Consider the following 228,799-nt stretch of genomic DNA (forward strand, 5'->3'; position numbering starts at 1 on the left):
CACGTCGTGCCCGTCCACCGGGCCGACGTACTTGATGCCGAGGTCCTCGAACATCGCCTGCGGGGCGACCGCGTCCTTGATGCCCTTCTTGACCGCGTGCAGCACCTCGTACATCGGCTTGCCGACCAGGGGGGTCGAGCCGAGCGCGTCCTTGACGGTGTCCAGCACCTTCTCGTAGCCGGGGTTGAGGCGCAGCGAGGAGAGGTGGTCGGCCAGCCCGCCGATGGTCGGCGAGTAGGACCGGCCGTTGTCGTTGACCACGATCACCAGCGGGTTGCCGCTGGTGGCGATGTTGTTCAGCGCCTCCCAGCACATGCCGCCGGTCAGCGCGCCGTCGCCGACCACCGCCACCACGCTGCGCGACTCGCCGCGCAGCGCGTACGCCTTGGCCAGGCCGTCGGCGTAGGAGAGGGCGGTGGAGGCGTGCGAGTTCTCGATCAGGTCGTGCTCGCTCTCCGCCTGGCTCGGGTAGCCGGAGAGCCCGCCGCGCTGGCGCAGCCGGTCGAAGCCGGCCTGCCGCCCGGTCAGGATCTTGTGCACGTACGCCTGGTGGCCGGTGTCGAACAGGAGCCGGTCCCGGGGGGAGTCGAAGACCCGGTGCATGGCCAGGGTCAGCTCCACCACACCGAGGTTGGGCCCGACGTGCCCGCCGGTGCGGGAGACCTTCGCGATCAGGAAGTCGCGGATCTCGGCGGCGAGGACGTCCAGTTCCTCGGCGGACATCCGCTTGACGTCCTGCGGACCGCGTACGGTGGCCAGCAGCCGGCCCGGGGCGGCCGTGTCCTGTTCAACACTCATGACCGGAGAGTCTATCGGCCGTCCGGTACTCCGCAGCCCGGGCCGAGCCCGCCCGGCCCCCACCGCCGGGCTGAGCGCCAGCTCAGGACCGGATCCGCAGCCGGCGCGGCGGGGTGGGCGGGACGGCGTCGCGGGCCGGCCCGGCCGGGGTCCAGGAGCCGAGCACGGCGGCCCGGGTGGCCCCGGTCACCGACGGCAGCGCACCGGGCAGCCGGTGCCAGGAGAGCCAGCCCAGCAGGGCGAACGCGTACGCCTCGCAGCAGCGCGCAGATCTCGGCCCGCAGCTCGTCGTCGTAGTTCAGCTCGCGGTGGCCGAGCGGGCGCAGCCACAGCGTGTCGCCCTCGACCTCGAACTCGGCGGCGGCCACGTCCACCCCGTCGTAGGAGGTGCCCGACATCAGCCCGACGATCTTCACCGGGCCAGGCTAGCGGCACGCGTCGGCGTGGTCACCCGGGGAACCGGAGGCCGGCTCAGTCGGGCGGCAGCAGCAGCCCGACCAGCTCGACGTGCTGGGTCATCGGGAACAGGTCGAAGCCGCGCAGCGTGGCCAGCCGCCAGCCGAGCCCGGCGAAGGTGCGCACGTCCCGGGCGAAGGCCGCCGGGTCGCACGCCACGTACGCCACCGCGCGCGGACCGGCGGCGGCCAGCTCGCGCACCACCCGGGCACCGGCGCCGGAGCGAGGCGGGTCGAGCACCACCACGTCGACCGGACCGGTGATCCGGCGGCGGGCCAGCGCGGTCTCCACCCGGGCCGCCACCAGCTCGACCTGGCGCAGGTCGCGCAGGTTCTGCCGGGCCGCGGCCACGCCCTGCGCGGCCGACTCGACCAGGGTGACCCGCCCACCGGGGCCGACCCGGTCGGCCACCGCCGCGGCGAACAGCCCGGCCCCGCCGTAGAGGTCCCAGGCCGACTCGCCCGGCCCTGGCTCCAGCGCCGCCAGCACCGCGCCGACCAGCGTGTCCGCCGCTGCCGGATGCACCTGCCAGAAGGCGGACGCGGGCAGCGTCCACTCCCGGCCGGCGGCCACCTCGCGCACCTCGGCCGGCCCGCCGACCGGCGTGGCGACCCCGTCGGCGACGGTGGAGACGGTGACGTCGCCACCGGTGGAGGCGACGGTGTCGACCGCGTCCGCCTCCGGCCAGCGCGCCCCGCTCGGGGTGAGCACCGGCAGCTCCTGGATCGCCGGGTGGGCGATCAGGCAGCGGTCGATCGGCACCACCTCGTGCGAGCGGTGCTTGAGCAGGCCGGCCCGGCCGGCCGCGTCGACCGCGTAGCGCACCCGGGAGCGCCAGCCCAGCGGGCCGCCGGGCAACGCCTCGACCCGCACGCCCAGCCGGTCCAGCTCGTCCGAGGTCAGCCCGCCGAGGCGGGTGAGCTGCTCGCGCACCACCGCGGCCTTCCACTCCAACTGCCCGGCGGGGGCGACATGCTGCAGGTCACAGCCGCCGCAGCGGCCCGGCTTCGCGTACGGGCAGGGTGGCTCGACCCGCTCCGGCGCGGCGGTCAGCACGCTCACCGCGTCGGCCCGGGCGAAGCCCTTGTGCACCTCGGTGACCTCGGCGACCACCCGCTCGCCGGGCAGCGCGTGCCGGACGAAGACCACCTGGCCGTCCACCCGGGCCACGCAGTGCCCGCCGGGGGCGACCGCCCCCACGGTCAGCTCGATTCGCTCGGCCTCCTCCAGGCCCCGCCCCGACTCAGTCACGGTTGGCCCCGGCGGTCCGGCCGCCCTCGCCGGGCTCGTCCACGCCGAGCGGCGGCACGGCCGGCGGCAGGGTGCTGCGCGGCACCACCCGCGGGCCCCGGGCCGGGCCGCGGGTGAGCGTGGCGTCGAACCGGTCCAGGTTCTTGCTGGCGGTCGACTCGAGCTGCCACGGCACGCTGGTCACCATCACCCCCGGCTCGAAGAGCAGCCGGCCCTTGAGCCGCAGCGCGCTCTGGTTGTGCAGCAGGTTCTCCCACCAGCGGCCGACCACGTACTCCGGGATGAAGACGGTGACCACGTCGCGCGGGGACTCCCGACGGACGCCGGCCACGTAGTTGAGGATCGGCCGGGTGATCTCCCGGTACGGCGAGTCGATCACGGTCAGCGGCACCGGCAGCTCCCGCCGCTCCCACTCCTCCTGCAGGTCCCGGGTGTCCTTGTCGTCGACGTTGACGGTCACCGCGGTCAGCGTGTCCGGCCGGGTGGCCCGGGCGTACGCGACGGCCCGCAGCGTCGGCTGGTGCAGCTTGCTGACCAGCACCACGGCGTGGTTGCGGGCGGGCAGCACGGCCCGGCCGCCGTCCGGCGGGGTCAGCTCGGCCGCCACCCGGTCGTAGTGCCGGCGGATGGCCAGCATCAGCAGGTAGATCACCGCCATCGCGGCGATCGCGATCCACGCGCCGAGCAGGAACTTGGTGACCAGCACGACGACCAGCACGGCGCCGGTCATCGCCATCCCGAAGGTGTTGATGGCCCGGGAGCGGAGCATCCGCCGCCGGGCCTCCGGGTCCCGCTCCGTCTTGAGGTGCCGGTTCCAGTGCCGGATCATGCCGGCCTGGGAGAGGGTGAACGAGACGAACACCCCGACGATGTAGAGCTGGATGAGCTTGGTCACCTCGGCCTGGAAGCCGACGATCAGCACGATCGCGAAGGCGGCCAGGAAGACGATGCCGTTGGAGAAGGCCAGCCGGTCGCCCCGGGTGTGCAGCTGGCGGGGCAGGTAGCGGTCCTGGGCGAGGATCGAGCCGAGCACCGGGAAGCCGTTGAACGCGGTGTTCGCGGCCAGGAAGAGGATCAGCGCGGTGGCCCCGGCGACCACGTAGAGCAGCACCGAGCCGGAGCCGAAGACCGTCTCGCCGAGCTGGGTGGTGACGGTCTTCTGCACGTACCCCTCGGGGCCGGCGACGATCTGCAGGGCCGGGTCCTCGACGAACTGCAGCCCGGTGAGCCGGGACAGCCAGATGATGCCGACCAGCAGACTCACCGAGATGGCGCCGAGCAGCAGCAGCGTGGTGGCCGCGTTGCGGCTCTTCGGCGCCTTGAACGCCGGCACCCCGTTGGAGATCGCCTCCACGCCGGTGAGCGCCGCCGCGCCCGAGGAGAAGCTACGCAGCAGCAGGAAGACCAGGGCGAAGCCGGTGACGCTGTGCTCGGCCTGGATCACCAGGTCGGCGCTGGGGGCGCGTAGGTCGTCGCCGAGCACGAAGATCCGGATCAGGCCGGTGAGCAGCATCCCGCCGACCACGATGACGAAGCCGTAGGTGGGGATCGCGAAGGCCGTGCCGGACTCGCGCAGGCCGCGCAGGTTCATCGCGGTCAGCAGCACCACCGCGAGGACCGCGATGAGCACCTTGTGGGTGGCCACGAACGGCACCACGGAGCCGAGGTTGGCCACCCCGGAGGCGACCGACACCGCGACCGTCAGCACGTAGTCGACCAGCAGCGCGCTGGCCACCGCCACCCCGGCGCGCGGCCCGAGGTTCACCGTGGCCACCTCGTAGTCGCCGCCACCGGAGGGGTAGGCGTGCACGTTCTGCCGGTAGCTCGCCACCACGGTGAGCATCACCACCACCACGGCGAGGGCGATCCACGGCGAGAAGAGGTACGCCGACGCGCCGGCGATGGAGAGGGTCAGCAGGATCTCGTCCGGCGCGTACGCGACGCTGGAGAGCGCGTCCGAGGCGAAGACGGGCAGCGCGATGCGCTTGGGCAGGAGGGTGTGCTGGAGCCGGTCGGACCGGAACGGTCGACCGACGAGCAGCCGCTTCAGCAGCGAGGTGGGACTGGCCACAACCGCCAAGCGTACGACGCGCCGTCCGGGACCACCGGGGTGGTCGATCACCCCCGGCGACCCCGGCGGAGTACCGTCGGTCCCCGCCCCTGCCGGGAACGTGGCAGGCTCGCAGACACACGCCCGATCCGGCGGGGCGGGGTGGCACCTTGGGAGGGCAGCGTGCACGTCGTGATCATGGGGTGTGGCCGGGTCGGCTCGACCCTCGCCCACAGCCTGGAGTCCCGGGGGCACTCGGTGGCGGTCATCGACCAGGACGCCGACGCCTTCCGCCGGCTCGGCCCGGACTTCGCCGGGATCACCGTCACCGGCGCCGGCTTCGACGGCGAGGTGCTCCGCCAGGCCGGCATCGAGCGGGCGGACGCGTTCGCCGCGGTCTCCAGCGGCGACAACTCCAACATCATCTCGGCCCGGCTGGCCCGGGAGACGTTCGGGGTGTCCCGGGTCGCGGCCCGGATCTACGACCAGCGCCGCGCGCAGGTCTACGAGCGCCTGGGCATCCCCACCGTGGCCACCGTCCGGTGGACCGCCGACCGGATGCTGCGGCACCTGGTGCCGGAGGGCAACGTGGAGATCTTCCGCGACCCGACCAGCACCGTGTCGATCGTCGAGGTGCCGACGCACAAGGACTGGATCGGCCGCCCGGTGCGCGCCCTGGAGGAGGCCACCGGAGCCCGGGTGGCGTACCTGAGCCGCTTCGGCATCGGCACGCTGCCCACCACGTCCAGCGTCGTGCAGGAGGGTGACCAGGTCTTCATGCTGGTCACCGACGACATCGTGGCAACGGTCACGTCGGTGGCGGCAGCGCCGCCGGAAGGAGTGCACTGAGCATGCGGATCGCCATCGCCGGCGCCGGCAACGTGGGCCGTTCCATCGCCCAGGAGCTGATCGACAACGGCCACCAGGTGATGCTCGTCGAGCGCCAGCCCAAGATGCTGCGGCCCGACCGGGTGCCGGCCGCGGAGTGGGTGCTGGCCGACGCGTGCGAGCTGACCAGCCTGGAGGAGGCCAACGTGGCCGGCTGCGACGTGGTCGTCGCGGCCACCGGCGACGACAAGGTCAACCTGGTGGTGTCGCTGCTGGCCAAGACCGAGTTCGCGGTGCCCCGGGTGGTCGCCCGGGTGAACCGGGCCGAGAACGAGTGGCTCTTCACCGAGCAGTGGGGCGTGGACGTCGCGGTGAGCAAGCCCCGGGTGATGGCCGCCCTGGTCGAGGAGGCGGTCACGGTCGGCGACCTGGTCCGGCTGATGACCTTCCGGCAGGGCGAGGCGAACCTGGTCGAGATCACCCTGCCGACGACCGCCCCGTACGTCGGGCAGCCGCTGCACGCGGTGCCGCTGCCCCGCGACTCGGCGCTGGTGGCGATCCTGCGGGGCAAGCGGGTGCTGGTGCCCAGCCCGGACGACCCGTTGGAGGCCGGGGACGAGCTGATCTTCGTCTGCACCGCCGAGGTGGAGGACGCGGTGCGGGCCGTGGTGCTCGGGCCGGACAGCGTCGAACGGACCCGCGAGGCGCGCTGACCCGGCCGGGCGCCTCGGTATACCCGGTCCGGCGGCTCAGCCGGCCCCGGCGGGTGGCTCAGCCGCCGGTCAGCGGGGCCGGGCGGGTCTCCCGGGTCACCCGGCGGACGGTCCAGACGGTGATCAGCAGCAGCAGCGCGTACGGCGGGTAGCCCAGCGCCAGCCGGGCCACGCCGAGCGCGGTGTCCTGCTCAGCGAGGTAGAGCCCGGCCTGCACGCCCACCTTGGCCAGCCAGACCACGCCCCAGAGCACGGTCAGCCCGGTGAAGGTCTTCACCAGGCGGGGGTCGTCGCGCCACTCCGAGCGGCCCTTGGCCACCAGCACCGACCAGATCCACCCCACCAGGGGCTGCCGGATCGCCGCCGAGAGCAGCAGCGCCAACCCGTAGCCGATGCCGTAGAGGATGCCGGGGAGGTAGAAGTCCCGCTCGTCGCCGGTGCGCCAGGCGATCGCCGCGCCGATGGCGATGCCGAAGAGCCCGTTGACCGCGTGCCGGACGGGCCGGCGCTGGGCCAGCCGCAGCACCGCGATCGCCAGCGCCACCGCCACCGAGGCGATCACCGCGGGGCGCAGCTCGCCGAGAATGTTGGCGACCACGAAGACGACCACCGGGATGCTCGACTCCACCAGCCCCCGCCAGCCGCCGAGCTGGTCGGCCATCTGTTCGGCGATGGTGGGCAGCCGCTCCTCCTCCGGCCCGGTGTCCGGCTCCGCCGCCCGGTGCTGTCCCGTCGTCACTTCGGCGACTCCAGCTCGTAGTACGGGTTGTAGATGACCTTGCGGTCGTCCCGGACGGCCACCCGCCCGCGGGCGGTGAGGTGCCGGCCGGGCTCGATGCCGGCGATGTGCCGCCGGCCCAGCCAGACCAGCGTCACCACGTCGCTGCCGTCGTAGAGGTCCGCCTCCAGGGTGGGCAGGTTGGTGCGCGGGGTGTAGACCACGGTGCGCAGCCGCCCGGAGACCGACACCACCTGGCCCCGGTGGCACTGCCGGGCCGGCACCCCGCCGTGCTCGGCGCTCTCCCTCTGCAGCTCCTGCGCCTCGATCTCGGCCTCGCTGGCCGTGAACCGGCGCAGCATCCGCCGCAGCGGCCTCCGGTCCTCGTCGGTCGTCATGACCTCCGCGTCACCCTTCCACGCCGGCCGGCCCACGCCGGCACTGCCCGAGCCCGGCGGCACCGGGACCGTTCCGCCAGCGTACGCCGAGCGGGCCGGTCCCGGCGGGCCGGCGAACGGCGGTCACGCCTCGCGGGGTTCCGGGGCGGGACGGCCGGCCGCCGCACCGGCGTCGGCTCCCCCGGCACCGGCCGGGCCGGCCTGCTCGGCGACGTCGCGAGGCAGCCGCAGCGGCAGCGGCTCACGCACCGGCTTCGCCTCCTGGCCCCGGTCGACCACCAGCCCGTCGAGGCACTGCGCCAGCGGCCCGGCCGAGGCCGGGTCGACGGCGGCCGGGCCCTGGTAGACGCCACGGACCATCCAGCGCGGCCCGTCGATGCCGACGAACCGCAGGTCGGTCAGGCCGTCCGGGGTGCGCACCCGGGCGCGCAGCTCGGTGCCGTACTCCCCGTCGACCTCCTGGGCGGCGGCGCCGTCGTTGAACAGCGACTGGCGGATCTCCTCGCGCACCTCGTCCCAGATGCCCTCGGAGCGGGGTGCGGCGAAGACGCCGAGCTGGAGCGCGTTCTCGCCGTGCACCAGCACCACCTGCTGGATCACGCCCTGCGGGTCGGCCTGCACCCGCACCTCCACCTCGGGCACCGCCGGAATCTGCAGGCTGCCCAGGTCGAGCCGCTGCACGCCGGCAGGCGCCTCGCCGACGTCGTACGGGCCGCGGGCCGGGGCCGCCGAGGTCTGCTCGCCGTCGTGACTGTCGAGGACCTCGGTGGTCCGCTCGTCGCGGCCACGCCGCCCGGCGTCGGCCCGCTTACGGGAGAAGATCACTGCGCCAACCCTCCGCTGTTCGCACTCACCCTGCCACCTCTTCCGTCCGCCCGTCCGCCCCGTCGGCGCGCGGCGCGGGCGGCACCAGCCCGGCGTGCCCGCCGGTGGAGCCGTGCCCGCCGGCGCCGCGCGGGGACGCGGGCAGCTCGGCCACCGGCTGGAAGACCGCCCGTTCCACCCGCTGGATGACGAGTTGGGCGATCCGGTCGCCACGGGAGATCTTGGCCGGCACGTCCCGATCATGGTTGATCAGGTTGACCAGGATCTCACCCCGGTAGCCGGCGTCGACCGTACCGGGCGCGTTGAGCACGGTCACGCCGAGCCTGGCCGCCAGCCCCGACCGGGGGTGGACCAGGCCCACGTACCCCTCGGGCAGGGCGATCGCCAGGCCGGTCGGGACCAGGGCCCGGCCGCCGGGCGGCAGCTCGACGTCCGCAGCGGCCACCAGGTCGGCCCCGGCGTCACCGGGATGGGCGTACGCCGGCAGCGGCAGCTCCGGGTCGAGCTGCCGTACGGGCACGGGTACGACGTCGGTCACGGTTCCCCTCTTCCGTCCGGTTCACGGGGTGACCCTGCCATCCTGCCGGGTACCCGGGCGGTTGTGCGCCGTACCCTCGGACTGTGAGCCTGTCGCCCTCCTCGCCGTCGCCGTCGCCGACGTCGCCGCCCTCGCCGGCGTCGCCGGTCGCGGCGCCCACCGAGCACTCCGAGCGGCTCGGCCTGCCCTGGTGGCTCTGGCTGGCCGGGGTGGCCGCGGCCGTCCTGCTCGCCGCCGAGCTCTGGATGGGCTACTCCGGGGTCCGCGCGTGGCTGCCGTTCGCGGTGCTGCCGCCGGCGACCGTGCTCGGCCTGGCCTGGCTCGGCCGGGTCCGGGTAGCGGTACGCGACGGCGAGTTGTGGGTGGACGACGCCCGGCTGCCGGTACGGTTCGTGGCCGACGCGATCCCGCTGGACGCCGCCGGCCGGCGCGAGGTGCTCGGGGTCGGCGCGGATCCGCTGGCGTTCGTGGTGCAGCGGCCGTGGATCGGCGGCGCGGTGCAGGTCGTGCTGGACGACCCGGCCGACCCGACCCCGTTCTGGGTGGTGAGCAGCCGCCGCCCGGTCGAGCTGGCCGAGGCGATCCTGGCCGCCCGCGACGCCGGCTGACGGCCGCCGCTCAGCGCGGAGCGGACGCGCCGGGCAGTGCCGGCGGGGCGCCCGGCAGCGCGCGGCGCTTGCGGTACAGGTCGGCACGGACCTGGTCGGCCAGCCCACGGGTGGCCCGCCGGTTGAGGTAGCTGGCGACCGCCGCACCGGTGAGGAACGGCCCGAGGGTGGTCAGGTTGCGCCCGAAGCGCCGTAGCAGGGTGTCCCGCAGTTCCCGGCGGGCCGCGGTGCCGAGCACCGCCCCCACCCCGGCGCCGGGGATCATCGGGTTGACCCCGCGCTGGCTGGCCCAGGAGTGCACCAGCGCGACGGCGCGCGGGGTGCCGCCCACGGGCAGCGGTACGCCGTAGACCTCGTGCAGCTCGCCGACCAGTTTCAGTTCGATCGCCACCACGGCGACCGTCTCGGCGGCCAGCAGCACCGGCGCGGAGAGCAGGGCCGGGGTGACCGCCCACTCCACGGCGGCGACGCCGCCGCCGGCCGCGCCCACCCCGGCCGTCGCCCGGGCGGCGTTGCGGACCAGCCGGTCGGCGAGCGCGTCGTCGTCCAGTCCGGGGAAGTGCCGGCGCAGGGTGGCCAGGTCGCGCACCGGCACGTGCGGCGCTATCTCGGCGACCGTGTCGACCATCCAGCGGACGGCCGCGCGGGGTTTGAACAGGTCGCCGAGCCCACGCGCCCGGGCCTGCCCGACGAGCCGGGTGAGCAGTTGCCGGCGCCGGGCCGGCTCGATCTCGTCGGCGGTGAGCGCGGCGACGGTCGCCCCCAGCTCGTCGTCCGCGCCCCGCTCGCCCACTCCCGCCTCGTCCGCGCCGCGCTCGCTCATCGAGCCAACCTCCCGGATGGATCGTCCGCCGCCGTGCCGGCTACCCGTCCCGAGTCAAGCAGTTCCCCCGACCCGCCGCACGGCGACCAGGACTGCGGCGGCCGGGGACGGCGGCGACTCGGACAGCGGCGGCCCCGTCAGGGAGCCGCCGCTGGTAAAGCCTGCCCGGATCAGACGCACTCGCGGCAGATCAGCTCGCCGTTCCGCTCAACCGCCAACTGGCTGCGGTGGTGCACCAGGAAGCAGCGGGCGCAGCGGAACTCGTCCTGCTGCATCGGCAGCACCTTGACCGTGAGCTCCTCGTCGGCCAGGTCGGCGCCGGGCAGCTCGAAGCTCTCGGCCACCTCGGCCTCGTCGACGTCCACGGCGCCCGACTGTGAGTCGACGCGCCGGGCCTTGAGCTCTTCCAGGCTGTCCTCGCCGAGGTCGACCTCGTCGCGACGCGGGGCGTCGTAGTCGGTGGCCATCGGTTTCACTCTCCCATATCGATGTTGTCGCTTCCGGTTGTAACGCCGGACGACGCTGTTTCGGTTCCGCTGGCCGGCCACCACCTTGTGTCGGTCACCCGACCCGGCTGACCGTACGGGCCGTCGCCGCCAGAGAACTCCCCCAGCGAGCGCGGAACCATACCCCCCCTTTGGGCGAGGCATGTATACCGCCCTCGTGGCTGAGATGTACGCCCCCGCACGCGAAGTTGTTCCCAATGTGACTCAGGCGACACGAAGATAGGGGTAGTAGTACCCGCTTCCGGGATGGCGCGCCGGCATGTCCGGCTGTTTCCACGCGACGGCCGGACAACCGTTAACCTCAGCGGCGTACTCGACGGCCGGCGGGGCGGTCCGACCGCCGGCGTCCGCCGCCACCCACCACTGTCCGGGAGCGCCCTGATGAGCTTTGCGCGAGTGCGAGCACTCGTTGTCGTCGGCCTGCTGGGGGTGCTCGCCCTGGTCTTCGTGGTCGTCGCGCTGGTCCGCGACACCCAGGGCAACGCCGGCCTCGCCGAGGGCTGCCCGGAGGGCTGGCCGTTGGCCGACGTGACCCTGCGCGAGCCCAAGGACGTCAAGATCAACGTGCTGAACGCGACGACGGACCGGCACGGCCTGGCCGCCCAGATCGCCGACGACTTCCGCAACCGGAAGTTCCAGGTGCAGAAGACCGGCGACGAGAAGAAGAAGTCCGACGACATCGCGGTGCTCCGGTACGGCCCGAAGGGCGTCGGCTCGGCCCACCTGCTGCGGGCGTACTTCCTGGACAACGCGGAGCTGGTGTACGACGCGAAGCGCCCGGACGACGTGGTCGACGTGGTGCTGGGCAACTCCTTCCAGCAGCTGGCCACCACCACCGAGGTCAACCAGTCCCTCGGCGACCTGGGCTCCCCGAACGCGCCACCCGAGTCCTGCCCGGCCCCGGTCGAGAAGTGACGTCACCCCGGGCGGCGCTGACCCCCGCCCGGCCGGCGAGCGGCCCGACCGCCTGACCCGCGACCGCCGCGCGGCCGCCTGACCCGCGACCGCCGCGCGGCCGCCTGACCCGCGACCGCCGCGCGGCCGCCTGACCCGCGACCGCCGCGCGGCCGGGCCGGTCGACGCCCGCCGGCGCGGATCCCTGACGCCCGTCCCGGCCGGTCGGCCGGCCACGCCCGACGTACCGGACCGGTCAGGGGCCGCCGGAGGCGTCCAGGTCGGCCAGCCGGGCGTGCAGCGGCTCGAACAGCGCCGGCGGCGCGGCGATGACCAGGTCCGGGCCCGCCGGCAGCCCGCCCAGCCCGCCGACCCGCAGCCCGGCCTCGCCGGCCACCAGACCGCCGGCCGCGAGGTCCCAGGCGGCCAGCCCCTTCTCGTAGTACGCGTCCACCCGGCCCTCGGCGGCCAGGCAGAGGTCGAGCGCGGCGGCGCCCAGCCGGCGGATGTCCCGGACGTGCGGGATCAGCTCGGCGACCACCCGGGCCTGGTGCGCCCGGCGCCCCGGGTCGTAGCCGAAACCGGTGGCCACCAGCGCCTGACCGAGATCGGTCTCGGTGGAGCAGCGCAGCCGCTCGCCGTCGCGCCAGGCCCCGCCGCCGAGGGTGGCGGTCCACTCCTCGCCGGTGCTGACGTTACGCACCACCCCGGCGACCACCTGGCCGGCCACCTCGGCGGCGAGCGAGACCGCGCAGTGCGGCAGGCCGTAGAGGTAGTTCACCGTGCCGTCGATCGGGTCGAGGATCCAGCGCACGCCGCCCGGCTCGGCCGGGCCGCCCGCGCCGTACTCCTCGCCGAGCACCGCGTCCGCCGGGCGCAGCCGGCGCAGCGCGTCCGTCACCTGCCGCTCCACCGCCCGGTCCGCGGCGGTCACCACGTCGGTGGCGGTGCTCTTGGTGGCCGCCACCGACACGCCCTCGGCCCGCATCCGGTACGCCGTCGCGGCCGCGTCCCGGGCCACCTCGACCGCGATCTCCAGCAGTTCCCGCGGCGCCGGCGCCGTCCGGTCCATCGTCCGTCCCCTTCCCGCACGACCGGGGTGTTCCGGATCCCGCGCGGGTATCATCCTTACAAAGTCCACATCTGCGTCGAATCGGCGGTCCCCACCGCGGGTACGCCGTGCGCCGCAGGATGATCGCCGCAGACGGCGTTACAATTCACCCCTGCCCACGCGCCACGGACCGCCAGCGACCGGTCGGCCCGGGACACGGGGGTTCCTCAACCACATCGTTCGGCACGGTGCCCCGCTCTGCGTCGGACGACCCGGCCGTGCTCGCTCTTCGCCTCCGGAAGGTCATTCGTGACAGAACCCCGCCAGACCGGCGCCGACGTTCGCTCGCTCACCGACACCCTGATCGCCCACGCGCAGAGCGCCGGCGGCCAGCTCACGTCGGCCCAGCTCGCGCGCACCGTCGAGTCCGCCGAGGTGACTCCGGCCCAGGCCAAGAAGATCCTGCGGGCGCTCTCCGAGGCGGGAGTGACCGTGGTGGTGGACGGCTCGGCCAGCACCCGCCGCCGGGTGGCCGCCGCCCGCTCGGCCACGCCGGCGTCCCGGGCCACCACCGCCAAGACCACCAAGAAGGCCGCCGCGCCGGCCCCGAAGCAGGCGCCCGCCGCGGAGGAGGCCCCCGCGCCCGCGCCGCGGAAGGCGACCGCGCGCAAGGCCGCCGGCACCACCGCCGAGGTGGCCGCCAAGGCCGCGGCGCCGGCCAAGAAGGCCACCCGGGCCACCAAGGCCACAGTGGCCGCCGCGACCGGCCCGGCGAAGGCCACCAAGGCCGCCGGCAAGGCCAAGGGCGACGGTGCCGAGGGCGAGATCGACCCGGAGGAGCTCGCCGCCGAGATCGAGGACGTGGTGGTCGAGGAGCCGGCCGAGCTGACCCAGGCCGCCGAGACCGACGCGGCCAACTCGGCCAGCGACAACGACTTCGAGTGGGACGACGAGGAGTCCGAGGCGCTCAAGCAGGCCCGCCGGGATGCCGAGCTGACCGCCTCCGCCGACTCGGTCCGGGCGTACCTCAAGCAGATCGGCAAGGTTCCGCTGCTCAACGCCGAGCAGGAGGTGGAGCTGGCCAAGCGGATCGAGGCCGGGCTCTACGCCGCCGAGCGGCTGCGCGCCGCCGACGAGGGCGAGGAGAAGCTCACCCGCGACATGCAGCGGGACCTGCTCTGGATCTCCCGCGACGGCGAGCGGGCCAAGAACCACCTGCTCGAGGCCAACCTGCGACTGGTCGTCTCGCTGGCCAAGCGCTACACGGGTCGCGGCATGGCCTTCCTCGACCTGATCCAGGAGGGCAACCTCGGCCTGATCCGCGCGGTGGAGAAGTTCGACTACACCAAGGGCTACAAGTTCTCCACCTACGCCACCTGGTGGATCCGCCAGGCGATCACCCGCGCCATGGCCGACCAGGCCCGCACCATCCGTATCCCGGTGCACATGGTCGAGGTGATCAACAAGCTCGGCCGGATCCAGCGCGAGCTGCTCCAGGACCTGGGCCGCGAGCCCACCCCGGAAGAGCTGGCCAAGGAGATGGACATCACACCGGAGAAGGTGCTGGAGATCCAGCAGTACGCCCGGGAGCCCATCTCGCTCGACCAGACCATCGGCGACGAGGGCGACAGCCAGCTCGGCGACTTCATCGAGGACTCGGAGGCCGTGGTCGCGGTCGACGCCGTCTCGTTCTCGCTGCTGCAGGACCAGCTCCAGCAGGTGCTGCAGACGCTGTCCGAGCGTGAGGCGGGTGTGGTACGCCTGCGCTTCGGCCTCACCGACGGCCAGCCGCGCACGCTGGACGAGATCGGCCAGGTCTACGGCGTGACCCGGGAGCGGATCCGGCAGATCGAGTCGAAGACGATGTCCAAGCTGCGCCACCCGTCGCGGTCGCAGGTGCTCCGGGATTACCTCGACTGATCCGGGATCGTCAACCGGGCGTGTCGTTTTGGTCACTTGGCGTGCAACGTCGGATGGTGATCGTTCGGTTGCACGAATGTGATCGTTGACGTGGCACCCTTGGTGCACGGCACACTGTCCCTGCCATGTGTGACCTCCGTCCCCGCCGGGCACACAGGGAAGGCAAGGCCCCACAAGGGTGTTGCACGATAGGTGAGCAACGACCGAAGAGATTGTTCATCGGTGACGACCAGAGGAGGAAGGCGATGACCCCGACCCTCACGCCGCCGCCCGAGACGGTGAGCCCCCCGGCCGCCGATGAACGGTGCGACCGCTGCAATGCTGCCGGCAAGCTCCGGATCACTCTGGCGGGTGGGAGCGAGCTGGTGTTCTGTGGGCACCACGCGAACAAGTACGCGGAGGATCTCGTGAAGATCACCGTGCGGTACGCGACGGACCCGGAGTTCAGCTGGCGTGGCGCCGATCTGATGGCGAACTGAGTCCGCTACCCGACATAGCCGGCCGGAGGCACCCCAGGGTGCCTCCGGCCGGCTTTTCACTGTCCGCACCCCGCCGGCACCGCACTCGCCCGCCGGGACACCCTGATCGCATCCGCCCACCCGCGTGACCAACCGGCCCGCACCGCCCACCCGGCACCTCGCGCCCACCAAGCCGAAAGATCGCCTGACGCTGGGCAGGCGTGAGTCGGGCCGCGGCCCTGCTCACGACAGGCCGATCAGGGCCGCGCACGGAATGAGCATGAGCGGTGGCGGGTCGAGTGGACCCGGGGCGCCGGAACCGGCTCGGCCGGCGCCGTCAGAGGGTCTGCACGGTGGCGATGCGTTCTTCCAGCTGTTCGATGGTGGCCTGGGCGCTGGGCGGGCCGCCGCAGAGCCGGCGCAGCTCGGCGTGGATCTTGCCGTGCGGCTGGCCGGTCCGGTGGTGGCGGGCGGCCACCAGGGCGTTCAACTGCCGGCGCAGCGCCACCCGGCGCTGGGCGGCGCTCATCGGCGCCGCCGGCTGCGGGGCGGCGTCGGCGGCCGGCTCGGCCGACCGCGCGGCGGCCTTGCGCCGCTGGGCGGCCAGCTGCTCGGCCTGCCGCTTGCTCAGCAGCAGGGCCACCTGGTCGGGGGAGAGCAGGCCGGGCAGGCCGAGGTACTCCTCCTCTTCCGGGGTGCCGGCCTGGGCGGCGGTGCCGAACGAGGCGCCGTCGAAGATCACCTGGTCGAGCTCGGCGGTGGCGGACAGCGCCGCGAACCGCTTCTCCAGCTCGCCGCTGGCCTGCTCGTCGCGCTGGGCGCGCTCCAGCAGGTCGTCGTCGAAGCCCTCGCGGTCCTTCGGCTTGCCGAGTACGTGGTCCCGCTCGGCCTCCATCTCGCTGGCCAGCCCGAGCAGGTGCGGCACGCTGGGCAGGAAGACCGACGCGGTCTCGCCGGGCCGGCGGGCCCGGACGAACCGGCCGATCGCCTGGGCGAAGTAGAGCGGCGTGCTGGCGCTGGTCGCGTACACCCCGACCGCCAGCCGGGGGATGTCCACCCCCTCGGACACCATCCGCACCGCCACCAGCCAGCGCTGCTGGGACGCCGCGAAGCTGGCGATCCGCGCGGAGGCGCCGACGTCGTCGGAGAGCACCACGGCCGCCTTCTCGCCGGTCACCTGCTCGACCAGCTTGGCGTACGCGCGGGCGGCCTGCTGGTCGCTGGCGATGACCAGACCGCCGGCGTCGCTCATGCCGGCCTCGCGGAGCACGGTGAGCCGCGCGTCGGCGGCCCGCAGCACCTGCGGCATCCAGTCACCGGCCGGGTCCAGGGCGGTCCGCCAGGCCTGGGCGATCAGGTCCTGGGTCATCGGCTCGCCCAGCCGGGCGGCCAGTTCCTCCCCGGCGTTGGTGCGCCACCGCGTCTCCCCCGAGTACGCCAGGAAGAGCACCGGCCGGACCACGCCGTCACGCAGCGCGTCGGAGTAGCCGTAGACCGAGTCGGCGCGCGACCGGAGCAGGCCGTCGTCGCCCCGTTCGTAGCTGACGAACGGGATCGGGTTGTCGTCCGAGCGGAACGGGGTGCCGGTGAGCATCAGCCGGCGGACCGCCGGCTCGAAGGCCGCCTTCACGCCGTCGCCCCAGGACCGGGAGTCGCCGGCGTGGTGGATCTCGTCGAGGATGACCAGGGTGCGCCGGGTCATGGTGCGCCGCCGGTGCACCTGCGGGGCCATGCCGACCTGGGCGTAGGTGACCACCGCGCCGTGGAAGTCGGCCGAGGAGTGCAGGTCGGCGTTGCGGAACGCGGCGTCGAGCTGGATGCCGACCCGGGCGGCCGAGGCGGCCCACTGGGTCTTCAGGTGCTCGGTCGGGGCGACCACGGTGACCGCCTCGACGGTGCCGTCGGCGAGCAGCTCGGCGGCGATCCGCAGGGCGAAGGTGGTCTTGCCGGCGCCGGGCGTGGCGACCGCGGTGAAATCCTCACTCCGGCGGCGCAGGTACTCCACCAGCGCCTTGCGCTGCCAGGCGCGTAGTGCCGGAAACGTCTCGATCGCCGGCAACCGGGCAGCCACGCGAGCGCTCCTCTCCGACCGCACACAGGCGGACCCCGGCCGAGGGCCAACGGGGACCGCCGCCCATGAAAACGCCTCCGCGCAGAAGATGCCGCGAAGGCCGACTCAGCATAACCAGCGGTCCCCACCCGGCGCAGCGGACGCCACGCTGGTCACCCGGGTCACACCCGGACCGTCGCCACCGCCGGCACCGGACGGGATCACAGGCCCGGGCCGCGCGGCGGGCGCAGCGTGGCCACCGGAGCCGACCAGCGCCGGCGCAGCGCCACCAGTCGGATACCGAAGACCAGCACCGCCGCGGCGATCAGCCAGCCCGCCTCGGCCCGGCCCAAGGCGTGCAGCATCGCCACCGCCACCGAGCCGACGAGCGCGGCGACCGCGTAGATCTCCCGCCGGAGCACCACCGGGATCTCGGCGGTGAGCAGGTCCCGGCCGAGGCCGCCGCCGATCGCGGTGAGCATGCCGATCACGCAGGCGCCGACCGCGGGCACCTGGGCGTCCAGGGCCTTCAGGGTGCCGGTGACGGTGAACAGGCCGAGGCCGGCCGCGTCCAGCACCAGCACGGTGGTGCGCAGCCGGGCGAGCTGGGGATGCAGCCAGAACACGGCGGCGGCGGTGACCGCCGCGGTGGCCGGGTAGCGCCAATCGGCGAAGGCCAGCGGCGGGACCTCGTCGATGGCCAGGTCGCGGAAGATGCCGCCGCCGAGGGCCGCGACGAAGCCGACGAAGACCACGCCGAAGAGGTCGAGCCGCTTGGCCACCGCCGCGGAGGCGCCGGAGGCGGCGAAGACGGCCACCCCGGTCAGGTCGGCGAGGAGCAGCGCGGTGGAGGTGGTCACCGCCGCAGGCTACGTGGACGGCCGGACGGGCCGCCCCGGATCAGTCGGCCCAGGAGTCGTAGATCTCCTTGCACTTCGGGCAGACCGGCGAACCGGGCTTGGCGGCCTTGGTCACCGGGAAGGTCTCGCCGCAGAGCGCGACGACGAACGTGCCCATCACGGCACTTTCGGCAATCTTGTCCTTCCGGACGTAGTGGAACATCTCCGGACCGGTGTCGGCGTCCTTCAGCTCCGGACGCTCGAGGACCTGTGTGCTCACTTTTCCACCTCCAACCCTCAAGTCTGGCAGGTCACCGCGGCCCGGTCCACTTCAGCCCGGCCGGGGCGCGGCCCGTACCGTGGCTGTCGTGAACAACTTCCACATCCGTTACGGCACCGAGGTGGCCGACGCGCTGCGCGACGGGCGTCCCGTCGTCGCCCTGGAGAGCACCATCGTCTCGCACGGGCTGCCCCGCCCCGACAACCTGCGGGTCGCCCGGCAGATCGAGCAGGCGGTCCGGGACGCCGGGGCGGTGCCGGCGACCATCGGCATGGTCGGCGGCAAACTGGTGGTGGGCCTCGACGACGCCGAGCTGACCCGGCTGGCCACCGCCGACGGCGTGACCAAGCTTTCCGTACGCGATCTGGCGGTGGCCGCCGCCACCGGCGCGGACGGCGCCACCACCGTGGCCGCGACCAGCGCGGTCGCCGCGGCGGCCGGGATCGGGGTGTTCGCCACCGGCGGCCTCGGCGGGGTGCACCGGGAGGCGGCCCAGACCTTCGACGAGTCGGCCGACCTGGTCACCCTGGCCCGGACGCCGATCGCGGTGGTCTGTGCCGGGGTCAAGTCGATCCTCGACGTGGGCGCCACGCTGGAGCGGCTGGAGACCCTCGGGGTCGGCGTGGTCGGCTACCGCACCCGGCGGTTCCCCGGCTTCTTCGTCACCGACGGCGGCTTCGACCTGGACTGGTCGGTCGACAGCCCGGAGCAGGTGGCGGACGTGCTGGCCGCCCGCGAGCAGCATGGCGTCCACCGCGGCGGCCTGATCGTGGCCAACCCGCTGCCGACCGACGAGCAGCTCGACCCGGACCTGCACGACCGCACCCTGGCCGAAGGGCTGGCCCGGCTGGAGCGCGACGGGGTGACCGGCAAGGCGGTTACGCCCTACCTGCTGGCGCACTTCCACTCGGCCACCGAGGGGGCGAGCCTGGCGGTGAACGTCCGGATCATCCTGCGCAACGCCGACCTGGCCGCCCGCATCGCGGTCGCCGCCGCCGCACGCCGCGCCGACGCATGACCACAGGCCGGGTCCTCGTCGTCGGTGACCTGATCACCGACGTGGTGGCGGTGCTGGCCGGGCCGCCGGCCACCGGGTCGGACACGCCGGCGGCAATCCGGTTCAGCGGTGGCGGGCAGGCCGCCAACACCGCTGCCTGGCTCGCCGCCCGGGGTGTGCCGGTGACGCTGGTAGGCGCGGTCGGCGACGACAGCCAGGGGCGGGACCGGGTGGCCGAGCTGGAGCGGATCGGGGTCGACTGCGCGGTCAGCCGGCATCCGGACCACCCCACCGGCACGGTGATCGTGCTGGCCACCGACGGCGAACGCACGATGATCACCGAGCGGGGCGCCAACCTGCGGCTGACCCCGGAGCACGTCGAGGCGGCGCTGGCCGCCGCTCCGGACGCGGTGCACCTGCACCTGTCCGGCTATCCCCTGCTGGACGCGGCGTCCCGCCCGGCCGGGCTGGCCGCGTTGGCCGCCGCGCGCGGGCGTGGGCTCACCACCAGCGTCGACGCGGCCTCCGCCGCGCCGCTGCGGCGGGTCGGCGCGGCGGCCTTTCTGACCTGGGTACGCGAGGTCGACCTGCTGCTGGTCAACGCGGACGAGGCGACCGTGCTGGCCGGCGGGCTGGACCCGGCCGCCCAGGGGCGGGCGTTGACGGCGTCCGCCCGGCGGGTGGTGGTCAAGCGGGGCGCGGCCGGGGCGGTCTGGGTGGACCGGAACGGGGCGGTGACGGTGTCGCCCGCCCGCCGGGTGGCGGTGGCGGACGTCACCGGTGCCGGGGACGCGTTCGCGGCCGGGCTGCTCTCCGCCTGGCTGTCCGGGGCGGCACCGGCGGCGGCGCTGGCCCGGGCCGGTGACCTCGGCGCGTCGGCGGTGTCGCAGGTCGGCGCCCGCCCGAGCTGAGCCGAGCCGGCCGGGGTGGCGTCCGGCCGGTCAGGGCTCGGCGTCGATGACCTTGTGCGGCCGTTCCTCGGCGGTGAGGCTCATCGGGGGCGTCTCGTCCCGGTGCCGGGGCTGGAACCGGTTCATCAGCCGGTGCTCGTCCTTCGGCGGCCGGTCGTTGGCCAGCAGCACGGCCAGCCACGGGATGAGCAGCATGCCCAGTGCCACCATCGGCAGCCAGAGCCAGAGCAGCGGAGCCTGCGCGCCGACCAGGATCGCACCAACGATCAGGCAGGCCACCCGGATGCCCATCATCAGCACGTACCGCTTCTGTCGGCTGGTGAGCTGGTCGTCCTGGCTGCGCGAGGCGTCGGTGATCAGGATCGGCTGGTACGCCTGACGCTTCACCACGGACCTCCTCGAGGGGGTTACGCCTCATCCTGTCACCCCGAGGCCGTGATCAGCGAAATTCCGGGCATCGAAGCTTCGTGTTACGTACGTGGTACGCTCGCCGCGTGGGCAGCAGGTTCAGCTTCACCGACGAGGCGTTGGCCAACCTGAGGGTCTACGACGTCACGCCGGGGGAAGTCTGGGAGGCGCTGCACAGCAGCCGGCGGGTCATCCGCCACCTGGGCGACGACGTGATGGTCGTCTACGCCGCCGCCCGCCGGGGGCGCCGGCTGGCCGTGCTGCTCGCCGAGGCCGACGGCACCGACAACGACTGGGACATCCTCTCCGCCCGGGAGCTGAGCGACGTCGAGGCCAAGCGCTACGACGAGGCAGTGCGGAGGTCCCACCGACGAGGAGGCGGTGACGATGCACCGTAACGACGCGACCAAGCAGTTCCACAGCGGCGGTGACCGGCTCGCGGAGCTGATCGACGAGAGCCCGCCGGTGGAGCTGCCCACCCCCGACACCGACACGCCGATGGTGAGCCGCTCGGTCCGGCTGCCGCTGGAGACGTACGAGCGGGTGCGGGCGGCCGCGGATGCCCGGGGGATCGGCGTCACCACGCTGATGCGGCAGTGGATCGAGGCCGGGCTGGCCGACCTCGACGACTCGGCCACCGTCTCGCTCGCCGACGTCCGGCGCGCGCTGGCCGCGCTGGCCCATCCGACCGCCGCCTGATCCGGGCTCCCTCACGGGGCCGGGTGGAAGTCGCCGTCCGCGCTCCCGCCGTGCACCAGCGGCGAGGCGGGCGTCTCGAGCGGCCGGCCGTGGCTGCGCCACGCGTCGGCGGTCGCCACCGCGGCCAGCACGGCGGCGACCGCCGCCAGCGCCACCATCGGCGAGCCCAGGGTGAGCGCCGGCGCCATCAGGAGCAGTGCCGCCAGGCCGCCCCAGCGCGACCAGGACACCCGGCCGAAGATTTCGTACTCGAAGCGGGCCCGGGCGAGCAGGAAGACCGCCGGGCCGCCGACCAGGAAGACCAGCCAGCCCGGGTCGATCCGACCGTACGGGTGCTCGATCACCAGCTCGTAGCCGACGCCGGTGGTGAGCACCCCGACCACGATGCCCAGGTGGGTGGCGCCGACGGAGGAGCCGAGCCGGCCGGCGGACCGGGCCACCCGCAACGCCTCGGCGAGCAGGTGACCCGTCCGGTGGAAGTAGATCCGCCAGAGCAGTGCCGTGGTGGCGAACGCGGTGACGAAGGCGCCGATCCGATCGGCGGTGAACGCCACCCCGCTGTAGATCACCCCGATCACCAGGATCGTCTCCCCGAGCGAGATGAGGAAGATCTGCTGGTACCGGTCGGCAAGGTGCTCGCCGGCGATCAGCCAGCCGGACGCCCGCGCCGGGCCCAACCGGGGCAACGGCCACCCGAGCATGAGCCCGACGCCGTCGACGGCCAGCGCGAGCACCCACAGCGGCAGGCGCAGGTCCTCCGGCGCGAACGCCCCGGCCAGCCACGGCACGGCGCCGACCGCCGCCCAGGCGGCGAGCCGCAGCGGGACCGTACGGCGCGGATGGCGGCGTAGCGCCGCGGCGACGATCAGCGGCCGGCCGATCATCGCTCCCAGGTAACCGAGCACGAACGGCAGGGCCCGGCCCTCGAACGCTCCCGGCAGCGCGACCGCCATCACCATCGCGGCGAACATGGACCCCACCACGACGAACTGGATCACCCCGCGCTCCGGCTCGTACCGGCTGGTGACCCAGGTGGTGATCGACCAGAGCAGCCAGAGGGCGAGGAAGAGCACTCCGGTGCGCACGATCTCGGCCACCAGCTCGCCGCCGGGCGCCCCCGCGGCGTCGATCAGGCGCACCGAGACCCGGGTCAGCGCGAAGACGAAGACCAGGTCGAAGAAGAGTTCGAGGAAGGTGGCCCGGGTCGCGCTGACCTCGGGGCGCAGCAGCTGCGCGCCGCGTCGGTCCGTCATCGGTCGCCCGTCGCCATCCTGCCAACAACGACCGGCCCGACGTCGGGGTTGCGTCAGGCCGGCGCGGACTCTGCCTTGGCCGCCGCCTTCATCTGCTGCTTGTACTCCCGTACCCGGCGCAGCGAGTCCGCGTCGACGACGTCCGCCACCGACCGGTGGGCGTCCGGGTCGCCGTAGCCGCCGGCGGCCTCCCGCCAGCCCTCCGGCGTGACGCCGAACCGCTTGCCGAGCAGGGCGAGGAAGATCTGCGCCTTCTGCTTGCCGAAGCCGGGCAGGTCGGCGATCCGCCGCAGCAGGTCCCGGCCGTCGGTGGCGTCGGACCAGAGCCGGGCGGCGTCGCCGTCGTACCGGTCGACGAGGACCCGGCACACCTCCTGCACCCGGGCGGCCATCGCCTTGGGGAACCGGTGCAGCGCGGGTGGCTGGGCGAACAGGGCGACCAGGGCCTCCGGGTCGTACCCGGCGAGTTCGGCGGCGTCCGGCTCATGGCCGAGCCGTTGGCTCAGCACGTACGGCGAGGAGAACGCCTTCTCCATCGGCACCTGCTGGTCGAGGACCATGCCGAGGAGCAGGGCCAGCGGGCTGCGCGCCAGCAGCCGGTTGGCCTCGGGATCGATGGGCAGCGCGAGCGTCATGGTAGTCATGCTTCCTCATCGGGCCGCGCCGGGTGAGCCGGGCCGCCCGACACGCCAGCACCGTGGCGTCGATCCGACCGGTACACGCATTCGCACTGAGGTTAGCCTGTGCTAACTTCTCCCCGTCGGCCGCCGATGGCCGGGAAGAAGGGGTTCTCGTGTCCGTCACTGTGCGCCGGTCCACCGCGATGCTCGTCGCGGCCGGCCTGCTCGGGTTCGGCCTGGTCGCCTGCGGGTCAGGCGACGAGGGATCCACCGACCCCGGCAAGCCGAACGACAAGAAGATCACCGTCTATAGCGGGCGCAACGAGCAGCTGGTCAAGCCGCTGCTGGAGAAGTTCACCCAGCAGACCGGGATCACCGTGCAGACCCGGTACGCCACCACCGCCCAGCTCGCCGCGCAGCTGACCGAGGAGGGCGGCAAGTCCCCGGCCGACGCGTTCTTCGCCCAGGACGCCGGCGCGCTCGGCGCCGTCGCCAAGAAGGACCTGTTCAGCACCCTGCCCGAGACCGCCACCGCCAAGGTGTCGGAGAAGTACCGGGCCCGCGGCGGCCAGTGGGTCGGGGTCAGCGCCCGCGCCCGGGTGCTGGCGTACAACGCCGACCTGGTGCCCGCCGCCGAGCTGCCGAAGTCCGTCTTCGAGCTGGCCGGCCCGAAATGGAAGGGCAAGATCGGCGTCGCCCCGACCAACGGCTCGTTCCAGGCGTTCGTCACCGCGATCCGGGTGCAGCACGGCGAGCAGAAGGCCAAGGACTTCCTGGCCGGGCTGAAGGCCAACGAGCCGCAGATCCGGGACAACAACGTCAAGATCGTCGAGGACGTGAACAGCGGCACGATCCCGGTCGGCCTGGTGAACCACTACTACCTCGGCGAGGTCGCCAAGGAGCAGGGCACCACCCCGGACGCGCTCAAGGCCAAGCTGCACTTCTTCCCCGGCGGCGACACCGGCGCGCTGGTCAACGTGGCCGGGGTCGGGGTGCTCAAGCGCGCCGCGCAGGACCCGGACACCCAGGCGTTCGTCGACTACCTGCTCGGCCCGGAGGCGCAGGCGTACTTCGCCGAGCAGACCTTCGAGTACCCGGTGGTGCCCGGCGTCGCCGCGCCGGCGGGCGTGCCGCCGCTGGCCGACCTGGACACCCCGGACATCGACCTGAACGACCTCGACACGCTCGAGGCCACCATCACCCTGATCAAGGATTCGGGGCTGGTGCCCTGACCAGCCCGTCCGCCACCGTCGGGCCGGCCGTTCCGCGGCCGGCCCGCTCCGGCGTACGCGCCGGGGTGCGGCGGCTGGCGCCGCGGCCGGCGCTGCTCGCGGCCTCGACCGCCGCGGTGGCCGTGGGCCTGCTCCCGCTGGCCTACCTCGCGGTGCGCACCGTCGAGGCCGGGCTCGACCGGGTCGCGGCCGAGCTGTGGACCGACCGGGTCGGCCTGCTCGCCCTGCGCAGCCTCGGCCTGGCCGCGGTGGTCACCGCCGCCAGCGTGCTGCTCGGCGTCGGCACCGCCTGGCTGGTCACCCGGACGGACCTGCCGGCCCGCCGGGCCTTCGCGGTGCTGGCCGCGCTGCCGCTGGCCGTCCCCACCTACATCGCCGCCTTCGCCTGGGTCTCCTCCGCGCCGCGGCTGGCCGGGTTCTGGCCGGCCGCGCTGGTGCTCACCCTCTGCTGCTACCCGTACGTCTTCCTTCCGGTCGCGGCCGCGCTGCGCGGCGCCGACCCGGCGCAGGAGGAGGTCTCCCGTTCGCTCGGGCGCGGCGGCTGGCGGACCTTCACCGAGGTCACGCTGCGCCAGATCCGGCCGGCCACCGCGGCCGGCGGGCTGCTGGTCGCCCTCTACGTGCTCTCCGACTTCGGGGCCGTGTCGATCCTGCGCACCGACACCTTCACCCGGGCCATCTTCGTCGCCTTCGACCTGGGCTTCGACCGCACCGGCGCGCTGGTGCTCTCCAGCGTGCTGGTGGCGTTGACCGTGCTGCTGCTGGTCGGCGAGACGGCCACCCGCCGCCGCGGCGCCCGGTACGCCCGGCTCGGCGGCGCCCGCCGGCCGGCCACCCGGCTGCGGCTCGGCGCGGCCCGCTGGCCTGCCCTGGCGGCGCTGGTCGGGGTCGCCGCGCTCGCCCTCGGCGTGCCCGCGGTGAGCCTGGCCCGGCGGCTGGCCGACGGGGTGTCCCGGCCCGGTGCGCTGGCCGAGGTGCTGACCGCGGCCGGCAACTCACTGTGGATCTCGCTGGCCGGCGCCGCGCTGACCATGCTGCTGGCGCTGCCGCTGGGGCTGCTCACCGCGCGCGCCCCGGGCCCGCTGGCCACCGCGCTGGACCGGCTGGCCTACCTGGCCCACGCCCTGCCCGGGGTGGTGATCGGGCTGTCGCTGATCTTCTTCGGGATCAACGTGGCCTACCCGCTCTACCAGACCCGCTGGCTGCTGGCGCTGGCCTACGCCACGCTCTTCCTGCCACTGGCCGTCGGCGCGGTGGCCGGGGCGGCCGCCCAGTCGCCGCCGGGGCTGGAGGAGGTGGCCCGCTCGCTGGGCCGCGGCCCGCTGACCGTGCTGCGCACGGTCACCCTGCCGCTGACCCTGCCCGGCATCGGCGCGGGCGCGGCGCTGGTCTTCCTCACCGGCATGAAGGAACTGCCGGCCACCCTGCTGCTGCGCCCCACCGGGACGGACACGCTCGCCACCGAGCTGTGGACCAGCACCGCGGTCGGCGCGTACGCGGCGGCCGCACCGTACGCCGCCCTGCTGGTGGCCATCTCGGCGCTGCCCACCTGGCTGCTGGTCGCCCGCAGCGGACTGCTCGACAAGGAGGACCGGCGATGAGCGAGGTCGAGCTGACCGGCGTGGTCAAGCGGTACGGCCCGGTCACCGCGCTGGCCGGGGTCGACCTCACCGTGCCGGCCGGGCTGCTGACCGCGGTGCTCGGCCCGTCCGGCTGCGGCAAGACCACCCTGCTGCGCTGCCTGGCCGGCTTCGAACGGCTCGACGCCGGGGAGATTCGGATCGACGGCGCCCCGGTCGCCGGAAGCGGCCGGCACCTGCCCGCGCACCGCCGCCGGATCGCCGTGGTGCCGCAGGAGGGCGCGCTCTTCCCGCACCTGAGCGTGGCCGCCAACGTCGGCTACGGACTCGACCGGGCGGCCCGCCGCGGCGACCGGGTCGACGAGGTGCTCGCCCTGGTCGGGCTGGCCGGGTACGGCGACCGGATGCCGCACCAACTCTCCGGCGGGCAGCAGCAGCGGGTGGCGGTGGCCCGGGCGCTGGCGCCCCGCCCCTCGGTGGTGCTGCTGGACGAGCCGTTCAGCGCGCTCGACGCGGGGCTGCGCGCCGGGCTGCGGCACGACGTCCGCGAGGCGCTGCGCGCGGACGGCGCGACCGGGGTGCTGGTCACCCACGACCAGGGCGAGGCGCTGTCGGTGGCCGACCGGGTGGTGGTGCTGCGCGCCGGGCGGGTGGTCCAGGCCGGGCCGCCGACCACCGTCTACCGGGAGCCGGCCGACGAGTGGGTGGCCGGCTTCGTCGGCGACGCGGTGCTGCTCCCGGCGGTGGCCGGGGCCGGCGTGGCCCGTACCGTGCTGGGCACCGTCCCAATCGTCGGCGCGGTGCCCGGCGGCCCGGTCACCGTGCTGGTCCGCCCGGAGCAGATCCGCCTGGCCCCGGCGCCGGGAGCGGTCACCGCGACGGTGCTGCGGCACGATTTCCACGGGCACGACGCGCTGGTCGGGTTGCGGCTGGCCGACGGCACCCGGATCACCGCCCGGATCCTCGACGACGCCACGCCGCTGCCGGTCGGCGCGGAGGTGTCGGTGACCGTGGACGGCACCGCCCGGGCCTTCCCGGCGACCGGCGAGGCCGCTCGCATCGAACTGGCCGGGCAGCCGGTCGCCAGTTGACCGACGGCACGGGCTCGTCAATACCCGGTGCGTGGGCGCGCTACTGGAGATCTTTACCCGTATGAACACCACGGGTAAGCGACTCACCAAGTCGGAGGTCTTCCAGGCACTGCACGCGGGTGCCGTGGCCGATGATCTCACCAGCCTCAGCGGTCTCGGCCGGGTCACCGCGGAACTTGGATTCGGAGCGATTGACGAGCGGTTGGCATTGCGCTGCGTGCTCGCGTACCGAGGTGGGGACGTCTTTCGGGAAGACTTCCGGCAGGAATTCGCGCCGGAGGACGCCCCGGCGGAGATCCTCCGAGAAGTGGCGGGCGCTCTGCGGGATGCGGTGACCTTCCTTCGCGGCGCCTGCGCCATCCCCCACATCAAGCTGCTCCCGTACTCGCATGTGCTACCCACCGTCGTGCGCTTCGTGTACCTGCACGGCGCACCGGCCGAACGTTCGGCGACTCTGCTGAGGCGGTGGGTCTGGCGCAGTGCCGTGGCCGGCACACGTGCCCGGGGTATCAGCGTCGCCGACATCCGAAACCAGATCGCGGCAGTGGACGTCACTAAACCGGTGGACGCCGCAGCAGAGCTGCTCCGTCGGGTCCAGCCGTTCCCTGAGTTCGCGCCGGAACTCGACAAGGTCCATTTCAATCACGCGATGGCGAAGATCAACGCGCTGGGCTTGTTGTCCGCGGAACCCCGCGACCCATCATCAGGTGCCATCCTGGACGTAGCCCGCCTGCTGGACAACGGTAGTCCGCTGCGGCCCCTGCTGGGCCAGGACAACCTCGCGTTGGCGGGTACCATCGCCAACTGATTCGTTCTGCCAGCCGGCGAGCGGGTCGACCCGGCCCGCCTCGCATCCGCACCATCCACCGTCGCCGCGAGCCATCTCCTCGACGAGAAGGGGCAGCAGTTGCTCGGCCGCCGCCAGTGGCAGGCGTTCCTCGCTCATCGCGCAGACGTCTGTCGAGAGGTCATCGGCGGGCACGTCGACCGAATGGCGGAGTGGGGAGCCCGCGATGGCCGGGCGCTGACCGACATCCTCCGCTCCGCGGCCTGACATGGGTGCCCCCATCGTCGCCGACGTACGCCTGCATGGGCGCCACGTGGGCCAGCTGAGGTACCACCAGGGTGGGTCCGAGTTCCGATATGAGGACGATCTTTCCGCCCCGGCCATCTCGTGCTCGGTCAGGTCTTCGAGGACGATCCCCGGGTCGCCCGTCGCGCCCGAGTCGGCCTCCCCGCCTGGTTCAGCAACCTGCTGCCCGAGGGAGCCCTCCGCCGCCAGATCGTCCGCGAAATGGGCGGCGGCAACATCGGAGATTTCACCCTGCTGCTGCGGGTCGGCAGCAATCTGCCGGGGGCGGTGACCGTCCATGCGGACGGCGAGCCGGTGGACGACCTCCTGCCCGGCCCGGTCGAGGACACCGAGCATCCGCTGCGGCACTCCCTGGCCGGAGTCCAGCTCAAGTAATCCGTCTCCGCGGAACGCCTCGCGATTCCGGTGAGCGGCCAGGGCGGCTGGTGGATCGTGAAGCTCCCCGACCGGGGCCTGCGGGACCTGCCGCTCAACGAATACCTGACCATGCGTTGGCTGGCGGCCGCGGGTTTCCCCGTGCCCGAGGTACATCTGTTGCGGGCCGATGGCGTGAAGGGCCTTCCCGACGGCATGGTGGACCCAGCCGACCTCGTCTCCGCATCCGTCGCTTCGACCGCGCCCTTGACGCGCGAATACATGTCGAGGACTTCGCCCAGGTGGCCAACGTCGAGCCGATGTACAAGTACAGCGAGTCGGGCGTGTCCTACGACGGCCTCGCGGCCGCCATCCGGCAGTTGACCGGCGACGACGGCTATCAGCAATTCGTCCGCCGGCTGGTCGCCATGCTGGTGGCGGGCAACACCGACGCCCATCTGAAGAATTGGGCCCTCACCTATCCGGACAGACGCACTCCCCGCCTGTCGCCCGTCTATGATTTCCATTCCCTGACGGTCTACCAGCCGTATCGCTACGCGCCGCTAGCCCTGAACCTCAACGGCGAGACAATGCCCTCCGCGATCAGAGTCGACCACTTCCGCCGGTTGGCAGAAGGAGCGAAAGCGGATCCCGACCAGACCGCCCAAACCGTCACAGAGACCGTGGTCAGCCTTCGGGAGGCATGGGAGTCCGATATCGCCGCCGAAGCGGCGACGCGGTTCGAAGCCCTCGCGGATCACTACGTCCGACGGCTTGCAACGCTTCCCTTGTGCCAGCCGACTGTTTAGCCTCGATCATTCACGGCCGATGTCGGCCGCTTCGGCCCCGGGCCTCTGATCGCTGGTGTTCGATGCGATTGGGTCGAGGGCATGGTGATGGGCCGTCTGTCGCGGCGGTGGGCGTGGTTCTCCTTGGTTCCTCCGGTCGTCGGGACAGGGCTGAGCTGGTCAGCCGGGGGCGGGGATCGCCGCGATTCGGGTGAACGCGGCGGTGATCTGGTTGGCCCAGGGCCAGGTCGATGGGATGCGCAGCCGGCGGCGGCGTTGACCGTGGACCAGGCGGGCGGTGGTGTGCAGCAGGCGGTAGCGCAGCCGTTTCGGTTCGGCTTTGGCCAGGTCGCCGTCGAGGGCGATGGCCTGCAGCCAGGCGATCAGGTCGTTGGCGATGGCTGCGATTGGCACCAGGCGATGTTGATGGCGAACTCGCGGGAGGGCAGCCGGCCGAGTCCGGTGTCTTTGGCGCAGCGGATGCGGTCTTCGACGCGGGCGTGGGTGCGGTGGCGGGCTTCGAGCCACTGCAGGGCGCCGACGGTGGTGTTGGTGACGAAGGCGGTGTAGCGCCAGCCGTCGCGTTCCTCGAACAGCGACAGTTGGGCGCCAGGGTGTGGTCGTTCTCGACGCACGATCACCCGCATGTCGGGCGGCCAGCCGGCCAGGGTGAGCAGCCCGGTCAGTTCGGCGACCTGTGCGCCGTCACGGATGCCGCTGTCGGCTGCCAGGGCGGGTGACCAAGCCGCGGTCGGCAGCGCGCTGATGGCGGCGCGTTCGGCTTCGCCGATCGACCAGCCGAGCGAGTACTCTACGTTGCGGCCACGCTTGCGGCCTTGCGCGGTCAGCCAGTCCGGGACTGTTCGAGTGGCGGCGGCCGAGTCGCCACGCACCAACAGGTTCCTGCGGTGGGCGGCCGGGACCTGCGCGAACGCCTCACCCAACACGTCCAGGTGATCAGCCGCGGTGTTCGCCCCGGCGTTGCCCGGCCGCAGCCGGATCGCCAGCAGCTCACCGGTGTTGTCGCAGGTCACCAAGATCGGATGGAACCCGTAGGTGTGCTTGTAGGTGGCCGCGGCGCCGTCCTTGTCGCTGTGGGCGAGCACGATCGTGGAGTCCACGTCCAGCACAACGAGGCCGTCGCCGAGGCTACGGCCGGCGGCACACGCGGCCGGGACCTGCCCGAACAACGCCCACACCCGGGCCCGGACCTTCGCCCGTGCCCGGCCGATACGCCACACCTGCACGTCGCTGACCTCGTCGAGGGCCCGCCAACACGTCGCCGGCGACGCGACCACGCCGAACACCTCGCCCTGATGGCGCAGCACGTCGATATCCGCGATCGCCTCACCGCCGTCGGCGATCATCACCGCCAGGTCGACCAGCACCCTGCCCCGGTCCCGACCAGGGACGAACCCCCGCCGGGCCACCGCCGCCGACAACGCCTGCGTCAACCCGCTGCGATCAGCCAGCAGCCGCAGCAGCGCCGCACCCACGTGCGACACCACGCCACCGCCACCGACCTCGACGGACAAGCCCTTCGACCACTGGGTAATCTGCACCTACGAAGTGCCTCTCACGCGGGGAACCTGCACGACCCGACACCGGGCAGTTTTCCTTACGTGGCAGGCACTTCGCCATATCTACCGACTCGCCACACATCCAAGATCACGACCGCTGTGAAAGGCCGAGGTTAGGTCTTCGGCGTCCGCCGGTGATCTGCCGAGGTCTGGCCGCCGGATCGCAGCTGACGACGTCTCGTAGCGCGGGGTCATCTTCGTCCGGTCAAGGCTGTGTCCGGCGAACCCAACGCGACGGCCTGACGGGCACGGCGGTGTCAGTTGACGACGAGAGCAGCCGGTCCGGCGAACCGGAGCCGGGGTTGGTCGCCTTGCCGGTGGTGGCGTTGCTGGTCAGGTAGCTGCTGACCAGCAACGGCGATCCGATGGGTTGGCCGAAAGCACGAGGGCGGCGGTGCCGGCCACGTGCGGCGAGGCAATCGCGGTGCCGCTGATGGGCTTGGTTCCGGTGTCGCTGGTCTGCCACCCCGGCACGGATGTCGCGGGTGGCGCCGCCCGGCGCGACGGCAGGAGGCAGGATGGCGACGTGGACGAACACGACATGCTGCTCTCCCCCGCCGGGGTGACGGCGCTGCGGACCGCGCTCACCCGGGCCGGGTTCACCGCCAACGGCATCGCCACCCGGCTGGGTCCGCAGGCCACCGGCGGGGTGGCCCGCAACGACTTCCGGGCCGCGCTGCGGGCCACCGAGGAGCGCGACCCGCTCGGCACCCTCATCCGGGTCTTCATCTGCGAACAGACCGAGCCGGAGTCGGCGGTGTCCGCCGCGCTGGCCCCCCTGTCCATCGAGGAGGCGCTCGCCGGCGGCCTGGTCGAGCGGCACGGCGACGGCCTCCGGATGGGCCTGGACCTCGAACCGTACGGGGACGACTGGTGGGTGCTCGCCGACGTGCCCGCCAGCGCCCGGCCGGGTCGGCCGCTGCACGCCGAGCACGTGCTCGGCATCGGCGGGGCGACCCAGACCCTGATCGGCGCCACCGTCCGGCGGCCGGTGGAGACCGCACTCGACCTGGGCACCGGCTCCGGGGTGCAGGCGCTGCACCTGTCCAGCCACGCCCGGCGGGTCACCGCCACCGACGTCTCCGAGCGGGCCCTGCGCTTCGCCGCCACCACCGCCGCGCTCAACGGGCAGGACTGGGAACTGCTCCGCGGCGACCTGGTCGCCCCGGTGACCGGGCGGCGGTTCGACCTGGTGGTGAGCAACCCGCCGTTCGTGGTCGGTCCCGGCACCACCACTCACGTCTACCGGGACTCGGGCCGGGTGGGCGACGCGATCGGGGCCGAGCTGGCGGCCGCCGCGCCCGACCTGCTCACCGAGGGCGGCACCATGCAGTACCTGGCCAACTGGGTGCACGTGACCGGGGAGGACTGGGCCGAGCGGGTCACCGGCTGGTTCGCCGGCACCGGTCTGGACGCCTGGGTGGTCCAGCGCGAAGTGGCCGACCCGATGGCGTACGTCAACCTGTGGCTGACCGACGTCGGCGAGGCGGCCGACCCGCACCGGATGGCCGACTGGCTGGACTGGTTCGACGCGCACAAGGTGGAGGCGATCGGCTTCGGCATCGTGTCCCTGCGCCGGGCCGGGCACGACGACCCGGTGATCCGGGTCGAGGACCTGCGCCAGCGGGTGGAGGCGCCGATGGGCGACCGGATCGCCGGCTGGTTCGACCGACAGGACTGGCTGCGTACGCGCGGGGCCGACGACCTGCTCGCCGCGCGCTACCGGGCGGCCGAGGGGCTCCAGCTGCGCCAGGAGGCCACCATGGGCGACGAGGGCTGGGCGGTGGACCGGCAGGTGCTCGCCATGCCGCACGGGCTGCGCTGGACCGAGGAGATCGACCCGCTGGTGCTGGCCCTGGCCGGCGGGGCCGACGGGCGGTTGCCGCTGCGCGACCAGCTCGCCCTGCTCGCCGCCGCCCATGACGTCGCCGTCGAGGAGCTGGCCGAGGCGGCCGGGCCGATCGTGGCGCACCTGGTCGAGCGGGGCTTCATCGAACCGGTGGGCGACTGATGCGGGCGGTGGTGCAGACCGTCGGCCGGGCCGGCGTGACCGTCGACGGCGAGCTGGTCGGTGCGATTGAGGACGGGCTGCTCGTGCTGCTCGGAGTCACCCACACCGACACCGTGGAGACCGCGCGCACGATGGCCCGCAAGGTGCACGAGCTGCGCATCCTCGACGACGAGCGGTCGGCGGCCGACATCGGCGCGCCGATCCTGGTGGTCAGCCAGTTCACCCTCTATGGCGACGCCCGCAAGGGACGCCGTCCGACCTGGACCGCGGCGGCGCCGGCCGAGGTCGCTGAGCCGCTGGTGACCGCGGTCGTCGAGGCGCTGCGTACCCGGGGGGCGAAGGTCGAGACGGGTCGGTTCCGCGCGCACATGCTGGTGGAGAGCGTCAACGTCGGGCCACGTACCATCCTGCTCGATCTCTGACCGGCTCCGACCAGGCGGGCCGCATGGCGGTGGCGGAGTGGCGCCGTGGCGCGACCCCGCCACCGTCAGCTGTTCACCGGGCCGGGCGGCGGCGGTAGAACCGTCGCATGTCATCGCCCTCACAGCACTCCGCCGTCGGCCGGACGAGACGGCGGCTGATCGCCGCCGCGACCGCCGCCGGACTGGTCGCGGCCGGCGCCGCCGCGCTCCAGTCGCCCGCCACCGCGGCCGACCCGGCCCCACCCGCCCCGGCCGCTACCCGGGACACCCACACCGTCACCCTGGTCACCGGCGACGTGGTCACGGTGACCACGTTCGCCGACGGCCAGGCCACCGCCGACGTCGACCGGCCCGACCACGCCACCGGCGGGGTACGGATCCAGCGGAGCGGCGGCGACCTGTACGTGCTGCCCGACGAGGCGCTGCCGCTGCTCGGCAGCGACCGGCTCGACCGGCGGCTGTTCAACGTCACCGACCTGATCGAGATGGGCTACGACGACGCCCGGACGGCCGAACTGCCGCTGATCGCCACCTATCCCCCGGCCAAGGCCCGGGCGGGCCGGCCGGCCGCGCCGCGGGGCACCCGGGTCGTCCGCGACCTGCCCAGCGTCACCGGCGCCGCGCTGGCCGCCGACAAGAAGCAGGCCCGCGCCCTCTGGTCCACCGTCGCGTCCGCGCCGGCGGCCCGGCCCGGCTCGGCGCTCGGCGGCGGGATGGCGAAGCTCTGGCTGGACGGCCGGGTGCAGGCCAACCTGACCGAGAGCGTGCCACAGGTCGGTGCCCCCGAGGCGTGGGCCGCCGGGTACGACGGCGCCGGCGTGACCGTCGCGGTGCTGGACAGCGGGGTCGACGCCGGCCACCCCGACCTGGCCGGCCAGGTCGACGAGGCGGTCAGCTTCGTGCCCGGCGAGGACGTCTCGGACGTGCACGGGCACGGCACCCACGTCGCCTCGACGATCGCGGGCACCGGGGCGGCCTCGGGCGGCGACCGCAAGGGCGTCGCGCCCGGCGCCGACCTGATCGTCGGCAAGGTGCTCGGCAACGACGGGTACGGCCAGGACTCGTGGATCATCGCCGGCATGCAGTGGGCCGCCGAGTCCGGGGCCGACGTGGTCAACATGAGCCTCGGCGACGCGTCGCGGACCGACGGCACCGACCCGATGACGGCGGCCGTGGACACCCTCACCGCGCGGCACGGCACGCTCTTCGTGGTGGCCGCGGGCAACTCCGGCCCGCAGACCATCGGCTCGCCCGGCACCTCGGCCAGCGCGCTGACCGTCGGCGCGGTGGACAAGCAGGACGAGCTGGCCTGGTTCTCCAGCACCGGCCCGCTGGCCCGCACCGGCGCGCTGAAGCCGGACCTCACCGCGCCCGGCGTCGCCATCACCGCCGCCCGCTCCGGGCAGGCCGCCGGCGAGGGCGCCTACCAGAGCATGGACGGCACCTCGATGGCCGCGCCGCACGTGGCGGGGGCGGCGGCGATCCTCGCCCAGCGGCACCCCGACTGGTCCGGTCCGCAACTGAAGGACGCGCTGATGAGCAGCGCGAAGGGCCTGTCCGACAACTACCAGCCGTACCAGGTGGGCAGCGGCCGGCTGGACGTGGCGGCGGCGGTGCGGACCCCCGTACGGGCCACCGGCTCGGCGTTCTTCGGCAGCTTCGACTGGCCGCACGAGCCCACCGACGCGCCGGTCACCAGGCCGGTGACGTTCACCAACTCCGGCCCGGCGGACGTCACCCTCGACCTCGCGCTCACCGGCGCCGGCCCGTTCTCGCTGGGTGCCACCTCGGTGACCGTGCCCGCCGGCGGCAGCGCCGACGTCGCGGTGACCGGCGACCCGCGGGGCGACGCCCACGGCCAGCTCACCGGCTACCTGGTGGGCACCGACGTGGCCACCGGCACGCCGGTCACCCGCACCGCGCTCGCCCTGCTCAAGGAGGACGAGCGGTACGACCTGACGATCAAGCTGACCGGCCGGGACGGCAAGCCCGCCAGCTCGCAGGTGGTGCTGAAGAAGGCCGGCGAGTTCTACCCGTGGCGGTACCTCGTCGACGGCGAGCGGACGCTGCGGCTGCCGCCGGGCACGTACACCGTGGAGGCGGTGCTGGACGTCCCGGGTGAGCGGCCCGACCGGCTCGGCCTCGCCCTGCTGGTCGACCCGGAGACGGTGCTCGACGGCGCGGCCGAGGTGGTGCTGGACGCGAGCCGCGCCCGGCTGCTCGACACCACCGCGCCACAGCGGGCCGAGGACCGGCAGCGCCGGCTCGACTACCTGGTCCAGTACGCCGGCGGCGACAGCTTCCGCGCGGCGTACCACGTGCCGGTGAAGTACGACGACCTCTACCTCATGCCGACCGAGCCGGTCAGCCACGGGTCGTTCACCATGGCCAGCCGGTGGCGCAAGGGCGAGCCGCTGCTCAGCCTGCTCTCCCCCGGCGAGCCGCCGCTCGCCGCCACCGTGCAGCCGGGCAGCACGCTCTCCGCGGGCGCCGGGAAGCTGCGCCCGGTCCACGTGGGCACCGGCTCCCCCGCCGAGTACGCCGGCGTCGACGCGAAGGGCCGGATCGCGGTGGCGAACCGCAGCGACGCGGTCTCCCCGGAGGAGCGTGCCTCCGCCGCGGCGGAGGCCGGGGCGGCGCTGCTGCTGGTCGTCAACGACGGGCCCGGAATCCTCAACGAGTACGTCGGCGAGTCGCCGATCCCGATCGCCACCCTGCACCGCGACGCCGGGCAGCGGCTGATCACGGCGATCCGGGGCGGCCGGGCGCCCAAGCTGACCGTCGAGCGGACGCCGTACGCCGGCTACGTCTACGACCTGACCCGGGTCTACCCGGACCAGGTGCCGGACCGGGCACTCACGTACCACCCGGGTCACCAGGACCTGGCCCGGCTCGACGCCCGCTACCACGCCGTGCGGGACACCGCCGGGGCCGGCTACCGGTACGACATGACCTTCAGCCCCGCGGTCGGCTTCCCCGAGTCGGAGTGGCACCCGGGCACTCGCACCGAGTGGGTCACGCCGGACGTGGTCTGGCACGAGGTGCACCAGCAGGACAGCTGGACCGACACCGCCTACCTGAACACGTACGCCAAGGGCACCGCTACCCGGCTGGACTGGTTCGCACCGGCCGTGCGGCCCGCCTTCAACCGGGCGTTCGCGGTCCGCAACAGCCGGTACCGGGACTTCATGACCCTCAACGTGCAGGCCTGGAGCCCGTCGGCCAACATCCTGGAGCACGGCGGCAACCTGGACTGGGGGTCGGTGCCGACCAACCTGAAGCTCTACCAGGGCGACACCCTGCTGGCCGAGAACCGGTTCAACTCCGACCTGCAGTGGACCGAGGTGCCCGCCGGCACGCTGCCGTACCGCCTGGTGCTGGATGCCTCGCGGCCGGCCGAGCAGTGGCGGCTGTCCACCCGTACGCGCACCGAGTGGGACTTCGTGTCCAGCTCGAACGAGGCGGACAACTTCGTGCCGTTCGCGCTGCTTCAGCTCGACTACGCGCTGGAGACGGACCTGCGGGGTGACCTCAAGGCGGGCACCAGCCAGCAGATCAGCGTCAAGGCGGGACCGCAGCCGGGTGGCACCGGCACCGGCACGGTCACCTCGGTCGAGCTGGAGGTCTCGTACGACGACGGCGGCAGCTGGCAGCGGGTCACGCTGAGCCGGGGCGCCGACGACCGGTGGACCGGCTCGCTGAAGCTGCCGAAGCAGCCCGGCTTCGTCTCGGTACGGGCCGCCGCCCGCACCGACGCCGGCTTCGCCATCCGGCAGGAGCTCATCCGGGCATACGGCCTGCGCTGAGCTGGCCGGCGGACCCCCGGGACCGGCACCGTCCCGGGGGTCCGCCCGGCCCCACCCCCTGTTCAAGATCCATCAGCGTGGCCCATACTCTCCGTGCCGTCACCGCCGGAGGGAGGCAGCCACCGATGCTGGGCGCGCTGGGTCTGAGCCCGGACGACGAGGCGGTCTACGGCCTGCTGGTCCGGCGCGGGTCGGCCGGCCAGGCCGAACTCGCCGACGCCCTGCGGATACCGGTCGCGGCGGTCGGCGCGGCGCTGTCCCACCTGACCGCGTCGGGCCTGGTGAAGTGCGGGCCGGACGAGGCGTACTCGGTGGCGCCGCCGGCGGTCGCGCTCGGGGCGCTGATCAGCGAGCAGCGCAGCGCCCTGCGCAGCGCCGAGCTGGCGCTGGTCACGTTGGCCGAGGAGTACCGGGGCGCGGTCGCGGGCCGGGCCATCGACGAACTGATCGAGGTGGTCACCGGCGTGGACGCGGTCCGCCACCGGTTCGCCCAGGTGCAGCACGCCGCCCGGACCGAGGTCCGCAGCTTCGTCACCACGCCCTTCCTCGCCGTACCGCCGGGCACCAACGCGGTCGAGGAGGTGGCGGTAGGCCACGGGGTGCGGTTCCGGGTGGTGGTGGACCGCCCGACGCTGGCCGAGCCCGGGGTGGTCGCCGAGACCCTGGAGTCGCTGCGCAACGGGGTGCAGGTGCGGGTGGTCGACTCGTTGCCGATCAAGCTGATCCTGGCCGACGCGGACCTGGCCCTGGTGCCGCTCACCGCCACACCCAATGGCGAGCCCGGCGCCGTGCTGCTGCACCGCACCGGGCTGCTGGCGGCGATGGACGCGCTGTTCGAGACCGTGTGGCGCACCGCCCGCCCGCTCGACCTGACCGCCGAGGGCCTGGCCGAGCGCCCCGACGGCGACGGCACGGCCGGCCCGACCGAGCTGGACCGGCGGATCCTGGCGCTGCTGCTGGCCGGGCTCACCGACCAGGTGGTCGCCGCCCAGCTCGACCTGTCGTTGCGGACGCTGCAACGGCGGCTGCGCCACCTGATGGACCTGGCCGGGGTCGAGACCCGGATGCAGCTCGGCTGGCACGCCGCGCGGCACGGCTGGACCTGACCGGCCGGCGCCCGGCTGGCAAGCCGGCCCGGTCCGGTCAGAAGAAGAGGCCCCGGCGCTGCAGCGACTGGCGCAGCCAGCCGTCGAGCTGGGCGGCCCAGTCGGTGCGGTCCATGGTGGCGTAGTCGACGGTGAACCGGCCGAACGCGTCGCGGCCCTCGGTGAGCAGCCCACCCCGCTTGTCCAGCTCCAGCACCACCTGCAGCTGCCGCGGGTCGGCGATGAAGGTCACCTCCAGCTGGTTGATCGCGCGGGCGTACTGCGGCGCCGGGTGGAACTCGATCTCCTGGTAGAACGGCAGGGTCTGCCGTACGCCGTAGATGTGGCCGCGCTCGACGTCGGCGCGGGCGAACCGGAAACCGAGCCGCAGCAGCGCCTCCAGCAGCCGCTCCTGGGCCGGCAGCGGGTGCACCGCGACCGCGTCCAAGTCTCCCTTGTCGACCGCCCGGGCCACCTCCAGCTCGGTACGCAGCCCCATCGTCATCCCGTGCAGGTGCTGCCCGTACAGCTCGGTGACCGGGGTCTCCCAGGGCACGTCGAAGCGGAACGGGATGTCGTGGCGCTGCCCCGGCTCCAGCCGGAACGCGCCGGTCACCTGCTGCCGGTGGAACTCCTGGGTGGTGTTGTACTCGTTGTCGCCGCTCTCCACCTCGACCCGGGTGACCAGGCCCAGCGCCACGTAGCTGACGTCGACCTGGTGGTCGCCGCCGGCCACGTGGACGGTGCCCTCCAGGTGGCCGCCGGGCCGGCAGTTGGGGTTCGCCAGCACGGTTTCCACCGACGGGCCACCCACACCCATCGCCTGCATGAGCCGCTTGAAGACCACGACGCCCTCCGTTGCCTGTTCCGCGCCGGCCGGCGCGATCGGCCCCGCTGGCCGACCGCTGGCACGGTAACCGGGCCCGGCAACCGCCGGCGGCCGACACCCCGACACCCGCCGTTCCACCGAGATTGGTGTCGGTTCCCCGATCGCCTCACTCCCGTTTCACGCCCCGCCCGCCAAGCTGTGTGTCACACCGGCACCACTGGGGCCGGCGAGCGGCACCGAAGCGGACACGGGGAGAAGAGATGGCCCTGCAGATGACGGAGCACCGGATGCGCGGCACCATCGAGGCCGAGCACGGCACCGACACCCTGACCGACCTGGACGCCACCGACGAGCGCGGCGTCTCCACCGACCTGGTCCGGGCGTATTTGAACGGCATCGGCCGTACCAAGCTGCTCACCGCCGCGCAGGAGGTCGACCTGGCCAGGCGGATCGAGGCCGGGCTGTTCGCCGAGGAGAAGCTGGCCACCTGCACCCCGGTCTCGGCCGAGCTGCGGGCCGACCTGGAACTGGTCGCCGCCGAGGGCCGCGCCGCCAAGGACCACCTGCTCGAGGCGAACCTGCGGCTGGTGGTCAGCATCGCCAAGCGGTACACCGGTCGCGGCATGGCCTTCCTCGACCTGATCCAGGAGGGCAACCTCGGCCTGATCCGCGCGGTGGAGAAGTTCGACTACACCAAGGGCTACAAGTTCTCCACCTACGCCACCTGGTGGATCCGCCAGGCGATCACCCGCGCCATGGCCGACCAGGCCCGCACCATCCGTATCCCGGTGCACATGGTCGAGCAGGTCAACCGGATGGTCCGGGCCCGCCGCGAGCTGTCGGTCACGCTGGGCCGCGAGCCCACCGTCGCCGAGGTCGCCCGGGCGCTGGACATCCCGGAGTTCCAGGTGATCGAGCTGATCTCGTACGACCGGGAGCCGGTGAGCCTGGACCAGGCGGTCGGTGAGGACGGCGAGAGCGCGCTCGGCGACTTCGTCGCCGCCGTCGACCCGGGCGCCGAGCCGGGCGACGCGGCCGCGCAGGGCGAACTGCGCAACGAGGTGAGCATCGTGCTGGCCACCCTTTCCCAGCGGGAGCAGGCGGTGATCCGGCTCCGGTTCGGCCTCGACGACGGCCGCCAGCGCACCCTCGACGAGGTCGGGCGGGAGTTCGGCCTGTCCCGGGAGCGGATCCGGCAGATCGAGAAGGTGACCCTGCTGAAGCTGCGGGCCCCCGAGCGGGCCCAGCGCCTGGAGGCGTACGCCTGCTGACGGCGCCCGCCCCACCGTGGCCCCGGCGGTTCGCCGGGGCCACGGTGCGTCCGGGGGCTTGACCCAGCCCCCGATCCGCGATAGAAACCGACTGGTTATAGAACCAGGAGGTTATGAACGGTGGCCACCGATCTGGACGCGACCTTCGCCGCGCTGGCCGACCCGACCCGGCGGGCCATCCTCGCCCGGCTGGCGGTCGGCGAGGCCACCGTCTCCGAACTGGCCGCGCCCTTCGCGATGAGCCAGCCGGCCATCTCCAAGCACCTCAAGGTGCTGGAGCGCGCCGGGCTGGTCAGCCGGGGCCGGGACGCCCAGCGGCGGCCCTGCCGGTTGGCGGCCGGGCCGCTGCGGGAGGCCAGCGCCTGGCTGGCGAACTACCGCGACTACTGGGCCGAGAGCTACCAACACCTGGACGCCCTGCTCGACGAACTCCAGGCCGACGACCGCGCCGCCGGTCACCCGGACGCGACCCGGTGACCGGCACCGACCCGCTGGTGGTGGCCACCCCGGGCGACCGGGAGATCGTGCTGAGCCGGCTCTTCGACGCGCCCGCGCACCTGGTCTTCGCCACCTTCACCCGCCCGGAGCTGCTCGTCCGGTGGTACGGGGCCCGCGGCTGGCGGCTGGTCGAGTGCGAGGTGGACCTGCGGGTGGGCGGGCGATGGCGCTACGTCTCCCAGGGCCCGGACGGCCAGCGGATGGTCCAGGGCGGGGTGTACCGCACGGTCGAGCCGCCGCACCGGCTGGTCTGCACCGAACTCTTCGACGACCAGTCCTACCCGGGCGAGACCCTGGTGACCCACGAGTTCACCGAGCTGGTCGGGCGGACCACGGTCACCACCACGCTGCGGTACGCCACCGCAGAAGGACGCGAGCGGGTGTTGCGTCACCCGATGACCCGCGGCGTCGGTGAGAGCTTCGCGCGGCTCGCCGAGCTGCTGCATGAGACGACGAGACAAGGAGAGGCACCGTGAACTGGACCCTGGAAGTGGTGATCGTACCGGTCTCCGATGTGGACCGGGCCAAGGCGTTCTACGCCGACCAGCTCGGCTTCGCCGTCGACCACGACACGGTGGTCGGCGACGACGCGCGGATCGTGCAGCTGACCCCGCCCGGCTCCGGCTGCTCCATCGTGATCGGCAAGGGTGCCGTGCCGGAGATGCCGCCGGGCTCGCTGAAGGGCCTCCAACTGGTGGTGCCCGACCTGCACAAGGCGCGGGCCCAGCTGGTCGAGCGGGGCGTCGAGGTCAGCGAGATCCAGGTGCTGGGCGAGAACCCGCGCCCGATGCCGGACCCGCTGGACAACGTCGGCTTCGTCTTCTTCGCCGACCCGGACGGCAACTCCTGGGCCGTCCAGCAGATCTCCGACCGGGCCTGAGGCGCTACAGCCGGCGCGGGCCGGTGTCCGGCCGGTCGGCCGCGGAGCCGGTGCGCACGGTGGCGTGCAGCACCGAGAGGCCGTCCGGCCGGACCAGCACCGGGTTCAACGTCGCCGACCGCACCCGGGGCTGCTCGTCGGCGAGCCGGCCGACCCGCAGCAGCAGCTCGGCCAGGGCCGCCCGGTCCACCGGCGCGGCGCCCCGGTGGCCGCGCAGCAGCGGCGCCGCGCGCGGCTCGTCGACCAGCTCGGCGGCGTCCCGGTCGGTCAGCGGGACGGCCCGCCAGGCCCGGTCGCCAAGCAGCTCGGTCGCGACACCGCCGAGCCCGAAGCCGACCACCGGCCCGAACGCCGGATCCTCCACCAGCTCGACCACGCAGGCCACGCCGGGCGCGACCATCGGCTGGACCAGCACGTCCTTGCCGAAGACCGCGGACATCTCGGCGTACGCGCGGCGCAGGGTCGCCGCGTCGGGCAGGTCGAGCCGGACCGCGCCGAGGTCGAGCCGATGCCGCAGCCCGGGGGCGGCCGCCTTCAGCGCCACCGGGTAGCCGAGCCGGTCCGCCGCGGTTACCGCCTCGTCGGCCGAGCACGCGGGCACCGACTCGACCACGTCGATGCCGTACGCGGCGAGCAGTGCCGCCGGGTCGGTGGCCTCCGGGCGCAACGCCGCCTGCGCCGCCGCCCGGTCGACCCCGGGCAGCTCCGGCAACGTCCCGGGTGGGCGGCGCAGCCAGTCGGCGTACGCGGCGACCCGGGCCAGGGCGCGGACCGCCTCCTCCACGCTCGGGTACGCCGGCACCCCGACGGGCGCCCGGCCGACCAGGAACGTGGCCACGGTCGGCTTGCCGGCCGCGAGCGCGTCCGGCAGCGCGGCGGAGAAGTCCGCCTCAGCGTCGGGAAGCTGGCCGGGCAGCGGCGGGGCGAAGACCACCACCAGCGCGTCCACCTCGTCGTCGGCGGCGGTGGCGGCCAGCGCGGCGGCGAACTCGGCCGCCCCGGCGCGCGGGCCGACGTCCCGCACGCCGCCGGCGGCGACGGTCAGCCCCTGGGCGGCGCAGGCGGTGGCGGCCAGCCCGGTCAACGCCGAGGAGTTGCCGACCACGCCGACCCGCCGGCCGGCCGGCAGCGGCTGGTTGGCCAGCAGCACCCCGACGTCGAGCAGTTCGGCCACGGTGTCCACCCGGATCACGCCGGACTGGGCGAACAGCGCGCTCACCGCGACCTCGTCCGGGCCGGCGGAGTCGCCGACGCCCGGCGGGCGGGCCGGCGAGGCGAGCGCCACCACCGGCTTGTCCCGGCCGATTCGCCGGGCCAGCCGGGCGAACTTGCGCGGATTGCCGAACGTCTCCAGGTACAGCATGATCACGTCGGTGCCCGGATCGTCCTGCCAGTACTGAAGCAGGTCGTTGCCGGAGACGTCGGCCCGGTTGCCGGCGGAGACGAAGCTGGACAGCCCCAGGCCACGCCGGTCCGCCTCGGCCAGCAGGGCCACCCCGAACGCGCCGGACTGGCTGAAGATGCCCACCCGGCCGGGCACCGGCAGCCGCGGCGCGAGGGTGGCGTTGAGGCGTACCGCCGGGTCGGTGTTGGCGACGCCGAGGCAGTTCGGGCCGACCACCCGCATCCCGGCGGCGTGCGCGGCGCGGACCAGGGCCCGTTGCGCGGCGGCCCCCTCCGGGCCGGCCTCGGCGAAGCCGGCAGAGATCACCACCAGGCCGTGCACCCCGGCGGCGGCCGCGTCCGCGACCACCGCCTCCGCCGAGTGCGGCGGCACCGCGACCACGGCCAGGTCCACCGGCAGCCCGGCCGCGGTCGCCGACGGGTACGCGGGCAGCCCGGCGACCGTCGCCGCGCTCGGGTGCACCGGCACCACCGGCCCGGTGAAGCCGAAGTCGCGCAGGTGCCCCAGCACCGCCGCGCCGACGCCCTGCCCGGTGGCGCTGGCGCCGTAGACCGCCACCCCGCGCGGGGCGAGCAGCCGGGCGATGGACCGGGCCTCGGTCCGGTGCTCCCGGCCGCGCTGCACCTCCAGCGTCGTCTCGGTGGGCGCGATCGGAAAGCTCAGGTGCACCACGCCGTCGGCGAACTCGCGCTGCACCTGGTAGCCGAAGTCGGCGAAGACCCGCAGCATCGCGCCGTTGGCCGGCAGCACCTCGGCGACGAAGTTCACGATGCCGACCCGGCGGGCCGCGTCGGCCAGGTGCTCCAGCAGCACCGAGCCGATCCCCCGGCCCTGGAAGGCGTCCTCGACCACGAAGGCCACCTCGGCCTCGGGCGCCGCCGGGCCGAGCCGCTCGTAGCGCCCGACGGCGACGATCCGCTCGCCGACCAGCACCACGAACGCCTCCCGGTCGCGGTGGTCGACGTTGACGAAGCGCTGCAGGTCGCGTTCCGGGATCCGCGGGTACGGCGAGAAGTAGCGCAGGTAGCGGGTGCGCTCGGAGAACCGGGAGTGCATCGCCACGATGCCCGGGGCGTCCGCCGGCCGGATCTGTCGCAGCTGGACGGTGGTGCCGTCGCTGAGCAGCACGTCCACCGGTTGCGGCGCGGTCGACACCGGCCCGGTCGTGACCGGTTCAGTCACGGGGGTCGTGCGGGTCGAGCCCGAACAGCGGGAAGACCGCCTTGCGGGTGGCCGCGATGGCCCGGTCCACCGCTGTCGGTTCGCCGGTCGGCTGCCACGGCTCGTACGTCGGGTCGACGTCGTCGGTCATCCGCAGCGGCACCTCCCGCCCGGGACAGCGGGTGGTGGCCAGTTCCCGCCAGGCCGGCGGGGTGAGCGTGGCCGGGGCGATCGGCTCTCCGGTGGCGACCGCCAGCAGGTGCGTCCACGCCCGGGGCACCACCTCGACCAGCGCGTACCCACCGCCGCCGGTGGCCATCCAGCGGCCGTCGCAGAGCTCGTCGGCGAGCGCCCGCAGGGCCAGGTAGGTGGCGCGCTGGCCGTCCACGGACAGGTGCAGGTCGGCCAGCGGGTCGAGCCGGTGCCCGTCCGCGCCGCACTGGGTGACCAGCAGCTGCGGCCGGAACGCGCGCAGCACCGAGGGCACGATCGCGTGGAACGCGCGCTGCCAGCCGGCGTCGCCGACCCCGGGCGGCAGCGGCAGGTTGACCGCCGTCCCCACCGCCTCCGGGCCGCCGGTCTCGTCCGGGAAGCCCGTACCGGGGAAGAGCGCGAGCGGGGTCTCGTGCAGGCTGACCGTGAGCACCCGCGGGTCGTCCCAGAAGATCTGCTGCACCCCGTCGCCGTGGTGCACGTCCACGTCAACGTACGCGATCCGCTCGGCGCCCAGGTCGAGCAGGCGGGCGATGGCCACCGCCGGGTCGTTGTAGACGCAGAAGCCGGCGGCCCGGGCCGGCATCGCGTGGTGCAGGCCACCGGCCACGTTGACCGCGCGGCGGGCCTCGCCCCGCCAGACCGCCTCGGCCGCGGCCACACTGGCGCCGGCGACCAGCGCGCTGGACTCGTGCATCCCCGGGAAGACCGGATTGTCCGAGGTGCCCAGTCCGAACCCGGCGAACAGCGGATCGCCCGGGGCGGTGCGCACCGCGTCCAGGTAGCGCGGGTCGTGCACCCGGGTCAGCAGCGCGTCGTCGGCCGGTTCCGGCTTGACCAGCCGCACCCCCGGGCGTCCCAGGACGCCGAGCTCGCGGGCGAGCGCGACGGTCAGCTCGACCCGTACCGGGTCCAGCGGGTGGTCACCCATGTCGTAGGCGAGCAGCGACTCGTCCCACACCACCACCGTGTCGTCGGACATGGGCTCATCGTCGCACGAGCGGCGCAGGGACCTCCGCTCACGCGTCGGGTGTCGCCCCGGTGGCCACCGGCCGGTCCGGGTCGGCGACCCAGTTGCTCCACGAGCCGACGTAGAGCGCCGCGTCCGGCCGGCCGGCCAGGTGCAGGGCGAGCACCGCCTGCGCGGCGGTCACCCCCGAGCCGCAGTAGGCCCCGACCGGGCGGTCCGCGCCCACCCCGGCCGCGGCGAACCGGTCGCGCAGCGCGTCGGCGGCCGGGAACCGCCCGTCCGGGCCGACGTACTCCGCCGCGGGCAGGTTGGCCGCGCCCGGAACGTGCCCGGCCACCGGGTCGATCGGTTCCGTCTCGCCCCGGTAGCGGGGCGCGGTCCGCACGTCCAGCAGCACGCCGTCGCCGGCGGCGAGCCGGGCCGCCGCGCCGGCGTCCAGCACCGGCAGCTCGCCCGGCCGGACGGTGACGTCGCCGGGCCGGGGCGCGGGCGCCTCGGTCGAGGTGGGCAGCCCGGCCGCCAGCCAGGCCGGGAAGCCGCCGTGCAGCAGCCGCACCTCGCGGTGGCCGGCCCAGCGCAGCGTCCACCAGGCCCGCGCGGCGGCCATGCCGTCACCGCCGTCGTACACCACCACGGGGTGACCGGCGCGGACGCCGGCGGCCCGCAGCGCCGCCTGCAACGCGGCCGGGTCGGGCAGCGGGTGCCGCCCGGCGGCGCCGGGCGGCCCGCAGAGGTCGGTGTCCAGGTCGACGAAGACCGCGCCGGGCAGGTGCCCGGCGGCGTAGTCGTCCCGGCCGGGCGGGCCGGTGAGCCGCCAGCGGACGTCGAGCACGGTGGGCGGGTCGGCGCGGTCGAGCTCGACGGCGAGCCGGTCGGGTTCGACCAGAAGATCATCAGTACCGGACATGGCGTCCAGTCAACACCATCCGGGCCGGCCACCGGTTCGGCGGCGGTCGATCGTCGGACGTCCGAGGTAGCATCGACCACCGGAGGGCCGCTGACGATATGAAGTCTCACGACCTGGTCGCAGGGTCGAGTTGGTCACCGACACACGCGTCTACCTCCGGGCCACGGCGAACGACCACGGCCGGCGCAAGGGCGAGGTCTGGTTCGAGGCGCGGCTCTCCCGGCGCGTCGCCCCGCGCGAGGCGGTCTACATCCACAACGGCAAGGGTCACTTCGACTGGACCCGCGTCGACATCGCGGCCTGACTTTCCAATCGGAAAAAGCGCAAAAAAGGCCTGGCCCCCAACACTGGGGAGCCGGGCCTATGCCTTGCTTGTCGCTAGGCGGTGACGCTGACCCTGACGGGCTCGGACGGCAGGCGCAGGGTCCGGGCCAGCTCGGCGATGCCGGCCGCCCCGATCTCGCGTGCCTCCTCCTCCGTCTCGGCGGTCACCGAGGCGGTGATGCGGGTATTGCTGGTCCCGTCCACCGTCATGCTCGCCAACTGCACGCGCTCGTCAGTCTGCCCACCCTCCTCGGGGTAGGGCTTGACGGGCGCACCCTGGTACTCGACCGCGACGCCGAACGTCTGTTCCATGTCCAGATCCTACTTCTTGGGCTTCGGGCAGGACACGATCTGCGCCTCGCCCTTGCCCTTCGGGCCGTCCGGGCTGAAGGCGAACGGCGTGCCACTCGGCCCGGTGCCGGTCACCATCACCTTCGTCCGGAAGGACCGGCTCAGCCGCGAGGGACGATAACTACCGAGTCGATCGGCGGCCCGTCCCATCCGTTGCTGCCGCCCCTACCTACTGGCTTGACGATGATCCGCTTGACGTAGCGGCCCAGGATCTCCCTGCGCCTGTGCAAGCTCTCCGGGTCATCGTCAAGCCAGTCTTCTAGTTCCTGGTCCCTGTCGATCGGGACCATCGCGGCCTCCTTGGCTAGCTGCCCCTGCTTGGCCCGCAGCTCCTGGATCTGCTCCCGCATCGGGATGATCTCCTCCAGGGCCTCGTCGTCGGTAAAGACGCCCTTGGCTACGGCGCCGCGCAGGCGCTTGATCCCCGCCTCCAGCTCCCGGATCTCGGCCTCGATGCCGGGGTTGGGATCGTCGGCTTGGTCGCCCTCGGGGGCGCTGATCTTGCCCTCGATGGCGCCAGCCACCCACGCCTCTACCACGCCCTCCAGCCAGGGCCGCTGGCGGGAGATCTGGCCACACCCTCCCCGCTGAGAGAGGCAGATGTAGCGGTTGTAGCCGCCCTTGCCCTCGACCCTCGGCTCGAATACCTGAGCGGACATCGGGGTGCCGCAGACGCAGTACACGAACCCCGGCAGCAGGTACTTGCGGGGCCTCGGGGGTCCGCCCTTCCCCTTTGCCCCCCTGGCTCCCAGGGCCTCAAGGATGGCCTCGTGCTCGGCCCGAGTGATGATGGCGGGCCAGTTGCCCTCCCCAACGATCTCCCCGTCGTGAGCCACCAGGCCGGCGATGCGGGGGTTGCGCAGGGTTCGGGCCACGTTGCCGTCGTTGCGCCACTCCTTGCCCAGCGGGGTCGGGACGCCGAGGCGCTGCCAGAGCTTCCGCACCTCCGACACCCTGCCAGTGAGGAACAGGACCTCCATGCCCTCCCGGATGGCCTTGGCGGCGAGCGGGTCGATCTCCTGGCAGTAGCCGAGCGGGGAGCCGTGGACGTAGCCGAACGTCCGGGCGCCACCGTGGATGCGGCCCTCCTCCCGGCGCTGCCGGGCGGCACGGGCGACACGCTCCGCGGTCCGCTCCACCTCAGCCGCGTCAACCGCGGCCTTGATCCGGGCAACCATCCGGCCGTCAGCGGTGCTGAGGTCGTCGTTGCCGCTCTTGACGGTGTGGATCAGCACGCCGGTCTTCTCGTGGAGCTGGATCAGGTCCTCCAGCTCCAGGGGCCGGCGGGTGAGCCGGTTGTTGGAGTAGGACACGATCACGTCCACCCTGCGGGCGTTCACGGCGGCGACCATGGCCGCGTAGTCCGGGCGGACCTTCTTGGTGCGGGTCGACGCGGACAGGTCGTTGTCGACGTAGATGCGGACGACCTCCCAGCCGTACCGGGCGGCCAGCTCTCGGCAGTCCTCCTCCTGGCGGGTTACGCCCTTCTCCTCGCTCTCCCGGTCCTGGCTGATCCGGCAGTAGATGGCGCACCCTCAGCGGTACGGGCTCACCCATGGTGGGCCTCCGCGTGGTGCTGGTGGCAGCTCAGGGGCTGCTCGTGAGACACTAGAGCCTCCGGTTCGTTCCTCGTGACAGGTGATTAAGATAAACGCCCACTCACTGGTCGACACGACCGAGATGTACCTGCGCACCATCCTCGAGCTCGAGGAGGAGGGGGTGCCGCCGCTGCGCGCCCGGATCGCCGAACGGCTGCGGCAGAGCGGCCCCACCGTCAGCCAGACCGTCGCCCGGATGGAGCGCGACGGCCTGCTCACGGTCGAGGGCGACCGGCACTTGGCGCTCACCGCGCAGGGCCGGGCCACCGCGGTCTCGGTGATGCGCAAGCACCGGCTGGCCGAGCTGCTGCTCGTCAACGTGATCGGGATGCCCTACGAGGACGCCCACGAGGAGGCCTGCCGGTGGGAGCACGTGATGAGCGACGCGGTCGAGAAGCGGGTCTACGACCTGCTCAACCGGCCCACCCGCTCGCCGTACGGCAACCCCATCCCGGGGCTGGAGGAGCTGGGCTCTGCTGAGCCGGAGGCCGTCGACGTGGCCGAGGGTGAGCGCAACCTGGCGTTCCCCGGCCTGTCCGGGCCGGTGGTGGTGCGGCGGATCTGCGAGAGCGTGCAGACCAACGCCGACGTGCTGCGCCAGCTGCACGCCGCCGGCGTCGACCCGGGCGCCCGGGTGACCGTGGCGCAGGAGCGCGACGGCGTCTCCATCGACCGCTCCGGCGACCGGATCCGGCTCCCCCGCGAGGTCGCCTCCCGCGTCTTCGTCGCCGCCACCTGACCCGCTCCCGGCCACCCCGCCCTCAACCTGGCCTGGCGATCTTGCCCATCCGGCACCGGGCACATCTGGCGAGCCGGCGGCCGGAAGTGCAAGATCGCGGGAGGGGGCCGGCGGTGGCTACAGGGCGCGGGGGTCGAGCTGCTTCGCCAGGACGACCAAGGCTTCGGCCAGATCCTCCACGGTGGCCTTCTCCGTGCCGGGCGGGCTGGTGTAGCGCAGGGTGGCGAGCCGCCCCTCCCCGGCCAGCCAGCCCACCTCCGCGACCGGGCCCTGATCGCCCTTGGCCGCACTGGTCCGCCGGTACCCCTGCTCGCCCAACCCGGAGACCTTGGCTGCCTTCTTGGGCATCACGTCGGCGGTGAAGCCCGCCCGGTCGATCGAGGTTTCGGTGACCGTCAGGGTCAGCTCCGGCAGGGTTGCCGCCTCGGCGCGGACGACACAGGTGTGGCTGTCGCCCTTCTTGCTGGCCGCCGCCACGTCGAACCGGATTCCGGCGTGCTCCTCGATGACGTCGAAGTCGAGCAGCCGGCAGGCCCCACCTGACGAAGCGGCCGCCATGTCGACAGCCACCGGGGCCGGCGGCGGCACCGCAACCGGTTCAGCCTCCGCCCCGCAGCCCGTCGCCAGCAGCCCGGCCGCCAACCCGGTGACCACGATCCGCCCCCGCACGACCACTCCTTCCCTGTCCACCCCGACGTGTCCGCCGGACACGGTACGACCTGCCCTGCCCCTGGCGGTAGCCCGCACGGGCCGCGCGCCGGCGATCGTCAGTCGTCCACGTACGGGCAGTGCCGACAACCCCGCCCGCAACACGTGCCGCGCCGGGCCAGGAAGCCGGCGCTGAGCACGAAGAGACCGGTGGCCGGATCGAGGTAGCCGGCCTCGCCGGCGGCCAGGGCCGCGGCGTGTGCCACCAGGATCCGGTCCCGGTCCGGATGCCCCGGCGACAACCGCGCCGGATGCGGCTCGGTCAACGGCCGGTCCGCCAACGGTCGTCGCTCGCCAGTCACCGGTGCAGTCTTCCAGACGCGGCGGCCGGCCCGTCCCGGCCGGCCGGTGGGTCCGACACGACAGCCGGCGGGACGCTCCCCGGGCCGGCGCCGAACCACGGTACGGCTGCGCGCCGCCGCGGTCCAGTGCGGCGGATCGAGCGCCGCCCTCGGCTTGGGCGTCGCGGCATCGCGCCGGCCTCACCCGTGCCGGGTCAGGGCGACCTCGATCGCCTCGCGCTCCGCGCCGGCAGCGAGCAGCAACCGCAGCAGCACCTTCGCCTTGTACGGGTCGAGCATGCCGCCGTTCAGCAGCCCTCGCCGTTGCAGGTCGATCTCGGACCCGACCGCCCCGTAGGTGTGCCGCAGCACCGATCCCGCGCCGCAGCGGGAGGTGAGCACCACCGGGATGCGCCCCGCCAGCTCGCCCAGCACCGGGGCCAGCACGGCCGGGACGTGCCCGACCCCGAACCCGGCCACCACCAGCCCGTGGTGGAGGTCCGCGACCCCGTCGAGCAGCCCACCGTCGTCGTCCAGGGTCACCGTGTACTGGGCGACGCGGATGGCGGCGAGCCGATCCCGGTCGACCGGCGGCAGCGGCTCCCGCCGCTCCGGGCGGGTGAGCAACCGCACCCGCCCCTCGATGACGTGCCCGACCGGGCCGGCGTTCGGGGAGGCGAAGGTGGCAGTGCTGGTGCTGTGCGTCTTGCGGACCCAGCGGGCGGCGTGGACCTCGTCGGCGAGCACGACCAGCACGCCGAGGTCGCGGGCGGCGGGCGCGGCGGCTACCCGGGCGGCGGCGAGCAGGTTCGCCGGGCCGTCCGGGCCGGCCAGCGTCGGGTTGCGCATGGCGCCGGTGAACACCAGCGGCGCGGCGTGCGGCCAGACCAGGTCGGTCAGGAACGCGGACTCCTCCAGCGTGTCGGTGCCCTGGGTGACCACCACACCGGTGGCCCCCGCGGTGACCGCCTCCGAGGCGGCCTCGACCACGTCCAGCAGGTCGCCGTACGTCAGGTGGGCGCTCGGCACGGCGTGCGGGTCCCGCACGTCCAGCGGCAGTCCGAGGTCGGCCAGCCCGGGCACTGCGGCGACGAGATCCGCGCCGGTCAGCCGGGTGACGACCCCGGGCCGGCCGCGGTCGACTCCGCCCATCGCGATGGTCCCGCCGAGGGTGAACAGGGCGATGGACACAGCGGACCTCCCCGTCGGCCGCCGGCCGGACCCACCGCGTCGGCGCCCCGTCGGCGGCGTACCGCGGCGGCCGGCACGACCGTACCGCCCGTGCCGGGGCTCGCCTCGGTCAGGCCGGACGACGCCAGCCCGCTCGGCGCGGCCGGTGGGGGCCCGGAGACCCAGATGCCGGTGGCCCGGTCCCGCCGACAGCGTCCTGCCTGGTCGGCGGTCGCACGCCGCCGGCCGACCGGACGCCCCTACCGACAGGTCGTATCCGTGTCGCAGCAACTGGCAGAGTTCCCGCGGAGCGAACCGCCGTCCCTGTGCGGGTGCGGGTGGTTCGGTCGCCGGGAAACGCCGGGAGCGACCACCGGGGGCGGGCCACGTCCGGCACGCCGGGTGAGGGATCCGTCTCCGGCGTGGCCACCCCGTCCTGGGCAGGCGGGGCCGGTATGACCGCGATGCTCGGGGACCCCGTCGTCGACCGTGGCGGGGAAGGACGTTGGGTTTCCCCGCCACGCCGGCCTATGGTGGCCAGCATGTGTCCGTGGGGTAAGCCGATGCGTACCGCCGTCGTGGTGACGGCGGCGGCCGGCGCTGCCCCCTGGACGGTGCGGGCGGTCGTGCCGTCCCCCGCCGGCTCGGCGGCCATCCAACTGCCGAGCCCCACCGGGCGTGGCCCTCCGTGGACCGGCACCTCCCAGAGACCGGCCACCAGGGCGAAGCTACACAGCTTCGGCCCTTTTTCTTTTCCGAGGAGACACGGCATGACCCTCCACACCGAGCCGGGCGAGCAGCAGTGGCTCGACGAGCTGCGATCCACACTGGCGACCGAGCGCGAGGCGCAGGCCGCAAGGTTGACCCAACTGACCGCCGACACCGGCGACCCGGGCGAGGCGCACACCCGGGGTGCGATGATCGCCGCGACCCGGCAGAGCCTGGCGCAGATCGACGGCGCGCTGCGGCGCATCGCCGAGGGCCGGTACAGCGTCTGCGAACGGTGCGCCGCCTCGATCCCGCGGGAGCGGCTGGAGGTCCTGCCGCACGCCCGGTTCTGCGTACCCTGCCAGCAGAAGCAGAGCAGCTGAACCGGACCCGCACCCCGTGGGGTACGCGCCAGGTCGCCAGCGGGCACACCGCCCGGCCGAGGTGCGCCCCTCGCGTCGACGGCGTGGTCAACCGCGGATCGTCCGGCTGCGGCCCCGGAACTCGGCGATCACCTCGCCGTCGTCCCGGGTGACGGTGACGTCGTAGACGCCGCTGCGGCCGTACCGGGTGCGTTCGGTGGCCTGCGCGGTCAGCAGGTCACCCTCGCGGGCCGGGCGGACGAAGGTGATGTCGCCACCGGCGGCGACCGTGACCGGCCCGTAACTGTTGCAGGCCAGCGCGAACGCGGTGTCGGCGAGCAGGAACACGTAGCCGCCGTGGGCGATCGCGTGGCCGTTGACCATCGCGCCGGTCACCCGCATCCGGGCCACCGCCGCCCCGCCGGCGGCCTCGACCAGCTCGATGCCGAGCCCGCGGGAGGCGGCATCGATGTCGAACATGTCGTACGCGGCGTTGCGTGCCCCGCCCACGTCAGCCGGCCCGCCGCTGGTCGACGATCCGGCGCATCTTGCCCATCGACCGCTCCACGCCGTCCGGGGCGATCACGTCGACCGCCACGCTCACCCCGATGGTGTTCTTGACCAGGTCGACAAGTTCCGCGCCGGCCCGCTCGGCGGCGTCGACGGCCACCCCGACCCGCCGTTCCACCCGGACGGTCAGCGTGTCCATCCGCCCCTGCCGGGCGAGCACGCACTGGAAGTGCGGCGACAGCTGCGGGGTACGCAGGATCAACTCCTCGATCTGGGTCGGGAAGACGTTCACCCCGCGCACGATCATCATGTCGTCGCTGCGGCCGGTGATCTTCTCGATCCGGCGCATCGTGCGGGCCGTACCCGGTAGCAGCCGGGTCAGGTCCCGGGTGCGGTACCGCACCACCGGCATCGCCTGCTTGGTCAGCGAGGTGAGCACCAGCTCACCCCGCGCCCCGTCGGGCAACACCTCCCCGGTCACCGGATCGACGATCTCCGGATAGAAGTGGTCCTCCCACAGGTGCAGGCCGTCCTTTGTCTCCACGCACTCGTTGGCCACGCCCGGGCCCATCACCTCCGACAGCCCGTAGATGTCGACCGCGTGCATGTCCAGCCGCTGCTCCATCTCCCGGCGCATGTCCTGCGTCCACGGCTCCGCGCCGAAGATGCCCACCTGCAGTGAGGTGGAACGAGGGTCGATCCCCTGCCGCTGCATCTCGTCCACAATGGCGAGCATGTAGCTGGGAGTGACCATTATCACATCAGGCTCGAAGTCCCTGATCAACATCACCTGCCGCTCGGTCATCCCGCCCGACACCGGGATCACCGTGCACCCCAACTCCTCGGCCCCGTAGTGCGCGCCGAGCCCGCCGGTGAACAGCCCGTACCCGTATGCCACATGCACCCGGTCACCCGGGCGGCCACCCGCGGCCCGGATCGACCGGGCCATCAGGCGGGCCCAGACCCGCAGATCCTCCGCGGTGTAGCCGACCACAGTCGGCCGCCCCGTGGTGCCCGAGGAGGCGTGCAGCCGGGCGATCCGCTCCCGGGGCACTGCGAACATGCCGAACGGGTAGTTCTCCCGGAGTTCGGCCTTGCTGGTGAACGGGAAGCGGGACAGGTCGTCGAGGTCGCGGCAGTCGTCCGGATGCACGCCGGCGGCATCGAAGGCGGCGCGGTAGTGGGGCACGTTCTCGTACGCGTGCCGCAGCGACCAGCGCAACCGCTCCCGCTGCAGTGCCCGCAACTCATCCACGGACGCCCGCTCGATGGGCTCCAAATCCTCCGGCCGGGGACTGCGATCCTGCATGTGCTCCTCCTCAGGATGTTCCAGGTGGGTGCTGATCCGGCCGTCGGCGGGTCAGTGGCAACGACTCCACCGCAACCGGATCCTTGATCGGTAGAGCGGTCAGCAGAGTCGGTCGGAGACGGCGGCGGCCGCCGCCGCCACCCGCCCACCGAGCTCTGCAAGGTCGGCGACCTCGGTGACGTAGACGACGGCCACGGCGCCGATCGCCTGACCTCCGGCGTTGTCGACCACGGGCGCGGCCACCGACCGCATCCCGGACAGCACCTCGCCGCACGACGACGCCCAGCCGCGTTCGCGCGCCTCGGTCACCTTCTCCGGCTCGTCGGGGCGGGGCGGCCGGCCGGCAAGGACCGCGATGCCCGGAGCACCGACGTGGATCGGGTGCCGGACGCCGGGGCGGTACGCCACGTGCACGTGGGTGCGCCGCGGCTCGACGCTGGCCAGGGTGACCACCTCGTCACTCTCGGGCACCACCAGGAAGGCCGTCATGCCGACCTCGTCGGCGAGGTCGGACAGGGCGGGCAGAGCGGCGGACTGCAGCGCCGGCCGGATGGAGCGCGCGAGGGCCGACAATCCGAGGCCCAACTCGTACAGGCCGTCCTGCCGGCGGGTCAGCAACTGGTGGGTTTCGAGGGTACGCACCATCCGGTAGCAGATCGAGCGATGGACACCGATAGAACGGGACAGGTCGGCCACCGACTGGGGTCCGTCGGCGGCGGCGAGGACCTCCAGGATGCGCAAGCCGCGATCCAGGGTCTGGGAGTGCGTCACCTGGGCAGATCCTCACTTCGTCCTGGCCACACCCTTGTGTGGGGGTTCACAGAAGATTAACCTCACGACTCAATATTGGAACAGGGTGTTCGATTATCGAACAACCCCCGAGCGGCGATCCCGGCACCCCCGACGCCGCGACCAAAGGGAGCAACTGATGGCTAGGACCGGCAGGGTCGGTGTCATAACAGCGGCGTTGGCGACTCTCATGGTCGCGACGACCGGCTGCGCCGAGAAGGACGCGACGACCGGCGGCGGCGACAGCAGCGGCCCGATCAAGATCGGCGCGGTGCTCGACATCACGGGCGCCGGCGCGAGCCTCGGCGTGCCGGAGCGCAAGACGCTGGAACTGCTGACCAAGCAGCTCAACGAGGCCGGCGGCGTCAACGGCCGCCAGATCGAGCTGATCGTCGAGGACAACCAGTCCACCGAAGACGGCGCCGCCAAGGCGATGAACGAAATGATCAGCAAGAAGGTCGACATCGTGCTGGGCGCCAGCCGGACCGGGCCGCGCCTGGCCATGCGGCCGGTGGCGGAGTCCAGCAAGACCCCGATGATCTCGCTCGCGGCCAACGCGAAGATCGTCGAGGGCTCGACGTGGGTCTTCAAGACGGCCCAGAACGACGCGGTCGTCCTGGAGAACATCATCGACCACGCCGAGACCAAGGGCTGGAAGACGATCGGCCTGCTGCGTGACTCCTCCGGGTTCGGCGAGGGGGTGGCCGAGATGCTCACCGACCTCGGCAAGCCCCGCGGCATCTCGGTGACCCGGGTCGAGAAGTTCGCGCCCGACGCGAACGACTTCACCGCCCAGATGATCAACATTCGGAACGCCAAGGCGGACATGAACCTCATCTGGGGGATCCCGCCGGCGGCTGGGCTCGCTCAGCAGGCCTACCGGCAACTCAACATCACCGCTCCCGTCCTGCAGAGCCACGGCATCGGCAACCAGGTCTTCCTGGACACCGCGAAGGGCAGCGCCGACGGACTGGTGGCACCACTGGGCCGGCTCCTCGTCGCCGACCAACTCCCCGACAGCGACCCGCAGAAGAACGTCCTGACCAAGTTCCTCGCCGACTACCAGTCGGCCTACAACGAGAAGCCCTCCACCTTCGCCGGGCACGCGTACGACGCCTTCCAGCTCGCCGTGGACGCGTTCAAGGCCGTCGGCACGGACAAGCAGAAGGTCCGCGACCACCTGGAGAGGGTCGACGGCTTCGTCGGCATCACCGGGGTCTACAAGATGACGCCGGAGGACCACTCCGGCCTGAGCAAGCAGGCACTCGTGCTCGTCACCGTCTCCGGTGGCAAGTGGCAGCTCCTGCAGGACAAGTAGCCCCGAGACGATGAGCGATCTCCTCCAACTCCTCCTGGCCGGCGTCTCCATCGGCGCCATCTACGCCCTGATCGCGATGGGCTTCGTCGCGATCTACACGGTCAGTGAAGTGATCAATCTGGCCCAGGGCGAGTTCGTGGCACTGGCGGGGCTGGTCGCGATCAGCGCGGCGGGCAGCGGGATGCCGCTGCCCGCCGCCATTGGGCTGGCCGTCGTCACCGTCGTGATCGTGGCCGCACTGATGCAACGGCTCGCGATCGCCCCGGTCAAGCGCATGACGACCCTGTTGTCGATCATCCTCACGCTGGGTGTGTCCACCGCGCTGAAGGCCGCCATGCTGCTGATCTGGGGGCCCAACGCGACCGGCCTCACCTCCTTCCCCGGCAGCGACTTCACCGTCTTCGGCGTCGCGGTCCGGGCCCAGTACCTCTGGATCCTCGCGGTCACCGCGGTGGTCGCGGTCGCCGTGACCTGGTTCTACGAGCACACCCTGCACGGCAAGGCCCTGAAGGCCTGCGCCGAGCAGGCGACCGCCGCCCGGCTGGTCGGCATCTCGATCTCCCGGGCCTCACTGGTCTCCTTCGGCCTCGCCGGCCTGCTCGCCGCCATCGCCGGCGTGCTGGCCAGCCCGATCTACTTCAGCGCCTGGGACTCCGGCCTCACGCTGGGGCTCAAGGGCTTCGTGGCGGCCACCCTGGGCGGTCTGACCTCGATCCGGGGTGCGATCGGCGGGGCGGTCCTGCTCGGCATCCTCGAATCGCTCGTCGCCGGCTACGTCGACTCCGGCCTGCGCGACGCGGTCGCCTTCATCGTCCTGATCGTCGTCCTGGTGGTGCGCCCAGGCGGCATTCTCCGGCAGCGCGCCGTGGCCAGGGTGTGATGACGGGCAAGACAACGGTGAACACACCGCAGAGCCGGAAGGTGACCATGGCGACCCGCGCCCGTCGCGGCTTCGGCCGGGGCGAACTGGTCGGCTTCGTCGTGCTGGCGCTGCTGCTGGCGGCGTTCCCCCTGGTGGCCTCCGAATCGGCCGTCAACGTCGGCGTGTACGCGCTGATCTACGGACTCGCCGCGATCGGCCTGACCCTGCTCATGGGGCTCGCCGGGCAGGTGAGCCTCGGGCAGGCGGCCTTCTTCGCCATCGGTGCGTACGGGCAGGCGGTCCTGATCACGAAGTACCAGATGCCGATGATCCCGGCCGCGATCATCGCGGTCAGCCTCGCGATGGTCGCGGCGCTGCTGGTGGGCCTGCCGCTGCTGCGCCTGCGCGGCCACTACCTGGCGCTGGCCACCCTGGGACTGGGCATCATCGTCACGGTCGCCGCCACCGAATCCGAGTTCCTCGGTGCCACCTCCGGCATCTACGGGGTGGACAAGCCGACCTTCGGCGGGCGCCGCTACGACAGCGCCGCCGAGTACTTCTGGCTGCTCGCCCCGGTGGTGTTCCTGGCGCTGCTGCTGGCCCGCAACATCGTCACCGGGCGGATCGGGCGGGCCCTGGGGGCGGTCAACGACTCCGAGATCGCCGCCGAGTGCCTCGGCGTCGACACGTTCCGCCTCCGGCTGCAGGTCTTCGTCCTCTCCGCCGGCTTCGCCGGGCTGGCCGGTGTCGCGTACGTGCACTGGATCGGGGTGGTGAACCCCAACGCGGCGTACTTCCCGCTGTCGGTGGAGTTCCTGCTGATGTCGGTGCTCGGCGGCCTCGGCAGCGTGTGGGGTGCGATCATCGGCGCCTTCGCGGTCGAATTCCTCGACGAGGGGCTGCGCAGCGTCATCCCCACCCTGGTCCCGGGCGCCGTCGGCGAGGTGCAGCTCATCGGCTTCGGCGTCGTGCTCACCGCCGTGATCCTGTTCGTACCCGGCGGCATCCACGAGGTGTGGCGACGGCTGCTGGCCCGCCTCCGGCGTCCGGCACCCCCCACCGGGGACACTGCGGCGGTCGGCGGGAGCGAGCCGGACACCTCCCCGCTGCTGGCCCGGGAAGGTCGGCCCGCGCCGGGCGAGACGTTGCTGGCGGTACGCGACCTGACCCGTCGCTTCGGCGGCGTGACGGCCGTGAACGAGGTGTCGTTCGACGTGCGAGCGGGCGAGATCTTCGCGCTGATCGGCCCGAACGGGGCCGGCAAGACCACCTGCTTCAACATGATCAGCGGCGTCCTGGCGCCGTCGGAGGGCTCGGTCCGGCTCGGTGCCACCCGCATCGACGGCCGCAAGCCGCACGTCTTCGCCGAGGCGAGGGCGACGCGGACGTTCCAGAACCTGCAGATCTTCCGGTCGACCACGGTGCGCGGCAACATCGCGGTCGGACGCCACCTGCGCAGCGGGGCCGGCATGCTGCGGGGCGCGCTCTCCGTCCCGGCCCGTGCCGAGGAGCGGCGGATCCAGCGATCGGTCGACGACCTGCTGGCCCTCACCGGCCTGGCCGGCGACGCCGATCGACCCGCCGCCGACCTGCCTTTCGGCCGGCAGCGGCAGCTGGAGATCGCGCGGGCCCTCGCCCTCGAACCGGACCTGCTCCTGCTGGACGAACCGATGGCGGGTCTGTCGGGTGGGGAGCGCCGCGAGCTGGTCCGGCTGCTGCGCCGGCTGCGTGCCGGTGGGATGGCGATCGTCCTCGTCGAGCACGACGTCGAAGCGGTCCTCGCCCTCGCCGACCGGGTGGCGGTGCTCGACGACGGGCACCTGATCGCACTCGGCACACCGGACGAGGTCCGGGAGGACCCGGCGGTCCTCGCCGCCTACCTCGGCGTGGACGACGACGAGGTGGACGTGCCCGTCACGGTGGCGCACGCCGCCGACGGCAGAGTGTCCGAGGAGGACGGGAAGTGATGCTGGACGTCTCCGGGCTGAGTGCCGGCTACGACAAGCTCCAGGTGCTGCACGAGGTGGATCTCGCCGTCGACGACGGCCAACTCCTCGCCGTCATCGGGGCCAACGGCGCCGGCAAGACCACCCTGCTGCGCGCCCTCTCCGGCTTGCTGCGCCCCACCTCGGGGCGGATCACCCTGGCTGGGCGGGACCTGACGGGGCTTTCCCCCGAGGCGATCGCCTCGGCGGGGCTGGCCCACGTACCGGAGAATCGCCTGGTCTTTCCGTCGCTGACCGTGTCGGACAACCTGGCCCTCGGCGGCTGGACCCGGCGCGGCCGGAAGGCCACCGCCGCGCGCCGCGGCCACGTGCTGGAACTCTTCCCCCGCCTCGCCACCCGGCTGGACCAGCCGGCCGGCACGCTCAGCGGTGGCGAGCAGCAGATGGTGGCGATCGGGCGGGGGCTGATGGCTGAACCGAAGGTGCTCGTCCTCGACGAGCCCAGCCTGGGGCTGGCACCCCGGCTGGTCGGGGAGATCTTCGCCGCGCTCGCCCAGCTGAAGTCCGAGCTCGAGCTGGCCATCGTGCTGGTGGAGCAGAACGTCCGGGCCGCGTTCCGGGTCGCCGACGACGTGGTCGTCATGGACCGGGGCCGGGTGGTGGCGACGGGCACACCCGAGACCCTCGGCGCCGACGACCGGGTCCGCAGCGCGTACCTCGGTGGCAACTACTCGACCGCGACGTCCTGACCGGGACCGACAGAGAGGACATGCCGTGACATCCGTGGCCAAGCCGTTCGCCTCCTCCGCGGACACAGAGGATAAGGCCGAGACCCTCGAGGTGCTCGCCGAGGGTGTCTACGCCCTCACCGCCGAGGGCGACCCGAACGTCGGCGCCGTGGAGGGCGAGGACTTCGTCGTCGCCTTCGAGGCCCGGGCCACGCCCGTGATGGCCCGCCGGTGGCTGGACAAGCTCCGCGAGCACACCGACAAGCCCGTGAAGTACCTGGTGCTCTCGCACTACCACGCGGTGCGGGTGCTCGGCGCGTCCGCCTTCGACGCCGACGTCGTCATCGCCCACGACCAGACCCGCCGGCTCATCGCCGAACGCGGCATGCAGGACTGGGAGTCGGAGCGGGGGCGGATGCCTCGGCTCTTCACCGGTGAGGCGAGTATCCCGGGGCTGACCTGGCCCGACGTCACCTTCTCCGACCGGCTCACCATCGATCTGGGCGGCGACCGGGGTGAGCTGGTACTGCGGTACTGCGGACGCGGACACACCGCCGGCGACATCGTGATGTGGCTGCCTCGCCAGCGGGTGCTCTTCGCCGGGGACCTGGTCGAGGCGCAGGCCGCCCTCTACACCGGGGACGCCTTCCACACCGACTGGTCCACCGGCACGCTGGACCAGGTCCGCGAATTCGGCGCGGAAGCACTGGTCGGCGGACGGGGAGCGGTGGCCCAGGGACGAGCGGCCGTTGACGCCGCGATCGACCAGACCCGCGACTTCCTGCTGGTGATGCGGGAGAAGGTCGGCGAGGTGCACGCCGCCGGTGGCTCGCTGAAGGACGCCTTCCAGGCCACCCACGCCGCCCTCGCTCCCCGGTACGGCAGGTGGCCCATCTTCGAGCACTGCCTGCCGTTCAACGTGCAGCGGGTGTGGGACGAACTCGACGGCGTCGACTGGCCACACATCTGGACCGCAGAACGGGACCGCGAGGTCTGGAACGAGCTGCAGGGATGAGCCTGGGAATGGACTTCGACCCGGTCGTCGTGATCGGTGCCGGGCCGGTCGGCCAGACCGCCGCCCTGCTGCTGGCCCGCTGGGGCGTACCCGTCACGGTGCTCGACGCGCGCGCCGAACGGGATCCCGTCGGCTCCAAGGCGATCTGCCAGCAGCGCGACGTGCTGGACGTCTGGGAAGCGGTGGGCGCCGGTCAGGCCATCGCCGGCGAGGGCGTGACCTGGGAACGGGCCCGCACCTACTACCGGGACGCGGAACTCTTCTGCATGACCTTCGCCGACCGCGGCCGGTCACCGTTCCCGCCGTTCGTCAACGTCTCCCAGTCGTACACCGAGCAGGTGCTCGACGAGCGGATCGCCGCCACGCCGGCGATCGAGGTCCGGTGGGGGCACGAGGTCACGGCGATCAGACAGGACGAGGACGGCGTGACGCTCACCTGCGCCACCGCCGACGGCGAACGGGAGGTACGAACGCCGTACGTACTCGCCTGCGCCGGCTCCCGGGGGGACGCGGTACGCCGGATGCTCGGCGTCACCTTCGACGGGCGGTCCTTCGACGACCAGTTCCTGATCTGCGACATCCGCGCCGATCTCGGCGAGTGGGCCGACGAGCGGCGGTTCTACTTCGACCCGGTGTGGAACCCGGGGCGGCAGGTACTCATCCACCCCTGTCCGGACTCGACGTACCGGATCGACTGGCAGGTGCCGTCCGACTTCGACCTGGAGCGGGAACGCGACAGCGGGGCACTCGACCGACGCATCCGCCGGGTCGTGGGCGACCAGCCGTACGAGGTGGTGTGGTCGTCGGTCTACCGCTTCCACGCCCGGCTGGTTGACCGGATGCGGGTCGGGCGGGTGCTGCTGGCCGGCGACTGCGCCCACCTGGTGGCGCCCTTCGGGGCGCGAGGGCTGAACTCCGGCGTGCAGGACGCCGAGAACGCCGCCTGGAAGATCGCCTTCGTGCTGCGCGGATGGGCAACGCAGGAACTGCTGGAGACGTACCACACGGAACGGACCGCGGCGGCGGTGGAGAACCTCGCCGTCACCAGCGCCACGATGGACTTCCTGGTGCCGCAGGACGAGGCGGCGCGGCTGCGGCGGCGGGAGGTGCTGGAGGCGGCACTCACCGATCAGGCCAGGCGGCGGGACGTCGACTCGGGCCGGCTGGCCGAACCCTACTGGTACCTCGACTCACCGCTGACCACCCCGCACCCGGAGCGCACGTTTCCCGGGCGTCCCGCGCGGGGAGCAGCACCACCGGTCGTACCCGGTGTGCTGGTCCCGGACGCACCGGTGGTGGTCTCCGACGCACCGACAATCACCCGCCTGCGTCAGCTCGTGCGTGACGGCGTCCTCGTCCTCACCACCGGGGCGACAACCGTGCTGAACTCCCCGGACCTGATCTGCGCCGCACCGCTCCGGGTGCTGGCCACAGCGGAGATCGACCCGGCTGGCGTGTTGCGTCAGGCGCTCGAGATCCAGGACGGTGAGGCGCTGGTGATCAGACCGGACGGGCACCTCGCCGCCATCGTCGGGCACGACGAAGTGGACGCGATGTCCGCCGCGATCCGCCGCGCGATCGGGTTGGTGCCAGCGGACGGTATGCGCGGCTGACCTGCGTTCGGCAGTGGGCGGGCGCTGGCGCGCCAGCGCAGAGACCGGCCCAGCCGCGGCGGGCGAGGAGGGCAGCGATCTCGGCCCGGCCGGCACCCCGGGCGAGCAGCAGCCGGAGCAGCACCTTCGCCTTGTACGGATCGAGCAACCCGCCGTTGGGCAGGCCACGCCGTTGCAGGTCGGTCTCCGAGCCGACCGCTCCGTAGGTGTGCCCCAGCACCGATCCGGCCCCGGAGCGGGAGGTGAGCACCACCGGGATCCGCTCGGCCAGCGCGCCGAGCATCGGGGCCAGCACACCGGGCACGTGTCCCGCCGGGCGCTTCATACTGCCTTCTCTGCGATCGCTGTTCGGGTTGGGCGCGGCTCTGGTTGCTAGGGGATCTGTCTGGGAGTTGCCGGGCCCGGAGGCTACTGCGCGAGTCCTCCATTGTCGGCGAGGGAGGCCGGTACTGGAAGGCGCGGGTCGCTGCGGTAGGCGTCGACTGCCTGCCGCAGCGGACCGCCGGCCGCGCCGACGGCAGCGACCTGGTCGAGCAGGTTGATGGCCGTTGGGTCCAGTTGGTCGTAGTGGACGGCTGGCCAGATCCCGCACGACGTTGCCTTGGACCTCCCACATGCCGGTCAAGCCTGCTGCGCTGGTGCCGATGCGGCCCAGGTCGCGGAGGAGCCAGCCGGCGGCCAGCCCGACCGCGACGCTGACGCCGAGCGAGACCAGCGGCCGCAAGCTTCGCCGGGACGGGCAGGTTCGCCGTGGGCACCTCGCCAGGCCGGAGGTCGTCGAACCGACAGCCTAACCATGATCGATCTCACGCGCTGTCCCGTCCCGATGACGTGGCGCTCTCCGGCTGGCAATCTCCGCGAGGTGCTTCTGCTTGTGCTGGCGGACCATCACGTTCCACACCTCCTGGTCGTAGTCCGCGTCGGGCGGGATCCACTTGTGCGACCCGTCGCTGTAGTGGAAGCGCTCGTCCCCGGGCCGGATCACGCCCACCGGATCCACCCGAGGAAACGCCGGTGCAGCAGCCCCGCCGGCACCCAGGTCAGGTCTTCGGCGGCCGAGACCAGGTATGACCCCATGTAGAGCGCCAGCGAGACCGGCGCTCCCTCGAACTCCGCCGCCAACTCCCTGCGCCGGGTCGCGCACGGCCACGGCCCGTTGCACCCGCCGCAGGTCCACAGCGGAAGGACCGGCCCGTGCGTGGTCACGAGCCGCCGCCGAGAAAGCGCCAGGTGGTCGCGCGGGCATGCCAGCGGCACGCCCACTCCGCTTGATAGCAGGGGTACGGAGCCAGCCGCGCCCACCACCGCCGGCAGCCGATACAGAGGCCATCCACATCGGGCAGGTGCACCGCCAGGATCCGGCTGGCCTGCCGCTCGATCACGCCTGCTCCTCCCCCGGCCAGTGGCCGCGACGGATCGGGACACGGTGGCGGGCGCGGCAGGGCAACTCCGTGCCACAGCGGCAGACCCACCGCCACAGCAGCCACGACCAGACCGGACGGTGCCGCCGAGCCAGGGTCAGCGCCACCGCCAGCAGATACCCGTCGTACGAGACACGTGACGGCATCGCCCCTCCAGCCCGGGATCAAATCCATCGACTTGCACAGCCATTTTGCGTGTGCATTTTTAGGTAGTCAACCTCACACGCCAAGTCGACAGGAGCGTGTTGGACGGCGGTCAACCGGCACAATGACCGGCATGGAGAGTCCGACCTTCGTTCGCTTCCAGCTCGGTGCGCAGCTTCGGCGGGTCCGCGAGGAGGCCAACGTGACGGCCGAGCAGGCCGCCGAGGTGATCGAGGTCTCGGCCAGTACGCTGCGGCGTATCGAGGCGAGGCGAGTCGGAATCAAAGGACCAGCGCTCAACGCCCTGCTGGATCGCTACGGCGTGACCGACGCCGAGCTGCGCGACACGCTGCTGTCGATGGCGAAGAGCGGCAAACAGCGCGGCTGGTGGGCCAAGTACGGCGATCTACCGTCGTCGTACCGCCAATACATCGGACTGGAGTCCGCTGCCGAGGAGGTACAGAACTTCGAGACGCTGGTTGTGCCGGGTTTGCTCCAGACAGCGGACTACGCCCGGGCTATGACCAGCGAGGACGCATTCGAGCCATCGCCCGAAGCGGTTGAACGCCGGGTGGCCGTCCGCATGCAGCGTCAGGAGTTGATCACATCAGGCAAGTTGCGACTCGTGGCAGTTCTCGACGAAGCGGTGCTGCACCGTCAGATCGGCGGGGCAGCGATCATGACCGACCAACTCACTGCCCTGCTCGACGCCAGCAAGCGCTGGAACGTCTCGGTCCAGGTGATCCCGTTCAGAGAGGGTGCCTACGCCTCCATGCTGTCCAGCTTCCACATCCTGAACTTCGCTGAGGGTCCAGGCGTGGTCTACATCGAGGGCCTCACGGGCGACCTCTACGCGGAAGGCGAGGATGTGAGGCGCTGTACGGTTGTCTTCAACAGCCTGCGTGCCGCGGCCTTGTCGCCCACAGACTCGGCCGCGATGATCGAGGAAATCCGCGACGCGAGGCGTAAGAAGTAGGAGGCAGACCGTGGACTCGCAGTGGCGCAAGAGCACCCGCAGCGGCAGCAACGGTGCCTGCGTCGAAGCCAGGCGGGTCGACAGGGCCGTCGAGGTCCGCGACAGCAAGGACACCCTGGGGCCGATCCTTCGCTTCGACGGCCAGGCATGGTCCGCGTTCCTCGCCCACTTCAAGCAGTAGACAGCACCACGGGCGCTTGAGGCACTGGCGCATGAAGCGACCGCGCTTGTACGGGCCCGGCGAGCTGGTCGCCCTGTTCGGCGTGTCGCGGCAGCGGGTTCTGCAGATCACCCGCCGCCCCGGGTTTCCCGAGCCCGTCGCTCGCCTGATCGGGACGACCATCTGGGACGCGGACGAGGTGGACGAGTGGGCCCGACACAACCGCCCGCCGCGCCCGGCGAACGTGCGGTAGGTATCGGCAGCCGTCACGCCCTCAGGATCGCACCACGCCGGATCCCCCCGCCGACGAAAGCCGCCGGAATGGTCCACTCCAGATGCGGGAAGTCGGGATCCAGTGCGTTGGACACCCCGACGTCCCGCAGCTCGTGTCGATCAAGGGAAGCGCGGCCCGGGCACCCAGCCCGGGCCGCGCGTACGTCAGCTGCAGCCGCTGGTGCTGCCGCAGCCCTCGCAGACGTAGCAACTGCCGGCCGGGCGCATCTTCGTACCGCAGGTGAAGCAGAGCGGCGCGTCAGCGGCCTTGCCGATCACGGCCTCCAGCAGCTCGGTGCTGGAACCCACCGACGGCGCCGGCTTGGCGGCGGCGACCTCGGCGGTCTCCTTGGCCGGCTGGGCGACCGGGCCGGTCTTCGGCTCCTCCGGCCTGGTCTCGACCGGGGCGGAGGCGGCCATCGCGGCGAGGTCCGCGCCGCTGTTCTCCGCCTCCGCCTCGGCCCGCAACTGGGCAGCCCGCTCCTTGGCGGTGAAGATGCCCAGCTCCGCGCGCCGCTCGTACGGCAGGAAGTCCAGCGCGAGCCGGCGGAAGATGTAGTCCATCACCGAAGCGGCCATCCGCACGTCCGGGTCGTCGGTCATGCCGGCCGGCTCGAAGCGCATGTTGGTGAACTTGCTGACGTACGTCTCCAGCGGCACGCCGTACTGGAGGCCGATGGAGATGGCCACCGAGAAGGCGTCCATCACGCCGGCGAGGGTCGAGCCCTGCTTCGACATCTTGAGGAAGACCTCGCCGAGGCCGTCGTCGGGGTAGGACGACGCGGTGAGGTAGCCCTCGGCGCCGCCGACGGAGAAGCTGACCGTCTGGGACGGGCGCTTCTTCGGCAGCCGCTTGCGCACCGGGCGGTACTCGACGACCTTCTCGACCACCTTCTCCACCTCGGCCGGAGCCTCGGCGGTGGCCTTGTTCGGCTTGGCCGCCGACAGCGGCTGGCCGACCTTGCAGTTGTCCCGGTAGATGGCCAGGGCCTTGAGGCCGAGCTTCCAGCCCTCGAAGTAGATCTTCTCGACGTCCTCGACGGTGGCCTGCTCCGGCATGTTGACCGTCTTGGAGATCGCGCCGGAGATGAACGGCTGGACCGCCGCCATCATCCGCACGTGCCCCATCGGCGCGATGGACCGCTCGCCCATGGCGCAGTCGAAGACCGGGTAGTGCTCCGGCTTCAGGCCGGGGGCGTCCACCACGTGGCCGTGGTCGGCGATGTGCTCGACGATCGCCTCGACCTGCTCCTCCGGGTAGCCGAGGCTGCGCAGGGCGCGCGGCACGGTCTGGTTGACGATCTGCATCGAGCCGCCGCCGACCAGCTTCTTGAACTTGACCAGCGCCAGGTCGGGCTCGACGCCGGTGGTGTCGCAGTCCATCATCAGGCCGATGGTGCCGGTCGGCGCGAGCACGCTGGCCTGCGAGTTTCGCCAGCCGTTCTTCTCACCGACCTTGTTGCCCAGCGACCACTGCTTGGTGGCCTCCCGCTGGATGGCGGTGGCCACGGTGCCGGCCGGCTTGATCTCGTCGTTGGCGGCGGCGTGCTTGCGCATGACCCGCTTGTGCGGCTCGGCGTTGCGGGCGTAGCCGTCGTACGGGCCGACGATGCCGGCCAGCTCGGCCGAGCGGCGGTAGGCGGTGCCGGTCATCAGCGAGGTGATCGCCGCGGCGACCGAGCGGCCCTGGTCCGAGTCGTACGGCAGGCCGGAGGCCATCAGCAGGGCGCCCAGGTTGGCGTAGCCGATGCCGAGCTGCCGGTAGGCGCGGGTGGTCGCACCGATCTTCTCGGTCGGGAAGTCGGCGAAGCAGATCGAGATGTCCATAGCGGTGATGACCAGCTCGACCGACTTGACGAACTTCTCCACCTCGAAGTTGCCGTCGGCGCGGAGGAACTTCATCAGGTTGAGCGAGGCCAGGTTGCACGAGGAGTTGTCCAGGTGCAGGTACTCCGAGCACGGGTTGGACGCGGTGATCCGGCCGGTCTCCGGGCAGGTGTGCCAGTCGTTGATGGTGTCGTCGTACTGCAGGCCGGGGTCGGCGCACTCCCAGGCGGCCTGGGAGATGGTGCGGAACAGCTTCTTGGCGTCGATGGTGTCGATGACCGCGCCGTCCAGCCGGCCGCGCAGGTCGAAGCTGCCGCCGTTCTCGACCGCCGTCATGAACTCGTCCGAGACCCGGACCGAGTTGTTGGCGTTCTGGTACTGGACGCTGACGATGTCGGCGCCGCCGAGGTCCATGTCGAAGCCGGCGTCGCGCAGCGCGCGGATCTTGTCCTCCTCGCGCGCCTTGGTGACCACGAACTCCTCGATGTCCGGGTGGTCCACGTCGAGGATGACCATCTTGGCCGCGCGCCGGGTGGCGCCGCCGGACTTGATGGTGCCGGCGGAGGCGTCCGCGCCGCGCATGAAGCTCACCGGGCCGGAGGCGGTGCCGCCGGAGGAGAGCAGCTCCCTGGAGGAGCGGATCCGGGAGAGGTTGACCCCGGAGCCGGAACCGCCCTTGAAGATCAGCCCCTCCTCCTTGTACCAGTCCAGGATCGAGTCCATCGAGTCGTCGACGGCCAGGATGAAGCAGGCGCTGACCTGCTGCGGCGACGGCGTGCCGACGTTGAACCAGACCGGCGAGTTGAAGCTGAACACCTGGTGCAGCAGCATCCAGGTCAGCTCGTGGGCGAACACCTCGGCGTCGGCCGGGCTGGCGAAGTAGCCGTACTCCTCACCGGCGGTGCGGTAGGTGGTCACCACCCGGTCGATCAGCTGCTTGAGCGACCACTCCCGCTCCGGGGTGCCCACCGCGCCCCGGAAGTACTTGGTGGTCACGATGTTGGCCGCGTTGACGCTCCAGGTCTCGGGGAACTCGACCCCGCGCTGCTCGAAGTTGACCGAGCCGTCCCGCCAGTTGGTCATCACGACGTCGCGGCGCTCCCAGGTGACCTCGTCGTACGGGTGCACCCCCTCGGTCGTCCAGACCCGCTCGACCTTCAGACCTGTCCCCGCCTTGCTCCGCGACCTGCTCGTCGTCACGACGTCCGCCCCCTCGTCTACGTGGTCACCCACCACGCGTCCCATCTGTCAGAAATCTGGAAAAACTCAACCGGCCCGGCCGGCGGCCTCGGCCGCCCCGGCCTCGGCGCCCTCCCGGGCGCGTGCCCGCAGCGTCTCGATCTCCCGCTCGAAGTCGGCGAGCGAGTCGAACGACCGGTAGACGCTGGCGAACCGCAGGTAGGCCACCTCGTCCAGGTCCCGCAACGGGCCCAGGATGGCCAGCCCCACCTCGTGGCTGGGGATCTCGGCGGCCCCCTTGGCCCGGACGGTCTCCTCGACCCGCTGCGCGAGCAGCGCGATCGAGTCGTCGTCCACCGGCCGGCCCTGGCACGCCTTGCGCACCCCGCCGATGATCTTCGTGCGGCTGAACGGCTCGGTCACCCCGCTGCGCTTGACCACCGCGAGGACCGCCTCCTCGACCGTGGTGAACCGCTTGCCGCACTCCGGGCAGGACCGCCGCCGGCGGATCAACTGGCCGTCGTCGGCCTCCCGCGAGTCGACCACCCGGGAGTCGGCGTGCCGGCAGTACGGACACCGCATCGCCTGACCTCCTTCGTCGATCCGCGGGCCCGCCCCGCGCACCTCCGGGCACGCCGGACCCCGGCGGGGCCATCCTCCGATGACCGTCGCCGTGCCGGCGGTACGGGAGTGCGGTCGGTAGCCGAACCCAACCTGTAGGCGACTTACGCCCGTGTGACTACTACATCTAGGGGTCGACCGTATGCCGCCGACGATCGGAGGTCAAGTTGGGCGGCGTGTCCGGCGCGTCACCGGCAAACCCCGCCGAACCCCCCTTCCCGGTACCGCCCGAGGACCAACCGAACGGCGCCGCCGGGGGTTACCGCCCGGCCGGACGGCACCCGCCGACGATCCGCCAGAATCGAACACCCGTTCGACCCGACGTACCATTACCAGAACGGGCGTACGAGCGACCGGCTTTTCCACCCCGACACGCCGAGCCGAGGTCGTACAGATGTTTGAAAATGACCGATCTCACCTATACGGTCAGGAACAACCGGTCGCGGCACCCGCCGTACCGGCCAGCACAGCCCCGCCGCACGCACCACGAGCCGCCGAGGCACCCAGCGCCGACCAGGGAGGACGGACGTGACCGAGGACCGGGCCAGCCGGCCCAAGAGCCCGCAGCAGATCACCGAGGCGGGCCCGCCGGCCACCCGACGCCGGGCCGCCGCGCGCGGCCGGGCCGGGCAACCCGCCGTGCGCCCGGTCACCCCGGTGGTCAGCGCATTCCCCGACCCGGCGACGGTCGACCTGACCGCCCGGCAGCGGCGGATCCTGGAGTTCATCCGCACCTGGGTGGACCGGCACGGCTACCCGCCGAGCGTGCGCGAGATCGGCGAGGCGGTCGGCCTGGTGTCGCCGTCCAGCGTCGCCTACCAGCTCAAGGAGCTGGAGAAGAAGGGCTTCCTGCGCCGCGACCCGAACCGGCCGCGGGCGGTGGACGTCCGCGCCCCGAGCGACGTGGTCGACGACGAGCTGGCCCGCTCGCAGCGCCCCGCCCCGGCGTACGTGCCGATGCTGGGCCGGATCGCCGCGGGTGGCCCGATCCTCGCCGAGCAGGCGGTCGAGGACGTCTTCCCGCTCCCCCGCGAACTGGTGGGTGAGGGCGAGGTCTTCATGCTCCAGGTCAAGGGCGACTCGATGCTCGACGCGGCGATCTGCGACGGCGACTGGGTGGTGGTCCGGCAGCAGCCGACCGCCGAGGCCGGCGACATCGTCGCCGCCATGCTCGACGGCGAGGCGACCGTGAAGACCTACCGCCGCCGCGACGGCCACGTCTGGCTGATGCCGCAGAACCCGGCTTTCGACCCGATCCCGGGCGACGACGCCACCATCATGGGCCGGGTCGTCGCGGTGCTGCGCCGCATCTGACCCATCCTGCCGGGTGGCCGCCGGCCGGCGGCCACCCGGACCGTCCGGTCGACCAGCCACGTGCCGGGTGGTCAGTACCGGTCGCCCCGGTAGCCCCGGCCGGGCACCTGCCCGTACGAGCCGCGCCCGTCGTCGTACCCGCCGTCGCGGCGGCGCCCCGGCCGCTGCCCCCGGGGATCCTGGTCCGAGCCGCCCCGGTGGGGCGGCTCCGCCCGGCCGCCACCGCCGTACCCGCCGCCGGGCTGGCCGCCGTAGACGCCGCCACCGCCGGCGGGCCGGCCGTTGGGGCGGCCGCCACCGTAGACGCCGCCGTCTGCCGGGCGGCCGCCACCGTAGACGCCACCGCCGCCCGCGGGGCGTCCACCGGCACCGCCGCCCGCCGGGCGGCCACCGCCGTAGACGCCGCCACCGGCCGGCGCGCCACCACGGCCGCCACCTCCGCCGTACACCCCGCCGCCGGGCGCTCCCCCGTAGACGCCACCCCTGGCGGCGCCGGGCTCGGGGAAGTCGTCGTCCGGTCGGCCCCGCCGGTTGTCCCGGAGGTCGTCGTCGAGGTCGTGGCCGTCCGCGTCGTCGCCGGACGACCCGGCGCCGCGCTTGCGGGCCCGCAGGATGCCGACGATGCCGGCGGCGACCAGCAGCGCGCCGATCACCCCGACCGCCGCGATGAGGTAGGTGATGTCCTGCAGCGACAGCGAGTCGAACCAGGACAGCGAGGCCTTCTTCTGCTGGGCCTCCTCCTCGCCGGCCACCGGTTTCGCGCCCTCGGTGGAGGGGGCGTAGCTGAGGATGTCGATCGGCTCGTCGTCCTCCAACTGCCCGCCGTCGGAGACGGTGAGGAAGGACTTGCCGTCCGGGGTGTAGGCGATCGCCTCGCCGAACGGATCGGCGAGCGGGGTGACCTTGGGCTTGCCGGTGGTCACCGCGGCCAGCACGTCGCCGTTCGACACGTCGTACTCGAAGGCGTCGGCGTACGTGCGCAGCACCACCCGGGTGCCGTCCGGCGACCGGGCGGCACCGGTGATCGCAACCCGGCCAAAGGTGTTGAACGGGTTCTCGGTGGTGGTCTTCGGCAGGTCGATCTCGCCGACCTGCTTCATCGGCACCGGGTCGGTGTCCCCGGTCTTGAGCTTCCCGTCCGGGGTGAAGACCTTCGCCTTGCCGCTGGTCACCTTCGTGATGATCAACGGGCTGCCGTCAGCGTTGATCAGCAGCGCCTCGGCGTCGTGGTGCTTGCCCTCCGGGTACGACAGCCGGTGCAGCTGCGGCTTCTTGGCGCCGCTGATCGGCATGCTCCACACCGCTACCCGGTCCCGCCGGTTCTTGCTGGTGACGTTGTCGCCGGTGTCGGCGATCCAGAGCGTCTCGCCGTCCGGCGAGACAGCCAGGTCCTCGGTGTCCAACGGGCCGCCGCCGGAGTAGCTGACGTTCTTGGTGACCTCACACTTGCTGTCGAGGAAGAACACCCGCTTGCGGCTCTCGACCTCGGTGCCGTCGTTGATCACGATGTAGCCGCTCTTGGTGGCCACCAGGCCGGAGAGCTCGCGCAGCCGCTCGTCGGTCACCGTGCACCGCTTCTTGCCGGGGGCGAGCGCGGACGGGAGCGCGGCGCCGGCGGGCGCCGCCAGGGCGGCTCCGCCGGACGCCACGGTCACCCCGAGCAGGCCGAGGGCAACCATGATCGACGAGACAGCGCGGCGCATGGGGCCAGTGTCGCATGCCCCGCGTTTCGGGCGGGTGACGCCGGCACGCCTCACCGGGCCCCGGCGACCGCCTGCCCCTCCTCCGCCCGGAACGGCGCCAGCTCGGCGGCGAGGCTCTCGCCCACCCGTACGTGCAGCAACGTGCCCTCCGGCAGGTGCGCCGTGCTGAGCACCTCGCCCTGCCGGTGCACCCGGGCGACCAGGTCACCCCGGTCGTACGGGAGCACCGCCCGGACCTCCACCGCCGGGCGGGGCAGCCGTGCCTCGACCGCCTCGCGCAGCCCGTCGATGCCGCCCCCGGTGTGCGCCGAGACGAAGATCGCCTCCGGCCAGAGCCGCTTCAACCGCAGCAGCGTCTCCTCGTCGGCCGCGTCGGTCTTGTTCACCACCAGCAGCTCCGGCAGCCGGTCGGCGCCCACCTCGGCGAGCACCTCGCGGACCGCCCGGACCTGCTCCTCCGGGTCGGGATGGGTGCCGTCGACGACGTGCACCACCAGGTCGGCGTCGGCGACCTCCTCCAGCGTCGAGCGGAACGCCTCGACGATCTGGTGCGGCAGGTGCCGGACGAAGCCCACCGTGTCGGAGAAGGTGTAGAGCCGCCCGTCGGCGGTGGTGGCCCGGCGGGTGGTCGGGTCCAGGGTCGCGAAGAGCGCGTTCTCCACCAGCACACCCGCCCCGGTCAGCCGGTTGAGCAGGCTCGACTTGCCGGCGTTGGTGTAGCCGGCGATGGCCACCGCGGGAACGGCGTTGCGGGCGCGGCGGGCGCGCTTGGTCTGCCGTACCGTCTTCATGCCCTTGATCTCCCGGCGCAGCCGGGCGATCCGGTGCCGGATCCGGCGCCGGTCGGTCTCCAGCTTGGTCTCACCGGGACCGCGCAGGCCCACGCCGCCGCCGGCGCCGCCGCCGCGACCGCTGCCACCGGTCTGCCGCGACAGCGTCTCGCCCCAACCACGCAGCCGGGGCAGCAGGTACTCCAGCTGGGCCAGCTCGACCTGAGCCTTACCTTCCTTGCTCTTGGCGTGCTGGGCGAAGATGTCGAGGATCAGCGCCGTCCGGTCGACCACCTTGACCTTGGTGCGCTGCTCCAGGTTGCGCAGCTGGGACGGGGACAGCTCACCGTCGCAGATCACCGTGTCGGCGCCGCTGGCGAGGACCACCGAGCCGAGGTCGTCGACCTTGCCCCGGCCGATGTAGGTGGCCGGGTCGGGCCGGTTGCGCCGCTGGATCAGCCCCTCCAGCACCTGCGAGCCGGCGGTCTCGGCCAGCGCGGCCAGCTCGGTGAGGGAGTTCTCGGCGTCGATCTGGGTGCCCTCGGTCCAGACGCCCACCAGGACGACCCGTTCCAGCCGGAGCTGGCGGTACTCGACCTCGGTGATGTCGGTCAGCTCGGTGGAGAGGCCGGGGACCCGCCGCAGCGCCTGCCGCTCCGACAGCTCGAACTCACCGGTGGTGGCGTCGAGCTCGTCGTCGTCGAGGGGAACGTAGGTCTCCTGGTCTCGCAAGCTGTACTCCTGTCCGTTCTGTCAGGTACCGAGCAATCCTGACATGTAGCAACGCCGGACGCACCTGCTATATGCCCGGTCCGTACCGGCCGGTAGCGGGGCCGGATGCCGGCCGACCTGCGCGGGCGAGTAGAAATGCGGGGCGACACCCGTTCAGTGCTGACGGAGGGAAACCCGTGGCCATCACCCGACTTCCGAGTGCGGGGTTCTCGATCACCATCCGGATCGCCGTACCCGCCGACGCCTCGTCGATCGGCCGGCTGACCACCTCCGTCGGGGAGGCCGGGGCGATCGTCACCGCGCTGGACGTCGTCGACTCCGACCCGACCCACGTGATCGTCGACCTCACCTGTGACACCGCCGACGCCGGCCACGCCGACCAGGTGGTCGAGGCGCTGACCGCGCTGGACGGGGTGGACGTGCGGAAGGTGTCCGACCGCACCTTCCTGCTGCACCTGGGCGGCAAGATCGAGGTGAGCTCGAAGGTCGCGCTGCGCACCCGCGACGAGCTGTCCCGGGCGTACACCCCGGGGGTGGCCCGGGTCTGCCAGGCGATCGCGGAGAACCCGGCCGACGCCCGCCGGCTGACCATCAAGCGGAACACCGTGGCCGTGGTCAGCGACGGCTCGGCGGTGCTGGGCCTGGGCAACCTCGGCCCGGCCGCGTCGCTGCCGGTGATGGAGGGCAAGGCGGCGCTGTTCAAGCGCTTCGGCGGGGTGGACGCCTGGCCGGTGGTGCTCGACACCCAGGACACCGACGAGATCGTGTCGATCGTCAAGGCCATCGCGCCGGCGTACGGCGGGATCAACCTGGAGGACATCGCCGCGCCGCGCTGCTTCGAGATCGAGGCCCGGCTGCGCGAGGCGCTGGACATCCCGGTCTTTCACGACGACCAGCACGGCACCGCGATCTGCGTGCTGGCCGCGCTGACCAACGCGCTGCGGGTGGTGGGCAAGCAGCTCGCGGACGTCCGGGTGGTGGTCTCCGGCGCCGGCGCGGCGGGCACCGCGATCATGAAGCTGCTGCTGCGCCAGGGCGTGGGCGACATCATCGCGTACGACCGGCAGGGCGCCCTGCACCGCGGCCAGGCCGACCTCAACCCGGCCTGGCAGTGGCTGGCCGAGCACACCAACAAGGAGAACTACGCCGGCGACCTGCCCGGGGCCATCCGGGGCGCGGACGTCTTCATCGGGGTGAGCGCGCCCAACCTGCTCACCGGGGAGGACATCGCCGGGATGGCCAAGGACGCGATCGTCTTCGCGCTGGCCAACCCGGACCCGGAGGTCGACCCGCGGGAGGCGCGCAAGCACGCGGCGGTGGTCGCCACCGGCCGCTCGGACCAGCCGAACCAGATCAACAACGTGCTCGCCTTCCCCGGCGTATTCCGCGGCATGCTCGACGCGCACGCCGAGGAGTTCACCGAGGAAATGGCGATCGCCGCCGCCCGGGCGATCGCCGACGTGGTCGGCGAGGACAAGATCAACCCGACGGTGATCGTGCCCAGCGTCTTCGACTCGCGGGTCGCGCCGGCGGTGGCCGCGGCCGTCCGGGCCGCCGCGCAGCACCCGGCGCCCGCTCCGGCCGCCGACCCCGGCCCCGCCGACCTCCCCGAGATCGCCGCCGAAGCCTCCGCCACCCCCTGACCTCGGCTCACCCGCTGGCAGGACGAGGGATCTGGGCGCGGATCGAGGCGATGCTGCTGGTCGACGCGACACGGACGGGGATCGCGGACACGGACGGGGATCTGGACTGGCACGAATTCGGCAGCAGCAGCCTCCCGGGCCACCCCAAACCATGATCCACTAATCCATGCCGCAGAAGGCGTACTGCTCACGGCGCGGACATGGTGATCAGCTACACGTGCCGGCGATCCGGCGACTCATGGTGTCCCTGACCCTCGCTACCCTCGACTGCGACTACCGCCGTAACTGGCGTTGCGGTACGTCTCAAGATCGCGCACCAAGCGGGCAACCTCGTACGCACAGCCCCAGGCCAGAGAGACCCCGGCACCGCCGTGCCCGTAGTTGTGGACGCACCATCGTCCGGACTCGAGGCGCTGCGCCTCGAGTCGGACGGTGGGCCGGACGGGCCGGACGCCGACCAGATGGGCCAGGACCGGTGCGGACGTCAGTGCTGGAAAGTAGCGGCCGCACCGCTCGACGATCTCGTCCGCGGCGTCGGTGTCGATGCTGCGATCGTCAACCCCCTCGATTGCGGTCCCCCCGAGCACGACCCGATCGCCGTGCGGGAATATCCCGACGAGCCGGTTGGACGGCCCTACGTCCACCATGAGGAACTCCCGGAGGCCAGGGTTTCCGACCACCACGTGTTGCCCGCGCACGGGTCGCAGGGTCGGATCGCCGACCAGGCTCCCGGCGCCCAGTCCGGTGCAGTTGACCACGACCGTCGCTTCGGGAACGTCGTCGAGGTCGGAGACCGCCATCCGCTGCAGTCGCCCGTTCGCGGCCGTCAACCTGCCCGCCAGGTATGTCAGGTGGGTTGGCATGTCGATGAGCGGAGCGCAATATCGCCACCCGGTCACGGTGCCCATGGGCAACTCGTGCGGCTCGCACAGGCGCCACTGCGGCAACAACCGACTCCACCAGGGTGGGTCAGCCGAGTAGGTGGCAGCCTCGGTCCCGACTCCCATGCGGACGCCCGATCCGGCTTGGCGGGCGAGAGCGCCGAGTGCGGTCAACCCCACACCGCCCCACGCTGCCACGCGGTCCGGCGGGCCAACCCGGTACGGCCCCCAGATCGCCCCGGCGACCGCCGACGTTGTCTCGTCGGGCAGGTCGGCGGCGAGGACGAGCACCGGAGACCCCTGCTCGGCGAGAACGACTGCGGTGGTCAACCCCACGATGCCGGCGCCGAGCACGACGATCGTCATCGGACGATGATCGGATTGAGGGTCACCCCGGTGGTGGCGGACTGCTCCGGGGGCGGCTCGCCGGCCAGGGACCTCCTCAACGTCGCGACCAACGACGACTCGCCGAAGAAGACCCTTGCCGGAGCTGCGGTCGGCAGACCGATCAACCGTTCCGCCGCCGGAAGGTAGTTCCATCGCATCGCCGGATGGACGGAGTGGGCGAAATGGAACAGGTCACCGAAGGGCAACACGGTCAACCGGACCATGGTGCTGAGAATGATCCGCCCGGGATATATCCGGACGCATCGTCGCGACTCGACGTCACGGGGTCGTCCCCGCTGCCCGGCGAAGGCGAACCACTGATGTTCGACCAGCAAGGAGAACCAGGCCATCTGCGGATAGATCACCAGCCGCGCCAGCGCGAGGGCGGCCAGTGCCGGCACGCCTCCGATCAGCAGGGCCACCCCGCACACGGCGGCCACGATAACCAGGCGGCGCCGAGGCGCCTGGGCGGAAAAGCCGTTGCTCCACATCGACTGGACGGTTGCCTGGACGCCGGCCGGGGTGATGGGGAAGAACAATCCTCGACGGAACTCGCTCCCGGTGCAGCCGGGCCTGAAGCCGGCGCGGCTGAGTTCGGCGAGGTTGGGATCGAGCCCGGGCACTGCGGCGTTGGGATGGTGCTGCCGCACATGACTTTCCCGGCGGTTGTCCACCGTTGCGAGTACGAGCGGCCCCTGGGCGCCCACCTCGGCGAGCAGATCACCGAGACGACGGCGCCGACACAGGGATCCGTGCACGCCGAAATGTGACACCTCCTGCAGGTGCCGCGCCTTGACGGCCAGGGCGAGGACCACCACCGGTACGATCAGAGGACCTGGTCGAGTGCAGGCGAGCAGGTAACCGACGATTTCGCTCCAGTGGCCGACGAGCAGAAGGATCGGAGTCACGTCATTGCGGCGGGCCCGCTGCCGGGCAACGAGCTGTCGAATAGAACTGGAACCCGCTCTCTGGCTGATCCGCCACCCGCCGTCAGGCCGCCAGTCACTGAACCACCAACGGTCTATCTGCCGAACCACGATCCCGGCCGACACGAGTACAAGATCCAGCGGCATGCCGTCCTCCAGCAATCGACGGATACCTCTGCACTATCGCATGATGCGGAGAGCCTGGGAATGTCCGCGAACGGTCAGGCCTCCTGAGGTTGAAACTCCAGGCTGGCCCGTGCGGTCGACGGCCGCCAGGTGCCTGCGTCGAGCATGGCGCGCACCGCGGCCTCGTAACGCGCCAAGCGGATCGGAGCCGAGTAGCTGCCCTCGGGAGCCCAGACCGACTCGAACCGGACGGCCCACTTCGCGGCGTACTTGAACGACACGCTGCTGCGGCCGACGCCGTACTTCTCGTCGCCCTGCTCTTCCTCAATCAGGACTGCAGCCATACCCACGACCACGAAGTCCACCGCCTCGTCGGGGCGTAGCCATTCCCGGACCACAAGCCCGCACTGAACCCCCATGGACCGGTGCTGCGAGATCAGTTCCAGCAGGTCCACCGCGAAGGCACGACGGAGGAGGTCGGCATGTCGGCAGATGAATGCCCGCTTGATGATCCCGCCGGAGTCGATGAATCGTCGGTTGACGGCCAGGTACTCGCGCCGCTGACCGAGGATCCGCGGATCGGTGGTGAGATCCGTCGCGAGCACACGCCGGGGCTCACACCCGGTCTCGAGCAGAACCCGGTAGAGCATGACGCTGATGCGCGGCACCTCAGTGGCGTAGACGTGCATCTTTCCGTCGGCGATCTCATCAAAGTCGCTGATCAGGGCGGACTCCAGCTCCTTCCGGATCGCCTCGAAGTACCTGGCGTCGCTCATGCTCTTAGCATTGGCCCGGCGTAGCTGGATGTAGGCACTGCGGATCCAGATCACGTACGCCCACATGCCAGCCAGCACCAGGGTTTCGAGGATCAGCAGGAGATCCTTCACCAGCGAGCGACCCGCCGCCCAGGCGATGAGCGGCACGACCAAGCCCACCAAGCCGAGGGCCGTGTTGAGAAGGGGGGAACTCAGGACACGCGACGCGCCGATCGGCTGTAACGAGCGGTCCCGAGCCACCACCATGCCGCTCCTCGCAGCCAAGCCGATTCCGGGGGCCAAGTGTAGCCAGCGCGGACACGATCCGTGGCCCGGCAAACGCCGGGCCACGGCCGCTGTGGTGAAGCAGAACCCGCCGAGCAGATCCGCTCAGCTCTTGTCCGCGTCGACCGTGGACGCGCGGATATACCGACGCGGAACACGATCGCGGATCCCCGAGACCACGTCGTAGCTGTTGGTGCCCCATCGGGCGGCGAGGTCCTCCGCGGTCAGCCGCCGGCCCCCCTGCTCCCCGATGAGGACGGCGACGTCGCCCACATTGCCGGCCACCTCGGCCGGCACCCGGATCACACACTGGTCCATGAAGACGCTCCCGAGCACCGGGGTCTCGACGCCTCCCAGCAGCACGGTGTTCACACCCACCGGAAATCGCTGGTAGCCATCGGCATAGCCGATGGCCAGCGTGCCCACCGTCTCCTTCGTCTGCGCGACATGCCGCCAGGCGTAACCCACGCCGCGCCCGGCTGGAATCTCTTTGACGTTGGTGAGGGTCGCCTTCCAGCTGAGGACCGGTGCCATGCCCTCGGGCAACGGAGTGAACTCGGACGGCCACAGGCCGTACGCGGCGATGCCAAGCCTCGCCATACCCAAACGGGCGGCCGGTAGCCGCAGGGTTCCGGGCGAGTTGGCGACGTGCAGAAGCGGCGTCAGGCCGAAGCGCTCCGCGATCGAGGCGCATTGGAGGAACTCGTCGAGCTGCTGCTCTGCCGACGCCGTGCTTTTCAGGTCGGCGGAGTGGAAATGAGTGGCCAGGCCGACGATGCTGCTGCGTTGCGCCGGCGTGAGGGACCGTACGAACAGTTCGAAGTCCCAGGGGTCGATGCCGGAGCGGGACATGCCGGTGTCCAGTTCCACGTGGATGTGTGGCTGCCGCCCGAACCGCTCTGCCGCCGTGGCGGCCCGGTCGAACTGATCCTTTCGCCACGCGAGGAAGTGCACTCCACGCGCGACGCAGTAGTCGATCTCGGTATGGTCCAGCGCACACATGATCAGGATGGGGACAGAGATGCCGTCGTTCAGCAACACCTCCGCTTCATGGAGGGTCGCCACGCCAAGCGCCTCCACCCCGGCCGACACCGCCTCGGCGGCCATTCGAGACAGTCCGTGACCGTAGGCGTTCGCCTTGACGACGAGGAGGGTCCGAGTGCCCGCGATCCGCCTCAAATGCCTGAGGTTCGTGCTGAACTGGTCAAGATCAACCTCGCACCACGCCGACCGGTAGAACTCGGCGTCGCACCGCACATCTGACATCTCCACCTTCACTTCGTGCGCACGATATCGGCCGACGCCGCGTCAGACGTCGCCTCGCAGATCGATCCTAGAGGTCGCGGAGGTGGGGAGACGGGCGGTCACAGGGAGCGACCACACTCCGCTACGAGGTCGGCGAACCGACGAATCTCCTCGTCGGTGTTGTAGTAGTGGATCGAGGCGCGCAGGCGGCCCGGATCGCCCGTGCGGAACATCTCGAGCGGAGCATTCTGCGGGCCGGCGAACATCACATTCGCGCCACGCGCCCGTAGCCAGTCCCGGGCCTTGACGAGGTCCTTTCCCACCACGTCGAAGAGGACGATCCCACCGCTCTCGCCACTGCGCCGGTGGACCAACACCCCCGGCACCTCCGACAACGCGATCGACAGTGTCGCGGCCAACTCGCGGATCCTGCCCCACGTCCACGAGCGGTCGAGGGCCAGCAGGTAGTCGATGGCAGCGCCGAGGCCCAGATGCAACGCCCAGTTGCGCTCCCACTGCTCAAGGACGCTGGCGTCCCGGCTCAGTCTTAGGCCGCCATCCTCCTCGACGGCGCCCCCCCTGATGTCAGGACCCAACGGGAGAATCCGGTCCAGAAGCGGACGGCGGACGATGAATCCCCCGGTGCCGCGCGGTGCCCGCAGGTACTTGCGCCCAGTGAAGATGAAGCCGTCGACCTGAGTCGCGGCCAGGTCGATGGGCACGTGGCCGATCGTTTGACAGGCATCAACGAGACACCATGCGCCGTACCGTCTGCTCAGCTCGGAAATCTCAGCGATCGGATTCACTGCGCCGCTCTGGGCGGCCATGTGGGTGGCCGCCACCAGGTCGACGCCCGTCCGCAACACCTCCTCCAACGCGGCCAGATCAATCGCCCCGGAATCGTCCAGCCGAACGGACTGCAGTTGCCACTGGAACCGCTCCCGCCCCTCGATCAACGCGAGGAGGTTGCCACCGTAGATCGACTCGTCAAAGGCGATCCGAGCGCCACGACCGAGCGGTAACGCGTACAGGACCCGACGCCAGGCATCTGTCGCGTTGCCACAGAAGCCAACCTCGTCCTGCTTGACGCCGAGCAGTCGGGCGAGCCCGGAATAGGCGTGCTCCGCTTCGTCGCGGACCTGGTCGGCCGTCTCGTAACCACCGGTCTCGCTCTCCCGGACGAGATAGTCCACCTGCGCCCGCAGCACCGGGGACGGCGGCAGCGAACAGCCGGCGTTGTTGAAGTGGATCACTTTCTCCACTCCGGTAGTGTCGGCGCGGAGAGCCTCAACGGTGACATCATCCTCGGACAAGGGATCCACGCTCCTCAGTCGACGGCGTCCTTATCGTCGCACCGCCGCGCTCGGTCGGACGTACCCGGAAGTGGTCAGAAGGGTGACGACCGGCCAAGGATGGTCAGAGCCCGTTCGGTGAGACCACGGCCGGCCGCGTCCAGCCAGTGGATCCGCGGGTCGCGGCGGAACCAGGAGCGCTGCCGGCGGACGAAGCGCCGGGTCGCCCGGATCGTCTCGTCGTGCGCCCCGGTCTCGGTCAGCTCACCGGCCAGGAAGCGCAGCACCTGCTGGTAGCCGAGCGCCCGGCTGGCCGTACGCCCCTCGGGCAGGCCGCGGCCGATCAGCTCGCGGGTCTCGGCGACCAGGCCGTCGGCCCACATCCGGTCCACCCGCAGGGCGATCCGCTCGTCCAGCAGCGCGGTGTCCAGGTCGACCCCGACCTGCACCGACGCGTAGTACGGCGTCGGCGCGGGCAGCGCGGCGGTGAACGGCGCCCCGGTGATCTCGATCACCTCCAGCGCCCGGACGATCCGCCGGCCGTTGCCGGGCAGGATGCCCGCCGCGGCGGCCGGATCGGCGGCGCGCAGCCGCGCGTACAGCGGCGCCGGGCCGGCCTCGGCCAGTTCCCGCTCCAGCCGTTCGCGGACGGCCGGGTCGGTGCCGGGGAACTCGAACCGCTCGAGCACCGCCCGCACGTACAGCCCGGAACCGCCGACCAGCAGCGGCACCCGGCCCCGGGACAGGATGTCGTCCACCGCCGCCCGGGCCAGCCGCTGGTACTCGGCGACGCTGGCCGGCTCGGTGACCTCCCAGATGTCCAGCAGGTGGTGCGGCACCCCCTCGCGTTCGGCGGGGGTGAGCTTGGCGGTGCCGATGTCCATGCCCCGGTAGAGCTGCATCGAGTCGGCGTTGACCACCTCCCCGTCGAGGGCGTGCGCGAGGGCGATGCTCAGCGCCGACTTGCCGGCCGCGGTCGGCCCGACCACGGCCACCACCGTGCCGGCCGGCGGGCGGCTGCCGCCGGCCTCGACCGGGCCGCTCATGCCGGCCCGCCGCTTCGCCACGTGCCGCCGTGCGGCACGGCCGCGCCGAGCCCGCTGATCCGCTCGCTCACACCGGCTCCCAGCCGGCCACGAAGTAGGCCACGCCGTAGGGCGCGGCGTCGTAGCGCAGTTCGCCGCGCCAGGCGCCACCCGCCGCGCGCACCGCGCCGGCGAGCACCTGCCAGGGGCCGCGCCCGGCGACCTTCAGCTCCGCCGACAGCTCCGGGTCCAGGCCGAGCAGGGCCTCGGCGTCCGCGTCGGCCAGCGCCCGGCCGACCCCCTCGTCGTACGGCTCGGCGCGCGGGTCGTGGTGGCCGGGCGACTTCTCTCCCCGGCAGGCGGACCCGTCCCCCATCACCAGCAGCGCCACCCGGGGGCGGTACCCGTCGACCTGCCGGGCGAGGTCGGCCACCTCATCGGTGGGCGCGTCCGGCGCCACCTGGGCGCCGACGACCCGCACGCCGACCCGGTGGCGGCCGAGCAGCCACGCGCCGACGGTCACGCTCAACGGCAGCACCGGCGGCCCGTCGGGCAGCGCCGGGACCAGCGGCACGGTGCGGTCCACGCCGAACGGGCGGAACGTGCCGACCGCGGGCGGGACGATCCAGCCCGTCTCCGGTCCGGAGCCCAGCACCACCACGCAGTCCGGCCCGGTGGCCAGCAGCCGGGCGACGGCGGCGTCACAGGCGGCCCGGAGGTCGTCCAGCTCACCGGCGGCGGCGCCGGCCACCTCGGGCACGAGCAGGGGCGGATGCGGGCAGACGGCGGCGGCGACCAGTGGCACGGGTCCACGTTAGCGGGATGTCCCGGTGCGTCCCCGCGCCGATCCGGTCATTCGACGGCTAGGACACCGTATGGTCACGGTCGGCGATAGGCGCTCGACGCGGACGGGGGCGGACCTGTGACAATGCCGGGAGAAACTTTGCTGCGCCGTGGCGGCGATCGTGGGACTGCTCCCCGACGCCGGGAGAACGAGGATGGGCACATGAGCGACTGGACTGCCTTCGGACGGGTGGACGCGGACGGCACCGTGTACGTCAAGACCGCCGAGGGTGAGCGGGTGGTCGGTTCCTGGCAGGCGGGAGCACCGGAGGAGGGGCTGGCGCACTTCGCCCGGCGCTTCGCCGACCTGGTGACGGAGGTGGACCTCACCGAGGCCCGGCTCAACTCGGGTGCGGCGGACGCGGGCCACTCGCTGACCACGATCCGCCGGCTGCGTGCCTCGCTGCCCGAGGCGCACGTGGTCGGCGACATCGACGCGCTCGCCGCGCGGCTCGACAAGCTCGCCGCCGTCGCCGAGGAGAAGGCCGGCGAGGCCCGGGCCGCCCGGGACGCCGCCCGCAGCGAGGCGCTGGCCCGCAAGACGGCCCTGGTCGAGGAGGCCGAGAAGATCGCCGCCGAGTCGACCGGCTGGAAGACCGCCGGGGACCGGCTCAAGGAGATCCTCGAGGAGTGGAAGACCATTCGCGGGGTCGACAAGAAGGCCGACGGTGAGCTGTGGAAGCGGTTCGCCGCGGCCCGGGACGGCTTCACCCGCCGGCGCGGCGCCCACTTCGCCTCGCTCGACGCGCAGCGCAAGCAGGCGCAGTCGATCAAGGAGGAGCTGGTCACCGAGGCCGAGAAGCTGAAGGATTCCACCGACTGGGCGACCACCGCCAACCAGCTCAAGGAGCTGATGAACCAGTGGAAGGCCGCGCCGCGCGCCTCGAAGGAGGCCGAGCAGCGGCTCTGGGAACGGTTCCGGGCGGCGCAGGACGAGTTCTTCACCCGGCGCAGCGAGGTCTTCTCGGCGCGAGACAACGAGCAGCGGGCCAACCTGGAGCGCAAGCAGGCCCTGCTCGCCGAGGCCGAGGCGCTGGACGTCGACGGCGACCCCAAGGGCGCCCAGGCGAAGCTGCGCGAGATCCAGGCGCAGTGGCACGAGGCCGGCCGGGTGCCTCGGGAGGCGGCCGCCGGGCTGGAGCGCCGGCTGCGCGCCGTCGACGAGAAGGTCCGCGAGGTGATGGACTCGGCTTGGCGGCGGACCACCAAGGAGGACAACCCGCTGCTCGCCCAGATGCGCGCGCAGGTCGCCGAGGCGGAGGAGCGGCTGGCCCGCGCACAGGCCGCCGGCGACGCCAAGCGGATCCGCGAGGCCGAGCAGGCGCTGGCCTCGAAGCGGCAGTTCCTCCAGCTCGCCGAGCAGTCCGGCTGATCTGAACGATGCGCAGGAGCGCCGGTTCCCGCGCGGGAACCGGCGCTCCTGCGCATCCTGGACCGACCCGGCCCGCCTCGCTCGCGCCGGCCGAGATCGCGCTACAACCAGGATCCAGTGGCCTCAGGTCGCGGTCGAGGGCATTGCATGAAGGTTGCAGCGCGATCTTGCGAGCGGGCGAGGGTCAGTGGGCGGCGCAGCCCGTGGTCGGCGCGGGCGCCGCGGCCGGCGCGCCGATCGTGGGCAGCCCGAGCAGCACCCCGGGCGTACGCGGGGAGCGTCCCGCCTCGGCCGCGTCACCAGCCCGGGTACGCCGGTGCGACAGCGGCTCGCCGTCGGCGTTGAGGTGGTGCGGGGCGGCGTACGTCACGGTGGTGTGCACGATGTCGCCGGGGCGGATCCGCCCGGCGTACGAACCGGCGTCGAAGTGCACCAGCCGGCCGTCCCGGGCCCGGCCGGACATCCGCCCGGTGCGCTCGTCCTTGCGTCCCTCGCCGACGGCGACCAGCACTTCGACGGCCTCTCCGACGAGCTTCTTGTTCTCCGCCCAGGTGATCTCCTCGACGCAGGCGATCAGCCGCTCGTACCGCTCCTGGACGACCTGCTTGGGCAGTTGGCCGTCCATGCTCGCGGCCGGGGTGCCGGGGCGCTTGGAGTACTGGAAGGTGAACGCGGAGGAGAACCGCGCCTCGCGCACCACGTCGAGGGTGCGCTCGAAGTCGGCGTCGGTCTCGCCGGGGAAGCCGACGATGATGTCGGTGGTGATCGCCGCGTCCGGCATCGCCGCCCGCACCTTGGAGATGATGCCGAGGTAGCGCTCGGCCCGGTACGACCGGCGCATCGCCTTCAGCACGTCGTCCGAGCCGGACTGCAACGGCATGTGCAGCGAGTGGCAGACGTTCGGCGTCTCGGCCATCGCCGCGATCACGTCGTCGGTGAAGTCCTTTGGGTGCGGGCTGGTGAACCGGACCCGCTCCAGGCCCTCGATGTCGCCGCAGGCGCGCAGCAGCTCGGCAAAAGCCGACCGGCCGCCACCGCGTGTCCGGTTCGGCTCGCCAGCGTCGCCGAACGCGACGCCGTAGGAGTTGACGTTCTGCCCGAGCAGGGTCACCTCCAGCACGCCCTCGTCGACCAGCGCCCGGACCTCGGAGAGGATGTCGCCGGGGCGGCGGTCCTTCTCCTTGCCGCGCAGGGCGGGCACGATGCAGAACGTGCAGGTGTTGTTGCAGCCCACCGAGATCGACACCCAACCGGCGTACGTCGACTCACGGCGGGTGGGCAGCGTGGAGGGGAAGACGTCGAGGGACTCGAGGATCTCCACCTCGGCGGCGGCGTTGTGCCGGGCCCGCTCCAGCAGCACCGGCAGCGAACCGATGTTGTGCGTGCCGAAGACCACGTCCACCCAGGGGGCCTTGCGGACGATGTCGCCGCGGTCCTTCTGCGCCAGGCAGCCGCCGACGGCGATCTGCATGCCGGGGTGCCGGTCCTTCACGGGGCGCAGATGACCGAGGTTGCCGTAGAGCCGGTTGTCGGCGTTCTCCCGCACCGCGCAGGTGTTGAAGACCACCACGTCCGGGTGCTCGTCGGCCTCGGCGGCGCGCACGTAGCCCGCCTGCTCCAGCAGCCCGGAGATGCGCTCGGAGTCGTGCACGTTCATCTGGCAGCCGTACGTGCGCACCTGGTAGGTGCGCGGGCTGCTCGCCGCTGCGGTAGTCATGACCCGGACAGCGTATCCGGGCCGGGAAGACCGAACCGAACGAGGAGGAGCCGTGTGCCGGAGCATCAAGACCCTGCGTGAGCCGTACGTCGCCGAGGTGACCCCGGCCGACGTCGACGCCGCGGCGTTGCAGTACGTCCGGAAGATCTCCGGGTTCCGCAAGCCGGCCGCGCACAACGCGGCCGCCTTCGACGCGGCGGTGACCGCCGTGGCCGCGGCCACCCGGACCCTGCTGGAGCAGTTGGAGGTCCGGGGCGGGCGGTCCACCGGCTCGGCCCGCTGACCGGCGCGCGATCGGCCGCCCGCCGGTTGGGCGGCGGGCGGTCAGGCCGCGGCGAGCGCGGGCAGCACCGAGTCGGGCGCCCACCGCGAGCGGTGGCACTGGGACCAGCCCCGGCAGCCGGCGTCGGCCTCGGTGCAGAGCCGCTGGTCGCCGAGCACCTCGCCGTCGTCGGTCTCCCGGACGGTGAAGTGCACCGGCCGGATCGTGCCGTCCGGCGCGACGAGCAGGTGCCGGCTGACGTCGAGGGTGTCGTCGCGCAGCAGGCAGTTGCGGTCGAGCAGCCGCGCCAGGGCGGCGACGCTGGCGTGCTCGGGGAGCCGGTCCGGAACCCCGTAGCAGTCCACGATCGTGCCGAACTCGCCCGGCGCCTCCCAGACGTCGCAGATCACCGCGTACGTCGGCAGCCGGGTCGGGTCGGCCACCGCCAGCGGCATCACCACCCGGCCGAGCGCCTCGGCCAGTGCCGGATAGACCTGCACCGGCGCCGCCCGGTCGATTCTCCAGTTCCACAGCTCGGTCATGCCGCCTCCTCGCTGTGCTCGTCCCACCGGCCTCCGGATCGGGCCTTACTGACGATGGTGGGGTGCATTTGACCTCAGCCGGGGGCAAGTTACCGGTCTGTGACCATTCCGGGCAAAATTGACCCGAGCCGCATTGCTCCGGGTGGCCGGAAGATGACAGTTTATCGGGTATGGTGCCGCGCCCGGCGCCACGCCGCGTCGAGTTTCCGACCCGCGCCGCTCACCGGACGACCACCAACTGCTCGCCACGCGGACGCAGTTCGCCGACCACGGTGGCGCCCGGGAGTTCGCCGGCCACCAGCAGCCCGCCGGAGGTCTGCGCGTCGGCCAGCAGCAGCCGGTCGTCATCGCCGACCCGGCCGAAGTCCGTCCACGGGGTCACCCAGTCCAGGTTGCGCCGGCTGCCCCCGCTGACGTACCCGTCGCGCACCGCCTCCCGGGCACCGGCCAGGTAGGGCATCCGGGCCGCGTCGAGGGCGACCGTGAGCCCGCTCGCCCGGGCCAGCTTGGCGGCGTGGCCGAGCAGCCCGAAGCCGGTCACGTCGGTGCCGCAGCGCACGCCGGCGGCCACCGCCGCCCGGGCCGCGTCGCGGTTCAGCGTGGTCATCATGGCCACCGCCTCCGGAAAGCGCTCCCCGGTGTTCTTGTGCCGGGTGTTGAGCACCCCGACGCCGAGCGGCTTGGTCAGCGACAGCGGCAGCCCGGCCCGGCCCGCGTCCAGGGTGATCAGCTCGTCCGGCCGGACCACCCCGGTGACGGCCAGCCCGTACTTGGGGCCGTCGTCGTCCACGCTGTGCCCGCCGGCCAGGTGGCAGCCGGCGTCGCGGGCCACGTCCTGGCCGCCGCGCAGCACCTCCCGGGCCAGCTCCAGCGGCAGCACGTCGCGCGGCCAGCAGAGCAGGTTCAGCGCCACCAGCGGGGTGCCGCCCATCGCGTACACGTCGGAGAGGGCGTTGGTCGCGGCGATCCGGCCCCAGTCGTACGCGTCGTCGACCACCGGGGTGAAGAAGTCCACCGTGCTCACCAGGCCGGTGCGCTCGTCCAGCCGGACCACCGCGGCGTCGTCGCCGTGATCCAGGCCGACGAGCAGCTCGGCCACGCCGGTGGCCGGGCCGAGGTCGGCGACCATCGCCTCCAGCTCCCCGGGCGGGATCTTGCAGGCACATCCGCCGCCACGGGCGTACCGGGTCAGCCGTACCGGTTCGGTCATCCACACATGATCTCCTCGACCCACCCAGGTCGTCACGAGGCGCACCAGGACGGTGATCGAATTCGAACTTCGGGCCGTGATCTCGAATGGTGTTACCGCTCCGTGACCAACTGAGTTGCATTCCGCCACATCCCCCCGCCTACAGTGGCCCAACCGGGGGTCATCCGACCCCGCTGGGGCGACGACAGGGACGGTGGACGACGTGACGACGGGCGAACCGCTCATCGTGCTGGACTCGGTCAACAAGTGGTTCGGGCCGCTGCACGTGCTGGACGACGTCTCACTCTCGGTCGGCAAGGGCGAGGTGGTCGTGGTGATCGGCCCGTCCGGCTCCGGCAAGTCGACGCTCTGCCGCACGATCAACCGGCTGGAGCCGATCAACTCCGGCACCATCACCTTCGACGGGCAGCCGCTGCCGGCCGAGGGCAAGGCGCTGGCGAAGCTGCGCAGCGAGGTCGGCATGGTGTTCCAGTCGTTCAACCTCTTCGCGCACAAGACCATCCTGGAGAACGTCACCCTCGGTCCGATCAAGGTGCGCAAGGAGAAGGCCGCGGCGGCCCGCGAGCGCGCCCTCGCCCTGCTCGACCGGGTCGGCATCGCCAACCAGGCCGACAAGTTCCCGGCCCAGCTCTCCGGTGGTCAGCAGCAGCGGGCGGCGATCGCCCGCGCGCTGGCCATGCAGCCCAAGGCGATGCTCTTCGACGAGCCCACCAGCGCGCTCGACCCGGAGATGGTCGGTGAGGTGCTGGAGGTGATGACCTCGCTGGCCCGCGACGGCATGACCATGGTCGTCGTCACCCACGAGATGGGCTTCGCCCGGCACGCGGCCAACCGGGTCATCTTCATGGCCGACGGCCAACTGGTCGAGGACGCCCCCCCGGCCGAGTTCTTCGGCAACCCGCGCAGCGAGCGGGCCAAGGACTTCCTCTCCAAGATCCTCACGCACTAGGCGTCCGTACCTGGAGCGCGCCGTCCCCCGGCGGCTTCGTCGAAGAAGGAGAAGAGTATGCGTATGAAGCGCGTAGCGGCGCTCGCGGCGGCCGCCACCCTGGCGCTCGGCATGGCCGCCTGCGGTGGCGACGACGACGGCGGCGAGGGCACCGGCGCCGGCAGCAAGTCGTTCGCCGCCGGCACCACCATGGAGCGGCTGAACAAGGCCCAGTCCATCAAGATCGGCACCAAGTTCGACCAGCCCGGCTTCGGCCTCAAGGGCCTGTCCGGCAAGCCGGAGGGCTTCGACGTCGAGGTCGCGAAGATCATCGTCAAGGAGCTGGGCATCCCCGAGGACAAGATCGAGTGGGTCGAGGCCCCCTCGAAGGTCCGCGAGGACGTGATCGTCAACGGCACCGTCGACCTGGTCGCGGCGACCTACACGATCAACGACAAGCGCAAGGAGCGCGTCGCCTTCGCCGGGCCGTACTACGAGGCCGGCCAGAACATCCTGGTGAAGAAGGACGACACCACCATCACCGGGCCGGACTCCTTCAAGGACGGCACCAAGAAGGTCTGCTCGGTCACCGGCTCCACGCCAGCCGAGGAGATCAAGAAGTACGTCAAGGACGTCGCCACCCAGCTGGTGCTCTTCGACACGTACGACAAGTGCAAGGACGCCCTCAAGGGCGGCCAGGTGGACGCGGTGACCACGGACAACGTGATCCTGCTCGGCTACATCGCCAAGGACGAGGCGTCGTTCAAGCTGGCCGGTGACAACTTCACCAAGGAGCCGTACGGCATCGGGGTGAAGAAGGAGGACACCGACTTCCGCAACTTCATCAACGACACGCTGGAGAAGGCGTTCGCCGACGGCAGCTGGAAGAAGGCCTGGGACGACACCGCCGGCAAGTTCGGCGCGGAGCTCGGCAGCGCCCCGACCGTCAACCGCTACTGATCTAATTCCGTCGATCTGGAGGGTGGGAAGGAAGACCGGCCCGTGAGTGTGCTCATCGACAAGTTCGACGTCTTCGCGGGTGGTTTCTGGCTCACCCTCCAGATCTGCGTACTCGCCGCGATCGGCGCCCTGATCCTGGGCGCCGTCGTGGCGGTACTCCGGATCTCGCCGGTCCCGCCGCTGCGGGCGGTCGGCACCGGCTACGTGAACATCTTCCGGAACATGCCACTGACCGTGGTGATGTTCTTCGCCGCCTTCGGCCTGCCGGCGCTCGGCTCCAACGCGGACTTTCTCCGCATCCCCGGGCTGGACGCCATCTTCACCCGGCTCGGCACCGACCTGCCGTACTTCCGCTTCGCGCTGATCGCGCTGGTGCTCTACACCGCCGCGTTCGTCTGCGAGGCGCTGCGCTCCGGGGTGAACGCCGTTCCCGCCGGCCAGGCGGAGGCGGCCCGGTCGCTGGGGCTCACCTTCGGCCAGAACCTGCGGTACGTGGTGCTGCCGCAGTCCTGGAAGGCGTCCGTGGTGCCGCTCGGTTCGGTGATCATCGCGATGATCAAGAACTCGGCGCTGGTCGGCTTCTTCGGCGTGGTCGGCGACCTCTCCCAGACCGCCGACCAGCTCACCTCGGCCGAGGGCTTCGCCTTCGTGCCGGTCGCCATCGGCATCTCGATCGGATACCTGATCATGACCGTCCCCCTCGGCGCTCTCCTCGACCGGATCGAGAAGCGGCAGGCGGTGGCCCGATGAGCCAGCAGACCGTCCTCTACGACGTACCCGGCCCGCGGCAGCGCCGGATCACCCTGGTCAGCAGCCTCGTCGCCACCGTGCTGCTGCTCGTCGGCACGTACTTCCTGGTCTACCGTCCGCTGGACGAGAAGGGCCAGTTCTCGATGGAGCTGTGGGGCCCACTGCTGGACCCCGGCAACGAGAACTTCTCGCTGGTCTGGGAGCGGATCGGCATCGGCTTCAAGAACACGCTGACCGCCGCGGCGCTGGCCATCGTCTCCTCGCTGATCGTCGGCACGCTGCTGGCGATGCTGCGGATCCAGCTCAAGAGCCTGGCCCGGCGCCGTTTCACCGGGCTGGCCACCCCGGTGTCGTACCTGCTGCGCGGGCTGAGCCTGCTGCTCTCGGCGGTCACCCGGGTCTGCGTCGAGGTCTTCCGCGGCCTGCCCGTGGTCATCACGATCTTCTTCGTGGCCCGCGGCTTTCCCGAGTTCGGGGTCACCTTCGACACGCTCTGGTACCTGGTCATCGGCCTGACCATCTACAACTCGGTGGTCATCGCCGAGATCCTCCGCTCCGGCATGGAGGGTCTGCCCGGCGGGCAGGCCGAGGCGGCCGCGGCGATCGGTCTCGCCCCGTGGCAGACCACCCGGATGATCCTGCTGCCGCAGGCGTTCCGGATCATGCTGCCGGCGCTGATCAGCCAGCTCGTGGTAGTACTCAAGGACACCTCGCTCGGCTTCATCATCAGCTACGAGGAGACCTTGAACATCGGCAAGCAGATCATCGGCGCCCTGGACAACCCGATCCAGGTCTACATCGTGATCGGCCTGATCTTCATCGTGGTCAACTACTCGCTCTCCAAGCTGGCCCAGTACGTCCAGCACCGGCTCGCCCGGGGCCGGAAGAGCGCCGGCACCCGCACCGGCGCGGCGGGCACCGAGCTGGAGACCGAGGCGGTCGCCGGCACCACCACCTGACCTCGCGGAAGCGAGCGGGCCGGCCCGGATTCCCGGGCCGGCCCGCCTGCGTCTACGGGGTCAGCGGGCGATCTCGGTGACCCGGGACTCGCGGACCACGGTGACCCGGATCTGACCGGGGTAGGTCAGCTCCTCCTCGATCTGCTTCGCCACGTCCCGGGCCAGCACGGCCGCGCCGATGTCATCCACGTCGTCCGGCTTGACCATCACCCGGATCTCCCGACCGGCCTGCATGGCGAAGACCTTCTCCACGCCGAGCTTGCCGGCCGCGATCTCCTCGATCCGCTCCAGCCGCTTGACGTACGCCTCCAGGCTCTCCCGGCGCGCGCCCGGCCGCCCGCCCGAACAGGCGTCGGACGCCTGGGTGAGCACCGCCTCGATGGTCTGCGGCGGCACCTCGTTGTGGTGCGCCTCGATGGCGTGCACCACGTCCTCGCTCTCGCCGTACTTGCGGGCCAGGTCGGCGCCGATGATGGCGTGACTGCCCTCCACCTCGTGGGTGAGCGCCTTGCCGATGTCGTGCAGGAACGCGCAGCGCTTGATGGTGGGCACGTCCAGGCGCAGCTCGGCGGCCATCACACCGGCGATGTGCGCGGTCTCCACCAGGTGCTTGAGCACGTTCTGCCCGTACGACGTGCGGTAGCGCAACCGGCCCAGCAGCGTGACCAGCTCCGGGTGGATCTCGGTGATGCCGACCTCGACCAGAGCGTCCTCGGCGGCCCGCTGGCAGAGCTCCTCCACCTCGTGCCGGGCCAGCTCGTAGACCTCCTCGATCCGGTGCGGGTGGATCCGCCCGTCCAGCACCAGCTTCTCCAGGGTCAACCGGCCGACCTCCCGGCGTACCGGGTCGAAGCAGGAGAGCAGCACCGCCTCGGGGGTGTCGTCGATGATCAGGTTGACCCCGGTGACCGACTCGAAGGCCCGGATGTTGCGGCCCTCGCGGCCGATGATCCGCCCCTTCATCTCGTCACCAGGCAGGTGCAGGACGCTGACCACGCTCTCCGCGGTCTGCTCGCTGGCCACCCGCTGGATGGCGTCGACCACGATGTGCCGGGCCCGCTGCTCGGCCGTGCTGCGCGCGTCCGCCTCGATGTCCCGGACCAGCAGCGCCGCCTCCCGCTTGGCCTGCGACTCGATGGCCTCGATCAGCTCGGCCCGGGCGGTGTCGGCGGTGAGCCCGGCGACCCGTTCCAGCTCACGCCGCCGCTGCTCCTCGGCCTCGGTCAGCTCCGCCTCCCGGCGGGCCAGCGCGGTTTCCCGGGCGGCCAGCGCGGCCGTCGCGGCGGTCAGCTGCCGCTCCCGCTCGGCGAGCCGCTCGACCTCCTCGGTGTGCAGGCGCTCCCGCTCGTCCATCCGGGCCGCCCGCCGCTCCACCTCGGCCGCCTGCTCGCGGGTGGTGGCGGCGAGCACCGCCACCTCACGCTCACCGCTGCGCCGGGCCGCCGCCCGCAGCTGCTCGGCGTCCGCCTCGGCCTGCTTGTGCGCCCGCTCCAGCACGGTATCCGCCTCGGCGCGGGCGTCGTCGAGCACCCGGCGGGCCTCCGCCCGGGCCGCCTTCGCCTCCGCCTTGGCCGCGGCCGCCTCCGCCCGCGCCGCCGCGGCGGCGGACTTCGCCACGTCGATGGTGCTGTTCGCCTCGTCGGCCGCGCTGCGCAACGCGGCCAGGGACTGCTCCTGCCGGTCCTTCTCGGCGATGAAGGCCGGATCCTCGGGGACCGGGCCGGCCTGGAACCCGCGCAGCGTCCGGACCCCCAGCAGCACCGCCCCGACCACCACCACGGTCAGGATCAGCACCACCACGAGGAGCACGACATCGAAGCCGCTCATGCCGGCACTCCGCTTCGCTCCGTGCCGCCATGAGGCACCACCGCGCGGTACCGATGATTCGCTCGCTGCCGCTCGCTCATGCCGGGACCTCGTGGGGACCACCGGTGAACCTGTGCCGCCCCGCCATGGCCGCCTCCCCTGAACGTCGGCGCCGCAGGGACCGTGCCGGAGGCACACTCCTGCGGCTCTGGACGCCCGACCGGAGCGACTGGCCGTGGGTAGCTCTCTCCGCCGGCGGCGCCCAGAGCATCGCCGGCGGCCGGTTGCAGTTGTCGCCTCAGCTCCGGACCGGCCTGTCCCGAGCTGCGGTGGTATGGCCGATGGCGCTGGCCAAAGTGATGCTGTTCTGTTACGCGATCTATGTTGTGCGCTTAGCCTGCGCTGGTCGGGCAATGTGAGCCTGTATGGCGAGGCTAGGTCGCGAGGGCCGGTCTGGTCAAGAACTCATGATCAAAACCCCCGAACGGAGCGAAGTTGCGGCGTCACCCAGCGCTGACGAAACGCCGGACACCAGCGGACAAACGCCACCGCCCGCACGCTGTCGGATGGGTGTCACTGCTGCTCACCCCGGGCCGACCCGGTTGAGTCGGGGTGGCCCGCCCACCCGACCGGGCCGAGGAACGGTCGGCGGCTCAACCGAGCGTCATCGCCACGTCTGCTCCCCTGTCGCAGCGGTTGATCGACTCCGGGTCGCCGGGGTGGCGGCTTCCTGGGTCGGCGGACACCCCATTTCGCCGGACTGGCGTCGGCCGGCCCCGGGGCGGAGCAGCGGCTTCGGAGCGCGGCGGACTGCCGGCGGCCGGTGCCGGCTGACCGGGGCGGCTCAGCGGGCGTCGGCGGCCAGCGCGGCGCTGACCAGTGCCGGGTTGCCCGGGGCGGGCATGCCGTCCGGTAGCTGGAGCGTGTCCTCCAGGCCGATCCGGGTGTGCAGGCCCCGGCGGACCGCCTCGGCGAGCACCGCCCAGGTGGCCGGCCCCTCGGCGTGCAGCAGCACCGGCGGCTCGATCGTCCCCGCGGTGCGCGGCAGGGCGGCGAGCATCGCCGCCGCGTCCGCGAGCGCCACCGACGGTTCCTCGGCCATGCACTCGATCAGCAACCGCCCGACCGGCACCCGCCAGGCCCGGTAGGCAGCCACCGCCTCGACCGTCCAGAGCCCGGCCTCCACCAGCACGCCGCGCTCGTGCAGCGCCGCGGCGACCGCCTCCGCGCCCTCCTCGTGGGCGTTGACCGACGCGAAGTCGGGCAACGTCCGCCAGGCGCGGACGGCGGCCACCCGGGCGGCCGGATCCGGCTCGATCCAGGCGCCGGTGCTCACGCCGACCGGCAGCCCCGGCCGGGCGGCGCGGATCGCGGTGAGCGCCCCGGCCACGACCTCGGGACGCAGCGACTCGGCGCCCGCCGCGTCGCGCGGGTGGACGTGCACCGCCGCCACGCCGAGGTCGGCGCAACGGACGGCGTCGGCGGCCAGCTCGGCCGGGGTGAGTGGGACCGCCGGGTGCTCGTCGCAGCCCCGCCCGCCGTTCAGGCACGCCGCCAGCACGGGTCGGCCCACCCTGCCGCCGCCCCCGCCGACCCCGCCGCCGGGAGGGGCTCGCTCGGCCGGGTGGAGGGCGCCCGGCCGATCACTCGGCCGTCCGGCTGTCGCGGTCCAGCTCGCCCTCGGCCTCGGCGAGGGCGTCGGCGTCGATCTGCTCGGCGAACTCGGCAGCCTCGGCGCTCTGCGCGGCGAGCGCCTCCTTCACCGCCCGGATGGCCACGCCGGGCGGGTAGCCCTTGCGGGCCAGCATGCCGACCAGCCGGCGGAACACCGCGTCGGGCTCGCCGCGGGCGACCCGTAGCTTCCGCTCGACCAGGGCGCGGGCCGTCTCGGCCTCGGTGGTCTCGTCCAGCTCGCCGAGCGCCTCGCGGGCCACGTCGCCGTCGACCCCGCGCTGGCGCAGCTCGTTGGCCAGTGCCCGGCGGGCCAGCCCCCGGCCGGCGTGCCGGCTACTGACCCAGGCCCGGGCGAAGGCGGCGTCGTCGATGATGCCGACCTCGTCATAGCGGTCGAGCACCTCGGCCGAGACCTCGTCGGAGATGCCCCGCTTGGCGAGCGCGGCGGCCAGCTCCGCCCGGGTCCGGGGCCGGACGGCGAGCTGGCGCAGGCAGATCTCCCGGGCCACCTCGGCCTCGTCGCGCGGCGGGGCGGCGGGCGCCTCTGCATCGGCCTCCTCGGACCGGCTGCGACGGCCGCGGCGAGGTCGCGGGGGCGTACTGGCGTCACCCGTACGGGGTGGGCTGGCGTCCCAGCCCCGCCCCGTACGGGCGCGTCGTCCTGCCACGAGTCGGGTCAGAAGTCGACCGGCGGCAGCTCCGGGCCACCGGCGGCGTCGCCCGCGCCGACCCCGACGCCGAGCTTCTCCAGAATCTTCTTCTCGATCTCGGCGGCCACGTCCGGGTTCTCGCGGAGGAACTCGCGAGCCTTCTCCTTGCCCTGGCCGAGCTGGTCGCCGTCGTAGGTGTACCAGGCGCCGGACTTGCGGATGATCGCCTGCTCGACGCCGACGTCGATCAGCGAGCCCTCGCGGGAGATGCCCTTGCCGTACATGATGTCGAACTCGGCCTGCTTGAACGGCGCGGCGACCTTGTTCTTCACCACCTTGACCCGGGTGCGGTTGCCGACCACGTCGGTGCCGTCCTTGAGGCTCTCGATGCGGCGCACGTCGAGCCGGACCGAGGCGTAGAACTTCAGCGCCCGACCACCGGTGGTGGTCTCGGGACTCCCGAACATGACACCGATCTTCTCGCGCAGCTGGTTGATGAAGATCGCCGTGGTGCCGGTGTTGTTGAGCACACCGGTGATCTTCCGCAGCGCCTGGCTCATCAGCCGGGCCTGCAGACCCACGTGACTGTCGCCCATCTCGCCCTCGATCTCGGCGCGCGGCACCAGCGCGGCCACCGAGTCGATCACGATGATGTCGAGCGCGCCGGAGCGGACCAGCATGTCGGCGATCTCCAGCGCCTGCTCGCCGGTGTCCGGCTGGGACACCAGCAGGGCGTCGGTGTCGACGCCGAGGGCCTTCGCGTACTCCGGGTCGAGCGCGTGCTCGGCGTCGACGAAGGCGGCGATGCCACCCGCCCGCTGGGCGTTGGCGACCGCGTGCAGCGCCACCGTGGTCTTACCGCTGGACTCCGGACCGTAGATCTCGACGACCCGGCCGCGGGGCAGACCGCCCACGCCGAGGGCCACGTCGAGCGCGATGGAGCCGGTCGGGATCACCGCGGTCTGGATGACCGGCCGCTCCCCCAGCCGCATCACCGAGCCCTTGCCGAACTGCTTGTCGATCTGAGCGAGAGCAAGGTCGAGTGCCTTCTCCCGGTCAGGCCCTGCTGCCATCGTTGCCACCCCTGCCTTCGCCGGCGTCTTTCCTGAGCTTCGCGTCACGCGGACACGCTAGGCGCTGGGTCCGACAGAAAACCAGCCGACGGGCCGCGAGCTGTGGACGAGCACCCCGCTGTGGACAATAGCCGAACAGGTGTACGAGTCGGCAAGCGACACGCGGGAGCGGCGAAAAGGCTGCTCAGCGTAGCCGGGCGGGCACCCGGTCGGGATAGGCGGCGACCACCGCCCGCCACACCACGTGCGTCTCCTCACCCGCGGCGAGCGCCTGCTCGATGGTCCGCCCGCCGAGCTGGGGCAGCACCTGGTCGGCGGCGATGCTGGCCGCGTAGCCCGGCCCGAACGCCTCCGCCAACCGCGCCCAGAAGTCGGTCAGCCGCACGTGATCAGTCCTCCTCGTCCGGTGCGCCCGCCGGCACCGCCCGTAACGCTAGCGCCACCAGCGGCACCACCGCGATCGCCGCGAGCAGGGTGAGCACCGGATAACCGGCGGCCCGCATGACAAACCCGCTGACCGCGGCGGCCCCCGCGCCGGCCAGCCCCATGGTCAGGTCGGAGAACCCCTGCACGCTCGGGCGGACCGCCGCCGGCACCGACTCCGACAGCAGCGTGGAGCCGGCCACCATGGTGCCGGACCAGCCCAGCCCGAGCAGGACCAGCCCGATCGAGAGCCGGGGCGTGTGATGCCCGGCCGTGCCGGCCACCGCGCACGCGGCGAGCAGCAGCCCGACGCCGGTGAGGATCACCGCGCGCCGGCCGAGCCGGTCGGTCAGCCAGCCGACCAGCGGGGAGAGGGCGTACATGCCGGCGATGTGCAGGCTCAGCACGATGCCGACCACCCGCAGCACGTCGGCGTCGCCGTGCGACTCGCCGAGCCGGACCGGCGTCATCGACATCACCGCCACCATCACCACGTGGCCCACCGCCACCGCCGCGATGCCGAGCCGGGCGGCCGGGCGGCCGCGTACCACCTGCCAGGCCGCCCGCATCCCGGCACCGCGCCGGGCGGTCCGGGCCGGCGCGGCGACCGCCTCGGCCGGTGGGGTGACGTCCGGAGCGGGAGTGGCGACCGGGGCGGCGGCCGCCGCCAGCCGGCGCGCGGTGAGCAGCGGGTCGGGCCGCAGCAGCGCCAGCAGTACGCCCGCGGCGAGCACGAACGCGGCCGCGCTGAAGGCGAACGGGCCGGCCAGCGGCGGCAGCCCCCAGCCGCTGGTGGTGCGGTCGGCGAGCGCGGCGAAGTTCGGCGCGGCCACCGCGCCGATGGTGGTGGCCCAGACGATCAGCGAGAGCTGGCGTCCCCGGCGGGCCGGCTCGGCGAGGTCCACCGCGGTGTAGCGGGCCTGGAGGTTGGCCGCGGTGCCGCCGCCGAAGAAGAGCATGCCGAGGAAGAGCAGCGGCACGAACCGGGTGACCGTGGCGAGCACCACCAGCACCGCCCCGACCGCGCCGGCCAGGTAGGCGAAGGCCAGCCCCGGCCGGCGGCCGTACGCGTTCATGATCCGGGTCATCGGGATCGCCAGCAGCGCCCCGCCCACCACGGCGGCGCTCTGCGCCAGGCCGGCCACCGCGGTGCCGGCCACCCGGGCGGCGAGCAGCGCACCCACCGCGATGCCGATGGTGACGCCGATGCCGCCGACGATCTGGGTGCCGAAGAGCAGCCGCAGGGTCCGCCGTTGGATCGGCGCGACGTCGGGGGCGGCGGCCGGGGCGGTCAGATCCGTGGTCATCGCGGCTCCTGGAGTGCGGTAAGGGGTGCTGGCCCCGCCCATCCTTGCGCAGCCACCGGACCCGATGGCACCCGGTTTCGCTACAGGCCGAGCCCGCGGCCGATGATCTCCTTCATGATCTCGGTGGTGCCGCCGTAGATGGTCTGCACCCGGCCGTCCAGCCACGCCTTCGCCACCGGGTACTCCAGCATGTAGCCGTAGCCGCCGTGCAGCTGCACGCAGCGGTCGGCGACCCGGTTCTGCAGCTCGGTGGTCCACCACTTGGCCTTGGCCGCGTCGGTCACCGAGAGCCGGCCGGCGTTGAACTCGGCGACGCAGTGGTTGACGAAGGTCCGCGCGATGGTCACCTCGGTGTCCAGCTCGGCCAGGAGGAACCGGTTGTGCTGGAAGGCGCCGATCGGCCGGCCGAACGCCTGCCGCGAGCGCGCGTAGTCCAGGGTGACGGCGAGCAGCTTCTCGGCGGCGGCCACCGCGGCGACCGCGATGCTCAGCCGCTCCCGGGGCAGGTTGGCCATCAGGTGGTAGAAGCCGTGGTTCTCGGTGCCGATCAGGTTCTCCGCCGGTACCCGGCAGTCGTCGAAGAAGAGTTCGGCCGTGTCGTTGGCCTTCAACCCCACCTTGGCCAGCCGCCGGCCCCGGGTGAAGCCGGGGGTGCCGGTCTCCACCGCGATCAGGCTCACCCCGTGCGCGCCCTGGTCGGCCGTGCGGGCGACCACGATCACCAGGTCGGCCAGCTCGCCGTTGGTGATGAACGTCTTCTGGCCGTTGAGGACGAGGGTGTCGCCGTCGCGTACCGCGCTGGTGCGGACGCCGGCCAGGTCGGAGCCGGCGCCGGGCTCGCTCATCGCGATGGCGGTGACCAGGTCGCCGGAGCAGAACCCGGGCAGCCAGCGTTTGCGCTGGTCGTCGGTGGTCAGCTCGGTGAGGTACGGGGCCACCACGTCGTTGTGCAGGCCGAAGCCGAGCCCGGAGCAGCCGGCCGCGACGATCTCCTCCACCAGCACCGCGTTGTACCGGAAGTCCCGCTGACCACCGCCGCCGTACCCGGGGTCGACGTCCATGCCGAGCAGCCCGGCGGCGCCGGCCTTGCGCCACACCTCCCGGTCGACGATCCCGGCGGCCTCCCAGCGCTCGTGGTGCGGCACCGCCTCGCGGGCGAGGAACTCCCGGCACAGGTCGCGGAACTCGTCGTGGTCACGCTCGTAGAGATGCTGCTGCATGGCGGCAAGTGTGGCACCGGCCACCCGAGCCGGAACAGTGCCGGCGGCCGACCGGCGGGTGCCCGTGCGGTCAGGACCACCAGGTGGCCCGGCCGACCGGCCGGAAGCCGAGCGAGTCGTAGAGCGGGCGGCCGGCCCGGGACGCGGTCAGCGTGACCGGGCACCCGGCCAGCTCCGCCAGCACCGCGTGGAGCAGCGCCCGGCCGACGCCCCGGGACCGGTGCTCGGGCAGTGTGGTCATCCAGTACAGCCCGGCCACCTCCGCGCGCACGGTCAGGCAGGCGCCGGCGGGCACGCCGTCGACCTCCGCGAGCAGGAACCGGACCCCGGGCCGGTCGAGCAGGGCCACCGGGAACGCCTCGCCCGGCCGGTACGGGTGCAGCCGGCTCAGCGGGAAGCCGGACACGACCACCCGCTCGACCGCCGCCAGCCGCTCCGGGTCGTCGACCGGCGTCACCCGCAGCGACGGCGCCGGGGCCGGCGCGGGCGGGCGGATCATGACCGGCAGGTTCCGGGGCGTCAGGCCCGAGCCGGTCAGGTCCGCCGTGCCGAACGGGTCCTCGACCGTCACCGGGCCCGCGCTCCGCTCCCGGACCAGCCCGGCGATCTCGGCCAGGTCGTCCGCGGTGGGTTCCGGGGTGCGCAGCAGGACCCGCAGGCCGGCCCGGTCGTCGCCGCGTACGGCGAGGAAGCCGGGCCGGCGGGTCAGCGGGTGCCCCCGGGTCTCGGCGAGCGCCGTCCAGAGGGCGGCGGCGTTGCCGGTGGCCAGCCTCAGCGCGGCGGCGTCGCCGGCCGGCCGGGGCTCGGCGTCCGGGGCGGTCGGCGGGGCGGCCGTGACGTCGACCGGGGACGGGGAACGGGTGGCGGTGCGGTGGGACGAGCTCATGCCGCCACGCTAGGCGCCCGGCACCCGCCCCTGGAGAGCCAATCCCCGGCCGACCGACCGGGCCAATCGCCACCGGCCGCGGCCGGCAGCGTGCTGCGCGGGCTGGACGTCCACACGGTGCGCGACGGGCGCATCGTGGCGAAGGACGGGTACGGCAAGATCACCACCGGCGGCTGAGCCGGCGCGGGCCGGTGTCAGGCGGCCAGCGCGCGGGCGGCCACGGTGAGGTCGGCGACCAGCCCGTCGTACGCCTTGTCCTGGTCGTCGGCGCGCAGCACCGCGGACGGGTGGATGGTGGCCAGCAGCCGGGCCTCCGGCGCGTCGGCGAGCTTGCCCTCGGTGTCCACCGGCACCCGCTGGAAGTCCTCGGGGTGCTGGGCCGAGGCGGGCCATGGCAGCAGCTCGCCGCGCTGCCGGGTGACCCGGAACGTCGGGCCGAGCAGCGCCTTGGCGGCGGTCGCGCCCAGTACCACCACGATCTCCGGGTGCAGCCGGGCGAACTCGGCGACCAGCCAGGGGCGGCAGGCGGTGATGTGCACCCGGTCCGGGGTCTGGTGGATACGCCGCTTGCCGCGCAGCTCGAAGCGGAAGTGCTTGACCGCGTTGGTCAGGTAGATGTGCCCCGGGTCGAGGCCGGCGTCGTCGACCGCCTTGCGGAGCAGCCGGCCGGCGGGGCCGACGAACGGCAGCCCCTTCTGGTCCTCCATGTCGCCGGGCTGTTCGCCCACGAAGACCACCCGGGCGCTCTCGTCGCCCCGGCCGAACACCGTCTGCGAGGCGTCCCGGTAGAGCTCGCAGCCACGGCAGCCGGTGGCGGCCGCGCGGAGCGCGTCGATGGTGTCCGCCTCGGGCGGGATGAACCGCTGGGCGCCGGGGGCGCTCTCGGGCTGCTCGGCCATGTCGACTGTTATATACCCGTTCGGGAGACTCCGCCGGGCCCGCCCCCGGCGGGCCCGGCGCCGTCAGTACCCGCCGCCACCGCCGTCGTCGCCGGACGCCAGCGCGATGATCGCGATGATGATCACGATCGCCGCCACCACGACCGCGATCCAGACCCCCCGCCTCGACCCGGACGTAGCCATGGCCGCTCACCTCCGGCGGCGCGCTTACCCGCTGAGCGACGGCTCACGCCGCTCCCGCCGCGGCCGGTCAGGCGGTGAAGCCGGCGGCGACGGCGGGGCGGACCGCACCGGCCAGCGCGTCGGCGAGCGCCTCGACGTTGTCGTCGGCGAGCCGGCTGACGGTGATCCGCAGCCCGGGCGGGCCGGCGATCCGGTAGAGGGCGCCCGGCGCCACCGCCCAGCCGGCGTCGCGCAGCGCGGTCAGCACGCTGGTCTCGTCCGCCACCGGCAGCCATACGTTGATGCCGCTGCGGCCGTGCGCAGCCAGACCGCGCCGGGCCAGCGCGGCGAGCAGCGCCCCGCGGCGCCGCTCGTAGCTGCCGGCCGCCCGGTCGACCAGCTCGGCCACCGCCGGGTCGCGCCAGAGCGTCAGGACCAGCCGTTGCAGCACGGTGGAGACCCAGCCGGCGCCGACCCGGGCCCGGCCGGCCACCCGGGCCACCGTCGTCTCGTCGCCGACCAGCACGGCCAGTCGCAGGTCGGGCCCGAAGGGCTTGCTCACCGACCGGAGGAAGGCCCAGGTCGGGGTCGCCCCGGCCAGCGGATGCAGCGGTACGCGGGCCAGCTCGGCGGCGTGATCGTCCTCGATCAGCAGCAGGTCGGGCCGGCCGGCGAGCAGTTCGCGCAGCTCGCCGGCCCGGTGCGCGGAGACCGCCGCGCCGGTCGGGTTCTGCGCCCGGCTGGTGACCACCAGCGCCCGGGCGCCCGCGGCCAGCGCCGACCGGACGCCGGCGACCAGCGGCCCGTCGTCGTCGACCGGTACGCCGATCGGCCGGAGCCCGAGGGCGGCCACCAGGTCGAGCAGGTTGGCCCAGCCCGGGTCCTCGACCGCCACCGCGTCGCCCGGGCGCAGGTGGGCGCCGAGCAGGCGCTCGATGCCGTCCAGCGCGCCACCGGTGATGGTCAGCTCGCCGGCCGGCACGCCGTCGGCGGCCAGTCGCGCGCGGGCCGCCTCGACCAGTTCGGGCAGCACCCCGGCGCCGGAGTAGCTCACCGGTGGACCGGCCGCCGCGGCGAGGGTGGCCAGGTGCGGGCCGAGCGGGGGCAGCAGCGCCGGGTCGGGCTCCCCGGTGGACAGATCGCAGAGGCCGGGCGCCGGCGACGGGCGCAGCGCCGAGCGGCGGGCCGCCACCGGCGGGCGGGGCCGCACCCGGGTGCCGTGCCGGCCGGCGGTGACCACCAGCCCGCGCCGGCGCAGCTCCTGGTAGGCCCGGGCGACGGTGGCCGGGCTGACCGCCAGATCGGCGGCGAGGGACCGGACCGGCGGCAGCGCGGCGCCGGGCGGCAACGCGGCGGTCCGGATACCGGACTCGATGCTGGCCGAAATCTCGACGGCCGTCGTACCGGTGACCTGATAGCGTGCTGACACAAATCAGGGATTGTACTAGAACAAAGGCGGGAGCATGTACCCACCGACCCCTCGGACCACCGCCAGCCGCACCCGGGACCGGATGAGCTACGACCGCACCGCCGCGCACGCCGTGCTGGACGAGGCGTACCACTGCGCGCTCGGGTTCACCGTCGACGGCGAGCCACGGGTGCTGCCCACCCTGCACGTCCGCCTCGGCGACACCCTCTACCTGCACGGCTCCACCGGCAGCCGGCCGCTGCTCGCCGCCCGGGGCGACGGACTGCCGGTCTGCGTCGCGGTCACCCTGCTCGACGGCCTGGTCTACGGCCGCTCCCAGTTCCACCACAGCGCCAACTACCGCTCGGTGGTCGCGCACGGCACCGCCCGGCTGGTCACCGACGAGCGGGAGAAGGTCGACGTGCTCACCGCGCTGGTGGAGAAGGCCGGCACCGGGCGCAGCGCGGACAGCCGCCCGCCGAGCCGCCGGGAACTGGCCGAGACCGCCGTGCTGGCGCTGCCGCTGCGCGAGGTCTCGGTCCGTGCCCGCACCGGGGGCGTACGCGACGACGAGGCCGACCTCGACCTGCCGCACTGGGCCGGGGTGGTGCCGTTGCGGCTGACCGCCGGGACGCCGGAGCCGGCCGCCGGGGTCACCGCCCCGGTGCCGGCGTACCTGCGGCCGGACCGGTCGCCGTGGCTGGAACCGGCGGTGCTGCGCGGCGAGCACGTGGTGCTCGAGCCGCTCGACCTCGCGCACGCCGACGAGTTGCACACCGCCACCGCCGACCCGGAGGTCTGGCGGCACCTGGGCAGCGCCATGCCGGCCGACGCCGCCGGGACCGCCGAGGTGGTCGCCGCCGCGCTGGCCGCGCACCACCGGGGGGAGCGGGTGCCCTGGGTGCAGCGCTGCGCGGTCACCGGCACGGTGGTCGGCACCACCTCGTACTACGAGGTCGACCCGGACCGGCGGGCGGTGGCGATCGGGTACACCTTCCTGGGCCGGCCGTGGTGGCGGACCGGGATCAACACCGAGGCGAAGCTGCTGCTGCTCACCCGGGCCTTCGACGAGTTGGGCGCGCTGCGGGTGGTGTGGCACACCGACATCCGCAACGAGCGTTCGCAGCGGGCCATCGAGCGGCTCGGCGCGACCCGCGAGGGGGTGCTGCGGATGCACCGGCAGCGCGCCGACGGCTCGTGGCGGGACACCGTGCAGTATTCGATGACCGTCGACGAGTGGCCGAACGCACAGGTCACGCTGCGGGAAAGGCTTCGCCGGACAGCCCCGGTGGCGTGATGATGTCGGGCGTGCTGGGCATCACCGACATCTGGACGTACGTGCTGGGCACCGTGGCGATCATCCTGCTGCCCGGGCCCAACTCGCTCTTCGTGCTCTCCACCGCCGCGCAGCGGGGCGTGGCGGCCGGCTACCGGGCCGCCGGCGGGGTGTTCGTCGGCGACGGGGTGCTGATGGTCCTCTCCGCCGCCGGGGTGGCCTCGCTGCTCCAGGCGTACCCGCCGCTGTTCCTGGTGGTGAAGTACGCCGGCGCCGCGTACCTCGGCTACGTGGGGGTGACCATGCTGCGCGGGGCCTGGCGGCGCTGGCGGAACCGCAACGACCCGAGCACGCCGCGGCTGATCGACGCCGCGGAGCCGGCCGCGCTGCGCAGCCCGTTCCGCAAGGCGCTGGTGGTCAGCCTGCTCAACCCGAAGGCGATCCTCTTCTTCGTCTCCTTCTTCATCCAGTTCGTCGACCCCGGGTACGCCTGGCCGGCGCTGTCGTTCCTGCTGCTCGGGCTGATCGCCCAGGTCACCAGCGCGCTCTACCTGACCGCGCTGATCTTCGCCGGGACGTTCCTGGCGGCGCAGTTCCGCCGGCGCCGCCGCCTCGCCGCGGGCGCCACCACCGGCGTGGGCGCCCTCTTCCTCGGCTTCAGCCTCAAGCTCGCCACCGCCACCATGTGACCCGCACCGCTCAGGTGCCGTCGCCGCCGCCGGATCCGCCGCCGATGCCGGCGCCGCCGGCCGTGCCGCCCAGGCCGAAGCCGGGGTGCAGCGGCTCGTCGGGCGGGCGGCTGACGTGCGCCGACTCGGTGATGTTCGCGGACCAGTCGGAGTGCGCCGCCGCGGCCGCGTGCCGGTTGATCGCGTGCCGCAGCCACCCGTCCACCGTCGCCACCCAGTCGCGGCGCTCCGCGTCGGCGTGCCAGACCCGGAACCGGCTGATGCTCTGGTGGGTGATCCCGGCCAGGGCCAGCCGGCGGTCCATCCAGAGGATCACCTCCAGCCCGGCCGAGTTCGTCACGAAGATCACCTCCAGCTCGGTGATCGGCCCGGCGTAGAGCGGCGCCACCCAGTAACCCAGCCGCTGGTGCAGCGGCAGCGTCTGCTCCACCCCCGGCAGCCGGCCGTCCAGCAGCCCGGCCTGGCGCAGGCTGAAGCCGAGCGTGTCCAGCGCGGCCAGGACGTGCGCCTGGGTGGGCAGCGGATGCACGAAGACCGGGACCATCGCGCCCTGGTCCAGCTGCGGCTCGATGGCCACCTCGGTACGCAGCCCCATCCGCAGGCTGAGCAGCGGGACCCCGCCGAAGATGGTCACCGGCGTCTCCCAGGGCATCGGAAACGTGAACGGCATGGTACGGGCCCGCCCGGCCCGCACCACGAACCCGCCGGAGACCGCCGCCTGGTGGAACTGCACCAGGCGGCGGGGCGCCGCCGGGTCGTCCGGCTCGACGGAGGTGACCAGACCGAGCCGGACGTGCCGCACCGGCACGTCGAACCGGCCGGCGGTGATCGTGATCCGCCCGGGCAGCCGCAGTCCCGGGCGGGTGCTCGGGTTGGCCAGGGCGGTCTGCACCGACAGTCCGGTCCAGCCGGACTCCGGCGACACCCCGGTCAGCCGCACCGCACTCCCCCGTCCCGGCGGACCGGGCGGGGGCGTGCCCCGCCCGAGCGGGACCGCCCCGCCGCCGCCAGCCCGGCTTACCCGGCGGGACTCAGCGCAACCGCCGCCCGCGCGGCACCGGGTCGGTCTCGTCGTCGAACTCGCCGATGACCTCCTCCAGCAGGTCCTCCAGCGCGACGAACCCGATCGGCCGGGCCGGGCCGCCGCCGTTGCGGACCAGCGCGAGCTGGGACTGCCGGGCCCGCATCGCGGCCACCGCCTCGGTGACCGACGCGGTCGCCGGCAGGGTGAACGCGGCGGTCATCAGCTCGCCCGCGGTGGCCGGCCGGCCGGTGGTGGTGGCCCGCACCGCCTCGCGTACGTGCACCAGCCCACAGACGTCGCCGGCGGCGTCCAGCACCGCCAGGCGGGACCGGCCGCTGTCCCGGCTGACCTGCTCGATCCGGTCGGCGGCCTCGTCCCGGCGCACCGTCACCATCCGGTCGAACGGCTCCATCACCTGCGCCACGGTGGTGCCCTGCAGCTCCAGCATGCTGGTCAGCAACTCGTGCTGCTCGGCGCCGAGCAGGCCGTGCTCGCGGGACTGCTCCAGCAGGATGCGCAGCTCGTCCGGGCCGTGCACCTGGGCGAGCTGGTCCTGCGGGTTCACCCGGAACAGCCGCAGGATCGCGTTGGCCAGCGCGTTCAGCGCGGACAGCACCGGCCGGGAAACCCGGGCGAAGGCCCGGAACGGCAGCGCCAGCAGCATCGCCGAGCGCTCCGCGTCGGTGATCGCCCAGGACTTCGGCGCCATCTCGCCGATCACCAGGTGCAGGAAGGTGACCAGGCTCAACGCGAAGATCAGCGCGATCGCGTGGCTCGCCGCGTCAGGCAGGCCGACCGCGTGCAGCAGCGGGCTGACCAGGTGCTCGATCGCCGGCTCGGCGAGCGCACCGAGGCCCAGCGTGCACAGGGTGATGCCCAGCTGGGCCCCGGCGAGCATCAGCGACAGCTCGCGTACCCCGTCCAGCGCCGCCCGGGCCGCCCGGCCGCCACCGGCGGCCGCCTGCTCCAGCCGGTACCGCTTGCTCGCCACCAGGGCGAACTCGGCGGCCACGAAGAAGCCGTTCAGCGCCAGCAGCAGCACCGAGCTGAACAGCGCGATCCCCGGGCTCATGCGGACACCTCCCGGCGCTCGCCCGGCTCGGCCAGCCGCAGCCGGACCGAGTCGGCCACGTGCCGGTCGACGGCGAGCACCTCGACCAGGGCGCGCGGCTCCACCGCGCCGTCCTCGCCGTCGGCCGGCAGGATGATCTCCAGCCGGTCGCCGACCTCGGGCACCCGGCCCAGCTCGCGCATCACCAGGCCGGAGAGGGTGTCGTACTCGGGCGCCTCGGGCAGCGCGATGCCGGTGCTGTCGGCCACCTCGTCGATGCGCCACCGGGCGGGCACCACCCAGGATCCGTCGTCCTGGCGGGCCGGGGCGCGCTCCGGCGGGTCGTCCTCGTCGCGGATCGGGCCGACCAGTTCCTCGGCGATGTCCTCCAGCGTGATCACGCCGGCGAAGCCGCCGTACTCGTCCACGACGCAGGCCATCTGCCGGTGCCCGGAGCGCAGCCGGTCCAGCACCGTGGGCAGCGGCAGGGTCTCCGGCACCAGCAGCGGCGGGCCGGCCACCGCGCCGACCGGGGTGGTCGCCCGCCGGGCCGGGGGTACGCCGAGCACGTCGGCGATCCCGACCACGCCGACCAGGTCGTCGACGCCCTCGGCACCGCGCACCGGGAACCGGGAATGGCCGGTGTCGAGCAGCTCGACCACCCGGCTGACCGGCTCGTTCGCCCGTACGGTGTGCACGTCGACCCGGGGCACCATGGCCTCGCCGGCGGTCAGCTGGCGGAAGTCGAGCCCCCGGTCCAGCAGGGTCGACATCTCCGCGTCGAGGTGCCCCTCCTGCCGGGACTCGGCGATGATCTGTTCCAGGTCCTCCGGGGTGGCGCCGCTGGGCAGCTCCTCGATCGGCTCGATGCCGACCCGGCGGAGCAGCCGGACCGCGGAGCGGTCGAAGAGGGTGACCACCGGCCCGGCCACCTTGAGGTAGATCAGGGTGGACCGGGCCAGCGCCCGGGCGACCGGCTCGGCCCGGGCGATGGCCAGGTTCTTCGGCGCCAGCTCGCCCAGCACCATCTGCACGACGGTGGCGATGAGCAGGGCCAGCGCCACGGAGAGCGGCAGGCTCACCGCGCGGGAGACGCCGGCCAGGCCGAGCAGCTCGGTCAGCCCGGCGCCGAGGAACGGCTCCGCGACGTAACCGACCAGCAGCGCGGTGACGGTGATCCCCAGCTGGGCGCCGGAAAGCATGAAGGAGAGCCGGCCGGTGACCTCCAGGGCCCGGGCGGCGGCCTGGTCACCGTCGTCGGCGAGCTGCTTGAGCTTGCCCCGGTCCACGGCGACGTAGCCGAACTCCTGGGCCACGAAGTAACCGGTGGCGGCGGTGAGCACGATGATGAGCAGGAGACCGAGGACGATCAACACGGGACGCTCAGGGCTCCCGGGGACGTCGGGGTCGTCAGTGGCCGGGCACGACCCGGCTGGCTACTGCTGCCCTCCTGGGCAGAGGAGTCGATCATGCACGCCATTTTATCGGCGGCGGCTGTACGTCCGCTGAGGGTGTGCGGAAGGAGCCGGGGTCGCCCGGTACGGGCGGCCCCGGGCCCTGCCGTCCGGTTTCAGCTCTGGGTGACCGTCATGTCGTCCACGGCCGCCTCGACGAGGCTGGCGGTGCCGGCGTCCGCGGCCTCGACCAGGATCCGCACCGTCTGGCCGCGCAGCGCCGAGACGTCGACGCCGGCGCTCTGCCAGGACGCCGCCCGGTTGCTCGCCGCGCCGGTCACGGTCAGCGCGGTGACGGTGCTGGTGCCGACCACCCGCACCCGGAGGTAGTCGGCGCTGGTGGCGTTGGTCAGGTGGGCCAGGTACCAGGAGAACGAGAGGGTGAGCGTGCCGGTGGCCGGCAGCGTTATCGCCGGCGAGCGGATGCTGCTCACCCCGCCGTCCAGGTCGTACGCCCCGGCGCCGCTGCCCGCGGCCGCCCCGGTGACCAGGTCGTAGCTGCCGCTGACCGTGCTGCCCAACTGGGTGGTCACGCCCGAGCTGCTGGTCGCCGCGGGGTCACCGCGCTCCCACTGGCCCAGGGTTGCGGTGTCGGTGCCGGACGGGTTGGCCGTCCAGCCGGTCGCCGTCTCGAAGGTGTCGCTCCAGACCGTGCTGCCCGGCGGCGTGCCGGCCCCGCCCAACGTCCAGACCGTGTACGCGATCGCGTCGGCGTTGCGGTCCAGCGCGGTGTCGTTGATGTTGGCGGTGGTGTCGCAGGAGCGGTGGTAGCAGGGGTCGAACGCCTGACCCGCGGTGCCGCCCCAGAGCGACGCCTGGGCGCTGGATTTGATCCCCTCGGCGCCGGTGAAGGTGCCGCCGGCCGGGATGCCGACGCTGATGAACGGGCCGTAGTCGCTGCGGCCGTCGAAGTCGGTGCCCCGGGTCGGCACCCCGATCGACGTGAAGTACGCCTGGATGGTCTGCTCGATCTGCGCGGAGCCGGCCGGGCCGGGGCCGGAGCCCACCCCGTCGGAGTTGTCGCCGTCGTAGACGAAGTAGCCGGCGTTGGGCGAGCCGACCATGTCGAAGTTCAGGTACTGCTTGATCCGGGCGCGCTCCGCCGTCGGCAGGCTGTTGACGTAGTGCCGGGACCCGCGCAGGCCCAGTTCCTCCGCCCCCCACCAGGCGAACCGCAGGTGCTTGGCGGGAGCGAAGCCGCTGCGGGCCACCGCGAGCGCCACCTCGAGGATGGCCGCCGAGCCGGAGCCGTTGTCGTTGATGCCGGGACCCGCGGTGACGCTGTCCAGGTGGGCTCCGGTCATCAGCACGGCGTTCGGGTCGCCACCGGGCCAGTCGGCGATCAGGTTGTAGCCGGTGGCGCCGTTGTAGCTGAACGACTGCACGGTGGTGGTGAACCCTACCGCGTCCAGCTGGCCCTTCAGGTAGTTGACCGAGGCCAGGTAGCCGGGCCGGCCGTGCGCCCGGTTGCCGCCGTTGGCGGTGGCGATGGACTGGAGCTGGGTGAGGTGCGCCTTCACGTTGGCCAGCGGGATGTCCGGTGCGGCGGCGAGCGCGGCGGGCGCGTCGCCGGGCGCCGGGGCGGTGGGAGCGGCGGCGGCCGAGGTGGCGGTCAGCGCGGTCGCGGCCACGATGGCCAGCCCGGCCAGCCAGCCGGGACGGGGGGTGCGGGATCTCATGGGTCCTCCGGGGTGAGGTGGTCCGGTCCGCCGGGTGGGCGTCGACCGGGCGGCGGTCATTGATCGATGACCATCACTGCGAAGCGTGCCGCCGAGCCCGGAACCCGGCAAGAGGCAAGACGCAGAATCGCCGCAGTCCCGGAATTGGGACGCCGCGGGACCATCCCCGCGAGCGGCGGCGGATGCCACCCCGACGGGCGACGCGGACAACCGCGGTACGCCACGCCCGCGCGGCGGGGCTCAGCGGTCGGCGAGCTCGTCCACGTCGAGCAGGCGCTCGTCCACCCGACCCGTGCGGTAGGCGGCCCGACCGATCATCTGCGCGGCGACCGGGGCGGTGGCCATCTGGAAGATCCCGACCAGCGCCACCATGCCCAGGTCCGCCGGGTCGCGCAGCCGCAGCGCCACCCCGACGAGCAGCAGCAGCACCCCGAGCGTCTGCGGCTTGGTGGCGGCGTGCATCCGGTCCAGCACGGTCGGGAAGCGCAGCAGGCCGATGCCGGCGACCAGGCTGAGCAGCGCGCCGGCGACCAGGAAACCGGCGCCCACCCAGTCGGCGAGCGTGCCGAGCATCAGGCCTCCTCCCGGACGGCGAAGCGGACCAGCGACACCGAGCCGATGAAGCCGAGCAGCGAGAGCACCACCAGCACCGGCAGGCTGGTGGCGTTCCGGTTGACCGCCGCCTCCGCGCCCACCGCGCCGATCATGGTGGCGAGCAGCATGTCGGCCGCGATCACCCGGTCCAGCAGGGACGGACCCCGGTAGAGCCGGACCAGCGCGAGCAGCGCGGTGATCGAGAAGAGTCCGGTGAGGACGGCGGCGAGGACGGTCACGACAGGTCTCCCTTCGGTACGGGATCGGACTGCGCCAGGCGCAACTCCGCGGGCGAGCCGACGGCCCGGACGAGCCGCTGCTCGACGGCGAGGACCCGGTCCCTGCTACCGGTCAGGTCCTGCGGGCCGCGCACGTCGAGCAGGTGCACGTAGAGGGTCCCGCTGTCCCGGTCCACCTCGACGATGAGCGTCCCGGGCACCAGCGAGATCACCTCGGCGGTGAGCGCCAGGTTCAGGTCGGTGCGCACCCGCAGCCGCACCGCGATGATCGCCCCCCGGGGCCGGAACCCGGGCCGCACGGCGATCCACGCGACGTGCAGGCTGGCGCGGACCAGTTCGCCGGCGAAGCGGGCGGCGAACACCAGCAGCGCACCGGGCCGCAGCCGCCCGCCGAAGGTCACCGGTGGCAGCGGGAAGAAGACCAGCACCGCGCCGCCGACCAGCAGGCCGCCCAGCAGGTTGCCGACGGAGAAGTCGCCCCAGAGCAGGATCCAGATCAGCACCAGCCAGCCGTACGCGATGAGCTGGTCGCGCCAGCGGCCCATCCGGCCGCGCACGTCCCGCCTCCGGTCGGCCGGCTGCGCGTTCACGGCGCTCCCTGCGGCAACACGGCCCGGATGTACGGGGTGCGCTGGCGCAGGTCCACGGCAGCGTCGGCGGTGACCCGGAAGATCGGACCGGCGACCACGGTCATGGCCAGCCCGAGGGCGACCAGGGCGACGGTGGCCCCGACCATCAGGCCGGGCGGCCGGACGGTCGGCTGGTCGGTGGCCAGCCGGGGCGCCCGCCAGAAGGCGATGCTCCACACCCGGGACGCCACGTAGAGGGTGAGCAGGCTGGTCAGCGCCCCGGCCGCGACCAGCGCCCCGGGCAGCGGGCCGCCGGCGGCCACGCCGGCCTGGAACAAGCTGAGCTTGCCGAGGAAGCCGGAGAACGGTGGGACACCGGCCAGGTTCATCGCCGGCACGAAGAAGATCACCGCGAGCGCCGGGGCCACCCGCGCCAGGCCGCCGATGCGGCGCAGGTCGGTGCTGCCGGCCCGGAGCTGGATCAGGCCCACCACCAGGAAGAGCGTGGTCTGGATGGTGATGTGGTGCAGTACGTAGAAGATCGCGCCGGTGAGACCGGCGACGCTGCCCAGCGCCACCCCGAAGATCATGTAGCCGATGTGGCTGACCAGGGTGAACGAGAAGAGCCGCTTCAGGTCGGACTGGGCCACCGCGCCCAGGATCCCGACGATCAGGGTCAGCCCGGCCACCACCAGCAGCAGCGTCCCGGCGTGGCCGCCCGGGAAGAGCAGCGTCTCGGTCCGGATGATCGCGTACACGCCGACCTTGGTCAGCAGGCCGGCGAAGACCGCGCTGACCGGCGCGGGCGCGGTCGGGTAGCTGTCCGGCAACCAGGCCGACAGTGGGAAGACCGCCGCCTTGATGCCGAAGGCGAGCAGCAGGGTCAGCTCCAGCATCAGCCGTACGCCCGCCGGCAGGGCGTCCAGCCGGTGGGCGAGCTGGGCCAGGTTGACCGTGCCGGTCGCCCCGTAGACCAGGCCCACCCCGGTCAGGAAGAGCATCGACGACAGGATGCTGACCACCACGTACGTCGAGCCGGTGCGGATCCGGGCCTCGGTGCCGCCGAGGGTGATCAGGACGAAGCTCGCGGCCAGCAGGATCTCGAAGCCGACGAAGAGGTTGAACAGGTCGCCGGCCAGGAACGCGTTGGTCACGCCGGCGGTCAGCACCAGGTAGGTGGGGTGGTAGATGGTCACCGGCGGGGCGTCGCCGAAGTCGCCCTGGCCCTGCCCGATGGAGTAGAGCAGCACGCAGAGGGTCACCGCCGCGGAGACCACCAGCATCAGCGCGGCCAACTGGTCGGCGACCAGCACGATGCCCACCGGCGCCGGCCACGCCCCGATCTGCGTCACCACCGGCCCGTACCGGTACGCCTGCACCAGCAGCGCCACGGCCACGGCCAGGGTGATGACCAGGCAGGTCACGCTGATGGCGCGCTGCAACCGGGGCCGGCGGGCCAGCATCAGGGTCAGCGCCGCGCCCAGCAGCGGCACCACCACCGGCAGGGACACCAGCCGGCTCACCGGGCACCCCGGTCCGGGGTCGGCGGCTGCCCGGTCACCGGTCGCCGTCCGGTTCCGGCGGCCGGCGCGGCGGCTCCGGGTCGACCTGCTCGGGGTCGGAGTTCGGGCCCTCGCCGCCGAGGTCGGCCGGGACCGGTTCGTCGCGCTCGGCCCACCGCCTGACCTGCCGGTCCTCGAGGTCGTCCGGCACCTCGTCGTCGCCGGTCAGGTACCAGCTGCGGTAACTGACGGCCAGCAGGAACGCGGTCAACCCGAAGGTGATGACGATGGCGGTGAGCACCAGGGCCTGCGCCAGGGCGCCGCTCATCTCGTCGGTCGGGGCGGTGCCCACCACCGGCGGGGCGCCCGACCGGCCGGTGAGCAGGATGAGCAGGTTCACCCCGTTGCCGAGCATGATGACGCCGAGCAGGATGCGGGTCAGGCTGCGCTCCAGCAACAGGGTCACCCCGCAGCCGACGAGGATGCCGATGGCGAGCACCACGGTGAGCGTGGGGCCGCTCGCGCCGTCCCTCAAGGCCGCTCCCCCTCGGGTTCGGCGGCCAGCCCGCCACCGGCCCGATCGGCCGCCTCGATGTGCCGGTCCACCTGGGTGCCGAGGCTGCGCAGGATGTCCAGCACCAGCCCGACCACCACCAGGTAGACGCCGACGTCGAAGAAGAGCGAGGTGACCAGGTAGAAGTCGCCGATCAGCGGCAGCGACAGGTCGATCTTCGCGCTCTGCAGCACCGACCCGTCGGCGGCCAGCGCGATCACTCCGCTGCCCACCGAGACGGCGAGCCCGGCGCCGAGCAGGGTGCCGGCGCTGACCGGCGCCGCCTCGGCCAGTTCGTACCGGCCGCCGGCCAGGTAGCGCACCACCAGCGCGAGGCTCGCCACCAGGCCGCCGGAGAACCCGCCGCCCGGCGCGTTGTGCCCGGAGAAGAGCAGGAACAGGGAGAACAGCACCACGGTGTGGAAGATCAGCCGGGTGATCACCTCCAGCACCAGGGACCGGCGCCGCTCCTGGAGCCGGGCGCCGCCGCGCAGCCAGACCGGGCGGTCCGGGCGGGCCGGTCGGCCCGAGGGCTCCGGCCGGCGCGGGCGCGGCCCGGTGCGGGACCGCTCGAAGATCAGGCTGGCCACCCCGGTCGCCGCCACCACCAGCACCGACAACTCGCCCATGGTGTCCCAGGCGCGGATGTCGACCAGGGTCACGTTGACCACGTTGCGGCCGAACCCCTCGGTCACCGCGAGTTCCGGGAAGGCCTCCGCGATGGGGGGTGCCTGGCGCGCGTTCGCGGCCACCAGGGCCAGTCCCGCGGTCACCACGCCGGCCGCCACCCCGATCACCCGCCGGGCCCAGCGGCTGCGCCGCAACGGCCGGGCCGAGAAGCGATCCGGCAGCCGGCGCAGCACCAGCACGAAGATCGCGATGGTGGCCGTCTCGACCAGGAACTGGGTCAGCGCCAGGTCCGGCGCGCCGTAGAGCACGAAGAGCATGGCGGTGCCGTAACCGGTGGTGCCGACCAGCAGCATCGCGGTCAGCCGGCGGCGGGCGTTGACGGCGAGCACGGCCGCCACGGTGATGACCAGGAGCACGACCGGTTGCAGCGGCGTGTACCACAGCGCGACGCCCTGCTCCCAGGGCCGGGCCAGCAGCATCGCTCCACCGGGCACCACGACCAGCGTCAGCAGGATGACGCCGAGGTACTGCGGCAGCGAGCCCCGCTGGGTGACGGCGGTGACGTCGGCGGCGACCCGGTCGAAGCGGCCGACCACCCACTCGTACCCCTGGTTGCCGCCCACCGGCACGCGGAGCCGGGCCAGCACCGGGGCCAGCGGCCCGCGCAGCGCGAAGAGCAGCACGCCGCCGGCCACCGCGAGCGCGGAGAAGCCGAGCGCGGGGGTCAGGCCGTGCCACAGCGCCAGGTGCGCGCCGACCGTGCCGAAGAGTTCGGCGTACGGGTTGAACAGACCGTCCAGCGCGCCGGCGGCCGGGCCGGCGACCAGCCCGACCCCGGCCAGCAGGGCGGGTGGCAGCAGCATCGGCAGCGCGACCCGCCCCACGTCGGTGGTCGGCACGTGCGGCCGAATGGCGAACGCGCCCCAGACGAACCGGGCGCTGTACGCCACCGTCAGCGCGGTGCCGGCGACCAGGACGGCGAGGGCGAGCGGCCGGTCGGTGAACGCGGCGAGCACCGCCTCCTTGGCGACGAAGCCGACCAGCGGTGGCAGGCCGGCCATCGACGCCGCGGCCAGCACCGCCACGGTGGCCAGCACTGGCGCGGTACGGCCCAGCCCGGACAGCTCGGTCAGGTCCCGGGTGCCGGCGCGGTGGTCGATGATGCCCACGACGAGGAAGAGCGCCGCCTTGAACAGCGCGTGCGCGAGCAGCATCGCGACGGCGGCCAGCGCCGCGTCCGGGGTGCCCACCCCGGTCACCGCCATCAGCAGGCCGAGCTGGCTCACCGTGCCGTACGCCAGCAGCAGCTTCAGGTCGGTCTGCCGCAGCGCCGCCCAACCGCCGACGACCAGGGTGGCCAGGCCGGCGACCAGCACCACCGGCCGCCACGGGGCGACCGCGGCGAGCACCGGCGCGAGCAGCCCGACCAGGTAGACGCCGGCCTTCACCATCGCCGCCGCGTGCAGGTACGCGCTGACCGGTGTGGGCGCCGCCATCGCCACCGGCAGCCAGGTGTTGAACGGCAGCACCGCCGACTTGGTCAGCGCCCCGAGCAGGATCAGCACCACCACGGTGGCCAGGTACGCCCCGTCGGGCAGCGGCCCGGCGGCGATCTCCGACCAGCGGTAGCTGCCGGCGTGCTCGCCGAGCATGACGAACCCGACCAGCATGGCCAGCCCGCCGAGCGTGGTCACGGTCAGCGCCTGGGCGGCCGCCCAGCGGCTGGACCGGCGCTCGGTGCTGTGCCCGATCAGCAGGTACGAGAAGACCGTGGTGAGTTCCCAGCACACGTAGAGCAGCAGCAGGTCGTCGGCGAGGACCAGGCCGAGCATGGCTCCGGCGAAGGCCACCATGACCGCGGCGAACCGGGCCAGCCCGAGCGAGCCGGGCCCGAAGTAGCGGGCGCTGTAGACCAGCACCAGGGCGCCGACGCCGCCGACCAGCAGGGTCATCAGCCAGGACAGGGTGGTCAGCCGCAGCGCCAGCGCCATCCCGAGCTGGCCGACCCAGGGGTACGTCTCGACCACCGCGCCGCCGTCGCGGACCGCGGGCGTACGGGCCAGGGCCCAGCCGAACGCGGCGGCCGGCGCCAGCGCCAGCGGGTAACAGGCGCGCGGGCCCCACCACCGGACCAGCAGCGGCGCCACGAGGGCCGCCAGGAGGTGGAGGATCAGCAGTACGAGCACCCGTACTCCAGGTCGAGGTGGAGCGGCACCGCTGAGGTGGGACGGCACCTACGAGCGATCAGACGCCAGTTCGCCGCTCGACGGGCGGTTTTGCCGGAAATCGCCCGCCGGACCCCCATCCCGTGCGCGGACCTGCCGGGCGGACGATCAACGGGACGGGCCGGCGCCGGGCGCCCGCGACGCTGCGGGCCGGGCGCTCCGGTGTCAGTGGAGGGCGACGTCGGCGGCGGGCAGCGCGGGCTCCCGGGCCGGTCGGTCCCACCGCGCCTCCACCAGCAGGTCGGGGCGGCCGAGTTGGCGTACCACCCGGTTGACCACGCGCTGCGCGGCGGTGAGCGAACGGACCGAGAGCAACCGGCCGCGGCTCTCCCGGCGGAGCACGAAGAAGTGCACCGCGGCGCGAACGTGGCCGCGGTCGGCGGCACTGGCCTGGGCGGTGGAGATCACCAGCTCGCGCAGGCAGTCGGCGAGACGCTCGGCCAGTTCCAGCTCGGCGCCGGTGAGGCCGGCGCGGACGGCGGCGAGATGACTGTCGACCTTACGGATCAGCACGTCGGTGCCGGGCTCGAAGCTCCGCTGCTCGACCGCCATCCGACCCCTCCGCCCCGCTGCGCGTTGCGAGTGAAGTTACTTTATGTTGCGCCGCCCTAGCAAGCAGTTAAGTAAGACTTACCGCGTTCAACGTCGCATCCGTCGCGTAAGAGCCGGACCCGGACAGATTCCCCGCCCGCCAGGGGCGGGATGTCAGACCGCCGGGGCAGGATGGAAGGCGTGGCGGAGGTGCGAGGCGGGGCGGGCGGCGACGGTCCGGCGAGGCGTCCGGGCGACGAGCCGGCGACGCCGGCGGGCGACCCCGACGCCGCCACGGTGCTCGCCGGCTTCGGCCCGGCCACCCGCGAGTGGTTCCGCGCCGCCTTCGCCGCCCCCACCGCGGCGCAGACCGGCGCCTGGCGGTCGATCGCCGCCCGGCGCAACGCCCTGGTGGTGGCGCCCACCGGTTCCGGCAAGACGCTCGCCGCCTTCCTCTGGTCGCTGGACCGGCTGGCCCGCGAGCCGGCGCCGGCCGAGCCCCGGCAGCGCTGCCGGGTGCTCTACGTCAGCCCGCTCAAGGCGCTCGCGGTCGACGTCGAACGCAACCTGCGCGCTCCGCTGGCGGGCATCCGGCAGGCCGCCACCCGGTTGGGCGTCGCCCCGCCCGACATCACCGTCGGCATGCGCACCGGCGACACCCCGGCCGACGAGCGCCGCGCCTTCGCCCGTACCCCGCCGGACATCCTCATCACCACGCCCGAGTCGCTCTTCCTGCTGCTCACCTCCGCCGCCCGGGATGCGCTGCGCGGGGTGGAGACGGTGATCGTCGACGAGGTGCACGCGGTGGCCGGCACCAAGCGCGGCGCCCACCTGGCGCTCTCCCTGGAGCGCCTCGACGAGCTGCTGCCCGCCCCGGCCCAGCGGATCGGCCTCAGCGCCACCGTCCGGCCGGTCGACACGTGCGCCCGGTTCCTCGGTGGGGCCCGGCCGGTCGACGTGGTCGCCCCGCCCACCGCCAAGACGATCGAGGTCACCGTCCAGGTCCCGGTGGAGGACATGACCCGTCTCGACGAGCAGGAGCAGCCGCCCGAGGACGACCTCGGCGGGCCGGGTCCGCGTCGCGCGTCGATCTGGCCGGCGGTGGAGGAACGCGTCTTCGCGCTGATCCGGGCGCACCGGTCGACCATCGTCTTCACCAACTCGCGCCGCTCGGCCGAACGGCTCTGCGCCCGGCTCAACGAGCTCGCCGTCGAGGAGCTGGCGGCCGCGGTGGCACCCGACGGCAGCCGCGCCGGGCCGGCGGGTGACGCGGACCCGTCGGCCCAGGGCGGCGGTCCGGCGGCTCGGGCCGGCCGGCCGGCGGACGGCGCGACCGGCCGACGCGGTGCGGACGGCCGGGGCGGGCCGGCGGGGCCGACGCGGGCGCCGCGCCAGCCGGCCGAGCTGATGGCCCAGGCCGGCGCGGTGGCCGGGGCCCCACCGGTGATCGCCCGCGCTCACCACGGCAGCGTCTCCCGCGAGGAACGCAAGCAGATCGAGGAGGCCCTCAAGTCCGGGCTGCTGCCCGCCGTGGTGGCCACCTCCAGCCTCGAGCTGGGCATCGACATGGGCGCCGTCGACCTGGTGGTGCAGATCGAGGCGCCGCCGAGCGTCGCCGCCGGGCTGCAACGGGTCGGCCGGGCCGGCCACCAGGTGGGCGCGGTCTCCCGCGGCGTGGTCTTCCCGAAGCACCGCGGCGACCTGCTCTCCTGCACGGTGGTGGCCGAGCGGATGTCCGGCGGCGCGATCGAGGAGCTGCACTACCCGCGCAACCCGCTGGACGTGCTGGCCCAGCAGATCGTGGCGATGGTGGCGCTGGAGCCGTGGCGGGTCGGTGACCTCGCGGTGGTGGTCCGCCGGGCGGCGCCCTTCGCCGAGCTGCCCGACTCGGCGCTGCACGCGGTGCTCGACATGCTTTCCGGCCGCTACCCGTCCACCGCCTTCGCCGAGCTGCGGCCCCGGCTGGTCTGGGACCGCGCCACCGACCTGCTCACCGGCCGGCCGGGCGCGCAGCGGCTCGCGGTGACCAGCGGCGGCACCATTCCCGACCGTGGCCTCTTCGGCGTCTTCCTGGCCGGCGCCGAGCGCGCCGCGCGGGTCGGCGAGCTGGACGAGGAGATGGTCTACGAGTCCCGGGTCGGCGACGTCTTCCTGCTCGGCTCCTCCTCCTGGCGGATCGAGGAGATCACCCCCGACCGGGTGCTGGTGTCGCCGGCACCGGGGCAGGCGGCGAAGATGCCGTTCTGGAAGGGCGACCAGCTGGGGCGCCCGGTGGAGCTGGGCCGGGCGATCGGCGCCCGGGTGCGGGCGCTGCTGCGCCAGGACGACGAGACGGCGGTCGCCGCGCTGCGCGCCGGCGGGCTGGACGACTGGGCCGCCGGCAACCTGATGGCCTACCTGCGCGAGCAGCGGGCCGCCACCCGCGCCCTGCCGGACGACCGCACCGTGGTGGTGGAGCGGTTCCGCGACGAGCTGGGCGACTGGCGGCTGGCCGTGCACAGCGTGCTCGGCGCCCGGGTGAACGGCCCGTGGGCACTGGCGATCGGGCGCCGGCTGGCCGAGCGCTACGGGGTGGACGCCCAGGTGATGCCGGCCGACGACGGCATCGTCGTGCGGCTGCCGGACACCGCCGACGAGCCGCCCGGCGCCGACGTGGTGGTCTTCGACCCGGACGAGATCGCTCAGCTGGTCGAGGAGTCGGTCGGCACGTCCGCGCTCTTCGCCGCCCGGTTCCGGGAGTGCGCCGCGCGGTCGCTGCTGCTGCCCCGCCGCGACCCGCGCCGGCGCCAGCCGCTCTGGCAGCAGCGCCAGCGGGCCGCCCAGCTGCTCGACGTGGCCCGCGAGTACGCCGACTTCCCGGTCACCCTGGAGGCCGCCCGGGAGTGCCTGCAGGACGTCTTCGACCAGCCGGCGCTGGCCGAGCTGATGCGCGACCTGGCCGCCCGGAAGGTGCGGCTGGTCGAGGTGGAGACGCCCCAGCCGTCACCGTTCGCCCGGTCCCTGCTCTTCGGCTACGTCGGCGCCTTCCTCTACGAGGGCGACGCCCCGCTGGCCGAGCGCCGGGCCGCCGCGCTGGCGCTGGACTCGGCCCTGCTCGGCGAGCTGCTCGGCCGGGTCGACCTGCGCGAGCTGCTCGACCCGGCGGTGCTGGCCGAGACCGAGCGGCAGTTGCGCTGGCTGACCGAACAGCGCCGCCCGCGCGACCCGGAGGACGTGGTCGAGCTGCTCCGGGTGGTCGGCGACCTGAGCGCCGACGAGCTGGCCGACCGCGGCGCGCCGGCCGACTGGCTCACCGAGCTGGCGGCGGCCCGCCGGGTGCTGCGGGTGCGCATCGCCGGTGAGGAGCGCTGGGTGGGCGTCGAGGACACCGGCCGGCTGCGCGACGCGCTCGGCGTGGCCCTGCCGGTCGGGGTGGCCGAGGCGTACCTCGAACCGGTCGCCGACCCGCTCGGCGACCTGGTCGCCCGGTACGCCCGCACGCACGGCCCGTTCGCCGCCGCCACCTGCGCCGCCCGGTTCGGGCTCGGGGTGTTCGTGGTGGAGCAGGCGCTGCGCCGGCTCGCCGCCACCGGCCGGGTGGTCTCCGGCGAGTTCGCCCCGGACACCGTCGGCACCCAGTGGTGCGACGCCGAGGTGCTGCGCCTGCTGCGCCGCCGGTCCCTCGCCGCACTGCGCCGGGAGATCGAGCCGGTGCCGCCCCGAGCGCTGGCCGCGTTCCTGCCCCGCTGGCAGCAGGTGGGCTCGTCGGCCCGCGGGGTGGAGGCGGTGGCCGCCGCGGTCGAGCAGTTGCAGGGGGCGGCTGTCCCGGCGTCCGCGCTGGAGCGGCTGGTGCTGCCCGGCCGGGTCGCCGACTACTCCCCCGCCCAACTCGACGAGCTCTGCGCCAGCGGCGAAGTGGTGTGGGCCGGCTCGGGAGCGATCTCCGGCGGGGACGGCTGGGTCACCCTGGCGTACGCGGACGCCGCGCCGCTGCTGCTCCCGCCGCCGGACGAGGCGCTCACCCGCACCCCGCTGCACGACGCCGTGCTGGACGCGCTCGGCGACGGGCAGGCGCTGTTCTTCCGGTCGCTGGCCGACCGGGTCGGCTCGACCGACGACGCCGCGCTGGCCGCCGCCATCTGGGATCTGGTCTGGGCCGGTCACCTGACCAACGACACGCTCGCCCCGCTGCGCGCGGCGCTCGGCGGCGGCGGCGCGCACCGGTCCCGCCCGACAGCGGCACGCACCCGGTACCGGCGCCCCGGCCGGGTGGCGCTACCGAGCCGGGGCGGCCCGCCCACCGTCGCCGGCCGGTGGTCCCGGCTGCCCGACCGCGACACCGACCCGACCCGCCGGGCCGCGGCACTGGCCGACGTGCTGCTCGAACGGCACGGGGTGGTCACCCGGGGCGCGGTGGTGGCCGAGCAGGTGACCGGCGGTTTCGCCGCGGTCTACCCGGTGCTCTCCGCGCTGGAGGAGCGCGGCGCGGCCCGGCGCGGCTACTTCGTGGAGGGGCTGGGCGCGGCGCAGTTCGCGGTACCCGGCGCGGTGGACCGGATCCGCGCCCTGGCCGAGCCGGCCGACGGCGGGCGCGGTCGGGGCGGCGGGCCGACGCTGGTGCTCGCCGCCACCGACCCGGCCAACCCGTACGGCGCGGCGCTGCCGTGGCCGGAGCGGGCGGTCGACTCGGGCGACGGGGCGGCCCCGGCCACCGGGCACCGGGCGGGTCGCAAGGCCGGCGCGCTCGTCGTGCTGGTCGGCGGCGACCTGGTGCTCTACGTGGAGCGGGGCGGGCGGACGATCCTCTCCTTCACCGACGACGCGGACGCCCTCGCCGCGGCCGGCAAGGCGCTCGCCGACGCGGTCCACTCGGGAGCGCTGGGCGCCATGTCGGTGGAGCGCGCCGACGGTGAGGCGGTGCACTCCTCGCCGCTGCGGGACGCGCTCACCGCAGCCGGCTTCCGCGCCACCCCGCGCGGGCTGCGCCTGCGGGGCTGACCGCCGGTCGCCGCTCCCCGGGCCGGCCGATATCGACCGCTCGGGCCCGGGGTCACGCAAAGGACCTGGTCGCACCGGGCACGGGCGCACCGGGCCCGGTCAGCGCAGCGCGGTGAGCACCTGCTCGTACCTGGCGCGGTCGGCGGCGGGGGTCGCCGCCTCCAGGTAGTTGAGCACCACGGCGCCGCGCCGGAACGACTGGCCGCGCCACGTCTCGGCGATGTCGCCGGCGCTGGTCTCGTCCGGGAAGACGTAGACGGTGACGGCGTCGGTGGCGACGATCTCCGAGCAGCCCAGCCCGAGGCCGTCCGGCCCGCAGTCGGCCGAGCGATCCCGGGGGCTGCCCGCCTTCAGCCCGGCGGCCCGGAACGCGGCGACTACCTGCCGCGCACCGGGCGCCCCGGCCGGCCGGGCGGGCAGCACCACCGGCGGCGGGCCGGCCGGGCGGCGTCCGGCGGTGCCGCTCGGCCCCACCGGCGCGTCGCGGCCCGGCGACTCGGCCGCGGTCGTACCGCCCGGGACGGTCGCCGGGCCGGTTCCCGGGACGGCCGGCCCGGTGTGCGGGACAGCGGTCGAGGCGGCGACGCCGGCGGCACCCGGCCGCTGGTCGGCGTCGTCGCCGCAGGCGGCGGCCAGCGCGGCCGCGATCAGGAGCGCCGCGACGACGGACAGTTTCCGGTTGGTCACCCCGGCAGTCTGCGGACAGCCCCGCCGGCCCCGGCAGTGGCCGGTCGGCCAGTGCCGCTGTCCCATATCTGCCAGCACGCCCTGAAAATCCGGCGGACCCGCCCGGCCCGGCGCGGATACGATCCGGCCGGTCGCAGGCGGGAAGGCGACGGTCCCGGACGGGAACGCGACGGTCCCGGACGGGAACGCGACGGTCCCGGGGCGGGGAGGCGAGATGAGCGAGGTGCGGGTACGGCCGGCCGGGCCCGCGGACCGGGCGGCGGTCGACGCGTTGCACGAGCGCGAGTGGGGCGGGCCGTACGTGATCGCCCACGACACCCGGTTCGACCTGCGTACGCTGCCCACCCTGGTGGCGGTGGACGGTGCCGGCGCCGTGGTCGGGGCGCTCGTCCACCGCACCGACGCGGACGGCCTGGAGGTGGTCAGCGTGGTCGCGGCGACGCCCGGCGGCGGCGTCGGCACGGCGCTGCTGGCCGCGGCGGCGGACGCCGCCCGGGCCGCGGGCGCGGCGCGGCTGTGGCTGATCACCACCAACGACAACCTGCGGGCGCTGCGCTTCTACCAGCGGCGCGGGCTGCGACTGGTGGGCGTGGACCGGGGCGCCGTGGACCGGGCCCGCCGGCTCAAGCCGAGCATCCCGACCGTCGGAGAGGACGGCATCCCGCTGCACGACGAGCTGATCCTGGAGCTGCGCCTGGCAGCCGACGGCGAGGCGCCGACGCCGGGACGGAGGAACTAACCTGCCGGCATGGCACCGACCCAGTGGATCTCGCTGACCACCGATTACGGCCTCGCGGACGGCTTCGTGGCCGCCTGCCACGGGGTGATCGCCCGGCTGGCGCCGGCCGCCCGGGTGATCGACGTGACCCACCTGGTGCCGCCGGGCGACGTGCGCCGGGGCGCGGCGGTGCTCACGCAGACCGTGCCGCACCTGCCGGCCGGGGTGCACGTGGCAGTGGTGGACCCGGGGGTCGGAACGGCCCGCCGGGGTGTCGGCCTGGCCACGCCGCGCGGGCTGCTGGTCGGGCCGGACAACGGCCTGCTGCTCGACGCCGCGGCGGCGCTCGGCGGGATCACCGCCGCCGTCGAGCTGACCGCAGCCGGATGGCTGGCGCCGCGGGTGTCGGACACCTTTCACGGCCGGGACGTCTTCGCACCGGTGGCGGCGCGGCTCGCGCTCGGCGCGCCGCTGGCCGACGCCGGCCCGGCCGTCGACCCGGACACCCTGGTCCGGCTGCCGACGCCGATGCTCGACCGCGAGGACGATGGATTCACCGCCGAGGTGCTGACCGTTGACCACTTCGGCAACGTGCAGCTCGCCGCACCGGCGGAGCTGCTCGCCGGGCTGCCCGACCGGGTGCGGGTGGCCGGCCGGGACGCGGTGCGCGGGCGGACCTTCGGCGACGCCCCGGCCGGCGGACTGGTGGTGCACGGCGACTCGGCCGGCCTGGTGGCGGTGGCGGTCAACGGTGGCCGGGCGGCCGACCTGCTCGCCGTCGCGCCCGGCGACCCGCTCCGGGTCACCGCCCCGGAGCCCGGCTGACCGCTCCGCGCCGAACCGGACGTCAGCCGCAACCCCGACACCCGGCACGCCGGCCACTCAGCGGGCCGGCGGCCCGCCGGCGGGTGGAGGATGGCAGGGTGCCCGAAGGCGACACCGTGTGGAACACCGCCCGCGTGCTGCACCGCGCGCTGGCCGGCGCCCGGCTGACCGGCAGCGACTTCCGGGTGCCCCAGCTCGCCACCACCGACCTCACCGGCTGGACCGTGCGGGAGTCGGCCAGCCGGGGCAAGCACCTGCTGCTCCGGCTGGCCGCCCCCGACGGCCGGGACGGCCCGGTGCACTGGACGCTGCACTCGCACCTGCGGATGGAGGGCGCCTGGCGGGCGTACGCCCCCGGCGAGCGGTGGACCGCCCGCCCGGCCCACCTGATCCGGATCGTGCTGCGCAGCCCCGGGGCGGTCGCGGTCGGCTACCACCTGCACGAGGTGGCGCTGGTGCCCACCGCCGAGGAGGAGTCGCTGATCGGGCAGCTCGGCCCCGACCTGCTCGGCGCGGACTGGGACCCGGCAGAGGCGGTCCGCCGGCTGGCCGCCCACCCCGACGCGACGATCGGTGAGGCGCTGCTGGACCAGCGCAACCTGGCCGGCATCGGCAACCTCTACAAGTGCGAGGTGCTCTTCCTGCGCGGGATCTCGCCGTGGACCCCGGTGCGCGAGGTGCCCGACCTCGCCGGCACGGTCACCCTGGCCCAGCGGCTGCTCGCCGCCAACCGGGGCCGCTGGACGCAGAGCACGACCGGGTCGCTGCACCGCGGCCGGACCAGCTACGTTTACGGCCGCCGGGCCCAGCCCTGCCGCCGCTGCGGCACCGCCATCCGCAAGGCGGAACTCGGCGAGCGGGTCACCTACTGGTGCCCGGTCTGCCAGCCGGAGCGCCCCCCGCGCGACGACGGAGGGTGACGCCGGCCGGGCCTGGCTGACCGGGCCGTTCCACGCCTCCCGCCGTGGAACTTCCACGGCCCGGTCGACCCGCGACGACCAGCGCCGACGCCCGGCGGCCGCGGGCGCGACCGGACGACCGGCGGCCGACAGCAGATACGGACGATTGGGTACTTCCTAACCCACCCGTCCGCGTCGCATGCTGCGGTTGAGTGCTCACCGATCGTCAACGCGAGCGCGATCGGGCCGCCACGCCGGGGTGGTGGCCGCCGCGCCCCGACCCCGGGGAGAGCCATGGTGATGTTCCGTCGACTCCGGATCCCCTGGGCGGCCCGTCTCGGCGCCACCGCCGGCCCGACCCCCACCGTCCCGGCGGCCCGGACCGCCGACCCGGTCGCCCCCGCGCCGGCCAGCCTCGACCCGGCCGCGGTGCCGCGCTGCTTCGGCCGGGTGCCGAACTTCGCCGGCAGCCCCCGCCCGGTGGTCGACACCGAAGGCCGGGTGACGGCGGGCACCGGCATCCGGAAGTTCGTCGACGCCCTGCCCGGCCTCGGCGCGCTGGGCGCCAACGACCTCGGCGCGCACCTGCCGGTGGCCACGCCGGACACCATCACCTACCCCGGCTGCGACTACTACGAGATCGGCCTGCAGGAGTACGCCCAGCGCCTGCACCGGGACCTGCCGGCCACCCGGCTGCGCGGCTACCGGCAGCTCAACCTCGGCACCGACGCCGACGGGCACAACACCGTCGCGCCGCCGGAGCGCCCCTGGCACCTGGGGCCGGTGGTGCTGGCCCGGCGGGGGCGGCCGGTGCGGATCAAGTTCATCAACCAACTCCCCACCGGCCGGGCCGGGGAACTCTTCCTACCGGTCGACCAGACGGTGTACGGGGCCGGCACTGGCCCGCTGGACGGCCCGGCGCCGTACCCGCAGAACCGGGCGGTGCTGCACCTGTCCGGCGCGCAGACGGCCTGGATCTGCGCCGGGAACCCCTGGCAGTGGATCACCCCGGCGGGCGAGATCACCCCGTACCCGAGCGGTACCGGGCTGACCCACGTGCCGGACATGCCGCCGCCCGGGGTCGGCGCCACCACCCTCTACTACCCCAACGAGCAGAGCGGCCGGCTGCTCTGGTTCCACGACAACACCCTCGGCCTGGCCCGGCTGACCGTCTACTCCGGTCAGGTCGCGCTCTACCTGCTCACCGACCCGGCCGAGGAGCAGCTGGTCGCCGACGGGGTACTGCCGGCCGACCAGGTGCCGCTGGTGATCGAGGACAAGACCTTCGTGCCGGACGACACCCAGCTCGCCGGGGAGGACCCGACCTGGGACCGGGACCGCTGGGGCGCCCGGGGCAGCCTCTGGCACCCGCACGTCTACCAGCCCCGGCAGAACCCGTACCGGGCCGGCGGGACGAACCCGACCGGCCGGTGGGACTACGGCCCCTGGTCGCGTACCGCCGAGGTGGGCGCACCGGCCGCCGGGCCCGACGGCGCCAGCCCGGCGCACCCCGGCCCGGAGCCGGTGCCGAACCCGCACCACGACCCGGTGACCGCCCCGGAGGAGCCGCCGTGGACGCCCGGCGTGCCGCACCCGTCGGCGGTGCCGGAGGTGTACGGCGACACCATCCTGGTCAACGGCGTCGCCTACCCCTACCTGACGGTCGAGCCCCGCACCTACCGGTTCCGGATCCTCAACGCCTGCCTCGACCGCAGCCTCAACCTGGGCCTCTACCTCGCCCGGTCGGCCGGGCCGATGTGGGCGGCCGACGGCAGCCTGGCCGACGCCGACGCCGGCGAGGTGCCGATGGTCGACGCGGTCCGGGTGCCGGGCCGCCCGGCCGGCTGGCCGACCGACGGGCGCGACGGCGGGGTGCCCGACCCGGCCGCCGCCGGACCGGAGCTGGTCCAGATCGGCAACGAGTGCGGGCTGCTGCCGGCTCCGGTGGTGATCCCGAGCCGGCCGGTGGGCTACCGGTACGACCGCCGCGACCCCACCGTGCTCAACGTCGACGGGCACGCCCTGCTGCTCGCCCCCGGCGAGCGGGCCGACGTGCTGGTCGACTTCGCCACCGTCGCCCCGGGCAGCACGCTCATCCTGTACAACGACTGCCCGGCCCCGCTGCCCGGCTTCGACCCCCGCTACGACCAGCACACCGACGCGCCGGACCGGACCGCCGAGGGCGGCGCGCCACCCACTCGGGCGGGGTACGGCCCGAACACCCGCACCCTGCTCCAGTTCCGGGTGGCCGGCACACCGGCGCCCCGATACGACCTGGCCCGGCTGCGCGACCGGCTGCCCCGGGCGTACGCGGCCAGCCAGCGGCCACCGATCGTGCCGCGGCCCGGTGACGACGGAGGCACCGGCCGGCTGACCCTGGTGCCGGCGAACGCCACCACCGTCACCCTCACCCCGGCCGGAGCCGGCGCCCCGGTGACCCTGCCGCTGCTCGGCAAGGTGGTGCAGCAGGTCTTCGAGCCCGGGTACGGCCGGCTGACCGGGCGGCTCGGCGTCGAGCACCCGCACGCCGGGCCGCTCTCCCCCGCCACCCTGCCGCTCGGTCCGACCGACCCGGCCACCGAGATCCTCTTCGCCACCGACCCGGCGGTCGGGATCGGCGCCACCGCCGACGGCACCCAGCTCTGGCGGATCAGCGGGCACGCCCGGCAGACCCAGCCGGTGCAGTTCGACGGCTGTGACGTACAGGTCGTCAACCGGGTCGGCTGGGACGGCACGGTCCGGCCGGCGGAGGGAGCCGAGCTGGGCTGGAAGCAGGTCGTCCGGGTCGACCCACGGGAGGACGTGATCGTCGCCCTGCGGCCGGTCGCCCCGGCCCTGCCGTTCAAGATCGGCGACAGTGTGCGGCTGCTCGACCCGACCCGCCCGGCGGGCGCGCGGACCGGCTCGACCCCGGTGAGTCCGGCCGACGGCCGGCCGGCGATGGTCCTGAACCAGCTGGTCAACCTGGGCTGGGAGTACCGCTGGTACAGCCGGCTGGCCGGGCACCGCGACCAGGGCATGAGCCGGCCGCTGGTGCTGCGGGTGGCGCCGAAGGCGCCCACCGGGCTGACCGCCACGCCCGCTCCCGGCTCGGCCACCGCGCTGCCGGCCATCGCGCTGGCCTGGACCGGCAACGGCAGCCGCCCTCCGGCGACCAGCCACCTGCTCCAGCGGGCCACCGAGGCCACCTTCACCGAGGGGCTGACCGAGATCACCGTGGCGGCCACCGCCACCCGGTACACCGACGCCACCGTCACGCCCGGAGTGACCTACCACTACCGGATCCGCGCCGAGAACGCGGTGAGCTGCTCCGCCTGGTCGAACAGCGTGCCGGCCGCGGTCCGGCTGACCGCGCCCGCCGGGCTGGCCGCGGTGATCCCGCCGGCCGCACCGCTGCGGGTCGCGCTGCGCTGGGCGAACCGCTCCTTCGCCACCGGCATCGACGTGCAGCGGGCCACCAACCCGACGTTCACCAGCGGGCCGGGCACCACCGCGATCGGCGTCGGCGACCACCACCTGGACGCCGCCGTCGCCCCCGACACCACGTACTACTACCGGGTGCGGACGACGTACCTGGGTGCGGCCTCACCCTGGTCGACGGTGGCCACGGTGACCACCCCGCCGGTGCCCGGCACACCGACCGCGGTGAGCGCCACCGCCACCGCGCCCGGCCCTGACACCGCCACGGTGATCCTGGGCTGGTCGGCCAGCACCCCGACCGGGCCGGGCGCCGGGTTCATCGTGCAGCGGGCCCTGGACCCGGAATTCAGCCGCGAGGTGGCCACCTTCACGGTCACCGGCCGGGGATTCACCAACACCGGCCTGGCCCGCGGGGTCACCTACCACTACCGGGTCCGCTCGTTCAACGTCGTCGGCAGCTCGCCGTACACCACGCCGGTCCCGGTCAGTACACCGGAGTGAGCCGGTCGGCTCAGGGGGCGCGCAGCGGGGTGTTGACGGCGCGCAGCTCGGCCAGCGCCGCGGCGACGCCGTGCAGCAGGTCGGTCGCCTCGGTCAGCTGGGCGGCGGCCGGGTGCTCGGCGTCCGGCCGGGCGTCCTCGGCCACGTAGCCGGCGGCGGCCACCACCAGCCGCTCGTACGCGGCGACGCCGCTGTCCAGTTGCGCGGTGAGTGCCTGGTGCGCCTCGGCCAGCGGCGGGCGGGCGTCGGCCGGAGCGAGCCGCAGCGCGCGTTCCACGCTGGCCACCCGGTTGGCGAGGTCACGCAGGGACCGGTCGGCCGTGGCCGCCTCCACCACGGCGGGCTCGGCGAGGCCGGTGAGCCGGGGCGCCATCCCGGCCAGGGTCAGCGCGGCCCGGTCCAGCCGGGCCCACGGCTCGGCGGCGCTGGTGCCGCGCAACGCCACCCGGGAGCGGACCCGGCGTACCTCGGCGAGCACGCCCGGGCCGACCGGGAGCCGTTCCACCGCGGCGACCAGCCTGGCCCGGGACCGGGCGGCGGCCTCGGCCGGGTCGAGCGGCGGCGGCGCCGGCCGGGCGGCCAGCGCCCGCAGGTCGACCCAGCGCCAGGCGGCCAGCGCCACCGCGCTGCCGGCGCCGGCGGCCCAGGCCGCGTCCGGCAGCCCCAGCCCGGCGTACGGGGTGAGTACGGCGGCGGCGCCACCGAGCCCGCCGGCCAGCACGCTCCACCGGCGGGCGGACCGCCGCAGCCGGCTCAGCCGCCGGAAGTACCGGGTACGCTCGTCTGCCACCTGTGCCTCCTCGACCTGCGGCCGCTCAGCCGGCGGCGGTGGTGTCCCCCGTGCCTCGTTCCCGGCTCATGCTGGCCCGGATCTCGTCGAGCCGGGCGGCGGCCGCCGGGTCGGCGGCCGGCGCGGCCGGCTCGGCCTGCTCGGCGCGCGGCGCGGCAGGCTGTTGCCGCTGGGCCCCGAGCTGCTCGCCGGCCATGCTGGCCCGGATCTGCTCCAGCCGGGCCGAGCCGGCCGAGTCCAGGGTCGCCTTCTGAATCTCCAGCATCCGCCCCTCGACGGAGTTGCCGGCCAGTTCGGCGCGGCCCATCGCGTTGGCGTAGCGCCGCTCGATCCGGTCGCGCACCTCGTCCAGGGTGGGGGTGGTGCCGGAGGCGGTCAGCGCCGACATCGACTCCAGCGACTGGGCGACGCTCTCCTGCATCTTGGCCTGCTCCAGCTGGCTGAGCAGTTTGGTGCGCTCGGCGAGCTTCTGCTGGAGGATCATCGAGTTGTTCTCCACCGCCTTGCGCGCCTGCGCGGCGGCCCCGAGCGCCTGGTCGTGCAGGGTCTTGAGGTCCTCGGTGGCCTGCTCGGCCGAGACCAGCTGGGAGGCGAGGGTCTGCGCGGACTGCTCGTAGCGCCCGGCCTCGGCCTCGTCACCCCGGGCCCGGGCCTGGTCGGCGAGGACCAGGGCCTGCCGGGCGTTGCCCTGCAACCGCTCGACCTCGGACATCTGGCGGGAGAGCTTCATCTCCAGCTGGCGCTGGTTGCCGATCACCGCGGCGGCCTGCTGCACCAGCGCCTGGTGCTGGCGCTGTGCCTCCTCAATGGCCTGCTGGATCTGCACCTTGGGATCGGCATGCTCGTCGATCTTGGCGCCGAAGAGCGCCATCAGGTACTTCCAACCCTTGACGAACGGGTTCGCCATCTCCGCGGTATCCCCTCAGTCGCGTCGCTGCGCCGCACCGTGCCGCACGGCCCGACGGTCCGGGCGCGGCGCTGGCTCCATCGTCCCAGCCGGACGCCAGCGCGGCATCCGTACTCGACCGGCGGGCAACACCGGCACCGTCCGCGATCAACCCTACGCGGCGCGGGCCACCGACGGCCACGGAGCGCGCCCGGTCGGGATCATGCGGCGCAGACCACGTCGCGGTCGGTCTGGCGCACCCGGGTGCTGCGCAGCGTGGCCTTGAGCGGGGAATCCTGGTGGACCGAGACGGCGACCTTGCCGTCGGAGCTGACCTGGTGCACGGACCGGCCGGTGGCCTTGCGCACGGCGGGCCGCGCCACCGCGGCCGGCTCGTCCTGCACTGGCACCAGCACGCCCGGCATCTGCTCGGCGAGCGCGACCGTGTCACTGACCTCACGCAGCAGCTCGGACAGGCGCGCGCCGAGCGCGTCGCAGATGGCGGCCAGCAACTCGCTGGAGGGCTCCTTCTGGCCGCGCTCGATCTCGGAGAGATAGCCGAGGCTGACGTTGGCCGCGGAGGAGACCTCGCGCAGGGTGCGGTGCTGCCCCTGCCGGCGCGCCCGCAGTGCGTCACCGATCACCCGGCGTAGCAGGACCATCGCACCTCCCCCTGTGGGACACCACTGTCGCCCCCGGTCGCCCGGCCCGGCGCGGCGACCGCGCCGGCCCCGACCGCCGGAGCCTTCCCGCAACCGTACCCGTTGCCGCGCCCGGCGACATCCCACCCCGCCCGGGGATCGCGGGTTGTCTGCCCACCGCAGATCCGCTCCGCCGGTCGGCGCCGCCCCGGCGACCCCGGAACGGCATGGTCAGCACCACCTCGCCGGCACGGGCTCGACGACGGCGCCGGGACACCGCGCTGCCGGCGGAACGGCGTGGCTCACACGCCGGCGGCGGCCCGGTCCGCGTCGGCCTCGTGGATCCGCTCGGCCAGCAGCCGCAATGCCTCGATCACCGCCGCCGACCGCACGTGGTCCCGCCCGCCGTCCAGGTCCAGCTGGCGCACGGTGCTGCCGCCCGGCCCCGTCACGGCCACGTAGACCAGGCCGACGGGCTTGCCGTCCTGCGGTTCCGGGCCGGCCACCCCGGTGGTGGCCAGGCCCCAGTCGGCGCCGCAGCGCCGCCGGCCGCCCTCGGCGAGCGCGGCGGCCACGTCCGGGTCGACCGGCCCGCGCTCGGCGAGCAGGTCCGCCGGCACCCCGGCCAGCTCGGACTTCAGCTCCGTGGCGTAGACCACCAGCCCACCGCGGAAGACGCCGCTCACCCCGGCGATCTCCACGATCGAGGCGGCCAGCAGGCCGCCGGTGAGCGACTCGACAGTGGCCAGCGTCTCCGCCCGCTCGGTCAGGCTGTGCACCACCGCCGCCGCCGGGCTGCCGACCGGCCGCTCCCCGTTCGCGTCGCTGCTCTGCATGTCCCCGATCCTTCCCCCACCGCCCCCGATCAACCACCCCCGCCCCGGGGGCCGCTCGGCCCACCCCCGGGGACCGGCCGGTTGATCATGAAGTTGTCGACCTCCACACCGGCGTGTCGCGTCAACAACTTCATGATCGACGGGGGCGCCCCCTGAAGTCAGGGGGTGCGGCGGAGGCGGAGGGCCTGGGCGATGTAGTCGAAGCCGGTGATGACGGTCACCGCTACCGCGGCGGCCATGATCCAGGGGCCGACGGCGGCCAGCGCGGCCGGCATCGGCCAGAGATACCAGGCGATGGCCAGGATCTGCAGCGCGGTCTTGATCTTGCCACCCCGGCTGGCCGCGATGACGCCCCGGCGGATCACCCAGAACCGCAGGGCGGTGATGCCCAGCTCGCGGGCGAGGATCACCGCGGTCACCCACCAGGGCAGCCGGTCGTACCAGGAGAGCAGCAGCAGCGCGGCGCCGGTGAGCGCCTTGTCGGCGATCGGGTCGGCAACCTTGCCCACCGAGGTGACCAGGCCGAACCGGCGGGCGATCCAGCCGTCGACCAGGTCGGTCACCGAGGCGACGGCGAAGATCAGGCAGGCGGCCATCCGCCAGCCGGCGTTGCTCATCGCGGAGATCACCACGCTGGCCGCGAAGACCGGCACCAGCACCAGCCGCAGCGCGGTGAGCGCGTTGGCCGCGTTGAGCACCGGCACCCGGCCGACCACCGGGGCCGGCGTCGACCCGGTCGCCCCAGTCACCGCCGCACCCCGCGTGGACCGCCGTGGCGTTCCCGGTACCCCACCACGTGGCCTCCCCGCTCCGTCCGGGCCCGCCGTCACCGTGCCGCGCCGGGCGCCGCCGAGATCATCTCATCCGGTACGGCGAGCAGGTCCACCCCTTCGGTGCCGGTGACCGTGGCCCGCACCAGGTCACCGGGGCGCAGCGCGGCCAGGTCCACCCCGCCGCCGTCCGGAGCGACCAGGGTGGTGGAACCGTCCACCTCGGGAGCCTGGTGCGCGGCGCGCCCCTCGACCACGCCGTCGGAGACCGAGTCGACCAGCACCTCGACCGTCGAACCGAGCCGCTCCTCGGCCCGCTGCGAGCAGAGTTCGTCGGCGAGCGCGCTGAGCTTGTCGTAGCGGCGCTTGACGGTGGCGGCGGAGACCTTGCCGGAGAGCCCGGCGGCCTCGGTGCCGTCCTCGTCGCTGTAGTCGAACACGCCGATCGCGTCAAGCCGCGCCGCGGTCAGGAACCGGACCAGCTCGTCGACGTCGGCCCGGGTCTCGCCGGGGAAGCCGACGATGAAGTTGCTCCGGGCGCCCGCCTCGGGCGCCAGCTCCCGGGCGCTGGCGAGCAGGTCGAGGAACCGGTCGGTGGAGCCGAACCGCCGCATCCGGCGCAGCACCGGCTCGCTGGAGTGCTGGAACGACAGGTCGAAGTACGGGGCCACCCCGGGCGTGGCGGCGATCGCCTCGACCAGCCCGGGCCGGGTCTCCGCCGGCTGGAGGTAGCTGGCCCGCACCCGGACGATGCCGTCGATCGCGGCGAGCTGCGGCAGCAGCTTCTCCAGCGCCCGCGGGTCGCCCAGGTCCTTGCCGTACGAGGTGGAGTTCTCACTCACCAGCACCAGCTCACGGACGCCGGTCTTGGCCAGCCACTCCGCCTCGGCCAGCAGCTCGTCCGGGGTACGCGAGACGAACGCGCCGCGGAACGCCGGGATGGCGCAGAACGCGCACCGGCGGTCGCAGCCGCTGGCCAGCTTGAGCGAGGCGACCGGGCCGGTGTCCAGCCGCCGGCGCAGCACCTGGCGCAGGTGGGCCGGGGTGTGCGCGTCGGTCTCGACGGCGGCCCGCGCCGGGGTGCCGTGGCCGGGCAGCGACACCGTCGCGGCCCGCCGCTTGACCGGGGTCAGCGGGAGCAGCTCGCGCCGGTCCCGCGGGGTGTGCGCGTCCAGCGCCTCACCGGCGACGACGGCGTCCAGCCGGGCGGCGATGTCCGGGTAGTCGTCGAAGCTCAGCACCGCCTGCGCCTCGGGCAGGCTCTCGGCCAGCTCGCGGCCGTACCGCTCGGCCATGCAGCCGGCGGCGACCACCTTGGCCCCGGTGTCGGCTGCGGCGAGCAGGGTCTGGATGGAGTCCTGCTTGGCCTTCTCCACGAAGCCGCAGGTGTTCACCACCACCACGTCGGCGCCCTCGCCGTCGGTGGTGACCTGCCAGCCGTCGGCGTGCAGCCGGGCGGCCAACTCCTCCGAGTCGACCTCGTTGCGGGCACAGCCCAGGGTCAGCAGGGCGACACGGCGGCCGTCGCCGGCGGGCGACAGCTCGGACGGAGAGGTGGCAGACACCATCCGAGGGTACCGGGCGGGACGCCGGTCCCCGCCCTCGGCGGGCCGCCGGCAGTAGGCCGGCTCACATCCGCCCGGCCGGATGCGCCGCCGGCGCGGACCGGACCGAGGTCAGGCCGCGGCCACCGCGCCCACCGCGACCAGCCGGTCGAGCAGGAACACCTCGGTACCGGCCAGGCCGACCGAGCAGAAGACCGAGATCTGGTCCGCCCGGGTCCGGCCGGCGGCGGCGCCGGCCAGCAACGCGCCCAGGTCGAGCAGCCGGTGGACGTACGGCGGATCGGCCGCGAGCATCGGCGGCGCGTACGCGGACGCCTGCGCCGGCGAGTCGGTGACCAGCAGGTCGGCGGCGTCCAGCAGGTCGGTGCCGAACTCGGCCCGGTCGCGCTGCTTGAAGCCGACCGCGTTGACGTGGGTGCCGGGGCGCAGGTCGGCGGCGTCCAGCACCGGGGTCGGGCTGTCGGTGGCGAGCACCACCAGGTCCCGGTCGCGCACGGCGGCGCGGGCCGAGTCCACCGCCCGGGCGGGGAGGCCCAGCTCGGCGCGGACCCGGGCGGCGAACGCCTCCCGCCGGGCGGCGGAGCGGCTGTACACGGTCACCTCGCGCAGCGGGCGCACCGCGGCGGCGGCCCAGACCTGCGTCCAGGCCTGCCGCCCGGAGCCGACCACGCCGAGGCTGGCCGCGTCCGGCCGGGCCAGCGCGTCCACCGCGACCCCGCCCAGTCCCCCGGTACGCCGCGAGCCCAGCTCCTCGCCGACGGCCACCGCCAGCACCGCCCCGGTACGCCCGTCGTGCAGCACCACCACCTGCTCCGCCTCCGGGTGACCGAAGGTGTCGTACGAGCGGAAGCCGTACCACTCGCCGGTCAGGTGCCCCGCGGTCAGCACCATCCGCCCGCCGCCCAGCGACGCGGACGCCCGGGGCGGTGCCACCAGCCGGCCCGCGTACGCGGCCAGGAGGGCGTCCCGCATGGCAGCCACCGTGGTGGCGGCGTCCAGCGCGGCGGTGACCTCGCGGTCGGAGAAGAGCAGCGTCATGGACCCATCCTGCAAGCTGAAGTGAGGTTCAGGTCAACGGACGGTGGCCCGGCTCACCCACGCCCGGCCGGGGAGGCGGCCGGTGTTAACGTCGGCCCCGGTGGCCCGGTGCCGGGCCGCCCCGGACGAGTGGCGGGCGTACCCGGTCAGGCCAAGACGCCCCGCGTGACAGCAGACTCGACTCGTCCCGGCCCCGGCGGTCCGGGCAACCCGCAGAGGTGGACTCCGAATGGCCTGGCTCGTGCTGGTGGTCTCCGGACTGCTGGAGACGGCGTGGGCGGTGGCCCTGGACCGCAGCGCCGGCTTCACCCGCCCCGTCCCGTCGCTGGTCTTCGTGGTGACCCTGGTGCTCAGCATGGCCGGGCTGGCGTACGCGCTGCGCGAGATCCCGGTCGGCACCGGCTATGCGATCTGGGTCGGCATCGGCGCGTCCGGCACCGCCCTGGTCGGCATGCTGGCGCTGAACGAGCCGGCCAGCCTGCCCCGGATCGCCTGCCTGGCGCTGGTCATCGCGGGCGTGGTCGGGCTGAAGATCTTCCACTGATCCCGGCGTGTCGCGGTTCGCGAGGCGTGCCGGGCACCCGTTGTGGGTAGAGATCGGCTGACATCGCAGGTTCTCCGACGGAGGCAGACATGGCCGACATGCCCAGCACCGCCCGTCCGCGCAGCAACGCCGCCCGCATCTGCACCATCCTGGGCTTCGTCTTCGCGGTCCTCGCGCTCCTGCTCAACCCGATCATCTTCGGCGTGCTCGGCGTCATCCTCGGCGTCGTCGGCGCGGTACTGGGCGACAAGCCGCTCGGCTGGTACGCCGCGGTGGCCAGCGTGGTCGGCGCGGTGATCGGCCTGGTGCTGGTGAACGCCCTCGTCAACTGATCCGTACCGCTCCCCCGACCCGACGGGCCCGCCGCACGCCGACGGGCCCGTCCGTGTCCGCCGGGCCGGTTGGCCGGCGGGCCGGGCTCGGTTCAGCGCACGCCGCCGCGCGAATCCCGGTGGGAGCCGAGCGCGGCCGGCAGGTCCGCGGCGGCGCGGACCGGGAACAGCTCCTCGGCCAGCGGCTCACTCATCGCCGCCGCGCAGGCCGACCAGGACCTCCTCCAGCTCGTCCGGCTTGACCAGCACGTCGCGGGCCTTGGAACCCTCGGACGGCCCGACCACGCCCCGGGTCTCCATCAGGTCCATCAGCCGGCCGGCCTTGGCGAAGCCCACCCGCAGCTTGCGCTGGAGCATCGAGGTCGAGCCGAACTGCGAGGTGACCACCAGCTCGACCGCCTGCACCAGCAGGTCGAGGTCGTCGCCGATGTCCTCGTCGATCTTCTTCTTGCCCTCCTGCGCCACGGTCAGGACGTCCGGGCGGAACTCCGGCTCGCGCTGGTCCTTGCAGAACTTCACCACGTCGGCGATCTCGCGCTCGGTGACCCAGGCGCCCTGGATCCGGATCGGCTTCGAGGCGCCCATCGGCAGGAACAGCCCGTCACCCCGACCGAGCAGCTTCTCCGCCCCCGGCTGGTCGAGGATGACCCGGCTGTCGGCCAGCGAGGAGGTGGCGAAGGCGAGCCGGGACGGAACGTTCGCCTTGATCAGGCCGGTGACCACGTCCACCGAGGGGCGCTGGGTGGCCAGCACCAGGTGGATGCCGGCGGCCCGGGCCAGCTGGGTGATCCGGACGATCGAGTCCTCCACGTCGCGCGGGGCGACCATCATCAGGTCGGCCAGCTCGTCCACGATCACCAGCAGGTACGGGTACGGCCGCAGTTCCCGCTCGCTGCCCGGCGGGGCCTTGATCTCCCCGTTGCGCACCTTGCGGTTGAAGTCGTCGATGTGCCGGACCCCGTTGGCGGCGAGGTCGTCGTAGCGCATGTCCATCTCGCGGACGACCCACTCCAGCGAGTCGGCCGCCTTCTTGGCGTTGGTCACGATCGGGGTGACCAGGTGCGGGATGCCCTCGTAACCGGTCATCTCGACCCGCTTCGGGTCGATCAGCAGCAGCCGCACCTCGTCCGGGGTGGCCCGGGTGAGGATGGACACCAGCAGCGAGTTCAGGCAGGACGACTTGCCCGCCCCGGTGGCGCCGGCGATCAGGATGTGCGGCATCTTCGCCAGGTTGGCCACCACGTAGCCGCCCTCGATGTCCTTGCCGAGCGCGACCACCATCGGGTGGTGGTCGCTGGTGGCGGCGCGCGAGCGCAGCACGTCACCGAGCGCGACGTTCTCCGGGTCGGTGTTGGGGATTTCCACCCCGACCGCGCTCTTGCCCGGGATCGGGCTCAGGATCCGCACGTCCGGCGACTTCACCGCGTACGCGATGTTGCGGGACAGCTGGGTGATCCGCTCGACCTTGACGCCGTGGCCCAGCTCGACCTCGTAGCGGGTGACCGTCGGGCCGCGGGTGAAGCCGGTGACCGCGGCGTCCACGTCGAACTGCTCGAAGACGCCGGTGAGCGCGGCGATCACCTCGTCGTTGGCCTTGCTCCGCTTCTTCGGCGCCGCGCCGCTGCTGAGCATGTTCGCCGGCGGCAGGGTGTAGTCGCCGGCCAGCCCGGTCAACGCCAACTGCTCGGCCCGGGTGGGCGCGGGCGAGTGCTCCGGCGGCTCGACCGGCCGGCGGGTCGCCGGCACCTTGGCCGGCGCCTTGCGCGGCAGCACGATGGTGTCCTGCAGGTCGACGCCCTCGTCGAGCTCGTCGAAGTCGTCCGGGTCCAGCGGGGGTGGCGTCCGCTTCGCCGGGCGCTTGCGGGCGGGCGTGGCGCGGGCCTCCGCCTCGTCGGCCGCGTCCTCGGCGGCGGGCGCGCCGGTCACCGCGCCGGCCAGCAGGCCGAGCCGCTCCGGGATCTTGTTGATCGGCGTGGCGGTGACCACCAGCAGCCCGAAGATCAGCAGCAGGATCAGCAGCGGTACCGCCACCCAGGCGGTGACCGCGCGCTCCAGCAGGCTGCCCACCCCGGCGCCGACCAACCCGCCGGCGAAGTCGCGCTGGGTCGCGTCGACCGGTTCCTGCCCGATGTGCAGCAACGCGGCGGTGGCCACCAGCATCGAGCCCCAGCCGACCAACCCGCGCCCCCGGTGCTCCGGGTCGGCCGGCTCGCGCATCAGCCGCCAGGCGCCGATCATCAGCAGCACCGGCACCACGATGGCGATCGCGCCGAGGAAGAGCCGGACGGTGTCGGCCACCCGCTCCCCGACCGGGCCGGCCGCGGAGAACCAGATGCCCACGGCGCTGAGCAGGGCGAGCCCGAAGACCAGCAGGCCGGCGCCGTCGCGGCGGTGCTCGGGATCCAGCTCCCGGGCCGAGGCGGCCTGCCGGCCGGCGGCACGGACCGCCCAGCCGACGCCGTGCGCCAACCCCATCCACAGTGCACCGACCGCCCGGCCGATGTAGACCGCCGGACCCGGGCGCGCCGCCGCGGTGCGGCGCCGGGCCGGGGTGCGGCTCTTCTTCGCCGGCTGGCGGGCACGGCTGTTGGTGCCACCGCGCGGCGACGCGCCGCGCCGCCGGCTCGCCTGAGAGGTACGGCCCGCCATAGCATCAACTTAACGGCGTGACCCGGCAGATCGCCGCTTTTCCGGGTCGTGTCCGCGCGTCGCAGCACGGGCCTCGCCGTCCGCCGTGATATTCGCCCCCGAAGGGATGCCCCCATGGCGTCGCCGGAAATCGAGGACGGTCCGGACGGCCCCCTGGCCGGGCCGCCCCGGGAACTACGGCCGTTGACCGGCGAGCTGATCGCCGCCGTGCTGGGCAACCGGGGGTACGTCGTCCAGCGCGACCCGGACGGCGACCTGGTCGGCCGGTGGGACGACAGCCTGATCTGGTTCCTTCGCCTCGGCGCCGCCGGGGAGCTGCTCCAGGTGCGCACCGTCGCCGCACCCACCTTCTCCATCGAACACGTCCCCGCGCTGTACGCGTTCTGCAACGGCTGGAACCACGACCGGCTCTGGCCCAAGGCGTTCGTGCACGTCGACGACGACGGCCGGGCCCGGGTCTGCGGCGAGGTGATCGCCGACCTGGAGCGGGGGGTCACCACGCACCAGCTGGACCAGCTGCTCGACTGCGGCATCGCCACCGGCTGCCAGCTCGCCGCCGAGGTGCGCCGGCTGCCCGGCGCGGTGATCGCGTGACCGGGCGGGGCGAGCGCCAGCGAGCGACGCCGGGCGGGGCCGACCGGCCGTCGGACGCGGCGCTGGCCGACGCCCTCGCCGACGCCCGGGACCTGCCCGACGGCGAGGCCCGGACCGCCGAGCTGGAACGCGTCGCCGCGCACGCGGACGCGGCCGGGGACGACCGCGCCGCGGTGGCCGCCCGGTTCGCGCTGGTCGAGGCGTACCTGCTGGACGGCGAGCGGTGGCGGCTGGTGGAACCGGTGCGCCGCTGCCTGGCGGCCGTCGACCGCCGGCCCGACCTGCTGCCCGCGGCCGACGTCGAGCTGCTGCTGCGTTACCAGCGGTACGCGGTGGAGGCGCTGCTCGGCACGCCCCGGGTCGGGCTGGACCAGGCCCGGTCCATGCTGGACGACCTGGCCGGGCGGACCGCCGCCGGCGCGGGCGACGCCGCGGTGGTCGCGGAGCTGCGCTGCCGGATCGCCGACCACCTCGGCGACGAGCCGACCGCCCGCCGGTGGTACGACCGGTGGACCGCCGCCGCGCCCGGGCCGGCCGACGGGTGCCCCGGCTGCGCGCCGGTCCGCCGCGCCGAACTGCTCGCCGGTTGGGGCGACTGGCCCGCCGCGCTGGACGTGCTGCGGGACCCGCTCGACGGCACGGTCACCTGCACCGAGCAACCGGAACGGGCGCTGGCCGGGGCGCTGCTGCCCTGGCTGCGGGCCGGCGAGCCGGAGCGGGCCGGCGCGGCGCACGTGCGGGCGTACCGGCGGCACCGGCGGGAACCGGCCGCCTTCCCGTACCTGTCGGCGCACCTGCGGTTCTGCGCGCTGGGCGGGCACCTCGACCGTGGGCTGGACATCCTCGCCGAGCAGCTGCCCCGGTTGGACCGCCCGGCCGACGACCTGTCGGCGATGGAGTTCGCCGCCGCGGGGGCGCTGCTCTGCGCCCTCGCCGTCGACGCGGGGCTGGGCCACCGGACGCTGCGCCGCCCCGCCGCCGGCCCGCGACCGGCCGCCGAGCTGGACGTCGAGACGCTGGGGCACACGCTGCTCGGCACGGCGACCCGGCTGGCCGGCAGCTTCGACGCCCGCAACGGCACCGGCCACCAGTCCGGCCGGATCGCGTCCTGGCTGGCCGAGCGGCCGCTGGCCGCCCCGGTCCCGCTGCCCGCCGACGACGCCCCGGACGACCTCGACGACCGGGACGACGGCGACGCCGGGCCGGCGGAGCTGGAACCGACGCCGCTGACCCTGTCGATGATCACGGCCGAGCTGGACCGGCGCGGTGACCGGTACGACGTGGACGGCGGCGGCGCGGTGCTCGGCCGCTGGGGCGAGGCGCTGATCCAGTTCCGCCGGGCCGGTGAGCACGGGGAGATCCTGCACGTACGGGTGGTCGCGGCGCGCCGGCTGCCCGCCGGGCGGCTGACCGAGGCGTACGCGTTCTGCAACGCGTGGAACCACGACCGGCTGCTGCCGAAGGCGTACGTGCACGACCTCGGCGGCGAGCTGGCGCTGGCCGGCGACGTCAGCACCGACCTGGCGCACGGGGTGGCCCCGGCCCAGCTCGCCGTGCTGGTGGACGCGGCCGTGCGCACCGGCGCCGGGTACGCCGAGGCGGTCGCCGCGCTGCCCTGACGCGCGAGCGGCGGCGCGGGGTTGCCGTCCCGACACCCGCAGACCGTCATCCGACAGTCGCGCAACCTGATCCCCGGTTCAGGGGTGGTCTCCGTGTCAACCGCACCGGCTCCGGGCCGGTCACCGACGTACACGGGGACGTCGGCGACCGGCCCGGTCGGGTGGGGTCAGCCGGCGGAGAACGCCAGCGTGTAGTCGCCGGAGCCGCGCAGCGCGGTCACCAGGTAGCGGTAGGCGCCGGCCGGGCCCTCGGTGGCCAGCCGGGCCGCCGCCTCGTCGGTGGCGGCGCGGGCCACGGTCCGCCAGCCGGTGCCGGTCCAGCGCTGCAGGGTGAGCGCGAAGGTGGCCCCGTCCGGGGCGTCCAGGCAGGCCCGCTGCGGGCCGGCCGGGGCCCGGAACCAGCGGCCGTCGGGCTGGGTCTGGGCCCGCCCGGCGGCCAGCGAGCCGGCCCGGGTGACCTGCCCGGTGCAGTCGGTCTCGCCGCCGGTCGGCGGGGCCGGCGGCGTCGTCGGCGGCGGGGTGGTGGCGGCCGGCGGCTCGGCCGGCCCGGAGGGCGGGGGCACCTCGCCGCCGTCGGCGGTGACCAGGGTCAGCCGGTTGGCGGCGAGGATCTCGTTGACCGGCTGGAAGAAGGTGACACCGCCCCGGGTGCAGTCGCCCGAGCCGCCGGAGGTGACGCCCTGGGCCTGGTCACCGGAGAGCCAGGCGCCGCCCGAGTCGCCCGGCTCGGCGCAGACGTTGGTACGGGTCAGCCCGGTGACCGTGCCCTCCGGGTAGTTGACGGTGGCGTTGCGGGCCTGGATCAGCCCGCAGCGGGTGCCGGTGGTCGAGCCGGACCGGCAGATGGACGCCCCGATCGGCGCCTCCTGCGAGCCGGCCACCGGCACCGTGCCGCCGGTGAAGTCGTTCACCACGCCCTGCGGCGTCCAGTCGCCGTTCACCTCGACGAACGCCCAGTCGTCGCCGGGGAAGGACGAGGCGCGGAAGGTGCCCTGGGCGACCCGGTTCGAGCCGGTGGTCCGGTCCCCCGGCCGCCCGCAGTGCCCGGCCGTGACGAACCCGCCGACCACGGAGAAGCCGACCGAGCAGCGGCCGGCGTTGTTGATGAAGTACGCCTCCCCGCCGCGCACGTCGAACAGCAGCCGCGGCTGTTCCGTGGCGGTCCGCACAGTGACCGCGCCCGCGGGCGCCCCGCCGGCCGCGGCGAACCGCCGGCCGGCCGCCTCGGCGCCCGGGCGGGCGAGCACCACCACGCTGTTGTCGGCCACGTCCACGTACCAGCCGGCCACGTCCGGGCTGGCCTGGGCGCCGGCCCGGTCCAGCCGGCGCTTGACCGCGTCCAGCTCGCCGACGCCCCGGGCCACCTGCTTCGGCACCGCGCCGGCGGCGCGTACCCGGTCGGCGTCGGCCGGGTCGGCGACCGCCACGGTCAGCTGGCGGCCGTCCGCGCTGAGCCAGCTGCCGCCGTAGTCGGCGCCGAGTTCGGTACGGAGCCGGGCCACCGCCCCGGCCGCCTGACGTTCGCTGCGCAGCCGGTCGACCACCTGCTCCGGGCTGAGCGACAGGTCCCGCCGCATCGCGTCGAGCACCTCCGGGGCGACCCCGGCGGCCGTGCCATCCGGCCGGTCCGCCGGTGGGGCGGTGCCCTCCCCGGCCAGCGCCGGCAGGGTCACCGCCGCCGCCGCTCCCGCCGTCGCCACCAGGACACCGATGGCTGTCATCCGTCTGCGGTCCATCCGCCACGCTCCTCCCGGCCGGCCTGGTCAGGCCTGCCGGGACGGAGTACGGGCGGACGGGGCGGACGGTTGAACGATCGACGGAAAACGATCCAGATCGGTCAGACCTCGACGACGGTCGGCACGATCATCGGCCGCCGGCGGTACGCGTCGTTGACCCACCGCCCCACCGTGCGCCGGACGATCTGCTGGAGCTGGTGCGGGTCGGTGATGCCGTCCGCCGCGGCCCGGTTCAGCGCCTCGGTGACCAGCGGGATCACCGGGTTGAACGCCTCCGGGTCCTCGGAGAAGCCCTTCGCCGAGACGGTCGGGCCACCGACCACCTTGCCGGTGACCGAGTCGACCACCACGGTGGCGGCGATGAAGCCGCCGTCGCCGAGGATCCGCCGCTCGGTGAGCAGCGACTCGCTGACGTCGCCGACGGCGAGGCCGTCGACGTAGACGTAGCGGCTCTTCACGTGCCCGACCAGGCTGGCCCGCCCCTCGACCAGGTCGACCACGTCGCCGTCCTCGCAGAGCACCACCCGGTCCGGCGCCACGCCGGACTCGATGCCGAGCCGGGCGTGCGCGCGAAGGTGCCGCCACTCGCCGTGCACCGGCATCAGGTTGCTGGGCCGCACCACGTTGAGCAGGTAGAGCAGCTCGCCGGCGGGCGCGTGGCCGGAGACGTGCACCTTGGCCACGTCCTTGTGCACCACCACCGCGCCGGCCCGGGCCAGCCGGTTGATCACCCGGTAGACCGAGGTCTCGTTGCCGGGCACCAGCGAGGACGCGAGCACCACGGTGTCGCCGGGGGCGATGGTGATGTGCCGGTGATCGCCGCTGGCCATCCGGCCCAGCGCGCTCATCGGCTCGCCCTGCGAACCGGTGGACATCAGCACGATCTGCTCCGGCGGCAGCGTGGTCGCCTCCTCGATCCCGACCACCAGACCGGCCGGGATGTTGAGCAGCCCCAGGTCGCGGGCGATGCCCATGTTGCGGACCATGGACCGGCCGATCAGCGCGACCTTGCGGCCGTGCTCGGCGGCGGAGTCGAAGACCTGCTGCACCCGGTGCACGTGCGAGGCGAACGAGGCCACGATGATCCGGCCGGTGGCCTTGGCGAAGATCGAGTCGAGCACCGGCCCGATCTCCCGCTCCGGGGTGACGAAGCCGGGGATCTCCGCGTTGGTGGAGTCGGAGAGCAGCAGGTCCACGCCCTCGGCGCCGAGCCGGGCGAACCCGGCCAGGTCGGTGATCCGGCCGTCCAACGGAAGCTGGTCCATCTTGAAGTCGCCGGTGTGCAGCACCAGGCCGGCCGGGGTGCGGATGGCCACCGCGAGCGCGTCCGGGATCGAGTGGTTCACCGCGAAGAACTCGCACTCGAACGGACCGAGCCGCTCCCGGCCGCCCTCCCGCACGGTCAGCGTGTACGGCTGGATCCGCCGCTCGGCGAGCTTGGCCTCGACCAGGGCGAGGGTGAACTGCGAGCCGACCAGCGGGATGTCCGGCTTGTGGGCGAGCAGGTAGGGCACCGCGCCGATGTGGTCCTCGTGGCCGTGGGTGAGCACGATCGCCTGCACGTCGTCGAGCCGGTCCAGGATCGGGCCGAAGTCGGGCAGGATCAGGTCGACGCCGGGCTGCTCCACGTCCGGGAAGAGCACCCCGCAGTCGACGACGAGCAGCTTGCCGTCGTACTCGAAGACGGTCATGTTGCGGCCGATGGCGCCGAGCCCGCCGAGCGGAATGATCCGCAGTCCACCCTCCGGCAGTGGCGGGGGGAGTTCCGCCGTGATGTGCGCCTCGGTCACGCGTCCACCTCATTCTGGGACGCCGTCGCCGGGCGTCCGTCGTGTCGTTCGGTCATTCGGGAAGTGCCAGGCCCGCCGCGGCGCAGTCCGCGCGCAGCTGGGCCAGTTCGTCGTCGGTGGCGTCCACCAGCGGCGGGCGGACGGGGCCGGCGGGCAGGCCCTGTGCCGCGAGGCCGGCCTTCACCAGGATCACGCCCTGGGTACGGAAGATGCCGGTGTACAGCGGCAGCAGACGCCGGTGCAGCTCCAGCGCGGTGGTGGTGTCCCCCGCGTCGTGCGCCTCGATCATCCGCTTGGTCAGCGCGCCGGAGAAGTGGGTCGAGGTGCCGACCACGCCGACGGCGCCCACGGAGAGCGCGGGCAGGGTGAGCGAGTCCTCGCCGCTGTAGAAGGCGAGGTTGGTGCGGCTGGTCACCCAACTGGTCGCGGTGAGGTCGCCCTTGGCGTCCTTGACCGCCACGATCCGGGCGTGCTCGGCGAGGCGGACCAGCGTCTCGGTGGCGATCGGCACGCCGGCGCGGTGCGGGATGTCGTAGAGCATCACCGGCAGGCCGGTGGCGTCCGCGACCGCGGTGAAGTGGCGCAGCAGCCCGCTCTGCGGCGGCTTGTTGTAGTACGGGGTGACCACCAGCAGGCCGTTGGCGCCGGCCTTCTCGGCGGCGGCGGCCAGCTCGATGGTGTGCCGGGTGTCGTTGGTGCCCACCCCGGCCACCACGGTGGCCCGGTCGCCGACCGTCTCCACCACGACCCGGATCAGGCGCTCCTTCTCCGCGTCGGTGGTGGTCGGCGACTCGCCGGTGGTGCCGTTGACCACCAGCGCGTCGTTGCCCTGCTCGTCGACCAGGTGGGTCGCCAGCCGGGCGGCGCCGTCGAGGTCGAGCGAGCCGTCGGCGGTGAACGGGGTCACCATGGCCGTGAGCACTCGCCCGAACGGGCGGGACACCGCCCGGGCGGGGGTGTCAGGGTGGTCGTGCGTCATGCCATCCAACCTAGCGGACGACCACCGGGGCGCCGCCGGGGAAGGGCTCAGGACAGCTCGGCGTGCGGGCTGGCCGCCACCTCGGTGCCGTCCGGCAGGGTCGAGATGACGAAGTCGGCGAAGACGTTCGGCGCGACCCGCTGCAGCTGGCGCAGGCACTCCACGGCCAGCTCGCGGATCTCCACGTCGGCGTGCTCGGTGGCGCGCATGGCGATGAAGTGCCGCCAGGCGCGGTAGTTGCCGGTGACCACGATCCGGGTCTCGGTGGCGTTGGGCAGCACCGCGCGGGCGGCCTGCCGGGCCTGCTTGCGCCGGAGGGTGGCGTTCTCCACGTCGGCGAAGCGGCGCTCCAGCCCCTCCAGCAACTCGTTGTACGCCCGCACGCTGGCCTCGGCGGCCTCGACGAACTTCTTGTGCAACTCCGGGTCCTCGGCGATGACGGCCGGCTCGACCATGGCCGCGTCCCGCTCCGGCACGTACCGCTGGGAGAGCTGGGAGTACGAGAAGTGCCGGTGCCGGATCAGCTCGTGCGTGAACGACCGGGACACCCCGGTGAAGTAGAAGCTCACCGAGCCGTGCTCCAGCACCGACAGGTGCCCGACCTCCAGGATGTGCGCGAGATAGCCGGCGTTGGTGGCGGTGGCCGGGTTGGGCTTCTTCCAGCTCTGGTAGCAGGCCCGGCCGGCGAACTCGGCGAGCGCCTGGCCACCCTCGGCGTCGGTCGACCACGGCACCTCGTCCGGCGCCTCGAAGTGGGTCCACGCGATCAACTTCACCTGCGGCTGCACCATGTCCGGCATTCCTCGGACTGTAGTGGCGGGGCTCGCCCCGCCCAAGTCCGGCTCGCCCCGATGCAACCTCGATCACGCCCGGAAGCGCCGCACCCGCCGTCGGACGCTGAGGAGCTGAGTCGTCCAGGACATCACCCGCCCGCCGAGCCGCACCGGCGGCGGCGGCGACGGCGGCGACGAACGTGATGACGCAGCACACGCACCGCGCCGGCCGGGCGGCTCCCGGGCCGGCCGGTGACGACCGGCGGGTCGCGCTCAGGTCAGACGTAGAGCGAGGTGAAGGGGGCCCAGGGCAGGTTGCGGACCACCGAGAAGGCCAGCCAGGCGGCGAGGAAGCCGCCGATCACCTTGGGGCTGATCCGCAACTCCGGCAGCCGCCAGCCGAACGCCTGCCGGCCGGCCCAGGCGACGAAGAGGTACGCCAGGAAGGGCAGCGCGAAGACGAACAGGAAGTGGTGCCGGGCGGCGGCCGGCAGGTCGGCGTGCAGCAGGTACCAGGCCGCGCGGGTGCCGCCGCAGCCGGGGCAGTCCAGGCCGGTGGTCAGCTTCAGCAGGCAGGTCGGCGCGGCGTCCGGCGCCGACCGGGTCGGGTCGCTGAGCAGCGTGTAGCCGATGGCGGCGCCGACGCAGCCGACCGCGGCCAGCGGCACCACCCAGCGCGGTGAACGCTCGTAGAGCCGGGTCACGAACCGGGTGAGCCGGTCGGGTTCGGCCACCGGGTAGGGCGGCACCTGACCCGCGGGCCACGCCGGGGCGTCCGGCGCGCTGGTCGGCGACTGCGGTTGGCCGACCGGTCCGTCAACGCTCGTCACGCGCTCACCGTACACCGGCGACGCCCACCAGCGCGGCGGCCAGCGGGGCGGCCAGGTCACCGGCGGCCGGCGGGGCCACCGCGTCCAGGCCGAGCCAGCCGGCGAGCCGGTACAGCTCGGCGGCGAGCGCCACCGCGGTCTCGCCCGGCTCGGCGCCCGGCTCCGCCCAGGCGGCCGGCACCTGCAGCACCCGGGCCTTGCGGTCGGCCTTCAGGTCGACCCGGGCGGTGAACCGGTCGCCCTGCAGGAACGGCAGCACGTAGTAGCCGTACACCCGCTGCGGTGCCGGCACGTAGATCTCGATCCGGTAGCTGAAGTCGAAGAGCCGCTCGGTGCGGGCGCGTTCCCAGACCAGCGGGTCGAACGGGCTGACCAGGGTGTTGCCGCGGATCCAGCGGGGCAGCCGGGCCTGCGCGTGCAGCCAGGCCGGCTGCCGCCAGCCCGCCACCGCCACCGGCAGCAGCTCGCCGGCCTCGACCAGCTCGGCGATCGCCTGCCGGGCGCCGGCCAGCGGCAGCCGGAAGTAGTCGCGCAGCTCCGGCTCGGCGGCCACCCCGAGCGACCGGGCGGCGATCGCCACCAGCGTGCGGTACGCCTCGGCGTCGGTCGGCGTCGGCGCGTCGAGCGCGGCCGCGGGCAGCACCCGTTCGGGCAGGTCGTAGCGGCGGGCGAAGGAGGTGGTGCGCCCGGCGGCGGTCACCTCGCCGGCCCAGAACAGGAACTCCAGGGCACGCTTCACCGCCGACCAGTTCCACCCCCAGTTGCCGGTTTCCCGGGGAGCGTCGTGCTCGATCTCGGCCGCGGTCAGCGGACCCCGGGCGGCGACCTCGTCGCGTATCCAGGCCACCAGTTCGGGCTGCTCCTGGGCGATCCGGCGCATGCCGCCCCAGGACTCGCTGTGCGCCCGGGCCATCCGCCAGCGCAGCGCCGCGTGCAGGCCGACCGGCACCAGCGACGCCTCGTGCCCCCAGTACTCGAACAGCTCCCGGGGCCGGCGGTAGGCGGCGGTGTCGAGCAGCGTGGTCGGGTACGGCCCGAGCCGGCTGTAGAGCGGCAGGTAGTGCGCGCGTTGCAGCACGTTGACCGAGTCCATCTGGATCAGCCCGACCCGGTCGAGCACCCGGCGCAGGTGTCGGCGGGTGGGCACTCCGGTGGGTGCCGGGTCGGCGAAGCCCTGGGCAGCGAGCGCCACCCGGCGGGCCTGGGCGAGCGAGAGCGATTCCGGTGCGGTCATCGTCGGCGACGGTAATCCACCCCTACGACATCGGAGCGGCCGCTGGACCGATCGCCCAAGCCGGCATAGAACGGATACATGCTCACCATCCGCCGCGAGAAGCCCGACGACGCGGAGGCGGTCGCCCGGGTGCACGTGCACGGCTGGCAGGCCGGGTACGCCGGGCTGATGCCGGACGAGGTGCTGGCCCGGCTGAACGTGGCGGCCTGGGCGCAGCGCCGCCGCGACGTCGGCACCGCCGACCCGGAGCACCCGTTCACCACCCTGCTCGCCGAGGTCGACGGCGTGCCCGCCGGCTTCACCACGTTCGGCCCGTACCGCAACGACCAGGACCGGGGCGACCTCGACCCGGCGTACGGCGAGGTGGTGGCGGTGTACGTCGAGCCGGCGCACTGGGGGGACGGCACGGCCCGGGCGCTGCTCGCGGCCGCCCGCGCCGGGCTGCGCGAGCGCGGCTGGGTCGAGTACCGGCTCTGGGTGCTGGCCGGCAACCACCGGGCCCGCCGGTTCTACCAGCGGGCCGGGCTGTCACCGGACGGTGAGCGGTCGACCTACCCGGTGCCGCTCGCCGTTGGTCGCCCGCCGGTCGGGCTCGTCGAGCTGCGGTACACCGGCCGCCTCGACGACTGACCCGGCCGGTGCCGCCGGGCGGCGGACCGGCAGGAACGCCAGCAGGGCCAGGCTGATCCAGACGTACGTGTTGGCGCCGAGGAAGCCGTCCACCCCGGTGAAGTCCTTCTCCCAGGCCCAGACGATCCGGCTGGTGAGGAAGCCGTACCCGACGGCGGCGGCGGCCAGCAGCACCCGACGCCGGCGACCGCCGGCCGGCGCGGCCATGCCGTTGTCCACCAGCAGGATCAGCGCGGGCAGCAGCCAGACCAGGTGGTGCACCCAGGTGACCGGGCTGACCAGGCACATCACCGCGCCGGTCAGGGCCAGGCCGGTCGCCTCGTCGCCGGCGGCCGCCGCGGCCCGGGAGCGCCAGGCCCACAGCGCCAGCGTGGCGGCCACCAGCACCACCCAGGCCAGGGTGCTCGGGTGCTCCGGGTTCAGCCGGGCCACCACGCCGCGCAGCGACTGGTTGGAGACGAAGGCCAGCTCGCCCACCCGCCCGGTGTTCCACAGCGCCTCGGTCCAGAACTCCCGGGAGGCGTCCGGAAAGAGCGCCGCGGCGACCAGGGTGGCCACGGCGGCGGTGGCCATCGAGGTGACCGCCGCCCGCCAGCGGCGGGTGACCAGCAGGTAGACGATGAAGATTCCCGGAGTCAGTTTGATCGCGGTGGCCAGGCCGATGCCGACCCCGGCCCACCGGCTGCCGCCGGGCAGCAGGCGCAGCAGGTCCACCGCGACCAGGAACAGCAGCAGCGTGTTGACCTGGCCGAAGTTGACCGTCTCGCGCATCGGCTCGTACGCGGCGGCCAGGCAGAGCGCGACGGCCAGGGCGAACCAGCGGGTCCACCCGGCCCGGCGGGCGACCGGATCGAGCAACCAGAAGATCAGCACGGCGCTGGTCAGCACGCTGGCGGTCACGCTCACGGCGATCGCCGCCAACCACGGCAGGTACGCCATCGGGAGCATGACCAGGGCGGCGAACGGCGGGTAGGTGAAGCCGTACTGGGTGCCCGGCTTGAGGAAGTCGTAGATCTCGCCGCCGTCGTGCACCCACCAGGTGAGCGCGCCGTAGTAGACCTTCAGGTCGAAGAAGCCGTGCCGTACGGCGGCCACGGAGAGGAAGGCGGTCACCGCGACGGTGAGCGCGAGCACGCCGACGACCTGCGTCGCCGTGCTTCTGGCACCCTGGGCCACCGTCGCCTCCCTCGCCCTGCGTAGGCTTCCGTCCCATGGCTCTCGGGTACGTCCGCCCGGCGCGTCCGGAGGACGCCGGCGAGATCGCACGCATCCAGCTCGCGACCTGGCGGGTCGCCTATCGCCGGATTCTGCCCCGGCACGTGCTCGACAACCTGGACGAGGCGTGGCTCGCCCGGCGGTGGAGCGCCGCGGTGCAGGAGGCGCCGTCGCCCAGCCACCGGGTGCTGGTCGCCGTCGAACAGGCCGAGCAATCGTATCTGGTGGGGTTCGCCGCCTCCGGTCCGGCCGACGCCGAGGCGCTCGCCCCGGGCGAGCCGGCCGAGGCTCTCGGTGCGGACGTGGTGGCGGTCACCGACCTGCTGGTCGAGCCGCGCTGGGGCCGGCGCGGGCACGGCAGCCGGCTGCTCGCCGCCAGCGTGGACCTGTGGCGGGAAGACGGCTTCGCCCGGGCGGTGGCCTGGGCGTTCGACGCCGACGAGGCGACCCGGAAGTTCCTCACCAGCACCGGCTGGGAACCGGACGGCGCCGCCCGCGCCCTCGACGTCGAGGACATGCTCGTCCCCCAACTGCGCCTGCACGTCGCCGTCCCCACCGAGCCGGTCCCCACCGACTGACCCCGCGGGGTGGCCCGGGTCAGCCCTTGTCGGCGCCGGCGTTGGCGTCGCGGACGAAGTAGCGCTGGAACACCACGAAGATGATCGCGACCGGGATGGTGGCCAGCAGCGCGGCGCCGAGCTTGAGCGGGTACTGGCTGCCCTTGCCCAGTGAGCCGCTGACCAGGTCGGCCAGGCCGCGCGGCAGGGTGAACAGGTCCGGGTCCTGGACCGCCACCAGGCTGTGCGGGAACTCGTTCCACGAGCCCTGGAACGACAGGATGGTCAGGGTGATCAGCGCCGGCTTCGCCATCGGTAGCACCACTGACCAGAAGGTGCGGAACACGCCCGCCCCGTCGATCCGGGCCGCCTCCTCCACGCTGACCGGGATCGACTCGAAGAACTGCTTCATGATGAACACGCCGGCCGCGTCGGCGAGCAGCGGCACGATCAGCCCGGCGTAGCTGTTGTAGATGCCGAGCTGGTTGAGCACCAGGAACTTCGGGATCAGCAGCACCACGCCGGGCACCGCCAGCACCGCGACGACCGCGGCGAAGAGCCCGGCCCGGCCGCGGAAGCGCAGTCGGGCCAGCGCGTAGCCGGCCAGCGAGTCGAAGAACACCCGGCCGGCCGTGACCAGCACGGTGACCAGCAGCGAGTTGCCGAGCCAGAGCGGGAAGCCGGTGCCGGCGAAGATCCGCTCGAAGCCGGCCAGCACCAGCGGGTCGGGAATCGGCGAGAGCGGGTCGGCCGCCGCGTCCGGCTCGGTCTTGAACGAGTTGCCGAGCTGGATCACGAACGGGTAGAGGAAGACCAGCCCGAAGAAGACCAGCGTGGCGTACCCGAGGAAGCGGGAGACCAGCACGCGGGGGTCGCGGCCCCGGCGCCGGGCGGGCGCCGCCGCGACCGGCGGGCGGTCGGTCAGCACGGCCATGTCACGACCCTTCCGGTACGCGTCGACGCCACCAGCCCCGCCGCCGCCCGACCGGGTCCCGGTCGGCCATCGCCCGGCGCTGGATCAGGGTCAGCACGATGATGATCAGGAACAGCACGAACGAGATCGCGGCGCCGGAGCCGTAGTCGAAGTCCCGGAACGCGGTGGTGTACGACAGGTACGCGGGGGTGAGCGTGGTCTTCGCCGGCTCCCCCTGGCTCATCACGTACACCTGATCGAAGACCTGCCAGGAGCCGATCAGGCCGAGCGTGAGCACCAGGAAGGTGGTCGGCTTGATCAGCGGCAGGGTGACGTGCCGGAACCGCTGCCAGCGGCCGGCGCCGTCGAGCGTGCTCGCCTCCTCCAGCGCCACCGGCACGTTCTGCAGGGCGGCGAGGAACATCAGCATGAAGGTGCCGGAGGTGGTCCAGACCACCAGCGTGATGATCGACATCATCGCCACGCTCGGGCCGGAGAGCCAGTCCCACCAGGTCAGCCCGAACGGTCCGCCGCCGGTCAGCGCGGCGGGCGGGTCGTCCACGCCGACCGCACCGAGCAGCAGGTGCAGGACGCCCCGGGAGTCGGCGAACCACTGCGGCCCGTCGACGCCGACCAGGGCGAGCAGCCGGTTGACCGCGCCGGAGTTGGCGAACAGGAAGAGGAAGACCACGCTGATCGCGACCGAGCTGGTGACCGAGGGGAAGTAGAAGGCGCTGCGGAAGAAGCTCTTCCCCTTGAGCAGCCGGTTGTTCACCAGCAGCGCCAGGCCGAGCGCGAGCGCGGTCTGCGCCGGCACCACGATCCCGACGTAGTAGACGTTGTTCCGGATGCTGGTCATGAAGTCCCGGCGGTCCAGCCCGTCCTCGGTGAATAGCCGGGTGTAGTTCTCCGCCCCGACGAACGGCACCTCCCGGGTGAACGGGCTGCCCTGGCCGTTCCAGTCGGTGAGGCTGACCCAGAGCGCCATCAGGATCGGCAGCAGCAGGAACAGTCCGAGGATCACGACGACCGGCGCGACGAAGAGCCAGCCGGCGAGGTTCTCGTCACCGCGGACGCCCCGCCCGCGCCGGCGCGGCGCGGCACCGCGCGTGGTGGCCGGGGCCGCCAGTGCCTCCGTTGCCATCTCCCCTCCCCTGTCCGGGAGGTGCCGGGACGGGCCCCCGACGTGCGTCGGGGGCCCGTCCGGTCACCTCACCCGCCGAGCGCCGCCTTGGCGTTCTTGTCGAAGTTCGCCAGGATCGCCTTCGGGTCGCCGTTGGCCAGACCCTGCAGGCCGGCCTCCAGGTCGCGCAGGACGCTGTCCATCTTGGGGGCGTTCACCGGGCCCTGGGCGTACGCGGCGCCGTCGATGAACGGCTTGTCCGCCGGGAACGCGCCGGTGTACTGGTCGCGGACGGACTGCCGGGACGGCATCACGCCGAACGCGGTCGCGAAGGCCATCTGCTGCTCGCCGCTGGTCATCGCCTCGACGAACTTGATCGCCTGCTCCTTGTACTTCGACTTGGCGGCGATGCCCCAGCACTGGGTGAAGGAGAGGGTGCCCTTGCCCTTCGGGCCGGCGGGCAGCTCGACGACCTTGTACTTCACGTTCGGGAAGTCGTTCTTCAGGGCGCCCTTGATCCAGTTGCCCTCGATGGTCATGACGGCCGCGCCCTTGCCGAACGCCTCACCCGACCAGCCCGCGTCGAGCTGCTTCGGGAAGCGCGCCAGCCCCTCGGTGACCAGGCTCTTGACGTACTGGAGGGCGGCCAGGTTCTCCGGGGTGTCGGCGGCGGGCTGCTTACCGTCGGCGCCCATCAGCCAGCCGCCGTTCTGCACCAGGAACGCGCCGATCCGGTCCCGGGTGTCGCCGAGCGCCAGCGGCACCTGCCCCTTCGCCTTGATCTTCCGCGCGGTGGCGGTCAGTTGCTCCCAGCTGGTCGGCACGTCGGCGTCGGTCAGCCCGGCCTTGGCCCAGAGGTCCGTGTTGATCTGGAGCGCCAGGGTGGAGAAGTCCTTCGGCGCGCAGTAGAGCTTGCCGTCGTAGGTGAACGTGCTGCGCAGGCTCTGGTAGAAGTCGTCGGTGTTGCTGATCTTGTCACCGTACGGCTCCAGGGCGCCGACGCTGGCGTAGTCGGCGAACCGGGCGGCGTCGACGTAGAAGACGTCCGGCGGGGTGCCCCCGGCGAGGGCCTGGCCGAGCTGCTGGGTGAGGTCCTGCGCGGGGGTCACGGTGGCGGTGTTGCCCGAGCCGGCGGCCCACTTCGCCGCCGCGTCCTGCACGGCCTTGGTCTCGGCGTCGCCGGAGGAGCCGATCAGGATCTGCAGGTTGGCCGGGCCGCTGGACTGGGCGGTGTCACCGGAGTTGTCGTCGAAGCCACTGCCGCAGGCGGCGGTGCCGAGCAGGGCGACGGCGGCGAGGCCGGCCACCGCCGCCCGGATGAGGGATCGGGATGCCATCGGATTCTCCTGGTGGGGGACGGGGGTCATGCGGTGTGCCGGGGCACCAGCGCGGGCTGGAGCAGCACGTGGTCGGTGGTCCGGTGGGTGCCGTCGAGCACCGCGGTGAGCAGCTCGACGCAGCGGGCGGCCGCCTCGCCCAGCGGTTGGCTGACGCTGGTCAGCCCCACGGCGGCGGCCACCGGGGTGTCGTCGAAGCCGATCACGCCGACGGCGGGATCGGCGGCGCGGGCGACCTGGAGGGCGCCCAGGGCGAGGGAGTCGCTGGCGCAGATCACGGCGGTCGGCGGTTCGGCGGTGGCGAGCAGTTCGCGCATCAGCCGCTCGCCCTCGGCGATGCCGTCCTCGGTCTCCCGGTGCTGCCCGGCCGGCTCGATGCCGGCCGCCCGCAGCGCCCGTGACCAGCCCGCGCGCCGGTCGTCACCGACCCCGGAGCCGGTCGGCCAGCCGAGGAAGCCGATCCGGCGGTGGCCGCGGGCCAGCAGGTGGCGGGTGGCGGCGGCGGTGCCGGCGGCGCCGTCCACGTCGACCCAGGGGTGCGCCTCGGGGGTGTCCCAGGGCCGGCCGAAGGTCACGAACGGCACCCCGCGCGCGGCGAGCCAGGCCGTCCGCGGGTCGCCGTGGTGGGTGCCGGTCAGCACGAAGCCGTCGAGGTCGTACGCGCTGAGCAGGTCGTCGTACGCGGCGATCTCGCGCTCGACGTCGGCGGCGGTGTAGAGCATGGTGCGGTAGCCGGCCGCCTCGGCGGCCTCGGTGAGCCCGTGCAGGAACCGGTCGAGCACCGACCCGTTGATGCCGTCGCGGGTCGGCTCGATCCGCACCGCGATCAGCCGGGACCGGCCGGTACGCATCTGCCGGGCGGCCTGGCTGGCCCGGTAGCCGAGGGCGTCGATCGCCTCCTGCACCCGCAGCCGGGTCTCCTCCCGCACGATGTGCGGGGCGTTGAGCACATTGGACACGGTCTGGCGGCTGACGCGGGCGTGCCGGGCCACCGTCGCGATGGTCACCTTTTCAGCCACTTGATCCCTCTCGCCGTCTTGAACGATCCAAATTAGATACGGCAGGATTAGATCGTTCAAGTTGCTGGAATGTTTCGCACTTTGCACCGCCTGGGGACCGCCTGTCAAGGGGCCGGTCCACCCGAGAAGGATCTGGAGCCACACCGTGACCGAACGCCACCTGCAACCCCTGCTGCACGACCTGGTCGGGGCGGTGCACGCCCCCACCAGCGCGCTGGGGGACGCGGCCGGGCAGATCCGCCCGGTCGGTGTCCAGGGGGTCTTCCACGCCGACGCCCGGGTGCTCTCCCGTGCCGAGCTGCGGGTCGACGACCGCGAGCCGGAGGGGCTGGCCCGGGGTGCCGCCGGCCCGCACGGCGTGCGCTTCGTGACCCTGGCCCGCTGGCTCGGCGACCCCACCCCCGACCCGACCGTCCGGATCGACCGCACCCGCCGGATCGAACCGGGTGGGCTCACCGAGGACCTCCGGGTCGTCTCCACCGCGACCACGCCGGTCCGGGCCACGATCAGCGTGCGGTTGGCCTGCGACCTGGCCCCGATCGAGGTGGTCAAGTCCGGCGGCGCCACCCCGGCGCTGCCGGCCCGGGCCGGGGGCCCGGGCGAGCTGGCCTGGACGGCCGACGGGACGGTGGTCACCGTCACCGGCGTCGACGCCGAGGTGCACGCCGAGCCGGCCGAGGCGCCCCGGCTCGCCTGGCCGGTCGAGCTGGCGCCGGGCGGCGAGGTCACGCTGCGCTGGCGGCTGCGGGTCACCGACCCCCGGGCGGCCGTGGTCAGCCCGCCGACGGAGGTCAGCTGGGCACACCCGGCGGTCCGGGCCGACGACCGGCGGCTGGTCCGGCTGCTCGACCGGGCGCTGGACGACCTGCGCGGGCTGCGGCTGGCCGACGCCGAAGCCCCGGCGGACGAGTTCCTCGGCGCCGGCGTGCCCTGGTTCCTCACCCTGTTCGGGCGGGACAGCCTCTGGGCCGCCCGGATGATGCTGCCGCTCGGCACCGACCTGGCCGCCGGCACGCTGCGGGTGCTGGCCCGCCGGCAGGGCACCCGGGTCGACCCGGCCACCGGCGAGGCCCCCGGCAAGATCCTGCACGAGCTGCGCCGGCACGAGGTCGCCTTCGGCGACGCCGGGCTGCGGCTGCCGCCGGCCTACTACGGCACCGTGGACGCGACCATGCTCTGGATCAGCCTGCTGCACGACGCCTGGCGCTGGGGCCTGGCCGCCGACCAGGTCGAGCCGCTGCTGCCCCGGCTGGAGGCGGCGCTGGGCTGGCTCGGCGAGCACGCCGACGCCGACGGCGACGGCCTGATCGAGTACGTCGACACCACCGGGCACGGACTGTCCAACCAGGGCTGGAAGGACTCCGGCGACGCGGTCCGGTTCCGCGACGGCCGGCTCGCGACCGCGCCGATCGTGCTGGCCGAGGTGCAGGGCTACGCGCACCAGGCTGCGGTCGACGCCGCCGACCTGCTGGACGCCTTCGGCCGCCCCGGCGCGGACCGCTGGCGCGGCTACGCCGACCGGCTCGCCCGGCGGTTCCGCGCCGCGTTCTGGGTCGACGGCCGCCACGGGCCGCAGCCGGCGCTCGCCCTCGACCGGGACAAGCGCCCGGTCGACTCGCTGACCAGCAACATCGGCCACCTGCTCGGCACCGGCCTGCTCACCGGCGACGAGGAGGCGCAGGTGGCCCGGCTGCTCGGCACCGAGGCGATGGCCGGCGGGTTCGGGCTGCGCACCATGTCGAGCGACGACGCCGGGTTCAGCCCGCTGTCGTACCACTGCGGGTCGATCTGGACCCACGACACCGCGATCGTGCTCGCCGGGCTGGCCCGGGCCGGCTTCCACGACACCGCGCTCGACCTGGCCGACGGACTGCTGGCCGCCGCCGAGGCGTTCGACTACCGGCTGCCCGAGCTGTACGGCGGCGACGACCGGTCGGTGCTCGGCCGGCCGGTGCCGTACCCGGCGGCGTGCCGGCCGCAGGCCTGGTCGGCGGCCGGGGCGGTGCTGCTGCTCCAGGCCGCCGCCGGGCTCTACCCGGACGTGCCGGCCGGCCGGGTCACGGTGGCCCCGCTGCCCGGCCTGGGCGGGATCGCGGCCGAGGGCCTGCGGGTCGCCGGCGCACCGGTCACCGTCACCGTGGACCGGGCCGGCCACGCCACGGTGACCGGCCTGCCGGCCACGCTGACCGTCGAGACGCCGACCCGACCGGCGGTGCCCGCCCAGCGGCCCGCCGGCAGCCCGGTCTCCCATTGAGGGCCGGGGCCGCCCCGGCCGGCGGTGGGCGACACCACCGCCGGCCCGGCGCGGCTCAGCCCGCGGCCGGAGCCAGTTCGGCGACCAGTTCGTCGTCCTCCATCGCCCCGGTGGGCCGGAAGCCGAGCGCGGTGTAGAGGCGGGCCGCGTCGATGTTGTCGGGGTGGTACGAGAGCCGCACCGGCTCGCCCTGCGCTGCCAGCCAGCCGGCGAGGGTGGCCACCGCGGCGCGACCGACACCCCGGCCCTGCTCGGCGGCGTCGATGACCATTCCGCCGATCCAGCGGGAGCCGTCGTCGTCGACCCCCCACATGACGTGCCCGACCACCGTCTCGTCCGCGTACACGGCGAGCGAGTTCCACACCTCGGAGCGCATGGTCAGCAGCAGGTAGCGGGCCGCCAGCGCGGGCACCCAGTCCCGCTGGTCGTCCCGGGGGGCGACGTCGGCCACCGCTCGCCAGTTGTCGTCGTCCACCGGCCGCAGGGTGACCCGGCGCCCGGCCCGGTCCCGTTCTCCCGAATCGATCACCGGGGCAGCGTAGGGGCCGCCCGAAGACCGGGCCAGCGATTTCAGTCCAGCAGGGCGTCCAGGCCCACGGTCAGGCCCGGGCGGTTGCGCACCGCGCGCACGGCCAGCAGCACGCCGGGCATGAACGAGGCCCGGTCGTACGAGTCGTGCCGGATGGTCAGCGTCTCGCCGGTGGTGCCGAAGAGCACCTCCTGGTGGGCGACCAGCCCGGTGGCGCGCACCGCGTGCACCCGTACCCCGTCGATGTCGGCGCCCCGGGCGCCGGCGACCTCGTCCCTGGTCGCGTCCGGCGCCGGGCCCAGCCCGGCCTCGGCGCGGGCCGCGGCGATCAGCCGGGCGGTGTGCGTGGCGGTGCCGCTCGGCGCGTCCAACTTGCGCGGGTGGTGCTGCTCGACGATCTCGACCGACTCGAAGTGCCGGGCCGCCCGCGCGGCGAACTGCATCATCAGCACCGCGCCGATGCCGAAGTTGGGCGCGATCACCACGCCGACGCCGGGCTTGCGGGCCAGCCAGCCGCGCACTCGCTCCAGCCGCTGCTCGGTGAAGCCGGTGGTGCCGACCACCGCGTTGATGCCCTGGTCGATGCACCAGTGCAGGTTGTCCATGACGACGTCGGGGGTGGTGAAGTCGACGACCACCTCGGCGCCGGCGTCGGAGGCGGCGAACAGGCCGTCGCCCTGGTCGACCATGGCCACCAGCTCCAGGTCGCCGGCCGCGTCGACGGCCTTGCACACCTCGACGCCCATCCGGCCGCGGGCGCCCAGCACGCCGACCCGGATCGGCTCGGCCGCGCCCTTCTCCTGCTCGTCAGTCACGGGGCACAACCTATCCCAATCGGGACGCCGCCACCCCGCGGGTGGGCCACCCTCCCACCGCCATCCGAACGAACCGCCACGGCCCGCCGGCGCGGCCCCCGGCGGTCAGCGGGCGGCGAAGTCGTGCTCGCCGAACGGGCCGACCACGGCCAGCGACATCGGCCGGCTCAGCAGCTCGGCGGCGAGGGCGTTGACGTCGTCCACGGTGACCGCGTCCACCCGGGTGAGCAGCTCGTCGACCGGCATCAGATCACCGTAGAGCAGCTCGCCCTTGGCCAGCCGGCTCATCCGCGAGCCGGTGTCCTCCAGGCCGAGCACGAACGACCCCTTCGACATGCCCTTGCCCCGGGCGACCTCCGCCTCGGTCAGCCCGTCGCCGGCCACCCGGGCCAGCTCGGCCCGGGTCAGCTCCAGCACCTCGTCGACCTTGCCCGGGGCGCAGCCGGCGTAGACCGCGAACAGGCCGGTGTCGGCGTACTGGCTGGCGTAGGAGTAGACCGAGTAGGCCAGGCCGCGGCGTTCCCGGATCTCCTGGAACAGCCGGCTCGACATGCCGCCGCCGAGCACGTTGTTGAGCACCCCGAGGGCGAACCGCCGCCCGTCAATGCGGTCGATGCCGGGGCAGCCGAGGATGACGTGCGCCTGCTCGGTCTCCTTCGGCTCGACCAGGGTGGTCGCGACCTTCGTGCGTACCGCCGGGGTGGCCGGCCGGTGCGGCGCCGGCGGCGCCGGGTCGGTGTCCAGCGGGGTGCCGCGCAGCGCCTGGCGGACCAGCTTGACCACGGCGGCGTGGTCCAGGTTGCCGGCGGCCGCGATGACGATCTGCGGCGCGACGTAGCGGCGCCGGTAGAACCCCTGGATCTGCCGCCGGGTCATCGGGGTGACCGTCTCCTCGGTGCCGGAGATCAGCCGGCCGAGCGGGTGGTCACCGTAGACGGCCCGGGCGAACAGATCGTGCACCTCGTCGCCGGGCTCGTCGTCGTGCATGGCGATCTCCTCGAGGATCACGCCCCGCTCGGTCTCCACGTCGGCCGGGTCGAGCACCGAGTCGGCGACCAGGTCGCACATCACGTCGATGGCCAGCGGCAGGTCCTCGTCGAGCACCCGGGCGTAGTAGCAGGTGTACTCCTTGGTGGTGAAGGCGTTGGTCTCGCCGCCCACCGCCTCGATCGCCGAGGAGATCTCCAGCGCGCTGCGCTTGCGGGTGCCCTTGAAGAGCAGGTGCTCCAGGAAGTGCGCGGCGCCGGACTGCGGGCCGGTCTCGTCCCGGGAGCCCACCGCTACCCAGATGCCGAACGACACGCTGCGCATCGCCGGGATCGCCTCGGTGAGCACGCGCAGCCCGCTGGGCAGCACGGTACGGCGCACCATACCGCCCAGCGGGTCGTCGCTCAGGGTCCGGGTGACCGCCCGGGCGGCGCCGCCGACGCGGGCGGCCCCGGCGGACCCGACCACCCCCCGTCGATCCGGCGGAAACGGCGCAGCTGCGGCCCGACTCACGTGGTGCTCCAGATCGACGAGGGGTGGGTGGTGCGATGGTCAGGCGTCAGCTGTGCCGGGTCCGGCGGCGCGGACGCTCGCCGCCCTCGCCACCCTCGCCCCGCTCCGGGCCACGGCCGCCCCGCTCGCCGCCGCGCTCGCGGTCACCCCGGTCGCGCGGGCCGCGGTCGCCCCGGTCCCGGCCGGCCGGCCGCTCGCCACCGGCGGCCTCGCCCGCGGCCGGCGCCTCGGCGCCCTCCGGGCGGACCTTGTCCAGGTAGATCTTGCCGCGCTGGTCGATGTCGGCGATCTCGACCTCGACCTTGTCGCCGACGTTGAGGAAATCCTCGACCTTCTCGACCCGCTTGCCGTCGCCCACCTTGGAGATGTGCAGCAGGCCGTCGCGGCCCGGCAGCAGCGAGACGAACGCGCCGAACGCGGCCGTCTTCACCACGGTGCCGAGGAACCGGTCGCCGACCTTGGGCAGCGTCGGGTTGGCGATCGCGTTGATCCGCTCCACCGCCGCCTGGGCCGACGGGCCGTTGGTGGCGCCGACGTAGATGGTGCCGTCGTCCTCGATGGAGATCTCGGCGCCGGTCTCGTCCTGGATGGCGTTGATGGTCTGCCCCTTCGGGCCGATCACCATGCCGATCTTGTCGACCGGGATCTTGACGGTGGTGACCCGCGGCGCGTAGTCCGACATCTCGGCCGGCGCCTCGATCGCCCGCTGCATCACGTCGAGGATGGTCTGCCGGGCCTCGTGGGCCTGCTGGAGCGCGGCGGCCAGCACGTCGGACGGGATGCCGTCGAGCTTGGTGTCGAGCTGCAGCGCGGTCACGAAGTCCCGGGTGCCGGCGACCTTGAAGTCCATGTCGCCGAACGCGTCCTCGGCGCCGAGGATGTCGGTCAGCGTGACGTACTGGGTCTTGCCGTCGACCTCGTCGGAGATCAGGCCCATGGCGATGCCGGCGACCGGCGCCTTCAGCGGCACGCCCGCGCTGAGCAGGCCCAGCGTCGAAGCGCAGACCGAACCCATCGAGGTGGAGCCGTTCGAGCCGAGCGCCTCGGAGACCTGCCGGATGGCGTACGGGAACTCCTCCCGCGAGGGCAGCACCGGGATCAGCGCCCGCTCGGCGAGCGCGCCGTGGCCGATCTCGCGCCGCTTCGGCGAGCCGACCCGGCCGGTCTCACCGGTGGAGTACGGCGGGAAGTTGTAGTTGTGCATGTAGCGCTTGGACTTCTCCGGGGAGAGGGTGTCCAGCGACTGCTCCATGCGCAGCATGTTCAGCGTGGTGACACCCAGGATCTGGGTCTCGCCCCGCTCGAACAGCGCCGAGCCGTGCACCCGCGGCAGCACGCCGACCTCGGCGGTCAGCGGGCGGATGTCGCGCGGGCCGCGGCCGTCGATGCGGACCTGCTCGCGCAGCACCCGGCTGCGGACCTCGGACTTGGTCAGCGACCGCAGCGCGGCGCTGAGCTCCTTCTCCCGGCCCTCGAAGCGCGGGCCGAGCTCCTCGGCCACCCGGGCCTTGATCCGGTCCAGGGCCTCCTCGCGGTCGGCCTTGCCGGCGATCTTCAGGGCCTCGGCGACGTCGCCGCGGGCCAGCTCGGCCACCGCGTCGTACGCGTCGTCGGAGTAGTCCAGGAAGACCGGGAACTCGGCGACCGGCTTGGCGGCCACCTCGGCCAGCTCGCTCTGCGCCCGGCACAGCTCGCGGATGGCGGGCTTGGCCGCCTCCAGGCCGCTGGCCACGACCTCCTCGGTCGGGGCGGGGGCGCCGCCGGCGACCAGCTTCACGGTGTGCTCGGTGGCCTCGGCCTCGACCATCATGATCGCGACGTCGCCGTCGGGCAGCGCCCGGCCGGCCACCACCATGTCGAAGGTGGCCCGCTCCAGCTCCTCGTGGGTCGGGAAGGCGACCCACTGGCCGTCGACGTGGGCCATCCGGGTGGCCCCGATCGGGCCGGAGAACGGCAGGCCGGAGAGCTTGGTCGACATCGAGGCGGCGTTGATCGCCACCACGTCGTACGGGTGCTGCGGGTCGAGCGCGAGGACGGTCTCGACGACCTGGACCTCGTTGCGCAGGCCCTTGACGAACGACGGGCGCAGCGGCCGGTCGATCAGCCGGCAGGTGAGGATGGCGTCCTCGCTGGGCCGGCCCTCACGGCGGAAGAACGAGCCGGGGATCCGGCCCGCGGCGTACATCCGCTCCTCCACGTCCACGGTCAGCGGGAAGAAGTCGAACTGCTCCTTGGGCTGCTTGCCCGCGGTGGTGGCGGAGAGGACCACCGTCTCGCCGAGCTGGGCGATGACGGAGCCGGCGGCCTGCCGGGCCAGCCGGCCGGTGGAGAAGGTGACCTCACGGGTGCCGAAGGACCCGTTGTCGATCACGGCGGTGCGGGACTGGGTGCCGAGGTTGCTCTCGGTCATGTGCGGTCGTGCTCCTTCGCATCGGGGGCCCACGACGCGGGGAGCTGCTCAGACGGCCGGTCTTCGATCGAAGCGCCCGGGTGGCGGCGAGATGCCGGGTTCCCGGGGGCCACTACCGGAGACCGGTACGCTGACCGGCTCCCTGTTCGGGTGGTCGCGCGGCCCTGTTCTTCTGTGGTGTGGAACGGGGGAGCGGCCTTGCGGCCACTCCCCCGTCACGTCACCGGCGCAGACCGAGCCGCTCGATGAGCGACCGGTAGCGGTTGATGTCCTTCTTCTGGACGTAGTTGAGCAGCCGACGGCGGCGGCCGACCAGCAGCAGCAGCCCGCGGCGGCTGTGGTGGTCGTGCTTGTGCACCTTCAGGTGCTCGGTGAGCTCCGCGATCCGCTTGGTCAGGACCGCGACCTGCACCTCCGGCGAACCGGTGTCGCCCTCGGCGGTCGCGTACTCCGCGCGGATCTTGGCCTTGGCTTCCTGGTCGAGCGCCATGTTCTCCCTGTTTCGTGGGTTGTTCGATGGTGTCCGTCGGATCGGTCAGGGGACCGGAAACGGACCGGTACCTCGCACCCGCGGCGTCGTGCAGGCACGCGAGGCCCCACGTCGGTCAGCCGACGTCCCCGCAAGACTACCAGCCCACCCGGGCCCCGGCCGGTCAAGGGCGGCGAACCGGGCGTCCGCGCCCGGCGACCGGCCGGCCGGGCGTGCTCAGCCGAGCGCCCGGCGGGTCCGCTCCACGTCCTGCTCGATCTGGGCGATCAGCGGCTCGACCGCGTCGAACCGGATCTGGCCCCGCAGGTGCGCCACGAAGTCCAGAGCCAGCCGTTCGCCGTAGAGGTCGCCGGTGAAGTCCAGCGCGTACGCCTCCACCCGCCGCTCCCGGCCGGAGAAGGTCGGGTTGGTGCCGACCGACACCGCGGCGGCCAGCGGCTCGCCCTGCCCGCGGCGCACCAGCCGGGCCGCGTAGACGCCGTCGGCGGGCACCGCGGCGTACCGATGGCAGAGCAGGTTGGCGGTGGGGAAGCCCAGCTCGCGGCCGCGCTGGTCGCCGCGGACCACCACCCCCTCCAGCCGGTGCGGGCGGCCCAGCGCGGCGGCCGCCGCGCCCACGTCGCCCGCGTCGACGCAGGAGCGGATGTAGGTCGAGGAGAAGACGGTGCCCGCCTCGGCGACCAGCGGGCCGGCCTCCACCCCGAAGCCGAAGGTGCGGCCGAGCCGCTCCAGCAGCGCCACGTCGCCGGCCGCCCGGTGCCCGAAGCGGAAGTTGTCGCCCACCACCACCAGTGCCGCGTGCAGGTGCTCCACCAGCACGTCGTGCACGAACGCCTCGGCCGGCAGCCGGGAGAACTCCGGGGTGAACGGCACCACGCACAGCACGTCGACGCCCAGTGCCTCGATCAGCTCCGCCTTGCGGGCCGGCTCGGTGAGCACCGCCGGGTGCGAGCCGGGACGCACCACCTCGGCCGGGTGCGGGTCGAAGGTGACCACCACCGACTTCACGCCCAGTTCCCGGGCCCGGGCCACGGCGTGCCCGATGGTCGCCTGGTGCCCCCGGTGCACCCCGTCGAAGACGCCGATGGTGACGACCGACCGCCCCCAGCCACCGGGCGCCGCGTCGTACCCCCGCCACCGCTGCATGCTGCTCCTGCTTCCTTTCACCGCTCACCCCTGTGCAGGGATGGGCGTGGTTGGATGATTCGCTCTCCGCCGTCGTTAGCCCGGCTAGAGTCCTGGATCGGCAGTCTGATCCGATGGCGATCGGCCCGTGCCCGCAAGATTCCCTTCACCCGCTTATGGGGGGTGTGGAGGGTGATGTCGGGGTCACCGTGTCTTCGCAGGACGTTGATCGCGGCGGCATGGTCCGCCTGCCACACGACCCCGCAACCGGTGCAGTGAAGCCGATCCCCGTCACGGTGGCCGAGGCCGCCGCATCGAGGACAAACTTGTGACGTGTAGGCGGCGTTTACCAGCACGAACGCAGAACCTCTGCGCTCCGACACATTCTCCAGCGCTTCGGCGGTGACACCCTTCGTCCATGCAGCGAGGCGCCGGCTCATGTTCTTGCCAAGCTTCTTGCGCCCGGCGAAAGTCTTGGTGAGGTCTTCGGCCACGACGAGGTTGGCCTTGTCGACCACGCTGTGGGCGGCTGTGAAGATCTCCGTCCGAATCTGGGCACGCCGCCGGGTAGCCTGTCGGTCCCGCTTTGCCGTGCCGAGGTTGTTCGCCTTGATGCGGGCGGCTTTGGCGTGCTTGCCACGCTGAGTGGCGTTGTTAGCGATCGAGCGAAGTTTCGCACGACGCCGGTTGCGCTGCGTCAGTCGGTCCGACGCGGCGGTCAGCAGCGCGCCTAGGTTGGCACCGTGGTGGTCGCCGTCGGAATCGGTGAGCGCTTCGGTGTAGCCCTTGTCGACACCAATTTTCCGGTCACCGCACGGTCGCCGCGACGACGGCATGTCCGCGGCGTCGTACTGGTAATGGACCTCGACGCGGCCGCCACGCAGGATCAGACGCAGCGTTCCCGACGGAGCGACTGTCGTGGACAGCGGAACCATGACCGGCTTGCGCGGTTCAAGGCCCGGGACGGCAAGCCACACGTTCCCGCCGTCGGTCAGGGTGTAGGTACGCGCCTTATCGGCACGCACGATGATCTGGTCGTGGGTGTGGTTCTTGCCCCGCCGCCAGCGCCTACGCATCAGCCGGGACAGGTAGGCGTCCTCGGCCCACCGGTCGGCCTTCAGCAGGGCGAACAACCGCTTCCGCTCGACCGGATCAACCGTCCGTCGGGCGACCGTGCGACGAACGTCAGCCTTCGCGGCCTCGCGGTTCGCGGCGATGTCAGCCATCGCATCACGGAGGGTCTCCTTCCACGCGTTCGCCGGCACCCCGAACCGCCATGCGGCGCCGTCGGCCAGCCACCGATCGCGGACCTGCCGGTCCCGCAACGCCGCTCCGGCGACGGAGCCGAATCGCTGCCACACCACGGACCTGACCCGGCCAAGGCGCCGCGCCTGCTCTAGCAGAGCAACATACTTGCCCGGGTTGAGGCGAGCCGAGTAGGCGATGCGGGTGACCTTCACCGGCCACCGCCTGGCAACTCGTCTTTCAGGGCCCTCTCGAAGCGACGCAGACCGCGAAGGCGGCACGAGAAGGTGTGCACGATCGAAAGTAGATCCTCAACAAGCTCCTGCTGCGGCGATAGCGACTCCTGGTTCGCCGCGATGATCTCGCAGTCGTTGCGGTTCGCGACATGCTCCAGGAAGTCGACCCCGAACCTGGCCAGTCGGTCTCGGTGCGCTACCACGATCGTGCTGATTTCGCCACGGTCCACGGCATCCATGAGCGCGAGGAGCTTCCTGCGGCGCAGGTTCATGCCGCCGCCGATCTCGGACACCCACTCGTCGACCGCAAGTCCACGGGCGAGGCAGAACTGCTCCATGGCTGCGACCTGCGCGGCGAGATCATTCTTCTGACCTGGTGACGACACCCGGCAGTAGACGACGGTCCGACGGGCCTGTTCGGCGAAGTTGGGTCGGAGGACCTTCCGAACGTCGCTTTCGTCGAAGTACCGCTGCCCGGATGGGGTGCGTTTGCCTACGAGGCGCCCCTCGGACTCCCAGCGGCGCACAGTGCTCGTCGACCGCCCGATACGCTCCGCGAACTCTCCTATCCGATAGATCTTGCCCACATCAGCGAACTATACGCAACAGTAGACAAGAACTCCCCCACTGATCGGCCCCTCCTCCGCCGGGCGCAGGCTGAGCGACCTGGGGGCTCACCCTCCGGACCTCGCCCCGCCGTCAGGCCGGCGCGAGCACGATCTCCGCGCGGGCCCGACCGTCCCGCTCGCTGACGATAGCGATCAACGTGCCGGCCGGGTCGAAGACCGCGTAGGGGCCGGCGATCCCGACCGGGTCGAGCGGCCCGCCGTGGGAGAGCACCTTCGCCTCGTCCGCGCCGGCGTCGCGGCGCGCGAAGAACCGGTCGGCCGCCGCGGCCAGCGGCAGGTTGACCACCTCGGGCGCGCGCTGCTCCAGCTCGTCGAGGGTGGCGGCCTCGGCGAGGGTGAAACCGCCCACCGCGGTACGCCGCAGCGCGGTCAGGTGGCCGCCGACCCCGAGCGCCAGGCCGGCGTCCCGGGCGATGGCCCGGATGTACGTCCCGGACGAGCAGTCCACGGCCACGTCCACGTCCACCACGTCGCCCGCACGGCGGATCGCCAGCACGTCGAGCCGGGACACGGTGACCCGGCGGGCGGGCAGCTCGACGCTCTCCCCCTCGCGCACCCGCTTGTACGCCCGCTGCCCGTCGATCTTGATGGCGCTCACCGCGCTCGGCACCTGGTCGATCTCGCCGGTCAGCGCGGCCAGCGCGGCCCGGATCGCGTCGTCGGTGACCCGGCCGGCCGGGGTGGTGGCGATCACGTCGCCCTCGGCGTCGTCGGTGACGGTGGCCTGGCCGAGCCGGATGGTGCCGGTGTAGCCCTTGCCCGCGCCGATCACGTACGTCAGCAGCCGGGTGGCCCGGCCCACCCCGATCACCAGCACCCCGGTGGCCATCGGGTCGAGCGTGCCGCCGTGGCCCACCCGGCGGGTCCGGGCCAGCCGGCGGATCCGCGCCACCACGTCGTGCGACGTCATGCCGCCAGGCTTGTCGACCACGATCAGACCGTCTGTGCTCACGACCCCCAAGCCTGCCAGACGGCCGGGCCGGGGCCGCCGGCGGTGGACGCCACCGGGATCCGACGTCCGGCCACCGCACGGTTCCGCCGGTCGGCCGATCTTGCCGGTGGACCGGCGGGCGGGGCGGCGGGCACCGCGCCACAGGTGCGAAGATCATTCGCCCCCCGGGGCTCCGACCGGCGGCCGGCGCCAGCCGGAACCGGCCCGCCACCGCCGACAGGAGCACGATGACCCCCGACGTGCCGCCCGCACACGAACATCGCCCGCAGGTCGACCTGCCGGAGTGGATGCGCAACCCGACTCCGGCCCGGCGGACCCTCGGCCGCCGCGTCTCCGAACTGGTCGAGCAGGTGCCAGCGCTGCGCGCGGCCCGCCGGGCGCTGTGGCGGCGGTGGGACCGCCCCCGGTGGAGCGAGCGACACCCGGTGGTGAGTGCGATCCTGTCGTTCTTCGGCGTCGCGGTCACGGCGACCGCCCTGGTCACCGGCACGCTCTACCTGTTCCACAAGATGCTGCGCGGCGAGCTGTGACCCCGGGACCCGATGAGCGCCGACCCATCGGCCGGCACTCCCGCGCCGACCGGACAGCCGTCACCCGGACAGCCGGCTGCCCCGCCCGAGCCGCCGTCCCCGGCGACGGCTGGCGCGATACCGGCCGGCCGGTCGAGGCCGGCCGCCGGGCCGGTGGCACCGCCCGGCGCCGCCGGGCCGAGGGCGTTCGCCGACGTCGCGCCGGTGCGGCTACCGGACTGGATGCGGCCGCCGGAAGCCGAGCACCGGCCGGCCGGGATGGACCGGGTCCGGTTCGCCTGGGCGCGGCACAACGGCGCGTTGGTGGTCGGTCTCGGCATCGCGCTCGCCCTGGCGATGCTCGCCGGCGGCGGATGGCTGGTGCTCCGGACCGCCGACGGGTACCGCGCGGCGACCTCCGCGCCGACGCAGAGCCCGACGCCGCTGCCGAGCAGCGAGGTGGGCATGCCACGCGATCTGTTCGCCGGCACCCCGGCCGCCGCCTTCCCCAGCGCCGAGGACGCCGTCGTGCTGCCGGCGGCCACCGCTCAGGGGCCGTTCACCGCCGCCCAGGTGCGCGCCGCGCTGGCCTCGGTCCGCGCCGCGCTGGTCGAGAGCCGGCTGGAGACCAACATGCTCGTCGGCGACGTCGAGCCGTTCCTCGCCCGGCTCGCCCCGGACGCGCGCAAGCAGCTCCGCCCGCACTTCGAGGACTCGTCCTTCCTGCGCTACGCCACCCGGATGGAGTCCCGGTCGGGCTGGGAGCCCGACATCCGGGCCCAGGGACGGATCAGCTACCGGGCCACCCGGGCCGAGGGTGTCCGGCTGCTGGAGGTGACCACCGAGTTCGTCTGGGTGTACTCCTTCGACGTGGCCCGCAAGGCGCCGCCCGGCGCCGGCCTGGTGGCCATCCGCGACCGGGTGGTGTGGCAGGTCCCGCACCCCGGCGACATGCCGGCCTCCGGGCGGGGACTCTGGCTGGCGTCCGCCCGGGCGGTCGCCTGGAACGCCGACTGCGGCTGGCTGCGCGACGGCTGGGTACAGGTGGCGACGTGGATGCCGGACCTGCACGGTGAGCGCCTGCCCGGCGGGGACCCGGGCGACATCTTCGACCTCGACGCGCCGGCGCCGACCACGACCCGGTGCTGAGGATCAGCGCACCGCGCCGACCACGGCCCAGCCGCCGGAGCGCAGCCGCAGCAGCAGGGCGGCCAGCCGGAGCACGATGAACAGGGTCAGCCCGGCCCAGATCCCGCCCAGCCCGAGATCCAGGCCGTAGGCCAGCCAGATCGCCGGCAGGAATCCGCCGAGCGCCGACACCACGGTGAGGTTGCGCAGGTAGCGCACGTCCCCGGCGCCGATCAGCACACCGTCGAGGGCGAAGACCACCCCGGCCAGCGGCTGCATCGCGGCGAACCACGGCCAGGCCACCATGGCCTGCTCGCGTACCTGCGGGTCGGAGCTGAACCAGGTGGGGACCACGCTGGCGCCGGCGGCGATCAGCACCGCGAACACCACCCCGCAGGCCGCGCCGAGCAGCGCGACCCGGCGGGCCAACGCCCGGGCCCCGACCGCGTCGCCGGCGCCGAGGGCGGCGCCGACCAGCGACTGGGCGGCGATGGCCAGCGCGTCGAGCACCAGCGCGGTGAAGAACCACAGTTGCAGGGCGATCTGGTGCGCGCCGACAGCGGCGGCGCCGAACCGGGCGGCGACCGCCGTGGCGGACAGGAAGCTGGCCTGGAAGGCCACGCCCCGGATCAGCAGGTCGCGGCTGAGCACCAGCTGGTGCCGGATCAACCGCGGCCGGGGCCGCAGGGCGACCCGCTCGCCGATCAGCGCGGCGGCGAACAGCCCGCCGGAGATGGTCTGGGCGATCGCGTTGGCTACCGCCGAACCGGTCAGCCCGAGCCCCACCGGATAGACCAGCACCGGGCAGAGCACCGCCGAGAGCAGGTTGGGGCCGAGCACGAACCAGAGCGGGCGGCGGGTGTCCTGGATGCCGCGCAGCCAGCCGTTGCCGGCCGCGGCGAGCAGCAGGCCCGGGGCGCCGAGCGCCGCGATCCGCAGCCACTGCGCCGCGGCGTCGGCCACCTCCCCGGTGCCGCCGGCGAGGGTACGCGCCAGCGGGCCGCCGCCGATCTGCATGCCGACCGCGACCAGCAGCCCGACGCCGAGCGCCAGCCAGGACGCCTGCACCCCCTCGGCCACCGCCGCGGCCCGGTCACCGGCCCCGAACCGTCGCGCCGAACGACCCGTCGTGCCGTACGCGACCACGGTGCCGAGCCAGGCGGTGAGGGTCATCACGGTGCCGCCGACGGCGAGCGCGGCCAGCGGCACCCGGCCGAGGTGCCCCACCACGGCCGTGTCGACCAGCACGTAGAGCGGTTCGGCGGCCAGCACGACGAGGGCCGGCAGGGCGAGCGCGGCGATCCGGCGGGGTGACGCCGACCGCGTCGCGGTGAGGGTGTCCTGGCTCATCGCCGCCGATCCTGGCACGGTACGAGTAAGGAGCGCAATGGTGGCGATCACTTACCGGCGCGGAGGTGGACGATAGTCACCGCACCGAGCAGCAGCGCTCCCCCGACGAACGCCGGCGCGGGCATCGTCTCGCCGATGAGCCACCCGGCGAGCAGTACCGCGGTGAGCGGCTCCACCAGGGTCACCAGCGCGGCGCTGCCTCCCGTAGTGGTCCGCAGCCCGGCGTAGAACAGCACGTACGCCAGCGCGGTGGTGACCACACCGAGGTAGACCAGCAGGCCGACGGGCACGGCCCGGGCCGGGACGTTGAGCCCGTCGAGCACCGCGACCGGCGCCAGCACCAGGGCGCCGACCACGGCGGACACCGTGGTGAGCGTCAGCGCGGCGATCCGCTGCGCAGCGTGCCGGCTCAGCACGGTGCTGGCGGCGTAGCCGACGCCGGAGCCGAACGCGGCGAGCAGGCCGAGCAGCGGTCGCGGCGCGTCGGCGCTCGGCTGCCCGGCCGACACCGTGATGAACACGAGGCCGACCAGGCCGGTCACCAGGGCGCCCAGCAGGCCGCGCTCGGGCAGCCGCCGGGCGCGCAGTGTTTCCCAGCCGAAGACGAGGACGGGGGCGAGCCCCAGGCTGACCAGGGTGGCCACGCCGACCCCGCCCGCCGCCACGGCGACGAAGTACAGCGCCTGGTAGGCGCCGAGGCCGACCCCGACCAGGACGAGGACCACCGGCGCCGACCGCAGCGCGGCCAGCATCGGGCCCAGCCGGCCGGCCAACAGCGCGACGAGCACCACCGCGCCGATGGCCAGCCGGTAGAAGCCGATGCCGGTCGGCGTCAGCCCGGTGGACTGGCGCAGCAGTTGAACGGCGACCCCGGTGGTGCCCCACAGGGCGGCGGCACCGGTGATGGACAGCAGGCCGACCCGCAGACCGGCCGAGGGCGCCGGGCGTCGGCGAGCGGTGGGCAGGGTCGGAAGGGACGGAGAACGAAAGGATCGGGACATGCGTGCGCTCCAGGAGGATCGAGCCGCGGACAGATCGACATCTGTCGGAGCGCAGGCACGACGAGCAGAACCGTGGACCCCTCAGCGGGACGCGGCGGGAAACCCGTCACCCGGGCAGGCAGCCCTACGGGACCGGCGGGCACCCCACGGACGGGGGGACGCACACCGGCGGCGTGGCGCTCCGATCAGGAGCGCGGTGGGGGCAGCAGGCCCGGACGGCACGACATACCGGGGACCCTAACGCACGCCTGCCGGCGCGATCATCCGACCTCCCGCATGGCGGACACCGGCGGCCGGGCCCGGGCGGCGGCGACCCGGACGTGGAGCGGCGGCCGCCCGGAGGTGGCGGCGGGTTCCGACGCGGGGCGGCGGCTCGGGTCTCATCGCGGGGGTAGTGCGGCGAGCCAGCCGCGCACCTCGGCGCGGCTGCGGAGCCGGACCACCGGCAGCTCGGGCGCCCAGGCCCGCACGCCGCGCAGCAGCCGGGGGCGGGAGTCGAGATGGATCAGCGGAAGGTCGAGCCGCCGCGCGACCTCGCGGGCGTGGGTGCTCTTGCCGGCGCCCGGGCTGCCGGCGATGAGGATGCGGCGCACCAGTGGACGGTAGCCACGCAGGCACCTGGGCGGGAAGCACGACCGGGTGGCCGAGGGCCTGACCGGCCGGCGCTGAGGCTCACCGTGCCCGGCGGCTGGGCGGGCTGGCGGCACCGGTCACGGTGCCGGTAAGCCAGGTGGGGCGGTGACGTCGTCGGCGTGCGACGTCGGCGGCGTCACCGCCGGTCGGTCAGCGTCACTGACGGGTGTCCATCGACGTCTGCAGCGCCCGGCGCATCTGCTCGCGGGCCTCGTCGGTGGTCTCGGGCTTGGGCTTGTTCGCCATGGTGGTGATCCCCTTCCAGGGTGCGAGCCACCGACGGACGGCAGCTCTCACGGGCGGTCGTGCTGAGCGCCCGGCCAGTGGTCCGGGGTCACCGGAGCGGCTGGTGGGGCAGCGTGAGCCCGGGTCGGTGGACCCTGGAGGGAGGCGGCGCCGGGTGTGGCCCCACCACCCACGACCGCCGCCACGCCCGGCGCCGGCCGTTTCCCAAGCTATCGTTCAGGTCCACATGCTGCCCAACGTTCCCGCCATTCGGACCTGATCAGGTCACCGGGCCAGGAAGTGCCAGCCCAGCCACCACCAGAAGCCGAAGAGCCCGATCCGGCCGACCGGCACCGAGCCCACCTCGTACCGCATCACGTATGCGCAGACCTCGCCGAGCGTGGGGATGCGCGAGCCCTCCCGGCGGGCGAGCCACTCGACGGCGGCGAAGAGCAGCAGCGCGGTCAGGAAGCCCGCGATGGCCAACGTCCGCATCATCGCCGCACCAGCCCCCAGAACGCGGAGAGCCAGACCAGCCAGCCCACCGAACGGACCAGGTGGTCCTCCAGCAACGGGTCGGCCAACCGGGAGAAGGTGGGGAACTCGTCACCCGCGGCGAGCACGAAGGTGGCTCCCTCGAAGACGCCGAAGACCACCACCGGCAGGGTCCACCAGATCGCCCCGGACCCGAGCCGGACGGGTGCCGGCCGCCGGGGCACCCGGTTGCTCAGGCCCAGCCAGATCAGCACGCCGCCGGCGCCGAGGGTGTACAGGTTCGCCTCCGTCGAGAAGGACGGGAACCGACCGCCGACCAGGGAGAGGCAGACCAGCACCGGGACGGCCACGGCGGGCCGGTCCCAGGCGCGGGGCGCGTCGACGGTGAGGTCGTGGGGCTGCTCCATCCCGCAATTCTCCCCGCCGTCACCAAACGCGGGAAGGTCAACACTCCCCGGAGCTGACCCTGATCTCTCCACTCACCGCTCGGGTGGGGCCCAGCAGGCGCCGCCCGCGCCAGCCACACCACCGCGCGCCGCACGCGCCGGACCCCACCGCCGTCAGCCGTTGGTCGGGACGAGCAGCGCGCCGGGCAGTTCGGCCCGGATCCGGTCGACCACCTCGTCCACGGTCCCGTGGCCGGTGAAGCCGGCGGCGAACCGGTGCCCGCCGCCGCCGAGGGCGACGGCCACGCGGCTCACGTCGACCGCTCCCTTGCTGCGCAGCGAGACCGCCCACTCGCCGGCGGTGGTCTGCTTGACCACGCAGCTCACGTCGGCCTCGGCCGTGCACCGGACCGAGTCGATGAGCGCCTCCAGCACGTACGGCCGCTGGTCGTGCCGGGCCAGGTCGTCCTGGGTGGCGTAGGTCCAGACCAAACCGTGCCCGCCGGCCGCGGCCGGCTCCAGCCGGGCCCGGCCGAGCACCTCGCCGAAGAGCCGGACGGCCCCGAAGGGCCGGGTGTCGAAGACCCGCCGGGAGATGTCCCCTGGGCGGATGCCGGTGGCGAGCAGCCGGGCCGCCATCTGGTGCACCGCCGGGGTGGTGGCCTCGAACCGGAACGAGCCGGTGTCGGTGGTCAGCGCCACGTAGAGACACTCGGCGATGCCGGCGTCCAGCGGCACGTCCAGCCGGGCCAGCAGCTCCTCGGCGACCACCGAGGTGGCCGCGGCCCGGGGGTCCACCAGGTTGACGTCGCCGAAGCCGGTGTTGGACGCGTGGTGGTCGAGCACCACCGCGGCGCCCGCGCCGGTCAGCCGGTCGGCCAGCTCACCGAGGCGCGACTCGCTCGCCGCGTCGAAGCAGACCACCAGATCCGGGTCCGGGTACGCCTCGGTCGCCGGCACCAGCAGGTCGAGCCCGGGCAGCCCACGGAACGGCTCGGGCACCTCCGGCGGGCCGGGGAAGGTCGCCTGCAACCGGCGTACGTCCAGCCGGCGCAGCCCGAGGCCGAAGCCGAGCATGCTGCCGAGCGCGTCGCCGTCCGGGTTGACGTGGCAGATCAGCAGCACCCGGGCGTCGGGCGGCAGCTGTCGTACGGCCGCCACGGCCGCAATCCAGTCGGCCTCGGTGGGGCCGGCGTCGGCCGGGGGCGCCTTCGTGACGACGGCGCTCCCGGGCCGGTTGGCGGCGTCGGTCACCGCCGGTCCCCGCCCCGGGGCGGGGTGTCGTCCTCGTCCTCGGCGTCCTCGCCCACGACGTCGGAGTCCTCGGACTCCTCGTCCAGCCGGTACGGCTGGGCCTCGCCCGCGTACTCGGCCCGGGCGGCCAGCCGCTGCACCTCGGCGTCGGCGTTGCGGGCCGCCGCGAGCAGGTCGTCGATGTGCTTGACCTGGTCCTGCACGTCGTCGAGGACGAACGTCAGGGTTGGCGAGTGCCGCAGCCCGAGCGCCTTGCCCACCGTGCTGCGCAGCATGCCCTTGGCGCTCTCCAGCGCGGCGGCGGTGCTGGACTGGGCCGCGGCGTCACCGAGCACGGTGTAGAAGACCGTGGCGTCGCGCAGGTCGGCGGTGATCCGGGCGTCGGTGATGGTGATCATCCCGAGCCGCGGGTCCTTGATCTGGCTCCGCACCACCGACGCGACCAGTTCGCGAATGCGCTCCGCGTGCCGGCGTACCCTGGCCGGATCCGTCATCTCCGCCACCTCCACGGCGTCCCGCTCCCGGCCGGGCGACGACGCCCGTGGCGCCGCCGGAACCAACCGGCCAACATCTCGAACACTACCCGCGCGGCCCGGGCCGCCGCGCGGCACCGGGTGGCCGAGCCGGCACCCGCCGGCACCGTCCGCCGGGTCAGTCCTCCGCGCCGTGGAGCCTGCGGCGCACCGACAGCAGCTCGGTCTCGGGACGGCCGGCGACCAGCCGCTCGCAGGAGTCGAGCACCTCGCGGACGTGGGACGCCTCGGCGGCCACCACGGCCACCCCGATCTGGGCCCGACCGTGCAGGTCGAGCGCGCCCACCTCGGCGGCGGACACCTCGAAGCGGCGCAGCGCCGCGACGATCGGGCGTACGTATGATCTCTTGGCCTTGAGCGACCGGGAGTCGCCCGGCAGCAGCAGGTCGAAGACCGCGGTTCCGGTGAACATCGCCCCGGACGATACCGGGACGTACCCCCACATGATCAAGGGGTTTACGCCTTCCGGCGTAAACCCCTCGATCAGTGCGTCACCTCGGGATCAGGCGCGCGGCTTCTCCCGCATCTCGAAGGTCTCGATGATGTCGCCGACCTGGACGTTGTTGTAGCCACCCAGAGTCAGACCACACTCGAAGCCCTCGCGGACCTCCGTCGCGTCGTCCTTGAACCGCTTGAGCGAGTTGATCGTGAGGTTGTCCGCCACGACCGACCCGTCCCGCAGCAGCCGCGCCTTGGCGTTGCGGCGGATGAGACCGGACCGGACGATGCAGCCGGCGATGTTGCCGATCTTGGAGGAGCGGAAGACGTCGCGGATCTCCGCGGTGCCCAGCTCGACCTCCTCGTACTCCGGCTTGAGCAGGCCCTTGAGCGCCGCGTCGATCTCCTCGATGGCCTGGTAGATGACCGTGTAGTACCGGATCTCCACGCCCTCGCGGTCGGCGATCTCGCGGACCTTGTTGGCCGCCCGCACGTTGAAGCCGATGATCGTGACCGCCTCGGACGAGGCGCTCGCGAGCATGACGTCGCTCTCGGTGATCGCGCCGACGCCCCGGTGGATGATCCTGAGCTGAACCTCCTCGGGGATGTCGAGGTTGAACAGCGCGTCCTCGAGCGCCTCCACCGAACCGGAGACGTCGCCCTTGAGCACCAGGTTGAGCGAGGTCTTCTCGCCCTCCTTGAGCTGCTCCATGAGCGTCTCGAGGGTGGCCCGGCCCCGGGAGTTGGCGAATGCCGCCGCCCGCCGCCGTGCCTGCCGCTGCTCGGCGATCTGCCGCACCGTGCGGTCGTCCTCGGCCGCCAGGAACGTGTCGCCGGCACCGGGCACCGCGGTCAGACCGAGCACCAGCACCGGACGCGCCGGCCCGGCCTCGGCGACCTGGTTGCCGTTCTCGTCGAGCATCGCGCGGACCCGGCCGTGCGCCCCACCGGCGACGATCGAGTCGCCCGCCCGCAGGGTGCCCTTCTGCACCAGCACCGTCGCCACCGCACCGCGGCCCTTGTCCAGGTGCGCCTCGATGGCCACACCCTGCGCCGGCCCGTCGATCGGAGCGGTCAGCTCCAGCGACGCGTCGGCGGTCAGCAGGACGGCCTCGAGCAGATCCTCGATGCCGATGCCCGGCTTGGCGGCCACGTTGACGAACATGGTGTCGCCGCCGTACTCCTCGGCGACCAGGCCGTACTCGGTCAACTGCTGGCGGACCTTGTCCGGGTTCGCCTCCGGCTTGTCGACCTTGTTGACCGCGACCACGATCGGCACGTCGGCCGCCTTGGCGTGGTTGAGCGCCTCGATCGTCTGCGGCATCACGCCGTCGTCGGCCGCGACCACCAGGATCACGATGTCGGTGACCTGGGCACCACGGGCACGCATGGCGGTGAACGCCTCGTGACCCGGGGTGTCGATGAAGGTGATCGCCCGGTCCTCGCCCTCGTGCGGGACGTGGACCTGGTAGGCGCCGATGTGCTGGGTGATGCCACCCGCCTCGCCGGCCACCACGTTCGCCTTGCGGATCGCGTCGAGCAGCTTGGTCTTACCGTGGTCGACGTGACCCATGACGGTCACCACCGGCGGCCGGCTGACCAGGCGGTCCTCGTCGACCTCGGCGTCGAGGTCGATGTTGAACTGCGCGAGCAGCTCGCGGTCCTCGTCCTCCGGGCTGACGATCTGCACGTTGAAGCCGAGGTGCTCACCCAGCAGCAGCAGGGTGTCGTCGGAGCACGACTGGGTCGCGGTGACCATCTCGCCCAGGTTGAACATCTCCTGGACCAGCGAACCCGGGTTGGCGTTGATCTTGTCGGCGAAGTCCGACAGCGAGGCGCCACGGGAGAGCCGGACGACCTGACCCTGACCCCGGGGAGCACCCGAGCTCATGGTCGGGGCCGACAGGTTGTCGAACTCCTGTCTGCGCTGCTTCTTGGACTTGCGACCACGGGTCGGCTTGCCGCCCGGACGCCCGAAGGCACCCGCGGCGCCGCCGCCACGGCCACGACCGCCGCCACCGGGGCGACCCGCGCCACCGGCCGGAGCGCCGGGGCGGAAGCCACCACCGGCACCGCCGCCGGGGCCGCCGCGGTAACCGCCGCCACCGCCGGCGCCACCGCCGGGGCCGCCACGGTAACCACCGCCGCCACCGCCACCGGGGCCGCCGCGGAAACCACCGCCGCCACCGGGACGACCGGCACCGCCGCCGGGCCGACCCGCGCCGGGGCCGCCGGGGCGACCGGGACGCTGGCTCGGCATGGAGGCCGGGCTGGGCCGGGGCGGCATGGACGCCGGGCTCGGCCGCGGCGGCATCCCGGCCGGGCTCGGCCGCGGACCACCCGCACCGGCGGCCGGCGGCCGCTGCTGCTGCTGACCGCCCTGGATGCCGAACGGGTTGTTACCGGCGCCACGCGCCGGCGGACGACCGCCCGGACGGCCACCCGGACCCGGGGCCGGGCCGGGACGACCAGCGGTCGCCGGACCCGGACGGGGCGGGATCGCGTTCGGACCCGGTCGGGGACCGGGACGGGGACCACCCTCGGTCGGCGGCTCCCGGCGGACGTTCTCGCGCTGCTGCTGGCGGGCGGCCTGCGCGGCCTTGACCGCGGCCTCCTGCTCAGCCTTCAGCGCGGCGGCACGCGCCTCGGCGGCCGCCACCTCGATGTCGTGGGCACTCGCCGGCTTGGCGACCGGAGCCGCCGGCTGCGGCGGACCGGGCACCGGCCCCTTCGGCTTCGGACCGGGCGCCGCCGGCCGCCGGGGCGGCGTCGGCTTCGCGGTGATCCGGGGCTCGCCGGGGGTCGGCGCCGGAGACGGCGCCGGAGCCGGGGACGGCGCGGCCGCCGGCGGGGCGGCCGGGGCCGGCGCGCCGGCGGAGGCGACGAATGCGCTACGCAGCCGTCGGGCGACGGGCGCCTCGACGGTGCTCGATGCGGACTTGACGAACTCGCCCATCTCCTTGAGCTTGGCGAGAACGGTCTTGCTTTCGACCCCGAGCTCCTTAGCAAGCTCGTGTACGCGGGCCTTACCTGCCACTGCACTCCTCACTCCGAGGTCGTGCGGGCAGCACCCGCAGCGACCTCACTCGTGCACTTGAAGCCTGGTCATTTCTGCGACTTCATCGTGTGCTCATGTCGGTCGTCCTACCTTGCTAGCGACCCTCGTCCGGTCGGGTTGACCGGACGTAGTGGTTGGCGCATCGACGTGCTCCGCCAGCTCACCGTGGTCGAGGACCTCGGTGATGCGCAGCGCACGCCCGAAGGCGCGGCGCCGCACCGCCAGCGCGAAGCAGGCCGGATCCGGGTGCATGTTCGCTCCCCGACCCGGCAGTCTGCGGGCCGGATCGGGCCGGAGGCTGTAGCCAGCCTCGTCGCCGACCGCGACGATCCGCAGCAATTCGCTGGCCGGCGCACGTCGCCGGCAACCCACACAGGTGCGCTCCGGCAGCGCGCGTCGTACCACTGGCGAAAGTCTACCCCTAGCTGCTCGAGATCGCGCCGCCCGGCTCGGGTACGTGATCAGCTTCGCCCCGGCCCGGTGCGGCCGACCGCTCCGCGTCGGAACGGATGTCGATCCGCCAACCGGTCAGTCGGGCCGCGAGCCGGGCATTCTGCCCCTCCCGGCCAATCGCAAGCGAAAGCTGGAAGTCCGGAACGGTGACCCGGGCGGTCCGGCTGGCCAGGTCGACCACCTCGACGCGCAGCGCCTTGGCCGGCGACAACGCGTTGCCGACGAAGGTCGCCGGGTCGTCCGACCAGTCGATGATGTCGATCTTCTCACCGTGCAGCTCGCTCATCACCGCGCGGACCCGCTGCCCCATCGGGCCGATGCAGGCGCCCTTGGCGTTCACCCCGGGGGCGGTCGAGCGGACCGCGATCTTCGTACGGTGACCTGCCTCACGTGCGATCGCCGCGATGTCGACGGTGCCGTCGGCGATCTCCGGGACCTCCAGCGCGAACAGCTTCTTCACCAGGGCCGGGTGGGAACGGGACAGCGTGATCTGCGGACCGCGCATCCCCTTGGCCACGTGCACCACCACGCAGCGGATCCGCTCGCCGTGCGCGTACCGCTCGCCGGGCACCTGCTCGGACTGCGGCAGGACGCCCTCCAGCTTGCCCAGGTCGACGCTGACGATGCCCTTCTCGGCCCGCGCCTCGTGCGCCTGCACCACGCCGGTGACCAGGTCGCCGTCGCGCCCGACGTACTCGCCGAAGTGCACCTCGTCGGTGGCCTCCCGCAGCCGCTGGAGGATCACCTGCTTGGCCGTCATGGCGGCGATCCGGCCGAAGTCGTGCGGGGTGTCGTCCCACTCCCGCGCCACACCGCCCTCGTCGTCCAGTTCCTGGGCGTACACCAGGGCGGCACCGGTCTTGCGGTCGATCTCCACCCGGGCGTGCGGTTCCGCGCCCTCGGTGTGCCGGTAGGCGGTCAGCAGCGCGGTCTCGATCGCCGCGAGGATCGTGTCGAACGGGATCTCCCGCTCGCGCTCCAGTGCGCGCAGCGCCGCGAGGTCGATGTTCACCTCTCCTCGTCCTCCACATCGTCATCGTCGTCGTCGAAGTCGTCGGTGTCGTCTGTCCCGTCGAGCCCGTCCGCCTCCTCGATCTCGTCGAGGCGGCTGAACTCGACCTGCACCCGGCCCGGGCCGAGGTCGCCGTAGGTCCACTCCGCGCGGCCGGCGTCGGTCTCCAGCACCACGCGCTCGTCGTCGGCCGCGACCACCCGGCCGGTGACCTGCCGGTCACCGGCGGGCCGCTCGCCGCGCTGCCCGGGCAGCCCGCCCCGGGCGGTCACCTTCACCAACCGGCCCACGTTGCGCCGCCAGTGCCGCGGCTGGGTCAGCGGCCGGTCCACGCCGGGCGAGCTGACCTCCAGCTGGTACTCGCCGGCAACCAGGTCGCCGCCGGACTCCTCCGCGGCGTCCAGCGCCGCCGAGACGGCCCGGGAGACGTCGGCGACGGCGTCCAGGTTGATCCCGCCGTCGGCGTCGACGATCACCCGCACCACGTGCCGCCGGCCGGCCCGGGAGACGCTGAGATCCTCCAGGTCGTAGCCGGCCGCGCCGACCACCGGCTCGATGACCTCGCGCAACCGGGCGCGCCGGGCGGCCAGGTCACCCCGGGGGGCGCCGGCGCGCTCGACGCCACGCGGGCCGTCGGCCCGGCGGGGTCGTCCCGTCGGCCCCGTCGACCGGGTGGCTCGGCCACGCTGCGTCATCTGGCGCACCCTTCTTTTGGAGCGGCGGCGGCGATCTGCCGCCATGCCGGCACGCCACCGGGCGGACGCGCCGGTGGCTGCGCAGAGCGTAACGCGCCGATGCCGTCCCGGACCGGGCGGCGCACCGACGCCGCTGGCCCACGTACCGCCACGGATGGTGTTGACTTGTCCGGTGGCGACGGGCAGAACGACACAACACAGTCAGCGATCCGGGCATTCCCGGCGAACGGTGCTGCGGGCCGGTGCCCTGCTGGCCCTCGGTGGCGCGGCCGCGCCGCTGACCGGCTGTGATCTTTTCGACCGCGACGACCCGGCCCCCGGGCCCGACCCGCTCGCGCCGCTGGTCGACGAGGCGCTCCGGCTGGCCGCCGGGCTCCGGGCGGCCGCCGGCGCCCACCCGACGCTGGCCGACCGGCTCACCCCGATCGCCGAGTCGCACCAGGCGCACGCGGCCGAACTCGCCCGGGTGGTCGGCACGCCGCTGCCGTCGGCGCCCGCGCCGACCCCGTCCGCCCCGGCCGCACCCGACCCGGACGCCGCCCTCGCCGCGCTGCGCGAGGCCGAACGCGCCGCCCGGGAGACCGCGACGAGGGCCTGCGCGGCGGCGCCGGCCGAGCGGGCCGCGCTGCTCGGCTCGATCGCCGCCGCCCGGGCCACCCACGTGGAGGCACTCAAGTGACGCAGCCGACCACCCCGGCCGGGCCGCCCGCCGCCCTCGCCGACGCGCTCACCGCCGAATACGCGGCCATCTGGGCCTACGGCCCGATCGGAGTACGGCTCAGCGGGACCGCCCGGACGGCCGCCCGGGACGCCGAGGCCGCCCACCGGCGCCGGCGGGACACCCTGGTGCTGCGGTTGAGCACCACCGGTGGCACGGTCCCGGCGGACCGGGCCGGCTACGCGCTGCCGTTCCCGGTGACCGACCGGGCCAGCGCGCTGCGGCTGGCGGTGGAGGTCGAGGAGCGGACCGCGGCGTTCTGGCGGGCGGCGCTGCCGCACACCACCGGCGCCGACCGGGACCAGGCGCTGGCCGCCCTGGTGGAGTACGCGCTGCGGGCCACCCGCTGGCGGCGCACCGCGGGGATCACCCCGCTGACCGTGCCGTTCCCCGGGCGACCTGCCTGAACCCGGGCCGCAGCGGGTCGCGTCTCCGGTTGCGGGTGACATACCAGGTATGCATACTCCGTTGCCATGTCCATCCGTCACGGCCTGCTCGCCCTGCTCGAACGCGGCCAGATGTACGGCTACCAGCTACGCGCCGCGTTCGAGGAGTCGACCGGCTCGACCTGGCCGCTGAACATCGGGCAGGTCTACACCACCCTGTCCCGGCTGGAACGGGACGGGCTGGTCCGGTCGCTGCCGGAGAGCGAGGCCGGGCAGCGCCCGTACGAGATCACCGACGCCGGGCGGGCGGACCTGGCGCTCTGGTTCGCCACCCCGATCAGCCGGACCGACCGCCCCCGGGACGAACTGGCGATCAAGCTCGCCCTGGCGCTCACCACTCCGGGGGTGGACGTCCGGTCGGTGGTGCAGAACCAGCGCAGCGCGACCATGCGCACCCTGCAGGAGTTGACCCGGTTGAAGTACGCCAGCGACCGGCCCGAGGACCTGCCGTGGCGGCTGGTGCTGGACGCGATGGTGTTCCAGGCCGAGGCGGAGGTGCGCTGGCTGGACCACTGCGAGACCAGCCTGGTCCGGTTCCGGCCACCCGCCGGGGGGCCGGCCGCCACCTCCGGGGCGGTGGACCGGACCGACGAGGAGGCGCGCCGGTGAGCACCGACGACGGACCGGACGGCCCGCGCAGCGCGACCGACGACGCCGTGCTCGACCTGCGCGACGTGCACCGCACCCACGGCACCGGCCCGGCCGCCGTGCACGCCCTGCGCGGGGTGAGCCTGTCGGTGCGGCCGGGCGAGCTGGTCGCCGTGATGGGTCCGTCCGGCTCCGGGAAGTCGACCCTGCTGGCCCTCGCCGGCGGGCTGGACAGCCCGACCGCCGGCAAGGTGCGGGTCGAGGGCCAGCCGCTGGACGAGCTGGACCGGCGGCGGCTGGCGCAGCTGCGCCGGCGCCGGATCGGCTACATCTTCCAGGACCTCAACCTGCTCGGCAGCCTCACCGCGGTGGAGAACGTGGCGCTGCCGCTCGAACTCGACGGCGCCGGCGTACGGCGGGCCCGCCGGCTGGCCGCGGACGCGCTCGCCGAGGTGGGCCTGCCGGAGCTGGGCGACCGCTTCCCGGACCAGCTCTCCGGCGGCCAGCAGCAGCGGGTCGCGATCGCCCGGGCGCTGGTCGGCGAGCGCCGGCTGGTGCTGGCCGACGAGCCGACCGGCGCGCTCGACTCGCAGACCGGCGAGGCGGTGCTGCACCTGCTGCGCCGGCGGGTGGACGCGGGCGCGGCCGGGGTACTGGTCACCCATGAGGCGCGCCACGCCGGCTGGGCCGACCGGGTGGTGTTCCTGCGTGACGGGGTGCTGGTCGACACCACCGCTCCGCTGGTCGGTGTCGAGCAGCTGCTGAGCGGCAGCGGGCGGTGAGCCCGGGCCGCGCCGCGCGGCTCGCCGGGGCTGTCGGGTCCTGGCGGGCGGCGCTGCGCATCGCCCGGCGGGAGGCCCGCCGGGCCCGGGGCCGTACCGCGCTGGTGCTCGCGATGATCACCCTGCCGGTGCTGGCGCTGAGCTTCGCCGCCGCCAGCTACGACATGTCCGAGCTGACCCCCGCCGAGCAGGTCGACCGCCAGCTCGGTACCGCCGACGCGGAGCTGCGCTGGGTTGCCCGGGGCCCGGTGGCGCAGAGTGCCTGGGGGGAGGGCTGGAGCCACGAGAGCGAGCCGGTCCAGCCCACGCCGGTCAGCGCGGAGCAGGTCGGCGGGTTGCTACCGGCCGGCAGCCGGGTCCTGGAGGTGCGCCGGTGGGTGCCGATCCCGTTCCGGATCGGCGACCGGGACCAGGCGTTCTCCGGCCGGATGGTCGACCTCACCGATCCGCTCGGCGCGGGGCTGGCCCGGATGCTCGCCGGCCGCCCGCCCGCCGGGGCCGGTGAGATCGCGTTGAACCCGGCGGCGCTGCGCCGCCTGCACGTCCGCCCCGGTGACACGGTCACCACCGCCGACGGCTCGGCCAGTTACCGGGTCGTCGGCGTGGTCGAGTTCCCCGAGGAACTGCGCCCGGTGGCGGCGCTGCACCCAGCCGCCGCCCCCGGACCGGCGGCGGGGCAGCCGGACAACACCTTCCTGGTCGACCTGCCCGCGGGGCTCGACGGCGACCTGGTCCGCCGGCTCAACGCGCACGGCGTCGTGGTGACCGGGCGCGCCCCGGCCCCTCCGCCGGCCGAGGGCGCCGTCTTCGTACCGAGCCGCTCCCCGGCGGTCGACGCCGAGCAGATGAGCACCATGGTGCTGGTCGGCGGGCTGGGGCTGCTGGAGGTCGTGCTCCTGGTCGGGCCGGCCTTCGCGGTCGGCGTACGGCGCCGGCGGCGGGACCTCGCGCTGGTCGCGGTGGCCGGCGGGGACGCCGCCCAGCTCCGCCGGATCGTGCTGGCCGACGGGGTGGTGCTGGGCGCCGTCGGGGCCGCCGCCGGGGTGGTGCTCGGGGTCGCGGTCGCGTTCGCCGGCCGGCCCTTGGTGGAGGAGTACCTGTTCGGGGCGCGCTTCGGCGGGTACCGCTGCTGGCCGGCGGCGCTGCTGGCGATCGCCGCGGTGGCGGTGCTGGCCGGGGTGCTCGCCGCGCTGACGCCGGCCTGGACGGCGGCCCGGCAGGACGTGGTCGCCGGGCTGGCCGGCCGGCGCACCGCCCCGGGGCACCGGCGGCGGTGGCTGGCCGTCGGGTTGCTGCTGGTCGCCGGGGGCGCCGCGGTGGCCGCCGCCGGTGCGGCCGGGAGCACGCCGAGCGTCACCCTGGCCGGGCTGGTCGTCGGCGAACTGGGACTGGTCTTCGCCACGCCGACGCTGGTCGGGCTGCTCGCCCGGCTCGGCCGGGTGCTGCCGCTGGCCCCGCGGATCGCGCTGCGCGACGCCAGCCGCAACCGGTCCTCCACCGCGCCGGCCATCTCCGCGGTGATGGCCGCGGTCGCCGGCAGCGTCGCCCTCGGCGTCTACCTGGCCAGCGACGAGGCCCGCGCCGACCGGATGTACGAGCCGACCCTGCCGTACGGCAACGTGCTGGTCAGCCCCGCCCGCCCGGAGGGTGCCGAGGACGCCGGGACGCGGGCCCGGGTCGCCGCGGCGGCCCGCGCCCATCTCGGCGCCGCCGACGTCGCGCCGCTGAACCGGGCGGACTGCCGACCCGCGGTCGACTCCTGCGCGGTCAGCCCGGTGCTGCCACCGGAGGGGGCCTGCCCGTGGCCGCCCGGCCCCGGCCTCTCCGCCGCCGAGCGGCGCCGGGCCCTGGCCGACGCCCGCTGCCGGGACGCGGCGGCGGGCCGGTACGGCGACTACTTCGAGATCGTGGTGGACGACGGGAGCGCGCTGCCGATCCTCACCGGCGCCGAGCCGGCCGACGTGGCGGCGGCGGCCGCCGTGCTGCGCGCCGGTGGGGTGGTGGTGACCGACCCGCGCTACCTGGTCGACGACCGGGTACGGGTGCTGGTCCGCCACTTCGGCGACGATCCGGACCCGGTGCGGGCCATCGCCGACCTGCCCGGCTACGCGCTGCGCACCGGGATCGGCATCGACCGGCTGCTGCTCTCGGCGCCCGCGGCCGACCGGCTCGGGCTGGTCGGCCGGCCCGCCGGCTGGGCGGTCGGCGGGGTGCCGGACCAGCGCCGGCAGGACCGCTTCGTCGCCGCGCTGCGGCCGCTCGGCCTGCAGGTGGAGATCGAGCGCGGCCGGCAGGACAGCGCGCGCCCGCTGCTGCTCCTGCTGGCGGCGGCGTCCGGGGTGGTCACCGTGGGGGCCGCGGGCATCGCCACCGGGCTCGCCGCGGCCGAGGGCCGCCGGGACCTGTCCACCCTGGCGGCGGTCGGCGCCGGTCCGGGGGTACGCCGGCTGCTGTCGCTCTGCCAGGCCGGGGTGATCGCCGTGCTCGGCTCCGCGCTCGGCATCGTCGCCGGGCTCGGCACCGCCCTGATCATCCTGGCCGCCACCAACCGTCGGTACGCCTCGACCTGGCCGGTGTCGGAGCCGTACCCGGTGGTGGTGCCGTGGACCGTCCTCGGCGTACTGGTGCTGGTGCCGCTGGTCGCGATGCTCGGCGCGGGCCTGTTCACCCGGTCCCGGCTGCCGGTGGAGCGCCGGCTGGACTGAGCACCGGGTGCCGGTTTCCGGGGGTGCCGTGAACGGCCGCCAGCCGGCACACTGGGCACCGTGCCCGTACTGGGATCCCTCACCCGCCGGGTCGGCCACCACCGCTGGTTCGGTGCCGCCGCCCGCCTGCTCGTACCCGCCGACCGGTTGGTCGGTCGGCTCACCCGGGGGCGGGTGGTCGCCCTCGGCCTCATCCCGTCGCTGGTCATCACCACCACCGGCCGCCGCTCCGGCAAGCCGCGCAGCAACCCGCTGCTCTACGTGCCCGACGGCGACGCGTACGTGGTCGTCGGCTCGAACTGGGGCCAGCAGCACCAGCCCGGCTGGTCGCTGAACCTGCTCGCCGACCCGGCCGCCGAGGTGGCCGTCAAGGGCCGCCGGATCCCGGTGCGCGCCGAGGTGGCCACCGGCGCCGAACGGGAGCGGCTCTGGCGGCTGCTGGTCACCGAATGGCCGGCCTACCGGGCGTACGTCCAGCGGGCCGGCGGCCGGGAGATCCGCGTCTTCCGGCTGGTGCCCACCGGGCGCGGCGCGCCCGCCACCCCGGCTGAGCCTGACTAGGGTGGACCCGGCGCCCGGCCGACGGGCGGCACTCCGCACGAGGCAGGGGTGATCGGCGTGGACGCGAGCACCGCGAACGCCGGGACGGACGGGTACCTGGGCGATCCACGGTGGCCGGTGGCCGAGCGGGTGGCCGACGCGGTCCGGCGGCGGTTTCCGGCCGACGTGCTGGCCGTGGCGGTGCACGGCCCGCTGGCCCACGGCGACGACGACGGCGGCGGGGACGCCGAACTCGGACTGCTGGTGGTCACCTACCGGCCCGGGGCCGGGCCGCCGGCGGCCACCCGCCGGGTAAACGGCGTGCTGGTCGACCTGACCGTGGCCGGCGCGGAGGACCACCTGGCTCGGGCCCGCACGATCACTTCGCTGTGGCCACTGACCGCCGACCGGTTCGTCACCACCCGGCCGCTGCACGACCCGACCGGCTGGCTGCGCACGCTGCGCGACGAGCACCTGGGCCGGCTGGCCCGGGCCCGGCCCGCCGAGTTCAGCACCGCCGCCCGCCGGGCCTGGTACCGGGGCAGCGCGGCGCACGCCCGGGCCGCCCGGCTGGCAGAGTGGTACGAGACGGACCAGGCCCTGCTGATGCTCGGCGAGGCGCGCCTCGCGGCGGCGAGCGTGAGTGGGCTGCTCAGCCGCACCTATTTCCGCGACCCGGGTGACGCGGTACGGCGGACCGGCCTGGCCGGCGCGGACATGACCGAGGTGGGCGCCGTGCTCGCCCGGCAGGCCGAAGAACTCGCCGCCCGTGGCCGCCCGGTCGACGGCACCGTCGACGACCTGCTCGACGGCTGACCCGCGCCCCGCCCGCCGGATCACCCTCATTCACTGATCGAGTGGCCATTCCCGCGCGGATGGCCACTCATTCGGTGCAAGTGCGCCCCGCCGACGGCGGGGAGGCGGATCAGCCGAGGCCGCCCTGGACGCCGATCAGGGCGCCGATCAGGTAGGTGGCCGCGGCGGCGGCGGCGCCCAGCAGCAGCTGGCGCAGGCCGCTGGACCACCAGGCCCGGTTGGTGAACCGGGCCACCACCGCGCCGGCCCCGAAGAGCCCGAGGCCACCCACCCCGAGCGCCAGCCAGAGGTTGGTGAAGCCGACCAGGTAGGTCAGCAGCGGCACCAGGGCGCCGACGGAGAAGAACAGGAACGACGAGATCGCCGCCGCCCACGGGCTGGGCTGGTCGTCGGGGTCGACGCCCAACTCCTCCCGGACGTGCACCCGCAGCGCCTCCTCCGGGTTTCGCCGGACCGCCTCGGCGACCTGCGTGGCGAGGTCGCGGGGCAGGCCCCGGGCCACCCAGGCGTCGGCCAGTTCGCGGGCCTCCGCCTCGGGGTGGCGTTCCAGTTCCCGCCGTTCCTTGGCGACCTCGGCGGCGACCTGCTCGTTGGCGGAGCGGACGCTGGTGTACTCACCCAGCCCCATCGAGATGGCGCCGGCCACCAGGCCGGCGGTGCCGGTCAGCACGATGCTGCGCGGCGACACCCCGCCGCCGCCGACGCCCGCTATCAGGGCGATGTTGGTGACCAGGCCGTCCATCGCGCCGAACACGGCGGGACGCAGCCAGCCACCGGACACGTCCGCGTGGTGTGCCTCGCGCAGGGCGGCCGGGGTCTCGGTCATGGCAGGGTCAGGATCTCGTGGCCGTCCTCGGTCACCACGATGGTGTGCTCGAACTGGGCCGTCCACCTGCGGTCCTTGGTGACCACGGTCCAGCCGTCGTCCCACATGTCGTACTGGTGGGTGCCGAGGGTGATCATCGGCTCGATGGTGAAGGTCATCCCGGGCTCCATCACGTCGGTGGGGCGCGGGCTGTCGTAGTGCGGCACGTAGAGCCCGCTGTGGAAGGACTCCCCGATGCCGTGACCGGTGAAGTCGCGGACCACGCCGTAGCCGAAGCGCTTCGCGTACGACTCGATGACCCGGCCGATCACGTTGATCTGCCGGCCCGGGGCGACCGCGCGGATGCCCCGCATCATCGCCTCGTGGGTCCGCTCGACCAGCAGCCGGGCCTCCTCGCTGACCTCGCCGACGCAGAAGGTGGCATCGGTGTCGCCGTGTACCCCGTTGATGTACGCGGTGACGTCGACGTTGATGATGTCGCCGTCCTCCAGCACTGTCGAGTCCGGGATGCCGTGGCAGATGACCTCGTTGAGGCTGGTGCAGCAGGACTTCGGGAAGCCCTTGTAGCCCAGCGTCGACGGGTAGGCCCCGTGGTCGCAGAGGAACTCGTGCACCACCCGGTCGATCTCGTCGGTGGTGACGCCCGGCTTGCAGTGCTCCCCGGCGAGCTGGGTGGCCTGGGCGGCGAGCCGGCCGGCGATCCGCATCTTCTCGATCGTCTCCGGCGTCTGCACGTGCGAGCCACGCCACTGGAGCGGGCGCTTCTTGCCCACGTACTCCGGGCGGGGAATGTGGGCGGGCACCTGCCGCCACGGGGAGAGCGTGCCTGGGGTCAGCGGCGCACGGACGGTCATGACGCAAGCCTATCGCCGTGGCCGGGGTGGGCCGCGCCACCGCCCACCCCGTGCTGACGGTTGCCCAGCCAGGCCGCCTGTGCCATCGTGTTTCGCGTGGATCAAGGGGGCATTCCTCCCGTCTTCTCGGCGAGCGCCGAGATCGACGGTGATCACCTCCGCGTCGTGGTCGCCGGCGAGGTCGACATGGCCACCGCCGACACCATGCTGCAGACCGCGCTGCGCGAGCCCGCCGAGCGGCTCACGCTCGACCTGCGCGCGGTGACCTTCTTCGACTCGGCGGCGATCCACGCGCTGGTGCGGCTCGCCCAGCAGTGCCCGGGCACGCTCACCGTGCTGCCCTCCCGGCAGGTCGACCGGGTGCTGGCGATCGCCGGTCTGGGCGACCAGAGCTGGCTGCGCTCCGCCTGAGCGCGCCCGCCGGGCCCGCCCGGCTCAGTCCTGCAACCGCCGGCGCAGCGTCAGCTCCGTCCCGTCGGTGGTGCGGTGGACGGTCAGCTCACCCAGCGCCCTGATCAGCGACAGCCCGCGTCCGCGGAAGCCGGCCCCGGTCGGCTCCCGCCACCGGCCGCTGTCCCGGATGGTCGCCACCACGGTGCGGTCCTCGATGGTCACCTCGACCCCGATCGTCGCCTCGGTCGGGTCGACCGGGTGCTCGATGGCGTTGGCCGCGGCCTCGGAGACCGCCACCGTGAGGTCGAACAGGTCCGTCTCGCCGACCCGGTGGGCGACCAGAAAGTCCTCCAGCCGCTTGCGCAGCACGCTCAGCCGGGTCGGGTCGGCCGGCAGCCGCAACGCGAACCGGTTGAGTTCGGTGGCCTCCAGCGCGAGCACCGCCACGTCGTCCCGGCGGGGCCGCCCGGCGACCCGCCGCACCACCGTGTCGACCAGGTCGGCCACGTGCTCACCGCGTTCCGCCGCGTCCGCGCGCAGCCGGGCGAGCGCCTCGTCGATGCCGAGCCGCCGGTCCTCGATCAGACCGTCGGTATAGAGCAGCAGCCGGCTGCCGGCGGTCAACTCCCCCTCCGCCGTACGGTAGGAGGTGCCGGGGATGGCGCCCACGGGCGGCCCGAGTGCCCGGTCGTGCAGGAACGCCACCTGGTCGCCTCGGATCAGCAGCGGGGACGGGTGACCGGCGCTGGCGTACCGGAGCCGGCCGGCTCGGGGACTGAACCAGAGGCAGACCACGGTGGCGAACGAGCGCCCCTCGGTGCTGCCGACGAGCCGGTTGAGGCGGGTCAGCGACTCGCCGGGGTCGAAACCCTCCAGCACGTACGCCCGCAGCGCGTTGCGCAGCTGGCCCATGGAAGCGGCCGCCCGGACCCCCTTGCCGACCACGTCGCCGATCACCAGGACGAGTTCGTCGTCGCCCAGCGCGACCACGTCGTACCAGTCGCCGCCGACCTCCACGTCGGCGGTGCCCGGCAGGTAGCGGCTGGCGACCACGGCGCCGGGCAGCTGCGGCAGCGAGCGGGGCAGCAGGCTGTGCTGCAACGTGCTGGCGATCCCGTGTTCGGCCTCGTAGAGCTGGGCGTTCTCCAGCCGCACGCCGACCAGCCGGGCGAGCTGGGTGAGCGCGGCCTCGTCGGTGTCCGCGCCGTCCCCGGCCGCGCGCCAGACCCGCGGCTCGCCCAGTTCCTCGCCGGTGGTGCCGGTGAGCGGCAGCGTGAACGAGGGCTCGGGCGGGGTGACGCCGGCCGCGTCGGCCTCGTAGCGGATCCCGCCGGCCGACACCACCACCCGCGCCGCCTGGTCCAGGGCGGCCAGCTCCGCGGCCCGGGCCCGCTCCTGCTCGTACGCGAGCTGCCGGCGGGTGGACCAGTCGAAGGAGGCCAGCCGCCGACCCATCTCGCCGCCGTTGGTGAAGGCGGCGGCGAGTGGCCCGGGAAAGCTGCCGTCGGCACCGTCGAGGGGTCGGTCCTCGTCCGCGCCCCCCAGGGCCGAGCTCATGCAGCCTCCCGCTCCGGCCATCCCCGTCCCGGCCGGTGATCGACCGACCGTGCCCCGCCCAGTACCCCGGCGAAGCCGCAAGGTAACGCATCGCCGCCGGAGGACGCTGGTTACCGGGCCGGCACCCCGCCGGTGGTGACCCGCCAGCGGGACGGCACCGGCCCGCACCGTCCGCGACCCGCCGAGGGCGGGCCGCCCGGAACGCCTGCGGCAGCAGGCCTTCCGGTCCTGTTGACGGGACTTACCCCCGACCGACTCAACCCGATCGCCGACCCACTGTGACCTCGGTAACAATTCGGCACCGTCCACATCGCGCAGCGGGCGTCCGGCCCCGGGCCACCCGGTGCGGGCCGGTCGGGGGTGGCTCGGCCGCCGGTCAGCGCGGCGCGCCGGCGGGCCGACCGGCGGCCCGGACCAGCGCGGTGAGCGGCCGGGGATCGGCGGAGTTCGCCGGGTGCCACTGCACGTCCAGCACGAGGGGACGGTCCGGGTCCTGCACCGCCTCCACCACCCCTCGTCCGACCAGCCGGTGACCGCCAGCCGGCCCGGGTCGGCGACCCGGGGCGCGGGCAGCTGGCCGTACCGGCCCGGGTCGACGTCGGCTCCGCCGGCCAGCACCAGCCCGTCCAGCACCCGCACCACGTCGGCGTCCAGGTCGTCCGGAGGCAGCACCAGCGCCCGGCCGCCGACCGCGGTCACCGCCCGGACGTACGCCTGCGGGACCAGCACCGCCGGACGTCCCGCCAGACCCCACAGCTGGCCGGCTCGACGTACGCGGTGACCCCGATCAGCGGCCGGATCACAGCGGCGTCACGTACGCGCCGGTGATGCCGCCGTCGACCACGAACTGGGCGGCGGTCATGAACGAGGCGTCGTCGCTGGCCAGGAACGCCACCGCGGCGGCGATCTCCTCCGGTTCGCCGAACCGACCCATCGGCACGTGCACCAGGCGGCGGGCGGCCCGCTCCGGGTCGGCGGCGAAGAGTTCCCGCAGCAGCGGGGTGGCGACCGGGCCGGGGCAGAGCGCGTTGACCCGGATGCCCTCCCGGGCGAACTGCACGCCCAGCTCCCGGGTCATCGCCAGCACCCCGCCCTTGCTCGCGGTGTACGCGATCTGCGAGGTGGCCGCCCCCATCAGCGCCACGAACGAGGCGGTGTTGATGATCGAGCCCTTGCCCTGCCGCCGCATGTGCGGGATGGCGTACTTGCAGCAGAGGTAGACGCTCGTGGTGTTGACCCGCAGCACCCGTTCCCAGGCCTCGATTCCGGTGGTCAGGATCGAGTCGTCGTCCGGCGGCGAGATGCCGGCGTTGTTGAACGCGATGTCCACCCGGCCGTGCCGCGCCGCCACCCCGTCGAACAGGTCCCGCACGGCCGTCTCGTCGGCCACGTCCGCCCCGACGAACTCGCCGCGGACCCCGTCCGCGGCCCGCTTGCCCGCCTCGGCGTCGATGTCGACGCAGACCACCCGGGCCCCCTCGGCGGCGAACCGCCGCGCCGTGGCCAGCCCGATCCCACTGCCCGCCCCGGTGACCACGGCCACCCGGTCCCGCAACCGACCCTGCACTGGTCCTCCCCCATCTGCTCGTCCGGCCGGACGTCGCGCCGCCGGCCCTACCGTCCGTCTGCCCGGCCGCACCCGTCCCCGGGCCGGCCGCCGGCTCAGCTCTCCGTCGCGATGAAGACGTTCTTGACGTCGGTGAAGGCGTGCAGCGCGTCCGGGCCGAGTTCCCGGCCCAGGCCGGAGCGCTTCATGCCGCCGAACGGGGTCCAGTACCGCACCGAGGAGTGCGAGTTGACGCTGAGGTTGCCGGACTCCACCGCCCGGGCCACCCGCACCGCCCGGCCGACGTCCCGGGTCCAGATCGAGCCGGAGAGGCCGTACTCGGTGTCGTTGGCGAGTCGGATCGCGTCTGCCTCGTCGTCGAACGGCAGTACGGAGACCACCGGGCCGAAGATCTCCTCCCGCCAGTGCCGGTCGGTGGGGGCCTCGGCGAGCAGCACCGTCGGGGGATACCACCAGCCGGAGCCCGGCGGGCAGGAGCCGGTGAACGCCACCCGGGCGCCGTCGACGTAGCCGGCGACCCGGTCCCGCTGGCCGGCGGAGATCAGCGGGCCCATCTCGGCGGTCTCCCGGGCCGGGTCCTCCACCCGCAGGGCTCGCACCGCCGGTTCCAGCAGTTCCAGGAACCGGTCGTACACCGGGCGCTGGACCAGGATCCGGGACCGGGCGCAGCAGTCCTGGCCGGCGTTGGCGAAGACCGCGTACGGGGCGGTGGCGGCGGCCCGCTCCAGGTCGGCGTCGGCGAAGACCAGGTTGGCGCTCTTGCCGCCCAGCTCCAGGGTGACCCGCTTCACCTGGGCGGCGCAGCCGGCCATGATCCGGGTGCCGACCTCGGTGGAACCGGTGAAGCAGATCTTGCGGACCGCCGGGTGGGTGACGAACCGCTCCCCGACCACCGACCCGGCGCCGGGGAGCACGGTGAACACGTCCTCGGGCAGCCCTGCCTCGCGGGCCAGCTCGGCCAGGCGCAGCGCGGTCAGCGGGGTCAGCTCGGCCGGCTTGAGCACCACCGTGTTGCCGGCCGCCAACGCCGGCGCGAAGCCCCACGCGGCGATCGGCATCGGGAAGTTCCACGGCACGATCACCCCGACCACGCCGAGCGGCTCGTGGAAGGTCACGTCCAGCCCGCCCGGCACCGGGATCTGCCGGCCGGTGAGCCGCTCCGGCGCGCCGGCGTGGTAGTCGAGCACGTCCCGGACGTTGCCCGCCTCCCACCGGGCGTTGCCGATGGTGTGCCCCGAGTTGCGCACCTCCAGCCAGGCCAGCTCCTCCAGGTGCGTGTCGACCACCGAGGCGAACCGCCGCAGCAGCCGGGCCCGCTCCCCGGGCGCCACCCCCCGCCACCGCTCGAAAGCCCCCGCCGCCCGCCCGATCGCCGCGTCGACCTCACCCACCGAAGCCGCCCCGACGCTGGCCACAACCTCCCCCGTAGCCGGATTCCGCACCTCACTCACGCGCCCACCCTCCCTCGTCCCCGCGATCTTGCAGTTGCTGCCCCGACAAAAGCCGCTCATCACCACGTATCACGGGCGGAAACTGCAAGATCGCGGGGATGGGCGGCGGGTCAGAGGCGTTCGAAGCCACGGACGAGTTCCCAGTCGGTGACGGCGGCGTCGAAGGCGGTCAGCTCGACCCGGGCGTGGTTGGCGTAGTGGGCGACCACCTCGGCGCCGAACGCCTCGGTGGCCAGGGACGAGGTCTCCCAGAGGGTGAGGGCGTCACGCAGCGTGCCGGGCACCCGCTCGGCGGCCCGGTCGTCGTACGCGTTGCCGGTGCACTCCTCGCCCAGCGGCAGTTCCCGTTCGATGCCGTGCACCGCCCCGGCGATCAGCGCCGCGATGGCCAGGTACGGGTTCACGTCCGCCCCGGGCACCCGGTTCTCCACCCGCATGCCCTGGCCGTGGCCGACCAGCCGCAGCGCGCAGGTGCGGTTGTCGGTGCCCCAGCGCAGCGCGGTCGGGGCGAACGAGCCGGGCTGGTAGCGCTTGTAGGAGTTGACGTTCGGGGCGAAGAGGAGGCTGAACTCCCGCATGGTGGCCAGCAGCCCGGCCAGCACCCGCTGCCCGGTCACCGACAGGTGCGCCGGACCGTCGCCGAGCATCGCCGAGCGGCCAGCGGTGTCGCGCAGCGAGAAGTGGATGTGGCAGGAGTTGCCCTCGCGGGCGTTCGGCTTGGCCATGAAGGTGATCGACATGCCCTCCTGGGCGGCGATCTCCTTCGCCCCGTTCTTGTAGATGACGTGGTGGTCGGCGCAGGCCACCGCCTCGTCGTAGCGGAAGGCGATCTCGTGCTGGCCGAGGTTGCACTCGCCCTTGGCGCTCTCCGGGGTCAGCCCGGCGCCGGCCATCTCCCGCCGGATCCGGCGCAGCAGCGGCTCCACCCGGGCGGTGCCGAGCAGCGAATAGTCCACGTTGTACTGGTTGGCCGGGGTGAGATCCCGGTAGCCGCGCCGCCACGCCTGCTCGTACGAGTCGCGGTACAGCACGAACTCCAGCTCGGTGCCGGCGTACGCGGTCAGCCCGTGCTCGGCGAGCCGCTCCACCTGCCGGCGCAGGATCTGCCGGGGCGAGGCGACCACCGGGCCGGCTCCGTCCAGCCAGGCCAGGTCGGCCAGCACCAGGGCGCTGCCCGGCTGCCAGGGCACCCGGCGCAGCGTGTCGAAGTCCGGCAGCATGGCGAAGTCGCCGTAGCCCCGCTCCCAGCCGGACATGGCGTACCCGTCCACTGTGTTCATGTCGACGTCGACCGCGAGCAGGTAGGTGCACCCCTCGCTGCCGTACGCGACCACCTGGTCCAGGAAGTAGGGCGCGTGGAACCGCTTGCCCTGCAACCGGCCCTGCATGTCGACCAGGGCCAGCACCACCGTGTCGATCTCGTGCTCGGCGACGGCGACCCGCAGTTGTTCCAATGTGAGCGGCGCTCTCCTCATCCGCGGGCCTCCATCACCAAGGTCTACCGGCAGTACACGATCACCGTCAATGCCCGCCGGCCCGTCGGCCCGGCCGCCGTCCACCCGCTCGCCGTCCGCCGGCGGTCCGGGGCGCCGGCAGGTCGACGGTACGCACCGGGCCGGCGGACCACCGCCGGGCCGAGGCGTACCACCAGACCGCCACCAGCAGCACCCCGCCCACCGCGATCGCCCGGTGCGAGTGGGCAAAGTGTCGTCCCGCCGATTAAGGCGGTCAATACGTCACCGGTGGAAATGTCACCGTCGGCCGGGCTAATTCCGTTGCCGCCCCGGGCCGCCGGGGCGCATCCTTGACCTCGTGACCAGGCCCGATCGCGACGGGCCGGCGCCGGGCGCTCGGACCGCCCCGGCACCGCGGCGGCGCGGGGCACGTCACCTCTCTCTCACCGTACGGCGGTGCGCCGTACCCGACACCCGCCCCGCGCCGCCGCCCCCGACAACCCCTCACATCCCGCCCCCTCCTCCCACCCAGCCAGGTTGATCAAGGGGTTTGCGTCAGGGATTCGCCCCGATCCTGACGCAAACCCCTTGATCACCGAGGTGTCCGCCTCGGTGCGGGCCCGGCCCGGGGGAGTCGGTTCTCTGGTGGGGGTGGTGGATCCGGGGGGGCGCGCAAGATCGCGCTGCACCCGGCAAGTAGGGCCCTCGTCGGCGGTTGGGGGCCACCAGAACAAGGTTCGAGCAGGATCCCGGCCCGGGATCCGCCCGCCGTCAGGTCAGCAGCAGCCCGGCGACCCAGAGCGCGGCGATGAGCAGGCCGGCGAGGAACTCGACCAGCATGGCCAGCCCGGCCGCCGCCACGGCCTGCTTCGTCGCCGGCCAGGCCAGCCGCGAGTCGCCCAGGCGCAACCGTTCCGCCGCCCACACCCCGCCGACGAAGCCGAGCACCAGCCCGACCACCGGGACGACGAAGAAGCCGACCAACCCCAGCAGCCCGCCGGCGAGCAGCGACGAGGTGGGTACCCCGGTGCGCTTCAGGTTCCGCCCCGGCCAGGCGTACTTGACCACCGTGCCGCCGAGGGCGACCACGGTGGCGGCGGCGAGCACCAGCCAGCGGCCACCGCCTGCCCCGCCGAAGAGCGCCCAGACCAGCACCCCGCCCCAGCACAGCGGCAGCGCCGGCAGCCCGGGCACCACCACCCCGGCCAGCCCGGCCAGGATCGCCAGCGCGGCGAGCACCGAGACGGCCGCCTGCGAGTCGGTCACACTCATGGGACCCGCCTTCCGTTCGCGACTGCGGGGCTCGCAAGCTCACTCCTCGCGCTCACCGGGCCCGCTCTCCGTTCGCGACTGCGGGGCTCGCAAGCTCACTCCTCGCGCTCACGCTGCGGCCTCTCCACCGTGGAGCCGGGCGGTTATCCGGTCGGCCGGCATCGGCGGGCCGAAGAACCGGCCCTGCCCGGTGTCGCAGCGCAGCGCCCGCAGCCGCTCGGCCTGCACCGCGGTCTCCACCGCCTCGGCGGTGACCCAGAGCTCCAGCGCGTGCGCCAGCCGGACCAGCGCGTCGACGATCCGCTCGTCCCGGTGGTCGACGGCCGCCTCGACCGCGTCGCCGCGGATCCCCTCCACGAACGGCCCGGCCAGCTTCACGCAGTGGATCGGCAGCCGGCGCAGGTACGCCAGGTTGGAATAGCCGGTGCCGAAGTCGTCGATGGCCAGCCGTACGCCCAGCGCGGCGAGCCGGTGCAGGGACCGCAACGGCTCCCCCGCGGTGCCCATCACCGCGCTCTCGGTCAGCTCCAGCTGCAACAGCTCCGCTGGCAGCCCGGTGGTGGCCAGCGCGTCCGCGACGGTGTCCACGATGGCCGGATCGTCGGCCTGCCGGGCGGCCAGGTTGACGCTCACCACCAGCCGCGCCTCGGGGAACTGGCGCCGCCACTGCTCGGCGTCCCGGCAGGCCTGCCGGAGCACCCACTCACCGAGCCGGACGATCAGCCCGGTCTCCTCGGCCAGCCCGATGAACCGGTCCGGCCCGATCATGCCCAGCTCCGGGTGCTGCCAGCGGACCAGCGCCTCCACCGCGAGCATCGAGTCCTCCAGCAGGGAGACGATGGGCTGGTACCGGAGCACGAACTCGCCCCGGTCCAGCGCGGCGGGCAGCCCGGCGGCGAGCGCGGACCGGGCGATGTCCCGGGCGCCGCGCTCCGGGTCGTAGACCGCCCACCGGCCCCGCCCCTCGGCCTTGGCCCAGTACAGGGTGGTGTCCGCGGCCTTCATCAGCTCCGAGGCGTTGGTGCCGCCGACCGGGCACTCCACCACGCCGACGCTGGCCGACACGGCCAGCTGCTGGTCGTCCACGTGCACCGGGGCGGCGACCGCGGCCAGCGCGGCCTCGGCGACCGCCACCGCCTCGTCCATCCCGTCGCCGTCGTCGACCAGGATGACGAACTCGTCGCCGCCCATCCGGGCGACCAGGTGGCCCCGGCCGGCCACCGACTCGGCCAGCCGCCCGGCGATCACGATCAGCAGGCGGTCGCCGAGGTCGTGGCCGAGGCTGTCGTTGATCGCCTTGAAGCCGTCCAGGTCCAGGAAGCAGATGCCGACCCGGTGCTCGGGCGTCGCGGACTCGAAGATCCGGCCGAGCGTCTCGAAGAACAGCGTCCGGTTCGGCAGGCCGGTGAGCGGGTCGTGCAGCGCCTGGAACCGCAGCCGTTGCTGGAGTTCGTACCGCTCGGTGATGTCCTCGATCATGGCCACGGTGAACCGGGGCCGGCCGTCGTCGTGCCGGATCAGCGACACGGCCAGGTCGGTCCAGAGCACGCTGCCGTCCTTGCGGTGGTAGCGCTTCTCCAGCCGGGCGGAGTCCTGCTTGCCCTCGACCAGTTCCTGGTAGAGCTCCCACATCCCGGGTGCGTCGTCGGCGTGGAACAGCGACCCCACGTCCGTCTGCCGCAGCTCGTCGACGGAGTAGCCGAGCATGTCGGCGAACGCCTGGTTGACGTCGATGACCCGCCCGTCCACCCCGGCGATGCCGATCCCGATCGCCGCGCCGGTGAACACCGCGCGGAACCGGGCCTCACTGTCCCGCAGCGCCTCCTCCACCTCGTCCCGGGCCTGCCAGGCCGACCGGGCGATCCGCTCCTGCTGGCTGAAGGTGCGGTCGCGCAGCGCCCGGGCGAAGCCCTCGGCGAGCCCGCCCTGCAGGGCCGCGATCCGCTCGGTGGCCGCATCGGGGCGCGCCCGGGCCGGCACCACCTCGGCGAGGAACCGGTCGCCGAGCGAGCGCACCGACCAGTCCAGCATCCGCGGCTCGGTCAGGTGCGCCTCGACCAGCGCCCGGCCGACCTCCTCGGCCGGCCGGGCGGAGAACCGCTCGGCGAGCAGGGCCTGGGCCAGCCGCACGGTGTGCACGAGCAGCAGCCGTTCGGTCTCGGCCGCGTCCACCGGCACGAACCCGAGCCGGCGCAGCGCGCGGGCCCAGGCGGCCGCGTACCCCTGGACGCCGCTACGGCTGATCTCGTCCCCGCCGGGGTCCGGGACGGCCGCCATGGCTCAGCCGGCGGGCTGGTCGTACCGGGCGACACCGCCGAAGGCGCCGAACCTCTCCGGGTGCTCGTCCACGTCGGACGGGGAATCGGGCCGCCACAGCGGCATGTGCACCACACCGGGCTCCAGGACCGTCCAGTCGCCGAAGAGGCCGGTGATCTCGGCCCGCGAGCGCAGCGTGATCTCCGTGTCGGTACGCGCCGAGAGCCGCTGCGCGTCGAGCATCTCCTGCGGCTGGTCCTCGTAGGTCGAGTGGGACACCACCAGGTAGCTGCCCGGCGCGGCGGCCGCCCGCAGGGTGGCCAGGATCTCGTCGGGCCGGTCGGCGTCCGGGATGAAGTGCACCACCCCGGCCAGCAGGATGCCCAGCGGCCGGTTGAAGTCGAGCAGGTTCAGCTCCCGGGCCTCGGTGAGGATCCGCTCCGGCTCGCGCAGGTCGGCGTGGATCACCCCGGTCAGATCGTTGCCGGCGAGCAGTTCGCGGCTGTGCGCCACCGCGACCGGGTCGATGTCGACGTAGACCACCCGCGCCTTCGGGTTGGCCGCCTGGGCCACCTCGTGCACGTTGCCCACGGTCGGAATGCCGGAGCCGATGTCGAGGAACTGGTCGATGCCGGCGTCGAGCAGCGCCCGCACCGCCCGGCGGAGGAACTCCCGGCCGGCCCGCATGGTGGCCGCCAGGTTCGGCGTCATGCTGGCGATCTGCTCGGCGAGCTGCCGGTCGATCTCGAAGTTGTGCGCTCCGCCCAGAAAGTAGTCGTACACCCGGGCCGCGCTCGGCCGGGAGAGGTCGATCTCGACGGGAAGGCCGTCCGGCATCTGCACTGCTGCACCCCAAGTCGTCGCCGCGGTGCGGGAGGGAACCGGTGCCGGGGACGCGTGCGGGGGCACGCGGCGGCCGCACCGGCCGACCCGCGGATCGTGTGGTGCTGACCACAATAGGCCCGACCGTCCCATTCCGGGGAGGTCGGCCGGACCGGCCGCCGCCGGACCGGGCGTCCCGGGGCCGGCCCGACCGCCCGCCGGGGGTGCCGCGGCGGGCTGCGGTCAGCCCGCCGACTCCAGCAGCAGCGAGATGCCCTGCCCGACGCCGACGCACATGGTGGCCAGGGCCCGCCGGCCGCCCCGGCGGCGCAGCTCCAGCGCGGCGGTCAGCGCCAGCCGGGCGCCGCTGGCGCCCAGCGGGTGGCCGAGCGCGATCGCGCCGCCGTTCGGGTTGACGTGCTCCGCGTCCTCCGGCAGGCCCAGCTCGCGCAGCACCGCGACGGACTGCGCGGCGAACGCCTCGTTCAGCTCGATCACGTCGACCGCGTCGAGGCCGGTGCCGAGCCGGTCCAGCAGCTTCCGGGTGGCCGGCACCGGGCCGACGCCCATGATCCGGGGCGGCACGCCGGCCGCGGCGGCCCCGGTGACCCGGGCCAGCGGGGTGAGGCCGTACCGGGCCACCGCCGCCTCGCCGGCGACCAGCAGCGCCACCGCGCCGTCGTTGACGCCGGAGGAGTTGCCGGCGGTCACCGTGCCGCCCTCGCGGAACGGGGTGGGCAGCGCGGCCAGCTTCTCCAGCGAGGTCTCCCGGGGGTGCTCGTCCACCTCGACCAGCCGGGTGCCCTTGCGCCCCTCGGGCACGGTCACCGGCACGATCTCCTCGGCGAACCGGCCGTCGGCCTGCGCCTTCGCGGCGCGCTGCTGGGACCGGTACGCGAACGCGTCCTGCGCGGCCCGGTCCACGCCGTACTCGGCGGCGACGTTCTCCGCCGTCTCCGGCATCGAGTCGATCCCCCAGTGCCGCTTCATCAGCGGGTTGACCAGCCGCCAGCCGATGGTGGTGTCGTAGACCTCGGCCGTACGGGAGAACGCCGAGGTGGCCTTCGGCATGACGAACGGCGCGCGGCTCATGCTCTCCACCCCGCCGGCCACCACCAGCTCGGCCTCGCCGGCCACGACCGCGCGGGCGGCGGTGGCCAGCGCGTCCAGGCCGGAGCCGCAGAGCCGGTTGACCGTGCTGCCGGGCACCTCCTCGGGCAGCCCGCCGAGCAGCGCCGCCATCCGGGCCACGTTGCGGTTGTCCTCGCCGGCCTGGTTGGCACAGCCGAGGATCACGTCGTCCACCCGGGCCCAGTCCACCGACGGGTGTCGGGCGACCAGCTCGCGGATCACCTGCGCGGCCAGGTCGTCGGGGCGTACGCCGGCCAGGGCGCCGCCGTACCGGCCGATCGGGGTGCGGACACCGGCCACCAGGTATGCCACGGTCATCGCGAGTCCTTCGGGGTGGGACGGGTGGGACGGGAGCGCCCACCGGGTCGCGGGGGGACGCCCGGCCGCCAGGATATCCACGCCCGGTGCCGATAGGTTGACGGCATGACCCGGGCCCAGTTCAGCGCAGAGACCAGCGGCGGTGGCCAGTTCGTCCGGCAGCCCAACCGGTTCACCGACCGGGTCACCCCGCACTCGACGTCCCCGCCCGGCGGCGGGCCCGACGAGCAGGGGCGCTGGCCGCTGGAGGCGGGCCGGTACCGGCTGATCTGGTGCCGGGCCTGCCCGTGGGCGCACCGGGCCCGGATCGTCCGCAACCTGCTCGGCCTGGCGGATGTCATCTCGCTGGGCACCGTCGACCCGATCCGGGACGAGCGGGGCTGGCGGTTCAGCCTCGACCAGGACGGGTTCGACCCGGTGCTGGGCATCGGGTTCCTCTCCGAGGCGTACCTGGCCACCGACCCGGACTACGCCGGGCGGGTGACCGTGCCGGCGCTGGTCGACACGCTCACCGGTCGGGTGGTCACCAACGACTATCCGCAGCTCACCCTGGATCTCTCCACCGAGTGGCGGCGGTTCCACGCCCCCGGCGCGCCGGACCTCTACCCGGTGCCGCTGCGCCCGGAGCTGGACGCGCTGATGGCGGAGATCCACCGGGACGTCAACAACGGCGTCTACCGGTGCGGCTTCGCCACCTCGCAGCAGGCGTACGACGAGGCGTACCGGGCGCTGTTCGCCCGGCTGGACGCGCTGTCCGAGCGGCTCGCCGGGCGCCGCTACCTGATGGGCGACGCGATCACCGAGGCGGACGTGCGGCTGTTCACCACGCTGGTCCGCTTCGACGTGGCGTACCACGGCCACTTCAAGTGCAACCGGCAGAAGCTGACCGAGATGCCGGTTCTCTGGGCGTACGCCCGGGACCTGTTCCAGACCCCCGGCTTCGGCGAGACGGTCGACTTCGACCACATCAAGCGGCACTACTACGCCACCCACGAGATGATCAACCCGACCCGGGTCGTGCCGCTCGGCCCCGACCTGTCCGGCTGGACCACCCCGCACGGGCGTGGCTGAACGGTACCGGCGCGGCGGGACCGCGTCCCGGGCCGCCGCCTCGGCCGCCGCCGGCTGCACCCTGGCCGGGGCGGTCGCGGTGACGGTCGCCGTGGTCGCCGGTCCGGGCCCCGGCCTGACCGGGTACGTCAGCGAGGCCGGCATCGCCGGCACCGGCTACGCCCGGACGTACCGGATCGGGGTCTTCGCCCTCGCCACGGCGCTGTTGCTGCTGGCCGCGGCGCTGCCGCCGGCGCTGCGCGCGACGGCCGGGCTGCTCGCCGCGGGCGGGGTCTGCACGGTGATCTCCGGCGCGGTGACGTGCAGCGCCGGCTGCCCGTTGCCGCCGTTCGAGCGGGCCACCGTGGCGGACCTGGTGCACGGGGGCGCGAGCATCGCCGCGACCGCCTCCGTGGTGCTGGCGATGCTGGCGCTGCTGGTCACCCCCGGCGCGCCCGCGGCGCTGCGCCGGATCGCCGGTCCGGGTGCGGCGCTGGCGGTGCCGTTGGCCGTCGCGATCGGGCTGGCGATCCTGCTGGTGGGGCGGGGCGGACTGGTCGGCACGCTGGAGCGGCTGTTGCTCGCGGTGGTGGCCGGCTGGGGCCTGGTCACCGCGATCACGCTCGGGCTGACCGCCGATCGTGACGGACGGAGCAACCGGTCGTGAAGGGCGTGTAAGGACCGTCACGCTCACCGCTCCTTCCTACGCCGGATCGGCGCGGAGTAGCCTCGGCGGGCGATGACCAACGTCTGGCACCTGACCGTGCGCCTGTACGTCGACCTCCGACGGCAGGCCAGCGGCATCTGTCCGGCGCAGCCGCTCTCCTGAGGCTGCCCTGACCGACCCCCAGACCCTTGGACGCATCAGCATGCCTTCCGCCCTGCGCAAGATTCCCTTTTCCGTGCAGATCCTGCTCGGCCTCGTGCTCGGTGTGGCGCTCGGCTTCCTCGCCCGCGCCAACGACCTGAGCTGGCTGGCCGGCACCCTCGAGACCGTCGGCGGCCTCTTCGTCCAGCTGCTGAAGCTGGCCGTGCCGCCGCTGGTCTTCACCGCCATCGTGGTCAGCGTGGTCAGCCTGCGCGGCGTGGCCAACGCCGCCCGGCTGGCCCTGAAGACGCTGCTCTGGTTCGGCCTCACCGCACTGATCGCGGTGAGCGTCGGCATCGGCCTCGGCCTGCTCACCGACCCCGGACGGGGCGTCACCCTGGACGTCGCCGGCGCCACCGCGCCGAAGAAGACCGGCTCCTGGACCGACTTCCTCACCGGCATCGTGCCGACCAACCCGGTCGGCGCGTTCGTCGAGGGCAACGTGCTCCAGATCGTCTTCCTCGCGCTGATCGTCGGCGCCGCCGCGCTGCTGGTCGGCGAGGCCGCCGAGCCGTTCGTGGCGCTCAACCGCTCGCTGCTGGAGATCGTCCAGAAGGCGCTCTGGTGGGTGATCCGGCTCGCCCCGATCGGCACCCTCGGTCTGATCGGCAACGCCGTCGCCGCGTACGGCTGGGACCTGGTGGCCCCGCTGGCCCGGTTCACCACCGCCGTCTACGTCGGCTGCGCGATCGTGCTGTTCGTGGTCTACCCGCTGCTGCTGGCGGCGGCCGGCCGGCTCAACCCGGTGCGCTTCTTCGCCGGTGCCTGGCCGGCCATCGAGCTGGCCTTCGTCTCCCGCTCCTCGGTGGGCACCATGCCGGTGACCCAGCGCTCCGTCGAGCGGCTCGGCGTGCCCCGCGAGTACGCCTCGTTCGCGGTGCCGTTCGGCGCCACCACGAAGATGGACGGCTGCGCCGCGATCTACCCGGCGCTGGCGGCGATCTTCGTGGCCCAGGTCTTCGGGGTGGACCTCGGCGTCACCGACTACCTGCTGATCGCCTTCGTCTCGGTGGTCGGCTCGGCCGCCACCGCCGGCCTGACCGGCGCGATCGTCATGCTCACCCTGACCCTGAGCACGCTCGGCCTGCCGCTGGCCGGGGCCGGCCTGCTGCTGGCCATCGACCCGATCCTGGACATGATCCGGACCGCCACCAACGTGGCCGGGCAGGCGCTGGTGCCGACCATCGTCGCGGCCCGGGAGGGCACCCTCGACCGGGCCGCGTACGACTCGGCCGGCCGGCGCTCGCCGGTCGGGCCGGTCGCACCGGCGACCGCGGAGGACCGGCCCGCCCGTACCGACCGGCCGAGCCCCGTTCCGGCCTGAGCCGACACCCGGCGCGGACCCCCGGCCCGGGGGTCCGCGCCGCCGTACCGGGAGGATGTCGCCCATGAGTCCGCTCTTCACGCCGCTGGCCCTGCGCGCGGTGACGCTGCCCAACCGGGTCGCCATGGCGCCGATGTGCCAGTACTCCGCCGGGCCGGACGGCCTGCCCACCGACTGGCACCTGGTGCACCTGGGCGCCCGGGCGGCCGGCGGCGTCGGGCTGGTGCTGACCGAGGCGACCGCGGTGCTGCCGGAGGGGCGGATCAGCCCGCAGGACACCGGCCTCTGGTCCGGCGCGCACGTCGACGCCTGGCGGCCGGTGACCGCCTTCCTCGCCGCGCACGGCGCGGTGCCGGCGGTGCAGCTCGCGCACGCCGGGTTCAAGGCCTCGACGTACCGGCCGTGGGCGCCGCGGCGGGGCGGGGTGCCGGACACCGACGGCGGCTGGACCCCGGTCGGCCCGGGCGCCGAGCCGTTCCAGCCGGACTACCGGGTGCCCACCGCGCTGGACGCGGCCGGGATCGCCGGCGTGGTCGAGGCGTTCGCCACCGCCGCCGGCCGGGCGGTGGACGCCGGGTTCGCCGCGGTGGAGATCCACGCGGCGCACGGCTACCTGCTGCACGAGTTCCTGTCCCCGCTGACCAACCACCGCCGCGACGGGTACGGCGGCGACCGGGCCGGCCGGATGCGGCTGACCCTGGAGGTGGCCCGCGCGGTCCGCGCCACGGTCGGCGACGACGTTCCCGTGCTGGCCCGCATCTCGGCCACCGACTGGGTGCCCGGCGGCTGGACGGTCGAGGACAGCGTGGTGCTCGCCGGTGAGCTGGCCGGCGCGGGCGTGGACCTGGTGGACTGCTCGTCCGGCGGGGCCGCCGCCGGGGCGAGCATCCCGGTCGGGCCCGGCTACCAGGTGCCGCTGGCCGCCCGGGTCCGCCGGGAGGCGGGCGTCGCCACCGGCGCGGTCGGGCTGATCGTCGAGCCGGAGCAGGCCGGGCAGATCGTCGCGACCGGCGCGGCCGACCTGGTGCTGCTCGGCCGCGAGCTGCTGCGCGACCCGTACTGGCCGCACCGCGCCGCCGCCAGGCTCGGCGCCACCCCCACCTGGCCCGCCCAGTACCTCCGCGCCACCTGACCCCTCCCCGACCCGCGCCCCGATTGGCTCGCGAGGTTGATCATGAAGTTGTTGTCACGACACGCCGTCGTCGGCGACAACAACTTCATGGTCAACGGGTCGAGGTGGGCCGGGGCGGGGGCGGGGGGTGGGGGTCAGCCGGCCAGGTGGGACCAGTGGGGTTCCAGGTCGCGCCAGGGGCCCTGGGCGGCGACCGTGCCGGACTGGAGGACCACCACGTGGTCGGCGCGGACCAGGGCCGCCCGCTTCGAGGTCGACCCGATCACCGTGACCCCGTGCTCGCGCAGCGCCCGCCAGAGCGCCAGCTCGGTGGTGACGTCCAGCGCCGAGGAGACGTCGTCGGCCACCAGCAGCTCGGTACGCGGAGCCAGCGCGCGGGCCAGCGCCAGCCGCTGCAGCTGCCCACCGGAGAGCCGGGTCCCCTTGTGCCCGATGAGCAGTCCCAGCCCGCCACCGGCGGCGGCCAGGTCGTGCTCCAGCTGGGCGGTGGTCACGGCCGCCGCGGCGTCCACCGGGTGACCCAGGGTGATGTTGTCGGCCACCGTGCCGGAGAGCACCCGGGGCAGCTGGCCCACGTAGCCGACCTGGTTGGGCCGCAGGAACAGCTCCGGCTCGGTGACCGGCTCACCGTTCCAGGTCAGCCGGCCGGTGTGGTGCACGATCCCGGCCAGCGCCCGCAGCAGCGACGACTTGCCCGAACCGACCGGGCCGACGACCAGCACCAGCTGGCCGCGCTCGACGGTCAGGTCGACGTCCCGGACGGCCACCGTGCCGTCCTCGTGCCGCGCCCCGAAGCCGGTCAGCTCCAGCCGACGCAGCGGGTGCCGGGGCGGCACCGGCGGGGCCGGCGCGGTGCCCGCGCCCAGGTCCACCCCCGGCACCTCGGCCGAGTACGCCGCCACCCCGGTCATCGCCACCGTCCGCCGGGTCCACACGCTCGCCGACGGGTACTGGGACACCAGTGAGGCGGTGGTCCAGGCGAACCACCGGGCCGCGCCGAGGGTGGCGACCGCGACCAGGGTCGCCCCGGCGGAGAGCCCGCCGGCCAGGAAGAGCGCCCAGGCGCCGATCGGCAGCAGCCCGCTGACCAGTGCCGGGGTGGATCGGGCCCAGACCTGCACCGAGATCTCCCGGCGCTGCCGGTCGCTGCGCACCACGTCCAGGCCGGCGAGGTGGGTCAGCACCGGTCGGGTCGACCCGGCCAGCTTCACCGTACGGGCCGCCGACAGCGCGGAGACCAGGCCGGTGGCGAACGCCGCCCGGGCCGCCACGGTGGCCCGGGCGGAGCGCTCCAGCCGCGGACCGAACAGGGTCGCGGCCAGCCCGGAGACCACCATCGTGCCGAGGAAGAACAGCGCCGGCACCACGCTCCCGGTGACCACGGTCATCGCCACCACCAGCACCAGCGAGATGAACTGGTCCAGCAGGTTGTCGGCGAGCTGCACCACCCGCTCGGTGTCGCCGCCCTGGGCCACCACCTCGGCCGGGGTGTGCCCGCTGACCCGGCTCGGCCCGGTCTGCCCGTGCACCAGGCGCAGGCTGATCCGCAGCATCTGCCGCACCCACCAGTGCGGGAACCAGAGGTTGGTGGCGTAGTGCATCGGCATGGTGGCGAGCAGCGCGACGACGATCCCGAGCGCGGGCAGGTACGGGTCGCCCAGGCCGTCGACCAGGTCGGCCCAGAGCCAGGGCAGCACCGCCCCGTCCAACCCGAGCACCATGATCGCAACGAAGAGAGCGACCGCCAGCAGGCCGTACCGGGCGTCGTTGCGGCAGAGCCGGAAGATCTCCCGCAGGGTACGGGCGGGCGCCGGTGGCGGCAGCGGCGGCGGTTCGGCCTTCGGCGGCGTGTCCGCCCGGTCCGGTGCCGGCGCCCGGTCCAGCTCGCTGGAGGCCGACAGCTCCGGCCCGGCCGCCGGGAGGTCCAGCTCCGCCGGCGGCCAGCCGTCCGGCGGCTCCGGCCCGGTCAGCAGGTCGGTGCCGCCGCCGGCCCGCACCCCCGCCCCGACCTGGGCGTACGCGGCGCTGTGGCTGGTTGCCAGCAGCTCGGCGAAGCGCTCCGACTCGCGCAGCGGCCCGGCCTCGACCACCGCGCCGTCGGCCATCACCACCACCTCGTCGCAGCGGCGCACCGAGGACAGGCGGTGGGCGATGACGATGCCGATCCGGTCGCGCAGCAGCCGCTCGGTGGCCCGCTGCACCCGCGCCTCGGTGACCGGGTCGAGCCGGGCGGTGGCTTCGTCCAGGATCACCACGTGCGGGTCGCGGACCAGGATCCGGGCGAACGCGACCAGCTGCTCCTGCCCGGCCGACAGCACGTGCCCACCCTCGCCCAGCCGGGTGTCCAGCCCGTCGGGCAGCTCGGCGATCCAGCCGGCCAGGCCGAGTTCGTGCAGCGCCCGGGCGGCGTCGTCGAGCAGGTCCGGGTCGAAGAGCGCGACGTTCTCGGCGAGCGTGCCGGCGAGGATCTCGGTGCGCTGCGGCACCACGGCGATCCACCGACGCAGCTGTTCGAGGTCGAGGTCGAGCAGGTCGCGGCCGGCCAGGAAGACGGTGCCGCGGGGCAGCTCGACCGCCCGGGTGAGCACCTTGGCCAGCGTCGACTTGCCCGAGCCGGTCCGCCCCACCAGGGCGTACGAGCGGCCCCGGACGAAGGTCAGGTCGACGCCGCGCAGCGCCGGCCCGCGCTCACCGTCCAGGTCGGTGCTCGGGTAGCTGAAGGTGAGGTCGCGGATCGCCAGGTCGCCCTCGGTCGGTGCCGATCCGCCGGCTGGCTCCTGCCGGGCGCCCTCCAGCAGCTGGACCCGGGCCCACGCGCCGAGCGCGTACTGGAGTTCCGGCACCATCCGGGCGACGTGCTCGACAGTCAGTCCGAAGCCGAGCGCCAGCAGCCACACCGCGGTCAGCCGGGCCGCGTCGACCCGGCCGGTGGCCAGCGCCCACGCCCCGCCGAGCACCACCGCGGCGATCCCGCCCCGGGTGACCCCGGCGGCGATCGTGGTGACCTTCGCCGACATCCGCCATACCCGGACACCCCGGGACAGCACCTCGGCCGCCCGCCGGGCGTAGAGGCGCAGCACGTACGGCCGGGCCAGGCTGGTGCGGACGTCGTCCTGCCCGTGGATCGCCTCCTCCATCACCGCGGCCAGGTCCGACCACGCCTCCTCCTCGGCCATCCGGGCCGGGGCGATCCGGGCGGTCGGGCGGCGCAGCGCGGCCGCCAGCAGGGCGGTGAGCAGCAGCATGCCGACGCCGACCGGCCACCAGACGGTGAGCGCGACGGCCGCCGAGAGCAGCCCCACGGCCAGTCCCTGCGCGATCCGTACGCCGTGATTGCGCACCGATGCGGCCACCTGGTAGACGTCGCCGTCGATCCGGTCGAGCAACTCGCCGACCGGGGTGGTCTCCAGGGTCGGCAGGTCCTGGCCGAGCGCCACCCGGCACAGCCGGCGCCGCACGTGCGCGGACCAGTCGGCGGTCAGTCCGGCCATCAGCAGGCTCACCGCGAGGTCACTCAGCACGGCGGCGACCAGGCCCACCGCCAGCGCGGCGAAGAACCCGCCCGACCGGTGCACCAGCACCGGCCCGGCCAGCGCGGACGCGGCCGCCTGGCCGCCCGCGCCGAGCACGATCAGGCAGGTCACGATCGCCATCCGGCGTGGCGAGGTGGCCCACAGATCTCGGAGCAGGCGCATGCGAGGTCCTCCGGAGTCGGTGGCGGAGGCTTCAGCCTGCGTGCTCGGCCGTACCGGTTCAACGGATTTTCGCGGGGAGAATCGACTTCACCACTGTGGGTGACCGCCGTGGGACCGGCACCGGATGCCCGACCCGGTGGCTCGGACGCCGGACGCGGTGCGGCTCAGCTCCGGCTCGCGGGGTGCCTCCGGGGCGTGCCGGTCAGGCCCGGCCGCTGGAACGGCGTCCCCGGCGGGAGAGCGAGTCGAGGATGACCGCGGTCAGCAGCACCGCCGCCGTGATCATGAAGCGGACGGACGAGTCGAGCTGGAGCAGGAACATGCCCGAGGTGATCGAGCCGAGCACCAGGCTGCCCAGCAGCGCCCCGTACGTCGAGCCGCGCCCGCCGAAGAGGCTGACCCCGCCGATCACGGCGGCCGCGATCGCCACCAGCAGGGTGTCGCCGGCGCCGGTGGACTGGCCGGCGGCAAAGCCGCGCGAGGCGATCAGGATGCCGCCCAGCGCCGCCAGGGTGGAGGTGAGCGCGAAGACCGAGATGCGGATCATGGCGACGTTGATGCCGGCCCGCCGGGCCGCCTCGACGTTGCCGCCGACGGCGAAGATGCTGCGCCCGTACCGGGTGCGGCGCAGCACCAGGTCCATCATCACCACGAGGGCGAGCAGGATGAGCAGCGCCACCGGCACGCCCTGCCAGGCGTTCAGCACGGCCACGGTGACCGCGACCAGTACGGCGAGGCCGACGATCCACAGCAACGACCGGAACAGGCTGCGGGTGGGCAGCCCGGCGGCGGACCGGCGGCGGGTGTCGAGCAGCACCGCCGCCGCGTACGTCAGCACGGCGAGCGCCCCGACCAGCCAGCCCGCCGCGGGGCCGAGGTTCACGTGGGTGATCTGACCGACGAAGCCGGTGTAGGGCAGGTTGATGGTGCCCTCGGGCTTGAGCATGAACAGCTGGAGTCCCTGCCAACCGATGTTGCCGGCCAGCGTCACCACGAAGGCGGGCACCCCGAGCCGGGCGAAGACGCTGCCCTGCACAGCCCCGATGGCCGCGCCCAGCAGCAGTGCCACCGCGATGCCGGCCAGGTCCCCCCAGCCGTTGCGGACGGTCAGCACGGCCAGCGCGGCGGCGGCCACCCCGGCGACCGAGCCCACCGAGAGATCGATCTCGCCGAGCAGCAGCACCAGTACCACGCCGACGCTGATGGTGCCGGTGGCGGCGATCTGGAGGGTCAGGTTGGACAGGTTCTGCGGGCTGAGGAACCGGTCGTTGAGCGACTGGAAGACCACCCAGATCACGACAAGTCCGATGATGACCGGCCAGGCGCCCAGCTCACCGGTCCGCAGCCGGCGGCGCATCGCGGCCAGCGGCCCGAGTCGACCGCCGCCGGGTCCGGTCTGGATGCTGTCCCCGGCCGGTGGCTCCGGACTGGTCGTCGACGTGCTCAACGGGGCACCCCCTCGCGCTGCTGGCGGGCCGCCCGGGCGCGGGCCGCCGCCGGATGGCGACTCACAACTGATCCCGGGGCGTCGCCCGGCGCGCCGGGCCGCCGTCCGTGTCACCGGGGGGTTCCGCCAGCGGCGCGGCGCGGGCCCGACGCCGGCTCACCGCGTTGTCCAGCGCACCGGTGATCGCCTGGACGATCTCCTCCTGGCTGGTCCGGTCCGGGTCGTACACCCCGGCGGTACGCCCCAGCCGCAGCACCACCACCCGGTCCGCGACCGCCTTGACATCGGCCAGGTTGTGACTGATGAGGATCACCCCGAGGCCACGCTTCTTGAGCCGTTCGATCAGATCGAGCACCTCGGCGGTCTGCGCGACACCGAGCGCCGCGGTGGGTTCGTCGAGCAGGACCAGCTTCGGCTCGCCGAGCAGCGATCGGGCGATGGCGACCGACTGCCGTTGGCCGCCGGAGAGCGCCGCCACCGGCACCCGCACCGACGGGATCTTGACCGAGAGGCTGGTGAGCAGTTCACGGGCCCGCCGCTCCATGCCGATCTCGTCCAGCAGGCCGGTCCTGGTCAGCTCCCGCCCGAGGTAGAGGTTGGCGACCACGTCCAGGTTGTCGCAGAGCGCCAGGTCCTGGTAGACCGTGGCGATACCGAGGTTGCTGGCGTCGGCGGGCCGACCGATCTGGACCTCGCGCCCCTGCCAGCGGATCTCACCGGAGTCCGCGGGATTGACCCCGGCGATCACCTTGATCAGAGTCGACTTGCCCGCCCCGTTGTCCCCGACCAGCGCCACGACCTCACCGGCACGGACCTCCAGCGACACCTCGGAGAGCGCCTGCACCGCACCGAACCGTTTGGAGATGCCCGACATCGCGAGCACCGGAGTGTCCACCACCGTCACGGCACCGATCCGCTCAGGAGATGCCGGCCGCTGCGCACGGCTGGGCGAAGGCACCGGCGCAGATCTGCTCCCGGGTGTAGAAGCCGTCCTTGATCACCGTGTCCTTGATGTTGTCGCGGGTGACCGGGACCGGGTCGAGGAGCACCGAGGGGACGTCCTGGGTGCCGTTGTTGCGCTGCTGCGTGGGGCGGCCGGTGTACTGCTGGCCGGTCGCGGCGGCCACCGCCATCGCCGCGGCGATCTCCGCCTCCGGCTTGATCGCCTTGTAGACGGTCATGTACTGCTCGCCGGCGACGATGCGCTGGATACCGGCGAGCTCGGCGTCCTGACCGGTGACCGGTGGCAGCGGGCTGGAGAACCCGCTGCCCTTCATCGCGGCGATGGCGCCACCGGCCATTCCGTCGTTGGCGGCGTATACCCCGATGATCCGTTCCCGGCCGAGCGCCGTGACGGCCTGGTCCATCTCCTGCTGGGCCTTGTCCGGCGACCAGTCCTGCGTGTCGTACTCCTGGCCGATGTTGACCTTGCCGTCGAGCACCGAATGCGCACCGGCCTTGAAGTCCGCCGCGTTCGGGTCCGTCGGCGATCCGTTGATCATCACGATGTCGCCGCGTTTCGGATCGCCACCCCGGCTCAGCGCGTCGAGCAGCGCCTGCCCCTGCACCTGCCCCACCTTGCGGTTGTCGTAGGACACGTAGTAGGAGATCGGCCCCTCGGCCAGCCGGTCGTACGACACCACCGGGACGTTCTGCGACCTGGCGTTGTTGACGATCGCGCCCGCAGCCTTTGCGTCCACCGGGTCGAGGATGAGCACCTTGACGCCCTGGGTGAGCATCGCCTCGGCCTGCGACTGCTGCTTGCCCGGGTCCTGGTCGGCGTTCTGGTAGAGCACCTGGCACTTGGCACAGAGCTGACCGAGCTGCGCCTGGATCAACGGCCGGTCGAAACTCTCGTACCGGGTCGTCTTGGACTCCGGCAACAGCAACCCGATCTTGAATCCGTTCTCGGTGCTCTCCCCGCCGCCCGGTGGCCGCTGGTCACCGCCCCCGTCGTCGTCCCCTCCGCCGCACCCGGCAACGGCCAGGCAGACCGCCACCAGGGCGCTGGCCGCCATCAGGGTCCCACGATTTCTCGGCACCATCCGTCACCTCCGGGATCTCGGCTGACGGGTCCGACAACGTCCCGTCCCGCGTGCGGCCGATCTCGTGTCAGCTTCGCCTAGCTCAGGCGGTTTTGCGGATAATTCCGGAGTTCCCACCATCAACGGCCACCGACGGGATAGGTGAGGCGGGCGACCCGATGCTCAGGTGCGGACAATCCGGCGGACGATGAAGAGGTGCTGGCGGGTGTCGACCCGTCGACACCCCCGACCCGCCGCATTCCGGCTCGGTCAACCTCCGGCGACCGGCCGCGGAGGCGGGGTCAGAAGAGCACGGTGGCCAGGGTGCCGACCGGCCGGAAGCCGCACCGGTCGTAGACCCGGCGGGCGGGCAGGTTGAAGTCGTTGACGTAGAGGCTGACCGTGGGAGCCGCGCGCAGCAGCGCGTCGCGTACCACCGCCGCCATCGCCGCGGTGGCGATCCCCCGGCCCCGCCACTCCGGGGCCACCCAGACCCCCTGCACCTGGGCGGTCCGCCGGGTGACCACCGCCAGTTCCGCCTTGAAGACCACCTGGCCGTCGACGAAGCGGGCGTACGCCCGGCCGGACCGGACCAGGTCGGCGACCCGCCGCCGGTAGCTGCGCCCGCCGTCGTCGGCGAGCGGCGAGACGCCGACCTCCTCGGTGTACATCGCCACCGCCGCCGGGAAGAGACGGTCGATCTCCCCGCTGCGCACCCGGCGCACCTCGGGGTCGGCGGGCACCACCGGCAACGCGTCGGTGGCCAGCAACGGCTGGTTGGGGCGTACGTCCCGGGCGGGCCCCCAGGCCTCGGCGAGGCGGTCCCAGAGCCCGAGCACGGCGTCGGCCCGGCCCACGATCGACGAGCAGAGCCGCTCCTCGCCGGCGAGCAGGTCGGCGTAGGCGGCCACCGCCGGCTCGCTGGCGAGCACCGGGGTGAGGTTGCCGCCCAGCCAGCAGACCGACTCCAGGTGGCGGCGGGTGCCGTAGCCCAGCACCCGACCCTCGGCCCGCCACCAGGCCAGGCCGCGTGCGGCGACCCGCTCGGCGACCTGCGCGCCCGCGAACGGGTCCAGGTCGAGCAGCCGCTCGACCGCGCGGCGCTCCGATTCCCCCAGTTGCCGTACCGGCACCGTCAGCACGCCTACCAGCCTGCCATGAGCGACCCCCGGTTCGCGGGTCGAGTGACGAGCCCGGCTACCCCACGGTGACCGGGTCGGCCGCGGGCCCGGCGACCCGGGTCCGGGCGGCCCACCGGACCACCACCGGCACCAGCGCCCCGAGCAGCAGGAACAGCCCACCGAGCAGCAACCACCCTGGTACGCCCCAACCGATCGCCAACGTCGTCACCACGGCCGGCGCCAGCATCCGGCCCAACTCGAAGCCCATGCTGTAGGCGCCCTGGTACTGCCCGTGGGCGTGCTCGGGCGCCAGCCCGAAAGAGATGCCCCAGCCGGCGGCGGACTGCCACAGCTCGCCGATCACGTGTGCCAGCGCCCCGCAGACCAGCAGCGCGATCGCGGCGCCGGTCGGCAGGTCACCCGCGGCGGCGAAGAGCACGCAGGCGACGGCGATGGCCACGCCCGCCCGGCGGGCCGCCCGGCCGGCCCCGGACAGGCTCTCGGTGCCCCGCGCGGCACGCACCTGGAACAGCACCACCATGCCGGTGTTGACCAGCAGCAGGCCGGAGATCACCCAGGCCGGCGCCCGGGTGTGCCCGGCGATCCAGAGCGGGAGGGCGATGTTGAGCAGGCCGAAGTGCATCGACATCAGCCCGTCGAGGACGGTGAACGCGAGGAAGGGGCGGTCCCGCAGAGCGATCAGCCGCGGGCCGTGCGCCGGGACCGGGGCCGGGGCGATCGCCGGCAGCCGGGTGAAGACCGCGGCGGCGGCCAGGTAGGTCACCGCGGCGGTGAGGATCAGCGCCACGTAGCCGGCACGGGTGTCCAGGGCGATGGCGAACCCGGCGAGCACCGCGCCGACCGAGATCCCGACGTTGGTGGTGGCGCGCAGGTAGGCGCGGGTGCGTACCCGCTGGTCGGCGGGGACGGAGCCGGCGATCAGCGCGCCCCGGGCGCCCCGGTCGGCCGCGTCGGCCAGCGCGGTGGCGGCGCCGACGGCGAGGAACGCCGGGAACGACCCGACCGTCACCAGGGCGGCGGTCAGCACGCCGCCGGCCACCAGGGCGCCGATCTGGGTACCGCGCGGGCCGAGCCGGTCGGCGAGGTATCCGGTCGGGGCGCTGGCCAGCAGGCCGACCAGCGCCGAGACGGTCAGGCCGAGCCCGACCTCGGTGGCGGTGAGTCCGACCGAGCGGGTGAGGAAGAGCGCGCTGGCCGCCAGCCAGAGGCCGCGGCCGACGGTCCGGACCAGGGTGCCGAGGGTGAGGGTCCGGGCCGGGCCCGGGTCAGGAAGCAGTCGCACGCTCGAGAGCATAGCAAGACGTACGTACGGTTTGTTCGCGGATTCCACCACAATCTTGTCGTCGACACATTGCCGATATATCGTCGATGCATCAGCAACAGTACGGGGAAAGGTGGGGAACCATGGGTTTCCATCGCAGACTGCACGAACTGCACGAGGCGCGGATGCGCGGCTTCGGCTTCCCGCCCGGTCCGCACGGGCCCGGGGGTCACGGGGGCCGGGGCGGCCACGGCGGCTGGGGCGGCGGCTGGGGCGGCCGCGGCCGGGGGCGGGGACGCCGGCCCAACGTCCGGCACGCCGTGCTGGCCCTGCTCGTCGAGCGGCCGATGCACGGCTACGAGATGATCCAGGAGATCGACTCACGCACCGGCGGCGCGTGGCGGCCGAGCCCGGGATCGGTCTACCCGACCCTGCAACTGCTCGAGGACGAGGGGCTGATCGCGGCGAGCACCGACGAGGCCGGCGGCGGGCGCAAGCGGTTCGCGCTGACCGAGGCCGGCCGCGCGGAGGCCACCGAGGCGGCGCAGACCCCGCCCTGGGCGGAGTTCGCCCAGGACACGGTCAACAGCTGGCACGACATCCGGGACGCCGGCGCGCAGGCGATGAACGCGTTGCGCCAGGTGATGATGACCGGCACCGACGACCAGCGGGAGCGGGCCGCCCAGGTGCTCGACGAGACCCGCCGCAAGCTCTACGCGATCCTCGCCGAATCCGAGTGACCCGGGCCGCCCCGGGCCACGCCTCCGACCCGTTCGCGCGTACAGCGAAAGAGTGGCCATTCCACGGGGGATGGCCACTCTTTCGCTGTTCGTGCGTGCGTGGGTGCCAGCCGGTCCGGCGGCGAGGGGTCAGTGGACGGTGACGGTGGGGCCGGGGAGCATGGCCCGCAGTTCCTCGGGAAGCTCGGCGCCCATCTCGTCGGCGATGCGCAGCGCCTCCTCGATCAGCGTCTCCACGATCTGCGCCTCGGGCACGGTCTTGACCACCTTGCCCTTGACGAAGATCTGGCCCTTGCCGTTGCCGGAGGCCACGCCCAGGTCGGCCTCGCGGGCCTCGCCGGGACCGTTCACCACGCAGCCCATCACGGCCACCCGCAGCGGCACCGGCAGCCCCTCCAGGCCGGCGGTGACCTCCTCGGCGAGCTTGTAGACGTCCACCTGGGCCCGCCCGCAGGACGGGCAGGAGACGATCTCCAGGCCCCGCTCGCGCAGCCCGAGCGACTCCAGGATCGCCGCGCCGACCTTGATCTCCTCCACCGGCGGGGCCGACAGCGAGACCCGGATGGTGTCGCCGATCCCCTCGGCCAGCAGCGCGCCGAAGGCGACCGCCGACTTGATGGTGCCCTGGAAGGCCGGGCCGGCCTCGGTGACACCCAGGTGCAGCGGGTAGTCGCACTTCTCGGCGAGCAGACGGTAGGCCCGGATCATCACCACCGGGTCGTTGTGCTTCACCGAGATCTTGATGTCCCGGAAGCCGTGCTCCTCGAAGAGCGAGCACTCCCAGAGTGCCGACTCGACCAGCGCCTCGGCGGTGGCCTTGCCGTACTTGGCGAGCAGCCGCTTGTCCAGCGAGCCGGCGTTCACGCCGATCCGGATCGGCACCCCGGCGTCGCCGGCCGCCCTGGCGATCTCCTTGACCTTGTCGTCGAACTGCCGGATGTTGCCCGGGTTCACCCGGACGGCTGCGCAACCGGCGTCGATCGCGGCGAAGACGTACTTCGGTTGGAAGTGGATGTCGGCGATGACCGGGATCTGCGACTTCTTCGCGATCGCCGGCAGCGCCTCGACGTCGTCCTGGCTGGGCACGGCGACCCGGACGATCTGGCAGCCGGACGCGGTCAGCTCGGCGATCTGCTGGAGCGTGGCGTTGACGTCGGCGGTGAGGGTGGTGGTCATCGACTGCACCGAGACCGGCGCGCCACCGCCGACCGGCACCGAACCGACCATGATCTGGCGGCTGGCCCGGCGCGGCGCGAGCGGCTGGGGCGGTACGGCGGGGATACCGAGACTGACAGCGGTCACTTCAGGCACTCACCTTGAGAAGAGCGTGATCGGGTTGACCACGTCCGCCGTGATGGTCAGCAGCGTGAACGCGCCACCGATCAGGATCACCGCGTACGTGAAGGGCATGAGCTTGAGGTAGTCGACCCGGCCCGGGTCGGGGCGGCCGATCCGGGCGTACACCCAGGAGCGGGCCCGCTCGAACCAGGCGATGGCGATGTGCCCGCCGTCCAGCGGCAGCAGCGGCAGCAGGTTGAACACGCCGATGAAGAAGTTCAGCGAGACGAACAGCATGAAGAACAGCAGCCAGGCGTTGTTCTCCACCGCCTCGCCGCCGAGCCGGCTGGCGCCGACCACGCTGATCGGGGTGTCCACGTCCCGCTCGCCGCCGGTGATCGCCGTCCACAGGGCCGGGATCTTCTGCGGGATCCGCTGCAGGGCCTTGGCCGTGTTGACCGCCATGTCGCCGGTGAAGTCGGCGGTCGCGCCGAACGCGGCGACCGGCCCGTACGTCACCCGGGTGGGGGTGCTGGGGATCAGGCCGACGCCGAGCGCTGCCACGTCCCCGACGGCGCCGTTCGGGTCGTCCAGCGGCCGGCGCTGGGTCTTCGCGAGCACGGCCTCGGCGGTGGCCGGCTGGCCGTCCCGGACGTACGCGATGCGCGCCGTCTCACCCGGCTTGAGCGTGCGCAGCGTGGTGAGCAGGTCGCCGTAGTTGTTGATCGGCGTGTCGTTGACCGCGGTGATCCGGTCGCCGTCGCGCAGCTGCGCCTGCGCGGCGGGGCTGGCCGCGTCGGCGGGCGTGCACGGGCGGACCGCGTTCTCCGGCACCACGCAGTCGGAGAGCTGGATGACGGCCGGCTCCTTGCGGATCTCGGCCTCGCTGCTCGGGAAGTCGGGGTTGGGCAGGCCGGCGGTGACCGCGATCACCCAGAGCGCGACCAGCGCCAGGGCGAAGTGGGTGATCGAGCCGGCGGACATCACGATCGTCCGCTTCCAGACCGGGAAGCGCCACATGGCCCGCGGCTCGTCCGCCGGGTCGACGTCGTCGTCCTGCGGCGTCATCCCGACGATCTTGCAGAAGCCGCCGAGCGGGATGCCCTTGACGCCGTACTCCGTCTCGCCGCGCTTGACCGACCAGAGGGTCGGGCCGAAGCCGACGAAGTAGCGGGTGACCTTCATGCCGAACGCCTTGGCGGTGAGCATGTGGCCGGCCTCGTGCAGGCTCACCGAGATGAGGATGGCGAGGGCGAAGAGCACCACCCCGAGCAGGTACGCCATCAAGCTCCTTCCACCGAACCCGCGATGATGATCTCCTGCGCGTGCGCGCGCGCCCACGACTCCGCCGCGAGCACGTCCTCGACGGTACCTGGTTCGCCGAAATCGGGAGCCTCGTCGAGGACCCGTTCGAGGGTGTCGACGATGCCCAGGAACGGCAGCCGGCCGGCCACGAAGGCGGCCACGCACTCCTCGTTCGCCGCGTTGTAGATCGCCGGGCGGCAGCGCCCCGCCTCGCCGGCGGCCTTGGCCAGCGCGACCGCCGGGAACGCCGCGTCGTCCAGCGGCGCGAACTCCCAGGTGTGCGCTGTCGTCCAGTCGACGGCGGCAGCGGCGTCGGCGACCCGGTCGGGCCAGCCGAGGGCCAGCGCGATCGGCAGCCGCATGTCCGGCGGGCTGGCCTGGGCGAGGGTGGAGCCGTCGGTGAACTCGACCATCGAGTGGATCACCGACTGCGGGTGCACCATCACGGTGATGTCGGCGTACGGCACGTCGAACAGCTCGTGCGCCTCGATCACCTCCAGCGCCTTGTTCACCATGGTGGCGGAGTTGATCGTGACGACCGGCCCCATGTTCCAGGTCGGGTGGGCCAGCGCCTGCTCCGGGGTGACCCGGGTCAGCTCGTCGCGGCGCCTGCCCCGGAAGGGTCCACCGCTGGCGGTGACGACCAACCGGCGGACCTCGCCGCGGCTGCCGCCGCGCAGGCACTGGGCCAGCGCCGAGTGCTCCGAGTCGACCGGGACGATCTGCTCGGGCCGGTTCACCGCGGCCTTGACCAGCGAGCCGCCGGCCACCAGGGACTCCTTGTTGGCCAGCGCGAGGGTACGCCCGGCGCGCAGCGCGGCCAGCGTCGGCGCCAGCCCGAGCGAGCCGACCACGCCGTTGAGCACGATGTCGCAGGGCCACTGCGCCAGCTCGGTCATCGCGTCCGGCCCGGCCACGATCTTCGGCAGCTTGAAGTCGCCGCTGGCCCAGCCCCGGCGGCTCGCCTCGGCGTAGAAGGCGAGCTGGAGGTCCTGGGCGGCGGAGGCCTTCGCCACTCCGACCGCGTCGACGCCCAGCTCCAGGGCCTGGGCGGCGAGCAGGTCGACGTTGCCGCCGCCGGCGCCGAGCGCGACCACCCGGAACCGGCCCGGGTTGCGCCGCACGATGTCGATGGCCTGGGTACCGATCGAGCCGGTGGAGCCGAGCAGGACCAGTTCTCGGAGGGAGGTCACCCGGTCATTCTTCCCCAGCCCGTCCGCGCGCCCGCCGGGAGCCTCAACCCTCCCCCGTCGCCGACTCCTCCGCCGGCGCCTCCTCGTCGAGCAGATCCGCCGGGTCGACGGCGAAGTCGAACGGCGTCGTCATGGTGAACACGGTTCCCGCCGCGGCGGCGGACAGCGGACGGTACTCGCCGTCGGCCAGCTCGAACAGGGCGATGGTCGGCACCCGGTTACGCAGATCGACGCGGAGGAAGAACGGCACACCGGCGGCCGCGTACTCCCGGGGCCGGTCGATGACGTCCTTGCGTCGGTTGCCGGGCGAGACGATCTCCACCGGGGCTCCGGCCGACCGGGACACCCCGACCGGCGGCCAAGCGAGTGGATCAAGCGTCGGCCGGGGCGGTCAGGACGAACGTCTCCAGTTCCTCGCCGGCGTACCAGTCGGTGCGCCGGCCGAGGTGGGTCATGCCGAGGCGGCGGCAGACCGCCATGGACGGGTCGTTGCCGGGCGAGACCACGGCGTACACCTGCCGGGTGCCGGCGGCGAACTCGCGGGCCAGCACCGCCCGGGCCGCCTCGGTGGCGTACCCGTGGCCCCAGGAGTCGGGGTGCAGGTGCCAGCCGACCTCGATGTCCTCGGTGGGCGTCACCCCGTCCGCGCCGGGCAGCGGCTTGAGGATCAGCGTGCCGGCCACCCGGCCGCTGTCGCGCACCTCGATCGCCCAGGTGCCGTACCGGCCGCCGTGGTCGGCGTGCCGCTCGCGCCAGATCCGCAGCCGGTCGGCGGCCTGCGCCGGGTCGGTCAACGGCAGCCCGGACGCGGCCAGCCAGCGGGTGATCTCGACCCGGGAGTAGATGTCCCAGATCCGGGCCAGATCGGCCGGTTCGGCGGTCCAGTCGCGCAGGACCAGGCGGCCCGTGGTGAGAACGGTCATGGCCGGCGATCCTAACGAGTCGGGGCGGCGGGGAGGGGTCGGCGCGGCCGGCGGCGGTCCCGGATTCCGCCGATCCAGATCGATGTAAGTCTCTTACGATCATCGATCGATGTTGGTTAAATACCTTCACCTCACCGCCCCTTGGATCCCTCACCACCGGGAGGAACCCGTGAAACTCGCCACCGCCGCGCGCGCCCTGGTCGGCGGACTGACCGCAGTCGCCATGGTCCTGCTCGGCCCGGCCGGATCCGCGTCCGCGGCGACCGTCACCGTGGACAACGCGACCGCCGGGCGCTTCACCGCCAGCACCAACTGGGGTACGTCGTCCTGGTCCAGCCAGAAGAACGGCGCGGACTACCGGTTCGCGACGCCGTACACCGGCGGCAGCGACGCCGCCTGGTTCAGCGCGTCGATCGCGGCGACCGGGGCGCACCTCGTCGAGGTGTGGTACCCGGCCGACGCCGGCTACAACGACGCCACCCCGTTCATCGTCGCGACCAGCAGCGGCAACCAGACAGTGGTGGTGAACCAGCGCGCCAACGGTGGCCGCTGGGTCAGCCTCGGCACCTTCACCCTGGCGGCCGGCGATCGTCCGGTGGTCGGGGTCAGCCGGTGGACCAACGGCACGGGCTACGTCGTCGCGGACGCCGTGCGGATCACGTCCACCTCCGGCAACCCCGCCTTCGCCCTCCCGCTGCCGAAGAGCGCACTGCCACGCAGCGAGTACGACGACCCGCACCACGACTACCCCGCCATCGACCTCCCGGTCGGCACCGGCACCCGGGCGTACGCCGTGCGGGCCGGCACCGTGACCATCATCAACGACAGCTCCTGCGGCCAGGGCGTCAACCTCACCGGCACCGACGGCGCGGTCTACACCTACTGCCACTTCTCGGCCTGGTCGGTCAGCAACGGCGCGTCGGTCGCCCCCGGGCAGCAGCTCGGCCTCACCGGCAACACCGGCAACTCCACCGGGCCGCACCTGCACTTCGGCATCCGTACCGGCAGCACCCGGCGGTGCCCGCAGAACTTCCTGCTGGCGCTCTACGACGGGGTGACTCCGCCGGCGGCGACCAGCCTGCCCACCACCGGCTGCTACTACGCCACCCGCAGCACCGGCGAGGTGCAGCCGCTGGGCTGACCGCCGCGCCTCCTCCGCCGACCCCGCCCGGACCGCCCGGGCGGGGTCGGCCGCCTGCCCGGACCGCGGAGATCTTGATGAGTGACGGCTGCCGCGAGGGGGTACGGAGCCGGGATGGGCGACGGGTGGCGGCGGGTGAGGCGGATCGGCGCCGCGGCGTTCCGCCCGGTGCGCGGCCGGGACCTGTCCCTGCACGCCGCCGCGATCACGTTCTACGGCGCGATCGCCGTGGTCCCGGTGGCACTGCTGGCGATCTGGTTGACCGCGCTGGTGGCGGGCGCCGACCGGGTCCGCCGGCTCACCTCGTACGCCGTGCGGACGCTGCCGACCGAGATCGGCGCGCCGCGGGCGGTGGCCGCCCTGGTGGATGCCGGGGTGGAGCTGACCCCGCTGTTGGCGCTGGCCTCGCTGCTGCCGGCGTCGCTCTACGGCGAGGGGCTGCGCCGGGCGTTCGTCTCGGTGGCCGCCCCGCGCAGCGACGAGTCGCTGGTCGGCTGGCGGGGCCGGCTGCTGCTGCTCCCGCTGCTCGCGCCGGCCCCGGCCCTGCTGCTGTCGGTCCTGCTGGCGCTGCCGACCACCACCGGGCTGGTCCGCCAGGGCGGCTGGCTCGGGGCGCTCGGGGTGGTGCTGTCCTTCCTGGGGGTGTGGCTGGTGCTCACCCCGGTGCTGCTCTGGGTGTTCCGGGTGGTCGGGCCGGCCTCACCGGACTGGCTCTCCGCGCTGGCTGTCGGTTCCTTCACCGCGGCGAACCTCTCCGGCTTCCTGCACGGGTTCGTGCTCTTCGCGTCGCTCCCGATCGACCTGGGCGCGCCCTTCGGCGGCTTCGACGGGATCGGCGCCGGCGTCGCGGTGCTGCTCTGGCTCTACCTGTTCCACGTGATCGTGCTGGCCGGCTACTCCGCCACCCTCGCCCTCTCCCGCTGGCGCGCCCACCCCACCCCGGGGCCGGTCAGGGGCGGAACGGGCCGGTGATCTCGTAGGTGACGCCGGCGAAGCCGGTGCGGTCGCCGGTGGCGCCGCGCTGCGAGGAGAAGTAGAGCCGGGTGCCGTCGGGCGAGAAGGCGGGGCCGGTGAGCTCCGACTCCGGGTGGCCGTGCAGGCGCAGGAACGGGGTGACCACGCCGGCGGGGGTGATCATGTTGATCTCCATGTTGCCGCCGTCCTCGGCCACGTACAGGTCGCCGCCGGCGGTGCCGGTGATGTTGTCCACCCCGGTCAGCGGCGCCGCGCCGGCCGGCACCAGCGAGTCGTCGTACGCCAGGTCGAGGCGCTGCTGGACCGCGTCGTACGCCCAGACCCGGTTGTCGCCCTTGGTGGTGAACCAGCAGGTCCCGTCGGCGTACCAGCAGCCCTCGCCGCCGTCGAAGTGCTTGGCCGCGCCGACCTGCCAGCGGGTGGGCACCGGGAAGCCGTCCCGGTCCGGCACGTCCCGCCAGGTCACCGGCCCGGCGGTGGCGTCGGCGGGCGCGCAGAGCACCTGCAACCGGCCGGTGCGCAGGTCACCCCAGCTGTCCGGGACGAAGCGGTAGAAGCAGCCGTCGCCCTCGTCCTCGGTCAGGTAGACCACCCTGCGGTCCGGGTCGCAGGCCGCCGCCTCGTGCTTGAACCGGCCCATCCGGGTGCGCTCCTCGGCCTCCCGGCCGCCCTGCGGCCAGGTCTCGAAGACCCGCCCGAGCGGCACCTCCTCACAGGAGAGCCAGGTGCCCCAGGGGGTGGCGCCGCCGGCACAGTTGACGTTGGTGCCGCCGAGGATCCGGTACGCCGCGGCGATCGACCCGTCGGCGGCGAAGCGCACCGCCGACGCGCCACCGGCCAGCGGGATCTCCGAGTTGGAGACGTAGATCCAGCCGGTGCCGGCCGGGAAGCAGGCGCCGCCGTCGGGCGCCCAGTGCCAGACGTAGGAGGTGCCGGCGACGCGCTGCCCGGAGCGGGCGACGACCCGACTGGTGAAGCCGGCGGGCAACTGGATGCCGTTGCCGTCGGCGGCGAGCAGTTCCCCGTACGGGCCGGGGCCGGGCTGGGCGGGGGCGGCCAGCGCGGCGCAGGCCCAGAGGCTGCCCGAGAAGGCGGCGGTGCCGCCGGCGACGGTGGCGCGCAGGACGGTGCGACGGTCCATCGGAGACCTCCCGGTGCGAGTCGATACCCCGTCGACGCTAGAGCCGACGGAGCATCGACGGAAGTCTCTATCCGGTGAACGCGGGGTGACGCTCCGCCGGCTCCGGCTCGGCGCCCTCCCGGATGCCGTACCGGCGGTAGACCCGGCCGAGCGGCCCGGGCGCCCACCAGTTCCACCGGCCCAGCAGTCGCATGGTGGCCGGCACCAGCAGCGCCCGCACCAGGGTGGCGTCGACCACGATCGCCACGATCATGCCGACCCCGATCAGCTTGATGTACGCCATGCCGCCGGTGGCGAAGCCGGCCACCACGATGATCAGCAGCAGCGCGGCGGCGGTGATGATCCGGCCGGTGTGCTGCAGCCCGGCGGCCACCGAGGCGGTGTTGTCCCCGGTCCGGTCCCACTCCTCGCGGACCCGGGAGAGCAGGAACACCTCGTAGTCGGTGGCCAGCCCGAAGAGCACCGCGAGCATCAGGATCGGGTTGCTCGGCTCGATGAACCCGGTCGGGGTGAAGCCGAGCAGGTCGGCGAGGTGGCCGTCCTGGAAGATCCAGACCACCACGCCGAACGACGCGCCGATCGAGACCAGGTTCATCAGCACCGCCTTGACCGGCAGCACCACCGAGCCGAAGGCGAGGAAGAGCAGCAGCAGGGTGGCCGCGGCCATCAGCAGCGCCATCCACGGCAGCCGGTCGGCGAGGCTGTCCAGCAGGTCCCGGTCGGCGCCGGGGCGGCCGCCGACCAGCACCTCGGCCCCGTCCGGCGCGGGCAGGTCGCGCAGTTGGCGGACCAGGTCCTGGGCGACCTCGCCGGTCGGCTCGCCCGGGTAGCTCACGGTCAGCAGCGTCGCCTCGCCCCGGTTCGCGGCCACCTGCACGCCGGTCACCCCGGGCAGGCCCGCGATCCGGTCGGCGAACGGGCGTACCGCCTCGGCCGGCGCCCCGGAGACCAGCACGTCGATCGGGGCCACCGTGCCGCCGGGGAACTCCGCCGCGATCCACTCGGAGACCACCCGGGGCGCGGCGTCCGCGGGCAGCACCCGCTCGTCGAAGCCGCCGAACTCCATCCGCAGCGACGGCACGGCCAGCACGGCGAGCAGCAGCACCACGCCGACCAGGTAGCGCACCGGCCGGCGCATCACGCTGCGCGCGATCCGGGCCCAGGCGCCGCCGCCGGCCGCCGGCCGCCCACCCCGCCGCCACGGCAGCGGTACCCGCCACGCGTCGATCCGCGGCCCGAGCACGGCGAGCAGGGCCGGCAGCACGGTGAGCGCGGCGAGCATGGCGACCAGCACCGCTGCCATCCCGCCGAGCCCCATCGAGCGCAGGAAGGACTGCGGGAAGATCAGCAGGCTGGCCATGGCGAGGGCGATGGTCAGCCCGGAGACCAGCACGGTACGGCCGGCGGTGGCCATGGTGCGCCGGATCGCGGTGGGGGTGTCCCGGCCGGCGGCCAGCTCCTCGCGGAACCGGCTGACCACGAAGAGCGCGTAGTCGACCGCCATGCCCAGGCCGATCAGCGTGATGATGTTGATCGCGAAGATCGACACCTCGGTGACGAGGTTGACCAGCCGGACCGCGACGAACCCGCCGAGGATCGCCAGCCCGCCGATCAGCAGCGGGGTGGCCGCGGCGACCAGGCCGCCGAAGATGAGCACCAGCAGCACCAGCAGCACCGGCATGGAGAGCATCTCGGCACGGGTGATGTCCGCCGTGGTCTGCCGGTTCGCCTCGTGCAGGAACGGCACGTTGCCGCCCGTCTCGGTCCGTACGCCGGGCGTCTCCAGGGCCGGGCGCAGCGCCTCGTACGCCGCCGTCTTGCCGTCCTCGTCGGCGGGCCGGAGCTGGACCAGCGCGTAGGTGGCCCGGCGGTCGGTGGCGAGCAGTGCGGGCGCCTGGGTGTCGTACCAGGTGGTGACGCTGGCGACCTCGGGGCGCTCGCGCAGCCGGGTGACGGTCGCGGTGACCGGGTCCCGGAAGGCCGGCTGGTCGGCCGGCACCGAGTCGCTGGACCAGAGCACGATCACGTCGGCCCCCTGCGGGCCCAGCTCGTCGGTGATCCGCTCGTACGCCCGGCTGGACTCGCTGGCCGGGTCGTCGAACCCGCCCCCGGTGAGCTGCCCGAAGACGCCCGCACCCCAGGTCGAGCCGACCGCGACCAGCAGCACGGCCGCGGCGAGCACCGACCAGCGCAGCCGCACCACCATCCGCCCCCACCACGCGAACATGGCTCCCCCTTGACGGCTAAAATGTGACCATCGATCATTTGAGTGAACGCCGTTAACTATTGCAACAGCGTTCGCTTCGGTCAAGGGGGTAACCGGATGACCGCACCGACCCGGCGGGAACGCCTGCGTACCGCCACCCTCGCCGAGATCAAGGAGGGTGCGCGCCGGCTGCTGGTGACCGGCGGGGTCGACGCGGTCTCGCTGCGGGCCATCGCCCGCGACATGGGCATGACCGCCCCGGCCATCTACCGCTACTTCCCCAGCCTGGAGGCGCTGGTCGCGGCGCTCGCCGGCGACCTCTACGACGAGCTGCGACGCTGCCTGGAAACAGCCCGGGACGCCGCCGGCGGCGAGCCGGTCGACCAACTGGTGGCGATGTGCCGGGCCTTCCGGGCCTGGTCGGTGGCGCACCCGGCCGAGTTCGGGCTGATCTTCGGCGCGCCGACCCCCGGGCTGGTCGCCTTCGTCGACGACTGCGTCGACCCCGACCATCCCGGCGCCCGGTTCGGGGCGGTCTTCCTCGCGCCGATGATCGAGCTCTGGCACCGGTCGCCGTTTCCCACCCCGCCGGCCGAGCTGCTCCGGGAGCGCCTCGGCGCCCGGCTCGAGCCGCTGCGGCTCAGCCACGGCGACATCCCGATCGAGGTCACGTACACCTATCTGGCCGGCTGGACCCGGCTCTACGGGCTGGTCGCGGCGGAGGTCTTCCAGCAGGTGAGCTGGGCGGTCACCGAACCCGAGGCGCTGTTCGAGCTGGAGCTGGAAACGTTCGCCGCCCAACTGGGTGGCGGCGACCGGCCGGGCGGCGCGATCCGGTAGGCCCGGCACGCGCGGGCCCCGGCGGCGCGCCCGGGTGGCGGGCGGCGAAGGGCTGCCCGGCGGGCCCCGCGGGCACTAGGCTCCCGCGGCATGAGTGACGAGCTGCCGACCCGGGCCGACGTGGTGATCGTCGGGTCCGGGCACAACGGTCTGGTGTCCGCGATCCTGCTGGCCCGCGCCGGCCTCGACGTGCTGGTGCTGGAGGCGGCCGAGGTGATCGGCGGGGCCACCCGGACGGAGAACCCGTTCCCGAAGGTGCCCGGCCTGCGCCACTCCACCGGTTCCTACCTGCTCGGGCTGATGCCGCCGGAGCTGCTCGCCACGCTCGACGTCCGCATCCCGGTGCTGCGCCGCGACCCGCACTACTTCCTGCCCACCCCGGGCCCCGAGGGCTCCCCGTACCTGCTGTTCGGCAGCGACACCGCGGCCACCCGGGCGCAGCTCGCCCAGTTCTTCTCCCCCGCCGACGCAGCCGCCGACGACGCCCTCCAGGCCGAGCTGGCCGCGCTGCGCGCCGACCTGGCGCCGGTCTGGCTGGCCGACCCGCTGCCGGTCGAGGAGACCGCCGAGCGGTACGTCCGCCCGGCGCTGCGGCAGGTCTTCGTCGACCTGGTCCGCGGCTCGGTCGCCGACTACCTGGCCCGCTTCGACTTCCGCTCCGAACTGCTCGTCTCGATGTACGCGGTCACCGACGGCCTGTCCGGGCTGAACGCCGGCCCGGACGACCCCGGCACCGGCCACAACTTCCTGGTGCACAACATGTGCCGGCTGCCCGGCTCGGGCGGCACCTGGATGATCGCCGAGGGCGGGATGGGCACCGTCTCGCGGACCTTCGCCGCGGCCGCCCGCGCCGCCGGGGCGACGATCCTGACCGGTACCCCGGTGAGCGCGATCACCCTGGCCGGCGGCGCGGCCAGCGGGGTGGTCCTCGCCGACGGGCGGGAGGTGCGCGCCCGGGTGGTGCTCGGCGCGTGTGACCCGTACCGGCTGATGGACCTGCTGCCCGACGGCGCGCTCCCGGCGCCGCTGGCCGAGCGGATGGCGACGGTCCGCCGTCCCGGCACCACCCTCAAGCTCAACCTGGCGCTCAGCGGCCTGCCCCGCTTCTCCTGCCTGCCCGCGGACGCGCCCAGCCCGTTCGGCTCGACCATCCACCTGCTCCCCGGCTCGGCCTCGCTGATCGGCGGCGGCGAGTCGCCGATGACCGCGCTGCGCGCCATGTGGGCGGACGTGCGGGCGGGCCGGCTGCCGGCGGAGCCGACCATCGAGTGGTACCTGCACACCACTGTCGACCCGTCGCTCTCCGACGGCCAGGGCCACCACTCGTCGGCGCTCTTCGTCCAGTCCGTCCCCTACCAGCTCGCCGGCACCAGCTGGGACGAGGCGCTGCCCGGGTACGTCGACCAGCTGATCGCGATCTGCGAGCGGTACGCCCCCAACACCGGCGACCTGATCGCCGACGCGGTGCCGCTGACGCCGGCCGGCATCGAGGCGCACTTCGGCATCACCGGCGGGCACATCCACCACATCGACAACACCGTCTCCTTCGTCGACCGGATGCCGTACGCCACCGGAGTCGACGGCGTCTACGCCGGCAGCGCCGGCTGCCACCCGGCCGGCAGCGTCATCGGCGCCGCCGGCCACAACGCCGCCCGCCGCATCCTCACCGACCTCGCCCGCTGACC

General features: G+C 73.7%; 214 protein-coding genes, 3 pseudogenes and 1 riboswitch (1 of these 218 only partly in view). Of the genes and pseudogenes, 80 read left to right on the forward strand and 137 right to left on the reverse strand.

The features are described from left to right. The 4 genes in view from dxs to FHX32_RS23825 are tightly spaced (at most 55 nt apart) and all read right to left on the reverse strand, a layout consistent with a single transcriptional unit that may run on beyond the window. On the reverse strand, window positions 1-798 hold the beginning of the coding sequence (dxs, locus tag FHX32_RS23805) for a 1-deoxy-D-xylulose-5-phosphate synthase (RefSeq protein ID WP_167187406.1). The gene continues 1,158 nt to the left of window position 1, outside the view; the window shows 798 of its 1,956 coding nt (coding positions 1-798); its start codon is at window positions 796-798; its stop codon lies off the left edge, out of view. Window positions 799-809: 11 nt separating this feature from the next. Continuing rightward, the gene (locus FHX32_RS35385; RefSeq protein WP_486481291.1) at window positions 810-1,214 is read right to left on the reverse strand and encodes an anhydro-N-acetylmuramic acid kinase; all 405 of its coding nucleotides are present in this window, start codon (window positions 1,212-1,214) and stop codon (window positions 810-812) included. 55 nt (window positions 1,215-1,269) lie between these two features. Then, window positions 1,270-2,505, reverse strand: coding sequence for a class I SAM-dependent RNA methyltransferase (locus FHX32_RS23820; RefSeq protein ID WP_167187409.1), 1,236 nt, complete (start codon window positions 2,503-2,505; stop codon window positions 1,270-1,272). Further along, window positions 2,498-4,576 carry an APC family permease gene (locus tag FHX32_RS23825; protein WP_167187412.1) on the reverse strand — a complete coding sequence of 693 codons (2,079 nt, stop codon included), beginning with the start codon at window positions 4,574-4,576 and terminating at the stop codon, window positions 2,498-2,500. The genes FHX32_RS23820 and FHX32_RS23825 overlap by 8 nt, the downstream gene beginning before the upstream one ends. 162 nt (window positions 4,577-4,738) lie before the next feature. On the opposite strand from FHX32_RS23825, the gene FHX32_RS23830 reads away from it, so the two are divergent. Both FHX32_RS23830 and FHX32_RS23835 read left to right on the forward strand, forming a co-directional pair. Beyond that, window positions 4,739-5,404: a potassium channel family protein gene (locus tag FHX32_RS23830; RefSeq protein WP_109900830.1), complete on the forward strand. Its 666-nt coding sequence runs from the start codon at window positions 4,739-4,741 to the stop codon at window positions 5,402-5,404. A 2-nt stretch (window positions 5,405-5,406) separates the two neighbouring features. Further along, a complete protein-coding gene (locus tag FHX32_RS23835) occupies window positions 5,407-6,096 on the forward strand; it encodes a potassium channel family protein (RefSeq protein ID WP_167187415.1) in 690 nt (229 codons plus the stop codon). 58 nt (window positions 6,097-6,154) lie between these two features. On the opposite strand, the gene FHX32_RS23840 is transcribed toward FHX32_RS23835, so the two are convergent. From FHX32_RS23840 to dut, 4 genes are all read right to left on the reverse strand, one after another. Beyond that, entirely contained in the window at window positions 6,155-6,835 is a 681-nt protein-coding gene (locus tag FHX32_RS23840) for a DUF3159 domain-containing protein (RefSeq protein WP_167187418.1), read from the reverse strand. Further along, a complete protein-coding gene (locus FHX32_RS23845; RefSeq protein WP_167187421.1) occupies window positions 6,832-7,212 on the reverse strand; it encodes an OB-fold nucleic acid binding domain-containing protein in 381 nt (126 codons plus the stop codon). Before FHX32_RS23845 ends, FHX32_RS23840 begins: the two co-directional genes overlap by 4 nt. Before the next feature lie 123 nt (window positions 7,213-7,335). After that, entirely contained in the window at window positions 7,336-8,037 is a 702-nt protein-coding gene (locus tag FHX32_RS23850) for a DUF3710 domain-containing protein (RefSeq protein WP_167187423.1), read from the reverse strand. A gap of 25 nt (window positions 8,038-8,062) precedes the next feature. Continuing rightward, window positions 8,063-8,575 (reverse strand): dUTP diphosphatase, encoded by a 513-nt coding sequence (gene dut, locus FHX32_RS23855; protein ID WP_167187425.1) that lies wholly within the window; start codon window positions 8,573-8,575, stop codon window positions 8,063-8,065. An 83-nt stretch (window positions 8,576-8,658) separates the two neighbouring features. Here dut and FHX32_RS23860 point away from each other — a divergent pair, with 83 nt between their 5' ends. Continuing rightward, complete coding sequence (locus tag FHX32_RS23860) at window positions 8,659-9,183, forward strand: DUF3093 domain-containing protein (RefSeq protein ID WP_486481292.1); 525 nt, start codon at window positions 8,659-8,661, stop codon at window positions 9,181-9,183. 10 nt (window positions 9,184-9,193) lie between these two features. On the opposite strand, the gene FHX32_RS23865 is transcribed toward FHX32_RS23860, so the two are convergent. Together FHX32_RS23865 and FHX32_RS23870 are read right to left on the reverse strand one after the other, a co-directional pair. Beyond that, window positions 9,194-10,006 (reverse strand): hypothetical protein, encoded by an 813-nt coding sequence (locus FHX32_RS23865; protein WP_167187427.1) that lies wholly within the window; start codon window positions 10,004-10,006, stop codon window positions 9,194-9,196. Between the two features lie 170 nt (window positions 10,007-10,176). Continuing rightward, entirely contained in the window at window positions 10,177-10,473 is a 297-nt protein-coding gene (locus FHX32_RS23870; RefSeq protein WP_007075406.1) for a DUF4193 domain-containing protein, read from the reverse strand. A gap of 435 nt (window positions 10,474-10,908) precedes the next feature. Between FHX32_RS23870 and FHX32_RS23875 the strand changes: the two genes are divergently transcribed. Continuing rightward, entirely contained in the window at window positions 10,909-11,427 is a 519-nt protein-coding gene (locus tag FHX32_RS23875; RefSeq protein ID WP_486481343.1) for a LytR C-terminal domain-containing protein, read from the forward strand. 235 nt (window positions 11,428-11,662) lie between these two features. On the opposite strand, the gene FHX32_RS23880 is transcribed toward FHX32_RS23875, so the two are convergent. Then, window positions 11,663-12,478, reverse strand: coding sequence for an inositol monophosphatase family protein (locus FHX32_RS23880; protein WP_167187431.1), 816 nt, complete (start codon window positions 12,476-12,478; stop codon window positions 11,663-11,665). 288 nt (window positions 12,479-12,766) lie between these two features. On the opposite strand from FHX32_RS23880, the gene FHX32_RS23885 reads away from it, so the two are divergent. Both FHX32_RS23885 and FHX32_RS23890 read left to right on the forward strand, forming a co-directional pair. Further along, window positions 12,767-14,377 (forward strand): RNA polymerase sigma factor, encoded by a 1,611-nt coding sequence (locus FHX32_RS23885; protein WP_109900838.1) that lies wholly within the window; start codon window positions 12,767-12,769, stop codon window positions 14,375-14,377. A gap of 245 nt (window positions 14,378-14,622) precedes the next feature. Continuing rightward, window positions 14,623-14,856, forward strand: a complete 234-nt coding sequence (locus tag FHX32_RS23890; RefSeq protein ID WP_073835435.1) for a DUF7455 domain-containing protein — start codon at window positions 14,623-14,625, stop codon at window positions 14,854-14,856. Between the two features lie 316 nt (window positions 14,857-15,172). On the opposite strand, the gene FHX32_RS23895 is transcribed toward FHX32_RS23890, so the two are convergent. The 3 genes from FHX32_RS23895 to FHX32_RS23905 all read right to left on the reverse strand — a co-directional run bounded on the left by FHX32_RS23895 (window position 15,173) and on the right by FHX32_RS23905 (window position 18,004). Then, window positions 15,173-16,906 carry a DEAD/DEAH box helicase gene (locus FHX32_RS23895; RefSeq protein WP_167187433.1) on the reverse strand — a complete coding sequence of 578 codons (1,734 nt, stop codon included), beginning with the start codon at window positions 16,904-16,906 and terminating at the stop codon, window positions 15,173-15,175. 200 nt (window positions 16,907-17,106) lie between these two features. Beyond that, window positions 17,107-17,745: a trimeric intracellular cation channel family protein gene (locus tag FHX32_RS23900; RefSeq protein WP_167187435.1), complete on the reverse strand. Its 639-nt coding sequence runs from the start codon at window positions 17,743-17,745 to the stop codon at window positions 17,107-17,109. A 40-nt stretch (window positions 17,746-17,785) separates the two neighbouring features. After that, window positions 17,786-18,004 (reverse strand): DUF3039 domain-containing protein, encoded by a 219-nt coding sequence (locus tag FHX32_RS23905; RefSeq protein WP_145775693.1) that lies wholly within the window; start codon window positions 18,002-18,004, stop codon window positions 17,786-17,788. An 88-nt stretch (window positions 18,005-18,092) separates the two neighbouring features. Here FHX32_RS23905 and FHX32_RS23910 point away from each other — a divergent pair, with 88 nt between their 5' ends. Both FHX32_RS23910 and FHX32_RS23915 read left to right on the forward strand, forming a co-directional pair. Next, window positions 18,093-19,022 carry a pseudouridine-5'-phosphate glycosidase gene (locus FHX32_RS23910; protein ID WP_167187437.1) on the forward strand — a complete coding sequence of 310 codons (930 nt, stop codon included), beginning with the start codon at window positions 18,093-18,095 and terminating at the stop codon, window positions 19,020-19,022. Then, entirely contained in the window at window positions 19,019-19,912 is an 894-nt protein-coding gene (locus FHX32_RS23915; RefSeq protein ID WP_167187439.1) for a carbohydrate kinase family protein, read from the forward strand. Before FHX32_RS23910 ends, FHX32_RS23915 begins: the two co-directional genes overlap by 4 nt. 30 nt (window positions 19,913-19,942) lie before the next feature. On the opposite strand, the gene FHX32_RS23920 is transcribed toward FHX32_RS23915, so the two are convergent. Further along, on the reverse strand, window positions 19,943-20,299 hold the full coding sequence (locus FHX32_RS23920) for a DUF3099 domain-containing protein (protein ID WP_167187441.1): 357 nt from the start codon (window positions 20,297-20,299) through the stop codon (window positions 19,943-19,945). Between the two features lie 107 nt (window positions 20,300-20,406). Between FHX32_RS23920 and FHX32_RS23925 the strand changes: the two genes are divergently transcribed. Further along, entirely contained in the window at window positions 20,407-20,718 is a 312-nt protein-coding gene (locus tag FHX32_RS23925) for a hypothetical protein (RefSeq protein WP_172899378.1), read from the forward strand. Beyond that, on the forward strand, window positions 20,708-21,019 hold the full coding sequence (locus FHX32_RS23930) for a hypothetical protein (protein WP_088995336.1): 312 nt from the start codon (window positions 20,708-20,710) through the stop codon (window positions 21,017-21,019). The genes FHX32_RS23925 and FHX32_RS23930 overlap by 11 nt, the downstream gene beginning before the upstream one ends. A gap of 11 nt (window positions 21,020-21,030) precedes the next feature. Here FHX32_RS23930 and FHX32_RS23935 read toward each other — a convergent pair whose 3' ends face one another. After that, window positions 21,031-22,272 carry a low temperature requirement protein A gene (locus tag FHX32_RS23935; protein ID WP_167187445.1) on the reverse strand — a complete coding sequence of 414 codons (1,242 nt, stop codon included), beginning with the start codon at window positions 22,270-22,272 and terminating at the stop codon, window positions 21,031-21,033. 53 nt (window positions 22,273-22,325) lie between these two features. Next, window positions 22,326-22,916 carry an HhH-GPD-type base excision DNA repair protein gene (locus FHX32_RS23940; RefSeq protein WP_167187447.1) on the reverse strand — a complete coding sequence of 197 codons (591 nt, stop codon included), beginning with the start codon at window positions 22,914-22,916 and terminating at the stop codon, window positions 22,326-22,328. A gap of 179 nt (window positions 22,917-23,095) precedes the next feature. On the opposite strand from FHX32_RS23940, the gene FHX32_RS23945 reads away from it, so the two are divergent. From FHX32_RS23945 to FHX32_RS23975, 7 genes and pseudogenes are all read left to right on the forward strand, one after another. Continuing rightward, window positions 23,096-24,124 (forward strand): iron ABC transporter substrate-binding protein, encoded by a 1,029-nt coding sequence (locus FHX32_RS23945; RefSeq protein ID WP_167189176.1) that lies wholly within the window; start codon window positions 23,096-23,098, stop codon window positions 24,122-24,124. A 65-nt stretch (window positions 24,125-24,189) separates the two neighbouring features. Then, complete coding sequence (locus FHX32_RS23950; RefSeq protein WP_167187449.1) at window positions 24,190-25,725, forward strand: ABC transporter permease; 1,536 nt, start codon at window positions 24,190-24,192, stop codon at window positions 25,723-25,725. After that, window positions 25,722-26,795, forward strand: a complete 1,074-nt coding sequence (locus FHX32_RS23955; protein WP_167187451.1) for an ABC transporter ATP-binding protein — start codon at window positions 25,722-25,724, stop codon at window positions 26,793-26,795. Before FHX32_RS23950 ends, FHX32_RS23955 begins: the two co-directional genes overlap by 4 nt. 31 nt (window positions 26,796-26,826) lie before the next feature. Continuing rightward, window positions 26,827-27,603 (forward strand): hypothetical protein, encoded by a 777-nt coding sequence (locus FHX32_RS23960; RefSeq protein ID WP_167187453.1) that lies wholly within the window; start codon window positions 26,827-26,829, stop codon window positions 27,601-27,603. Window positions 27,604-27,969: 366 nt separating this feature from the next. Further along, window positions 27,970-28,263 (forward strand): HipA N-terminal domain-containing protein, encoded by a 294-nt coding sequence (locus FHX32_RS23965; RefSeq protein WP_167187455.1) that lies wholly within the window; start codon window positions 27,970-27,972, stop codon window positions 28,261-28,263. 30 nt (window positions 28,264-28,293) lie between these two features. Next, window positions 28,294-28,425 (forward strand): annotated as a pseudogene (locus FHX32_RS35390) (HipA domain-containing protein); the annotation flags it as partial. After that, window positions 28,380-29,051 (forward strand): type II toxin-antitoxin system HipA family toxin, encoded by a 672-nt coding sequence (locus FHX32_RS23975; RefSeq protein ID WP_486481293.1) that lies wholly within the window; start codon window positions 28,380-28,382, stop codon window positions 29,049-29,051. The pseudogene FHX32_RS35390 and the gene FHX32_RS23975, both read left to right, overlap by 46 nt. Before the next feature lie 159 nt (window positions 29,052-29,210). On the opposite strand, the pseudogene FHX32_RS23980 reads toward FHX32_RS23975, so the two are convergent. Together FHX32_RS23980 and FHX32_RS23985 are read right to left on the reverse strand one after the other, a co-directional pair. Then, window positions 29,211-30,592 (reverse strand): annotated as a pseudogene (locus FHX32_RS23980) (IS1380 family transposase). A gap of 223 nt (window positions 30,593-30,815) precedes the next feature. Then, window positions 30,816-31,148, reverse strand: a complete 333-nt coding sequence (locus FHX32_RS23985; RefSeq protein ID WP_486481294.1) for a hypothetical protein — start codon at window positions 31,146-31,148, stop codon at window positions 30,816-30,818. Between FHX32_RS23985 and FHX32_RS23990 the strand changes: the two genes are divergently transcribed. From FHX32_RS23990 to FHX32_RS24005, 4 genes are all read left to right on the forward strand, one after another. Continuing rightward, on the forward strand, window positions 31,137-32,621 hold the full coding sequence (locus FHX32_RS23990) for a DUF7782 domain-containing protein (RefSeq protein ID WP_486481295.1): 1,485 nt from the start codon (window positions 31,137-31,139) through the stop codon (window positions 32,619-32,621). The two genes, FHX32_RS23985 and FHX32_RS23990, sit on opposite strands and share 12 nt — an antisense overlap. Next, window positions 32,621-33,043, forward strand: coding sequence for a D-aminoacyl-tRNA deacylase (gene dtd / locus FHX32_RS23995; RefSeq protein WP_167187460.1), 423 nt, complete (start codon window positions 32,621-32,623; stop codon window positions 33,041-33,043). The genes FHX32_RS23990 and dtd overlap by 1 nt, the downstream gene beginning before the upstream one ends. A gap of 107 nt (window positions 33,044-33,150) precedes the next feature. Then, window positions 33,151-36,849 (forward strand): S8 family serine peptidase, encoded by a 3,699-nt coding sequence (locus tag FHX32_RS24000; RefSeq protein ID WP_167187463.1) that lies wholly within the window; start codon window positions 33,151-33,153, stop codon window positions 36,847-36,849. Window positions 36,850-36,974: 125 nt separating this feature from the next. Next, window positions 36,975-37,955, forward strand: coding sequence for a transcriptional regulator TrmB (locus FHX32_RS24005; RefSeq protein WP_167187466.1), 981 nt, complete (start codon window positions 36,975-36,977; stop codon window positions 37,953-37,955). 37 nt (window positions 37,956-37,992) lie between these two features. Here the strand turns inward: FHX32_RS24005 and FHX32_RS24010 are convergent, their stop codons facing one another. Then, on the reverse strand, window positions 37,993-38,781 hold the full coding sequence (locus FHX32_RS24010) for a sporulation protein (protein ID WP_167187469.1): 789 nt from the start codon (window positions 38,779-38,781) through the stop codon (window positions 37,993-37,995). 242 nt (window positions 38,782-39,023) lie between these two features. Here FHX32_RS24010 and sigB point away from each other — a divergent pair, with 242 nt between their 5' ends. The 4 genes from sigB to FHX32_RS24030 all read left to right on the forward strand — a co-directional run bounded on the left by sigB (window position 39,024) and on the right by FHX32_RS24030 (window position 41,412). Next, window positions 39,024-40,034, forward strand: coding sequence for an RNA polymerase sigma factor SigB (gene sigB / locus FHX32_RS24015; protein WP_486481296.1), 1,011 nt, complete (start codon window positions 39,024-39,026; stop codon window positions 40,032-40,034). Between the two features lie 120 nt (window positions 40,035-40,154). Beyond that, window positions 40,155-40,511, forward strand: coding sequence for a metalloregulator ArsR/SmtB family transcription factor (locus FHX32_RS24020; protein WP_167187472.1), 357 nt, complete (start codon window positions 40,155-40,157; stop codon window positions 40,509-40,511). Beyond that, window positions 40,508-41,008, forward strand: a complete 501-nt coding sequence (locus tag FHX32_RS24025; RefSeq protein WP_167187475.1) for an SRPBCC family protein — start codon at window positions 40,508-40,510, stop codon at window positions 41,006-41,008. Before FHX32_RS24020 ends, FHX32_RS24025 begins: the two co-directional genes overlap by 4 nt. After that, on the forward strand, window positions 41,005-41,412 hold the full coding sequence (locus FHX32_RS24030; RefSeq protein WP_167187478.1) for a VOC family protein: 408 nt from the start codon (window positions 41,005-41,007) through the stop codon (window positions 41,410-41,412). Before FHX32_RS24025 ends, FHX32_RS24030 begins: the two co-directional genes overlap by 4 nt. A gap of 4 nt (window positions 41,413-41,416) precedes the next feature. Here the strand turns inward: FHX32_RS24030 and FHX32_RS24035 are convergent, their stop codons facing one another. The 3 genes from FHX32_RS24035 to FHX32_RS24045 are packed head-to-tail and all read right to left on the reverse strand — an operon-like array spanning window position 41,417 to window position 46,068. Continuing rightward, a complete protein-coding gene (locus tag FHX32_RS24035) occupies window positions 41,417-43,972 on the reverse strand; it encodes a bifunctional GNAT family N-acetyltransferase/acetate--CoA ligase family protein (protein WP_167189186.1) in 2,556 nt (851 codons plus the stop codon). A gap of 19 nt (window positions 43,973-43,991) precedes the next feature. Further along, complete coding sequence (locus FHX32_RS24040) at window positions 43,992-45,173, reverse strand: acetoin utilization protein AcuC (protein WP_167187482.1); 1,182 nt, start codon at window positions 45,171-45,173, stop codon at window positions 43,992-43,994. A gap of 37 nt (window positions 45,174-45,210) precedes the next feature. Next, the gene (locus FHX32_RS24045) at window positions 45,211-46,068 is read right to left on the reverse strand and encodes a sulfurtransferase (protein WP_167187485.1); all 858 of its coding nucleotides are present in this window, start codon (window positions 46,066-46,068) and stop codon (window positions 45,211-45,213) included. Window positions 46,069-46,198: 130 nt separating this feature from the next. On the opposite strand from FHX32_RS24045, the gene FHX32_RS24050 reads away from it, so the two are divergent. Next, window positions 46,199-46,372 carry a hypothetical protein gene (locus FHX32_RS24050; protein ID WP_167187488.1) on the forward strand — a complete coding sequence of 58 codons (174 nt, stop codon included), beginning with the start codon at window positions 46,199-46,201 and terminating at the stop codon, window positions 46,370-46,372. A 74-nt stretch (window positions 46,373-46,446) separates the two neighbouring features. Here FHX32_RS24050 and FHX32_RS24055 read toward each other — a convergent pair whose 3' ends face one another. Next, window positions 46,447-46,704 carry a hypothetical protein gene (locus FHX32_RS24055; RefSeq protein ID WP_167187491.1) on the reverse strand — a complete coding sequence of 86 codons (258 nt, stop codon included), beginning with the start codon at window positions 46,702-46,704 and terminating at the stop codon, window positions 46,447-46,449. On the opposite strand from FHX32_RS24055, the gene FHX32_RS24060 reads away from it, so the two are divergent. Next, window positions 46,703-46,864 (forward strand): hypothetical protein, encoded by a 162-nt coding sequence (locus FHX32_RS24060; protein WP_167187494.1) that lies wholly within the window; start codon window positions 46,703-46,705, stop codon window positions 46,862-46,864. The genes FHX32_RS24055 and FHX32_RS24060 overlap by 2 nt on opposite strands. Here FHX32_RS24060 and FHX32_RS24065 read toward each other — a convergent pair. Beyond that, window positions 46,845-48,269, reverse strand: a complete 1,425-nt coding sequence (locus FHX32_RS24065; protein WP_486481344.1) for a recombinase family protein — start codon at window positions 48,267-48,269, stop codon at window positions 46,845-46,847. The genes FHX32_RS24060 and FHX32_RS24065 overlap by 20 nt on opposite strands. Before the next feature lie 112 nt (window positions 48,270-48,381). On the opposite strand from FHX32_RS24065, the gene FHX32_RS24070 reads away from it, so the two are divergent. After that, entirely contained in the window at window positions 48,382-49,080 is a 699-nt protein-coding gene (locus tag FHX32_RS24070) for an iron-dependent transcriptional repressor DtxR (RefSeq protein WP_167187501.1), read from the forward strand. Between the two features lie 117 nt (window positions 49,081-49,197). Here FHX32_RS24070 and FHX32_RS24075 read toward each other — a convergent pair whose 3' ends face one another. The 3 genes from FHX32_RS24075 to FHX32_RS24085 all read right to left on the reverse strand — a co-directional run bounded on the left by FHX32_RS24075 (window position 49,198) and on the right by FHX32_RS24085 (window position 51,260). Continuing rightward, complete coding sequence (locus tag FHX32_RS24075; protein ID WP_167187504.1) at window positions 49,198-49,749, reverse strand: hypothetical protein; 552 nt, start codon at window positions 49,747-49,749, stop codon at window positions 49,198-49,200. A 98-nt stretch (window positions 49,750-49,847) separates the two neighbouring features. Beyond that, a complete protein-coding gene (locus FHX32_RS24080) occupies window positions 49,848-50,090 on the reverse strand; it encodes a DUF5522 domain-containing protein (RefSeq protein ID WP_167187507.1) in 243 nt (80 codons plus the stop codon). A 180-nt stretch (window positions 50,091-50,270) separates the two neighbouring features. Then, window positions 50,271-51,260: an asparaginase gene (locus FHX32_RS24085; RefSeq protein WP_167187510.1), complete on the reverse strand. Its 990-nt coding sequence runs from the start codon at window positions 51,258-51,260 to the stop codon at window positions 50,271-50,273. Window positions 51,261-52,009: 749 nt separating this feature from the next. Between FHX32_RS24085 and FHX32_RS24090 the strand changes: the two genes are divergently transcribed. Further along, a complete protein-coding gene (locus FHX32_RS24090) occupies window positions 52,010-52,330 on the forward strand; it encodes a TraR/DksA C4-type zinc finger protein (protein ID WP_167187513.1) in 321 nt (106 codons plus the stop codon). An 87-nt stretch (window positions 52,331-52,417) separates the two neighbouring features. Here FHX32_RS24090 and paaI read toward each other — a convergent pair whose 3' ends face one another. The 3 genes from paaI to FHX32_RS24105 all read right to left on the reverse strand — a co-directional run bounded on the left by paaI (window position 52,418) and on the right by FHX32_RS24105 (window position 54,899). After that, on the reverse strand, window positions 52,418-52,789 hold the full coding sequence (gene paaI / locus FHX32_RS24095; RefSeq protein WP_167189189.1) for a hydroxyphenylacetyl-CoA thioesterase PaaI: 372 nt from the start codon (window positions 52,787-52,789) through the stop codon (window positions 52,418-52,420). A 31-nt stretch (window positions 52,790-52,820) separates the two neighbouring features. Beyond that, window positions 52,821-54,128: a phenylacetate--CoA ligase PaaK gene (paaK, locus tag FHX32_RS24100; RefSeq protein WP_167187516.1), complete on the reverse strand. Its 1,308-nt coding sequence runs from the start codon at window positions 54,126-54,128 to the stop codon at window positions 52,821-52,823. A gap of 99 nt (window positions 54,129-54,227) precedes the next feature. After that, window positions 54,228-54,899, reverse strand: a complete 672-nt coding sequence (locus tag FHX32_RS24105) for an IclR family transcriptional regulator (protein ID WP_167187519.1) — start codon at window positions 54,897-54,899, stop codon at window positions 54,228-54,230. 208 nt (window positions 54,900-55,107) lie between these two features. Here FHX32_RS24105 and FHX32_RS24110 point away from each other — a divergent pair, with 208 nt between their 5' ends. From FHX32_RS24110 to FHX32_RS24135, 6 genes are read left to right on the forward strand one after another with little or no spacing between them, the layout of a single operon-like run. Continuing rightward, complete coding sequence (locus tag FHX32_RS24110; RefSeq protein ID WP_167187522.1) at window positions 55,108-56,235, forward strand: ABC transporter substrate-binding protein; 1,128 nt, start codon at window positions 55,108-55,110, stop codon at window positions 56,233-56,235. A 10-nt stretch (window positions 56,236-56,245) separates the two neighbouring features. Then, on the forward strand, window positions 56,246-57,115 hold the full coding sequence (locus FHX32_RS24115; RefSeq protein ID WP_167187525.1) for a branched-chain amino acid ABC transporter permease: 870 nt from the start codon (window positions 56,246-56,248) through the stop codon (window positions 57,113-57,115). Next, entirely contained in the window at window positions 57,115-59,064 is a 1,950-nt protein-coding gene (locus FHX32_RS24120) for an ABC transporter permease subunit (RefSeq protein ID WP_167187528.1), read from the forward strand. Before FHX32_RS24115 ends, FHX32_RS24120 begins: the two co-directional genes overlap by 1 nt. Then, window positions 59,064-59,792: an ABC transporter ATP-binding protein gene (locus tag FHX32_RS24125; protein ID WP_167187531.1), complete on the forward strand. Its 729-nt coding sequence runs from the start codon at window positions 59,064-59,066 to the stop codon at window positions 59,790-59,792. The genes FHX32_RS24120 and FHX32_RS24125 overlap by 1 nt, the downstream gene beginning before the upstream one ends. Window positions 59,793-59,817: 25 nt before the next feature. Beyond that, the gene (locus FHX32_RS24130; RefSeq protein WP_208419175.1) at window positions 59,818-60,786 is read left to right on the forward strand and encodes an MBL fold metallo-hydrolase; all 969 of its coding nucleotides are present in this window, start codon (window positions 59,818-59,820) and stop codon (window positions 60,784-60,786) included. After that, window positions 60,783-62,399 carry an FAD-dependent monooxygenase gene (locus FHX32_RS24135; RefSeq protein WP_167187534.1) on the forward strand — a complete coding sequence of 539 codons (1,617 nt, stop codon included), beginning with the start codon at window positions 60,783-60,785 and terminating at the stop codon, window positions 62,397-62,399. Before FHX32_RS24130 ends, FHX32_RS24135 begins: the two co-directional genes overlap by 4 nt. Here the strand turns inward: FHX32_RS24135 and FHX32_RS35395 are convergent. The 5 genes from FHX32_RS35395 to FHX32_RS24155 all read right to left on the reverse strand — a co-directional run bounded on the left by FHX32_RS35395 (window position 62,287) and on the right by FHX32_RS24155 (window position 63,966). Next, window positions 62,287-63,015 carry a hypothetical protein gene (locus tag FHX32_RS35395; RefSeq protein WP_486481345.1) on the reverse strand — a complete coding sequence of 243 codons (729 nt, stop codon included), beginning with the start codon at window positions 63,013-63,015 and terminating at the stop codon, window positions 62,287-62,289. The genes FHX32_RS24135 and FHX32_RS35395 overlap by 113 nt on opposite strands. 174 nt (window positions 63,016-63,189) lie before the next feature. Then, on the reverse strand, window positions 63,190-63,390 hold the full coding sequence (locus tag FHX32_RS24140; protein ID WP_167187537.1) for a hypothetical protein: 201 nt from the start codon (window positions 63,388-63,390) through the stop codon (window positions 63,190-63,192). Next, window positions 63,381-63,521 carry a hypothetical protein gene (locus FHX32_RS35400; RefSeq protein ID WP_486481297.1) on the reverse strand — a complete coding sequence of 47 codons (141 nt, stop codon included), beginning with the start codon at window positions 63,519-63,521 and terminating at the stop codon, window positions 63,381-63,383. The genes FHX32_RS24140 and FHX32_RS35400 overlap by 10 nt, the downstream gene beginning before the upstream one ends. An 80-nt stretch (window positions 63,522-63,601) precedes the next feature. Then, complete coding sequence (locus FHX32_RS24150; protein ID WP_167187544.1) at window positions 63,602-63,781, reverse strand: hypothetical protein; 180 nt, start codon at window positions 63,779-63,781, stop codon at window positions 63,602-63,604. Beyond that, entirely contained in the window at window positions 63,778-63,966 is a 189-nt protein-coding gene (locus FHX32_RS24155; protein ID WP_167187546.1) for a hypothetical protein, read from the reverse strand. Before FHX32_RS24155 ends, FHX32_RS24150 begins: the two co-directional genes overlap by 4 nt. A gap of 131 nt (window positions 63,967-64,097) precedes the next feature. On the opposite strand from FHX32_RS24155, the gene FHX32_RS24160 reads away from it, so the two are divergent. The 3 genes from FHX32_RS24160 to FHX32_RS24170 are packed head-to-tail and all read left to right on the forward strand — an operon-like array spanning window position 64,098 to window position 65,353. Next, complete coding sequence (locus FHX32_RS24160) at window positions 64,098-64,940, forward strand: Scr1 family TA system antitoxin-like transcriptional regulator (RefSeq protein WP_167187549.1); 843 nt, start codon at window positions 64,098-64,100, stop codon at window positions 64,938-64,940. Between the two features lie 10 nt (window positions 64,941-64,950). Continuing rightward, window positions 64,951-65,121, forward strand: a complete 171-nt coding sequence (locus tag FHX32_RS24165; RefSeq protein WP_167187552.1) for a DUF397 domain-containing protein — start codon at window positions 64,951-64,953, stop codon at window positions 65,119-65,121. 31 nt (window positions 65,122-65,152) lie between these two features. Then, complete coding sequence (locus FHX32_RS24170) at window positions 65,153-65,353, forward strand: DNA-binding protein (protein WP_167187555.1); 201 nt, start codon at window positions 65,153-65,155, stop codon at window positions 65,351-65,353. Window positions 65,354-65,538: 185 nt separating this feature from the next. Here FHX32_RS24170 and FHX32_RS24175 read toward each other — a convergent pair whose 3' ends face one another. After that, window positions 65,539-68,445 (reverse strand): vitamin B12-dependent ribonucleotide reductase, encoded by a 2,907-nt coding sequence (locus tag FHX32_RS24175; RefSeq protein ID WP_167187558.1) that lies wholly within the window; start codon window positions 68,443-68,445, stop codon window positions 65,539-65,541. 21 nt (window positions 68,446-68,466) lie between these two features. After that, window positions 68,467-68,961 carry a transcriptional regulator NrdR gene (gene nrdR / locus FHX32_RS24180; protein WP_167187561.1) on the reverse strand — a complete coding sequence of 165 codons (495 nt, stop codon included), beginning with the start codon at window positions 68,959-68,961 and terminating at the stop codon, window positions 68,467-68,469. A gap of 567 nt (window positions 68,962-69,528) precedes the next feature. Between nrdR and lexA the strand changes: the two genes are divergently transcribed. Next, window positions 69,529-70,314, forward strand: coding sequence for a transcriptional repressor LexA (lexA, locus tag FHX32_RS24185; protein ID WP_088995361.1), 786 nt, complete (start codon window positions 69,529-69,531; stop codon window positions 70,312-70,314). Window positions 70,315-70,385: 71 nt separating this feature from the next. Here lexA and FHX32_RS24190 read toward each other — a convergent pair whose 3' ends face one another. Then, entirely contained in the window at window positions 70,386-72,017 is a 1,632-nt protein-coding gene (locus FHX32_RS24190) for an SMP-30/gluconolactonase/LRE family protein (protein ID WP_167186431.1), read from the reverse strand. Between the two features lie 50 nt (window positions 72,018-72,067). Further along, complete coding sequence (gene hflX / locus FHX32_RS24195) at window positions 72,068-73,519, reverse strand: GTPase HflX (RefSeq protein ID WP_167187564.1); 1,452 nt, start codon at window positions 73,517-73,519, stop codon at window positions 72,068-72,070. 176 nt (window positions 73,520-73,695) lie between these two features. Between hflX and FHX32_RS24200 the strand changes: the two genes are divergently transcribed. Then, entirely contained in the window at window positions 73,696-75,162 is a 1,467-nt protein-coding gene (locus tag FHX32_RS24200; protein WP_167187567.1) for an NAD-dependent malic enzyme, read from the forward strand. Window positions 75,163-75,419: 257 nt separating this feature from the next. Here FHX32_RS24200 and FHX32_RS24205 read toward each other — a convergent pair whose 3' ends face one another. The 7 genes from FHX32_RS24205 to FHX32_RS24235 form a co-directional block, all read right to left on the reverse strand. Then, window positions 75,420-76,409 carry an FAD-dependent oxidoreductase gene (locus tag FHX32_RS24205; protein WP_167187570.1) on the reverse strand — a complete coding sequence of 330 codons (990 nt, stop codon included), beginning with the start codon at window positions 76,407-76,409 and terminating at the stop codon, window positions 75,420-75,422. Further along, complete coding sequence (locus FHX32_RS24210) at window positions 76,406-77,503, reverse strand: fatty acid desaturase (RefSeq protein WP_167187573.1); 1,098 nt, start codon at window positions 77,501-77,503, stop codon at window positions 76,406-76,408. Before FHX32_RS24210 ends, FHX32_RS24205 begins: the two co-directional genes overlap by 4 nt. Window positions 77,504-77,577: 74 nt before the next feature. Continuing rightward, window positions 77,578-78,504, reverse strand: coding sequence for a hypothetical protein (locus FHX32_RS24215; RefSeq protein WP_167187576.1), 927 nt, complete (start codon window positions 78,502-78,504; stop codon window positions 77,578-77,580). A gap of 123 nt (window positions 78,505-78,627) precedes the next feature. Continuing rightward, window positions 78,628-79,800, reverse strand: coding sequence for an alanine racemase (alr, locus tag FHX32_RS24220; protein ID WP_167187579.1), 1,173 nt, complete (start codon window positions 79,798-79,800; stop codon window positions 78,628-78,630). Window positions 79,801-79,886: 86 nt separating this feature from the next. After that, complete coding sequence (locus FHX32_RS24225; RefSeq protein WP_167187583.1) at window positions 79,887-81,089, reverse strand: aminotransferase class V-fold PLP-dependent enzyme; 1,203 nt, start codon at window positions 81,087-81,089, stop codon at window positions 79,887-79,889. Between the two features lie 65 nt (window positions 81,090-81,154). Further along, entirely contained in the window at window positions 81,155-82,105 is a 951-nt protein-coding gene (gene miaA, locus FHX32_RS24230; RefSeq protein WP_167187586.1) for a tRNA (adenosine(37)-N6)-dimethylallyltransferase MiaA, read from the reverse strand. A 67-nt stretch (window positions 82,106-82,172) separates the two neighbouring features. Then, window positions 82,173-82,889 (reverse strand): class III extradiol dioxygenase subunit B-like domain-containing protein, encoded by a 717-nt coding sequence (locus FHX32_RS24235; RefSeq protein WP_167187589.1) that lies wholly within the window; start codon window positions 82,887-82,889, stop codon window positions 82,173-82,175. A gap of 201 nt (window positions 82,890-83,090) precedes the next feature. Between FHX32_RS24235 and FHX32_RS24240 the strand changes: the two genes are divergently transcribed. Next, window positions 83,091-84,299: a DUF349 domain-containing protein gene (locus FHX32_RS24240; protein WP_167187592.1), complete on the forward strand. Its 1,209-nt coding sequence runs from the start codon at window positions 83,091-83,093 to the stop codon at window positions 84,297-84,299. Between the two features lie 184 nt (window positions 84,300-84,483). On the opposite strand, the gene miaB is transcribed toward FHX32_RS24240, so the two are convergent. Continuing rightward, complete coding sequence (miaB, locus tag FHX32_RS24245) at window positions 84,484-86,016, reverse strand: tRNA (N6-isopentenyl adenosine(37)-C2)-methylthiotransferase MiaB (RefSeq protein ID WP_167187595.1); 1,533 nt, start codon at window positions 86,014-86,016, stop codon at window positions 84,484-84,486. A gap of 52 nt (window positions 86,017-86,068) precedes the next feature. Here miaB and FHX32_RS24250 point away from each other — a divergent pair, with 52 nt between their 5' ends. Beyond that, window positions 86,069-86,299 carry a DUF2277 family protein gene (locus FHX32_RS24250; RefSeq protein ID WP_167187598.1) on the forward strand — a complete coding sequence of 77 codons (231 nt, stop codon included), beginning with the start codon at window positions 86,069-86,071 and terminating at the stop codon, window positions 86,297-86,299. Between the two features lie 41 nt (window positions 86,300-86,340). Here FHX32_RS24250 and FHX32_RS24255 read toward each other — a convergent pair whose 3' ends face one another. Together FHX32_RS24255 and selD are read right to left on the reverse strand one after the other, a co-directional pair. Continuing rightward, a complete protein-coding gene (locus FHX32_RS24255) occupies window positions 86,341-86,820 on the reverse strand; it encodes a hypothetical protein (protein WP_167187601.1) in 480 nt (159 codons plus the stop codon). Between the two features lie 220 nt (window positions 86,821-87,040). Beyond that, complete coding sequence (gene selD, locus FHX32_RS24260) at window positions 87,041-88,030, reverse strand: selenide, water dikinase SelD (protein ID WP_167187604.1); 990 nt, start codon at window positions 88,028-88,030, stop codon at window positions 87,041-87,043. 193 nt (window positions 88,031-88,223) lie between these two features. Here selD and FHX32_RS24265 point away from each other — a divergent pair, with 193 nt between their 5' ends. The 4 genes from FHX32_RS24265 to FHX32_RS24280 are packed head-to-tail and all read left to right on the forward strand — an operon-like array spanning window position 88,224 to window position 91,627. Beyond that, window positions 88,224-88,979: an amino acid ABC transporter ATP-binding protein gene (locus tag FHX32_RS24265; RefSeq protein WP_167187607.1), complete on the forward strand. Its 756-nt coding sequence runs from the start codon at window positions 88,224-88,226 to the stop codon at window positions 88,977-88,979. Between the two features lie 57 nt (window positions 88,980-89,036). Next, entirely contained in the window at window positions 89,037-89,918 is an 882-nt protein-coding gene (locus FHX32_RS24270) for a glutamate ABC transporter substrate-binding protein (protein WP_167187610.1), read from the forward strand. 42 nt (window positions 89,919-89,960) lie between these two features. After that, window positions 89,961-90,668, forward strand: coding sequence for an amino acid ABC transporter permease (locus tag FHX32_RS24275; protein WP_167187613.1), 708 nt, complete (start codon window positions 89,961-89,963; stop codon window positions 90,666-90,668). Next, window positions 90,665-91,627 (forward strand): amino acid ABC transporter permease, encoded by a 963-nt coding sequence (locus FHX32_RS24280; protein ID WP_167187616.1) that lies wholly within the window; start codon window positions 90,665-90,667, stop codon window positions 91,625-91,627. Before FHX32_RS24275 ends, FHX32_RS24280 begins: the two co-directional genes overlap by 4 nt. A 60-nt stretch (window positions 91,628-91,687) precedes the next feature. On the opposite strand, the gene rny is transcribed toward FHX32_RS24280, so the two are convergent. The 8 genes from rny to FHX32_RS24320 form a co-directional block, all read right to left on the reverse strand. After that, window positions 91,688-93,454: a ribonuclease Y gene (gene rny / locus FHX32_RS24285; protein ID WP_167187619.1), complete on the reverse strand. Its 1,767-nt coding sequence runs from the start codon at window positions 93,452-93,454 to the stop codon at window positions 91,688-91,690. 823 nt (window positions 93,455-94,277) lie between these two features. After that, window positions 94,278-94,994: a 3-keto-5-aminohexanoate cleavage protein gene (locus FHX32_RS24290; RefSeq protein ID WP_167187623.1), complete on the reverse strand. Its 717-nt coding sequence runs from the start codon at window positions 94,992-94,994 to the stop codon at window positions 94,278-94,280. Between the two features lie 82 nt (window positions 94,995-95,076). Next, complete coding sequence (locus tag FHX32_RS24295) at window positions 95,077-95,775, reverse strand: regulatory protein RecX (protein WP_167187626.1); 699 nt, start codon at window positions 95,773-95,775, stop codon at window positions 95,077-95,079. Between the two features lie 8 nt (window positions 95,776-95,783). Then, window positions 95,784-96,830: a recombinase RecA gene (gene recA, locus FHX32_RS24300; RefSeq protein WP_088995380.1), complete on the reverse strand. Its 1,047-nt coding sequence runs from the start codon at window positions 96,828-96,830 to the stop codon at window positions 95,784-95,786. A gap of 184 nt (window positions 96,831-97,014) precedes the next feature. Further along, window positions 97,015-97,215, reverse strand: coding sequence for a DUF3046 domain-containing protein (locus FHX32_RS24305; protein ID WP_167187629.1), 201 nt, complete (start codon window positions 97,213-97,215; stop codon window positions 97,015-97,017). Window positions 97,216-97,219: 4 nt separating this feature from the next. Next, window positions 97,220-98,560 (reverse strand): MFS transporter, encoded by a 1,341-nt coding sequence (locus tag FHX32_RS24310; protein WP_167187632.1) that lies wholly within the window; start codon window positions 98,558-98,560, stop codon window positions 97,220-97,222. A gap of 80 nt (window positions 98,561-98,640) precedes the next feature. Then, on the reverse strand, window positions 98,641-99,780 hold the full coding sequence (locus tag FHX32_RS24315) for an acyl-CoA dehydrogenase family protein (protein WP_167187635.1): 1,140 nt from the start codon (window positions 99,778-99,780) through the stop codon (window positions 98,641-98,643). Window positions 99,781-99,850: 70 nt separating this feature from the next. Next, entirely contained in the window at window positions 99,851-100,666 is an 816-nt protein-coding gene (locus FHX32_RS24320; RefSeq protein WP_167187638.1) for a GNAT family N-acetyltransferase, read from the reverse strand. Between FHX32_RS24320 and FHX32_RS35405 the strand changes: the two genes are divergently transcribed. Beyond that, window positions 100,652-100,843 (forward strand): hypothetical protein, encoded by a 192-nt coding sequence (locus FHX32_RS35405; protein WP_486481298.1) that lies wholly within the window; start codon window positions 100,652-100,654, stop codon window positions 100,841-100,843. The two genes, FHX32_RS24320 and FHX32_RS35405, sit on opposite strands and share 15 nt — an antisense overlap. A gap of 17 nt (window positions 100,844-100,860) precedes the next feature. Here FHX32_RS35405 and FHX32_RS24330 read toward each other — a convergent pair whose 3' ends face one another. Both FHX32_RS24330 and FHX32_RS24335 read right to left on the reverse strand, forming a co-directional pair. Continuing rightward, on the reverse strand, window positions 100,861-101,565 hold the full coding sequence (locus tag FHX32_RS24330; protein WP_167187642.1) for a UdgX family uracil-DNA binding protein: 705 nt from the start codon (window positions 101,563-101,565) through the stop codon (window positions 100,861-100,863). 250 nt (window positions 101,566-101,815) lie between these two features. Then, a complete protein-coding gene (locus tag FHX32_RS24335) occupies window positions 101,816-103,156 on the reverse strand; it encodes an aminotransferase class I/II-fold pyridoxal phosphate-dependent enzyme (RefSeq protein WP_167187645.1) in 1,341 nt (446 codons plus the stop codon). Between the two features lie 34 nt (window positions 103,157-103,190). Here FHX32_RS24335 and FHX32_RS24340 point away from each other — a divergent pair, with 34 nt between their 5' ends. Both FHX32_RS24340 and leuE read left to right on the forward strand, forming a co-directional pair. After that, window positions 103,191-104,432, forward strand: coding sequence for a bifunctional pyridoxamine 5'-phosphate oxidase family protein/GNAT family N-acetyltransferase (locus FHX32_RS24340; RefSeq protein WP_167187648.1), 1,242 nt, complete (start codon window positions 103,191-103,193; stop codon window positions 104,430-104,432). Further along, window positions 104,432-105,100 (forward strand): leucine efflux protein LeuE, encoded by a 669-nt coding sequence (gene leuE, locus FHX32_RS24345; protein ID WP_167189195.1) that lies wholly within the window; start codon window positions 104,432-104,434, stop codon window positions 105,098-105,100. The genes FHX32_RS24340 and leuE overlap by 1 nt, the downstream gene beginning before the upstream one ends. 10 nt (window positions 105,101-105,110) lie before the next feature. On the opposite strand, the gene FHX32_RS24350 is transcribed toward leuE, so the two are convergent. From FHX32_RS24350 to FHX32_RS24400, 11 genes are all read right to left on the reverse strand, one after another. Further along, window positions 105,111-106,040 (reverse strand): sporulation protein, encoded by a 930-nt coding sequence (locus FHX32_RS24350; protein ID WP_167187651.1) that lies wholly within the window; start codon window positions 106,038-106,040, stop codon window positions 105,111-105,113. A 91-nt stretch (window positions 106,041-106,131) separates the two neighbouring features. Further along, entirely contained in the window at window positions 106,132-107,196 is a 1,065-nt protein-coding gene (locus FHX32_RS24355) for a hemolysin family protein (protein WP_167187654.1), read from the reverse strand. Then, window positions 107,193-108,551 (reverse strand): hemolysin family protein, encoded by a 1,359-nt coding sequence (locus tag FHX32_RS24360; protein ID WP_167187656.1) that lies wholly within the window; start codon window positions 108,549-108,551, stop codon window positions 107,193-107,195. The genes FHX32_RS24355 and FHX32_RS24360 overlap by 4 nt, the downstream gene beginning before the upstream one ends. 194 nt (window positions 108,552-108,745) lie before the next feature. Next, window positions 108,746-110,308 (reverse strand): M20/M25/M40 family metallo-hydrolase, encoded by a 1,563-nt coding sequence (locus FHX32_RS24365; RefSeq protein WP_167187658.1) that lies wholly within the window; start codon window positions 110,306-110,308, stop codon window positions 108,746-108,748. A gap of 240 nt (window positions 110,309-110,548) precedes the next feature. Further along, a complete protein-coding gene (gene mnhG / locus FHX32_RS24370) occupies window positions 110,549-110,881 on the reverse strand; it encodes a monovalent cation/H(+) antiporter subunit G (RefSeq protein ID WP_167187661.1) in 333 nt (110 codons plus the stop codon). Beyond that, window positions 110,881-111,141, reverse strand: a complete 261-nt coding sequence (locus FHX32_RS24375) for a monovalent cation/H+ antiporter complex subunit F (RefSeq protein WP_167187664.1) — start codon at window positions 111,139-111,141, stop codon at window positions 110,881-110,883. The genes mnhG and FHX32_RS24375 overlap by 1 nt, the downstream gene beginning before the upstream one ends. Beyond that, window positions 111,138-111,686, reverse strand: a complete 549-nt coding sequence (locus FHX32_RS24380) for a Na+/H+ antiporter subunit E (RefSeq protein WP_167189199.1) — start codon at window positions 111,684-111,686, stop codon at window positions 111,138-111,140. The genes FHX32_RS24375 and FHX32_RS24380 overlap by 4 nt, the downstream gene beginning before the upstream one ends. A gap of 41 nt (window positions 111,687-111,727) precedes the next feature. Further along, complete coding sequence (locus FHX32_RS24385) at window positions 111,728-113,233, reverse strand: Na+/H+ antiporter subunit D (RefSeq protein WP_167187667.1); 1,506 nt, start codon at window positions 113,231-113,233, stop codon at window positions 111,728-111,730. A gap of 34 nt (window positions 113,234-113,267) precedes the next feature. Continuing rightward, window positions 113,268-113,747, reverse strand: a complete 480-nt coding sequence (locus tag FHX32_RS24390) for a Na(+)/H(+) antiporter subunit C (protein ID WP_167187670.1) — start codon at window positions 113,745-113,747, stop codon at window positions 113,268-113,270. Then, complete coding sequence (locus tag FHX32_RS24395) at window positions 113,744-116,581, reverse strand: Na+/H+ antiporter subunit A (RefSeq protein ID WP_167187673.1); 2,838 nt, start codon at window positions 116,579-116,581, stop codon at window positions 113,744-113,746. The genes FHX32_RS24390 and FHX32_RS24395 overlap by 4 nt, the downstream gene beginning before the upstream one ends. Window positions 116,582-116,785: 204 nt before the next feature. Then, window positions 116,786-117,172: a hypothetical protein gene (locus FHX32_RS24400; protein ID WP_167187676.1), complete on the reverse strand. Its 387-nt coding sequence runs from the start codon at window positions 117,170-117,172 to the stop codon at window positions 116,786-116,788. Window positions 117,173-117,352: 180 nt separating this feature from the next. Between FHX32_RS24400 and FHX32_RS24405 the strand changes: the two genes are divergently transcribed. Next, window positions 117,353-122,128, forward strand: a complete 4,776-nt coding sequence (locus FHX32_RS24405; RefSeq protein WP_486481299.1) for an Lhr family helicase — start codon at window positions 117,353-117,355, stop codon at window positions 122,126-122,128. Between the two features lie 99 nt (window positions 122,129-122,227). Here FHX32_RS24405 and FHX32_RS24410 read toward each other — a convergent pair whose 3' ends face one another. After that, window positions 122,228-122,815: a hypothetical protein gene (locus FHX32_RS24410; RefSeq protein ID WP_167187679.1), complete on the reverse strand. Its 588-nt coding sequence runs from the start codon at window positions 122,813-122,815 to the stop codon at window positions 122,228-122,230. A gap of 214 nt (window positions 122,816-123,029) precedes the next feature. On the opposite strand from FHX32_RS24410, the gene FHX32_RS24415 reads away from it, so the two are divergent. The 4 genes from FHX32_RS24415 to FHX32_RS24430 all read left to right on the forward strand — a co-directional run bounded on the left by FHX32_RS24415 (window position 123,030) and on the right by FHX32_RS24430 (window position 129,178). After that, entirely contained in the window at window positions 123,030-123,554 is a 525-nt protein-coding gene (locus FHX32_RS24415) for a GNAT family N-acetyltransferase (RefSeq protein WP_167187682.1), read from the forward strand. 9 nt (window positions 123,555-123,563) lie between these two features. After that, complete coding sequence (locus tag FHX32_RS24420; RefSeq protein ID WP_167187685.1) at window positions 123,564-124,358, forward strand: S-adenosyl-L-methionine hydrolase; 795 nt, start codon at window positions 123,564-123,566, stop codon at window positions 124,356-124,358. A 98-nt stretch (window positions 124,359-124,456) separates the two neighbouring features. Next, window positions 124,457-125,278, forward strand: coding sequence for an Fpg/Nei family DNA glycosylase (locus tag FHX32_RS24425; protein ID WP_167187688.1), 822 nt, complete (start codon window positions 124,457-124,459; stop codon window positions 125,276-125,278). Between the two features lie 273 nt (window positions 125,279-125,551). Further along, window positions 125,552-129,178, forward strand: a complete 3,627-nt coding sequence (locus FHX32_RS24430; RefSeq protein WP_167187691.1) for a hypothetical protein — start codon at window positions 125,552-125,554, stop codon at window positions 129,176-129,178. Window positions 129,179-129,188: 10 nt separating this feature from the next. Here the strand turns inward: FHX32_RS24430 and pspM are convergent, their stop codons facing one another. The 7 genes from pspM to FHX32_RS24465 all read right to left on the reverse strand — a co-directional run bounded on the left by pspM (window position 129,189) and on the right by FHX32_RS24465 (window position 135,704). After that, on the reverse strand, window positions 129,189-129,968 hold the full coding sequence (gene pspM, locus FHX32_RS24435) for a phage shock envelope stress response protein PspM (protein ID WP_167187694.1): 780 nt from the start codon (window positions 129,966-129,968) through the stop codon (window positions 129,189-129,191). A gap of 25 nt (window positions 129,969-129,993) precedes the next feature. Next, on the reverse strand, window positions 129,994-130,875 hold the full coding sequence (locus tag FHX32_RS24440) for a PspA/IM30 family protein (RefSeq protein ID WP_167187697.1): 882 nt from the start codon (window positions 130,873-130,875) through the stop codon (window positions 129,994-129,996). Window positions 130,876-131,075: 200 nt separating this feature from the next. After that, entirely contained in the window at window positions 131,076-131,516 is a 441-nt protein-coding gene (locus FHX32_RS24445; protein WP_167187700.1) for a helix-turn-helix domain-containing protein, read from the reverse strand. A gap of 281 nt (window positions 131,517-131,797) precedes the next feature. Continuing rightward, window positions 131,798-132,331: a CinA family protein gene (locus FHX32_RS24450; protein WP_167187703.1), complete on the reverse strand. Its 534-nt coding sequence runs from the start codon at window positions 132,329-132,331 to the stop codon at window positions 131,798-131,800. A 158-nt stretch (window positions 132,332-132,489) separates the two neighbouring features. Further along, window positions 132,490-133,080 carry a CDP-diacylglycerol--glycerol-3-phosphate 3-phosphatidyltransferase gene (gene pgsA, locus FHX32_RS24455; protein ID WP_167187705.1) on the reverse strand — a complete coding sequence of 197 codons (591 nt, stop codon included), beginning with the start codon at window positions 133,078-133,080 and terminating at the stop codon, window positions 132,490-132,492. 77 nt (window positions 133,081-133,157) lie between these two features. Then, window positions 133,158-134,669 carry a 30S ribosomal protein S12 methylthiotransferase RimO gene (rimO, locus tag FHX32_RS24460; protein WP_167187708.1) on the reverse strand — a complete coding sequence of 504 codons (1,512 nt, stop codon included), beginning with the start codon at window positions 134,667-134,669 and terminating at the stop codon, window positions 133,158-133,160. A 108-nt stretch (window positions 134,670-134,777) separates the two neighbouring features. Further along, window positions 134,778-135,704, reverse strand: a complete 927-nt coding sequence (locus FHX32_RS24465) for an ornithine cyclodeaminase family protein (RefSeq protein WP_167187711.1) — start codon at window positions 135,702-135,704, stop codon at window positions 134,778-134,780. A 97-nt stretch (window positions 135,705-135,801) separates the two neighbouring features. Beyond that, a riboswitch (guanidine-III (ykkC-III) riboswitch) is annotated at window positions 135,802-135,870 on the forward strand. A 63-nt stretch (window positions 135,871-135,933) separates the two neighbouring features. Between FHX32_RS24465 and FHX32_RS24470 the strand changes: the two genes are divergently transcribed. Further along, the gene (locus FHX32_RS24470; protein WP_167187714.1) at window positions 135,934-136,248 is read left to right on the forward strand and encodes an SMR family transporter; all 315 of its coding nucleotides are present in this window, start codon (window positions 135,934-135,936) and stop codon (window positions 136,246-136,248) included. Window positions 136,249-136,337: 89 nt separating this feature from the next. After that, window positions 136,338-136,580 (forward strand): hypothetical protein, encoded by a 243-nt coding sequence (locus FHX32_RS24475; protein ID WP_088995409.1) that lies wholly within the window; start codon window positions 136,338-136,340, stop codon window positions 136,578-136,580. A 186-nt stretch (window positions 136,581-136,766) separates the two neighbouring features. On the opposite strand, the gene FHX32_RS24480 is transcribed toward FHX32_RS24475, so the two are convergent. Continuing rightward, window positions 136,767-139,229 (reverse strand): DNA translocase FtsK 4TM domain-containing protein, encoded by a 2,463-nt coding sequence (locus tag FHX32_RS24480; protein WP_167187717.1) that lies wholly within the window; start codon window positions 139,227-139,229, stop codon window positions 136,767-136,769. 114 nt (window positions 139,230-139,343) lie between these two features. Between FHX32_RS24480 and FHX32_RS24485 the strand changes: the two genes are divergently transcribed. Beyond that, a complete protein-coding gene (locus FHX32_RS24485; protein WP_167187720.1) occupies window positions 139,344-139,823 on the forward strand; it encodes a YbjN domain-containing protein in 480 nt (159 codons plus the stop codon). Then, window positions 139,820-141,442, forward strand: coding sequence for a type III secretion system chaperone family protein (locus FHX32_RS24490; RefSeq protein WP_167187723.1), 1,623 nt, complete (start codon window positions 139,820-139,822; stop codon window positions 141,440-141,442). The genes FHX32_RS24485 and FHX32_RS24490 overlap by 4 nt, the downstream gene beginning before the upstream one ends. A gap of 167 nt (window positions 141,443-141,609) precedes the next feature. On the opposite strand, the gene FHX32_RS24495 is transcribed toward FHX32_RS24490, so the two are convergent. The 6 genes from FHX32_RS24495 to FHX32_RS24520 all read right to left on the reverse strand — a co-directional run bounded on the left by FHX32_RS24495 (window position 141,610) and on the right by FHX32_RS24520 (window position 148,784). Continuing rightward, window positions 141,610-143,178, reverse strand: a complete 1,569-nt coding sequence (locus FHX32_RS24495; protein WP_167187726.1) for an alpha-lytic protease prodomain-containing protein — start codon at window positions 143,176-143,178, stop codon at window positions 141,610-141,612. 101 nt (window positions 143,179-143,279) lie between these two features. Further along, window positions 143,280-144,968, reverse strand: coding sequence for a ribonuclease J (locus tag FHX32_RS24500; RefSeq protein WP_167187729.1), 1,689 nt, complete (start codon window positions 144,966-144,968; stop codon window positions 143,280-143,282). Window positions 144,969-145,020: 52 nt separating this feature from the next. After that, the gene (dapA, locus tag FHX32_RS24505; protein ID WP_167187732.1) at window positions 145,021-145,947 is read right to left on the reverse strand and encodes a 4-hydroxy-tetrahydrodipicolinate synthase; all 927 of its coding nucleotides are present in this window, start codon (window positions 145,945-145,947) and stop codon (window positions 145,021-145,023) included. Window positions 145,948-145,994: 47 nt separating this feature from the next. Beyond that, entirely contained in the window at window positions 145,995-146,738 is a 744-nt protein-coding gene (gene thyX, locus FHX32_RS24510; RefSeq protein WP_167189205.1) for an FAD-dependent thymidylate synthase, read from the reverse strand. A 260-nt stretch (window positions 146,739-146,998) separates the two neighbouring features. Further along, the gene (locus FHX32_RS24515; RefSeq protein ID WP_486481300.1) at window positions 146,999-147,550 is read right to left on the reverse strand and encodes a DUF2752 domain-containing protein; all 552 of its coding nucleotides are present in this window, start codon (window positions 147,548-147,550) and stop codon (window positions 146,999-147,001) included. Window positions 147,551-147,554: 4 nt separating this feature from the next. Further along, window positions 147,555-148,784, reverse strand: coding sequence for a DNA glycosylase AlkZ-like family protein (locus FHX32_RS24520; RefSeq protein ID WP_167187738.1), 1,230 nt, complete (start codon window positions 148,782-148,784; stop codon window positions 147,555-147,557). Between the two features lie 78 nt (window positions 148,785-148,862). Here FHX32_RS24520 and FHX32_RS24525 point away from each other — a divergent pair, with 78 nt between their 5' ends. Then, complete coding sequence (locus FHX32_RS24525; RefSeq protein ID WP_167187741.1) at window positions 148,863-149,414, forward strand: GNAT family N-acetyltransferase; 552 nt, start codon at window positions 148,863-148,865, stop codon at window positions 149,412-149,414. On the opposite strand, the gene FHX32_RS24530 is transcribed toward FHX32_RS24525, so the two are convergent. After that, on the reverse strand, window positions 149,313-150,590 hold the full coding sequence (locus tag FHX32_RS24530; protein ID WP_167187744.1) for a glycosyltransferase 87 family protein: 1,278 nt from the start codon (window positions 150,588-150,590) through the stop codon (window positions 149,313-149,315). The genes FHX32_RS24525 and FHX32_RS24530 overlap by 102 nt on opposite strands. Before the next feature lie 35 nt (window positions 150,591-150,625). On the opposite strand from FHX32_RS24530, the gene FHX32_RS24535 reads away from it, so the two are divergent. Then, window positions 150,626-151,207: a GNAT family N-acetyltransferase gene (locus tag FHX32_RS24535; protein ID WP_167187747.1), complete on the forward strand. Its 582-nt coding sequence runs from the start codon at window positions 150,626-150,628 to the stop codon at window positions 151,205-151,207. A gap of 19 nt (window positions 151,208-151,226) precedes the next feature. Here FHX32_RS24535 and FHX32_RS24540 read toward each other — a convergent pair whose 3' ends face one another. The 4 genes from FHX32_RS24540 to FHX32_RS24555 all read right to left on the reverse strand — a co-directional run bounded on the left by FHX32_RS24540 (window position 151,227) and on the right by FHX32_RS24555 (window position 155,578). Next, entirely contained in the window at window positions 151,227-152,120 is an 894-nt protein-coding gene (locus FHX32_RS24540; protein ID WP_167187750.1) for a carbohydrate ABC transporter permease, read from the reverse strand. Window position 152,121: 1 nt separating this feature from the next. Beyond that, complete coding sequence (locus tag FHX32_RS24545) at window positions 152,122-153,243, reverse strand: carbohydrate ABC transporter permease (RefSeq protein WP_167187753.1); 1,122 nt, start codon at window positions 153,241-153,243, stop codon at window positions 152,122-152,124. A gap of 68 nt (window positions 153,244-153,311) precedes the next feature. After that, window positions 153,312-154,559, reverse strand: coding sequence for an extracellular solute-binding protein (locus FHX32_RS24550; RefSeq protein ID WP_167187756.1), 1,248 nt, complete (start codon window positions 154,557-154,559; stop codon window positions 153,312-153,314). Between the two features lie 26 nt (window positions 154,560-154,585). Next, window positions 154,586-155,578: a LacI family DNA-binding transcriptional regulator gene (locus FHX32_RS24555; RefSeq protein WP_167187759.1), complete on the reverse strand. Its 993-nt coding sequence runs from the start codon at window positions 155,576-155,578 to the stop codon at window positions 154,586-154,588. 145 nt (window positions 155,579-155,723) lie between these two features. Between FHX32_RS24555 and FHX32_RS24560 the strand changes: the two genes are divergently transcribed. Next, window positions 155,724-157,832, forward strand: a complete 2,109-nt coding sequence (locus tag FHX32_RS24560) for a glycogen debranching N-terminal domain-containing protein (RefSeq protein WP_167187762.1) — start codon at window positions 155,724-155,726, stop codon at window positions 157,830-157,832. Between the two features lie 55 nt (window positions 157,833-157,887). Here the strand turns inward: FHX32_RS24560 and FHX32_RS24565 are convergent, their stop codons facing one another. The 9 genes from FHX32_RS24565 to truB all read right to left on the reverse strand — a co-directional run bounded on the left by FHX32_RS24565 (window position 157,888) and on the right by truB (window position 167,763). Next, window positions 157,888-158,361, reverse strand: a complete 474-nt coding sequence (locus FHX32_RS24565) for a GNAT family N-acetyltransferase (RefSeq protein ID WP_167187765.1) — start codon at window positions 158,359-158,361, stop codon at window positions 157,888-157,890. 41 nt (window positions 158,362-158,402) lie between these two features. After that, on the reverse strand, window positions 158,403-159,176 hold the full coding sequence (gene dapB / locus FHX32_RS24570; protein WP_167187768.1) for a 4-hydroxy-tetrahydrodipicolinate reductase: 774 nt from the start codon (window positions 159,174-159,176) through the stop codon (window positions 158,403-158,405). A 105-nt stretch (window positions 159,177-159,281) separates the two neighbouring features. Continuing rightward, the gene (locus FHX32_RS24575) at window positions 159,282-160,676 is read right to left on the reverse strand and encodes a M16 family metallopeptidase (RefSeq protein ID WP_167187771.1); all 1,395 of its coding nucleotides are present in this window, start codon (window positions 160,674-160,676) and stop codon (window positions 159,282-159,284) included. 46 nt (window positions 160,677-160,722) lie between these two features. Then, window positions 160,723-163,086: a polyribonucleotide nucleotidyltransferase gene (locus FHX32_RS24580; RefSeq protein WP_167187775.1), complete on the reverse strand. Its 2,364-nt coding sequence runs from the start codon at window positions 163,084-163,086 to the stop codon at window positions 160,723-160,725. 220 nt (window positions 163,087-163,306) lie between these two features. Next, complete coding sequence (gene rpsO, locus FHX32_RS24585; protein ID WP_043962418.1) at window positions 163,307-163,576, reverse strand: 30S ribosomal protein S15; 270 nt, start codon at window positions 163,574-163,576, stop codon at window positions 163,307-163,309. 216 nt (window positions 163,577-163,792) lie between these two features. Then, the gene (locus FHX32_RS24590; RefSeq protein ID WP_167187778.1) at window positions 163,793-164,722 is read right to left on the reverse strand and encodes a bifunctional riboflavin kinase/FAD synthetase; all 930 of its coding nucleotides are present in this window, start codon (window positions 164,720-164,722) and stop codon (window positions 163,793-163,795) included. Between the two features lie 17 nt (window positions 164,723-164,739). Next, on the reverse strand, window positions 164,740-166,161 hold the full coding sequence (locus tag FHX32_RS24595) for an RNA-guided endonuclease TnpB family protein (RefSeq protein WP_167187781.1): 1,422 nt from the start codon (window positions 166,159-166,161) through the stop codon (window positions 164,740-164,742). Continuing rightward, window positions 166,158-166,769, reverse strand: coding sequence for an IS607 family transposase (locus FHX32_RS24600; RefSeq protein ID WP_167187785.1), 612 nt, complete (start codon window positions 166,767-166,769; stop codon window positions 166,158-166,160). The genes FHX32_RS24595 and FHX32_RS24600 overlap by 4 nt, the downstream gene beginning before the upstream one ends. Window positions 166,770-166,881: 112 nt before the next feature. Next, window positions 166,882-167,763 (reverse strand): tRNA pseudouridine(55) synthase TruB, encoded by an 882-nt coding sequence (gene truB / locus FHX32_RS24605; protein WP_167187788.1) that lies wholly within the window; start codon window positions 167,761-167,763, stop codon window positions 166,882-166,884. Window positions 167,764-167,990: 227 nt separating this feature from the next. On the opposite strand from truB, the gene FHX32_RS24610 reads away from it, so the two are divergent. After that, window positions 167,991-168,293: a hypothetical protein gene (locus FHX32_RS24610; protein WP_167187790.1), complete on the forward strand. Its 303-nt coding sequence runs from the start codon at window positions 167,991-167,993 to the stop codon at window positions 168,291-168,293. 153 nt (window positions 168,294-168,446) lie between these two features. Continuing rightward, window positions 168,447-169,421 (forward strand): hypothetical protein, encoded by a 975-nt coding sequence (locus tag FHX32_RS24615; RefSeq protein WP_167187792.1) that lies wholly within the window; start codon window positions 168,447-168,449, stop codon window positions 169,419-169,421. A gap of 3 nt (window positions 169,422-169,424) precedes the next feature. On the opposite strand, the gene FHX32_RS24620 is transcribed toward FHX32_RS24615, so the two are convergent. From FHX32_RS24620 to rimP, 12 genes are all read right to left on the reverse strand, one after another. Then, window positions 169,425-170,750: an MATE family efflux transporter gene (locus tag FHX32_RS24620; RefSeq protein ID WP_167187795.1), complete on the reverse strand. Its 1,326-nt coding sequence runs from the start codon at window positions 170,748-170,750 to the stop codon at window positions 169,425-169,427. Between the two features lie 47 nt (window positions 170,751-170,797). Then, on the reverse strand, window positions 170,798-171,751 hold the full coding sequence (locus FHX32_RS24625; RefSeq protein ID WP_167187798.1) for an EamA family transporter: 954 nt from the start codon (window positions 171,749-171,751) through the stop codon (window positions 170,798-170,800). A gap of 380 nt (window positions 171,752-172,131) precedes the next feature. Then, window positions 172,132-172,344, reverse strand: coding sequence for an AAA family ATPase (locus FHX32_RS34650; RefSeq protein WP_208419180.1), 213 nt, complete (start codon window positions 172,342-172,344; stop codon window positions 172,132-172,134). Window positions 172,345-172,894: 550 nt separating this feature from the next. Beyond that, window positions 172,895-173,104 carry a DUF6186 family protein gene (locus FHX32_RS24635; RefSeq protein ID WP_199235804.1) on the reverse strand — a complete coding sequence of 70 codons (210 nt, stop codon included), beginning with the start codon at window positions 173,102-173,104 and terminating at the stop codon, window positions 172,895-172,897. Then, entirely contained in the window at window positions 173,104-173,511 is a 408-nt protein-coding gene (locus tag FHX32_RS24640) for a hypothetical protein (protein WP_167187801.1), read from the reverse strand. The genes FHX32_RS24635 and FHX32_RS24640 overlap by 1 nt, the downstream gene beginning before the upstream one ends. Before the next feature lie 153 nt (window positions 173,512-173,664). After that, window positions 173,665-174,660 (reverse strand): DHH family phosphoesterase, encoded by a 996-nt coding sequence (locus FHX32_RS24645; protein WP_486481346.1) that lies wholly within the window; start codon window positions 174,658-174,660, stop codon window positions 173,665-173,667. Between the two features lie 80 nt (window positions 174,661-174,740). After that, window positions 174,741-175,238 carry a 30S ribosome-binding factor RbfA gene (rbfA, locus tag FHX32_RS24650; protein WP_167187808.1) on the reverse strand — a complete coding sequence of 166 codons (498 nt, stop codon included), beginning with the start codon at window positions 175,236-175,238 and terminating at the stop codon, window positions 174,741-174,743. Between the two features lie 157 nt (window positions 175,239-175,395). Beyond that, window positions 175,396-175,689, reverse strand: a complete 294-nt coding sequence (locus FHX32_RS24655) for a DUF503 domain-containing protein (RefSeq protein WP_167187811.1) — start codon at window positions 175,687-175,689, stop codon at window positions 175,396-175,398. Between the two features lie 90 nt (window positions 175,690-175,779). Beyond that, complete coding sequence (gene infB / locus FHX32_RS24660) at window positions 175,780-178,752, reverse strand: translation initiation factor IF-2 (RefSeq protein WP_167187814.1); 2,973 nt, start codon at window positions 178,750-178,752, stop codon at window positions 175,780-175,782. A 93-nt stretch (window positions 178,753-178,845) separates the two neighbouring features. Beyond that, window positions 178,846-179,178 (reverse strand): YlxR family protein, encoded by a 333-nt coding sequence (locus FHX32_RS24665; RefSeq protein ID WP_167187817.1) that lies wholly within the window; start codon window positions 179,176-179,178, stop codon window positions 178,846-178,848. Window positions 179,179-179,194: 16 nt separating this feature from the next. Beyond that, a complete protein-coding gene (gene nusA / locus FHX32_RS24670; RefSeq protein WP_167187819.1) occupies window positions 179,195-180,238 on the reverse strand; it encodes a transcription termination factor NusA in 1,044 nt (347 codons plus the stop codon). After that, on the reverse strand, window positions 180,235-180,933 hold the full coding sequence (gene rimP, locus FHX32_RS24675) for a ribosome maturation factor RimP (protein ID WP_167187822.1): 699 nt from the start codon (window positions 180,931-180,933) through the stop codon (window positions 180,235-180,237). The genes nusA and rimP overlap by 4 nt, the downstream gene beginning before the upstream one ends. A gap of 229 nt (window positions 180,934-181,162) precedes the next feature. Here rimP and FHX32_RS24680 point away from each other — a divergent pair, with 229 nt between their 5' ends. The 7 genes from FHX32_RS24680 (at window position 181,163) to FHX32_RS24710 (ending at window position 187,528) form a co-directional block, all read left to right on the forward strand. After that, window positions 181,163-181,612: a hypothetical protein gene (locus tag FHX32_RS24680; protein WP_167187825.1), complete on the forward strand. Its 450-nt coding sequence runs from the start codon at window positions 181,163-181,165 to the stop codon at window positions 181,610-181,612. Then, the gene (locus FHX32_RS24685) at window positions 181,609-182,058 is read left to right on the forward strand and encodes a ferritin-like domain-containing protein (RefSeq protein ID WP_167187828.1); all 450 of its coding nucleotides are present in this window, start codon (window positions 181,609-181,611) and stop codon (window positions 182,056-182,058) included. The genes FHX32_RS24680 and FHX32_RS24685 overlap by 4 nt, the downstream gene beginning before the upstream one ends. A 66-nt stretch (window positions 182,059-182,124) precedes the next feature. Further along, window positions 182,125-182,706, forward strand: coding sequence for a PadR family transcriptional regulator (locus FHX32_RS24690; protein ID WP_167187831.1), 582 nt, complete (start codon window positions 182,125-182,127; stop codon window positions 182,704-182,706). Then, entirely contained in the window at window positions 182,703-183,467 is a 765-nt protein-coding gene (locus FHX32_RS24695) for an ABC transporter ATP-binding protein (protein ID WP_486481301.1), read from the forward strand. The genes FHX32_RS24690 and FHX32_RS24695 overlap by 4 nt, the downstream gene beginning before the upstream one ends. Next, window positions 183,464-186,172, forward strand: a complete 2,709-nt coding sequence (locus FHX32_RS24700) for an FtsX-like permease family protein (RefSeq protein WP_167187834.1) — start codon at window positions 183,464-183,466, stop codon at window positions 186,170-186,172. The genes FHX32_RS24695 and FHX32_RS24700 overlap by 4 nt, the downstream gene beginning before the upstream one ends. 60 nt (window positions 186,173-186,232) lie before the next feature. Beyond that, the gene (locus FHX32_RS24705) at window positions 186,233-186,733 is read left to right on the forward strand and encodes a nitroreductase/quinone reductase family protein (protein WP_167187837.1); all 501 of its coding nucleotides are present in this window, start codon (window positions 186,233-186,235) and stop codon (window positions 186,731-186,733) included. 57 nt (window positions 186,734-186,790) lie between these two features. Then, window positions 186,791-187,528: a nucleotidyltransferase domain-containing protein gene (locus FHX32_RS24710; RefSeq protein WP_486481302.1), complete on the forward strand. Its 738-nt coding sequence runs from the start codon at window positions 186,791-186,793 to the stop codon at window positions 187,526-187,528. 109 nt (window positions 187,529-187,637) lie between these two features. On the opposite strand, the gene FHX32_RS24715 is transcribed toward FHX32_RS24710, so the two are convergent. Both FHX32_RS24715 and map read right to left on the reverse strand, forming a co-directional pair. Then, the gene (locus FHX32_RS24715; RefSeq protein ID WP_167187839.1) at window positions 187,638-188,354 is read right to left on the reverse strand and encodes a VIT1/CCC1 transporter family protein; all 717 of its coding nucleotides are present in this window, start codon (window positions 188,352-188,354) and stop codon (window positions 187,638-187,640) included. After that, the gene (gene map, locus FHX32_RS24720) at window positions 188,351-189,208 is read right to left on the reverse strand and encodes a type I methionyl aminopeptidase (RefSeq protein ID WP_167187842.1); all 858 of its coding nucleotides are present in this window, start codon (window positions 189,206-189,208) and stop codon (window positions 188,351-188,353) included. The genes FHX32_RS24715 and map overlap by 4 nt, the downstream gene beginning before the upstream one ends. A gap of 96 nt (window positions 189,209-189,304) precedes the next feature. Here map and FHX32_RS24725 point away from each other — a divergent pair, with 96 nt between their 5' ends. Next, complete coding sequence (locus FHX32_RS24725; protein WP_167187844.1) at window positions 189,305-189,619, forward strand: STAS domain-containing protein; 315 nt, start codon at window positions 189,305-189,307, stop codon at window positions 189,617-189,619. A gap of 24 nt (window positions 189,620-189,643) precedes the next feature. On the opposite strand, the gene FHX32_RS24730 is transcribed toward FHX32_RS24725, so the two are convergent. The 10 genes and pseudogenes from FHX32_RS24730 to pcaF form a co-directional block, all read right to left on the reverse strand. After that, entirely contained in the window at window positions 189,644-191,158 is a 1,515-nt protein-coding gene (locus tag FHX32_RS24730) for an ATP-binding SpoIIE family protein phosphatase (RefSeq protein WP_486481347.1), read from the reverse strand. 376 nt (window positions 191,159-191,534) lie between these two features. After that, window positions 191,535-191,666 carry a hypothetical protein gene (locus FHX32_RS35410; protein WP_486481354.1) on the reverse strand — a complete coding sequence of 44 codons (132 nt, stop codon included), beginning with the start codon at window positions 191,664-191,666 and terminating at the stop codon, window positions 191,535-191,537. Between the two features lie 107 nt (window positions 191,667-191,773). Next, a pseudogene (locus FHX32_RS35415) lies at window positions 191,774-191,887 on the reverse strand (gamma-glutamyl-gamma-aminobutyrate hydrolase family protein); the annotation flags it as partial. 70 nt (window positions 191,888-191,957) lie between these two features. Beyond that, the gene (locus FHX32_RS24740; protein WP_167187847.1) at window positions 191,958-192,725 is read right to left on the reverse strand and encodes a 3-oxoacyl-ACP reductase; all 768 of its coding nucleotides are present in this window, start codon (window positions 192,723-192,725) and stop codon (window positions 191,958-191,960) included. 95 nt (window positions 192,726-192,820) lie between these two features. Continuing rightward, a complete protein-coding gene (locus FHX32_RS24745) occupies window positions 192,821-194,176 on the reverse strand; it encodes an aldehyde dehydrogenase family protein (RefSeq protein WP_167187850.1) in 1,356 nt (451 codons plus the stop codon). Between the two features lie 110 nt (window positions 194,177-194,286). Continuing rightward, the gene (locus FHX32_RS24750; protein ID WP_167187853.1) at window positions 194,287-195,651 is read right to left on the reverse strand and encodes a glutamine synthetase family protein; all 1,365 of its coding nucleotides are present in this window, start codon (window positions 195,649-195,651) and stop codon (window positions 194,287-194,289) included. 750 nt (window positions 195,652-196,401) lie between these two features. Next, window positions 196,402-196,902, reverse strand: a complete 501-nt coding sequence (locus tag FHX32_RS24755) for a DUF456 domain-containing protein (RefSeq protein ID WP_167187858.1) — start codon at window positions 196,900-196,902, stop codon at window positions 196,402-196,404. Between the two features lie 108 nt (window positions 196,903-197,010). Beyond that, a complete protein-coding gene (locus tag FHX32_RS24760; RefSeq protein ID WP_167187860.1) occupies window positions 197,011-199,179 on the reverse strand; it encodes an EAL domain-containing protein in 2,169 nt (722 codons plus the stop codon). Window positions 199,180-199,182: 3 nt separating this feature from the next. Next, a complete protein-coding gene (locus tag FHX32_RS24765; protein WP_167187863.1) occupies window positions 199,183-200,001 on the reverse strand; it encodes an SAM-dependent methyltransferase in 819 nt (272 codons plus the stop codon). Window positions 200,002-200,223: 222 nt separating this feature from the next. Continuing rightward, window positions 200,224-201,429, reverse strand: a complete 1,206-nt coding sequence (gene pcaF / locus FHX32_RS24770) for a 3-oxoadipyl-CoA thiolase (protein WP_167187866.1) — start codon at window positions 201,427-201,429, stop codon at window positions 200,224-200,226. 105 nt (window positions 201,430-201,534) lie between these two features. Here pcaF and FHX32_RS24775 point away from each other — a divergent pair, with 105 nt between their 5' ends. The 4 genes from FHX32_RS24775 (at window position 201,535) to FHX32_RS24790 (ending at window position 205,803) form a co-directional block, all read left to right on the forward strand. Then, window positions 201,535-202,500: a glutathione S-transferase C-terminal domain-containing protein gene (locus tag FHX32_RS24775; protein ID WP_167187869.1), complete on the forward strand. Its 966-nt coding sequence runs from the start codon at window positions 201,535-201,537 to the stop codon at window positions 202,498-202,500. Next, complete coding sequence (locus FHX32_RS24780; protein ID WP_167187872.1) at window positions 202,493-203,146, forward strand: DUF998 domain-containing protein; 654 nt, start codon at window positions 202,493-202,495, stop codon at window positions 203,144-203,146. The genes FHX32_RS24775 and FHX32_RS24780 overlap by 8 nt, the downstream gene beginning before the upstream one ends. A 214-nt stretch (window positions 203,147-203,360) precedes the next feature. After that, the gene (locus FHX32_RS24785) at window positions 203,361-204,671 is read left to right on the forward strand and encodes a dicarboxylate/amino acid:cation symporter (protein ID WP_167189214.1); all 1,311 of its coding nucleotides are present in this window, start codon (window positions 203,361-203,363) and stop codon (window positions 204,669-204,671) included. A 64-nt stretch (window positions 204,672-204,735) separates the two neighbouring features. Beyond that, window positions 204,736-205,803, forward strand: coding sequence for an NADH:flavin oxidoreductase/NADH oxidase (locus FHX32_RS24790; RefSeq protein ID WP_167187874.1), 1,068 nt, complete (start codon window positions 204,736-204,738; stop codon window positions 205,801-205,803). A 134-nt stretch (window positions 205,804-205,937) separates the two neighbouring features. Here the strand turns inward: FHX32_RS24790 and FHX32_RS24795 are convergent, their stop codons facing one another. The 6 genes from FHX32_RS24795 to FHX32_RS24820 form a co-directional block, all read right to left on the reverse strand. Beyond that, entirely contained in the window at window positions 205,938-209,498 is a 3,561-nt protein-coding gene (locus FHX32_RS24795) for an ABC transporter ATP-binding protein (RefSeq protein WP_167187877.1), read from the reverse strand. 202 nt (window positions 209,499-209,700) lie between these two features. Further along, window positions 209,701-210,945, reverse strand: coding sequence for a sugar ABC transporter permease (locus FHX32_RS24800; protein ID WP_486481303.1), 1,245 nt, complete (start codon window positions 210,943-210,945; stop codon window positions 209,701-209,703). A 61-nt stretch (window positions 210,946-211,006) separates the two neighbouring features. Continuing rightward, the gene (locus FHX32_RS24805) at window positions 211,007-211,819 is read right to left on the reverse strand and encodes an ATP-binding cassette domain-containing protein (RefSeq protein WP_167189220.1); all 813 of its coding nucleotides are present in this window, start codon (window positions 211,817-211,819) and stop codon (window positions 211,007-211,009) included. 43 nt (window positions 211,820-211,862) lie between these two features. Then, window positions 211,863-212,987, reverse strand: coding sequence for a sugar ABC transporter substrate-binding protein (locus FHX32_RS24810; protein WP_486481304.1), 1,125 nt, complete (start codon window positions 212,985-212,987; stop codon window positions 211,863-211,865). Window positions 212,988-213,271: 284 nt separating this feature from the next. Next, complete coding sequence (locus FHX32_RS24815; RefSeq protein WP_167187881.1) at window positions 213,272-214,111, reverse strand: DUF4081 domain-containing GNAT family N-acetyltransferase; 840 nt, start codon at window positions 214,109-214,111, stop codon at window positions 213,272-213,274. A 55-nt stretch (window positions 214,112-214,166) separates the two neighbouring features. After that, window positions 214,167-215,393: an MFS transporter gene (locus FHX32_RS24820; RefSeq protein ID WP_167187884.1), complete on the reverse strand. Its 1,227-nt coding sequence runs from the start codon at window positions 215,391-215,393 to the stop codon at window positions 214,167-214,169. Between the two features lie 122 nt (window positions 215,394-215,515). Here FHX32_RS24820 and FHX32_RS24825 point away from each other — a divergent pair, with 122 nt between their 5' ends. Continuing rightward, window positions 215,516-216,112, forward strand: a complete 597-nt coding sequence (locus FHX32_RS24825; RefSeq protein ID WP_167187887.1) for a helix-turn-helix transcriptional regulator — start codon at window positions 215,516-215,518, stop codon at window positions 216,110-216,112. Window positions 216,113-216,241: 129 nt separating this feature from the next. On the opposite strand, the gene ispG is transcribed toward FHX32_RS24825, so the two are convergent. Genes ispG through FHX32_RS24850 form a run of 5 tightly spaced genes read right to left on the reverse strand, consistent with a single transcriptional unit; the run spans window position 216,242 to window position 220,811 of the window. Next, window positions 216,242-217,414 (reverse strand): flavodoxin-dependent (E)-4-hydroxy-3-methylbut-2-enyl-diphosphate synthase, encoded by a 1,173-nt coding sequence (gene ispG / locus FHX32_RS24830; RefSeq protein WP_167187889.1) that lies wholly within the window; start codon window positions 217,412-217,414, stop codon window positions 216,242-216,244. 9 nt (window positions 217,415-217,423) lie between these two features. Next, window positions 217,424-218,674: a site-2 protease family protein gene (locus FHX32_RS24835; protein WP_167187892.1), complete on the reverse strand. Its 1,251-nt coding sequence runs from the start codon at window positions 218,672-218,674 to the stop codon at window positions 217,424-217,426. After that, window positions 218,674-219,888, reverse strand: a complete 1,215-nt coding sequence (gene dxr / locus FHX32_RS24840) for a 1-deoxy-D-xylulose-5-phosphate reductoisomerase (protein WP_167187897.1) — start codon at window positions 219,886-219,888, stop codon at window positions 218,674-218,676. Before dxr ends, FHX32_RS24835 begins: the two co-directional genes overlap by 1 nt. Window positions 219,889-219,931: 43 nt before the next feature. Further along, window positions 219,932-220,210 (reverse strand): Uma2 family endonuclease, encoded by a 279-nt coding sequence (locus tag FHX32_RS24845; protein WP_167187900.1) that lies wholly within the window; start codon window positions 220,208-220,210, stop codon window positions 219,932-219,934. Window positions 220,211-220,259: 49 nt separating this feature from the next. Continuing rightward, window positions 220,260-220,811 (reverse strand): GNAT family N-acetyltransferase, encoded by a 552-nt coding sequence (locus tag FHX32_RS24850; protein WP_167187903.1) that lies wholly within the window; start codon window positions 220,809-220,811, stop codon window positions 220,260-220,262. Between the two features lie 169 nt (window positions 220,812-220,980). On the opposite strand from FHX32_RS24850, the gene FHX32_RS35420 reads away from it, so the two are divergent. Next, window positions 220,981-221,952: a golvesin C-terminal-like domain-containing protein gene (locus tag FHX32_RS35420; protein ID WP_486481305.1), complete on the forward strand. Its 972-nt coding sequence runs from the start codon at window positions 220,981-220,983 to the stop codon at window positions 221,950-221,952. A 114-nt stretch (window positions 221,953-222,066) separates the two neighbouring features. Beyond that, window positions 222,067-222,924 carry a YhjD/YihY/BrkB family envelope integrity protein gene (locus FHX32_RS24860; protein WP_167187906.1) on the forward strand — a complete coding sequence of 286 codons (858 nt, stop codon included), beginning with the start codon at window positions 222,067-222,069 and terminating at the stop codon, window positions 222,922-222,924. On the opposite strand, the gene FHX32_RS24865 is transcribed toward FHX32_RS24860, so the two are convergent. Together FHX32_RS24865 and FHX32_RS24870 are read right to left on the reverse strand one after the other, a co-directional pair. Further along, on the reverse strand, window positions 222,902-224,068 hold the full coding sequence (locus tag FHX32_RS24865; RefSeq protein WP_167187909.1) for an alkaline phosphatase PhoX: 1,167 nt from the start codon (window positions 224,066-224,068) through the stop codon (window positions 222,902-222,904). The genes FHX32_RS24860 and FHX32_RS24865 overlap by 23 nt on opposite strands. Window positions 224,069-224,135: 67 nt before the next feature. Continuing rightward, window positions 224,136-226,295, reverse strand: a complete 2,160-nt coding sequence (locus tag FHX32_RS24870; protein ID WP_167187914.1) for an efflux RND transporter permease subunit — start codon at window positions 226,293-226,295, stop codon at window positions 224,136-224,138. A 96-nt stretch (window positions 226,296-226,391) separates the two neighbouring features. Here FHX32_RS24870 and FHX32_RS24875 point away from each other — a divergent pair, with 96 nt between their 5' ends. Further along, a complete protein-coding gene (locus FHX32_RS24875) occupies window positions 226,392-227,114 on the forward strand; it encodes a TetR/AcrR family transcriptional regulator (RefSeq protein ID WP_167187916.1) in 723 nt (240 codons plus the stop codon). A gap of 90 nt (window positions 227,115-227,204) precedes the next feature. Then, window positions 227,205-228,797: a phytoene desaturase family protein gene (locus FHX32_RS24880; protein ID WP_167187919.1), complete on the forward strand. Its 1,593-nt coding sequence runs from the start codon at window positions 227,205-227,207 to the stop codon at window positions 228,795-228,797. Window positions 228,798-228,799: the final 2 nt, after the last annotated feature.

The organism is Micromonospora sp. CNZ280 (assembly GCF_011759515.1).

Excerpts from the sequence above, each read along its gene's own strand:
- FHX32_RS23835 (WP_167187415.1), top strand. The coding sequence starts at position 5,407 with ATGCGGATCGCCATCGCCGGCGCCGGCAACGTGGGCCGTTCCATCGCC.
- FHX32_RS23845 (WP_167187421.1), bottom strand. The coding sequence starts at position 7,212 with ATGACGACCGACGAGGACCGGAGGCCGCTGCGGCGGATGCTGCGCCGG.
- FHX32_RS23865 (WP_167187427.1), bottom strand. The coding sequence starts at position 10,006 with ATGAGCGAGCGCGGCGCGGACGAGGCGGGAGTGGGCGAGCGGGGCGCG.
- FHX32_RS23870 (WP_007075406.1), bottom strand. The coding sequence starts at position 10,473 with ATGGCCACCGACTACGACGCCCCGCGTCGCGACGAGGTCGACCTCGGC.
- FHX32_RS23880 (WP_167187431.1), bottom strand. The coding sequence starts at position 12,478 with ATGGACCGGACGGCGCCGGCGCCGCGGGAACTGCTGGAGATCGCGGTC.
- FHX32_RS23890 (WP_073835435.1), top strand. The coding sequence starts at position 14,623 with ATGACCCCGACCCTCACGCCGCCGCCCGAGACGGTGAGCCCCCCGGCC.
- FHX32_RS23915 (WP_167187439.1), top strand. The coding sequence starts at position 19,019 with ATGACCACAGGCCGGGTCCTCGTCGTCGGTGACCTGATCACCGACGTG.
- FHX32_RS23930 (WP_088995336.1), top strand. The coding sequence starts at position 20,708 with ATGCACCGTAACGACGCGACCAAGCAGTTCCACAGCGGCGGTGACCGG.
- FHX32_RS23935 (WP_167187445.1), bottom strand. The coding sequence starts at position 22,272 with ATGACGGACCGACGCGGCGCGCAGCTGCTGCGCCCCGAGGTCAGCGCG.
- FHX32_RS23940 (WP_167187447.1), bottom strand. The coding sequence starts at position 22,916 with ATGACTACCATGACGCTCGCGCTGCCCATCGATCCCGAGGCCAACCGG.
- FHX32_RS23945 (WP_167189176.1), top strand. The coding sequence starts at position 23,096 with ATGCTCGTCGCGGCCGGCCTGCTCGGGTTCGGCCTGGTCGCCTGCGGG.
- FHX32_RS23955 (WP_167187451.1), top strand. The coding sequence starts at position 25,722 with ATGAGCGAGGTCGAGCTGACCGGCGTGGTCAAGCGGTACGGCCCGGTC.
- dtd (WP_167187460.1), top strand. The coding sequence starts at position 32,621 with ATGCGGGCGGTGGTGCAGACCGTCGGCCGGGCCGGCGTGACCGTCGAC.
- FHX32_RS24000 (WP_167187463.1), top strand. The coding sequence starts at position 33,151 with ATGTCATCGCCCTCACAGCACTCCGCCGTCGGCCGGACGAGACGGCGG.
- FHX32_RS24005 (WP_167187466.1), top strand. The coding sequence starts at position 36,975 with ATGCTGGGCGCGCTGGGTCTGAGCCCGGACGACGAGGCGGTCTACGGC.
- sigB (WP_486481296.1), top strand. The coding sequence starts at position 39,024 with ATGGCCCTGCAGATGACGGAGCACCGGATGCGCGGCACCATCGAGGCC.
- FHX32_RS24040 (WP_167187482.1), bottom strand. The coding sequence starts at position 45,173 with ATGTCCGACGACACGGTGGTGGTGTGGGACGAGTCGCTGCTCGCCTAC.
- FHX32_RS24045 (WP_167187485.1), bottom strand. The coding sequence starts at position 46,068 with ATGTCCGGTACTGATGATCTTCTGGTCGAACCCGACCGGCTCGCCGTC.
- FHX32_RS24060 (WP_167187494.1), top strand. The coding sequence starts at position 46,703 with ATGTCCAGATCCTACTTCTTGGGCTTCGGGCAGGACACGATCTGCGCC.
- FHX32_RS24055 (WP_167187491.1), bottom strand. The coding sequence starts at position 46,704 with ATGGAACAGACGTTCGGCGTCGCGGTCGAGTACCAGGGTGCGCCCGTC.
- FHX32_RS24090 (WP_167187513.1), top strand. The coding sequence starts at position 52,010 with ATGACCCTCCACACCGAGCCGGGCGAGCAGCAGTGGCTCGACGAGCTG.
- paaI (WP_167189189.1), bottom strand. The coding sequence starts at position 52,789 with ATGTTCGACATCGATGCCGCCTCCCGCGGGCTCGGCATCGAGCTGGTC.
- paaK (WP_167187516.1), bottom strand. The coding sequence starts at position 54,128 with ATGCAGGATCGCAGTCCCCGGCCGGAGGATTTGGAGCCCATCGAGCGG.
- FHX32_RS24110 (WP_167187522.1), top strand. The coding sequence starts at position 55,108 with ATGGTCGCGACGACCGGCTGCGCCGAGAAGGACGCGACGACCGGCGGC.
- FHX32_RS24115 (WP_167187525.1), top strand. The coding sequence starts at position 56,246 with ATGAGCGATCTCCTCCAACTCCTCCTGGCCGGCGTCTCCATCGGCGCC.
- FHX32_RS24120 (WP_167187528.1), top strand. The coding sequence starts at position 57,115 with ATGACGGGCAAGACAACGGTGAACACACCGCAGAGCCGGAAGGTGACC.
- FHX32_RS24125 (WP_167187531.1), top strand. The coding sequence starts at position 59,064 with ATGCTGGACGTCTCCGGGCTGAGTGCCGGCTACGACAAGCTCCAGGTG.
- FHX32_RS24135 (WP_167187534.1), top strand. The coding sequence starts at position 60,783 with ATGAGCCTGGGAATGGACTTCGACCCGGTCGTCGTGATCGGTGCCGGG.
- FHX32_RS35395 (WP_486481345.1), bottom strand. The coding sequence starts at position 63,015 with ATGTGGGAGGTCCAAGGCAACGTCGTGCGGGATCTGGCCAGCCGTCCA.
- FHX32_RS24155 (WP_167187546.1), bottom strand. The coding sequence starts at position 63,966 with ATGCCGTCACGTGTCTCGTACGACGGGTATCTGCTGGCGGTGGCGCTG.
- FHX32_RS24160 (WP_167187549.1), top strand. The coding sequence starts at position 64,098 with ATGGAGAGTCCGACCTTCGTTCGCTTCCAGCTCGGTGCGCAGCTTCGG.
- FHX32_RS24170 (WP_167187555.1), top strand. The coding sequence starts at position 65,153 with ATGAAGCGACCGCGCTTGTACGGGCCCGGCGAGCTGGTCGCCCTGTTC.
- FHX32_RS24175 (WP_167187558.1), bottom strand. The coding sequence starts at position 68,445 with ATGGGACGCGTGGTGGGTGACCACGTAGACGAGGGGGCGGACGTCGTG.
- nrdR (WP_167187561.1), bottom strand. The coding sequence starts at position 68,961 with ATGCGGTGTCCGTACTGCCGGCACGCCGACTCCCGGGTGGTCGACTCG.
- FHX32_RS24190 (WP_167186431.1), bottom strand. The coding sequence starts at position 72,017 with ATGCGCCGCGCTGTCTCGTCGATCATGGTTGCCCTCGGCCTGCTCGGG.
- FHX32_RS24205 (WP_167187570.1), bottom strand. The coding sequence starts at position 76,409 with ATGACGATCGTCGTGCTCGGCGCCGGCATCGTGGGGTTGACCACCGCA.
- FHX32_RS24210 (WP_167187573.1), bottom strand. The coding sequence starts at position 77,503 with ATGCCGCTGGATCTTGTACTCGTGTCGGCCGGGATCGTGGTTCGGCAG.
- FHX32_RS24215 (WP_167187576.1), bottom strand. The coding sequence starts at position 78,504 with ATGGTGGTGGCTCGGGACCGCTCGTTACAGCCGATCGGCGCGTCGCGT.
- miaA (WP_167187586.1), bottom strand. The coding sequence starts at position 82,105 with ATGAGCGGCCCGGTCGAGGCCGGCGGCAGCCGCCCGCCGGCCGGCACG.
- FHX32_RS24240 (WP_167187592.1), top strand. The coding sequence starts at position 83,091 with ATGAGCGACTGGACTGCCTTCGGACGGGTGGACGCGGACGGCACCGTG.
- miaB (WP_167187595.1), bottom strand. The coding sequence starts at position 86,016 with ATGACTACCGCAGCGGCGAGCAGCCCGCGCACCTACCAGGTGCGCACG.
- FHX32_RS24255 (WP_167187601.1), bottom strand. The coding sequence starts at position 86,820 with ATGACCGAGCTGTGGAACTGGAGAATCGACCGGGCGGCGCCGGTGCAG.
- selD (WP_167187604.1), bottom strand. The coding sequence starts at position 88,030 with ATGACCGAACCGGTACGGCTGACCCGGTACGCCCGTGGCGGCGGATGT.
- FHX32_RS24270 (WP_167187610.1), top strand. The coding sequence starts at position 89,037 with ATGCGTATGAAGCGCGTAGCGGCGCTCGCGGCGGCCGCCACCCTGGCG.
- FHX32_RS24280 (WP_167187616.1), top strand. The coding sequence starts at position 90,665 with ATGAGCCAGCAGACCGTCCTCTACGACGTACCCGGCCCGCGGCAGCGC.
- rny (WP_167187619.1), bottom strand. The coding sequence starts at position 93,454 with ATGAGCGGCTTCGATGTCGTGCTCCTCGTGGTGGTGCTGATCCTGACC.
- recA (WP_088995380.1), bottom strand. The coding sequence starts at position 96,830 with ATGGCAGCAGGGCCTGACCGGGAGAAGGCACTCGACCTTGCTCTCGCT.
- FHX32_RS24310 (WP_167187632.1), bottom strand. The coding sequence starts at position 98,560 with ATGACCACGGATCTGACCGCCCCGGCCGCCGCCCCCGACGTCGCGCCG.
- FHX32_RS24315 (WP_167187635.1), bottom strand. The coding sequence starts at position 99,780 with ATGCAGCAGCATCTCTACGAGCGTGACCACGACGAGTTCCGCGACCTG.
- FHX32_RS24320 (WP_167187638.1), bottom strand. The coding sequence starts at position 100,666 with ATGAGCTCGTCCCACCGCACCGCCACCCGTTCCCCGTCCCCGGTCGAC.
- FHX32_RS24330 (WP_167187642.1), bottom strand. The coding sequence starts at position 101,565 with ATGGCCGAGCAGCCCGAGAGCGCCCCCGGCGCCCAGCGGTTCATCCCG.
- FHX32_RS24340 (WP_167187648.1), top strand. The coding sequence starts at position 103,191 with ATGTACCCACCGACCCCTCGGACCACCGCCAGCCGCACCCGGGACCGG.
- leuE (WP_167189195.1), top strand. The coding sequence starts at position 104,432 with ATGATGTCGGGCGTGCTGGGCATCACCGACATCTGGACGTACGTGCTG.
- FHX32_RS24355 (WP_167187654.1), bottom strand. The coding sequence starts at position 107,196 with ATGAGCCCGGGGATCGCGCTGTTCAGCTCGGTGCTGCTGCTGGCGCTG.
- FHX32_RS24365 (WP_167187658.1), bottom strand. The coding sequence starts at position 110,308 with ATGAGATCCCGCACCCCCCGTCCCGGCTGGCTGGCCGGGCTGGCCATC.
- mnhG (WP_167187661.1), bottom strand. The coding sequence starts at position 110,881 with ATGCTCGGCACGCTCGCCGACTGGGTGGGCGCCGGTTTCCTGGTCGCC.
- FHX32_RS24380 (WP_167189199.1), bottom strand. The coding sequence starts at position 111,686 with ATGGGCCGCTGGCGCGACCAGCTCATCGCGTACGGCTGGCTGGTGCTG.
- FHX32_RS24400 (WP_167187676.1), bottom strand. The coding sequence starts at position 117,172 with ATGGCGGTCGAGCAGCGGAGCTTCGAGCCCGGCACCGACGTGCTGATC.
- FHX32_RS24415 (WP_167187682.1), top strand. The coding sequence starts at position 123,030 with ATGAGCGAGGTGCGGGTACGGCCGGCCGGGCCCGCGGACCGGGCGGCG.
- FHX32_RS24420 (WP_167187685.1), top strand. The coding sequence starts at position 123,564 with ATGGCACCGACCCAGTGGATCTCGCTGACCACCGATTACGGCCTCGCG.
- FHX32_RS24430 (WP_167187691.1), top strand. The coding sequence starts at position 125,552 with ATGGTGATGTTCCGTCGACTCCGGATCCCCTGGGCGGCCCGTCTCGGC.
- FHX32_RS24440 (WP_167187697.1), bottom strand. The coding sequence starts at position 130,875 with ATGGCGAACCCGTTCGTCAAGGGTTGGAAGTACCTGATGGCGCTCTTC.
- FHX32_RS24445 (WP_167187700.1), bottom strand. The coding sequence starts at position 131,516 with ATGGTCCTGCTACGCCGGGTGATCGGTGACGCACTGCGGGCGCGCCGG.
- FHX32_RS24450 (WP_167187703.1), bottom strand. The coding sequence starts at position 132,331 with ATGCAGAGCAGCGACGCGAACGGGGAGCGGCCGGTCGGCAGCCCGGCG.
- rimO (WP_167187708.1), bottom strand. The coding sequence starts at position 134,669 with ATGGTGTCTGCCACCTCTCCGTCCGAGCTGTCGCCCGCCGGCGACGGC.
- FHX32_RS24465 (WP_167187711.1), bottom strand. The coding sequence starts at position 135,704 with ATGACGCTGCTCTTCTCCGACCGCGAGGTCACCGCCGCGCTGGACGCC.
- FHX32_RS24470 (WP_167187714.1), top strand. The coding sequence starts at position 135,934 with ATGGCCTGGCTCGTGCTGGTGGTCTCCGGACTGCTGGAGACGGCGTGG.
- FHX32_RS24475 (WP_088995409.1), top strand. The coding sequence starts at position 136,338 with ATGGCCGACATGCCCAGCACCGCCCGTCCGCGCAGCAACGCCGCCCGC.
- FHX32_RS24480 (WP_167187717.1), bottom strand. The coding sequence starts at position 139,229 with ATGGCGGGCCGTACCTCTCAGGCGAGCCGGCGGCGCGGCGCGTCGCCG.
- FHX32_RS24485 (WP_167187720.1), top strand. The coding sequence starts at position 139,344 with ATGGCGTCGCCGGAAATCGAGGACGGTCCGGACGGCCCCCTGGCCGGG.
- FHX32_RS24495 (WP_167187726.1), bottom strand. The coding sequence starts at position 143,178 with ATGGACCGCAGACGGATGACAGCCATCGGTGTCCTGGTGGCGACGGCG.
- dapA (WP_167187732.1), bottom strand. The coding sequence starts at position 145,947 with ATGACGCACGACCACCCTGACACCCCCGCCCGGGCGGTGTCCCGCCCG.
- thyX (WP_167189205.1), bottom strand. The coding sequence starts at position 146,738 with ATGGTGCAGCCGCAGGTGAAGTTGATCGCGTGGACCCACTTCGAGGCG.
- FHX32_RS24520 (WP_167187738.1), bottom strand. The coding sequence starts at position 148,784 with ATGACCGCACCGGAATCGCTCTCGCTCGCCCAGGCCCGCCGGGTGGCG.
- FHX32_RS24525 (WP_167187741.1), top strand. The coding sequence starts at position 148,863 with ATGCTCACCATCCGCCGCGAGAAGCCCGACGACGCGGAGGCGGTCGCC.
- FHX32_RS24535 (WP_167187747.1), top strand. The coding sequence starts at position 150,626 with ATGGCTCTCGGGTACGTCCGCCCGGCGCGTCCGGAGGACGCCGGCGAG.
- FHX32_RS24540 (WP_167187750.1), bottom strand. The coding sequence starts at position 152,120 with ATGGCCGTGCTGACCGACCGCCCGCCGGTCGCGGCGGCGCCCGCCCGG.
- FHX32_RS24545 (WP_167187753.1), bottom strand. The coding sequence starts at position 153,243 with ATGGCAACGGAGGCACTGGCGGCCCCGGCCACCACGCGCGGTGCCGCG.
- FHX32_RS24550 (WP_167187756.1), bottom strand. The coding sequence starts at position 154,559 with ATGGCATCCCGATCCCTCATCCGGGCGGCGGTGGCCGGCCTCGCCGCC.
- FHX32_RS24580 (WP_167187775.1), bottom strand. The coding sequence starts at position 163,086 with ATGACCGAGAGCAACCTCGGCACCCAGTCCCGCACCGCCGTGATCGAC.
- rpsO (WP_043962418.1), bottom strand. The coding sequence starts at position 163,576 with ATGGCGCTCGACCAGGAAGCCAAGGCCAAGATCCGCGCGGAGTACGCG.
- FHX32_RS24590 (WP_167187778.1), bottom strand. The coding sequence starts at position 164,722 with ATGCAGCGGTGGCGGGGGTACGACGCGGCGCCCGGTGGCTGGGGGCGG.
- FHX32_RS24610 (WP_167187790.1), top strand. The coding sequence starts at position 167,991 with ATGACCCCCGACGTGCCGCCCGCACACGAACATCGCCCGCAGGTCGAC.
- FHX32_RS24620 (WP_167187795.1), bottom strand. The coding sequence starts at position 170,750 with ATGAGCCAGGACACCCTCACCGCGACGCGGTCGGCGTCACCCCGCCGG.
- FHX32_RS24625 (WP_167187798.1), bottom strand. The coding sequence starts at position 171,751 with ATGTCCCGATCCTTTCGTTCTCCGTCCCTTCCGACCCTGCCCACCGCT.
- FHX32_RS24635 (WP_199235804.1), bottom strand. The coding sequence starts at position 173,104 with ATGCGGACGTTGGCCATCGCGGGCTTCCTGACCGCGCTGCTGCTCTTC.
- FHX32_RS24640 (WP_167187801.1), bottom strand. The coding sequence starts at position 173,511 with ATGGAGCAGCCCCACGACCTCACCGTCGACGCGCCCCGCGCCTGGGAC.
- rbfA (WP_167187808.1), bottom strand. The coding sequence starts at position 175,238 with ATGACGGATCCGGCCAGGGTACGCCGGCACGCGGAGCGCATTCGCGAA.
- FHX32_RS24655 (WP_167187811.1), bottom strand. The coding sequence starts at position 175,689 with ATGTTCACCGGAACCGCGGTCTTCGACCTGCTGCTGCCGGGCGACTCC.
- rimP (WP_167187822.1), bottom strand. The coding sequence starts at position 180,933 with ATGACGCAGCGTGGCCGAGCCACCCGGTCGACGGGGCCGACGGGACGA.
- FHX32_RS24690 (WP_167187831.1), top strand. The coding sequence starts at position 182,125 with ATGTCCATCCGTCACGGCCTGCTCGCCCTGCTCGAACGCGGCCAGATG.
- FHX32_RS24715 (WP_167187839.1), bottom strand. The coding sequence starts at position 188,354 with ATGACCGAGACCCCGGCCGCCCTGCGCGAGGCACACCACGCGGACGTG.
- map (WP_167187842.1), bottom strand. The coding sequence starts at position 189,208 with ATGACCGTCCGTGCGCCGCTGACCCCAGGCACGCTCTCCCCGTGGCGG.
- FHX32_RS24730 (WP_486481347.1), bottom strand. The coding sequence starts at position 191,158 with ATGAGCTCGGCCCTGGGGGGCGCGGACGAGGACCGACCCCTCGACGGT.
- FHX32_RS24750 (WP_167187853.1), bottom strand. The coding sequence starts at position 195,651 with ATGAGGAGAGCGCCGCTCACATTGGAACAACTGCGGGTCGCCGTCGCC.
- FHX32_RS24755 (WP_167187858.1), bottom strand. The coding sequence starts at position 196,902 with ATGAGTGTGACCGACTCGCAGGCGGCCGTCTCGGTGCTCGCCGCGCTG.
- FHX32_RS24760 (WP_167187860.1), bottom strand. The coding sequence starts at position 199,179 with ATGGCGGCCGTCCCGGACCCCGGCGGGGACGAGATCAGCCGTAGCGGC.
- pcaF (WP_167187866.1), bottom strand. The coding sequence starts at position 201,429 with ATGACCGTGGCATACCTGGTGGCCGGTGTCCGCACCCCGATCGGCCGG.
- FHX32_RS24775 (WP_167187869.1), top strand. The coding sequence starts at position 201,535 with ATGACCCGGGCCCAGTTCAGCGCAGAGACCAGCGGCGGTGGCCAGTTC.
- FHX32_RS24790 (WP_167187874.1), top strand. The coding sequence starts at position 204,736 with ATGAGTCCGCTCTTCACGCCGCTGGCCCTGCGCGCGGTGACGCTGCCC.
- FHX32_RS24795 (WP_167187877.1), bottom strand. The coding sequence starts at position 209,498 with ATGCGCCTGCTCCGAGATCTGTGGGCCACCTCGCCACGCCGGATGGCG.
- FHX32_RS24805 (WP_167189220.1), bottom strand. The coding sequence starts at position 211,819 with ATGTCGGGCATCTCCAAACGGTTCGGTGCGGTGCAGGCGCTCTCCGAG.
- FHX32_RS24825 (WP_167187887.1), top strand. The coding sequence starts at position 215,516 with ATGGGTTTCCATCGCAGACTGCACGAACTGCACGAGGCGCGGATGCGC.
- FHX32_RS24835 (WP_167187892.1), bottom strand. The coding sequence starts at position 218,674 with ATGGCGTACCTGCTCGGGGTGGTGCTCTTCGCCCTCGCCATCCTCATC.
- FHX32_RS24850 (WP_167187903.1), bottom strand. The coding sequence starts at position 220,811 with ATGACCGTTCTCACCACGGGCCGCCTGGTCCTGCGCGACTGGACCGCC.
- FHX32_RS24860 (WP_167187906.1), top strand. The coding sequence starts at position 222,067 with ATGGGCGACGGGTGGCGGCGGGTGAGGCGGATCGGCGCCGCGGCGTTC.
- FHX32_RS24865 (WP_167187909.1), bottom strand. The coding sequence starts at position 224,068 with ATGGACCGTCGCACCGTCCTGCGCGCCACCGTCGCCGGCGGCACCGCC.
- FHX32_RS24870 (WP_167187914.1), bottom strand. The coding sequence starts at position 226,295 with ATGTTCGCGTGGTGGGGGCGGATGGTGGTGCGGCTGCGCTGGTCGGTG.
- FHX32_RS24875 (WP_167187916.1), top strand. The coding sequence starts at position 226,392 with ATGACCGCACCGACCCGGCGGGAACGCCTGCGTACCGCCACCCTCGCC.
- FHX32_RS24880 (WP_167187919.1), top strand. The coding sequence starts at position 227,205 with ATGAGTGACGAGCTGCCGACCCGGGCCGACGTGGTGATCGTCGGGTCC.